Origin of the sequence: Pseudomonas sp. FFUP_PS_473 (genome assembly GCF_002858665.1) — a bacterium.
GTDB classification, from domain to species: domain Bacteria; phylum Pseudomonadota; class Gammaproteobacteria; order Pseudomonadales; family Pseudomonadaceae; genus Aquipseudomonas; species Aquipseudomonas defluvii.
Genome location: NZ_PJQQ01000004.1, coordinates 1 through 218,677, shown reverse-complemented (window position 1 = coordinate 218,677; position 218,677 = coordinate 1). Strand labels below are relative to the sequence as shown.

The 218,677-nt window shown below is 60.3% G+C and carries 195 protein-coding genes, 2 tRNA genes, 3 pseudogenes and 1 riboswitch; of the genes and pseudogenes, 88 read left to right on the top strand and 112 right to left on the bottom strand.

The features are described 5' to 3' along the window. Positions 1 to 356: 356 nt before the first annotated feature. The 9 genes from CYD26_RS04545 to CYD26_RS04505 all read left to right on the top strand — a co-directional run bounded on the left by CYD26_RS04545 (position 357) and on the right by CYD26_RS04505 (position 7,842). Complete coding sequence (locus CYD26_RS04545) at positions 357 to 632, top strand: DUF3077 domain-containing protein (RefSeq protein ID WP_102051882.1); 276 nt, start codon at positions 357 to 359, stop codon at positions 630 to 632. A 138-nt stretch (positions 633 to 770) separates the two neighbouring features. After that, positions 771 to 1,229 carry a GNAT family N-acetyltransferase gene (locus CYD26_RS04540; RefSeq protein WP_102051881.1) on the top strand — a complete coding sequence of 153 codons (459 nt, stop codon included), beginning with the start codon at positions 771 to 773 and terminating at the stop codon, positions 1,227 to 1,229. Between the two features lie 107 nt (positions 1,230 to 1,336). Beyond that, a complete protein-coding gene (locus CYD26_RS04535; protein ID WP_102051880.1) occupies positions 1,337 to 2,827 on the top strand; it encodes a PLP-dependent aminotransferase family protein in 1,491 nt (496 codons plus the stop codon). Between the two features lie 160 nt (positions 2,828 to 2,987). Continuing rightward, the gene (locus CYD26_RS04530; RefSeq protein WP_102051879.1) at positions 2,988 to 4,193 is read left to right on the top strand and encodes a benzoate/H(+) symporter BenE family transporter; all 1,206 of its coding nucleotides are present in this window, start codon (positions 2,988 to 2,990) and stop codon (positions 4,191 to 4,193) included. A gap of 232 nt (positions 4,194 to 4,425) precedes the next feature. Then, a complete protein-coding gene (cydP, locus tag CYD26_RS04525; protein ID WP_065758868.1) occupies positions 4,426 to 4,635 on the top strand; it encodes a cytochrome oxidase putative small subunit CydP in 210 nt (69 codons plus the stop codon). Then, complete coding sequence (locus CYD26_RS04520; RefSeq protein WP_099773589.1) at positions 4,632 to 6,206, top strand: cytochrome ubiquinol oxidase subunit I; 1,575 nt, start codon at positions 4,632 to 4,634, stop codon at positions 6,204 to 6,206. The genes cydP and CYD26_RS04520 overlap by 4 nt, the downstream gene beginning before the upstream one ends. Before the next feature lie 10 nt (positions 6,207 to 6,216). Continuing rightward, positions 6,217 to 7,356: a cytochrome d ubiquinol oxidase subunit II gene (gene cydB, locus CYD26_RS04515; RefSeq protein ID WP_099773588.1), complete on the top strand. Its 1,140-nt coding sequence runs from the start codon at positions 6,217 to 6,219 to the stop codon at positions 7,354 to 7,356. A 74-nt stretch (positions 7,357 to 7,430) separates the two neighbouring features. After that, positions 7,431 to 7,547 carry a cytochrome bd-I oxidase subunit CydX gene (cydX, locus tag CYD26_RS04510; protein ID WP_065758871.1) on the top strand — a complete coding sequence of 39 codons (117 nt, stop codon included), beginning with the start codon at positions 7,431 to 7,433 and terminating at the stop codon, positions 7,545 to 7,547. Further along, positions 7,537 to 7,842: a cyd operon YbgE family protein gene (locus tag CYD26_RS04505; RefSeq protein WP_065758872.1), complete on the top strand. Its 306-nt coding sequence runs from the start codon at positions 7,537 to 7,539 to the stop codon at positions 7,840 to 7,842. Before cydX ends, CYD26_RS04505 begins: the two co-directional genes overlap by 11 nt. Here the strand turns inward: CYD26_RS04505 and CYD26_RS04500 are convergent. The 3 genes from CYD26_RS04500 to CYD26_RS04490 all read right to left on the bottom strand — a co-directional run bounded on the left by CYD26_RS04500 (position 7,839) and on the right by CYD26_RS04490 (position 9,200). Beyond that, on the bottom strand, positions 7,839 to 8,108 hold the full coding sequence (locus tag CYD26_RS04500; RefSeq protein ID WP_065758873.1) for a metal-sensing transcriptional repressor: 270 nt from the start codon (positions 8,106 to 8,108) through the stop codon (positions 7,839 to 7,841). The genes CYD26_RS04505 and CYD26_RS04500 overlap by 4 nt on opposite strands. 158 nt (positions 8,109 to 8,266) lie before the next feature. After that, a complete protein-coding gene (locus tag CYD26_RS04495) occupies positions 8,267 to 8,746 on the bottom strand; it encodes a sterol desaturase family protein (protein WP_065758874.1) in 480 nt (159 codons plus the stop codon). 64 nt (positions 8,747 to 8,810) lie between these two features. Continuing rightward, positions 8,811 to 9,200, bottom strand: coding sequence for a hypothetical protein (locus CYD26_RS04490; protein ID WP_065758875.1), 390 nt, complete (start codon positions 9,198 to 9,200; stop codon positions 8,811 to 8,813). A gap of 177 nt (positions 9,201 to 9,377) precedes the next feature. Here CYD26_RS04490 and CYD26_RS04485 point away from each other — a divergent pair, with 177 nt between their 5' ends. From CYD26_RS04485 to CYD26_RS04475, 3 genes are all read left to right on the top strand, one after another. Continuing rightward, complete coding sequence (locus CYD26_RS04485) at positions 9,378 to 10,037, top strand: M24 family metallopeptidase (RefSeq protein ID WP_099773587.1); 660 nt, start codon at positions 9,378 to 9,380, stop codon at positions 10,035 to 10,037. A 16-nt stretch (positions 10,038 to 10,053) separates the two neighbouring features. Next, positions 10,054 to 10,320 carry a hypothetical protein gene (locus CYD26_RS04480; RefSeq protein WP_099773586.1) on the top strand — a complete coding sequence of 89 codons (267 nt, stop codon included), beginning with the start codon at positions 10,054 to 10,056 and terminating at the stop codon, positions 10,318 to 10,320. A gap of 124 nt (positions 10,321 to 10,444) precedes the next feature. Continuing rightward, positions 10,445 to 10,981 carry a sn-glycerol-3-phosphate transporter gene (locus CYD26_RS04475; RefSeq protein ID WP_371917184.1) on the top strand — a complete coding sequence of 179 codons (537 nt, stop codon included), beginning with the start codon at positions 10,445 to 10,447 and terminating at the stop codon, positions 10,979 to 10,981. Positions 10,982 to 10,996: 15 nt separating this feature from the next. Here the strand turns inward: CYD26_RS04475 and CYD26_RS04470 are convergent, their stop codons facing one another. The 4 genes from CYD26_RS04470 to CYD26_RS04450 form a co-directional block, all read right to left on the bottom strand. Next, a complete protein-coding gene (locus CYD26_RS04470) occupies positions 10,997 to 13,573 on the bottom strand; it encodes an EAL domain-containing protein (protein WP_102051878.1) in 2,577 nt (858 codons plus the stop codon). 390 nt (positions 13,574 to 13,963) lie between these two features. Further along, on the bottom strand, positions 13,964 to 14,353 hold the full coding sequence (locus CYD26_RS04460) for a lysozyme inhibitor LprI family protein (protein ID WP_065758880.1): 390 nt from the start codon (positions 14,351 to 14,353) through the stop codon (positions 13,964 to 13,966). 179 nt (positions 14,354 to 14,532) lie between these two features. Beyond that, positions 14,533 to 15,102 carry a hypothetical protein gene (locus tag CYD26_RS04455; RefSeq protein ID WP_145991778.1) on the bottom strand — a complete coding sequence of 190 codons (570 nt, stop codon included), beginning with the start codon at positions 15,100 to 15,102 and terminating at the stop codon, positions 14,533 to 14,535. A gap of 98 nt (positions 15,103 to 15,200) precedes the next feature. Then, positions 15,201 to 15,578 (bottom strand): YkgJ family cysteine cluster protein, encoded by a 378-nt coding sequence (locus CYD26_RS04450; RefSeq protein WP_065758882.1) that lies wholly within the window; start codon positions 15,576 to 15,578, stop codon positions 15,201 to 15,203. Positions 15,579 to 15,720: 142 nt separating this feature from the next. On the opposite strand from CYD26_RS04450, the gene CYD26_RS04445 reads away from it, so the two are divergent. After that, positions 15,721 to 16,200, top strand: a complete 480-nt coding sequence (locus CYD26_RS04445; RefSeq protein ID WP_102051876.1) for a GNAT family N-acetyltransferase — start codon at positions 15,721 to 15,723, stop codon at positions 16,198 to 16,200. Between the two features lie 53 nt (positions 16,201 to 16,253). Here CYD26_RS04445 and alaC read toward each other — a convergent pair whose 3' ends face one another. The 9 genes from alaC to hmpA all read right to left on the bottom strand — a co-directional run bounded on the left by alaC (position 16,254) and on the right by hmpA (position 26,280). Then, on the bottom strand, positions 16,254 to 17,486 hold the full coding sequence (gene alaC, locus CYD26_RS04440; RefSeq protein WP_065758900.1) for an alanine transaminase: 1,233 nt from the start codon (positions 17,484 to 17,486) through the stop codon (positions 16,254 to 16,256). 123 nt (positions 17,487 to 17,609) lie between these two features. Next, positions 17,610 to 18,740, bottom strand: coding sequence for a hypothetical protein (locus CYD26_RS04435; protein WP_065758884.1), 1,131 nt, complete (start codon positions 18,738 to 18,740; stop codon positions 17,610 to 17,612). Between the two features lie 125 nt (positions 18,741 to 18,865). Next, the gene (cyoE, locus tag CYD26_RS04430; RefSeq protein WP_065758885.1) at positions 18,866 to 19,753 is read right to left on the bottom strand and encodes a heme o synthase; all 888 of its coding nucleotides are present in this window, start codon (positions 19,751 to 19,753) and stop codon (positions 18,866 to 18,868) included. Positions 19,754 to 19,763: 10 nt separating this feature from the next. Beyond that, positions 19,764 to 20,093, bottom strand: coding sequence for a cytochrome o ubiquinol oxidase subunit IV (cyoD, locus tag CYD26_RS04425; protein ID WP_065758886.1), 330 nt, complete (start codon positions 20,091 to 20,093; stop codon positions 19,764 to 19,766). Next, entirely contained in the window at positions 20,094 to 20,717 is a 624-nt protein-coding gene (cyoC, locus tag CYD26_RS04420) for a cytochrome o ubiquinol oxidase subunit III (RefSeq protein WP_099773582.1), read from the bottom strand. A 3-nt stretch (positions 20,718 to 20,720) separates the two neighbouring features. Continuing rightward, positions 20,721 to 22,742 (bottom strand): cytochrome o ubiquinol oxidase subunit I, encoded by a 2,022-nt coding sequence (gene cyoB, locus CYD26_RS04415; RefSeq protein ID WP_065758888.1) that lies wholly within the window; start codon positions 22,740 to 22,742, stop codon positions 20,721 to 20,723. Positions 22,743 to 22,745: 3 nt separating this feature from the next. Next, positions 22,746 to 23,693, bottom strand: coding sequence for a ubiquinol oxidase subunit II (gene cyoA / locus CYD26_RS04410; RefSeq protein ID WP_065758889.1), 948 nt, complete (start codon positions 23,691 to 23,693; stop codon positions 22,746 to 22,748). 560 nt (positions 23,694 to 24,253) lie between these two features. Beyond that, positions 24,254 to 24,760, bottom strand: a complete 507-nt coding sequence (locus CYD26_RS04400) for a disulfide bond formation protein B (RefSeq protein ID WP_102051875.1) — start codon at positions 24,758 to 24,760, stop codon at positions 24,254 to 24,256. A gap of 338 nt (positions 24,761 to 25,098) precedes the next feature. Then, complete coding sequence (hmpA, locus tag CYD26_RS04395) at positions 25,099 to 26,280, bottom strand: NO-inducible flavohemoprotein (RefSeq protein ID WP_065758891.1); 1,182 nt, start codon at positions 26,278 to 26,280, stop codon at positions 25,099 to 25,101. A 154-nt stretch (positions 26,281 to 26,434) separates the two neighbouring features. Here hmpA and norR point away from each other — a divergent pair, with 154 nt between their 5' ends. From norR to CYD26_RS04375, 4 genes are all read left to right on the top strand, one after another. Next, positions 26,435 to 27,988 carry a nitric oxide reductase transcriptional regulator NorR gene (gene norR / locus CYD26_RS04390; protein ID WP_099773580.1) on the top strand — a complete coding sequence of 518 codons (1,554 nt, stop codon included), beginning with the start codon at positions 26,435 to 26,437 and terminating at the stop codon, positions 27,986 to 27,988. Between the two features lie 71 nt (positions 27,989 to 28,059). After that, positions 28,060 to 28,959 (top strand): chemotaxis protein, encoded by a 900-nt coding sequence (locus CYD26_RS04385; RefSeq protein ID WP_065758893.1) that lies wholly within the window; start codon positions 28,060 to 28,062, stop codon positions 28,957 to 28,959. A gap of 78 nt (positions 28,960 to 29,037) precedes the next feature. Then, positions 29,038 to 29,355, top strand: a complete 318-nt coding sequence (locus tag CYD26_RS04380; RefSeq protein WP_065758894.1) for a hypothetical protein — start codon at positions 29,038 to 29,040, stop codon at positions 29,353 to 29,355. Further along, entirely contained in the window at positions 29,333 to 30,121 is a 789-nt protein-coding gene (locus CYD26_RS04375; protein ID WP_065758895.1) for a YkgJ family cysteine cluster protein, read from the top strand. Before CYD26_RS04380 ends, CYD26_RS04375 begins: the two co-directional genes overlap by 23 nt. On the opposite strand, the gene CYD26_RS04370 is transcribed toward CYD26_RS04375, so the two are convergent. After that, on the bottom strand, positions 30,118 to 31,689 hold the full coding sequence (locus CYD26_RS04370) for a PAS domain-containing methyl-accepting chemotaxis protein (RefSeq protein WP_102051874.1): 1,572 nt from the start codon (positions 31,687 to 31,689) through the stop codon (positions 30,118 to 30,120). The two genes, CYD26_RS04375 and CYD26_RS04370, sit on opposite strands and share 4 nt — an antisense overlap. 291 nt (positions 31,690 to 31,980) lie before the next feature. On the opposite strand from CYD26_RS04370, the gene CYD26_RS04365 reads away from it, so the two are divergent. The 5 genes from CYD26_RS04365 (at position 31,981) to CYD26_RS04345 (ending at position 37,112) form a co-directional block, all read left to right on the top strand. Further along, the gene (locus CYD26_RS04365; RefSeq protein ID WP_065758897.1) at positions 31,981 to 32,205 is read left to right on the top strand and encodes a hypothetical protein; all 225 of its coding nucleotides are present in this window, start codon (positions 31,981 to 31,983) and stop codon (positions 32,203 to 32,205) included. Between the two features lie 257 nt (positions 32,206 to 32,462). Then, a complete protein-coding gene (locus CYD26_RS04360; RefSeq protein ID WP_371917183.1) occupies positions 32,463 to 33,752 on the top strand; it encodes an OprD family porin in 1,290 nt (429 codons plus the stop codon). A 305-nt stretch (positions 33,753 to 34,057) separates the two neighbouring features. Continuing rightward, positions 34,058 to 35,551, top strand: coding sequence for a diguanylate cyclase (locus CYD26_RS04355; RefSeq protein WP_065761157.1), 1,494 nt, complete (start codon positions 34,058 to 34,060; stop codon positions 35,549 to 35,551). A 114-nt stretch (positions 35,552 to 35,665) separates the two neighbouring features. Continuing rightward, positions 35,666 to 35,899, top strand: a complete 234-nt coding sequence (locus CYD26_RS04350; RefSeq protein ID WP_083199871.1) for a DUF3820 family protein — start codon at positions 35,666 to 35,668, stop codon at positions 35,897 to 35,899. A gap of 16 nt (positions 35,900 to 35,915) precedes the next feature. Beyond that, the gene (locus CYD26_RS04345; protein ID WP_100250154.1) at positions 35,916 to 37,112 is read left to right on the top strand and encodes an aminotransferase class V-fold PLP-dependent enzyme; all 1,197 of its coding nucleotides are present in this window, start codon (positions 35,916 to 35,918) and stop codon (positions 37,110 to 37,112) included. 6 nt (positions 37,113 to 37,118) lie between these two features. Here the strand turns inward: CYD26_RS04345 and CYD26_RS04340 are convergent, their stop codons facing one another. Genes CYD26_RS04340 through ptsP form a run of 3 tightly spaced genes read right to left on the bottom strand, consistent with a single transcriptional unit; the run spans position 37,119 to position 42,666 of the window. Continuing rightward, positions 37,119 to 38,852, bottom strand: a complete 1,734-nt coding sequence (locus tag CYD26_RS04340) for a PTS fructose-like transporter subunit IIB (protein ID WP_065761154.1) — start codon at positions 38,850 to 38,852, stop codon at positions 37,119 to 37,121. Between the two features lie 2 nt (positions 38,853 to 38,854). Further along, complete coding sequence (gene pfkB, locus CYD26_RS04335) at positions 38,855 to 39,805, bottom strand: 1-phosphofructokinase (RefSeq protein ID WP_065761153.1); 951 nt, start codon at positions 39,803 to 39,805, stop codon at positions 38,855 to 38,857. Next, the gene (ptsP, locus tag CYD26_RS04330; protein ID WP_065761152.1) at positions 39,805 to 42,666 is read right to left on the bottom strand and encodes a phosphoenolpyruvate--protein phosphotransferase; all 2,862 of its coding nucleotides are present in this window, start codon (positions 42,664 to 42,666) and stop codon (positions 39,805 to 39,807) included. The genes pfkB and ptsP overlap by 1 nt, the downstream gene beginning before the upstream one ends. Positions 42,667 to 42,952: 286 nt before the next feature. Between ptsP and cra the strand changes: the two genes are divergently transcribed. After that, complete coding sequence (cra, locus tag CYD26_RS04325) at positions 42,953 to 43,948, top strand: catabolite repressor/activator (RefSeq protein ID WP_102051872.1); 996 nt, start codon at positions 42,953 to 42,955, stop codon at positions 43,946 to 43,948. A 2-nt stretch (positions 43,949 to 43,950) separates the two neighbouring features. Beyond that, a complete protein-coding gene (locus tag CYD26_RS04320) occupies positions 43,951 to 44,727 on the top strand; it encodes a TatD family hydrolase (protein ID WP_102051871.1) in 777 nt (258 codons plus the stop codon). A gap of 27 nt (positions 44,728 to 44,754) precedes the next feature. On the opposite strand, the gene CYD26_RS25795 is transcribed toward CYD26_RS04320, so the two are convergent. The 3 genes from CYD26_RS25795 to ampD all read right to left on the bottom strand — a co-directional run bounded on the left by CYD26_RS25795 (position 44,755) and on the right by ampD (position 48,333). Then, a complete protein-coding gene (locus CYD26_RS25795; RefSeq protein ID WP_371917186.1) occupies positions 44,755 to 45,459 on the bottom strand; it encodes a methyl-accepting chemotaxis protein in 705 nt (234 codons plus the stop codon). Between the two features lie 1,477 nt (positions 45,460 to 46,936). Then, positions 46,937 to 47,770, bottom strand: a complete 834-nt coding sequence (gene ampE, locus CYD26_RS04310) for a regulatory signaling modulator protein AmpE (RefSeq protein WP_065761148.1) — start codon at positions 47,768 to 47,770, stop codon at positions 46,937 to 46,939. Beyond that, positions 47,767 to 48,333, bottom strand: a complete 567-nt coding sequence (gene ampD, locus CYD26_RS04305; RefSeq protein ID WP_065761147.1) for a 1,6-anhydro-N-acetylmuramyl-L-alanine amidase AmpD — start codon at positions 48,331 to 48,333, stop codon at positions 47,767 to 47,769. The genes ampE and ampD overlap by 4 nt, the downstream gene beginning before the upstream one ends. A gap of 175 nt (positions 48,334 to 48,508) precedes the next feature. Here ampD and nadC point away from each other — a divergent pair, with 175 nt between their 5' ends. Then, positions 48,509 to 49,357 carry a carboxylating nicotinate-nucleotide diphosphorylase gene (nadC, locus tag CYD26_RS04300; RefSeq protein ID WP_102051869.1) on the top strand — a complete coding sequence of 283 codons (849 nt, stop codon included), beginning with the start codon at positions 48,509 to 48,511 and terminating at the stop codon, positions 49,355 to 49,357. 92 nt (positions 49,358 to 49,449) lie between these two features. Here the strand turns inward: nadC and trxB are convergent, their stop codons facing one another. Next, positions 49,450 to 50,412, bottom strand: coding sequence for a thioredoxin-disulfide reductase (trxB, locus tag CYD26_RS04295; protein ID WP_065761145.1), 963 nt, complete (start codon positions 50,410 to 50,412; stop codon positions 49,450 to 49,452). Between the two features lie 126 nt (positions 50,413 to 50,538). Next, positions 50,539 to 51,138 carry a peroxiredoxin gene (locus CYD26_RS04290; RefSeq protein WP_102051868.1) on the bottom strand — a complete coding sequence of 200 codons (600 nt, stop codon included), beginning with the start codon at positions 51,136 to 51,138 and terminating at the stop codon, positions 50,539 to 50,541. Between the two features lie 266 nt (positions 51,139 to 51,404). On the opposite strand from CYD26_RS04290, the gene cysZ reads away from it, so the two are divergent. Continuing rightward, positions 51,405 to 52,163, top strand: coding sequence for a sulfate transporter CysZ (cysZ, locus tag CYD26_RS04285; RefSeq protein ID WP_099773566.1), 759 nt, complete (start codon positions 51,405 to 51,407; stop codon positions 52,161 to 52,163). Between the two features lie 55 nt (positions 52,164 to 52,218). On the opposite strand, the gene CYD26_RS04280 is transcribed toward cysZ, so the two are convergent. After that, positions 52,219 to 53,535, bottom strand: coding sequence for a PAS domain-containing methyl-accepting chemotaxis protein (locus CYD26_RS04280; protein ID WP_099773565.1), 1,317 nt, complete (start codon positions 53,533 to 53,535; stop codon positions 52,219 to 52,221). Between the two features lie 176 nt (positions 53,536 to 53,711). Between CYD26_RS04280 and CYD26_RS04275 the strand changes: the two genes are divergently transcribed. Continuing rightward, positions 53,712 to 54,923: a glycosyltransferase family 1 protein gene (locus CYD26_RS04275; protein ID WP_102051867.1), complete on the top strand. Its 1,212-nt coding sequence runs from the start codon at positions 53,712 to 53,714 to the stop codon at positions 54,921 to 54,923. A gap of 23 nt (positions 54,924 to 54,946) precedes the next feature. On the opposite strand, the gene CYD26_RS04270 is transcribed toward CYD26_RS04275, so the two are convergent. Together CYD26_RS04270 and CYD26_RS04265 are read right to left on the bottom strand one after the other, a co-directional pair. Continuing rightward, complete coding sequence (locus tag CYD26_RS04270) at positions 54,947 to 55,429, bottom strand: glutathione peroxidase (RefSeq protein ID WP_065759115.1); 483 nt, start codon at positions 55,427 to 55,429, stop codon at positions 54,947 to 54,949. 145 nt (positions 55,430 to 55,574) lie between these two features. Beyond that, positions 55,575 to 56,060, bottom strand: a complete 486-nt coding sequence (locus tag CYD26_RS04265; RefSeq protein ID WP_065759116.1) for a peptidylprolyl isomerase — start codon at positions 56,058 to 56,060, stop codon at positions 55,575 to 55,577. Between CYD26_RS04265 and CYD26_RS04260 the strand changes: the two are divergent. From CYD26_RS04260 to CYD26_RS04250, 3 genes and pseudogenes are all read left to right on the top strand, one after another. After that, a pseudogene (locus tag CYD26_RS04260) lies at positions 56,029 to 56,366 on the top strand (DUF3565 domain-containing protein). The gene CYD26_RS04265 and the pseudogene CYD26_RS04260 overlap by 32 nt on opposite strands. A 32-nt stretch (positions 56,367 to 56,398) precedes the next feature. After that, positions 56,399 to 58,495: a phosphate acetyltransferase gene (gene pta, locus CYD26_RS04255; RefSeq protein ID WP_065759117.1), complete on the top strand. Its 2,097-nt coding sequence runs from the start codon at positions 56,399 to 56,401 to the stop codon at positions 58,493 to 58,495. A 3-nt stretch (positions 58,496 to 58,498) separates the two neighbouring features. Beyond that, the gene (locus CYD26_RS04250; RefSeq protein WP_102051866.1) at positions 58,499 to 59,395 is read left to right on the top strand and encodes an acyltransferase; all 897 of its coding nucleotides are present in this window, start codon (positions 58,499 to 58,501) and stop codon (positions 59,393 to 59,395) included. 61 nt (positions 59,396 to 59,456) lie between these two features. On the opposite strand, the gene CYD26_RS04245 is transcribed toward CYD26_RS04250, so the two are convergent. The 3 genes from CYD26_RS04245 to CYD26_RS04235 form a co-directional block, all read right to left on the bottom strand. After that, a complete protein-coding gene (locus CYD26_RS04245; RefSeq protein ID WP_065759119.1) occupies positions 59,457 to 60,149 on the bottom strand; it encodes an OmpA family protein in 693 nt (230 codons plus the stop codon). Positions 60,150 to 60,240: 91 nt separating this feature from the next. Beyond that, a complete protein-coding gene (locus tag CYD26_RS04240; protein ID WP_065759120.1) occupies positions 60,241 to 60,885 on the bottom strand; it encodes an MBL fold metallo-hydrolase in 645 nt (214 codons plus the stop codon). A gap of 91 nt (positions 60,886 to 60,976) precedes the next feature. Then, positions 60,977 to 61,477 (bottom strand): methylated-DNA--[protein]-cysteine S-methyltransferase, encoded by a 501-nt coding sequence (locus CYD26_RS04235; RefSeq protein ID WP_065759121.1) that lies wholly within the window; start codon positions 61,475 to 61,477, stop codon positions 60,977 to 60,979. Positions 61,478 to 61,663: 186 nt separating this feature from the next. On the opposite strand from CYD26_RS04235, the gene CYD26_RS25690 reads away from it, so the two are divergent. Continuing rightward, the gene (locus CYD26_RS25690) at positions 61,664 to 65,035 is read left to right on the top strand and encodes a M10 family metallopeptidase (protein WP_102051865.1); all 3,372 of its coding nucleotides are present in this window, start codon (positions 61,664 to 61,666) and stop codon (positions 65,033 to 65,035) included. A 261-nt stretch (positions 65,036 to 65,296) separates the two neighbouring features. On the opposite strand, the gene CYD26_RS04225 is transcribed toward CYD26_RS25690, so the two are convergent. The 7 genes from CYD26_RS04225 to peaA form a co-directional block, all read right to left on the bottom strand. Beyond that, complete coding sequence (locus tag CYD26_RS04225; protein ID WP_065759127.1) at positions 65,297 to 65,989, bottom strand: sensor histidine kinase KdpD; 693 nt, start codon at positions 65,987 to 65,989, stop codon at positions 65,297 to 65,299. Continuing rightward, complete coding sequence (locus tag CYD26_RS04220) at positions 65,986 to 67,593, bottom strand: tetratricopeptide repeat-containing response regulator (RefSeq protein ID WP_065759128.1); 1,608 nt, start codon at positions 67,591 to 67,593, stop codon at positions 65,986 to 65,988. The genes CYD26_RS04225 and CYD26_RS04220 overlap by 4 nt, the downstream gene beginning before the upstream one ends. A gap of 135 nt (positions 67,594 to 67,728) precedes the next feature. After that, entirely contained in the window at positions 67,729 to 68,805 is a 1,077-nt protein-coding gene (locus tag CYD26_RS04215) for a sensor domain-containing diguanylate cyclase (protein ID WP_178081687.1), read from the bottom strand. A gap of 162 nt (positions 68,806 to 68,967) precedes the next feature. Then, complete coding sequence (gene peaD / locus CYD26_RS04210; protein ID WP_065759129.1) at positions 68,968 to 70,086, bottom strand: quinohemoprotein amine dehydrogenase subunit beta; 1,119 nt, start codon at positions 70,084 to 70,086, stop codon at positions 68,968 to 68,970. Positions 70,087 to 70,115: 29 nt separating this feature from the next. Continuing rightward, positions 70,116 to 70,439, bottom strand: a complete 324-nt coding sequence (qhpC, locus tag CYD26_RS04205; protein WP_065759130.1) for a quinohemoprotein amine dehydrogenase subunit gamma — start codon at positions 70,437 to 70,439, stop codon at positions 70,116 to 70,118. Between the two features lies 1 nt (position 70,440). Continuing rightward, a complete protein-coding gene (gene peaB, locus CYD26_RS04200) occupies positions 70,441 to 71,871 on the bottom strand; it encodes a quinohemoprotein amine dehydrogenase maturation protein (RefSeq protein WP_102051863.1) in 1,431 nt (476 codons plus the stop codon). Positions 71,872 to 71,949: 78 nt separating this feature from the next. Then, positions 71,950 to 73,527: a quinohemoprotein amine dehydrogenase subunit alpha gene (gene peaA, locus CYD26_RS04195; RefSeq protein ID WP_102051862.1), complete on the bottom strand. Its 1,578-nt coding sequence runs from the start codon at positions 73,525 to 73,527 to the stop codon at positions 71,950 to 71,952. A 482-nt stretch (positions 73,528 to 74,009) separates the two neighbouring features. On the opposite strand from peaA, the gene CYD26_RS04190 reads away from it, so the two are divergent. Together CYD26_RS04190 and CYD26_RS04185 are read left to right on the top strand one after the other, a co-directional pair. Beyond that, the gene (locus CYD26_RS04190) at positions 74,010 to 75,635 is read left to right on the top strand and encodes a methyl-accepting chemotaxis protein (protein ID WP_102051861.1); all 1,626 of its coding nucleotides are present in this window, start codon (positions 74,010 to 74,012) and stop codon (positions 75,633 to 75,635) included. A 188-nt stretch (positions 75,636 to 75,823) separates the two neighbouring features. After that, positions 75,824 to 77,317 (top strand): aldehyde dehydrogenase, encoded by a 1,494-nt coding sequence (locus CYD26_RS04185; RefSeq protein ID WP_102051860.1) that lies wholly within the window; start codon positions 75,824 to 75,826, stop codon positions 77,315 to 77,317. 3 nt (positions 77,318 to 77,320) lie between these two features. Here CYD26_RS04185 and CYD26_RS04180 read toward each other — a convergent pair whose 3' ends face one another. The 9 genes from CYD26_RS04180 to CYD26_RS04140 form a co-directional block, all read right to left on the bottom strand. Further along, on the bottom strand, positions 77,321 to 78,631 hold the full coding sequence (locus CYD26_RS04180) for an NAD(P)/FAD-dependent oxidoreductase (protein ID WP_102051859.1): 1,311 nt from the start codon (positions 78,629 to 78,631) through the stop codon (positions 77,321 to 77,323). Next, the gene (locus CYD26_RS04175) at positions 78,628 to 79,302 is read right to left on the bottom strand and encodes a S8 family serine peptidase (protein ID WP_065759136.1); all 675 of its coding nucleotides are present in this window, start codon (positions 79,300 to 79,302) and stop codon (positions 78,628 to 78,630) included. Before CYD26_RS04175 ends, CYD26_RS04180 begins: the two co-directional genes overlap by 4 nt. After that, positions 79,292 to 81,013, bottom strand: coding sequence for an ABC transporter ATP-binding protein (locus tag CYD26_RS04170; protein WP_102051858.1), 1,722 nt, complete (start codon positions 81,011 to 81,013; stop codon positions 79,292 to 79,294). Before CYD26_RS04170 ends, CYD26_RS04175 begins: the two co-directional genes overlap by 11 nt. Continuing rightward, on the bottom strand, positions 81,010 to 82,917 hold the full coding sequence (locus tag CYD26_RS04165; protein WP_102051857.1) for a sigma-54-dependent Fis family transcriptional regulator: 1,908 nt from the start codon (positions 82,915 to 82,917) through the stop codon (positions 81,010 to 81,012). Before CYD26_RS04165 ends, CYD26_RS04170 begins: the two co-directional genes overlap by 4 nt. Positions 82,918 to 83,040: 123 nt before the next feature. Further along, positions 83,041 to 85,761: a LuxR C-terminal-related transcriptional regulator gene (locus CYD26_RS04160; protein ID WP_102051856.1), complete on the bottom strand. Its 2,721-nt coding sequence runs from the start codon at positions 85,759 to 85,761 to the stop codon at positions 83,041 to 83,043. Positions 85,762 to 85,997: 236 nt separating this feature from the next. After that, entirely contained in the window at positions 85,998 to 87,362 is a 1,365-nt protein-coding gene (locus CYD26_RS04155) for a DUF1329 domain-containing protein (RefSeq protein ID WP_102051855.1), read from the bottom strand. Between the two features lie 27 nt (positions 87,363 to 87,389). Next, positions 87,390 to 89,267 (bottom strand): DUF1302 domain-containing protein, encoded by a 1,878-nt coding sequence (locus CYD26_RS04150; protein ID WP_102051854.1) that lies wholly within the window; start codon positions 89,265 to 89,267, stop codon positions 87,390 to 87,392. A 300-nt stretch (positions 89,268 to 89,567) separates the two neighbouring features. Further along, entirely contained in the window at positions 89,568 to 91,250 is a 1,683-nt protein-coding gene (locus CYD26_RS04145) for a fatty acid--CoA ligase (protein WP_102051853.1), read from the bottom strand. A gap of 136 nt (positions 91,251 to 91,386) precedes the next feature. Further along, a complete protein-coding gene (locus CYD26_RS04140) occupies positions 91,387 to 92,016 on the bottom strand; it encodes a LysE family translocator (RefSeq protein WP_102051852.1) in 630 nt (209 codons plus the stop codon). A gap of 152 nt (positions 92,017 to 92,168) precedes the next feature. Between CYD26_RS04140 and CYD26_RS04135 the strand changes: the two genes are divergently transcribed. The 5 genes from CYD26_RS04135 to CYD26_RS04115 all read left to right on the top strand — a co-directional run bounded on the left by CYD26_RS04135 (position 92,169) and on the right by CYD26_RS04115 (position 96,166). Beyond that, positions 92,169 to 92,744 carry an NAD(P)H-dependent oxidoreductase gene (locus CYD26_RS04135; RefSeq protein ID WP_102051851.1) on the top strand — a complete coding sequence of 192 codons (576 nt, stop codon included), beginning with the start codon at positions 92,169 to 92,171 and terminating at the stop codon, positions 92,742 to 92,744. A gap of 68 nt (positions 92,745 to 92,812) precedes the next feature. After that, the gene (locus CYD26_RS04130; protein WP_102051850.1) at positions 92,813 to 93,214 is read left to right on the top strand and encodes a MerR family transcriptional regulator; all 402 of its coding nucleotides are present in this window, start codon (positions 92,813 to 92,815) and stop codon (positions 93,212 to 93,214) included. A 106-nt stretch (positions 93,215 to 93,320) separates the two neighbouring features. Continuing rightward, positions 93,321 to 94,286, top strand: coding sequence for a 2-hydroxyacid dehydrogenase (locus tag CYD26_RS04125; RefSeq protein ID WP_102051849.1), 966 nt, complete (start codon positions 93,321 to 93,323; stop codon positions 94,284 to 94,286). Between the two features lie 48 nt (positions 94,287 to 94,334). Then, the gene (locus tag CYD26_RS04120; RefSeq protein ID WP_102051848.1) at positions 94,335 to 95,333 is read left to right on the top strand and encodes a class I SAM-dependent methyltransferase; all 999 of its coding nucleotides are present in this window, start codon (positions 94,335 to 94,337) and stop codon (positions 95,331 to 95,333) included. A gap of 38 nt (positions 95,334 to 95,371) precedes the next feature. Beyond that, positions 95,372 to 95,490, top strand: a riboswitch (yybP-ykoY riboswitch). A gap of 88 nt (positions 95,491 to 95,578) precedes the next feature. Next, positions 95,579 to 96,166, top strand: a complete 588-nt coding sequence (locus CYD26_RS04115; RefSeq protein ID WP_065759148.1) for a TMEM165/GDT1 family protein — start codon at positions 95,579 to 95,581, stop codon at positions 96,164 to 96,166. Between the two features lie 78 nt (positions 96,167 to 96,244). On the opposite strand, the gene CYD26_RS04110 is transcribed toward CYD26_RS04115, so the two are convergent. Then, a complete protein-coding gene (locus CYD26_RS04110; protein ID WP_065759149.1) occupies positions 96,245 to 97,063 on the bottom strand; it encodes a M48 family metallopeptidase in 819 nt (272 codons plus the stop codon). A 154-nt stretch (positions 97,064 to 97,217) separates the two neighbouring features. On the opposite strand from CYD26_RS04110, the pseudogene CYD26_RS25790 reads away from it, so the two are divergent. Continuing rightward, a pseudogene (locus CYD26_RS25790) lies at positions 97,218 to 98,504 on the top strand (HAMP domain-containing protein); the annotation flags it as partial. Between the two features lie 12 nt (positions 98,505 to 98,516). Further along, a complete protein-coding gene (locus CYD26_RS25785) occupies positions 98,517 to 99,359 on the top strand; it encodes a methyl-accepting chemotaxis protein (protein WP_371917185.1) in 843 nt (280 codons plus the stop codon). A gap of 54 nt (positions 99,360 to 99,413) precedes the next feature. On the opposite strand, the gene CYD26_RS04100 is transcribed toward CYD26_RS25785, so the two are convergent. From CYD26_RS04100 to CYD26_RS04090, 3 genes are read right to left on the bottom strand one after another with little or no spacing between them, the layout of a single operon-like run. Further along, a complete protein-coding gene (locus CYD26_RS04100) occupies positions 99,414 to 100,034 on the bottom strand; it encodes an SOS response-associated peptidase (protein ID WP_065759151.1) in 621 nt (206 codons plus the stop codon). Between the two features lie 12 nt (positions 100,035 to 100,046). After that, a complete protein-coding gene (locus CYD26_RS04095; RefSeq protein WP_102051847.1) occupies positions 100,047 to 100,307 on the bottom strand; it encodes a DUF2007 domain-containing protein in 261 nt (86 codons plus the stop codon). Continuing rightward, positions 100,307 to 100,489: a CPXCG motif-containing cysteine-rich protein gene (locus CYD26_RS04090; protein WP_065759153.1), complete on the bottom strand. Its 183-nt coding sequence runs from the start codon at positions 100,487 to 100,489 to the stop codon at positions 100,307 to 100,309. The genes CYD26_RS04095 and CYD26_RS04090 overlap by 1 nt, the downstream gene beginning before the upstream one ends. A 122-nt stretch (positions 100,490 to 100,611) precedes the next feature. On the opposite strand from CYD26_RS04090, the gene CYD26_RS04085 reads away from it, so the two are divergent. Further along, entirely contained in the window at positions 100,612 to 101,778 is a 1,167-nt protein-coding gene (locus CYD26_RS04085; protein ID WP_102051846.1) for a 1-acyl-sn-glycerol-3-phosphate acyltransferase, read from the top strand. Between the two features lie 99 nt (positions 101,779 to 101,877). Here CYD26_RS04085 and CYD26_RS04080 read toward each other — a convergent pair whose 3' ends face one another. Further along, the gene (locus CYD26_RS04080; protein ID WP_065761027.1) at positions 101,878 to 102,138 is read right to left on the bottom strand and encodes a hypothetical protein; all 261 of its coding nucleotides are present in this window, start codon (positions 102,136 to 102,138) and stop codon (positions 101,878 to 101,880) included. 161 nt (positions 102,139 to 102,299) lie between these two features. On the opposite strand from CYD26_RS04080, the gene CYD26_RS04075 reads away from it, so the two are divergent. Then, complete coding sequence (locus tag CYD26_RS04075; protein WP_102051845.1) at positions 102,300 to 102,506, top strand: hypothetical protein; 207 nt, start codon at positions 102,300 to 102,302, stop codon at positions 102,504 to 102,506. A gap of 69 nt (positions 102,507 to 102,575) precedes the next feature. Here CYD26_RS04075 and CYD26_RS04070 read toward each other — a convergent pair whose 3' ends face one another. After that, positions 102,576 to 103,160: a YajG family lipoprotein gene (locus CYD26_RS04070; RefSeq protein ID WP_065761025.1), complete on the bottom strand. Its 585-nt coding sequence runs from the start codon at positions 103,158 to 103,160 to the stop codon at positions 102,576 to 102,578. Positions 103,161 to 103,332: 172 nt separating this feature from the next. Between CYD26_RS04070 and CYD26_RS04065 the strand changes: the two genes are divergently transcribed. Next, positions 103,333 to 103,566: a hypothetical protein gene (locus CYD26_RS04065; RefSeq protein WP_102051844.1), complete on the top strand. Its 234-nt coding sequence runs from the start codon at positions 103,333 to 103,335 to the stop codon at positions 103,564 to 103,566. 605 nt (positions 103,567 to 104,171) lie between these two features. Then, positions 104,172 to 105,677 carry a malate dehydrogenase (quinone) gene (gene mqo / locus CYD26_RS04060; protein ID WP_065761023.1) on the top strand — a complete coding sequence of 502 codons (1,506 nt, stop codon included), beginning with the start codon at positions 104,172 to 104,174 and terminating at the stop codon, positions 105,675 to 105,677. Positions 105,678 to 105,731: 54 nt separating this feature from the next. On the opposite strand, the gene CYD26_RS04055 is transcribed toward mqo, so the two are convergent. The 3 genes from CYD26_RS04055 to CYD26_RS04045 all read right to left on the bottom strand — a co-directional run bounded on the left by CYD26_RS04055 (position 105,732) and on the right by CYD26_RS04045 (position 107,237). After that, positions 105,732 to 106,019 carry a PA4642 family protein gene (locus tag CYD26_RS04055; protein WP_102051843.1) on the bottom strand — a complete coding sequence of 96 codons (288 nt, stop codon included), beginning with the start codon at positions 106,017 to 106,019 and terminating at the stop codon, positions 105,732 to 105,734. Positions 106,020 to 106,088: 69 nt separating this feature from the next. After that, positions 106,089 to 106,556 carry a hypothetical protein gene (locus tag CYD26_RS04050; RefSeq protein WP_065761022.1) on the bottom strand — a complete coding sequence of 156 codons (468 nt, stop codon included), beginning with the start codon at positions 106,554 to 106,556 and terminating at the stop codon, positions 106,089 to 106,091. A gap of 123 nt (positions 106,557 to 106,679) precedes the next feature. Beyond that, positions 106,680 to 107,237 (bottom strand): hypoxanthine-guanine phosphoribosyltransferase, encoded by a 558-nt coding sequence (locus CYD26_RS04045; RefSeq protein ID WP_065761021.1) that lies wholly within the window; start codon positions 107,235 to 107,237, stop codon positions 106,680 to 106,682. A gap of 162 nt (positions 107,238 to 107,399) precedes the next feature. Here CYD26_RS04045 and upp point away from each other — a divergent pair, with 162 nt between their 5' ends. Then, positions 107,400 to 108,038, top strand: a complete 639-nt coding sequence (gene upp / locus CYD26_RS04040; protein WP_065761020.1) for a uracil phosphoribosyltransferase — start codon at positions 107,400 to 107,402, stop codon at positions 108,036 to 108,038. Positions 108,039 to 108,040: 2 nt separating this feature from the next. Continuing rightward, a complete protein-coding gene (locus CYD26_RS04035) occupies positions 108,041 to 109,315 on the top strand; it encodes a uracil-xanthine permease family protein (RefSeq protein WP_065761019.1) in 1,275 nt (424 codons plus the stop codon). A 64-nt stretch (positions 109,316 to 109,379) separates the two neighbouring features. On the opposite strand, the gene hemH is transcribed toward CYD26_RS04035, so the two are convergent. Further along, positions 109,380 to 110,393, bottom strand: a complete 1,014-nt coding sequence (gene hemH / locus CYD26_RS04030) for a ferrochelatase (RefSeq protein ID WP_102051842.1) — start codon at positions 110,391 to 110,393, stop codon at positions 109,380 to 109,382. A gap of 13 nt (positions 110,394 to 110,406) precedes the next feature. Further along, entirely contained in the window at positions 110,407 to 111,309 is a 903-nt protein-coding gene (locus CYD26_RS04025) for a TIGR01777 family oxidoreductase (protein WP_102051841.1), read from the bottom strand. 187 nt (positions 111,310 to 111,496) lie between these two features. On the opposite strand from CYD26_RS04025, the gene CYD26_RS04020 reads away from it, so the two are divergent. The 4 genes from CYD26_RS04020 (at position 111,497) to phrB (ending at position 115,888) form a co-directional block, all read left to right on the top strand. Next, positions 111,497 to 112,483, top strand: coding sequence for an NAD(P)/FAD-dependent oxidoreductase (locus CYD26_RS04020; protein WP_102051840.1), 987 nt, complete (start codon positions 111,497 to 111,499; stop codon positions 112,481 to 112,483). 102 nt (positions 112,484 to 112,585) lie between these two features. Further along, positions 112,586 to 113,554, top strand: a complete 969-nt coding sequence (locus CYD26_RS04015) for a DUF523 and DUF1722 domain-containing protein (RefSeq protein ID WP_099773540.1) — start codon at positions 112,586 to 112,588, stop codon at positions 113,552 to 113,554. Next, entirely contained in the window at positions 113,544 to 114,431 is an 888-nt protein-coding gene (locus tag CYD26_RS04010; RefSeq protein WP_099773539.1) for a MerR family transcriptional regulator, read from the top strand. Before CYD26_RS04015 ends, CYD26_RS04010 begins: the two co-directional genes overlap by 11 nt. Before the next feature lie 29 nt (positions 114,432 to 114,460). Continuing rightward, entirely contained in the window at positions 114,461 to 115,888 is a 1,428-nt protein-coding gene (gene phrB, locus CYD26_RS04005) for a deoxyribodipyrimidine photo-lyase (protein ID WP_102051839.1), read from the top strand. Positions 115,889 to 115,938: 50 nt separating this feature from the next. On the opposite strand, the gene CYD26_RS04000 is transcribed toward phrB, so the two are convergent. The 6 genes from CYD26_RS04000 to hemA all read right to left on the bottom strand — a co-directional run bounded on the left by CYD26_RS04000 (position 115,939) and on the right by hemA (position 121,299). Continuing rightward, positions 115,939 to 116,457: an acyloxyacyl hydrolase gene (locus CYD26_RS04000; RefSeq protein ID WP_065761012.1), complete on the bottom strand. Its 519-nt coding sequence runs from the start codon at positions 116,455 to 116,457 to the stop codon at positions 115,939 to 115,941. A gap of 115 nt (positions 116,458 to 116,572) precedes the next feature. Further along, complete coding sequence (gene murI / locus CYD26_RS03995; RefSeq protein WP_102051838.1) at positions 116,573 to 117,370, bottom strand: glutamate racemase; 798 nt, start codon at positions 117,368 to 117,370, stop codon at positions 116,573 to 116,575. Continuing rightward, positions 117,363 to 118,118 (bottom strand): molybdopterin-synthase adenylyltransferase MoeB, encoded by a 756-nt coding sequence (locus CYD26_RS03990; RefSeq protein WP_102051837.1) that lies wholly within the window; start codon positions 118,116 to 118,118, stop codon positions 117,363 to 117,365. The genes murI and CYD26_RS03990 overlap by 8 nt, the downstream gene beginning before the upstream one ends. Further along, entirely contained in the window at positions 118,112 to 118,942 is an 831-nt protein-coding gene (prmC, locus tag CYD26_RS03985; protein WP_102051836.1) for a peptide chain release factor N(5)-glutamine methyltransferase, read from the bottom strand. The genes CYD26_RS03990 and prmC overlap by 7 nt, the downstream gene beginning before the upstream one ends. Next, positions 118,943 to 120,025: a peptide chain release factor 1 gene (gene prfA, locus CYD26_RS03980; protein WP_065761008.1), complete on the bottom strand. Its 1,083-nt coding sequence runs from the start codon at positions 120,023 to 120,025 to the stop codon at positions 118,943 to 118,945. It lies immediately after the preceding gene. Continuing rightward, positions 120,022 to 121,299: a glutamyl-tRNA reductase gene (gene hemA / locus CYD26_RS03975; RefSeq protein WP_065761007.1), complete on the bottom strand. Its 1,278-nt coding sequence runs from the start codon at positions 121,297 to 121,299 to the stop codon at positions 120,022 to 120,024. The genes prfA and hemA overlap by 4 nt, the downstream gene beginning before the upstream one ends. Before the next feature lie 189 nt (positions 121,300 to 121,488). On the opposite strand from hemA, the gene CYD26_RS03970 reads away from it, so the two are divergent. The 8 genes from CYD26_RS03970 (at position 121,489) to ychF (ending at position 128,310) form a co-directional block, all read left to right on the top strand. Next, on the top strand, positions 121,489 to 123,216 hold the full coding sequence (locus tag CYD26_RS03970) for a tetratricopeptide repeat protein (protein ID WP_099773532.1): 1,728 nt from the start codon (positions 121,489 to 121,491) through the stop codon (positions 123,214 to 123,216). A 4-nt stretch (positions 123,217 to 123,220) separates the two neighbouring features. Continuing rightward, the gene (gene lolB, locus CYD26_RS03965) at positions 123,221 to 123,838 is read left to right on the top strand and encodes a lipoprotein insertase outer membrane protein LolB (RefSeq protein ID WP_065761005.1); all 618 of its coding nucleotides are present in this window, start codon (positions 123,221 to 123,223) and stop codon (positions 123,836 to 123,838) included. Between the two features lies 1 nt (position 123,839). Beyond that, positions 123,840 to 124,691 carry a 4-(cytidine 5'-diphospho)-2-C-methyl-D-erythritol kinase gene (gene ispE / locus CYD26_RS03960; RefSeq protein WP_102051835.1) on the top strand — a complete coding sequence of 284 codons (852 nt, stop codon included), beginning with the start codon at positions 123,840 to 123,842 and terminating at the stop codon, positions 124,689 to 124,691. 34 nt (positions 124,692 to 124,725) lie between these two features. Next, positions 124,726 to 124,800, top strand: a tRNA-Gln gene (locus CYD26_RS03955). 47 nt (positions 124,801 to 124,847) lie between these two features. Continuing rightward, entirely contained in the window at positions 124,848 to 125,789 is a 942-nt protein-coding gene (locus tag CYD26_RS03950; protein ID WP_099773531.1) for a ribose-phosphate pyrophosphokinase, read from the top strand. Positions 125,790 to 125,928: 139 nt separating this feature from the next. Then, positions 125,929 to 126,525 carry a 50S ribosomal protein L25/general stress protein Ctc gene (locus CYD26_RS03945; protein ID WP_099773530.1) on the top strand — a complete coding sequence of 199 codons (597 nt, stop codon included), beginning with the start codon at positions 125,929 to 125,931 and terminating at the stop codon, positions 126,523 to 126,525. 78 nt (positions 126,526 to 126,603) lie between these two features. Beyond that, entirely contained in the window at positions 126,604 to 127,188 is a 585-nt protein-coding gene (gene pth / locus CYD26_RS03940) for an aminoacyl-tRNA hydrolase (RefSeq protein WP_065761926.1), read from the top strand. A gap of 21 nt (positions 127,189 to 127,209) precedes the next feature. Then, positions 127,210 to 128,310, top strand: a complete 1,101-nt coding sequence (gene ychF, locus CYD26_RS03935; RefSeq protein WP_065761927.1) for a redox-regulated ATPase YchF — start codon at positions 127,210 to 127,212, stop codon at positions 128,308 to 128,310. Between the two features lie 154 nt (positions 128,311 to 128,464). Here the strand turns inward: ychF and CYD26_RS03930 are convergent, their stop codons facing one another. The 3 genes from CYD26_RS03930 to CYD26_RS03925 form a co-directional block, all read right to left on the bottom strand. After that, a complete protein-coding gene (locus CYD26_RS03930) occupies positions 128,465 to 129,622 on the bottom strand; it encodes an MFS transporter (protein ID WP_102051834.1) in 1,158 nt (385 codons plus the stop codon). Positions 129,623 to 129,744: 122 nt separating this feature from the next. Further along, positions 129,745 to 129,888 (bottom strand): hypothetical protein, encoded by a 144-nt coding sequence (locus tag CYD26_RS25210; RefSeq protein WP_178081686.1) that lies wholly within the window; start codon positions 129,886 to 129,888, stop codon positions 129,745 to 129,747. 118 nt (positions 129,889 to 130,006) lie between these two features. Further along, entirely contained in the window at positions 130,007 to 131,224 is a 1,218-nt protein-coding gene (locus CYD26_RS03925) for an MFS transporter (RefSeq protein WP_102051885.1), read from the bottom strand. Positions 131,225 to 131,407: 183 nt separating this feature from the next. Between CYD26_RS03925 and CYD26_RS03920 the strand changes: the two genes are divergently transcribed. Then, positions 131,408 to 131,484: transfer RNA gene (locus CYD26_RS03920), tRNA-Met, on the top strand. 138 nt (positions 131,485 to 131,622) lie between these two features. Here CYD26_RS03920 and CYD26_RS03915 read toward each other — a convergent pair. Further along, positions 131,623 to 132,240 (bottom strand): LysE family translocator, encoded by a 618-nt coding sequence (locus CYD26_RS03915; protein WP_065760605.1) that lies wholly within the window; start codon positions 132,238 to 132,240, stop codon positions 131,623 to 131,625. 641 nt (positions 132,241 to 132,881) lie between these two features. On the opposite strand from CYD26_RS03915, the gene CYD26_RS03910 reads away from it, so the two are divergent. After that, complete coding sequence (locus tag CYD26_RS03910) at positions 132,882 to 133,760, top strand: LysR substrate-binding domain-containing protein (protein WP_102051833.1); 879 nt, start codon at positions 132,882 to 132,884, stop codon at positions 133,758 to 133,760. Here CYD26_RS03910 and CYD26_RS03905 read toward each other — a convergent pair. Next, positions 133,714 to 134,280 (bottom strand): D-Ala-D-Ala carboxypeptidase family metallohydrolase, encoded by a 567-nt coding sequence (locus tag CYD26_RS03905; protein WP_065760632.1) that lies wholly within the window; start codon positions 134,278 to 134,280, stop codon positions 133,714 to 133,716. The two genes, CYD26_RS03910 and CYD26_RS03905, sit on opposite strands and share 47 nt — an antisense overlap. A gap of 122 nt (positions 134,281 to 134,402) precedes the next feature. Between CYD26_RS03905 and CYD26_RS03900 the strand changes: the two genes are divergently transcribed. Further along, positions 134,403 to 135,560 (top strand): hypothetical protein, encoded by a 1,158-nt coding sequence (locus CYD26_RS03900; RefSeq protein ID WP_102051832.1) that lies wholly within the window; start codon positions 134,403 to 134,405, stop codon positions 135,558 to 135,560. A gap of 48 nt (positions 135,561 to 135,608) precedes the next feature. On the opposite strand, the gene can is transcribed toward CYD26_RS03900, so the two are convergent. The 3 genes from can to CYD26_RS03885 all read right to left on the bottom strand — a co-directional run bounded on the left by can (position 135,609) and on the right by CYD26_RS03885 (position 137,554). Next, on the bottom strand, positions 135,609 to 136,247 hold the full coding sequence (gene can, locus CYD26_RS03895) for a carbonate dehydratase (protein WP_065760608.1): 639 nt from the start codon (positions 136,245 to 136,247) through the stop codon (positions 135,609 to 135,611). Positions 136,248 to 136,323: 76 nt separating this feature from the next. Further along, positions 136,324 to 136,776 carry a ribosomal protein S18-alanine N-acetyltransferase gene (gene rimI, locus CYD26_RS03890; RefSeq protein WP_099773507.1) on the bottom strand — a complete coding sequence of 151 codons (453 nt, stop codon included), beginning with the start codon at positions 136,774 to 136,776 and terminating at the stop codon, positions 136,324 to 136,326. Further along, on the bottom strand, positions 136,769 to 137,554 hold the full coding sequence (locus CYD26_RS03885) for an energy transducer TonB (protein ID WP_065760610.1): 786 nt from the start codon (positions 137,552 to 137,554) through the stop codon (positions 136,769 to 136,771). Before CYD26_RS03885 ends, rimI begins: the two co-directional genes overlap by 8 nt. A 176-nt stretch (positions 137,555 to 137,730) precedes the next feature. Here CYD26_RS03885 and mksB point away from each other — a divergent pair, with 176 nt between their 5' ends. From mksB to mksF, 3 genes are read left to right on the top strand one after another with little or no spacing between them, the layout of a single operon-like run. Further along, positions 137,731 to 139,008, top strand: coding sequence for an Mks condensin complex protein MksB (gene mksB / locus CYD26_RS03880; RefSeq protein WP_065760611.1), 1,278 nt, complete (start codon positions 137,731 to 137,733; stop codon positions 139,006 to 139,008). After that, positions 138,998 to 139,708 carry an Mks condensin complex protein MksE gene (gene mksE / locus CYD26_RS03875; protein WP_065760612.1) on the top strand — a complete coding sequence of 237 codons (711 nt, stop codon included), beginning with the start codon at positions 138,998 to 139,000 and terminating at the stop codon, positions 139,706 to 139,708. Before mksB ends, mksE begins: the two co-directional genes overlap by 11 nt. Continuing rightward, on the top strand, positions 139,705 to 142,533 hold the full coding sequence (mksF, locus tag CYD26_RS03870) for an Mks condensin complex protein MksF (RefSeq protein ID WP_102051831.1): 2,829 nt from the start codon (positions 139,705 to 139,707) through the stop codon (positions 142,531 to 142,533). The genes mksE and mksF overlap by 4 nt, the downstream gene beginning before the upstream one ends. A gap of 59 nt (positions 142,534 to 142,592) precedes the next feature. Here the strand turns inward: mksF and CYD26_RS03865 are convergent, their stop codons facing one another. The 5 genes from CYD26_RS03865 to rplU form a co-directional block, all read right to left on the bottom strand. Beyond that, positions 142,593 to 143,051 carry a CreA family protein gene (locus tag CYD26_RS03865; RefSeq protein ID WP_065760614.1) on the bottom strand — a complete coding sequence of 153 codons (459 nt, stop codon included), beginning with the start codon at positions 143,049 to 143,051 and terminating at the stop codon, positions 142,593 to 142,595. Positions 143,052 to 143,062: 11 nt separating this feature from the next. Then, positions 143,063 to 144,181, bottom strand: a complete 1,119-nt coding sequence (gene proB, locus CYD26_RS03860) for a glutamate 5-kinase (RefSeq protein WP_065760615.1) — start codon at positions 144,179 to 144,181, stop codon at positions 143,063 to 143,065. Between the two features lie 182 nt (positions 144,182 to 144,363). Further along, positions 144,364 to 145,584: an Obg family GTPase CgtA gene (gene cgtA / locus CYD26_RS03855; RefSeq protein WP_102051830.1), complete on the bottom strand. Its 1,221-nt coding sequence runs from the start codon at positions 145,582 to 145,584 to the stop codon at positions 144,364 to 144,366. Positions 145,585 to 145,777: 193 nt separating this feature from the next. Then, entirely contained in the window at positions 145,778 to 146,035 is a 258-nt protein-coding gene (gene rpmA, locus CYD26_RS03850; protein WP_065760617.1) for a 50S ribosomal protein L27, read from the bottom strand. A gap of 34 nt (positions 146,036 to 146,069) precedes the next feature. Then, positions 146,070 to 146,381, bottom strand: a complete 312-nt coding sequence (gene rplU, locus CYD26_RS03845; protein ID WP_065760618.1) for a 50S ribosomal protein L21 — start codon at positions 146,379 to 146,381, stop codon at positions 146,070 to 146,072. Between the two features lie 252 nt (positions 146,382 to 146,633). On the opposite strand from rplU, the gene CYD26_RS03840 reads away from it, so the two are divergent. From CYD26_RS03840 to CYD26_RS03830, 3 genes are all read left to right on the top strand, one after another. Then, the gene (locus tag CYD26_RS03840; protein WP_065760619.1) at positions 146,634 to 147,602 is read left to right on the top strand and encodes a polyprenyl synthetase family protein; all 969 of its coding nucleotides are present in this window, start codon (positions 146,634 to 146,636) and stop codon (positions 147,600 to 147,602) included. 97 nt (positions 147,603 to 147,699) lie between these two features. Next, on the top strand, positions 147,700 to 148,041 hold the full coding sequence (locus tag CYD26_RS03835; RefSeq protein ID WP_065760620.1) for a zinc ribbon domain-containing protein YjdM: 342 nt from the start codon (positions 147,700 to 147,702) through the stop codon (positions 148,039 to 148,041). 122 nt (positions 148,042 to 148,163) lie between these two features. Further along, positions 148,164 to 148,394 (top strand): hypothetical protein, encoded by a 231-nt coding sequence (locus tag CYD26_RS03830; protein ID WP_065760621.1) that lies wholly within the window; start codon positions 148,164 to 148,166, stop codon positions 148,392 to 148,394. Between the two features lie 86 nt (positions 148,395 to 148,480). On the opposite strand, the gene CYD26_RS03825 is transcribed toward CYD26_RS03830, so the two are convergent. The 5 genes from CYD26_RS03825 to CYD26_RS03805 form a co-directional block, all read right to left on the bottom strand. Next, the gene (locus CYD26_RS03825; protein WP_065760622.1) at positions 148,481 to 149,098 is read right to left on the bottom strand and encodes an FKBP-type peptidyl-prolyl cis-trans isomerase; all 618 of its coding nucleotides are present in this window, start codon (positions 149,096 to 149,098) and stop codon (positions 148,481 to 148,483) included. 86 nt (positions 149,099 to 149,184) lie between these two features. Then, on the bottom strand, positions 149,185 to 149,490 hold the full coding sequence (locus tag CYD26_RS03820; RefSeq protein ID WP_065760623.1) for a DUF6482 family protein: 306 nt from the start codon (positions 149,488 to 149,490) through the stop codon (positions 149,185 to 149,187). Between the two features lie 137 nt (positions 149,491 to 149,627). Next, a complete protein-coding gene (locus CYD26_RS03815; protein WP_065760624.1) occupies positions 149,628 to 150,116 on the bottom strand; it encodes a TIGR00645 family protein in 489 nt (162 codons plus the stop codon). Between the two features lie 101 nt (positions 150,117 to 150,217). Beyond that, complete coding sequence (locus tag CYD26_RS03810) at positions 150,218 to 150,559, bottom strand: hypothetical protein (RefSeq protein WP_065760625.1); 342 nt, start codon at positions 150,557 to 150,559, stop codon at positions 150,218 to 150,220. Positions 150,560 to 150,727: 168 nt separating this feature from the next. After that, positions 150,728 to 153,166, bottom strand: coding sequence for a Lon protease family protein (locus CYD26_RS03805; RefSeq protein WP_065760626.1), 2,439 nt, complete (start codon positions 153,164 to 153,166; stop codon positions 150,728 to 150,730). A 275-nt stretch (positions 153,167 to 153,441) separates the two neighbouring features. Between CYD26_RS03805 and CYD26_RS03800 the strand changes: the two genes are divergently transcribed. From CYD26_RS03800 to CYD26_RS03790, 3 genes are all read left to right on the top strand, one after another. Beyond that, positions 153,442 to 153,930 (top strand): DUF3015 domain-containing protein, encoded by a 489-nt coding sequence (locus CYD26_RS03800; RefSeq protein WP_065760627.1) that lies wholly within the window; start codon positions 153,442 to 153,444, stop codon positions 153,928 to 153,930. A 68-nt stretch (positions 153,931 to 153,998) separates the two neighbouring features. Continuing rightward, entirely contained in the window at positions 153,999 to 155,852 is a 1,854-nt protein-coding gene (locus CYD26_RS03795; RefSeq protein WP_102051829.1) for a DUF4105 domain-containing protein, read from the top strand. A 368-nt stretch (positions 155,853 to 156,220) separates the two neighbouring features. Further along, positions 156,221 to 156,718 carry a GreA/GreB family elongation factor gene (locus tag CYD26_RS03790; RefSeq protein ID WP_065760629.1) on the top strand — a complete coding sequence of 166 codons (498 nt, stop codon included), beginning with the start codon at positions 156,221 to 156,223 and terminating at the stop codon, positions 156,716 to 156,718. On the opposite strand, the gene gdhA is transcribed toward CYD26_RS03790, so the two are convergent. Both gdhA and ettA read right to left on the bottom strand, forming a co-directional pair. After that, positions 156,715 to 158,052 carry an NADP-specific glutamate dehydrogenase gene (gene gdhA / locus CYD26_RS03785; RefSeq protein ID WP_065760630.1) on the bottom strand — a complete coding sequence of 446 codons (1,338 nt, stop codon included), beginning with the start codon at positions 158,050 to 158,052 and terminating at the stop codon, positions 156,715 to 156,717. The two genes, CYD26_RS03790 and gdhA, sit on opposite strands and share 4 nt — an antisense overlap. A 279-nt stretch (positions 158,053 to 158,331) precedes the next feature. Continuing rightward, entirely contained in the window at positions 158,332 to 159,996 is a 1,665-nt protein-coding gene (gene ettA / locus CYD26_RS03780) for an energy-dependent translational throttle protein EttA (RefSeq protein ID WP_065759270.1), read from the bottom strand. A gap of 313 nt (positions 159,997 to 160,309) precedes the next feature. Between ettA and CYD26_RS03775 the strand changes: the two genes are divergently transcribed. From CYD26_RS03775 to CYD26_RS03765, 3 genes are all read left to right on the top strand, one after another. Continuing rightward, entirely contained in the window at positions 160,310 to 164,149 is a 3,840-nt protein-coding gene (locus tag CYD26_RS03775; RefSeq protein ID WP_102051828.1) for an EAL domain-containing protein, read from the top strand. 163 nt (positions 164,150 to 164,312) lie between these two features. Beyond that, a complete protein-coding gene (gene glyA, locus CYD26_RS03770; protein ID WP_065759272.1) occupies positions 164,313 to 165,566 on the top strand; it encodes a serine hydroxymethyltransferase in 1,254 nt (417 codons plus the stop codon). A 154-nt stretch (positions 165,567 to 165,720) separates the two neighbouring features. Next, positions 165,721 to 166,293: a hypothetical protein gene (locus CYD26_RS03765; RefSeq protein WP_145991777.1), complete on the top strand. Its 573-nt coding sequence runs from the start codon at positions 165,721 to 165,723 to the stop codon at positions 166,291 to 166,293. Positions 166,294 to 166,469: 176 nt separating this feature from the next. Here CYD26_RS03765 and yjiA read toward each other — a convergent pair whose 3' ends face one another. The 3 genes from yjiA to CYD26_RS03750 all read right to left on the bottom strand — a co-directional run bounded on the left by yjiA (position 166,470) and on the right by CYD26_RS03750 (position 169,801). Beyond that, complete coding sequence (yjiA, locus tag CYD26_RS03760; RefSeq protein WP_102051826.1) at positions 166,470 to 167,432, bottom strand: GTPase; 963 nt, start codon at positions 167,430 to 167,432, stop codon at positions 166,470 to 166,472. A gap of 86 nt (positions 167,433 to 167,518) precedes the next feature. Next, positions 167,519 to 167,716 carry a YbdD/YjiX family protein gene (locus tag CYD26_RS03755; protein WP_065759275.1) on the bottom strand — a complete coding sequence of 66 codons (198 nt, stop codon included), beginning with the start codon at positions 167,714 to 167,716 and terminating at the stop codon, positions 167,519 to 167,521. An 18-nt stretch (positions 167,717 to 167,734) separates the two neighbouring features. Next, complete coding sequence (locus CYD26_RS03750; RefSeq protein ID WP_065759276.1) at positions 167,735 to 169,801, bottom strand: carbon starvation CstA family protein; 2,067 nt, start codon at positions 169,799 to 169,801, stop codon at positions 167,735 to 167,737. 185 nt (positions 169,802 to 169,986) lie between these two features. On the opposite strand from CYD26_RS03750, the gene CYD26_RS03745 reads away from it, so the two are divergent. Next, positions 169,987 to 170,352: a PilZ domain-containing protein gene (locus CYD26_RS03745; protein WP_102051825.1), complete on the top strand. Its 366-nt coding sequence runs from the start codon at positions 169,987 to 169,989 to the stop codon at positions 170,350 to 170,352. A 232-nt stretch (positions 170,353 to 170,584) separates the two neighbouring features. After that, positions 170,585 to 172,111, top strand: coding sequence for a nucleobase:cation symporter-2 family protein (locus tag CYD26_RS03740; protein WP_065759278.1), 1,527 nt, complete (start codon positions 170,585 to 170,587; stop codon positions 172,109 to 172,111). Positions 172,112 to 172,191: 80 nt separating this feature from the next. Here the strand turns inward: CYD26_RS03740 and radA are convergent, their stop codons facing one another. Beyond that, positions 172,192 to 173,559, bottom strand: a complete 1,368-nt coding sequence (gene radA / locus CYD26_RS03735; RefSeq protein ID WP_065759279.1) for a DNA repair protein RadA — start codon at positions 173,557 to 173,559, stop codon at positions 172,192 to 172,194. Positions 173,560 to 173,733: 174 nt separating this feature from the next. Here radA and mscL point away from each other — a divergent pair, with 174 nt between their 5' ends. Next, a complete protein-coding gene (mscL, locus tag CYD26_RS03730) occupies positions 173,734 to 174,147 on the top strand; it encodes a large-conductance mechanosensitive channel protein MscL (protein ID WP_065759280.1) in 414 nt (137 codons plus the stop codon). A 43-nt stretch (positions 174,148 to 174,190) separates the two neighbouring features. Here the strand turns inward: mscL and CYD26_RS03725 are convergent, their stop codons facing one another. Next, complete coding sequence (locus tag CYD26_RS03725; protein WP_102051824.1) at positions 174,191 to 174,967, bottom strand: ferredoxin--NADP reductase; 777 nt, start codon at positions 174,965 to 174,967, stop codon at positions 174,191 to 174,193. A 200-nt stretch (positions 174,968 to 175,167) separates the two neighbouring features. Here CYD26_RS03725 and CYD26_RS03720 point away from each other — a divergent pair, with 200 nt between their 5' ends. Both CYD26_RS03720 and CYD26_RS03715 read left to right on the top strand, forming a co-directional pair. Beyond that, entirely contained in the window at positions 175,168 to 175,848 is a 681-nt protein-coding gene (locus CYD26_RS03720; RefSeq protein WP_245704318.1) for a LuxR family transcriptional regulator, read from the top strand. Positions 175,849 to 175,947: 99 nt separating this feature from the next. Beyond that, positions 175,948 to 177,072 (top strand): methyltransferase, encoded by a 1,125-nt coding sequence (locus tag CYD26_RS03715; protein ID WP_102051823.1) that lies wholly within the window; start codon positions 175,948 to 175,950, stop codon positions 177,070 to 177,072. 76 nt (positions 177,073 to 177,148) lie between these two features. Here CYD26_RS03715 and CYD26_RS03710 read toward each other — a convergent pair whose 3' ends face one another. The 3 genes from CYD26_RS03710 to CYD26_RS03700 are packed head-to-tail and all read right to left on the bottom strand — an operon-like array spanning position 177,149 to position 179,776. Then, positions 177,149 to 177,304 (bottom strand): DUF2474 domain-containing protein, encoded by a 156-nt coding sequence (locus tag CYD26_RS03710; RefSeq protein ID WP_065759284.1) that lies wholly within the window; start codon positions 177,302 to 177,304, stop codon positions 177,149 to 177,151. A 21-nt stretch (positions 177,305 to 177,325) separates the two neighbouring features. Then, entirely contained in the window at positions 177,326 to 178,333 is a 1,008-nt protein-coding gene (gene cydB / locus CYD26_RS03705) for a cytochrome d ubiquinol oxidase subunit II (RefSeq protein WP_065759285.1), read from the bottom strand. Between the two features lie 3 nt (positions 178,334 to 178,336). After that, positions 178,337 to 179,776, bottom strand: a complete 1,440-nt coding sequence (locus CYD26_RS03700) for a cytochrome ubiquinol oxidase subunit I (protein ID WP_102051822.1) — start codon at positions 179,774 to 179,776, stop codon at positions 178,337 to 178,339. Positions 179,777 to 180,031: 255 nt separating this feature from the next. Here CYD26_RS03700 and CYD26_RS25780 point away from each other — a divergent pair. The 3 genes and pseudogenes from CYD26_RS25780 to trmA all read left to right on the top strand — a co-directional run. Beyond that, positions 180,032 to 180,178: pseudogene (locus CYD26_RS25780) on the top strand (hypothetical protein); the annotation flags it as partial. 310 nt (positions 180,179 to 180,488) lie between these two features. Next, positions 180,489 to 181,784 carry an NCS2 family permease gene (locus CYD26_RS03695; RefSeq protein WP_065759287.1) on the top strand — a complete coding sequence of 432 codons (1,296 nt, stop codon included), beginning with the start codon at positions 180,489 to 180,491 and terminating at the stop codon, positions 181,782 to 181,784. After that, complete coding sequence (gene trmA / locus CYD26_RS03690; protein WP_065759288.1) at positions 181,781 to 182,866, top strand: tRNA (uridine(54)-C5)-methyltransferase TrmA; 1,086 nt, start codon at positions 181,781 to 181,783, stop codon at positions 182,864 to 182,866. The genes CYD26_RS03695 and trmA overlap by 4 nt, the downstream gene beginning before the upstream one ends. Before the next feature lie 27 nt (positions 182,867 to 182,893). Here trmA and CYD26_RS03685 read toward each other — a convergent pair whose 3' ends face one another. Next, positions 182,894 to 184,060, bottom strand: a complete 1,167-nt coding sequence (locus CYD26_RS03685) for an alkaline phosphatase family protein (protein WP_102051821.1) — start codon at positions 184,058 to 184,060, stop codon at positions 182,894 to 182,896. 167 nt (positions 184,061 to 184,227) lie between these two features. Here CYD26_RS03685 and aroQ point away from each other — a divergent pair, with 167 nt between their 5' ends. After that, complete coding sequence (aroQ, locus tag CYD26_RS03680; RefSeq protein WP_065759290.1) at positions 184,228 to 184,683, top strand: type II 3-dehydroquinate dehydratase; 456 nt, start codon at positions 184,228 to 184,230, stop codon at positions 184,681 to 184,683. Beyond that, entirely contained in the window at positions 184,680 to 185,534 is an 855-nt protein-coding gene (locus tag CYD26_RS03675) for a shikimate dehydrogenase (protein WP_065759291.1), read from the top strand. The genes aroQ and CYD26_RS03675 overlap by 4 nt, the downstream gene beginning before the upstream one ends. A 37-nt stretch (positions 185,535 to 185,571) precedes the next feature. Here CYD26_RS03675 and CYD26_RS03670 read toward each other — a convergent pair whose 3' ends face one another. Beyond that, positions 185,572 to 186,240: a TetR/AcrR family transcriptional regulator gene (locus CYD26_RS03670; RefSeq protein ID WP_065759292.1), complete on the bottom strand. Its 669-nt coding sequence runs from the start codon at positions 186,238 to 186,240 to the stop codon at positions 185,572 to 185,574. Between the two features lie 76 nt (positions 186,241 to 186,316). Then, positions 186,317 to 188,224, bottom strand: a complete 1,908-nt coding sequence (gene quiC, locus CYD26_RS03665; RefSeq protein WP_065759293.1) for a 3-dehydroshikimate dehydratase QuiC — start codon at positions 188,222 to 188,224, stop codon at positions 186,317 to 186,319. Positions 188,225 to 188,526: 302 nt separating this feature from the next. Between quiC and CYD26_RS03660 the strand changes: the two genes are divergently transcribed. Next, positions 188,527 to 189,867 carry an MFS transporter gene (locus CYD26_RS03660; protein WP_065759294.1) on the top strand — a complete coding sequence of 447 codons (1,341 nt, stop codon included), beginning with the start codon at positions 188,527 to 188,529 and terminating at the stop codon, positions 189,865 to 189,867. A 6-nt stretch (positions 189,868 to 189,873) separates the two neighbouring features. Here CYD26_RS03660 and CYD26_RS03655 read toward each other — a convergent pair whose 3' ends face one another. From CYD26_RS03655 to CYD26_RS03640, 4 genes are all read right to left on the bottom strand, one after another. Next, positions 189,874 to 190,752, bottom strand: coding sequence for a DMT family transporter (locus CYD26_RS03655; protein WP_102051820.1), 879 nt, complete (start codon positions 190,750 to 190,752; stop codon positions 189,874 to 189,876). A gap of 16 nt (positions 190,753 to 190,768) precedes the next feature. Then, complete coding sequence (locus CYD26_RS03650; RefSeq protein ID WP_099773478.1) at positions 190,769 to 191,584, bottom strand: sugar phosphate isomerase/epimerase; 816 nt, start codon at positions 191,582 to 191,584, stop codon at positions 190,769 to 190,771. 17 nt (positions 191,585 to 191,601) lie between these two features. After that, positions 191,602 to 192,651, bottom strand: coding sequence for a Gfo/Idh/MocA family protein (locus CYD26_RS03645; protein ID WP_102051819.1), 1,050 nt, complete (start codon positions 192,649 to 192,651; stop codon positions 191,602 to 191,604). 124 nt (positions 192,652 to 192,775) lie between these two features. Continuing rightward, a complete protein-coding gene (locus tag CYD26_RS03640) occupies positions 192,776 to 193,552 on the bottom strand; it encodes an IclR family transcriptional regulator (RefSeq protein ID WP_065759298.1) in 777 nt (258 codons plus the stop codon). Between the two features lie 175 nt (positions 193,553 to 193,727). On the opposite strand from CYD26_RS03640, the gene CYD26_RS03635 reads away from it, so the two are divergent. After that, the gene (locus CYD26_RS03635) at positions 193,728 to 195,446 is read left to right on the top strand and encodes an FAD-dependent oxidoreductase (protein ID WP_102051818.1); all 1,719 of its coding nucleotides are present in this window, start codon (positions 193,728 to 193,730) and stop codon (positions 195,444 to 195,446) included. A 67-nt stretch (positions 195,447 to 195,513) separates the two neighbouring features. On the opposite strand, the gene pcaG is transcribed toward CYD26_RS03635, so the two are convergent. Continuing rightward, complete coding sequence (gene pcaG / locus CYD26_RS03630) at positions 195,514 to 196,119, bottom strand: protocatechuate 3,4-dioxygenase subunit alpha (protein WP_065759300.1); 606 nt, start codon at positions 196,117 to 196,119, stop codon at positions 195,514 to 195,516. Between the two features lie 11 nt (positions 196,120 to 196,130). After that, positions 196,131 to 196,850 carry a protocatechuate 3,4-dioxygenase subunit beta gene (gene pcaH, locus CYD26_RS03625; RefSeq protein ID WP_065759301.1) on the bottom strand — a complete coding sequence of 240 codons (720 nt, stop codon included), beginning with the start codon at positions 196,848 to 196,850 and terminating at the stop codon, positions 196,131 to 196,133. A gap of 425 nt (positions 196,851 to 197,275) precedes the next feature. Here pcaH and CYD26_RS03620 point away from each other — a divergent pair, with 425 nt between their 5' ends. Continuing rightward, positions 197,276 to 199,195, top strand: coding sequence for a methyl-accepting chemotaxis protein (locus CYD26_RS03620; RefSeq protein WP_099773475.1), 1,920 nt, complete (start codon positions 197,276 to 197,278; stop codon positions 199,193 to 199,195). A 64-nt stretch (positions 199,196 to 199,259) separates the two neighbouring features. Here the strand turns inward: CYD26_RS03620 and ggt are convergent, their stop codons facing one another. From ggt to CYD26_RS03605, 3 genes are all read right to left on the bottom strand, one after another. Beyond that, complete coding sequence (gene ggt / locus CYD26_RS03615) at positions 199,260 to 200,927, bottom strand: gamma-glutamyltransferase (protein ID WP_099773474.1); 1,668 nt, start codon at positions 200,925 to 200,927, stop codon at positions 199,260 to 199,262. Between the two features lie 117 nt (positions 200,928 to 201,044). After that, positions 201,045 to 201,941, bottom strand: coding sequence for a LysR family transcriptional regulator (locus CYD26_RS03610; RefSeq protein ID WP_099776526.1), 897 nt, complete (start codon positions 201,939 to 201,941; stop codon positions 201,045 to 201,047). A 67-nt stretch (positions 201,942 to 202,008) separates the two neighbouring features. Then, positions 202,009 to 202,599 carry an NAD(P)H-dependent oxidoreductase gene (locus CYD26_RS03605; protein ID WP_102051817.1) on the bottom strand — a complete coding sequence of 197 codons (591 nt, stop codon included), beginning with the start codon at positions 202,597 to 202,599 and terminating at the stop codon, positions 202,009 to 202,011. A gap of 283 nt (positions 202,600 to 202,882) precedes the next feature. Here CYD26_RS03605 and CYD26_RS03600 point away from each other — a divergent pair, with 283 nt between their 5' ends. Continuing rightward, entirely contained in the window at positions 202,883 to 203,227 is a 345-nt protein-coding gene (locus tag CYD26_RS03600; protein ID WP_065759305.1) for a cupin domain-containing protein, read from the top strand. A gap of 60 nt (positions 203,228 to 203,287) precedes the next feature. Here CYD26_RS03600 and mmsB read toward each other — a convergent pair whose 3' ends face one another. Beyond that, positions 203,288 to 204,175, bottom strand: a complete 888-nt coding sequence (gene mmsB, locus CYD26_RS03595) for a 3-hydroxyisobutyrate dehydrogenase (protein ID WP_065759306.1) — start codon at positions 204,173 to 204,175, stop codon at positions 203,288 to 203,290. Between the two features lie 10 nt (positions 204,176 to 204,185). Continuing rightward, positions 204,186 to 205,712, bottom strand: a complete 1,527-nt coding sequence (locus CYD26_RS03590) for a CoA-acylating methylmalonate-semialdehyde dehydrogenase (protein ID WP_065759307.1) — start codon at positions 205,710 to 205,712, stop codon at positions 204,186 to 204,188. 136 nt (positions 205,713 to 205,848) lie between these two features. Here CYD26_RS03590 and CYD26_RS03585 point away from each other — a divergent pair, with 136 nt between their 5' ends. Next, positions 205,849 to 206,796, top strand: coding sequence for a LysR family transcriptional regulator (locus CYD26_RS03585; protein WP_099773472.1), 948 nt, complete (start codon positions 205,849 to 205,851; stop codon positions 206,794 to 206,796). Positions 206,797 to 206,804: 8 nt separating this feature from the next. Here the strand turns inward: CYD26_RS03585 and CYD26_RS03580 are convergent, their stop codons facing one another. The 6 genes from CYD26_RS03580 to recC form a co-directional block, all read right to left on the bottom strand. Next, positions 206,805 to 207,305 carry an OmpA family protein gene (locus tag CYD26_RS03580; protein ID WP_099773471.1) on the bottom strand — a complete coding sequence of 167 codons (501 nt, stop codon included), beginning with the start codon at positions 207,303 to 207,305 and terminating at the stop codon, positions 206,805 to 206,807. 3 nt (positions 207,306 to 207,308) lie between these two features. Further along, positions 207,309 to 208,580 carry a diguanylate cyclase domain-containing protein gene (locus CYD26_RS03575; protein WP_256587943.1) on the bottom strand — a complete coding sequence of 424 codons (1,272 nt, stop codon included), beginning with the start codon at positions 208,578 to 208,580 and terminating at the stop codon, positions 207,309 to 207,311. Beyond that, complete coding sequence (locus CYD26_RS03570) at positions 208,577 to 209,152, bottom strand: YfiR family protein (RefSeq protein WP_099773470.1); 576 nt, start codon at positions 209,150 to 209,152, stop codon at positions 208,577 to 208,579. Before CYD26_RS03570 ends, CYD26_RS03575 begins: the two co-directional genes overlap by 4 nt. Before the next feature lie 114 nt (positions 209,153 to 209,266). Beyond that, positions 209,267 to 211,351 (bottom strand): exodeoxyribonuclease V subunit alpha, encoded by a 2,085-nt coding sequence (recD, locus tag CYD26_RS03565; RefSeq protein WP_102051816.1) that lies wholly within the window; start codon positions 211,349 to 211,351, stop codon positions 209,267 to 209,269. Then, entirely contained in the window at positions 211,348 to 215,022 is a 3,675-nt protein-coding gene (gene recB, locus CYD26_RS03560) for an exodeoxyribonuclease V subunit beta (RefSeq protein WP_102051883.1), read from the bottom strand. The genes recD and recB overlap by 4 nt, the downstream gene beginning before the upstream one ends. Next, positions 215,022 to 218,489 carry an exodeoxyribonuclease V subunit gamma gene (gene recC, locus CYD26_RS03555; RefSeq protein WP_102051815.1) on the bottom strand — a complete coding sequence of 1,156 codons (3,468 nt, stop codon included), beginning with the start codon at positions 218,487 to 218,489 and terminating at the stop codon, positions 215,022 to 215,024. Before recC ends, recB begins: the two co-directional genes overlap by 1 nt. Between the last annotated feature and the right edge of the window lie 188 nt (positions 218,490 to 218,677).

Here is a 218,677-nt window from a genome sequence, read left to right as displayed (position 1 = left end):
GCAGGGGTTTCTTTTTGGTTGGCATACATGCACCTCTTACTCATGTTATGCCCGAACACAAAATTTCTGACACCCCCCGCCACGCAGGGCTTCTACCCCAAATAGAACATCAAAAAATCTACTACCGACAGCAGAAACAGGTCCCCCATACCCCGCAAATCGAATCGCTATTCACTCCATCCCCCCGACTCACCAAGCCTCTCACTTGTCCCATCTACAACACCACGCTACCCTGCCCCACATCGCTGCATATCAGCGACCCAAGCTTGGCGGCTTGAGAAAAATAGGCGTAACCCACTATCCGGTTGCGGGCGCTCTGATGTGTCCGTGATACCGCATTACATGGAAAGCCGCTCATGCCCAACCTCAAAAACCTGAAAACCACCGGCACCACCACCTTCGGCCGTTACGGCCAGGATGACCACCTCTTCCGCGTCAATCCTGATATCCCCATTTCCCTTGCCCTTGAATACGCCTCGAACCTGCTGAAGTGCGCCAACACGCTGGCGCTGGATATCGCCATGGGCGAGGGTTCTGCGCAGGCGGCGTGGTCGGCGTGGTATTTGGGGGAGATGGCCAAGGCGCTGACGGATGATGTAAGCCAGGCGCTGGCGGAGCATGGGGTGGATTGAGGCGGGCTTCGGGCAGGCGTTGCCCATCGGTGGTAATTGGCCTGCCCGGGCGCTGTAAAGTGGTCGGTTTGGTAGCCGTTGAAGGCTCTACCCTGCACGTCTTCCCGATTCAACCTTGATGTGTAGCAGGTGAGTGCAATGGCTAATGAGCAAACCGCAGTAACGGTACGTGCAGTGCAAAGCAGCGACTATGATCAGTGGTTGCCGCTGTGGCTGGCCTATCAGGATTTCTATGAGGTGGCGTTGAGCGAGGAAACCACGCGCACGGCCTTCCAGCGCATGCTCGACCCGAACGAGCCGGTGTATTCGGCCGTTGCGGTGCAGGGTGATGAGCTGGTCGGTTTTGTGAATGCGGTGTTGCACCGTTCAACCTGGTCGGTGGATAACTTCTGCTACCTCGAAGACTTGTACGTAGCCCCGACGATTCGGGGTGGCGGTACCGGTAAGTTGTTGATCGAGTGGGTGCAACGATTTGCCCGGCAACAGCAGTGTGCGCGGTTGTATTGGCACACCCACAACACCAACAAGCGGGCACAGAAGCTGTACAACTGGGTGGCTGAGAACTCCGGCTTTATTGAGTACCGCATGGCGCTGTAACGCTCAGGGCCAGCACGGCACGGTGGTGTTCGTCATGGACATCGCCGTGCGCTCGCACCAAGATGGCCGGCTTATCAAGGAATAGCGTTGCGCGGTTGACGGACCACATGCCCCACAATTTCGAGCTGGATACGCTCAAGATCCGCATTGCCGACCCGAAGTTGGCGCCCCTGGAACTGCGTGTACGCGTGCAGCGTGCGCTGCGCCAGTTGATTCTGGACGGTGTGCTGGCACCCGGTTCGCGCCTGCCGGCCACGCGCACGCTCGCACAGTCGTTGGGTGTCTCGCGTGACACGGTCGAGATGGCCTACGTTCAGTTGCAGTTGGACGGCTATATCGTTCGCCGTGAAGGCTCTGGCAGTTTCGTCTCCGAGAAGATCGGGCCCAGTTTGCGTGGCACCCGCACGCGCAAGGCGAACCTTGCCGGGTTGCCGCCCCGTGCGGATGGCGCCGTGGCGCTCAGTGCGCGGGGTGCAGATATTCTGGCCAGTGGCGGCGTCGCCGATCAGCAGGAGGTCAAGGCGTTCGCAACCGGGCTGCCGGAAACCCGTACCTTCCCGATGAACATCTGGGAGCGCCTGCAGCGCCAGGCCTTGAAGGACTATCGCCCCAGCGCCTTGTTACATGGCGACCCACAAGGGGCCGAGCCGCTGCGCCAGGCCATCGCCGGTTACTTGAACCTGGAGCGCGGGGCCAAGGTGACGGCAGACCAGGTGCTGGTGTTGAGCAGCACCCGGCAAGCGCTGTTCTTGTGTGCACAGGTGTTGGTCGATGCTGGTAAACCCATCCTTATGGAAGACCCCGGTTACTTCGGCGCACGCAAGGCCTTTGAGTTGGCGCAGTTGAAGATTGTGCCGGTGCCGGTGGATGAGAAAGGCTTGCGCACTGACAGGCTGTACGCCGACACCAGCGGCGCCAGCACCCTGTATGTGACGCCATCGCACCAGTACCCCACCGGCGCCACGCTGGCGCTGGAGCGGCGCCTGGAACTGACCGCCTGGGCGGCCGAGCGCCAGGGCTGGATCATCGAGGACGATTACGACAGCCAGTTTCATTACGAGGGCTTGCCGACGGCCTGCGTGCAGGGTGTGGATAAGTACAATCGGACGATCTACCTGGGCACGTTCAGCAAGTCGCTGTTCCCCGGTTTGCGCATGGGCTACATGGTGCTGCCGCAAGAACTGGTGAAACCCATGAGCTACGCCCGCAGCATTCTCGATGGCCACACCCCGCAACTGGCGCAGTTGACCTTGGCGCGCTTTATCGAGGACGGGCACTTTGGCGCGCACATCCGCGCCATGCGCAAGATCTATGCGGTACGCCGTGAAGCGATGGCCCATGCGGTGGAGCGCCACCTCTCGCCTATCGTCACGGCGCGCCTGCCACCGGGCGGCTTGAATATGCCATGTGTACTGGCCGAGGGCTGGTCGGAACCGGAGACCATCCGGCAAGCGACCAGGGCCGGTATTTTGTTGCCCGGGCTGAGCCGGCTGTATGCCACGCCGCCAGCGGTCGGTGGCTGGTTGCTGGGGTTTGCCGCGCTGACCCCGCATGAGATCGAGACGGCGATACAACGGTTGGTCAAGGCCATCACCTAGCCGTTTACCGCCCTGCTGCTGGCCCGAAGTGGTCTGGTTGCCGTGGGCTAACTGGACTGATCGGGCCCACCAGCCAGGCGCTACGCTCCTCCCCTCACTCGGCGGGGAATGCGGCACGTGCTTCCCTGCTGTTGTCAGCCCATCAGGAAGGAACCCCCGCGTGATTCGATCAACAACCGGCCTGCGCGCAAGCGACCTTGTATCCCCCAGCATTGCGGCACTGATTTCAGTCATCGTGAACTATGGCGGCACGTTCGTGCTGGTGTTTCAGGCGGCGCAACTGGCCCAACTCAGCCCGGCGCAAACGGCGTCCTGGGTGTGGTCGGTGAGTATCGGCGTCGGCGTGACCGGCGCCTGGCTGAGCTACCGCTACCGTGAGCCGATCATTACCGCCTGGTCTACACCGGGTGTGGCCTTTCTGGCGACGGTGATGCCGTTCACGCCGTATGGCGAGGTAGTCGGTGCCTACATGCTGTCGGCAATCGGCTTTATCGTGCTGGGCCTGTCCGGTGCGTTTGAGCGACTGGTGCGCTGGATTCCGAGTGGTATTGCCGCAGGCCTGCTTGCGGGCATTCTGCTGCAGTTTGGCGTGAACGCGTTTGGTGGCGCCAGCGCCGACCCGCTGTTGGTGATTGTGCTGGTGCTGGCCTATGCGGTGCTGCGCCGCTTCACCTCGCGCTTTGCCGTGGTCGGCATTCTGCTGATCGGCCTGGCCCTGCTCTTGGCCCAGGACAGAATCGACGTGCAGCAACTGCAGTTGAGCCTGGCCGCACCGGTGTTTGAAGTGCCGCAGTTCTCGCTGGGTTCGCTGCTGGGTGTGGCGCTGCCGCTGTTTGTCATCACCCTGACCGGGCAGTACATGCCGGGCATGCTGGTGTTGCGCAATGACGGTTTCAAGACCAGCGCCAACCCGATCCTCACCGTCACCGGCCTGGGTTCGTTGCTGATGGCCCCGTTCGGCGCGCACGCGTTCAATGTGGCGGCGATTACCGCAGCCATCTGCACGGGCAAGGATGCCCACGAGGACCCGTCCAAGCGCTACATCGCCGGGCTGGTGTGTGGCGCGCTGTATGTGATGGTCGGTATTTTCGGCGTCACCCTGGCAACGCTGTTCATGGTGTTGCCGCGCACCTTCGTCACCACCCTGGCGGGCTTGGCCTTGCTGGGCGCAATTGGCGGCAGCCTGGCCAATGCCATGGTGGATGCCCGAACCCGCGAGACCGCCCTCATTACCTTTTTGGCCACCGCAGCCAATGTCACCTTGCTGGGTGTCGGTGGGGCGTTCTGGGGGCTGGTCGCGGGCCTGGTGGTTCATCTGCTGATCCATGGCGGGCGCAAACCGGTGGCAGGCTTACGCGCGCAGTAGTGGCCGAGCAATCCGTGTTTTTTTGCCCTGTTTGGGCACTACTTAGCGTGGCCTTGACTTGCGTCAATGGTCGCGCCTTACATACCCCCGCGGGTATAACGTAGCATTGCGCCATGAGTGTTCTGAGCCCCGGAACACTCGCCAAACTCCTCAGCAGACATTGCTGGATGGCGCCAGGTTTACCCCTCGAACGTCGTCGCAATGCCCGCCTGATCGACCTCGGAGTCACAGCGTGCCCAACGATGCCCCCAAGTCCCCATGGCGAATCCCGCTGGTGCGGGAAATTGGCATCATCCTCGTGGTCAAGCTGGTCATCCTCTTCAGCATAAAAGCCATCTGGTTCAGTGAACCAACGGTGCCGGTCAACGGCAGTGCGCGCTTCGACGCCCACCTATTCGGCACGCCACCCCCTTCGCAACTCACCGAGGAGAAACCGAGATGATCTCGGAATCCGTAGTCGATCTGTCGCGCCTGCAATTTGCAGTCACCGCGATGTACCACTTTTTGTTTGTGCCCTTGACCCTGGGGCTGGCGTTTCTGCTAGCCATCATGGAGTCGGTCTATGTCATGACCGGCAAGCAGGTGTACAAGGACATGGTCAAGTTCTGGGGCAAGCTGTTCGGGATCAACTTTGCTCTGGGGGTAACCACCGGGCTGACGATGGAATTCCAGTTCGGCACCAACTGGGCTTACTACAGCCACTATGTGGGGGACATCTTTGGTGCGCCGCTGGCCATTGAAGGGATGATGGCGTTCTTCCTCGAGTCGACCTTCATCGGCCTGTTCTTCTTTGGCTGGGACCGCCTGAGCCGTGTGCAGCATTTGGCCGTGACCTGGCTGGTAGCGATTGGCTCGAACATGTCGGCGCTGTGGATTCTGATCGCCAACGGCTGGATGCAGAACCCGGTGGGTGCCGAGTTCAACTTTGAAACCATGCGCATGGAGCTGACCAATTTCGGCGCGCTGCTGTTCAACCCGGTCGCGCAGGTGAAGTTCGTTCACACCGTCTCTGCCGGTTACGTGACAGGCGCCGTGTTCGTGCTGGCGATCTCCAGCTACTACCTGCTGAAGAAACGTGACCTGGCGTTTGCCCGTCGCTCGTTTGCGATTGCCGCAGTGTTCGGCCTGGCCTCGACCATTTCGGTGATCCTGCTGGGTGATGAATCCGGCTACGAGATCGGTGATGTACAAACGACCAAGCTGGCCGCGATTGAAGCCGAATGGGAAACCGAACCGGCGCCTGCTGCGTTCACCCTGTTTGGCTTGCCGAACCAGGAACAGCAACGTACCGACTATGCGGTGAAGATCCCGTACGTGATGGGCATCATCGCAACGCGTTCGGTGGACAAGCAGGTCACTGGCATCAAGGACCTGATCGCTCACCACGAGGTGCGCATTCGTAACGGCATGATCGCCTATGGCCTGCTGGAGAAGCTGCGTCATGGCGACAAGAGCGAGGCCAATATCGCCGCGTTCAATGAGGTGAAAAAAGACCTCGGCTACGGCCTGCTGCTGAAGAAGTACACCCCGAGCGTGGTCGACGCCAGCGAAGCGCATATCAAGCAAGCCTCGCTGGACACCATTCCGAATGTCTTCACCATGTTCTGGAGCTTCCGCGCCATGGTGGCCTCCGGTTTCCTGATGCTGGTGCTGTTCGTGCTGGCCGCCTGGGCCTCGATCAAGCGTAATGCCGAGAACAAGCCATGGCTGCTCAAGTTTGCCGTGTGCAGCCTGCCACTGCCGTGGATTGCCGCCCAGACCGGTTGGGTGGTCGCCGAGCACGGTCGTCAGCCGTGGTCGATTGCCGAAGTGCTGCCGGTTCACCTCTCGACCTCGTCGCTGTCTGCGGGCGATGTGATGGGCTCGTTGCTGGCACTGATCGCCTTCTACAGCCTGCTGCTGGTGATCGAGATGTACCTGATGATCAAGTTTGCCCGCCTTGGCCCATCCAGCCTGCACACCGGGCGCTATCACTTCGAGCGTGACGCTGTCGCGCACACCGTCAAGGCTTGAGGAGCAGATCATGTTTGATTACGAAACACTGAAGCTGGTGTGGTGGGTGTTGATCGGCGTGCTGCTGATCGGCTTCGCCTTGACCGATGGCTTTGACATGGGGGCCATGGCGCTCATGCCGTTCGTGGGTAAAACCGACAATGAGCGGCGGGTGGCGATCAACACCATTGCCCCGCACTGGGATGGCAATCAGGTGTGGTTCATCACCGCCGGTGGCGCGCTGTTCGCGGCGTGGCCGATGGTCTATGCGGTGGCGTTTTCCGGGCTGTACTGGGCCATGCTGCTGGTGCTGTTTGCCCTGTTCTGCCGGCCGGTAGGCTTTGACTACCGCAGCAAGCTGGAAAACCAGAAGTGGCGCAACGCCTGGGACTGGGCCCTGTTCACCGGTGGCGCCGTACCGGCCCTGCTGTTTGGCGTGGCCTTCGGCAACCTGTTTCTGGGCCTGCCGTTCCGCCTCGACGAGTTGATGCGCTCCAGCTACGAAGGCTCGTTCTTCGGTTTGCTGCACCCGTTCGCCCTGCTCGCTGGCGTGGTCAGTTTGAGCATGCTGAGTATGCACGGCGGGGCTTGGCTGATGCTGCGTACCGATGCCGATCTGCATGCACGGTCCCGCGTGGCCACCCGCTTGTGCGCCCTGGTGTACCTGACGGCCTTTGCCGGTGCGGGCGCCTGGCTGGTAGCCTCGATTCCTGGGCTGACCCTGGCCGATGGGCTCAACACCGGTGGTGCGATCAACCCGCTGAGCAAACAGGTGGCGGTGGGTAACGCCGGCTGGCTGGCCAACTACAGCCACTACCCGCTGACGATCATCGCCCCGGTGCTGGGCTTTGCCGGCGCGTTGCTGGCCCTGCTCGGTGCCCAACTGAACCGCGCGGGCGTGGCCTTCCTCGGCAGTAGCCTGACGATTGTCGGCACCATCTGCACCGCCGGCTTTGCGCTGTTCCCGTTCGTGTTTCCATCGAGCCTCGATGCCGCCTCCAGCCTGACGGTATGGGACGCGGTCTCCAGCCAGAAGACCCTGGGCATCATGTTCATCGTGGCGTGCATTTTCGTGCCGCTGATCCTGGGTTACACACTGTGGTGCTACACCCGCATGTGGGGACGCCTGACCAACAAGACCATCGAAGCCAACCCTCACGGGCTGTATTGATCCGAGCCTGTTCGGCGCAGGTCTGCCTTGCGCCGAACAGCACACCCGCCGCCCAACGCGGCAAGGAGAACATCATGTGGTACTTCACCTGGATACTCGGCGTACTGTTGGCCTGCAGCTTCGGCATCATCAACGCCCTGTGGCTGGAAACCCACCAGAACCTTGATGAAGAGGTGACGGGTGACCAGTAAGCCCCGTCCTTGGCTACAGCGCGGTTACAGCCGCGCTGTGTCGCTGCTGCTGGCGACACCGTTGACGTTGATTTTCCTGATCCACCCGGCGGTGATGCTGGACGCCGATGGCCACTACAGTCATCGGCTGATCATGCTGAGCATGCTGGGTATCTCCAGCGGCTTCATTCATGGGGTGGGTTTTGACCCGCAAAGCCGGCTGTGGCGCAGCGTCTTCCATCCCCTGCTGGGATGGCTGCTGATGGGGCTGGGCTATGCCATCCTCTGGCAAGCCCGTGTTCAAGCCGTGGCTTAGGTGTACTTGGTAAAGATGGCGCGAACCTGGGCGAGTTTTTCCTGATTGCTCTGTTCAGGGCTGAGGATCGCGTCTTCCACCAGGCACACCAACATTTCCTGATAGGCCTTGTCGAGGGCCTTGCGTGCCGCACTAAACTGCTGGGCAACCGCTTCACACTCATCACCGCGCGTGATCATTGCCTGGATGCCGCGAACCTGCCCCTCGACGCGGGCCAGCCGCTTGAGGATGGCATCCCTGCTCTTTGATTCTTGTTGTTTTATCATGTCTGAACTCTGTAATACGCCATAAGGTCGATACGCTGCTCTCCCTGAGCAACCCTTCAGGTTTTCTCCCGTGAATAACGCTGTTCGTAGTGGGTCGCATTTTCGGCCCGCCACTTTGCATGGCCGACAGTAACGTATCCAGCAAACGAAACCTGGTCTCAGGTCAACGCTTTGCCATTCAGGTGTCGCTCGCGCAGTTGCTGTTTCAGCCGCCGCACTGGCGGGGCATAGAGAAACCCAAACGACACGCTGTTTTTCCGGCCTTTTATCGCGTGGTGCATCAGGTGGGCGCGGTACAGCCGCTTCAGGTATGGATGGCGCGGCCTGGGTCGCACCGGCCAGTGGCGGTGCACGATGCCGTCATGGATGACGATATAGATCACACCAAACGCTGCTACGCCGGCACCGATCCACTGCAGCGGGTCATGGCCGGCGTTGCCCTCTGCGATCAGGCCGACGGCCACCAGTGCGAGGGCCAGCAGGTAAACGTCGTTGGTTTCCAGGGCGCCCAGGTGTTTTTCATGATGGGACCGGTGCAAAAACCAGCCCCAGCCATGCATGACGTACTTGTGCGCCAGGTAGCCGACACCTTCCATGGCCGTCAGGGTACAAAGGAATATCGCGAGGTGGGCAATCATAGGAAACAGGTGGCTCGGTAAACGTCGGCGTCAGGGTATGTGAACACTGGCCGACGGTCTAGGCTCACGGCTTGGAAAGCATTTCCCGATGCTTGCGCAGTTGCTCGATCATCTGCTCCATGTGTGCAATGGCCTTGTCGACTTTTTCCACGGAGTCGAGGTTCATCATGGGGCCTTGGTTCATCATCGAACCCTGGTTCATCCCCCCCATCATTTTGCCACCGCCCATGCAGCCGCCCATTTCGTACATGCCGTTACCCATGGCCTGCTGGTGAGCCTTCATCATTGCCTGACGCTCTTCAGGGGTTTTGCTGGCCATCCAGCGTTCGTGCATTGTGCGCATTTCGGTCATGTGCTGCTGCCACTGCTGGTCTGCGTCAGGCGGCGTTTGCGCGCCGACACCACAACTGACCAGTAACAACGCCAAACCAACAACGGGGAGTGATCTGCTCATGTTCAAACACCTTAACGGGTGGAGGTCGTTGTTTCACTCTAGGCCAACGTGCCCACTTGCGCTTGACTTGCATCAGGCAGATAGACACTTCGAGCACCTGGCCAAAAAAGCCGTCGCACCCAGCGCTATATAGATATTAATATAGCGAAACACCCTTATCAGGAAAGGAAGCCCTGCATGAACGCACAAGCCAAGGAAGCCGTGGGCGAGGTCTACGACATCGAGGCCATGAAGTACGCGCAAGCCATGACTTGGCGTGCGATCGACACGCTGTCGGCATTGATCCGTCCCGGCATGCGCGAATCCGAGGCTATTGCACTGGGCAAACAGGTGCTCGCCGAGCTGGAGATGCAACGCATCTGGCATCCGCTGTTGGTGCGCTTTGGCAGCAACACCCTGAAGATGTTCAAGGAGCGCTCCGAGGGTGACCCGGTGCTGGGTGAAGACGATATTTTCTTCATCGACATGGGTGCGGTGTGGCGCGGGCACGAGGGCGACGCCGGGGCAACCTTCACCACCGGTACGGATGCGCAAATGGCGGCCTGCGCCGCTGCCGCCAAAACGCTGTTCGACACGGTGCAACAGCGTTGGGCCAATGAGCGCGTCGCGGGGCAGGAACTCTATCGCTACGCCGAGGAGCAAGCCGAGGCCATGGGCTGGCGCTTGAACCTGAACATCAAGGGCCACCGTGTCAGCGATTTCCCGCATGCGATCTATCGGGGAGGCGACCTGGGGGATTTCGAGCGCTGCCCGAATGCCGGCCTGTGGATCCTTGAAATCCAGATTGCCCACCCCGAAAAGCCTTATGGGGCATTTTACGAAGACCTGCTGGCCTGACACCCAGAACACAGGTATGAACGAGAGAACCTACCCTTATAAAGCCTGGCTGCTGACACGCAGCTTTCAGCCCCTGGAGATAGAGTTGGTCGCCAGGGGCTACATTGGCAGTGCGTACGATTGCACCGAAGCCGGTCGCAACTACCACATCAAGGACTTGTACCCCTCGAAAGAGGCCGTCATCGCTTACGGTGAAAGACGCTTGGCGGAGCTGGCCGAAGAACTGGCAAAACAGAACCTCAACCTGGAAAAACGGCGCTGTGAACTGCTACGGCACAAGTGATCGCCAAACGCACTGAAGTGGCGTAATCAAGCGGTCGCGCTAGAGTGAAATGCGACGCTCTCTGCTCGGCGATCAACAACCGCGCTGCCTTGTCCCAGACAGGCTTCACGCGCAAGGAACCGCGATGATTCCAGCTACCGCCTCCCTCCTCAGGCCGGCCTTGCCTTGCCCTCGCCGCCTGAAACCCGCCTCTCGTTATGCCAGACGGCTGGGTGTACCGCTGCTGATGCTGGCCGTGTGCGGCACCAGCATGGCGGCAGAAAAGAAAGACTTCTGGTACCTGCAGACCAGTGCCTATACCAAACACTGGAGCTACGACCCCGAACACAACAACAACCAGGAGCTGATCGGCCTGGAACGCAATTATGCGGATTCGACCCTCTGGGGAATCACGACATTTCGTAACTCGTTCTATCAACGCTCGTATTACGGCTACGTGGGAAAAACCTGGGAAAACGACACCTGGCCAGTGTACGCCAAGCTCACCGGTGGGTTGATCTACGGCTACAAGGATGACTATCAGGACAAGATCCCGCTGAACCACCTGGGGATCGCCCCGGCAATCGTCCCTTCAGTTGGTGCGCATTTGGGCCCGGTGGGCGCGGAAGTGGTACTGCTCGGCACGGCGGCGATGATGATCAACGTCGGCTACCGCTTCTGAGCACAACAGGTCGCATCACAGGCCCCCGGCGCTGCTCCCCAACCATTCCGCCAACTGTTCGGGAGGCAACGGGCGGGTGAACAGGTAGCCCTGCCCCACTTCGCAACCTTGAATCTGAAGCAGCGCACGTTGCGCTTCGTTCTCCACACCTTCGGCTACCACGGTGAGGTTCAGACTCTCGCCAATGCGAATCACTGCGCGGGTCAGGGCCTGTGCGGCCGTGTCGTGCTCCATGTCATGGACGAAGCTCTTGTCCAGTTTGAGGGTGCTCAACGGAATGCGCCGCAAGTAGCTCAAGCTGGAATAACCGGTGCCGAAATCGTCCATCGCCAACTCAATGCCCAGCGCATGCAATTCGTGCAGGTTGAGCATGATGCTCGGGTTGGGGTCGAGCATGACGCTTTCGGTAATTTCCAGGGTCAGGTCATGGGGCTGCAGTGCGTATTGCTTGAGCGTGTCGATGATCTGCCGTGGCAGGTCGCGGTTATGGAAGTTGGTCGCTGACAGGTTCACCGATACCCCCGGCACCGCCAAACCCTCGCTGCGCCATTGGGCCAGTTGCCGACAGCTTTGCGTGAGCGCCCAATCGCTTAGCGCGCCAATCAAGCCGGACTCTTCAGCCAGTGGAATAAAGCGGGTCGGCGACACATGGCCAAAGACCGGGTCATGCCAGCGTGCCAGCGCCTCAACGCCCAACAGGGCGCCCGTCTTCAGGTTCACCAATGGCTGGTAGTGCAGTTGCAGGCGCTGCCCCTGCAAGGCATTGCGCAGCGCGATTTCGAGGGTGAGGCGTTCTTGAGCAAGCTGGTTCATGTCGTTGCTGAAGAAACTGAAGCGACCACGCCCACGGGTTTTCGCCTGGTACATGGCAAGGTCGGCACAATGCAGCAGGGTTTCCATATCCTGACCGTCATCCGGGTACTGGCTGATGCCAATGCTGGCGGACGGCATCAGGGTGATACCACCGATGTCACAGGGCATGGAAATCAATGCCTGCAGGCGCTCTACGGTATCGACAGCCTGGGCGGCGGTACAGGGGTTGAGGACGATGACGAACTCATCGCCCGACCAGCGCCCGATGATCTCGCTGTTGTAGGCATCGCTGCGCAAGCGCTCGGCGATCAGGCACAGCAGGTCATCGCCCGCCGGATGACCGAAGGAGTCATTGACCTGCTTGAAGCGGTCAAGGTCGATGAACAGGACAGCCAGCGACTGATGGTTGCGCTCGGCGCTGGCAATCGCCTGGTCAGCATTGGCCAGCAGCAGATTTCGGTTGGGCAACCCGGTGAGGCTGTCGTAGAACGCCAACTGACGTATCTTCAGGCGCGCGCTATCACGCTCCAGGGCCAAGGCGCACAGGTGGGTACAGATCTGCACCAGCCGCTTGTGAAACTCACTGGGGTCGCGCACTTCCCGATAATAGAAGGCGAAGGTACCAATCACCTGGCCTGCGCTGGTTTTGATCGGTGTCGACCAGCAGGCGCGCAATCCCAGAGGCAGTGGCAGGTGTTTATAGGGAGCCCAGAGCGGGTCGTTTTCAATATCACGCACGTGTACCGGCGAACCGATAAAGGCAGCCGTGCCACAGGAGCCGACATCGGGGCCAATCACCACACCGTCCAGCGCGCGTGCGAAACTCTGCGGCAGGCTTGGGCTGGCCAGCGGGCGCAGCATGCAGTGTTCATCGACACGCAGAATCGAGGCAACCACCTCGGGCGCAATGCGCTCGACTTCGTTGCAGATCAGCGTCATCACTTCGGCCAGCGGTGCCTCACCCGCCATCGACTCCAGCGCCTTGCGCTGCAGCACTTCATGGATCTTGGCATCGGTGAGGTCGTTGACCACGCAGACGACGTGACTGAACGCACCCTGCCCATCAACAATAGGGTTGACCCGCAAGGCGCACAGCAGGGGCTGTTTATGCTTGCTGTAAAGCAGTTCTTCACTGCTGTAGGAGTTCCCGGTGTCCAGGTGTTCAAGCACCTCGCTCAAGGGCGTGATCTGGGCCTGCAGGCTGTTGAACAGTTGCATGAGCGGCTTGCCGAGCAACTCCTGCGGCGTGTAGCCAAACAGCCTGTGCACCGCGTCATTCGCAAACAGCACACAGCCCTTGTGATCCGCCAGCACCAGCGCATTGTGCGAATGCTCGGCAAACAGCGAGATCAGCCGTGTACGCTCGTGTTCAAGGTGCTCCTGCTCGACACGGGCAGTGACATCGGCCGCGAACTGGACCACTTTGGCCACTCGCCCATCAGCCGCGAAGACCGCTTTATAGGTTGCGGCCAACCACAGCTGGCGACCGTCGGCACTCGTGTACGGGTACTGGCCGCTGATGGCCTGCCCGTTCCTGAGGCTGCCCCATAGCCGATCACACGCCGAGACATCGCTCAGGCTGCTGGCGTATAGCATTCGATGGTGAAGGCCGCAGAGCTGCGCAGGTGAATAGCCGAAGAGTTTCAGGTAGAGGCCGTTGGCAGACAGCAGGGTGCCGTCGGGTGAAAACTCGGCAATCGCCAACGAGTCATCAAGGATGCTCAGCAGCGCCTTATGTTCCAACGTCGGGGGCAAGGGTTCGCTCGACAACAGGGACATGGCTGACCTTCTTTCCATAGAGCAACTAAACACTTGACCCGGCCGCTACCCATGGGGATAAGCGTGGCGTACAGAATTCTAACAAACTCAAAAACACCATCATATTGCCATCATCCTTTTGCCCCTTATCAAAGTCAATAAGTAGCAACGCCAAGCAGCCGTTCAAGCGCTGCATGGGCCACGCTGCACGGGCACGGCACACCGTGAACTTCACCCTGATAAAAGCCATTAAACGATTCATCAAAGATGGTATGTGCTGTTTCAAACAGGCATAACTACTGCGTTGCCGGAGTATGTTCCAAGGCCTGCAACTATACCCCGGAACATATATGACTGTTTGCAGATCAGTTGATGCATGCAACACCGCTCATCTGCCAGGGTTAAGCACCATTATGGCCCAAGCAGCGTGGCCAACTCATCTGCCCGCTCCTTGGTCATGCGCAGGGTACACGCTGCACCATTGAGTATGTCCATGGTGCCGCCGGTAAGGGTGTAGTACATACCGCAGTTGGCATCACGGTATTTGATCCATGCACGCTGAGCATCACGCAATTTGCCTTGCTGGGCAGGTTCCAGGCCGGCCATGGCGGTTTTATAGCCTTGATTCAAGCGAGCGTCCTGGCGCTTGATCTCGGCGCCGCTGCATTCATTCATGGTGGAGGTAACACCGCCGGAGGCATCCATGCACTGGCTGTACGCCGCCGAGTAGCCGTCTTTCGCCAGCACCGCTTGCGTCGTTGTACACAGCAATAGCGCGGCGCAAAGGGTCGTTTTTTTCATGTTCTAGGTCCTTGGGAACGTCAGCAGATCGACAGAAAGACGCAGCATGCAGGCCGGACAGCGCCAAGACAATGGGAAGCATTGCCCCCTTGGGTGGCCTATTTGCAGGCGCAACGGGCTGATGGCGCGATACGCCTGACTACACAGCCGTGCCTGATCGTGGTCGGTAGAGTGGTGGTTCAGTGGGGCACCTCAGCCAGCCGTTGAGGCGCCATGCTGTCCTCGGCAGATACCGTCTGGCGCTCGACCTTTACCTGATGCAGCGGCCCAAGGTTGCCACTGGCCCAGAACACTGTGGCACTCAGTGCGATCAGAAGCAGCCAGTCGAGCAGGCGCCAACGGGGTATTTCGACACCCTTTCGTCGCTGCCAACAATGCCAGCCCTGCCCTGCGGCAAACACTGTAAACGCGGCGAGCCAGAGGTAGTAGCCCCAACCAAACCCGGCCACACGGGCAAAATCATAGCTATGGTTGTCCGGCACCCGGCTTATCCACAGGCAGGAAAGCGCCAGCCCCCAGGCCGCCAGGGCTATGACTAACGCCAACCTCGGCCAGCGCCGTCGACACAACAAGGCCAGAGCGAGCAACGGGTTGGCGAACCAGCCATAGAGCTCGAAAATAACGCCCCACCAGCCGGCAATCAGCAAATGCATCGCCGAAAACGCGCTGCCCGTATTCAGCTCAAGTGCATCAAAAAACAGGCTGCAAAGGAACAGCATCACGCTGATCGAGAGGTAACTTGGGCGCACTGTCATATCCATTTGACCGTTTCAAAAGTGCGCCACCCTAAGCGATCACGCCGCTCGACGCTTGTATTTTCGCCCTGTTACGCACAAAACCAGACAGCTCAGGCGGCAGAGGCGCCGTCGTCGTCCGGCCAACTCGGCTCGTTGGCTTCCAGCGGTGGCAACCCATGGGCCGCCCGCGCCTTATCGCAGGACGGATTGGGCTGGCCATTGACCCAGGCCGCATCAAACTCACGGCAAGGCGTTGAGCGTTGCTCATACAGCGAGCAACTGACCGCCTTGCCCACTTCACCCTCAAGGCCGATGCAACGGCTGGGCTTACACCCTGTGCCCAGCATGGCAACGCGGCTAGGGCTGATCTGCTCGACCAGTTCGTCGGGCACCAGCCCGCCAGCCGAGCTGCATTCACCCCAGAAAAAAGACACACGGAAATACGCGCAGCAGGCACCGCAATTCAAACAAGGATTGTTTTCGGACATGATGGGGAACAGGGGGGAGGAATATCGTTATAGGGAGAAACCCGAGCAATATTCTATGCTTCGCCCAGTATTTGAACAGTGGGCGCAAAAATTAAATTCGCGTTCCCGACAGACTGCTACTGCCCGGCCAAGGAGGCCTTTGATGCCGTTGACTCACCGCCCTGTTGTCGCTGCTGATCTCGCACTGCTCTGCACCTTCCCACAAGGCCCGGAAGAGCTCTACTTCATGTTCCCGAAAGCCTCGTTTCCGTTGACCGAGGCACAGTTGCAAGCCTCCATTGATCAGCGCGCCAACTCAACGGTGGTCGAGCTGAATGGGCGGGTTGTCGGCTTCGCCAACTTCTATGAATGGGAGCGAGGTGGGCGCTGTTCGATTGGCAATGTGATTGTCGACCCGGCAGCCCGGGGCCAAGGTGTAGCCCGTTACCTGATCGAGCAAATGATCGCGATGGCACGGGAGCACTACCAGGCCAAGGAGGTGGAATTGTCCTGCTTCAACCAGAACACCGCCGGCCTGTTGTTGTACCCACAGTTGGGCTTTGTGCCCTACGGGATCGAAGAGCGCAGCAATCAGCGCGGTGAGCGGGTGGCGTTGGTGCAGATGCGCCTGCAGAGGGCTTGAGTATCACAGGCAAGCCTGCCCCAACCGTTGTGGGTGCAGGCTTGCCTGCGATCTTAATCGCGGGCTGGCTTGGTCGCTTTCGGCAGTTCCAGGCCGTCTGCGCGGAACATCTGGCGAATACCACGCAGTGCCTGACGGATACGGTCCTGGTTCTCGATCAGGGCGAAACGCACGTGATCGTCGCCGTAATCACCAAACCCGATGCCTGGCGATACGCAGACCTTGGCCTCGGCCAGCATTTTCTTGGCGAACTCCAGCGACCCCAGGTGCGCATACGGCTCGGGGATTTTTGCCCAGACGTACATCGAGGCCTTGGGGTTTTCAACCATCCAGCCAATCTCGTGCAGGCCTTTGACCAGCACGTTGCGCCGCTGCCGGTATTGCTCGGCGATGTCGCGCACACACTGCTGATCGCCTTCCAGAGCGGCAATCGCCGCGACCTGCAGCGGTGTGAAGGTGCCATAGTCGTGGTAGCTCTTGATCCGCGCCAGGGCATTGACCAGCTCCGGGTTACCGACCATGAAGCCAATCCGCCAGCCCGCCATGTTGTAGCTTTTGGACAAGGTGAAGAACTCCACTGCAATGTCCTTGGCACCCGGCACCTGCATGATCGACGGGGCTTTCCAGCCGTCGTAGACGATGTCGGCGTAGGCCAGGTCGTGAACCACCAGCACGTCGTACTGTTTGGCCAGTGCCACCACGCGCTCGAAGAAGTCCAGCTCTACGCACTGCGCGGTCGGGTTGGACGGGAAGCCGAGAATCATCATCTTCGGCTTGGGGATCGACTCGCGAATCGCCCGCTCCAGCTCATTGAAGAAGTCCACGCCCGGCACCAACGGCACGGAACGCACCTGGGCGCCTGCGATCACGGCACCGTAGATATGAATCGGGTAACTGGGGTTGGGCACCAACACCGTGTCGCCATGGTCGAGGGTGGCAAGCATCAAGTGCGCCAGACCTTCCTTGGAACCAATGGTCACGATGGCTTCGCTCTCAGGGTCGATGTCGACCTCGTAGCGTTCTTTGTACCAACGCGAGATGGCGCGGCGCAGGCGTGGAATGCCGCGGGATGTCGAATAGCCGTGGGTGTCTTCACGCTGGGCAACCTGCACCAGTTTCTCGACGATGTGCGGTGGCGTAGCCCCATCGGGGTTGCCCATGCTCAGGTCGATGATGTCCTCGCCACGACGGCGTGCAGCCATCTTGAGTTCGGCGGTGATGTTGAAGACGTAAGGGGGGAGACGATCAATGCGCGCAAAGCGGCGCGGCGAACCTTGGTCAGCCATGGCTTCCTCGAAGACGTAAGCGCCCGGAACCGTCCGAGCGACGTTGGCCACTGCGGTGGCCGAGGCAAACAATAGAGCGCCAAGGTCACCGCTGTCCAGAGCTACCGAAGAAAATTGTGTGGCTTAACAAATGTCTTTGTACGCCCCGTCATGCCACTCCAGCGGCGTGGCCAAGCCGGATTTGGGGCTCAGGTGGCTACCCTGAATCGAAGAAAACGGCACACCGTTACTGCCCAGGCTCACCGCTCGCTCGTTTTTATCCGATTCGGTGATGAGGGTATAAGAGTGCTTGCGCATGGCCTGATAGCGCGGGTCGTGGTCGTTCAAGACCTTGTGATGCACCTTCAACTGCCCTTCATTCAACTGCAGACGCTTGCTCAACGAGGTGCCCCAACGGGTCAGGCAGGTTTCCGCGAAATGCCGCACGATCAACCCCGGCTCGGCCAACGCCTTGTCCCCCGAGGCACCGTCGGCAGCGGCATTGCCCACCAGGGTAGCGTGTCGGCCCGGCATCGGGTACACGCATGTACGGGTGCTGCTGGCGGTCTGCGGAATGACACAAGCAAAGCCTTTGGAGCGCTCGTCGCGTGCGTAGAACGCTACATACTCCTTCACGTTCGCTGCCAGTTTTACCCGGTTATCCTGGAAATTGAGCAAGCCAGGTACCGGGTCGATTGCAAAGATATTCACCGGTATGTGCTTGAGCGCTGCGTCGTTGGCCATGGCGTTGGCCAGCATATGGCAACTGATGCCACCACGGCTCCAGCCAACCATGTTCACTTGGGTAGGGATGACGCCGTTCTTGCGGAAGGTCTTGATGATCTGTTCCTGCAACTGCTGTGGTGTAACGTCACGCTTACCATAGCTATAGCGACGCCAGAACCAGGAACCACTAGCCTCAAGGTCCTTGATCGGAACACCGGCGGCTTTCAGCTGGTTGTACTCCTGCTCGGTCAAATCCTGACGCTGCCAATCGCAGCGGCCTTTGATGATCTGCAGTGCATGACCTACGTTTTCATCCCAACCTCTGCCAAACAAGGTGCCGGTCATGCCGTACGCCTTGTTTTCGACAAACATTTCATCCGCCTGCAGGTTGCCGCTTCCTGGGCCATCAATGATGATCCAATCAGCAAACTCCCGGCCCTGCGTGTTAGAGGCCAGCGTCGACACCAACTCACCATCCCAGAAATTGGGGTGAAGGTCGTCAAAGCGATGGGAACCGGTACCACAAAAATACACTGTCAAAATGCTCATGCTGCCAACTCGATCTGATTGAAGATGGCAGCAGACTAAACGCAGCGAAAAAACGCAGGCATACGGAAACGCGCCCAAAAAAAACCCCGGCATTGAGCCGGGGCTTTTCATGAAGCAGGCGACTGTCAGTGCGCGTAAGTCAGCAACAACTCGGTCGGCACTTTGGTGTCCAGCGACATCATCACGCTCAGGGCGGTAATGGTGAAGATCGAGAACACGAACAGCTTGCGTGCCCAGAGGCGATCATCTACTGCCTTGTAGCCGGTCCAGGCCATGTACAACCAGTACATGCCCATGGCCGCTGCTACCGCCATGTAGCTCATGCCGGCGTAACCGCCGATGGTGAGCATCAGGGTGGCAAGCAAGAACGCGATGATGTACAGCAGGATGTGCTTCTTGGCGACCCCAATGCCGCGCTTTACCGGCAATACCGGAATCGACGCTGCGAGGTAGTCGTTGAAGCGGAAGATCGCAATCGCATAGGAATGCGGCATCTGCCACAGGCTGAACATCACCAGCAGGGTCAGCGCAGCCAGGTCGAAGCTGTTGCTCACGGCGCAGTAACCGATCACCGGAGGCATGGCACCGGACAGGCTGCCAACCAGGGTGCCGTGCACCGATTTACGCTTCAGGTACAGGCTGTAGAAGCCGACGTAGATGATGAAGCCGATCAGGGCAAACAGCGCCGCCAGCGGGTTGGCCTTGACGTACAGCAGGCCAAAGCCGGCCACCCCGAGCAGGGTGGCGTAGACCAGCGCCAGTTTCAGCGAGATCAGGCCCTGAACCATGGCGCGGTTCTTGGTACGTTCCATCTTCAGGTCGATGTCACGGTCGATGCAGTTGTTGAACACGCAACCGGACGCCACCACCAACGAAGTACCAATAACCGTCGCCAGGAACAGTGCGAAGTCGACATGCCCTTGCGCGGCAAGGAAGAAACCGCCTGCCACAGAAAGCACGTTACCGAAAATGATCCCCGGTTTGGTGATTTGGATAAAGTGCTTAAAGGACATGCCGTCTACCTCACTTCGCCATCATGCTGGTGTGGATGCTGAACATGATCCACAGGGACAGACCGACCAGCAGCACGATAACCAGCCCTGTGAACAGGAAGGCACTGACGTTCCAGCGCTGCTCACGCGAGCTGTCCAGATGCAGGAAGTAGAACAGATGGACTACTACCTGGATCACTGCGAAGGCCACCACGATCAGGATGGTCATGTCTTTTGGCAGGCTTGGGTACATCACCAGACCAAATGGAATGACCGTCAGGATGACCGACAGGATGAAACCGATCGCGTACGACTTGTAGCTGCCGTGGCTGGCGTCGTGACTATGGTGAGCGTTAGCCATTTACAGAACCCCCAGCAGGTAGACAACGGTGAACACGCAGATCCAGACCACGTCCAGGAAGTGCCAGAACAGGCTCAGGCAGCTCATGCGGGTCTTGTTGGTCGCGGTGATACCCTTCTTGTTGATCTGGTACATCATTACAGCCATCCAGATCAGGCCGCCGGTCACGTGCAGACCGTGAGTACCCACCAGTGCAAAGAAGCCCGACAGGAAGCCACTGCGCTGAGGACCGAAGCCCTCAGAGATCAGCAGGTGGAACTCGTTGACTTCCATCACGATGAAGCCAAGGCCCAACAGGAAGGTGATGGCCAACCAGGCCAGCACACCATTCTTGTTGCCCTTGTACATCGCCAGCATCGCGAAACCGAAGGTGATACTGGAGAACAGCAGCAGCGCGGTTTCAGCCAGTACGTAGTTCAGTTCAAAGATGTCATGACCCGACGGGCCACCGGCGAAGTTATTCGACAGTACCCCGAAGGCCGCGAAGATCGACGCAAACAGGATGCAGTCGGTCATCAGGTAGAGCCAGAAACCGAATACGGTCATCGGGCCCGAGTCGTGGTGTTCTTCGTGCCCATGGTCGTGACCATGAGCAGCATCAGCATTCAATACATGACTGGACATTGATTAAACCCGTTCAAACGATTCGACACGTGCGCCATGCACTGGGGAGCCGGTTGCCAGGCCCAAGGCCTTCAAACGCTCACCCTCGATGCGGGCGACTTCCTCTGCAGGAACCATGTAGCCCTGGTCGTCACGTGCAGCGTGAGCAACGAAGACAGCAATGGTGCCAACCAGGCTGGCGACAACCAGCCACCAGATGTGCCAGATCATGGCGAAACCGAACACAGTGATCAGTGCACCCATCCACACGCCAGTGGCGGTGTTGTTCGGCATGTGGATCGCGCTGTACTTGGCAGGTGCCTTGTACGCAGAGCCATCACGCTTGGCTTCGGTGAATGCATCCAGGCCGGCATTAACTGGCAGGGTGGCGAAGTTGTAGAACGGTGGTGGCGACGAAGTCGACCATTCCAGGGTGTGGCCGTTCCACGGGTCACCGGTGACGTCCATGTTCTGCTTGCGATCACGGATCGAAACGTACAGCTGGATCAGCTGACAGGCGATACCGAACAGGATCAGCACCGCACCGACCACGGCAACGTACAGGTACGGTTCCCAGGCAGGGTTGGTCGAGCTGTTCAGACGACGGGTCATACCCATGAAGCCCAGCGCGTACAGTGGCATGAAGGCCACGTAGAAGCCGGAGATCCAGAACCAGAAGGCCGCTTTGCCCCACTTCTCGTTCAGGGTGAAACCGAAGGCTTTCGGGAACCAGAAGGCGAAACCGGCGATGTAGCCGAATACCGCGCCACCGATGATCACGTTGTGGAAGTGAGCAATCACGAACAGGCTGTTGTGCAGAACGAAGTCAGCACCTGGAACCGCCAGCAGAACGCCCGTCATACCACCGATGGAGAAGGTGATCATGAAGCCCAGGGTCCAGCATACTGGCGCGGTGAAGCGCAGACGGCCCTGGTAGATGGTGAACAGCCAGTTGAACAGTTTCACACCGGTCGGGATCGAAATCAGCATCGTCGCCAGACCGAAGAAGGTGTTGACGCTAGCGCCCGAACCCATGGTGAAGAAGTGGTGCAGCCAAACGCCGAAGCCCAGTACCGAGATCGCGCCGCTGGCGTAGATCATCGACTTGTGGCCGAACAGACGCTTGCCGGTGAAGGTCGAAATGACTTCCGAGAACACGCCGAACGCCGGCAGGATCAGGATGTACACCTCAGGGTGACCCCACGCCCAGAACAGGTTGACGTACATCATCGGGTTCCCACCAAGCTCGTTGGTGAAAATGTGGAAGTCCAGATAACGGTCAACAGTCAGCAGTGCGAGCGTAGCGGTCAGGATCGGGAACGATGCAACGATCAGGATGTTGGCCCAGGTGCAGGTCCAGGTGAAGATCGGCATGTCCATCAGCTTCATGCCAGGCGCGCGCATTTTCAGCACGGTGGCAAGGAAGTTGACGCCCGTTAGCGTTGTCCCCAATCCGGATATCTGTAGCGCCCAGATGTAGTAGTCCACACCGACGCCAGGGCTGTACTGAATCCCGGCCAGCGGCGGATAGGCAACCCAGCCGGTCTTGGCGAATTCACCAACGCCCAGGGAGATGTTGACCAGCGCAACGCCGGACACCAGCAGCCAGAAGCTCAGGGAGTTCAGGAACGGGAAGGCCACGTCACGCGCACCGATCTGCAGCGGCAGAACGATGTTCATCAAGCCGGTGAAGAATGGCATGGCCATGAAAATGATCATGATCACACCGTGAGCGGTGAAGATCTGGTCATAGTGTTCGGGCGGCAGGTAGCCCTCGCCGCCGCCAGTGGCCATGGCCAACTGGGTACGCATCATGATGGCGTCGGCAAAGCCGCGCAGCAGCATGACCATCGCGACGATGATGTACATCACCCCGATTTTCTTGTGGTCGACCGAAGTCAGCCACTCAGTCCACAGGTAGGTCCACTTGCGGAAATAGGTGATAGCACCGATCAGCGCGATACCGCCGAGCGCGATCATGGCAATGGTCACCATGACTATCGGCTCGTGATACGGTATCGCATCCAGACTTAGTTTACCGAACATCTCTTACTCCTCTGCCCCAGCAGCTGAATGCATACTCGTGTCCACCTCTTGCACAGCGGCTACTTCCTTGCTGGCTTCCTTCTCGTGGTGCACAGGCTTGCCACGTTTCATGCCTTCGTACTTGTCGACGATGGTCTGGAAGAAGTCAGCCGGTGCAGCGCCGTACAGCGCAACCGGATTGTTTTCGCTTGGTTTGGCCAGAGCCTCGTACTCAGCTGCTTCCAGCTGCTTAGGCGACTGCTTGACTTCGTTTACCCAGGCGTCGAAATCAGCCTGAGAGGTGGCAATTGCCTTGAACTTCATACCGGTGAAACCCGCACCGCTGTAGTTGGCGGAGATACCGTCGAACTCACCCTTCTCGTTGGCGATCAGGTGCAGCTTGGTGGTCATACCGGCCATGGCGTAGATCTGACCGCCCAGGCCCGGGATGAAGAACGAGTTCATGACCGCATCGGAGGTCACGCGGAAGTTAACCGGGGTGTTGGCCGGAAAGACGATCTTGTTGACCGTGGCAATGCCTTGTTCCGGGTAGATGAACAGCCATTTCCAGTCCAGCGCGACCACGTCGATCTGTACCGGCTTGACCTCGGAGTCCAGAGGACGATACGGATCCAGCGAGTGGGTGGTCTTGTAGGTGACATAGCCCAGCGCAATGATGATCAGCACCGGGATGGTCCAGACCGCCACTTCGATCTTGGTCGAGTGCGACCAGTCAGGCGTGTAGTTGGCCGCCTTGTTGGAAGCACGGTACTTCCAGGCGAATGCGATGGTCATCAGGATGACCGGAATCACCACCAACAGCATCAGGCCGGTAGCGATCAGGATAAGGTTCTTTTGCTCAATGCCGACCTGACCCTTAGGGTCGAGCAGGGTCCAATTGCACCCACTGAGAAAAAGCATGCCTAAAAAGGGCAGAATGCCAAACAGTCTGGGGTAACGCTTTTTACTCATTTCACGACCTCTAGAGCAGCTTGCTTCAATGCAATTTGTGTTTTGGTCGCCAACACTTCGTCCTGCCAAGCGTTAGCATTTACGGGATCGAATAGGGTCATGCATGGAGGAGCACAGTGGCGACTCAGCAAAACCTTATATAACGACGGTTATTATTTTGACTTCGTAGGCAACGGGCCTGTCTTCAGACCAAGTCCATTTGGTGCGGGAAATCACGGAGGGGGGTCAGCCCGGCATCGCCGCTGGCGATGCTCGACAGAGTCAGCGAAAAGAGCCTTAGCTCCTTTAATCCTGCGACTCGCAAGCGGTGCCGAACGGAAATTGGGGGCGATTGTAGATATGTAACTTGGCATTGACTATGACTTATTACGCAACAGTCCTTTACAGAAACTGCAACAATAAATCGTTCAAAATCAATTTTGCGACAGTTTGTCGCACCCCTCCCGGTACGCCTGAAAGGCCCGCACTACAAGGGCTGCAACTTGATCCAGATCAATGCTGCTGCGACATTCAAGGCGTACCGGATGTCGCAGCGCACTTGCCCGACGCGTGACTTTTGTCTAAGGCTGACGACGGTTGCGGTAGATGCCCAGCGGTACCAGAACAGCCGTCAGGGTAAAGGCCAGCAACGCCCATTGCGCCAGCGACAAACCCAGCACCGGCGGGTAGGGCGTGGAGCAAAAGCCATCGACCTGAAACACCAGCGGCAGAACCGAAGCCAGCGGCAACCCGTCGACGATCGGTTGCAGGGTGTCGATACCACAACTGACGGCCGGGTTAGCCAGAATATAGACATGGTTGCCCGCAGCGGCGATGCCGCCTATGGCGCTCAGTACTACCAGTATCTCGAAGACCGTCAGGCTGCGCTTACCGGGCATGGCCGCACCGATGAAGGCAAACAGGGCAATCAGCAGCAACGCATAGCGCTGCAGGATACACAGCGGGCACGGTGCCTCACCAAGGACGATCTGCATATACAGTGCGCCTCCGATCAACGCCAGGCAGATTATCCCCAGCAGAACCAGAAAGCGCCGCTCTCGATTCAGGCGCTGTACGTGTTCATTCATTGCCGTTCCCTTTAATAGATAAATGACTCCGCTGGCGGCCCACCGCCACACGAAAGTCTACACGCTGGCTCTGGCCTTTGAATGTGCAAAATTCGCGCCCCGCATCAGCCATCGCGGCTCGGCCGATCGCCGACCGTTACCTCGGGGCAACGGACCGTATCGGAAAGGAGGCATGCGTGATAGACATCAGGCAGTGAAGGATAAGCTGATTAATGCAGGATTAACCTTTAAAGGTTTTTACACATCGAGCTTTTTCCGCTGCGGCGCGGCGCAGCGTATCGAACCGCCAACAAGGCCGGCTCCAGGCAGGAGTCGGCCTTGTTGGGGACTGTGGCGGGTTATTCCAGCGCTGCCGCCGGCCCGAAGAACTCATAACGGCTCTGCTGCTCCGGCACACCCAAGCCTTTCAGGTGACGCTTGACGGTCGCCATGAAGCCCTTGGGCCCGAGGAAGTAGGCATCCAGGTCACGCTCAGCCGGCAGCCACTGATCCAACTGGTCGAGGGTCAATAGCCCCACGGCATCGGCAGCCGGGCTGGCGCCATCGTCTTCGGCGTAGCAGTAGAAGCGCTTGAACTGCGGATGCGTCGCCGCCAGGTCATCGATCCAGCCACGGAAGGCATGCACTGCACCGTTACGGGCGCAGTGGATAAAGTGGATCAAGCGGCCCGTGGACAGCGCTGCCTCCACCATCGCCAGCGTCGGCGTGATGCCTACGCCACCACTGATCAGCACCAGCGGCTTGTCGCTGGCAGCCAAGGTGAACTCGCCCGACGGCGGGAACAGGTTCAGGGTATCGCCCACCTGCAGTTGCTCGTGCAGGTAGTTGGAGACTTTACCGCCCTCCTCACGCTTGACACTGATGCGGTATTGGCCGCCCTTGCTCAATGCCGACAGCGAGTAGTTGCGACGATGCTCTTCGCCGTCGATGAACAGCTGCAGGCCGATGTACTGACCAGGCTCTGCCGCCAGAATCGCACCGCCATCTTCAGGCGCGAAGTAGAAGGAAACGATCTCGCTGCTCTCCTCCACCCGCGCAGCCAGCTTGAACACCCGCGCACCACGCCAGCCACCGACGGCTTCGGCTTTCTGGTCATAAACCTGGGCTTCGGCGCCGATCAGGATGTCGGCCAGTTGTTGATAGGCCGCACCCCAGGCGGCAATGACTTCAGGGGTGGCAATTTCACTGCCCAACACTTCTTCAATGGCGCGCAGCAGGCAGCTACCGACGATCGGGTAGTGCTCTGGCAGGATCTGCAAGGCCACATGCTTATTGATAATCTGCCCGACCAGGCCACCCAGTTGCTCGAGCTGGTCGATGTGCCGCGCATACATCAGTACGCCATTGGCCAAAGCACGTGGCTGATCACCGCTGGCTTGGTGAGCCTGGTTGAACAGCGGACGCACCTCGGGGTACTCGCTGAGCATAAGCTTGTAGAAGTGCGTGGTCAGCGCTTCACCACCGCTTTCCAGCAGCGGCACGGTTGCTTTGATGATTGCACGGTCTTGGGCATTGAGCATGAGGGGACTCCTGAGCCTATGGCTTCTGTAAAAACTGCCATGAGTAATTCAGGAACCGTGCCAAGTTTAAAATCCAATAAAATCAATAACTTAAAAATATAGAGTCATTATGACCCCATCTGTTTTATAGTCATTTCGACCAACAGGAGTCATTATGACCGCAAAGCCCCTGCTCACCGCCCTGCTGCCACTGGTTAGCGACCTGTCCCGCGAGTTGCCGGAGCGCGAACGCTATCGACGCCTGCTGCAGGCCATGCGAACCCTGTTGCCATGCGACGCTGCGGCCTTGCTGAAACGTGAGGGCGAATGGCTCGTGCCATTGGCGGTCGACGGCTTGAGTACCGACACCCTGGGGCGGCGCTTCAAAATCAGCGAGCACCCGCGTTTTCAGGTGTTGCTAAGCCGTCACGAACCCACACGCTTTGCCAGCGACAGCGACCTGCCCGACCCTTATGACGGCCTGGTCGAAGGTCTGCACCAGCACCTTGAAGTACACGACTGCATGGGCTGTCCGCTGTTCGTTGATGAACAGCCTTGGGGGCTGATTACCCTGGACGCACTCGCCCCGGAACGCTTTCAGCAGATCGAGCTTGATGCCCTGCAAGCCTTCGCCAGCCTGGCCGCCGCAACGGTCAAGGTGGCCGAACGGATCGAGCGCCTGGCCCTGCGCATAGAGGACGAACACCAACGAGCCGAACTCTACCGCGAGGCCAGTGGTTTTCAGGAGCGGGAGTTGATCGGCCAGAGCAAGCCGCACAAACGTCTGCTTGAAGAGATCGCCTTGGTAGGCGGCAGCGACCTGACGGTGTTGATCACCGGCGAAACCGGGGTCGGCAAAGAGTTAGTGGCCCAGGCCATTCATGCAGCCTCGGCACGCGCCGACAAGCCGCTGGTGAGCCTGAACTGCGCCGCCCTGCCCGACACCCTGGTGGAAAGCGAACTGTTCGGCCATGTACGCGGGGCCTTTACCGGCGCGGTGGGTGAACGCCGCGGCAAGTTCGAGCTGGCCAACGGCGGTACGCTGTTTCTCGATGAGGTGGGCGAGCTATCCCTGCAGGTGCAAGCCAAATTGTTGCGCGTGCTGCAAAGCGGCCAGTTGCAACGGCTGGGTTCGGATCAGGATCATCGGGTGGATGTGCGCCTGATTGCCGCCACCAACCGCGACCTCTCCGAAGAGGTGCGCGCCGGTCGCTACCGCGCCGACTTCTATCATCGCCTGAGCGTCTACCCACTGCAGGTGCCGCCGCTGCGCGAGCGTGGGCGCGATGTGCTGCTGATCAGCGGCTACTTCCTTGAACAGAACCGCTCCCGCATGGGCCTGAACAGCCTGCGCCTGACCCCCGACGCCCAGGCCGCACTGCTGGCCTATAACTGGCCAGGCAATGTCCGCGAGCTGGAGCACTTGATTGGCCGCTCGGCACTCAAGGCCCTTGGACAACACCCGGAACGACCGAAAATTCTCAGCCTGAGCGCCAGCGACCTCGACTTGCCGGCACCCCACAGTGAGGCAGCATCGGTCAGCAACAATGCAAGCCCTGCCAGTGCGACGGTGGTCGGCGACCTGCGCCTGGCGCTGGACACCTACCAGCGCGACCTGATCAAAGCCAGCCTGGAACGCCATCAACACAACTGGGCGAGTGCCGCACGCGAGCTGGGCCTGGATCGGGCCAACCTCAATCGCCTGGCCAAGCGCCTCGGTCTACGCTGACGCATTAAAGCCAGCCGATGCCGGGCCGATAACCCGACATCTCACCCTGTTCTTAAACCTTGAAGGTGCCTATGGTCTCGCAAAAAGCCCGTGCGGACTCGCTGTCGCTGCTGTTGTTCACCCTGCGCAGCGGCAAGCTGATGGCCATCAACCTGCTCAAGGTCAGCGAGATTATCGCCTGCCCACCGCTGACCCGGTTGCCTGAGTCCCACCCGCATGTCAAAGGCGTCGCCACCTTGCGCGGCAACTCGCTGTCGGTGATCGACCTGTCCCGCGCCATCGGCGAGCGCCCCTTGCTCGACCCGGACGGGGGCTGCCTGATCGTTACGGATATCAGCCGTTCAAAACAGGGCCTGCACGTACAAGCCGTGAGCAAGATCGTTCACTGCTTGAGTACCGACATTCGCCCGCCACCCTTCGCCTCGGGCGGCAAGTCGTTCATTACCGGGGTAACCCAGGTCGACGGTACGCTGGTGCAAGTGCTGGACATCGAAAAAGTGATTCACGGCATTACCCCTGCGCCTCACGATCACACCCATATCGAGCTGGCTCCAGAAGACGCTGCGGTGCTTGGCGCTGCCAATATTCTGGTGGTCGACGACAGCCAGGTGGCCCTGCAGCAGTCGGTACACACCTTGCGCAACCTGGGTATCGAGTGCCACACCGCCCGCAGCGCCAAGGAAGCCATCGACAAACTGCTGGAGCTGCAAGGCACTGATCAGGAGATCAATGTGGTGGTCTCGGACATCGAGATGTCCGAAATGGATGGCTACGCCTTTACCCGCACCCTGCGCGAAACGCCGGACTTCCAGCACCTCTACGTGCTCCTGCACACCTCGCTGGACAGCGCCATGAACAGCGAGAAAGCCAAGGCCGCCGGAGCCAATGCCGTATTGACCAAGTTTTCCTCACCGGAGCTGACCGACTGCCTGATCCATGCTGCACGTACGGTGGCCGACTTCGGCCAGTGAAGGCATTGTGCTCACTTGTCGGGCAGTCGGTCTGAGGCATAATCGCAAGCAACCGTCACTGCCCACGAGGCGCGCACCATGAGAAACGCCGTAATGACCCTGTGCCTGTTGGCCTTGCCTCTCACCCAGGCGAACGCCTCCAGCGATGCAGCCTGGGCCGACGCGCAACACCAGGCATTGGCCACCTGCGTAGCCGCCAGCCAACTCACCGCAGTCAAGCCGCTCAAGCAGAGTGCCTTGTTCGATGACAGCGTGGGTTACACGGCGATCCTCTTGCAGGGGCACTACAAGCCTGCGCACATGAAGAACAAGGCCGGTACCGAACTGTGCCTGTACCACCGTGAAACCCGTACTGCCCACGTGACCGAGTGGGATGCCGTCACACCCGTCCGCTAAGAAGAAGCCCACTACCGTGTCTCTTTCCACCCCGTTCAATTGCGTCGGCTGCGGCAAATGCTGTACCGATCATCATGTGCCCCTGACCCTGGCCGAAGCCGGGCGCTGGAGCGCATCCGGCGGCCAACTGATTGTCTTGCTCGAAGCGTTTTTCGAGCAGGGCCCAGGGCTGCCCGACGGCCAGCGCGAGCATGCCTTGCGCCGCAGTTTTCCGGTGGCGTGCGGCGCGAGCCAGATCCACCTGGCGGTGACCTTTGCGGCGTATAACGTCGGCCCCTGCCGCAACCTGGATGCGGATTACCGCTGCCGCATCTACACGGAACGGCCACTGGTGTGCCGCATCTACCCAATGGAAATAAACCCGCACATTCCGCTGCGCCCCGAGGCCAAGGACTGCCCACCCGAAGCCTGGCAGGATGGGCCGCTGTTGATTCACCGCGACCAGCTCCAGGACCCGGAACTGGCAGCACTGATCGAGCAATCGCGTCAGGCTGACCGCGAGGATATCCGCGCCAAAGTTGCGATCTGCCAACACCTTGGCATTGATGTCAGCGCAGTCAAGGGCAACGGTTTCACCGCCTACCTGCCCACCGTCGAGGCCATGGCGAGCGCGATCCGTGACGTCGAGGCCTCTGCCGATACCGGCAGCGCTTGGCGCCTGCACGTGACCGATCCGCTATTGGCCGAGCAATTGCAAACGCTGGGTGCGCAGGTCACCAGCGAACCGGCGACCTACTACAGCTTCATTCCACTTCAGGCCGGTTAACTGCGGCGGCGCCAGAATTCGTCAGCCAGTTGCCGCAAGCCCTCGGCCAGCTCGGCAACATTGCTGGAGTTCAGGTGGCCGCGCTGCCCGGCACTGACCGTGACTTCGCTGGCTTGGCGAATGCTGGTGATGTTGCGGTTGATGTCTTCACTGACACTGCTTTGCTCTTCGACCGCCGCCGCAATCTGCAGGCTCATTTCATTGATCTGGGTAACCCGCTGGCTGATGCCATCAAGCGCACTGGCAGCACGCTGTGCCTGCTCAACGCTATTACCGACATAGGTACTGCTCTGTTGCATCGCCAGCACGGCATTGCGCGCACCGCTTTGCAACACACCGATCATGCGTTGAATTTCCTGAGTCGATTGGGCAGTGCGCTTCGCCAAGCCGCGCACTTCGTCAGCCACCACGGCAAAGCCGCGCCCCTGGTCCCCTGCCCGAGCCGCTTCGATGGCGGCGTTCAAGGCCAGCAGGTTGGTCTGCTCGGCAATGCTGCGAATGACATCCAGCACACTGGAAATCTCACTGCTGTGGCTCTCCAGGTTGTGGATCACTTGCGTGGCAACCTCCAGCTCACGGGCCAACTGCAAAATCGCGTTCTGGCTCTGATCAACGAGCTGCTGCCCGCTCTGGGTTTCATCTTCAGCCTGGTCCGCCGCCTGTGAGGCCTGCTGAGCACTGCTGGCGACCTGAGCCACACTGGCCGCCATCTGGTGGATGGCAGTAGCCACCTGATCCGTTTCACTTTGCTGGCCCAGCGTACTGTTGTGACTGCTGTGCAGGTGGCTGGCCAGCTCAGCCGCTTCCACCGCCAAGCGCTTGGACGTGTCGCCAATGCGCCCAACCACAGCGCCCACCTGAGACTCCAGCATCAGCATGGCAAACTCGATTTGCCCGACGCCATCCCGGCGACCGGTATACAGCTGCTGGCTCAATGGATTGTCCGCAACTGCCTTGGCACGGCGTCGCAAGCGTTCAAAGGGCCGTAACAGGGGAAATACCACGGCAGCACTCAGTGCAAAGCTCAGCGCCAGGGTCAGTAGATCCGACAGTGGCAGCAGCCAGTGCGCGGCCATTGCCACGGTAAATGCCAGGCTCATGCCGCCCCATAACTGCCACTCCAGCCCCGGCACAGGCAGGCGCTGCAACCAGCTGGTACGACCACTGCGCAACTGGGCATACAACCGCTCGGCGGCCTCGACGTGCGCTGCTGCCGGTTTGGTGCGTACCGATTGGTACTCAACCGTCTGCCCCTGGCTGGTGATCGGTGTCACAAATGCACTGACCCAGTAATGATCGCCATTCTTGCAACGATTCTTCACCAACCCCATCCACGAACGCCCGCGCTTGAGCGTCTGCCACATCTGCTCGAAGGCCAACGGTGGCATGTCCGGGTGGCGCACGAGGTTATGGTGCTGCCCTATAAGCTCTTCGCGACTAAAACCGCTGATGCTGACAAAGTCATCATTGGCGTAGGTAATCGCGCTGGTAAGGTCAGTGGTAGAGAGGATGTTGGCATCGCCGGGATAATCCATATTGCGGCCAGTCACAGGCAGATTGCTCTTCATTGTGGGCGCTCATTATTGTTGGCAGAAAATCGGCAGGGCGTTCGACTCTAAGGTGTTTTTTTTCTGAAACATTGACTTGGAGCAGGATATTGGCAAATGGCCATACTCGCGTTGTCAGCCGAAAGATGCTCACAGACTGATCAGTCACATCGCCCAGGACAGACACGCGTCTTCGCCATTTTTACCGAAAATGCAACAGTTCTTATCCGAATACTCTCTGTTTCATTCGAACATTTCCGACTAATTTATGTACACCTAACTAGCACTTGCTCTGCAAGAAGGTTTGTCGAAATGTCCAACAGTATGGGTATTGCCAGCGTTTTTGTTCTGTCTTCTTTGTTGTTGTCGCCGGTCGTAATGGCCGAAGAGTCGCAAGCGTTCGTGGCTCAGAATGCCGCCCGCGCCGCCGCACTCGACAACGCTCGCCACGCGATTGCAGAACAGGGTAAAGACCGCTTGGAAACCCAGAAAAACACAGCGTCCAAGGTTTCGGCGAGTGACCGTAGCGACAGCTGACAGGCGCCCAGCGCCCCCTTTGCTCTCCCCCCGAAAACCGCACCGGTGATGCATTCACCGGTGCGGTTTTCGTCTAAAGCCGCTGCTGATCAGCGGCTTTTTTTGGCGCGGTAAAAAGTGCCTGAGTTTGATCGTCCTTACCCCCTGACGATCGTTGTTTCGCACAATAAAAAACAGCCACACCTTCACCCAAGGAGTTAACCACGGTGAGCATTGCTTTACGATTCACACCGCTATTCGTTGCACTGACTGCAACGATGCCTTTCACAGCCCAAGCAGACGACGAACCCGCTGAAGGTTTCATCGAAGGCTCCAGCCTCAAATTGCTTAGCCGTAACTACTACATGAATCGCAACCAGCTCTCGCAAGGCCAGCGCGATAACAAGGAGTGGGGCCAGGGCTTCATTGGCAAGTTTGAGTCGGGCTACACGCAAGGCCCACTCGGCTTCGGCCTTGATGCGCATGCCATGCTCGGCCTGAAACTCGATGGCGGTGGCGGTACCGGCAACTCCAGCATCCTGCCGGTCAGCAGTACCAGCAAAGAAGGTTACGAGTACGGCAAGGCTCCGGATTCCTTCTCGACCGCAGGGGCGGCGCTCAAGCTCAAGGCCTTCGACACCGAGCTCAAGGCCGGCGACCTGTTCCTGAACAATCCGGTGATCGCCGGGGGCGAAAGCCGCATGTTGCCGCAGACCTTTCGCGGGGTCAGCCTGACCAACAACAGCCTCGACGGCCTGATGTTCGACGCCGGCCAGGCTAGCTTCACCAAGCTCTACAACCAAAGCGGGCACAGCCGCATCGGCACCTCTTATGGCGAACTGCCAGACGACCGCGAAAGCCGCCACCTGAACTGGGCCGGGGTAGCCTGGAGTTCGATTCCGAACCTCACCGCCAGCCTGTATGCCGCGGAACTCAAGGACATCTGGAACCAGTATTACGCCGACCTCGACTACACCTATCAGGTGAACGATCTGGTCAGCCTCAACCCGGGCGTGCATTTCTATCACACCCAGGACACGGGCGATGCGCTGCTGGGCAACATCGACAACAACACTTACAGCCTGCACTTCACCGTCGGTATCGGTTTTCATGCGATCACCGCGGTGTATCAGCGCGTCAACGGCAACACCCCGTTCGACTACATCACCCAGGGCGACAGCATCTACCTGGACAACTCGCAGATCTACTCGGACTTCAACGGCCCCAACGAGCGCTCCTGGAAGCTCAAGTACGCGTATGACTTCGCGGGCCTTGACGTACCCGGCCTGACGTCGGTGGTGTCCTACTCACACGGTGAGTTGGACCTGACCAAAGTCGACCCGAACAGCGCAGGCTACGGCGAAACCTGGTACAACCCCGATGGCAAGAACGCGCAGCACTGGGAACGCGACATCGACCTGCAGTACGTGTTCCAGGAAGGCAACCTCAAGGACCTTTCCGTCCTGCTGCGCTGGGCCGCCCACCGGGGTAGCCAGGGCTATTCGCAGGTGGATAACAACGTCGATGAATACCGTGTGATCGTCGAGTATCCGCTGAACATTTTCTAACCTGCGGCATCGCAGGCGAGCCAGTCATGCCTTCGGGGCTGCAAGAGCCTTGTTGGAGCAGGCTTGCCTGCGATGGGAGCGTTCGGGCGCCAGCACGTACACAGCGCCCGTATCGCAGGCACAACCTGCACCTGCAGAGATCTCCGCACCAAAAGACACCCGCCGTTCATCTGTTGAACCTGACAAGGTAGCGACATGCATAACCTTAGATCTTGTCCGACAATACACACACCCCTAAAATACGCCGCCGCGCACCCTCCGTGCACTCCCTCTTGCTCATGACCTATGGTCAAACACTGGCAACCATGACTTCGCGCACCCGGCCTCAACGCTCTGCCCTGTACCGAAGCCATCCGGAACTGGTTCTTAACCTGGGCAGTTGCCTGACGGTTCTGGCAATCGTTGCTATCGTCACGTTCCTGTTGATGCGCGAACGTACCAACGTCGAGCAGGCCGCCGTTCGCTCGGCACGCAACATCGTGCAGTTGATCGACACCGACATTGTGCGCAACGTGGAACTCTACAACCTGTCCTTGCGAGGCCTGATCTGGGCGGCACAGCGCCCGGAGCTGTTGACGATTCCGCCTGAACTGCGCCACCAGGTGCTGTTCAACCAGGCCTTCAGTGTGCCATTGCGCGGCGACATCCTTTGGCTCGACAGTAATGGCGATGTGGTCGCCGATTCCTCCAGTACGACACCACGCAGCGCCAATTTTGCCGACAGCAAGGTATTCCAGGATCACCGGGCAAACCCTGGCCTGGGCCTGCTGATCAGCCAACCGTTCAAAGCGCGGCTTGGCGACCTGGACTGGTGCATTGGCTTTAGCCGCAGGATCTCGGACATTCATGGCGGATTTGCTGGCGTCGCTGCCGGTGCATTGCGCCTGTCGTACTTCGACGAGCTGTTCCAGCGCCTGGACATCGGCCAGGAAGGCAGCATCAACCTGATCAATACCAACGGCGTACTGCTTGCCCGGCACTCGGCGGTGGACAACCGCCAGTTGGTGGGCAAGGACTTCAGCCAGGAGCCGAACTTCCAGCGCGCCATGCAAGAAGGCAAAGGCAGCTTTAGCGCAGCCTCGTCACTGGATGGCAAAGAACGTCTGTTCACCTTTTCCCGCGTCACCGACCTGCCATTGATGGTGGTTGTGGCCCTGCCCACTGAAGAAGTATTCGCATCGTGGCTGCGAACCGCACTGGTGGTGGGTGCCGCAACAGGCGTGCTGTGCCTCGGCATTCTCTGGCTCACGCTGTTGCTGGGTCGCGAGCTGCGCCGCCGCCAGGATGCCGAGCAAGGCCTGGCCACCCTCGCCGCCACCGACAGCCTGACCAACCTGCCGAATCGGCGGCGCCTGGACCAGGTGCTGCGCCAGGAATGGGCCAGGGCCAAGCGCAACGCCCGCCCCTTGTCGGTACTGATGGTGGACGTGGATCGCTTCAAGGCCTTCAACGAGCGGCACGGCCATCAGGGCGGCGATCAGGCACTGCGCAGAGTGGCCGCGACCATCCAGCGCTGCATCCGTCGGCCAGCAGACCTTGCCGCCCGTTACGGCGGCGAAGAGTTTCTGATCATCCTGCCGGAAACCGATAGGCAGGGCGCCCATCAACTGGCCGAGAACCTGCGCCGCCAGATCGAAATGCAACCACCGTACGCCAACGATGTGCAGCCGGTAACCGTCAGTATCGGCGTTGCCACCCACGCGCCAGACTGCCCGCAGCACAGCCTCGACGCGCTGTTGAGGGCTGCCGATGAGGCGCTATACCAAGCCAAGCACAACGGCCGCAATCAGGTCGTCTAGCCTCAGCGCCGGCCGGGGGCAAATCTGTATGCTGTTTTTCGACGGGATCTGTCCTTTGGCTCACCGGTCGAATGCCTGTATCGTCGTGCCCTCGACGTCACAGGTTGTTGCCGCATCATGAACCCCGAAGCCCTTGAACTGCTGGTCACCCGCGAAATGCCTTTCGGCAAGTACAAAGGCCGCTTGATCGCCGACCTGCCTGGCCAGTACCTGAACTGGTTCGCCCGAGAAGGCTTTCCCAAGGGCGAGTTGGGCAGCCTGTTGGCACTGATGCATGAAGTCGACCACAACGGCCTGTCGGACTTGCTCGTTCCCCTGCGTAAAAAACACCCACGCCCCCGCCCCTGACACAGCGAGCCTACGCATGAAGCACCTGCCCCTGTCTGAGCCCTCCCTTCTGGCCCGCGACGAGGGCTACTGGCAAAACGTTGCCTCGCGCTACGACATCGAGCCTGGGCCGATCAACCTTGAGTACGGCTACTTCGGTCGCATGACTCGCACGGTCGCCGAGCGCTACCAAGCGCATATCATGGCGATCAACCGAGGCAATTCACTGCCGGTGCGTCAGCAGTTCGATCAGGTCGGCACCCTGCAGATCCACGCTGCCCTGGCTGAACTGTTGCAGGTTCCAGCACACACGGTGGCCCTGACGCAAAGCGCATCGGCATCAATGCTGTCGCTGATCCGCAACTACAACGGCCTGCGCCCAGGCGATCAGGTACTGATCAGCGACCTGGAATACGACAGCGTGCAGCGCGCCATGCGCTGGCTGGCGCACCACCGTGGTGTGGAAGTGATCGAGCTGCGCCATCCGCATCCAGCCACCTTTGACAACCTGCTCGACAGTTACCGCCAGGCGTTCGAGCGCTACCCTCGACTCAAGCTGATGGCTCTGACTTACGTGACCCACCGCACCGGGTTGGTGATGCCGGTGCAGGCCATTGCCGCCTGTGCCCGAGCACACGGTGTCGAGGTCATGCTCGACGGTGCCCATGCCCTGGGGTTGGTGGACTTCAGACTGGATCAGTTAGGCATCGACTTCGCCGCCTTCAACCTGCAGAAGTGGATCGGCGCGCCGCTGAGCCTGGGGGTGTTGTACATCGCCGAAGAACGCCTGCAGGCCATCGCCCCCGACATGAGCGAGGCGAGTTACCAACGCGATGACATCCGCTCGCGGGCGCCATACGGCACGCCGAACATTCCCGCCTGGATGACCTTGCCGACTGTATTCGAAGAGCACCGGGCCATGGGTGGCGCCGCCGTAAAAGGGGCACGCCTGAGTTACCTGCGTGACCTTTGGGTTGAGCAGGTGCGCGCATTGCCCGGCATCGAAGTACTGACCCCGGACGATCCGCGCCTGTACTGCGGTATCACCTCATTGCGCTTTACCCGCCAGCCTGACCAGCCGGCCATGGTTCGGCGCCTGCTGGACGAGCACAACCTGTTCACCGTGGCCCGCGATGGCTCAGCCTGCGGACCGTGCATTCGGGTGACGCCCGGCTTCACGACAACACCGGACGATATCCAGGCGCTGGTCCGTGCCCTGCACGAACTGGCCTGAGCCCCCTCAGGCCTTGACCGGCTCGACCGCCAACTCGGCAACGTCGCTGCGCTTGAGCAGCGCGTACAACACAGCGGTCAACAGGCTACCGGCGAGAATCGCCAACAGGTAGAGCAGCGCGTGGTTGATGGCGTTCGGGATCAACAGCACGAACAGCCCGCCATGGGGTGCCATCAGCTTGCAACCGAAGTACATCGACAAGGCACCGGTCAACGCCCCGCCGGCAATGCTGGCGGGAATCACCCGCAGCGGGTCTTTGGCCGCAAACGGAATTGCGCCTTCGGAAATGAAGCACAGCCCCAGCACCAAGGCGGCCTTGCCGGCCTCTCGCTCACTCTGGGCAAATTTGCGCCGTGCGATAAAACTGGCAATACCCAGCCCGATCGGCGGCACCATACCCGCCGCCATCGTCGCAGCCATCGGTGCATAACTCTGCGAGGCCAACAGCCCCACGGAAAACGCATACGCGGCCTTGTTGATCGGCCCACCAAGGTCAACGCACATCATCCCGCCCAGCAGGATGCCGAGGAGAATGGCATTGGTAGTGCCCATGCTGTCGAGGAAATGGGTCAGCCCCGCGAGCATCTGCGCCACCGGCTGGCCGACCACATAGATCATCACCAGGCCCGTGAACAGGCTGGCCAGCAACGGAATGATCAGGATCGGCTTGAGCGCTTCCAGGCTGCTGGGCAGTCGCGCCCAGCGGTTGATGGCCTTGGCGCTGTACCCGGCGAGAAAACCGGCGACGATACCGCCAATGAACCCGGCCCCCAAGGTGCTGGCCAGCAGGCCGCCAATCATGCCTGGCGCAAGGCCCGGGCGGTCGGCAATCGAGTAGGCGATGTAGCCGGCCAGCAACGGCACCATGAGTTTGAAGGCCGCCTCACCACCGATCTGCATCAGCGCCGCCGGTAACGTGCCTGGCTGTTTGAACGCCTCGATACCGAAAACAAAGGACAGGGCGATCAGCAAACCACCTGCCACCACCATCGGCAACATGAACGAAACACCGGTCAGCAGGTGCTTGTAGACACCGGTCTTCTCACCCTTGGCCGGTGCAGCCTGCCCGGCAGCCGACGCCGACTCCTGCTTGCCTTCGGCCAACGCTTTATCCAGGGTAGCGCGCGCCTGTTTCAGGGCAATGCCGGTGCCGCAGCGGTAGATCCGCTTGCCGGCAAAACGCTCGGTGGCCACTTCGATATCGGCAGCCAGCAACACCACATCCGCATCAGCAATCGCCTGGGCGCTGAGCGGTGTGCGGGCGCCGACTGAACCCTGGGTTTCCACTTCAAGCTGGTAACCCAGTTGCTGCGCGGCCTGCTGTAACGCCTCGGCGGCCATAAAGGTGTGAGCCACTCCGGTCGGGCAGGCGGTGATGGCGACAATGCGTTTGCCCTGTACGACAGGCGCCGCAGCCTCGATCACCGGCTGATAAACCTCGGCCTTCTGGGCCGCCTCGCGCAAGAAATGATCAACATCCTGCAGCGCCTGCGATGGGGTGCTGCGAAACAGCCGCTTGCCGGCAAACCGTTGCAGGTCCAGCGGGCCGCTGCTGACCACCAGAACCCAGTCAGCCGCATCGATATCCGCCGCCTGAAGTTGCCGCTCAGGGTGTGCCGGGTCGTGAACTTCGACGCTGGTGCCATAGCCCTGGCGGCGGGCCGCAGCCTCCAGCAAGCGTGCACTCAGCACGCTGGAGACCATGGCGTTGGGACAAGCCGTGACAATCGCCAGTTTCATGTTCAACCCTCTTGTTCTGCTGCCGGGGTGTGGATTCGGATCTCACGCTGCAACTGCACGAGGTACTGTGGGTCGGTAATGCCAAAGCCGATCTGGCTCACGGCCATGGCCGCAATGGCGGTTGCCCGCCGCAAGGTGGTCTTGGCGTCGTCGCCAGTCAGCAGCCCGTGGACCATGCCCGCCAACAGCGAATCACCGGCACCCACGGTACTGGCGACCTTCACGCGGGGCGGCGAGGCGTGCAAGGTGGCCTCGGCGTTGAACCAGGTAACGCCCTCGGCCCCTTGAGAAACCACCACTTCCTCAATGCCCAGGTCCAGCAAACGGCGCGCTGCGGCGTGCTGCTCGGTAAAACTGTGCAGCGGCGTTTCCAGCACTTCAGCCAGTTCGTCGGTGTTGGGCTTGACCAACCACGGCATGCTGGCAAGGCCGGCCCGCAAGGCCTCGCCACTGGTGTCCAGCGCCACCTTCAGCCCCAAGGCCTTGAGGCGGGCAAGCAGTTGTGCAAACCACTGCACGGTGACGCCAGGCGGCAGGCTACCGGCCACGACCACGGCGTCATGGCCCGGTGCAATGTGCTCAAGACGCTCCAACAGTGCCGCAAAGGCCGATTCGTTGACCTCCGGCCCCGGGCCATTGATGTCCGTCACCCGCCCTGTGCCTTCGACCAGCTTGATATTGCTACGGGTCTGCCCCGGAACACGAATGAAGTCGTCAACAAAGCCACGCTGTGCCATCAGCGCCTCAAACGGTTGAAGGTTATCCGCCCCCAGAAAACCGCTTACTGTCATCTGGTGCCCCAGGTCGGCCAGCACCTGAGCCACGTTGAGCCCTTTGCCAGCGGCATGAGCCTGCAGGCCTTTGCTGCGGTTGACGGTGCCCGGCTGCAAGTGCTCCAGCGTAACGGTGAGGTCCAGTGCCGGGTTGAGGGTCAGCGTCAGGATCTTGGCCATCAGAGTATCTCCACCAGCGCCCGCACATCGGCGGCGCTACCCTGAGCCAACGCGTCACGCGCCAACTGCCGGGTGTGTTCATAATTCAGTTCACGTACCTGAGCCTTGACCTCGGCGATGCTGCGCGCCGCCACGCTCAGTTCATCCACCCCAAGGCCCAGCAGGATTGGCACCGCCTGTGGGTCGGCCGCCAGTTCGCCGCATACCCCGACCCACTTGCCGTGGGCATGGGCCGCACGCACCGTCGTGTCGATCAAGTGCAGTACCGCAGGGTGCAGGCCATCGGCCTGGGCGGAAAGCGTCGGGTGACCACGGTCAATGGCCAGGGTGTACTGGGTCAGGTCATTGGTGCCGACGCTGAAGAAGTCCACTTCGCGGGCCAGCACCGGCGCCAGTATGGCCGCCGAAGGCACTTCGATCATGATCCCGACCTGCAGGTCGCTGACCTCGATTTCCTGACGCAGGCGCTCGACCATCGCCCGCGCTTCGCGCCACTCCTCCAACTGCCCGACCATCGGAAACATGATCCGCAGCGGGCGGTTGTCGGCAGCGCGCAACAGGGCCCGCAACTGGCTCTCCATGATCTGTGGCCGCTGTAGTGTCAGGCGAATACCGCGTACACCGAGGAACGGGTTTTCTTCCTGCTCGATCGGCCAGTAGGGCAACGGTTTGTCCCCCCCGACATCAAGGGTTCGCACCACCAGTGGCCGCCCGTCGAGACCATCGAGCACCTTGCGGTACTCCGCCTCCTGAGTCGCTTCATCGGGAGCGCTCTGGTGGGCCATGAAAATCAGCTCAGTGCGCAGCAAGCCGATACCTTCGGCTCCATGGTCGACCACCGCCGCGATACCCGCGCTTTCACCGATGTTGGCAAAGACTTCGATCGCGTGCCCATCCAGGGTATGCGCCGGTTCCAGACGACGCGCACGGGCGGCCTGCAAACGCTGTTCACGACGGTCACGCTCGGCCAGTGAGCGCTGCAACAGCGCAGGCTCGGGCGCCACATGCAAACGTCCGCGCTGGCCGTCGAGCAGCAGCGGCGTGCCTTGGGCAATCAACAACACTGACGCCCCCGCCCCCACCACCGCAGGAATGCCAAGCGCACGGGCAACAATGGCGCTGTGCGCGGTAGCGCCCCCGCGGGCGGTAAGAATGCCGGCAACACGGGCCGGGTCAAGCCGGGCGACATCGGAAGGCCCAACCTCTTCCATGACCAGCACATAAGGCGCGTCCGGCAAGGCGACATCGGCCTCGCCACACAACTGCGCCAGCACCCGGCGACCGACGTCGCGCAGGTCGGCGGCACGTTCAGCGAGCAGGGCATCGTGCAGGGCTTCCTGCTGTCGGGCTGCGCCATCGATTACCGCCATCCACGCGGCTTCGGCGCTTTCACCCTGGCGCAGACGCTGTTCAACCTCATCGCCCAGTTCGGGATCGTCGAGCATTTCCAGGTGGGTGATGAAGATTTCACGGATCGCCTTGGCCTGGCTGCGCTTGATCACCCCGTCGATATCGTCACGTACGGCCGCGAGCGCCTGCTGCAATCGCTCGCGCTCCACAGCAGGTGATTCACCGCGCAGCGGATAGTCGAATTCGCGCAACACCTGGACATGCGCCGGGCCGCTGGCGATTCCAGGGGCGGCCGCCACCCCTTGAATCAACGCACCTGCCACCGGGGCCTGAACCAACGGTTGTATCACCTCGGCAACCACAGGCTCGGACGCAAGAGTCGGCAACGGCTCGATCTCCTCGCCCAGCCCCTCTTCCACTGCCGCCAGCAAGGCCGGCAACGCGTCAGCCGCAATGCTTGGCTCGGCGATGAATTCCAGCACCTGCCCACGGTGAGCGCCCAGGCTGAGCAGCTTGCTCAAGCTCTTCACGGAGACGGCAGCCTGACCGGTTTCCGGCAAGCGCAGGCGAATTTCGCCCTCAAAGGCCTTGGCCAACTGCGCAAGGATCTTGGCCGGGCGCGCATGCAAGCCATGGGCATTGGCCAGGGTAATGCGTGCGCAGGGCCAGTCGACCGGCACTTCGCCACCCAATACTTCCAATACCGTGCGGCTGCTGGTGGCGCGGAACAGCTCCTGGCCACGGCCTTCGATCAGCAGTGTGCATAAACGTTCGAGCAGCGCCTGATGGGCTTCGCCCAGGCTGGCCAGGCAGAACAGCCCGTTCAAGGGCTGGCCCAGGTAACGCAGCGGTTGTGCCGGGGTCACGAACGCCAGGCCCGGTTGCCGCACCGTCTGCTCGCTGTGCAACCACCAAAGCCCATCGCCCAGCGGCAAGGCTTCGACTTGCTGGAGCACCGCCGCAAAGCCGTTCCCCACGCATTCGGCACGCCGCAGCAGGCGTGCGCCGCGCCAGACCAGTTCCTCGAAATCTTCCGACGGCACGCCAAGGCCGATCAGTTGAGCATCCAGCGCCAACGCTTGCGGTGCGCCCTGCAGCAATTTCAACAGTGCCTCGGCAGAGGAAGCACGGCGCAGCGCCTCACCCAGGTCGGTTTCACCCAAGGCCCGGGTCAGCAGTTGCAGCAGCCGCAGGTGCTCATCGGATTTGGCGGCGATGCCAATGGCCAGGTAAACCTTCTGACCGTCGCCCCAGTCCACGCCTTCGGGAAACTGCAACAGCCGCACGCCGGTGGTATGCACCAGGTCGCGGGTCTGTGGAGTGCCGTGGGGAATGGCGATGCCTTGGCCAAGAAAGGTCGAGCCTTGTGTCTCGCGGGCCTGCAACCCGGCCAGGTAACCTTCGGCGACCAACCCGTCAGCGACCAGCAGGTCCGCCAACAGTTGCAGTGCGGCCGGTTTATCCACAGCCGTCTGGCCCATGGATATCTGCTCTACGGTGAGCTCGAGCATGACCCTCTCCTTTGCAGCGCCAGGTGGGCGCCGAGGTATTGTTGTGGATATTTCAGCACAGTCCTCAGAGGTCTGGCCTTGGCGCCGGTGGCTAGCAGGGCAGAAAAAGCGCCAGCTGAAACGTTTAATCTATAATGACGATCACGTTACTCGATAATCTGCGATCTATGAAGCCCCATCTTGTCGGGCAACTGCGACAATAGTCGTCTGCGCTACTGCGATTAGATCGGCGAAACTACCCAGTCAGGCTTCGCAGCCAAGACCTGGTAATAACAAGGATAATTCGGTGAAACTCAGCGATATCGCTCGCCTGGCCGGTGTGTCTGTGACCACCGCCAGCTATGTCATCAATGGCAAGGCCGAACAGCAACGCATCAGTAACAGTACTGTAGAGCGGGTGCGTGCAGTGGTCGATGCACATGGCTTCACGCCCAACCCACAGGCCGCAGGCCTGCGCAGCCGACACACGCGCACCCTGGGGTTCATCCTGCCTGATCTGGAAAACCCCTCCTACGCGTGCATCGCCAAACGGCTGGAGCAAGGCGCCCGCGCCCAGGGCTATCAGTTGCTGATCGCCAGCAGCGACGACAATCCCGACAGCGAGCGGCAGTTGCAGCAGCTGTTCCGCGCCCGCCGTTGTGACGCCTTGTTTGTCGCCACCTGCCTGCCAGAAGACGACGACAGCTATCGGCAGTTGCAGGCTAAAGGCCTGCCGATCATTGCCATCGACCGTACGCTGGACGCCGCGCATTTCTGCTCGGTGGTCAGTGATGACCAGAACGCCAGCCTGCAGTTGACCCGCAGCCTGCTGGAATCGGCGCCCAAGCACATCGCCCTGATTGGTGCGCGTGCCGAACTGAGCGTCAGCCAGGCCCGTACCCGTGGCTTCGATCAGGCGCTGGAAGGCTTTACCGGCAGCATCAGCCACTATCAGGGCGAGGCCTTCAGCCGTGACTGCGGTCGTCGCCTGATGGGCGAACTGCTGGCCGATCTGGGCCGCCTGCCCGACGCGCTGGTGACCACCTCCTACGTGCTGCTGCAGGGTGTATTCGACGTACTGCAAAGCCGTCCAGCCGACTCCCGTGCTGTGCATCTGGGCACCTTTGGTGACACCCAGTTGCTGGACTTCCTGCCACTGCCAGTCAACGCCATGGCCCAGCAACACGGGCTGATCGCCGAAACGGCGCTGAAACTGGCTTTGGCGGCGGTTGAGAAAAACGATTACACGCCGGGTGTCCATGCCATTGGCCGGACCTTCAAACAGCGAATCTTTGCGGCCTGACCATGCGCCTGATCGACACCCACACGCACCTGGACTTTCCGGACTTCGATGCTGACCGTACAGCATTGCTGGCCAATGCCCGCGCCCAGGGTGTCGAACGCATGGTGGTGCTGGGGGTGTATCGGGACAACTGGCAGCGGATCTGGGAGCTGGTGCAAAGCGACGCACAGTTGTATGCCGCGTTTGGCCTGCATCCGGTGTACCTGGATGAGCATCGCGCAGAGGATCTGCTGGCACTGAAAGACTGGCTGAACCGCCTGCACGGCGCGCGCCAGCTGTGTGCAGTGGGTGAGTTTGGCCTGGACTACTACCTGGAAACCCTCGACCGGGATCGGCAAAATGCCCTGTTTGAAGGTCAGTTACAGCTGGCAGCTGACTTCAACCTGCCAGCACTGCTGCATGTTCGGCGCAGCCACGCTCAGGTCATTGCAACCCTCAAGCGCTACAAGCTGGCACGCGGTGGAATAATTCACGCGTTTGCCGGCAGTTACGAAGAGGCCAGGGAGTACACCAAGCTGGGCTTCAAACTCGGCCTGGGTGGCGCGGCCACTTGGCCACAGGCACTGCGCCTGCGCAAAACCATTGCGCGTTTGCCACTGGACAGCGTGGTACTGGAAACCGACGCCCCGGACATGGCACCGGTGATGTTTGCCGGGCTGCGCAACAGCCCGGAACACCTGCCACAGATTGCCAGCGCGCTGGCCGAGTTGATGGGCATTGCGCCCGAGCAGTTGGCCGAAGCCAGCAGCCGCACGGCCTGTGAGCTGTTTGGCTGGTAACCCCTCGTACAGCGAACGGGCCTGATCCTAGACCCGAAACGCCCCGATCAAACGCTTGAGCTCCAGCACCTGGGTAGACAGTTGCCGGCTGGCATCTTCGGTCTGGTGCGCGCCGTCACTGGCATGTTCGGCGGCGCGGTTGATCTGCACGATGTTCTGGTCGATGTCATGGGCTACCGCGGTCTGCTGCTCTACCGCAGCAGCAATCTGCTGGTTCTGGTCGACGATCGTACCGACGGCACCCAGAATGTTCTCCAACGCCTGCTGCACCTGCTCGGACTGGCCCACCGTCCCCGATGCCATCTGATGGCTGCTGTCCATCGCCTTGACCGCAGCGCCCACACCACCCTGCAAGCGTGAAATCATCTGCTCGATTTCTTCGGTCGATTGCTGAGTGCGCTTGGCCAGTGTGCGCACCTCATCGGCCACCACGGCGAAGCCACGGCCTTGCTCGCCGGCGCGGGCCGCTTCGATAGCGGCGTTCAACGCCAGCAGGTTGGTCTGTTCGGCAATGCTCTTGATCACCTCCAGCACCCGGCTGATGGCCTGGCTGTCACTGGCCAACTGGTTGATCACCTGTACCGATTGATCAATCTCACTGGCCAGGCGGGCAATGCTGCCTTGCTGCAACGCCACCAGGCTGCGCCCACTGACGGTGTCCCGATTGACCCCATGGGCGCTGTTGACCGCCGCCGCCGTGCTGCGTGCGACCTCCTGGGCCGTCGCCGACATCTGGTTCATCGCCGTGGCCACCTGTTCGATCTGCCCCCGCTGACCGCTGACCGCCTGGTTGCTGCGCGCCGAAACGGCATGCACCTGCCCGGCCTGGTACTCAACCTGCGCGACAGTCTGGCCAACCTGCTCGATCAGGTCGTGAATACGCCGCACCGTGGCATTGAACACCTGCCCCAACTCACCCAGCTCATCGCGGCTGTGGGCCTGGAAGTTCACGGTCATGTCGCCGGCCGCCACCTCATCCATCACAACGCCAAGACGCTTCAGCGTGCTGCGGGTAGAGGCGTAGAAGCCGCTGTACAGGTAGACGATCAACAGGAATATGCCCGCCAGGGCCGCCACCAGCAGTGTCATGTGCTGACGGTATTCCCCCAGTCGCTGCTGCAACTCCAGGCGCAGAAAGTCCAGGGTTGCACTGTTGAGTTGGTAGGTCTGCGCCATCAAGTCGCTAGCCTGTTGATAAAAAGCTGGCCACGGCGCATCAAGGGTGTCGGCCATGACCACCTGCTCCTCGAACAGCTCACTGGCCTGCTTCAATGTGGCCTGGCTGGCTGCAGCGTGCGCCCCCAGGCTCGCCTTCGCCCGCGGTTCAGTGGCCAGGGCGTCCTGCACTTTGATCGCATAGTCCGCTGCGAGTTTGTCGAGGGCCTGCAGCAGTTCCTCGAAACGGGTACTGGAGGACGAATTGAGAAAGCCTTGACCAAGGGAATAGGCGCCCATGGCTCGCCCCTCACCCAAGGCCTGAGTGACCTGCGGGGTTGCGCTGATCAACAGCTCACTGAGTTGGCGGATGACACGCTCATCATCCTGGCTCAGCCCGGCCTGGCTGGCGATCAGCTTGCTCAGCACCTGGGCCTGGGCCAGCAGCTTGTCAAACAGGGCTGCCTTGCTCAACAAGGACGATTCGCTCTGCGCACGCTGGAACACGGCCAGCATTTCACTGCGTTTGTCCTCGAAGGCTCGCACCTGCGCCTCATCGACCGACACCGTGCTCAAACCCTGCAGGCGGGACAACAGTTGCTGTTCAAGGGCCGAGATTTTCACCTCGACATCCTCGGCCTTGCCCGACTGCCCCAGCACAGCATTGATCTGCACCAGATTGCCCAAGGTTTCCAGATCACTGCGCAACATCAGGCTGCTGCCAAGCAGATCGAGGCTTTGCAGCTCGACACGGGTGGCATTGAGCTGGGCATACGCGTCGCGGACCAGATAGAAATTGGTCACCAGCATGGGCAGGAAAAACAGGACGCTGATCAGGCTGAACTTCATCCCGAAACTCAGGCGGTTCATCAGCGCAACGGCGGGATACAAGAGGCGCTTCACGGGTCGTCTCCTTGATTCTTATTGTTCTATAGGCGCAATGGCTCTAGGCCACCGGCGATGTTCACCAGGTCCTGTATAACGCATATCGATGCGGGGTTTTGTAACTTAAGGTTAACCGGCGGATCGAGCCCGAGCTCGATCCGCCATGGTTTCAGGCAAGGACGGTCCAGAGGGCGAAGCCGGCGTACCAGAGTACGGCGGAACGCAGCAGCAGTTCCCAGAGGGTGTCCAGATCGGCAAGGCCATCAGGGCCAACCGCAGCGCCCTGAGAGAGCTCGCCGGCCGCACGGCCGGCGATGTGAATCAGCCGACCGGCGCTGATGTGCCAGTTCAGCAATTCGTGCAACAACGCACGGCTGACCGCAACGAAATTGCCGACCAAGGCAAAACTCAAGGCCAACAAGCGTACGGGCAGCCAATCGAAGGCATGCCGTACCTGCCCTGCACAGTCACGCAATGCCTCGTTACGCGCATGAGCCGCCGTCAATGCCAACAAGCGGTAACCCAACGCGATGGCCGGGCCCAACAGGAAGTACCAGAAAATCACCGCGAACAGGCTCTGGTAGGCCTGCCACAGCAGATGCCCTTCAACCCGCTCAATCAACATGGTTTCATTGTCGGCGGCCAAGCCCAGATCACGCTCAGCCACATGCAGTGCGGCCTGCTCATCGCCACGCCGCCACGCATCGCGAAACGCGCCCAGCGACGCCTTCACATCACCACGTCCCAAGCTGTAAATCAGCACCAGCAAGTGGATCGGAAAGACCAGCAAACCATACGCCACCGGTTCCAGCGCATGCACGAGCAACGCCAGCAACGCCACCGGCAGCAGCACCAGAATACCCAGCGCCCACCACGGATGGGTTTTGCCGCTACGCTCCAGTCGCGCCAACTCGCCAAGAAAGAAGCGATCGCGCTGCAGGCGCTGACGCAACGCCGAAAACTTCTCGATCCACAACACCAGCAACAACACCAGAAAACTCATGATTTCTCCTCGCTATCCTGCAGGGCGGCGCGGTAACGCGCCCAATCAAAGGCTGGGCCCGGATCCGTCTTGCGACCCGGGGCAATTTCACTGTGGCCGCGAATCCGTTCGCGGCTAATCGCTGGCCAGGCCGCCTGCAGTTGCTGGGTCAGCACCTGCAAGGCCTGATACTGGGCATCGGTGAAGGGCATATCGTCGGTGCCCTCCAGTTCGATACCCAAAGAAAAGTCGTTACACCCTTCGCGACCGTCAAATGCCGAGACACCGGCGTGCCAGGCCCGATCCAGGCAGGACACGAACTGGGTAACGGCACCATCACGCTCGATCAAAAAATGCGCAGAAACGCGCAAGGTCTTGATGGTCTCGAAAAACGGGTGCTCGTCAGGGTCCAAACGGTTCTGGAAGAACGCCTGAACCTTGCCGGTGGCGAATTGCGCTGGCGGCAAGCTGATATTGTGGATCACCAGCAGGGAAATGGCTTCGCCATCAGGGCGGGCGTTAAAGTTTGGCGAAGGGCAATGGGTGATGCCGGCAACCCAGCCGGTAGCACGGTCCAACTGCATAGAAATTCCTGAAAGCAACCCAAGGACAACGCCAGTATGCCCCGTCGCACAGGCAGATGTATCGTGAAAAAGTGTGTTCTCGAGTAGCCAAACCCTGCACAACACGCCGCTTGTTTGCTGCAACCCCGGCACGGGCTGACCTATAATCCCGGCCACTTAGCTTGTGGAGCCCGCCATGCCGAATTTACGCCTCGCCGATCTGACTGCCGAAATCGAAGCCAACGTGCGCCGTGCGTTGCTCGAAGACATTGGCAGCGGCGACATCACTGCCCAACTGATCCCCGCCGAACGCCTGGCCAAGGCCACCATCATCACCCGTGAGAACTGCGTCATCAGCGGTACTGCATGGGTGGATGCGGTGTTCCGCCAGCTCGACCCTCGGGTGGCGGTGCATTGGCAGGTCAAGGACGGCGACCGGGCCAGGCCCAACCAGATCCTGTTCACCCTTGAAGGGCCGGCACGCTCGCTGCTCAGTGGTGAACGCAGCGCCTTGAACTTCCTGCAGTTGCTCTCCGGTGTCGCCACCCACGCGCAGTTCCTCGCTGACAAGGTTGCCCATACCCAGGTCAAACTGCTCGACACCCGCAAGACGCTCCCAGGCCTGCGCCTGGCGCAGAAGTATGCAGTCACCTGCGGCGGCTGCCACAACCACCGGATCGGCCTCTACGATGCCTTCCTGATCAAGGAAAACCACATTGCCGCCAGCGGCGGCATCGCCGAAGCGATCACCGCGGCACACCGCATCGCCCCCGGCAAACCCGTGGAAATCGAAGTGGAAAGCCTGGCCGAGCTGAAGCAGGCACTGGACGCTGGTGCCGACATCATCATGCTCGACGAACTGAGCCTGGACGACATGCGCGAAGCCGTCCGTTTGAATGCTGGCCGTGCCAAACTCGAAGCCAGTGGCGGGATCAACGAAAGCACCCTGCTGGTGGTCGCCGAAACGGGGGTGGACTACATATCCATCGGTGCCATGACCAAGGACGTCAAGGCGGTGGACCTGTCGATGCGCCTGAGCCTGTAAGGGCTCAGAGGGCTTACCGCACGTACGCAGCCCCTTGCCTGAAAAACAAACCCCCGCTCAAAGGCGGGGGTTTGTCATTTACCTGCGCAGAATCAATGTGCCGCGTTCTGCAGGCCATCCAGGTAGCGCTCGACGTCCAGTGCAGCCATGCAACCGGCACCGGCCGAGGTGATCGCCTGGCGGTACACGTGGTCAGCCACGTCACCGGCAGCAAACACACCCTCGATGTTGGTGGCAGTGGCGTTGCCGTCACGGCCGCCGTTGACTACCAGGTAGCCGTCCTTGAGGGTCAGCTGGCCTTCGAACAGCGACGTGTTCGGGGTATGGCCAATGGCGATGAACACGCCGTCGACCTTGATGTCTTCGCTGCTGCCATCGTTGTTCTTCAGGCGCGCACCGGTCACGCCCATGTCGTCACCCAGCACTTCGTCCAGGGTGGCGTTGAGCTTCAGCACGATCTTGCCTTCGGCCACACGAGCGTGCAGCTTGTCGACCAGGATCTTCTCGGCGCGGAAGGTTTCGCGGCGGTGAACCAGAGTGACCTTGCTGGCGATGTTGGCCAGGTACAGGGCTTCCTCGACAGCGGTGTTACCGCCGCCCACTACGGCCACCTCACGGTTGCGGTAGAAGAAACCGTCACAGGTAGCGCAGGCCGAAACACCTTTGCCCATGAAGGTTTCTTCCGACGGCAGGCCCAGGTAGCGAGCGCTGGCACCGGTGGCGATGATCAGTGCATCACAGGTGTAGGTGGCGCTGTCACCTTTGAGGGTGAACGGCTTTTGCGCCAGGTCTACGGCGTTGATGTGGTCGAACACCACTTCAGTCTCGAAACGCTCGGCGTGTTCCTGCATACGCTGCATCAGTGCCGGGCCGGTCAGGCCATGGGCATCGCCCGGCCAGTTGTCGACTTCGGTGGTAGTGGTCAGCTGGCCACCAGCCTGCATGCCGGTGATCAGCAGCGGCTTGAGGTTGGCACGGGCGGCGTACACCGCGGCGCTGTAACCGGCAGGGCCGGAACCGAGGATGATCACTCGCGAATGACGTACTTCAGACATGACACTCTCCTGTCGACCTGGCCTGTAGCGGCCAGTGTCGTAACGCCGGGATCGCCGGCTGGAATAAAAAAGAACCTGCGAAGCACTTGGGGAAGGCTTTTGGCCGCAGGTCTTGAAAACAGTGGGTTACAGGCTCTTGGCGTTTTCCGCCAGGTAGTCGGCAACACCCTTGGCATCGGCCTTCATGCCTTTCTGGCCTGGACGCCAGCCGGCCGGGCACACTTCACCGTACTGTTCGGTGAACTGCAGGGCTTCGACCAGACGAATCATCTCGTCGACTTCACGACCCAGCGGCAGGTTGTTGACTACCTGATGCTGCACCACGCCTTTCTGGTCGATCAGGAACGAAGCACGCAGGGCAACGCCGGCGTCATGCTCGATACCATAGGCACGGGTGATTTCGTGTTTAACGTCAGCGACCATGGTGAATTCGACTTCGCCAATGCCGCCCTTCTCCACCGGCGTGTTGCGCCAGGCGTGGTGGGTGAACTGCGAGTCGATGGAAACACCGACCACTTCAACACCCAGCTCACGGAACTTTTCCATACGGTTGTTGTGGGCAATGATTTCCGACGGGCAGACGAAGGTGAAGTCCAGCGGCCAGAAGAACAGCACGACGTATTTGCCGCGCAGGGAGGAAAGCGTGAAGCTGTCAACGATCGAACCGTCACCCAGCACTGCCGCGGCATCGAAATCAGGGGCTTGCTTGTTAACCAGAATGCTCATGAAAACTCCTTGAAGATTGAATTCGAAGGCGTTGAAAAGTTGTGCGCACTGTAGCGAGGTGGCAGAGATTAAGGAAATATCCTTAGACAATCTACCTTATAGACGACCTCTATTTACCGTCTTGGGAATGGCCTGATCCTCTATGACCTACGGGTCACAAGCGACCTCGGCTTTTGTTACATCGCGTGTCGCCAAGCCTTGCCGGCTTTCACCGGGTGCCCAAACTCGGTAATGTCAGCGCGTTTTATCCTCACGCGGAGCCTTCTATGCAAGCCCCTGTTCTTTCTGGCCCGGACTACCTGCGCCAGGGCTTAACACTGGTACTCAGCCCGGGCCTGCGACTGTTCGTGCTGCTGCCTTTGACGATCAACCTGGTACTGTTTTTCGGCCTCATCTACCTTGCCGGGCACCAGTTCAGCCTGTGGGTCGACACGTTGATGCCCAGCCTGCCGAACTGGCTGAGCTTTCTCAGCTATATCCTGTGGCCGCTGTTTGTCGTGCTGGTAGCGCTGATGGTGTTCTTCACCTTCACCCTGCTCGCCAATATCATCGCCGCCCCGTTCAATGGCTTTCTGGCTGAAAAGGTCGAAGCGGTAATACGCGGCAGCGATCAGTCGCCGCCGTTCAGTTGGAGCGAACTGGTCGCCATGGTGCCGCGCACGCTGAGCCGTGAGCTGCGCAAACTGGGCTACTTCCTCCCACGCACCATCGCCCTGTTCATTCTGTCGCTGATTCCGGTGGTCAACCTGATCGCGGCGCCATTGTGGCTGGTGTTCGGGATCTGGATGATGGCCATTCAATACATCGACTACCCGGCCGACAACCACAAGCTGGGCTGGAACGAAATGCTCGCCTGGCTGCGGGAAAAACGCTGGAAGAGCCTGAGCTTCGGCGGCTCGGTGTACCTAGCGCTGCTGATCCCGTTCGTCAACATCCTGATGATGCCGGCGGCGGTAGCGGGGGCCGTGGTGTTCTGGGTACGTGAAGACGGTGACAAGGCGCTAGCGCCGACGAAGGTAAGCTGACGCCTTGATACGGCCTGCCTTCTGGCAGGCCGTAGCGTCTCTGGTCAGGCCGACATCAGCTCGCCAGGTGGCTGGAGAACTGGCCCACCGCGCTGACAACGCGCTTGGCGCCGTCCTGAATTTCGACAATCACCGTTCCGGTCTGCCCGACCAGCTCCAGGCCTTGTTCGGCCTGACGCTTGCTGCTGTCGATAATGTCCACTGCGGCTTTGGCCAGTTGTTCGTTCTGCTGCACCACCCGGGCGATTTCCTCGGTGGCGGCGCTGGTACGCGACGCCAATTGCCGTACTTCGTCGGCAACCACCGCGAAACCACGGCCTTGTTCACCCGCGCGAGCGGCTTCAATGGCCGCGTTGAGCGCCAGCAGGTTGGTTTGCCCGGCAATGTCGCTGATGGTCTTGATGATCGAGCCGATCACCTGAGACTGCTTGTCCAATGCCTCGATACCCTCCGCTGCATCCTGCATGTAGGCCTCAAGGCCACGCATGACTTCAACGGTATTGTTCACAACCTCGGCACCCTTCTGAGCGCTGGCGTCGGTCTGCTGAGAGGTCTCGTAGGCAATGTTGGCTGCCTCGGCAACAGCTTGTTCCTGCTTGACCTGATCGGTGATTACCGTGGCGAATTTGACCACTTTGTACAGCACGTCGTGCGCATCGATGATCGGGTTGTAGGACGCCTCCAGCCAGACTTCACGCCCATGGGCATCAATGCGCTTGAAACGGTCAACGATGAACTCGCCACGGCGCAGCTTGTCCCAGAACGCCTGATAATCGGGCGAGTTGTAATCTTCCGGCGTACAGAACACCCGGTGGTGCTTGCCGCGCAGCTTCTCGAGGGTATAACCCATCGTCTGCAGAAAGCGGTCATTGGCCGTGAGCACTTCGCCGTCGAGATTGAACTCGATCACAGCCGTAGAGCGCATCAGCGCATTGATCAGGCTTTCATGCTCACGAGAGGTTTCAATGGTGCGGGTCAGGTCGCTGGAGTGCAGCGTAAAGTACTGCAGCCGCCCTGCGCTGTTCTTGACTGGCTGCAAAATCGAACGCAGCCAGGCTTCCTCGCCGTTGCCACGCAGCAGACGGAAAGCACCATTGAGGTGTTCACCGCGGGTGATGGCACCCCTCATTTTCGTGTAAAAATCGAGCTGTTTGACGTGAGGCGGAACGATTTCTTCGATGTTGCGGCCAACCAACTGGCTGCTGTCGTACAGCATCTCTTTCTCGAAGTTGCTGTTAACCGACTCGATACGGCCCTGCGGGTCTAGGTGCAGTACCAGCATCTCACTGTCGAGACTGCTTTTGACCTGTTCCATGGAAAGCAGGTCTTCACGCAGCTGGAGGATTTCTTTTTTCAGTTTGCTGTTGAACATTACCGCCCCTGGAGCGCAAGACCTTCAATTGAATGCATCTGCATCGGCCGATTGTTCGACATTCTTGAGCGCGCCAATACGAAATATTTCGGTCACACAAGCCCCGAGGTCAGGCGTCACAAAGCCGTCATGCCACCGTCACGCCTGCGCAATCCGCGGGCATGAAACTGTACGTCATGACAGCACATACCTTGCGCATCGCCCTGGTCAGCGAGACCTTCCCACCCGAAATCAACGGGGTTGCCAACACGCTAGGCCGCCTCAGCGAAGGGTTGCGCTCACGCGGGCATCACGTCGAACTGGTGCGCCCGCGCCAGGCAAGTGATTTACCTGGCACAGGCGACGACCAGGCACTGTTGTGCCGTGGCTGGCCACTGCCCGGCTACCCCGGCTTGCAATGGGGCCAGGTGTCGATGCACAAACTCCTGCGTCACTGGCGCCGGCAGCGCCCGGACGTGCTGTACATCGCGACCGAAGGCCCCCTCGGCTTGAGCGCCCTTCGGGCTGCACGGCGCTTGGGGATTGCCGTGGTCAGTGGCTTTCATACCAACTTTCAGCTGTACACCGCCCCATACGGTCTGGGCCTGCTGAAGCATGCACTCACCCACTACCTGCGCTGGTTTCACAACCGCACGCACACCACCCTGGTACCGAGCATCAGCCAGCGCCAGACACTGCAACGACGAGGTTTCGAGCGCCTGGGCCTGCTCGCCCGCGGTGTCGACAGCCACCTGTTCAACCCGGCGCGACGCAGCCAGACGCTGCGTGAACACTGGGGGTTGGGTAACGAGGACATTGCCCTGATGTACGTCGGGCGATTGGCTGTGGAAAAGAACCTGGGCCTGTTACGCCGCAGTGTCGAGGCGCTGTGCCAGGCTTATCCACAGCGGCGCATCAGGCTGATTGTGGTCGGCGACGGCCCTCAGCGGGCTGCACTGGAACAGCAACTGCCACAGGCGGTTTTCTGTGGTGCCCAACGCGGCACGGCCTTGGCCGAACACTATGCGTCCGGGGATATCTTCCTCTTCCCCAGCCTCACGGAAACCTTCGGCAATGTCGTGCTTGAAGCACTGGCGTCAGGGCTGGGCGTCGTCGCCTACGATGAAGCCGCTGCGGCTCAGCATATCCGCCACGGGCACAGTGGCGCACTGGCCATGCCAGGTGACGAGAATGCATTCATCGACGCCGCCAGTTGGCTACTTGAAGACAGTGAGACCTTGCGCCGGGTACGCCTGAATGCTCGCCAACATGCCAGCCGCCAATGCTGGCCAGCGATTGTCGAGCAATTCGAGGCCTACTTGCGTACAGCGTGCGAACAAGCGGCCAGCGTGCGCCAACCACCTGTCCCACTGACGATCAAACCGGGCTCATCCGCACCTCACGGGTGAACGAAGTCGCCCGTTAGAACGGGTTAGCCCAGGGCTTTCTCGATTGCCTGCACCACTGTCGGATCATCCGGCGCGGTACGCGGAGCAAAGCGGGCCAACACCCGACCATCCTTGCCAACCAGAAATTTTTCGAAGTTCCAGGTGATATCGCCTGGGAACTCCGCGCCTTCGCCAGCCAGCAAACGGTACAGGGGGTGCCGCTGCGGACCGTTAACGTCCAGTTTGCTGCCCAGAGGGAAATTCACCCCATAGTTAAGGCTGCAAAAGGCCTGGATCTCGCTCTCGGTGCCCGGCTCCTGCCCGGCAAACTGGTTGCACGGCAAGCCCAGCACGTTGAAACCCTTGGCTTTGTACTGCTGATAGAGGTTTTCCAGCGCAGCGTATTGCGGCGTCAACCCACACTTGGAGGCGACGTTGACCACCAGCACCACCTGGCCCTTGAAGGGCGCCAGGGGTAACTCCTGGCCATCCAGCGCTTGCAACTTCAGGTCGTGAAATACACTCATGACTAACTCCTCTATTGCCAATCCGGGCCACGGCGCCCTTTTGGCTCGCCCACTAAAAAGGCGCCCGGGCTGATCGCAGGTCCCAGTGGGTGCCTGACCGATCGTCCCGACCGCCTTCGCGACTTCCTGAGCTTAGCGCAGAAAATCAGTGGTGATGACCACCTTCGCCGTGGATGTGGCGATGTGCGATTTCTTCTTCGCTGGCGTCACGAACGTCAACCACTTTGACCTGGAAGGTCAGGCGCTGGCCAGCCAGTGGGTGGTTGCCATCGACGGTAACGTCGTCGCCGTCCAGATCACGGATGGTGACGATCTGCATTTGGCCGTCCGGCGCCGAAGCGTGGAACTGCATGCCGACTTCCAGCTCGTCGACACCTTCGAACATGCTGCGGTTCAGGGTGCTGACCAGTTCAGCCAGGTATTCGCCGTAGGCATCTTCAGGTTCGATGGCAACATTCAGTTCCTCACCGGCTTTCTTGCCTTCCAGAGCCTTCTCCAGGCCCGGGATGATGTTGCCTGCGCCATGCAGGTAGACCAGCGGAGCGCCGCCGGCGGAGCTGTCGATGACCTCACCAGCGTCGTTGGTCAGGGTATAGTCGATGGAGACAGCCTTGTTGGCGGCGATCAGCATGGGGCGAGACCTTTTGCAGAAGAATATAGAGCCATAAGTGTAACCAAGGCCTCGTCCGAAAGCGAACGTAACCCAGACAAACGGAATACCATGAGCGACAGCCGCATTCTCGGTTTTCATCAGGACGAGGACGGCCACTGGGTGGTCGAATTGTCCTGCGGCCATACTCAGCACCTGCGCCACCAGCCGCCCTGGCAATCGCGCGCGTGGGTGCTGGACGCCGACCAGCGCCAACAGCGTATCGGCCAGCCTTTTTCCTGCGGCTGGTGCGCGCAGGGTGTCGATAGCGATACCCTTGGCAATTGATTCTTTTGCACAGCTCACCTCGAGACGCTCGCATGCAGACATTTTTTATCGCGCCGACCGACTTTGGTGTCGGCCTGACCTCCATCAGCCTGGGCCTGGTCCGCACCTTGGAGCGGGCCGGCCTGAAGGTGGGCTTTTTCAAGCCGATCGCCCAGCCACACCCAGGTGATACCGGTCCAGAGCGCTCCACCGAGCTGATCGCACGCACCCACGGTTTGAAGCCGCCGAAGCCACTGAGCCTGGCCCACGTCGAGCGCATGCTGGGCGACGGCCAGCTCGATGAGCTGCTCGAAGAAATCATCACCCTCTACCAGCAAGCCTGCGAGGGCAAGGACGTGGTCGTCGTAGAAGGCATGGTGCCGACCCGCCACGCCAGCTACGCTGCGCGGGTCAACCTGCACCTGGCGAAAAGCCTGGATGCCGAGGTCATCCTGGTCTCGGCACCGGAAAGCGACGTGCTGGCCGAACTGTCCGGGCGGGTCGAGCTGCAAGCGCAGCTGTTCGGTGGGCCGAAGGACCCGAAAGTGCTTGGGGTGATCCTCAACAAGGTGCGTAGCGACGAAAGCATGCACGCTTTCGCCACACGCCTCAAAGAGCACTCGCCAGTGCTACGCAGCGGCGATTTCCGCCTGCTTGGCTGCATTCCCTACCAGGCCGACCTCAATGCACCGCGCACCCGCGATGTGGCGGAACTGCTTGGCGCCCAGGTGCTCAACGCCGGGGACTGTGAACAACGGCGGATGAACAAGATCATCCTCTGCGCCCGTACCGTCGCCAATACGGTGCCACTGCTTACACCTGGCACCCTGGTGGTAACCCCGGGCGACCGCGACGACATCATCCTCGCCGTCAGCCTGGCATCGATCAATGGTGTACCACTGGCCGGCCTGCTCCTGACCAGCGACAGCAAACCCGACCCGCGCATCCTCGAACTCTGCCGGGGAGCACTGGCGGCAGGCCTGCCGGTACTGTCGGTGAGCACGGGTTCCTACGACACGGCCAACCAACTGAACCAGCTCAACAAGGAAATTCCGGTCGACGACCGCGAGCGCGCCGAGATCATCACCGACTTCGTCGCCAGCCACCTCGACGCCAGCTGGCTGCATCAGCGCTGTGGCACCCCACGGGAGATGCGCCTGTCACCTGCGGTGTTCCGTTATCAACTGATACAACGTGCCCAGCAGGCCAACAAGCGCATCGTCCTGCCGGAAGGCGCCGAGCCCATGACCGTGCAGGCTGCGGCCATCTGCCAGACCCGCGGCATCGCCCGGTGCGTGCTGCTGGCCAAGCCGCAAGAGGTGCAGGCGGTGGCCCGCGCCCAAGGTATCGAGCTGCCAGAAGGCCTGGAAATCCTCGACCCGGACTTGATCCGCGAGCGCTATGTCGAGCCGATGGTCAACCTGCGCAAAAGCAAGAGCCTCAACGCGCCAATGGCGGAGCAGCAACTGGAAGACCCGGTGGTCATCGGCACCATGATGCTGGCGCTGGACGAAGTCGACGGGCTGGTCTCGGGCCTGGTGCACTCCACCGCCAACACCATCCGCCCGGCCTTGCAACTGATCAAGACCGCGCCGGGCTGCACCCTGGTCTCGTCGGTATTCTTCATGCTCTTCCCCGAGCAGGTGCTGGTGTACGGCGACTGCGTGATGAACCCGCACCCCAGCGCCAGCGAACTGGCCGAAATCGCCCTGCAGAGCGCCGACTCGGCCGAAGCCTTCGGCATCACGCCACGGGTGGCAATGATCAGTTACTCCAGTGGCGATTCAGCCAGTGGCGAAGAGGTGGAGAAAGTACGCGAAGCCACCCTGCTCGCCCAGGAAAGCCAACGCAACCTGCAGATTGACGGCCCATTGCAATACGACACGGCGGCCAACGAAAACACCGCCCGCGAACTGGCGCCAAACAGCCCGGTAGCAGGTCGCGCCACCGTGTTCGTCTTCCCAGACCTCAACACCGGCAACACCACCCACAAAGCCGTGCAGCGCAGTGCCGACTGCGTCAGCCTCGGGCCAATGCTGCAAGGCCTGCGTAAACCGGTCAACGACCTGCCCCGCGGTGCCCAGGTCGACGACATCGTCTACACCATTGCCCTGACTGCGATTCAGGCCAACCGCTCTCTGGATAGTTGAACCATGCTCGCTTTTCTGCCCGCGCCTGTGCGCGGGATCATTGCCTCGTTGCTGCTGGGGCTGAACACCCTTGTGTGCTGTACCCCGCTGTTCATCGTCAGCCTGTTCAAGCTGTGCTTGCCGTTTCCGGCGGCACAGAAGCTGACCGACGAACTGATGCGCCACATCCACGAAGCCTGGATCAGCAACAACAAGGGCTGGATGAACCTGATCAGGCATACCCACTGGCAGGTGGAGGGCCTTCAAGGGCTCGACTACCAGCACAGTTATCTGGTCACCAGTAACCACCAGAGCTGGGTGGACATCCTGGTGCTGCAGTACGTGCTGAACCGGCGTATTCGGCCGCTGAAGTTCTTCCTCAAGCACGCCCTGATCTGGGTACCGGTGATCGGGCTGGCCTGGTGGGCACTGGGCTTTCCGTTCATGAAACGCTACTCCAAGGCCTACCTGGCCAAACACCCGGAGAAGCAAGGCAAGGACCTGGAAACCACCCGCCGCACCTGCGCAAAGTTTCGTGGCACGCCAACCGCCATCTTCAACTTTGCCGAAGGTACCCGCTTCACCCAGGCAAAACATGCCGAACAGCAGTCACCGTTCCAGCACCTGCTCAAGCCCAAGGCTGGCGGCATCGCCTTCGTGCTGGATGCGATGGGTGAACAACTGCAATCGATCATCAACGTGACCCTCTACTACCCAGACGGTGCGCCGGGTTTCTGGGACCTGCTGTGCGGGCGGATGACACGGGTAGCGGTGCATATTCAGGAACTGGCCATTCCCGAGGAGTTCCTCGGCAAAAGCTATGACCAGGATGACGCGTACCGGCTGGCGTTCCAGCAATGGATCAACCGGCTATGGGAAGAGAAGGATCAGCATTTGGCGCAGTTACACCGTCAACGCTGATACCCGCAAGGCGGGTTACTACATACCGTAGCAATCCGCCTTGCTGGCGACAGACCGACGGTTACTGGTACTGCTGACCAGGAATCGGCTTCAGGTTGACCTCTACACGACGGTTTTGTGCACGGCCATTGGCATCGGCGTTGCTCGCAACCGGCTGATCCGGGCCAGCACCGCGTACCGACAGACGCGAACTGTCAACGCCCTGGGATGTCAGGTAAGTGCTGACAGCCTGCGCACGGCGCTGCGACAGGTCCATGTTGTGCTGGCGGCTGCCGGTGCTGTCGGTGTAGCCAACGATTTCAATGGTGTTCTGGTTGAACTGCTTGAACGAGTTGGCCAGGTTGTTCAGCGGCGAATAGAAGCTCGGGGCGATATCCGACGAGTCGGTGCCGAAGGTAATGTTGCCCGGCATGATCAGCTTGATCTGATCGCCCTGGCGCTGCACTTCCACGCCGGTGTTGGCCATGCTTTCACGCAGTGCCGCTTCCTGCTTGTCGGCGTAGTAACCGTAACCGGCCGCCGCTGCACCCACAGCTGCCGCACCGATCAGTGCGCCCTTGCCACGGTTGTCGTGGTTGATTGCAGCACCCGCGATTGCGCCGGCCAGCGCGCCAAGGCCGCCGTACTTGGCAGTTTTGCTCATTCCAGTGCTTTGCTGTGCCTGCCCTTGGTTATCGTAAGGGCTTGGGGTGGCACAACCGGACAGCATGGCAACTGCGGTAGCGACAATAATCAGACGACGCGAGGTGAACATGGAAAAGCTCCTACAGGGATTCTAAAGCACATCGAAAATTGGCAGACCTATACGGGCCTTGGAACGCGACAAACGCAAATAATTCCCTGGCTCAGGCCCGAACAAATGGATTTTCACGCATTTCATCACCCAAACGGGTGTCTGGTCCATGCCCGGTTATAACGGTAGCGTCCTCATCCAGCCGGTACAGGCGCTCTTTGATCGAACGGACAATGGTCGGCTGATCGCCGCCCCACAAATCGGTACGGCCAATACCACGACGAAACAGCGTGTCGCCAGCGATCAGCAACTTGGCATCGGCGAACCAGAAACTCATCGAACCCGGGGTATGCCCCGGCGTGTGCAAGGCAACCCCACAACCGCACGCCAATTCTTCGTCATCGGCCAGCCAGCGATCCGGCGACGGTACCGGCGTGTAGGGTACGCCGAACATCCGGCACTGCATTTCCAGGTTATCCCAGAGGAACTGGTCTTCCTTGTGCAAGTGCAGCGTAGCACCGGTCTTTTCCTTCAACAGGCCGGAGGCCAGGAAATGGTCCAGGTGCGCATGGGTATGGATGATACTGACCAGCTTCAAACCGTGAGCATCAAGGCGCGCGATAATCTGCTCATGGTTGCCGCCCGGGTCGACGACGATGGCCTTCTTGGTAATCGGGTCGCCGATCAGGGTGCAGTTGCACTGCAAAGGGCCGACGGGGAAGGTTTCGCGGATCAGCGCGGGACTGGCGGTTTGCATGAGGTGATCCTGCCAAAAGGAGATGGCATATTTTGGCACAGCCGGCTGAACCCGCCGATATCACTTTCGTGAAAACAGGCCGGTAGTCGGTTCAAAACCCCAGCGCCAGCGTCTGCCTGCCTTCCAGTGCCAACAGGAACTGCTTGGCCGCCAACCCACCGGCATAGCCGGTCAAACTGCCCGAGGCGCCAATCACCCGGTGGCAAGGGACAATGACCGAAATCGGATTCTTGCCGTTGGCTGCCCCTACGGCGCGCACCGCTTTCGGGCAGCCAATCTGCCGGGCGATGTCACTGTAGCTACGGGTTTCGCCAAACGGGATCGTCAACAGCGCTTGCCAGACCTTGCATTGAAACTCAGTACCGACAAAGTCGAGGTCCAACTCAAAGCGCTTTCGTGTACCGGCGAAGTACTCACCGAGCTGCCGCTCGGTGGCCAGCAACACCGGGTTTTCAAGCGCCTCACGCACGGCACTCAAGAGAACCCGATTGGGCTTCTCGTTTTCCCAGAGCACTGCGGCGAGCCCGGAGGCGCTTGCAATCAGGGTCAATTGGCCGACAGGTGAACCCATCATCTTGAATACGTAGGACATGCCCTGAATTCCATAAATCATCGTGAGGTCAGCAGCGCATCCCCATCTGAAGGCTCCAGATGAAATTCGCGTTTTTTTGACGCCAAATTAACCAACTCGCCTGTATCAACGCTACAGATTCTGATAAAAAGCGCGATACCGTAGCGGCCACCCAAGGAAAGGCCGCCGTTCGCCCAGGAAGCTAAAATGCCCAGTCCACTCGGTTACTCCTCTGTCTGGTACGCCTCTCTCAGCAACAACGTCCAGCTCAACAGCCTTTTGTTTGGTACTGCCTGGGGCAACGGCGCGAGTACGACGAACCTGACGTACAGTTTCATCAATCCATACGTCTCGCTTTTCGCCCGCAGCTACACGTACGACAACGAGTACCAGGCAAGCTATGCCCTGACCGCGCCGCAACAGGCCGCTGTCTCCAGCGCCCTGAACAACTGGTCTGCGGTGGCCAACATCAAGTTTACCCAGGTCAAGGAAACTGCGAGCAACGTCGGCGACCTGCGTTTTGGCGGTTACGCCTACATGAGTGACGACACCGCGGCCTGGGCTTACTTTCCTGACAGAGCGCCCAGTGCTGGCGATGTCTGGATCGGGCCAGCAACCAACAACAAGGCGCCGGTCAAGGGCACCTATGACTACATGACCTTTGTGCATGAGATTGGCCATGCACTTGGCCTGAAACACCCCTTCAGCACCAGTGCCTACAACTACACCGTACTGGCGCCAGAGCTCGACGATGTCCACTACACCCTGATGAGCTACAACAACGCCTATTCCTTTGAGCCCACCTCGCCCATGTTGCTGGACATCCTGGCGATCCAGAAGCTCTATGGCGCAAATACCCAATGGCAAACCGGTAACAACACCTACCAGTGGGGCGCCGACCAATCAGTCTTCGAAACCCTCTGGGATGCCGGCGGCATCGATACCCTTGACGCGAGCAACCAGAAAGCCTCGGTGCTGCTCAATCTGAATGAAGGCCAGTTCAGCAACATCGGCAAAGCCTTCTATGACCAGACGGACATGACAGCCATCAACAACGGGCTGGCTATCGCCTATGGCGCAAAAATCGAAAATGCCACGGGGTCGGCCTTTGGCGACACCCTGATTGGCAACGCCCTGAACAACGTGCTGGATGGTCGTGGCGGCAGCGACACAATGATCGGCGGTTCGGGAAACGACACCTATATTGTCGACAACGTCGGCGATATCGTCAGTGAAACCAGCACCCTGAGCAGTGAGATCGACACCGTTCTCTCCTCAGTCAGTTACGCCCTGAGCGCCAACATTGAAGTGCTGACGCTCACCGGTAAAGCCAGCAGCAACGGCACTGGCAACGCACTCAATAACCGCATCACCGGTAACGCCGGAGCGAACGTGCTGGACGGCGGTGCCGGGGTCGACACCTTGATCGGTGGCACCGGCAACGACACCTACGTGGTCGACAACAGCGCCGACATCATCATTGAAACCAGCGCCTTGGCCAGCGAGATCGACACCGTTCGAGCCTCAGTGAGCTGGACCCTGGGCGCCAACCTGGAAAACCTTACCCTGGCGGGCAGCGGTAACCTCAACGGCACCGGCAACACCCGCAACAACGTGCTGACCGGCAACAGTGCCAACAACACCCTGAACGGTGGCGCAGGCAATGACCAACTCAATGGCGGGGCGGGCAACGACCTACTCGAGGGTGGCCTGGGTGCCGATACCCTCAGCGGCGGCCTTGGCAATGACATCTATGTGATCGACAACATCGCCGACAAGGTCATCGAGGCCAGCAACGAAGGCCGCGACCTGGTCCGCAGCAGCATCAGCTACACCCTGGCCGGCAACGTCGAAGACGGCCTGCTGCTGGGCAGCGGCGCGCTCAAACTGGTGGGCAACGCGCTGAACAACACCCTGACCGGCAACACTGGCGCCAACGTGCTGGACGGCGCAGGCGGTGCCGATGTCCTCGACGGAGGCGCTGGCAACGACACCTACTACGTCGATAACCTCGCGGACACCATCATCGAGCGAGGCGCCTCGCTAACCGAGATCGACAATGTCTTTTCAACAGTGAGCTGGACCCTGGGCGCCAACCTGGAGAACCTGACCCTCACCGGCCTGGCTGCGATCAACGGCACCGGCAACGCACTCAACAACCGCATCACCGGCAATGCCGGAGCAAACATCCTGGACGGCGGTGCCGGGATCGACACCCTGACCGGTGGCACCGGCAACGATACCTACGTGGTCGACAACCTGCGCGATGTCATCATCGAAAAAAGCACCTCTGCCAGTGAAATCGACACGGTTCGCACTTCAGTTAACTGGACCCTGGGCGCCAACCTGGAAAACCTCGTGCTCACCGGCAGCAGTAACCTCAGCGGGACCGGCAACACGCGCAACAACGTGCTGACCGGCAACGCAGGCGACAACCTGCTAAACGGCGGTGCAGGTGCCGATACCCTCAGCGGCGGCCTCGGCAATGACATCTATGTGGTCGACAACATCGCCGACATGGTCATTGAGGCCAGCGGCCAAGGCCGCGACCTGGTGCGCAGCAGCGTCAGCTACACCCTTGCCGCCAACGTTGAAGACGGCGCGCTGCTGGGTAGTGGCGCACTCAAGCTGACCGGCAACACACTGAACAACACCCTGACGGGCAACAGCGGCGCCAACCTGCTCAACGGCGCTGGCGGTACCGATACCCTCGACGGCGGTGCAGGTAACGACACCTATTACGTCGACAGCACCGACGACCTCATCATTGAACGAGGAACATCGCTCAAGGAAATCGACAGCGTCTTCTCTTCGGTCAATTGGACCTTGGGCGCCAACCTGGAAAACCTGACGCTCACCGGCAGTGCCAACCTGAACGGCGCCGGCAACACCCTCAACAACCGCATCACCGGCAACGCAGGTGACAACCTGCTGGACGGTGGCGCAGGTATCGACACCCTGATCGGTGGTACCGGCAACGACACTTATGTGGTCGACAACCTGCGCGACACCCTCGTTGAAACCAGCACCCTGCCCCGCGAGATCGATACCGTGCGCGCTTCGGTCAACTGGACCCTGGGTAAAAACCTGGAGAACCTGACCCTCACCGGCACTACCAACCTGAACGGCACCGGCAACGGACTCAACAACGTGTTGATCGGCAACAGCGCCAACAACACCCTGAACGGTGGCGCAGGCAATGACCAACTCAATGGCGGGGCGGGCAACGACCTGCTGATCGGCAGCCTCGGCACCGACACACTCACTGGCGGCAGCGGCGCCGACCGGTTCGTCTTCAACCTGCTGAACGAGTTGGGCAAAGGCAACGCACGCGACGTCATCACCGACTTCAACAGCAGCGAAGGCGACAAGATCGACCTGTCGAAGCTCGACGCCAACGTCCTCACCAAAGGCATCAACACCTTCAGCTTCATTGGTGCCGATGCATTCAGCGCCGCCGGGCAAGTGCGCTTTGTCGATCACATCCTCTACGGCAACGTCAACGCCACCCCGGACGCTGACTTCGAGATTCACCTGGTAGGTGTCAACAGTTTCGGTGCGCAGGATATGATTGGCTGATGACGGTAACTCGCAGGCAGTAAAAAACCTGGGCAATCTCAACGCCAAGCCGACTTGTGTCTTGAGGCAGGAATAAAATTGGAATTGAGCACGGTGGCGCACCTACCGTGGGAGCACACCTTGGTGGCGGTGGAACCCGCAGGGTTCCCAACGTATGCAGCTCATCCAATAGCCGGTGTAGAAGACCCAAAGTGCCAATATTCCAGCATTAAGCCATGCTACATGCTGGAGTATTAGCACAATGGCAACGATACAGCGCACTTACGGCAGGTAGAGCCTGAACACGCCGCCGCCCAACGGCCCGCCGTTGCCGATTTCAATGCGCCCCTGCAGCCCGTCGCGTTCATGCAGCGCAGCAATGCGGGCCGCGAAGTAGAGGCCCAGGCCGGTGCTGCCGCTGCTGGGGTTGATGCCCTGCACGTAGTCGCTCTGGCGTTCGAGCATCTGCAGAGGATAACCTGGGCCGTCATCGTTGACGCTAAGTACTAGTTGGTCGTCTTCTTCGCTGACGGTTATCAGCAAGGCGTGGCCGGCGTAACGGATGGCGTTGTTGAGGATGTTGGACACCACCGACCCAATCAGCTCACGGTCAAAGAAGCCCAGCGGGTTGACGGTGTCTATCCGGTAGCTGGCCAGCAGGTCGCGGTGGCTCAGCACGTCCTGGTGCGCCGCCAGTTGCGCTTCGATGAAGTCGTCCAGCTCATGGTAGCCAGGGCACATCGGCAACTGGTTGACGCCCAGTTTGTACAGGCCCAGCAGTTGCACCAGCATGCCGTTGAGGTGGGCGAATTCGTGCTCCATGACGCCCAGCTCACTGCCGCCACGTTGCGTGTCAGGCAAACGGGCCAGCCATTGGCTGTGGGTCTGCATGAGCATCGCCAGGGAGTTTTTCATGTCGTGTACGGTGGAGGCGATCACCGTGGAGAAGTCGAGCCCCTGCTTGTTTTCGCTCATCCACCAAATGCCCGTATATGCAGTTTGCGATAGCGCTCGTAGCGCGCGTCACTTTCAGGAATACCGGCCACCCGGCTGAGGCAGGCGCGGCACTCTTCCAGTACGGCTGCGGTTGGCGTATCACCGGCCAGGCGCAGCAGTGCCTGGGTAGTGTTCAGGGCGATGCTGATGTTCTTCGGCTGCAACACCAGTGCTCGACGGAACAGGTCCAGGGCGCCACCCAGGTTGCCGGCCTGGTAGCTGCGCACGCCTTGGCGGTTAAGGTCGACGGCTTCGTTGCCCCCACCCAGAATCGCCGGGTCATCGGTCAGGGTTGCGATGTTTTTCATCACCGCCGGGTCGTCGCCATACACCTCAACGCAGTTCTTCAAGATGCCGTTACTGGCCGCTTCCTGCCCGAGTTGTTGCAGTTGGGTCGCCACCAGCAAGGCGGCTTCGGCAGAGAAGAACTGGTCCATGCCCTCGATGCGAGCCATGGCCTGCTCGGTGAGCTTGGCGGCGGTCTCGGGGTCACCCGCCTTGATCAGGCTGGTGGCTTTCATCAGGCGGGCGCGCACTTGCAGGCCCTGGTCGTCGGTGTACTCCTTGGCCACTTCGCTCAAGGCCGAGTTGATCTCTACCCGCGTGCGCGCATCCATGCCGCCGCCACCGTTCTTGCTGATCAAGGCCTGGGCCAGGCCCAGGTTGCTTTCAGGGTCTTTGAAACGCGAATGCTGGCCCTGGCTGACCGCCTGACGGTAGGCGCGTGAAGCGCTGTCGAAGTCTTCGTTGCCCAGCGCCAGCTTGCCCAACAGCATCTGCCGACGCACGGCCAGTGGCGACAGGCGCACCGCCTCTTCAAGCACGCTTTGAGCGCGCTTGGTTTCGCCGGTGGCCGTCAGTACGTCGGCCAGGCCGTCGTACAGGCCAGGCATCAGCGGGAAGGCCTTCAAGGCTTGCTCATAGATGCCTTGGGCCTGGCCAATCTGGCCACGTTTGAACAGTAATGCGCCAAGGGCGGCATAAGCCCAGGGCGTGGCACGGCTGCTGAGAATCGCCTTGAGGAATCGCTCAAGGTCTTCATAGCGATTCAGGTCACGCAGGGCGTTGGCCCGGTAGCGCAAGCACAACGGCGCAAAGCGCTGGTCCTGACGGCAGAGGTTCTCGCACGCGGCCAGTACCTCGGCGGGTTTGCCGCGGTCGAGCGCCTGCAGAATCGGCTTGAGCAAGGTTTTGCGCTGTACCAGCTTTTCCAGCCGCTGGGCCAGGCCGATCCGGTTGAACGGTTTGGTCAGATAGGCATCAGGCTCATGTTCCAAAGCACTGAGCACCACTGCCTGGCTGCTTTCAGCCGTGACCATGATGAACACGCATTCATGGCTGATGAGCTTGTCGACCATCAGGTCTTCGAGGGTTTGCTGGCCGTTTTTCTTGCCATCGCCCAAGTGAAAGTCATGCAGGATGAAGTCATAGCGTTTCTGCGCACACATGCGCAGCGCCTGCTCGCCGCAGTCAGCAGTGTCGACGTCTCGCACGCCCAGCTCGCGCAGCATGGAGCGGACGGAGCTGCGGAAGTCGGAGAAGTCATCGACGATAAGAAAACTTTTTTGGCTGTAAACCAACATCCAAGGAACCTGTCATGGGGAAGTAAGGAGACACACGCAAGCAACGATTACAACGACAGGCTCATCCCTTTAGCCCGCTATGGCGCACAGCTGATAACCAACGGTTGGGCTATCACGCACTGCAACACCACTCTGTCACACACCCAATTGGCTCCCCAGACGATATTGATTGTTCCCCGAGCGCTTGGCGTCATACATCGCCAGGTCTGCGGTGTGGATCAGGTTATCCATACTCGTGGCGTGGTCGGGAAATACCGCCACACCCAGGCTGGTGCCGATCACACACGTTTCACTGGCAATCTCCATCGGCATTGAAAGTGCCCGGATAATCATTTCGCAAAGCACATGGATTTCTTGTTGTATGTTCAGGTCGGACGACAAACCTTCGAGCACCAGCACGAACTCATCGCCCCCGATACGTGCCACTGTATCGGCCGTACGCACCAGATTCTTGAGGCGCTTGGCCGTGCTAATCAGGACCTGATCACCCGCCGCATGACCGTAGCCGTCGTTGATCGCCTTGAAGCCATTGAGGTCGAGAAAAATCAGCGCCACTCGGGTGCGCTGGATGCGTGCCTGCTCAAGTGCCGCCGACAGCCGCTGCTCAAGAACCAGGCGGTTGGCCAGGCCAGTCAGCGCATCCTGATGGGCCATGCTGTGCAGTTGGTTGGCCCAGGCTTTTTCTTCGGTGATGTCGCGTACCACCCCCATCATCTTGATGGCCTTGCCGTGGGCGTCCTTGATCACATTGCCGGTCTCGCGCAGCCAACGCACCGTACCATCGGGCCAGATCACCCGGTACTCCTCGTCATGGTTTTCGCCGGTTTCAATGCAGCGCAACTCGCCCGCCCTGACCTGCTGACGGTCGTCCGGGTGGACACTGTTGCAGAAGTGTTCATAACTGGGGGTGATCTCGCCCACCTGATAGCCGAACATGCCGTAGATGGCTTCAGACCAGTACAACTGCTCGGTGTCGACATCCCAGTCCCAGGTGCCAATGCGGGCAAAGTACTGGCTGCGTTTGAAACGCTCGATGTCGTCAGGGAGGATGGCGCTCGCTTGGGCACATTGGCTGCAAACGCCCGGCGGTGAGCCCGCCAGTTGCGCTTGAAGCTCAGCCAGGCGAGCACTCAGGTCGCGCTCGCGGTGCAGCGCACGGCGCCACACTATCAGCAGCACCACGATGCCAAGGCACATCCAGAGAAGTAGCACGTTCAGGACTGCCGTCATGACAGCGGGGCACTCGATAATAAATGGCTAATCGCCATCTTAATCGAAGCAAGTTGTACACAAAAGCCTGTTAACCCGATGGTCCGTTTCTGTGTGGCGGGAACTGGCGAGCCTGATCGACTCGCCAGATCCACGACGCTTCTACTAGCGGGTAAAGACCTGCGCCGTGGTGATTGCCATGTCACCCCCCGGCAGCTTGATCTTGCCCAGTGGCTTCAGGCTGTCAGCATCGAAAATCGCCACATCGTTGAAGGTACCGGCCAGGTAGATCTTGCTGCCGGCCTTGTTGAACGAAATGCAGTAGTAGGAATGATCCAGGGTCGCTGCCTGGAGCATTTTCTTCTGCTTGATGTCGTACTTGGCCAGACGGTTGAGCACGCCAAAGACCAGGTTCGGGTCCTTGGGCGACACCATGCCGCTGAAGTAGATCTCGGTCAGCGGGCCAAAGTCGACGGTCTTGGTCTTGCCGGTGGCCAGGTCGATGTTGAAGAAGCCGTAAACATAGTCAGCGGTTGCCGGGTCTTCCTTCTTGTCCTTGAACTTGGCGGCCGTGTAGAGCAGCGAGAAATCATGCCGGTAGGTCTGCTGGTTCCACACGTAGAGCACATCCGGGGCGCTGTACAGCGGGCGCTTCCAGTGTCGGCTCGGCACCAGCACGTCGAACTTGCCGGTCTGCACGTTGACCTTGTAGATGTCCGGCCCGGCGATGTACAGGCTGCCGTCGTCACCGGTCTGCATGATGGTCAGCTGGCGTGGCGCCGGGAAGCTGCGCACGGGCTTGGCACTCATGCCGGCATTGGTGGCGTAGACATCCAGGCGCGGCTGCTGCACTTCATAGCGATCGTTGAGCATCCGTGTCGGGTTGGCGACGGTGTACAACTCCTTGCCATCATGGCTGACAGTGAAGGAAAACATTGAACGAGCCTTTTCCCCCGGCTGCTGGGTAATGCTGGCATGGAACACCTGTTTGCAGGTGTCCAGCTCGACCCCGTAGATGTCGGCGTAATGGTTGTTCAACACATAGGCAATTGTGCGGTCTGGCGACAGTTGCACGGTGCCCGGCCCAAAGGCGTCCGGCATCTGGCAGGTCTTGTAGAGGCTGTCGGTGGCCAGGTCGAGAATGTGCAGGTTGTTCGGGTAGTTGGTGGTGACCATGTACTCGTGGCCACGGTTGAGCGCCTTGCCCTCGTCGGCCAACAGTGGCCCGGAGCAGGCGCCAAGCACCAGAATGGCGGCCAGGCCGCGCGTTGCAGTCTGAAGCATGCGGGTATCCCTCTTGTTCGGCTGGGGGCTCATTTGTCTTCCGGGAACACGGTCCCCAGGTTGCGCCAATTGTCGTTGGAGGCCTGGGCGTCTTTGTTCCAGTCCGGGTAGGTGCTCATCATGTCCGGCACCTGGGCCGGCCACCAGCAAGGGTCAGAGCAACCATACAGGTCTGATTCCATAGGCTGGCACAGCGACGAAACGCCACCGAAGGCATCGATTTCCCAGCCCGGGTCTGTGGTCGAGGCACACCCGGCCACCGAGTTCATGGCCACAACCTCTTCAATGCGGTTCTCGTCGGCAGCCTGTTCGAGCTTGAGCGCTTTGTTATTGATCGGCTTGAGATGCTTCATGTCAGTGGACCTTGCGCGGAGTGATGTAGCGGCTGATGAAGGCCGGGTTCTCGGCCATGATCCGGCTGTAGACTTCAATGCCGAAGTCCACCCAGTCACGCATCAGTTCGCAGTAGTGATAGGTCGGGTGAGCGGGGTCGCCATAGCGGGCGTAACTTTCGTGGTAGCAGCCGCCTGAGCACAGATTGCGAATGCGGCAGCTGTCGCACCCGGTGTTGGTGCGGTCCAGGCGCTGTGAGAGAAAGTCGTTGAGTTCGACCTGCTTGACCCCGCTGTGGACGTTACCGAACGTTGGCAACGACGAGCCGGTGAAGCGATGACAGAGGTTCAACTCCCCCTTGTGATCGACCGCCAGCATCTTCAGCCCGGCCCCGCAAGGCAGCGCCTTCTTGTGCCCTTCATGAATATCGGTGATCAACTGGTGCAGGTTGGAGAAACCGATGCTTCGGTGCTCCAGCGCTGCCTCCAGGTAACGCCGCCCGAGGGCTTTCATGTTGGCGAACACCTGTACCAGCTCTTCGCTACTCAGGTTGTAATCGCTGATATCGCCAGAGGTCACCGGCGCAAAGCCGACCTCCGCAAAGCCCAGTTCGTTGAACAGGTGGTTCCAGATGGTTTCGACATCGGTGACGCCCCGGGTCAGGGTGACACGGGCGCCGACCGGGCGGCTGTCATAGCGCGACAGCAACATGTCGACCTTGCGCCGAACCACATCGTAGGTGCCCTGCCCACCGACCGTGATGCGATTGCGGTCGTGCACGGTCTTCGGCCCGTCGATACTCACCGACAAACCGAATCGGTGGGCATTGAGGTAGTCGACGATTTCTTCGGTGAGCAAGGTGGCATTAGTGGTCATGACGAACTCGACCCGCTTGCCCGCCTCACTGAAACGCCGCTCGCAGTAGTCGACCATGTACTCGATCAGCTTGCGGTTGCTCAGCGGCTCGCCGCCGAAGAACACCACGGTGTAGACCGACTCGTCCGGCGACTCCTTGAGCAGCATTTCCACCGAGGCCACGGCGGTCTCGACATCCATACGCTTGCCTTGCGAAGGCTTGTCCAGGTCCTCTTTGTAGCAGTAGGTGCAGCTCAGGTTACAGCCGGTGTTGACGTTCAACACCACCGTGTTGATCGCCGTGCGCTCGACCCGCCTGGTCGCCACTTCGGGGGTCAACGGCGAACCGTCGCTGACCAGTTCCAGGGCGATCAGCTCGCGCAGGGTTTCATTGATTTGCTCGCCGCCAAAACGCGGGGCCAGGCGCTGCTGCAGCGTTTCGCTGGAACAGCCCTCACCACGCAGGACGTCGATGATTTCCCCGGTCAGCGCATCGCTGGCGAACAGCGAGCTGCTGGGGATATGGAACAACATGCGTGCGTCATCAACCTGCACTTCGTGCAGGTTGCGCTCCACCAGGTTCAAGGTAACGCCCATCGCAACCTCCTCAAGCGGGGCCGGGCATTGCCGGCCCCCTTTTCATTCCGCTGATATGGCTGGGGTAACAGGCCCGTATCAAGGAATCGGTGGATTGTTCCAGCGCTGAACAGTGACGATCAGATGCCCCTCACCCGTGTGGGCTTTGCCTGCATCGTCCACCGCCGCAATGACCTTGAGGTTGCCGGCGTTGTTGGTCGACATCTTGCGCTCTGGGTTTGGCCCGGCATCACCTGGGGTGAATACACCCGCATCGGCCTGCATGCTGCCGGCAAACTTGACGTCTTCATCCTCGCGGGCACGGTCATCAAACGGCTCGACCTTCCATTGCGCCGGGAACACACCAATGCGGTAGGCCTTGCCGTCCGCGCTGCGGCCCCAGGCTTCGGCGTCGAAGCGGCCTTGAACCTTCGGTGTCGAACCACCGTTGTCACCGATACGGGCCACCGAGAACGCCGGCACTACCTTGACCTCGGCAATGTCGCGGTACACCGCCAATTGCTGGCCCTTGAGCGCACCGACAGTCACTTCGCGCAACCCGGCCGGAGCATCGGCCGAGGCTTTGAGCAGCACGCGCACACGTTGCGGGCTCTGCTCCAGCACCTTGACCACTTCAACCCCCTTGCCGAACGATGGCGTACCGTTCAGGCCGCTGCCGATCAGGCTGACTTCGGTTTCGCTGCCGGCCTTCAGGTAACCCGGCTGAACCGCCAGCAGTTGTGGGTGATCCTGCCGCGCGGCGATAAAGTCCAGGCCACGCTCATCGTGCGCGGTCTCAAACATCCGGCCCTTGAGCTGAGCGCCATTGGCAGCAAACACCTGGCGCATTTTCACCCCGTCGATATCGACGTTACCGCGCCACTCATAACCGCTGTAGAGAATGGCCGTGCCCTGGCCCTTGAACGGGCTGCCATCGGCGTACTGGCCATCAACACTGAGGGTGAAATGATCGCCCTCTGCTGCAGTAACCTTCATCACCCCGTTAAGCTCGCCCTTGCCTGGCAGGTGCCCGCTGAACGTCCAGTCACCGACCAGGGCCTGAGCCTTGGGCATCGACTTTTGCCAGTCAGCCCAGGCCTTGCTGTCGAGCGGGTAACGCTTGGCGAGCAATGGCACCATTTCCTTACGGGCCAGGTCGAACCAGTCGCGGTCGCGAGACAGTGCCTGATACTCCAGCGACGGCCACTGGCCGAGGTGGAAGTTCACCAGGTGCTCCCACTCCTGCGCCGGGCGACGCTGCAAGGCCACCCGTGCCCCCGAGTGGCAACGACCGCACATCTGCTTGGTCTGGTCGTCGAACTGCTCGACGGTGTTCAGGCGACGCTCCAATGCATAACGCACACCGTCGGTTTCGCTGGGTGCCAGGCCTTGGTTGTCGGCCAGGTACTTGACCAGGGTGCGGCGATCTTCATCGCTGATCTTCAACTGGTGCATGGTCTGCATGCGCGCAATGCTCATCAGCCACCCCTCGGGGGTTTTGCGCTGATGGCTGATGCGGCTAAAGGCATTCTCACCCTCAGGCGTATGGCAACCCATGCAGGTTTCCTTGAGGATGGCCTGGGCTTCGCGTGCCTGGCTGGTCTGGGGCTGCAAGGCAAGGCTTACCGCCAACGCCAGCAGGCCACCGGCACTGGCGAACCGGAATGTTCTCTTCATCGATGTCTGACCTCCCACGGGGCTTATTCTTATCGTTGTTTTTTAGTGGTCTCTTCCTGCCGGCCGGGATGGATCAGGCAATGCACAGGCTGAAGAGGTACTGTCAGTAGCGATACATATTGCATGCCAAGAACTCAAAACCCCGTTCCTACAGGGCTTCCAGCACTTTTACCGCTTGCGCTGCGTTTAATTTCGCGACAGCTGTAGCACTCTGAGACGGCGCGACAGAACGGCTTGCACTTTACCGTTCTGGCACAAAATGCCATCATTGAGCCACTTTCCATCAGGGCTCCCACGCCCTGCATGTCATAAAAAACCATCATAAGACAAGCACCTCTCGCGTGACTCGACGGTGCGTTGCATCACCCCTTGCCTGCACAACCTGACGACGCCGTGGTCTACCACCCTAAGAGCGCCGCATTGACGCTGGCCTGCGAATGGCTTCGCAGGTCGCGCTTGTTGCTGCCACAAGGAATACACAGATGCTCTTGAGAACGATGAAAATTTCCCGCCGCGCGGGCCTTGGCTTTGCCTTGATCGCGCTGATGGCGCTGCTGCTAGGAAGCTTCTCGCTGCTGGAAATGCGCCGCATGAACGAACAGTCGCGTGTGGTTGATCGCAACTGGCTGCCTTCGATTCTCGCCCTCAATGACACGGCTCTGAGCGTATCGCGCATACGAACAATCACCCTGCGCCTGCTGACCGTACGCACCGACGAGGACATGCGAAGCAACCTGGAACGTCTCACCGAGCTCAAGCAACTGCTGCAAACCCAGCAGCAACGTTATGAACAGCTCATCAGCCTGGACGAAGAAAAGGTTGCCTATCAAAACTTCCAGAACGCCAAGGCGCGGTACATGGCTGAGCAGGAAAAACTCAGCGCGCTGGCGCAGCAAGGGCATCAAGACCAAGCCATTGATGTTGCCAACGGCACCCTCTATGAGCATGCGGATGCCATGGTCAAGGCCTTGATCACACTGATCGACCTGAACAAACAAGGGGCCAAGCAGGCCTCGCTGGAAAGCGACACGGTATTCAGTAATGCCAATGAACTGGTCATGACCATGATGATTGTCGTCGTGCTGCTGACGGTCGTGCTCGCCATTGTCCTGACCCGCAGCATCGTGCGCCCGCTGAGCCAGGCTGTGAGCGTCGCCGAAGTGATCGCCAGTGGCGATCTGTGCAGCGAAGTGACCGTGGTCGGCAGCGACGAACCGGCACAACTGCTGCAGGCACTCAAGCGCATGCAGACCAGCCTGCGCACGACCATTCAGCGCATCGCCGACTCTTCCAGCCAACTGGCGTCGGCCGCAGAAGAATTGCAAGCCGTCACCAATGACTCCACCAAGACCCTGCTCCAGCAGAGCAACGAAGTGGAACAGGCGGCAACGGCGGTCAACGAAATGACCACCGCGGTCGAGGAAGTGGCCCGCAATGCGGTCAGCACCTCCGAGGCCTCGGGCGAAACCGACCAGACCGCACGCCATGGTCGTCAGCAGGTGCAACAGACCGTCGATTCCATTGGCCTGCTGGCCGAAGACGTCACCCGTACCTGTGAACAGGTTGAACACCTCGCCGGTGATGTGCGCAACATTGGCCAGGTGCTTGAAGTGATTAGAGCGATTGCCGAGCAGACCAACCTGTTGGCCCTCAACGCCGCGATCGAAGCGGCCCGCGCAGGCGATGCGGGCCGTGGCTTTGCCGTGGTGGCCGATGAAGTGCGGGCACTGGCGCACCGCACCCAGCAGTCGACCCAGGAAATCGAGTCGATGATCGGCACCATCGAACAGGGTACCGAGGGCGCAGTCAGTGCCATGCGCAACAGCAATGAACGGGCACACGCCACCCTGGATGCTGCACTGGCCTCAGGCCATGCGCTGGAACAGATCACCCAGGCCATTGCCGCCATCAACGAACGCAACCTGGTGATTGCCAGTGCCAGCGAGGAGCAGGCCCAAGTCGCCCGCGAGGTAGATCGCAACCTGATCAACATCCGCGACCTGTCGATGCAAACCTCCGCCGGCGCCAACCAGAGCAACGCCGCCAGCCAGTCACTGGCACACCTGGCCGTGCAACTGAACGGGCTGGTGGCACAGTTCAAAGTCTGACATTGCAGCAACGCCCTCTGCGCAGGGCGTTGTTTTCAACAGGGCAGTTGTCGCGTCTCAACACTGTCTCAGTTTGAGACGCCAGAACCCACCTCGAGCAGCCAAGCCCCCTGTTTTCATGGGGTTCTTGAGCTTGGCACAAGGGTTGCGAATACCCACGGCATTCACTCACAAGAACGAGGTTTGCCATGTCCGCCACTGCCCCCCTGCTGCCTGCCGTTGAGGCGTTTTTGCAGCGTGCTCCCCGTATGTTGATCGGTGCCGATTGGGTTGAAGCCACCGACGGTGCGCTGATGACGCTGCGCAACCCTGCCACTGGCGAACCGTTGTGCCAGGTGCCCAGCGCCACGCCAGCCGATGTCGAACGCGCCGTGCTCGCCGCCCGCAAGGCCTTTGACGACTCGGCGTGGAGCCGCACCCGCCCGCGCGAACGGCAGAACCTGTTGTGGCGCCTGGCTGACCTGCTGGAGCGGGACGCCGAGATCGTGGCCCAGCTCGAATGCCTGAACAACGGCAAGAGCGCCGCCGTGGCACGGGTGATGGACGTGCAGCTGTCCATCGACTTTCTGCGCTACATGGCCGGCTGGGCCACCAAGGTCGAAGGCAGCACGGTGGATGTGTCGATGCCGCTGATGCCCGCTGATCAGTTTCACGGTTTCATTCGCCGTGAAGCCGTCGGTGTCGTCGGCGCTATCGTGGCCTGGAACTTCCCGCTGCTGCTGGCCTGCTGGAAGCTCGGCCCGGCGCTGGCAACCGGGTGTACGGTGGTACTCAAGCCCGCCGATGAAACGCCGTTGAGCGCCCTCAAGCTGGCCGAACTGGCCCTCGAAGCCGGCTACCCGGCCGGGGTCTTCAACGTGGTCACCGGCACCGGCGTCGTCGCTGGCGATGCCCTGACCCGTAACCCACGGGTGGATAAGCTGACCTTCACCGGCTCGACCGCTGTCGGCCAGCAGATCGGCAAGATCGCCATGGACAACATGACCCGGGTCACCCTGGAGCTGGGCGGTAAATCACCCACCATCGTCATGGCCGATGCCGACCTTGCCAGCGCGGCGGCGGGTGCTGCCAGTGCGATTTTCTTCAACCAGGGGCAGGTCTGCTGCGCCGGTTCGCGGCTGTATGTGCAGCGCAAGCATTTTGACAATGTGGTCGCCGATATCGCCGGTATTGCCAACGCCATGAAGCTCGGCAACGGCCTGGACCCCAGCGTAGAGATGGGCCCGCTGATTTCCGCACGGCAGCAACAGCGGGTGTTCAACTACATCGAGCAAGGCCGCAACAGCGGTGCCAGCATTGCCTGTGGTGGTGAACAGTTCGGTCCCGGCTACTTCGTCAAACCAACGGTCATCGTCGATGTCGATCAGCGTCACCCGCTGGTGCAGGAAGAAATCTTCGGCCCGGTGCTGGTGGCGATTCCATTCGATGACGAGGCCGACGCCCTGCGCATGGCCAACGACAGCCCCTATGGTCTGGGGGCGAGTATCTGGTCGAACGACCTGGCCGCCGTTCACCGGATGATCCCACGCATTCGCTCCGGCTCAGTCTGGGTCAACTGCCACAGCGCCCTCGACCCGGCGCTGCCGTTCGGTGGCTACAAGATGTCCGGTGTGGGCCGCGAGATGGGCGCAGCAGCCATCGAGCACTACACCGAACTCAAGTCGGTGTTGATCAAGCTGTAAGCCTCAGGGGCGATAGCCCTGACTGAGCAACCAGCTGCGGATCATCCGCGCCTGCTCAGGCTCCAGACCGGCCAGCACCTGCTCGGCCGGTTCGTGCTTCAGGCGCTTCACCAACGGCGCCACCACCACGCCCTGTACATGCCAGATCCCCATTGGCTGATCAGGGCTGACCACCAGCTCCACTTCATCCACCCAGCCATCCCGAAGCACCGGGCCGGCCTGCACCTGCAAGGCAGCAAAGTCTGCCTCACGGTGTGCGGGCGCCTGGTCGGGCCAGCAACTGCGAGCCTGCCAGAACGGCGCATCAGGCCATTGTTGCTCCTGGGCGTAGAAGTCTCGCCCATTACGGGCAAAGCGCCAGAACAGGTGCTCGACCCGTTGCTGGTGAAACTGCAACGCCAACGCCGCACGTTCAGGCCGTTGCAGCAGCGTGTTGATCACCGCTGGCGCCTGCAATGCCGACGACAGCGATTGAAAGATACCGTTGCCCGACAAGGGATCGACGGCCATCGCCGCATCGCCAACACGCAGCCAGCCCTCTGCGCCGGTCTGCCGGCTGAGAATGGCTGTGCTGCTGCGGGCATGCAGGTGCAGGTCGTGTTCCTCGTCGGCACCGAAAAAGCGACAGGCCATTTCCGATTGCTGACGCCGTGCACGGCAGTAGTCCAGCAGCGCGGCCTTGTCCGGCAGTTGAGTGCTGGCAACGTCGAGGGTCAGTTGCCAGTAGCAACGACCATCCGCTTGGCGTGCCATCCACGCCCAACCATCGGAAAAACTCTGCACCGCGCTGGCATTCGGGCCCGGTTGCCCTTGCCAACGGTTCAACAGGCTCAGGGTTTCCGGCCCGCGCCAGGCCCTGCCCGACGACGCCTTTCTCGCCTGCGGTGCCTGTCGACCACGGGCCTCCACCAGAAAGTCGGCAAACACGGGCGCCGCACCTTCAAGCGTGACGCCCATCTGACCAGCGTCACGCTCGACACTCAGCACCCGCCCTTCGATCAGCGCTACCCCCGCCGCGTGCAGATCATCGCGCAGGCCTTGATCAAAGCGCGGTCGGTCGAGCAGGTATTCCAGGTTCTGTGCCGTGCGCTGCCCGTTCCACTGCACCTGCCGCTGCGAAGGCTCGCTGGCAGCGGCCAAGGCACGCAACAACCCCGCCCCACGCAGGCCTTCGAGTACACGCGGTGAAACGCCCTCAAGGGCCGCGAAACGGCGCCACTCACTGACCACGCACACGTCATGGCCGAGCCGCCGCAAGCCCAGAGCGACGGCAGCACCCGCCGGCCCGGCGCCAAGCACCAGTACCCGGCTCATGGTGCCAGCCGCCGTTCAGGGCCGTGATAGTGTGCCTGCTCATGCAGCCAGTCACGGATCCCTTGATTGCTGGCATCCGGGTGCTGCTGCAAGAATGCTGCGAGATGCCCGGTCAGAGCCGCACACCCCAGGCTAGCCCCGGACAGCCGCCCATCGGCACTGCGCACACAAGCCCCCACATCGGCCTGGGCGCTGCCCAGCCAGCTCCACTGCTGCGGCAGGCAACGGGCATCGCCGGTCACCCGCAACACCCCTGGGTAGGCTGCTGGGTACACCGGTGAACCTTGCGCCGGGCTCGAAGCACAGAGCAGGATGCCGGCCTCCACCGCCAAGGCGCAGGCCTGGCGCAGTGCGGGGCGATCTTCGCGCAGCCCCAGGCTCAGGTTGATCACCCGCACCTGGCAGGCAAGCAGCCACTCAATGGCAGCGGCAACCTGCAAGGCACTGGTCACCCCACGGCCATCGAACACCTGCGCCACGTACAAACGCGCCTCGCCAGCCCGCTCAAGAATGGCCGCAGATACCGCGCTGCCATGGCCCAGTGCATCTGCTTCGGCTTCGTGTTCAAGCAAACCGGCGTGCGCCAAGGCAAACCGGCGGGCAGCCACAGGCGGCTGCTCGCTGAGGTCATGGCCACTGTCGACCACGCCAATACGCACCTCAGGCTTCATGGCTCACGGCTCCAGTTGTGGATAACTGACCGTCAAACAATTCCAGGCGCAGATCGGCATCGGCCAGGGTCGAAGAACGGTGACTGATCAAAATCCGCGTACGCCCACGGAACAGCTGATCAATTGCGCCGATTACCTCACGCTCAGTCGCTTCATCGACCGCAGAGGTAGCTTCGTCCAGCACCAGAATCAGTGGATCCTGAAGCAAGGCCCGGGCAATCGCGATGCGCTGCTTCTGCCCACCCGACAACTGCTGGCCGCGCTCGCCCAAGGGGCTGTCGAGGCCTTCGGGCAAGCTGGCGGTCAGGCTGTCCAGTTGTGCCAGACGTGCAACCTCGGCAATGGCTTCACGACTGGCATCCGGCACGCTGTAGGCGAGATTGTCGGCCAGGCTGCCGCGAAACAGCACAATGTCCTGGCTGACCACCGCGACCCGGCGACGCAGCTCGAACAGGTCCAGCTCACGCAGGTCGCAGCCGCCCAGCACGATGCGCCCGGCCTGGGGATCGTAAAAACGCTGCAGCAGGTCGATCAGGGTCGATTTACCCGCGCCGGAAATACCACTCAATGCCACTTTGCAGCCTTGAGGAATCGACGCCTGTACCTCACGTAACAACGGCGGCCGACCGGGGTGGGCGAAACACACCCCCTCGAACTGCAAGTCAGACGTGCTCGGCATCGCACGGGGTGATGCCGGGTTGACCACGTTCGGCACCTCACCGCGCAGCTCCATCACCCGCCCAAGGCTGACGCTCATGCGCTGCATCGCCACGTACAAGCCGAGCAAGCTCTGCACAGGCCCCACAGCCATGCCCAGGTAGGTCGAAAAGGCAATCAGTGCACCCAGTTGCCAGGTACCCTGCACCACCCAATAGCCGCCCACCAGAAAGGCGCAGGCGCGCGACAGCGAAGTCAGGGTACCGGGTACGGCTTGGGTGAAGAACTCAGTGACCTGCAAACGCAGCAACTGCTGCATGTAGCCCTGGCCGAGCCCGTCAAGGCGTCGCGCTTCACGCTGCTGCTGGCCAGCAGACTGAATGAACTTCATCGCGGGCAGAGTCTCGACCAGAAACGAAGACACATCCGCCGAACGCTCGCGCAACTGGCGCACCTCTCGCTCGACCTTGCGCCGCATCCAGCGCAGCCAGAGCACGTCCAGCGGGATCAACACCAACGCCAGCAACGACAGCTTCCATGACAACGCCAGCAGCATGCCCAGCGCACAGACCAAGCCGATCACGCTGGACACGGCCGAGAACAGCGAGTCGACGGCAAAGCGCTGGATCTCGGCCACGTCACCGTCGAGCCGCGACATCAAGTCACCAATCCGCCGCTGGCCGTAGAAGGTCGGCGACAAGCCCTGAAGGTGGCGATAGATTTCATCGCGCAGGGCAAACAGAATGCGCCCGGACAGCCGCGTGTGCAGGTAGCGGTTGAGCCCCGACAGCAGCGTGCCGAGGATACCGGCCACGACCATCACGCCAGCAATGGTGGCCAGGGCCGGGAAATTACGCGCCAGCAGGCCATCATCGATCAAGAGTTTGGTCAGCCACGGCTGCACCAGCACCAGCAGCGTGGCACACAAGGACAACCCCAACAGCCCGGCAATCGCCATGCGCTGCGGCCGAACGAAGCCGTACAACCAGCGCAGGGACTGCTGCAAGGCTTCGGGGTCCTTGTGATCGATCAACCGGGCAAGCCAGCGCATCATGACTGCAACTGCTTGAACTTGCGGTAGAGCGTGGCACGGCTGATGCCCAGGTCTTGGGCGGCCGCCGACACATTGCCATGATGGCGCTCCAACGCCTGACGAATCAGGGTCAATTCGTTGTCCCGTATCCGCCCACTGGCCTGAGCCGCTTGGGTGCCCCGCAAGGTTTCGAGCAGGTTGTCCGGCAGGTGCTCAAGGCCCAGTTCAAGCTCGCCCTCCTCGCGCATGGCCAGCAAGGTGCGCACGGTCATTTCCAGTTGGCGGATGTTGCCCGGCCAGTGGTAACCGATGAACAGTGCCGACAATTCGTCGGACAGGTACGCCCCTTTGCCGCCGAGCTTTTCCAACAGGCTGGCAACCAGCGCCATGAGGTCTTCCCGCTCACGCAGGGGCGGCAGTTGCACGCTGATGCCATTGACGCGGTAGTACAGGTCTTCGCGGAAGTGGCCTTCTTCGACCTGACGCTTCAGGTCACGGTGAGTGGCGCAGATCAACGCAACATCCAGGTCCTGTTCTTCGGCGGCCCCCAACGGCGCCACCTTGCGCTCCTGCAGCACCCGTAACAGACGAGCCTGCAAGGCCAGTGGCATATCACCGATTTCGTCGAGGAACAGTGTGCCGCCATGGGCCTGCTGCAAGCGCCCGACCACACCGCCACGCCGGGAACCGGTAAAGGCGCCCTCACGGTAGCCAAACAGTTCAGACTCGATCAGGCCCTCGGGAATCGCCGCACAGTTGACCGCGACAAAGGGTTTCGCTGCCCGTGGGCTGGCCAGGTGCAACGCACGCGCCACCACTTCCTTACCGCTACCGGTCTCCCCCGACAGCACTACCGGCAACTCACCGACCAGCCCTTGGCGGGCCATGCGCAGGGCGCGGGCGTAGCGGCTATTGCCTGCACCCAGGCTTTGCAGGTCAGGATGCTCCATGTTCGGGCGAGGACTGCGCCGGGGCGTGACAGGCACGCTCACCGCACGCAGCGGCACTTGCAGGGTCTTGTAGAAAAATGCGCCCTTGGCGGTCTCGATGGCGTCGACGCGCCCCAATTGCAGGCGCGCCAACCATTGTTCCAAACGCATGCCCAGCAGGCTTTCACACTGTTGACCGACCAACTGGGGACGGGCCACACCCAGCAGTTGGCAGGCCTGATTACTGACGGCGAGGATCTGCCCGTCCAGCCCAAGGGCAACCAGCCCCTGCCAGGGCGAGTCGAGAAACTGTCGGCGGCTGTGAAATGCCAGTACCACCTGGTCCGGGTAGCTGGTGTTGAACAAACGGCCTTCAATCTGACTGACTGCCAGCGCCAGCAGCGCGGTGCGATCCTGCACCCTGCCCAACGGCCCTTGGCGGGTCAGGTCGAGGACACCCAGCAGGTCGCCCTGCGGGCAATGGATCGGCACCGAGGTGCAGGAAAAATCACTGAGCCGCTCCAGGTAGTGTTCGCCACAATCGATCTGCACCGTACGCGCCTCAACCAGTGCGGTACCCAGAGCGTTGGTGCCACGCGCCGATTCGCTCCAGCACGTGCCCGGCCTGATATCACCGAGGCCTGCGTGCTTCAGGGCGTCAGCCTGGCCTTCGATGGTCAGGATGGTGGCGTCGGCGTTGGCCAGGATGATCACGCTGTCCTTGCCCTGACGCGCACGCAGGTAATCGATTTCGGCAGTGGCTGCATCCAGCAACACGCGGTTGCTGGCCAGCAGCAGGTCGAGGTTGGCCGACGAACTCAAGTCGAAGTCGTGACGGCTGTTCAGCGGCACGCCATGGCCCAGGCTACGGCGCCAGGACGCATCGATTTCGGCACGCAGAATACCGTCGGGCAATTGCCCTTCCAGCGACAGCCGCTCACGCGCAAGGCGAGCATCGAACGGCGGAACTTCAGTTGTTGTTTTTATTCTGTTCATGAGCTGCTCCGGATCGGATTGTCCGATTCAAGCAAGTCCCACGCCAAGGAAACGGCGAGGACACCACTCCTGCTCTTTTACGTTAACGTAAAGCTTGCTGCAATCACCAAGCATCGTTTATCGCTAGTTCAACAGGCCCAACGCCTTGGCGCGCGCCACCGCCTGAGTGCGTCGCTCCACGCCAAGCTTGCTGTTGATATGGCTGGCGTGGGTTTTCACCGTGTGCAGGGAGATGAACAGGCGCTCGCTGATTTCCTGGTTCGAGCAACCCTGGGCGATCAGCTCCAGCACTGCCAGCTCCCGCGCACTCAGGGCCTCGCTGGGCGCCCCTGAGGTGTCGTTTTCAGGCACCGGCAACAAGGCCAGCAAACTGGTTCGAACCGGCCCGACAGGTTGCCCAAGCAGCTGCTCGCGCAGCCAGCCCGGTTGTTCGTTCAGCAGAATCTGGAAAGGTTGCAGGGTACCGCCCTTCGCCGCGTCCAGGCTTTGCACCAACAAGCTGCGGGCTTCGCTCTCGCGACCGCCGGCCAGCTTCAAGGCCACTAACTGACACAACGCCATGACACACAGCAGTTGCCCACCGTTGGCCTGCCCCCGCTCATTCAAGGCCAGCAAGCGCTGCTCGGCCTGCTCGTTGCGCCCCTGTACGCGCTCCAAACGTGCTTGCTGCAGCTCGATATGCAACGGCAATAGCGGGTGAAACTCTGGTGCAGCGGCAGCCAGTTTGCCGCCATAGGTCTGCCCCAGGCGCTGCAACCAGGCGTCAGCCAGGTCGATGCGCCCTTGCGCCAACCACAGCTCACATTTGACCAAGGTGATCATTGCCAGATAGAAAATCGGTGGCACGTCCCAGATATGCATCAGCCGTTCGGCTTCGGCGAGCTCGGCATACGCCTCGGTAAAGCGTCCTTCACGGCCATCGAGCGTGGCGATCATGCAATGACCGATCAACACGCTGATGTCCCGACACGCCCGCGCCTCGACCACTCCCGCGCGCAAGCGGCTGCGACCCGCCTGGGGCTGCAGACGCGCGGCCAGCAGATACCCTTCGTACAGAGTCAAGCGGGCGCGTGCCGCGTACAACCGCTGGGCCGAAAGCCCTTGTAGGCGCTGCAGCCCCTGGCGCACTTCATCCTGCGCCCGGAGTATTTCGCCACGGGCATGCAGCACGCGCGCCCGGTCGTAATGAGCCAAGGCCTCGAATAACGGGTTGCCCACCCGCTGGGCCAACTCCAGGGCCTCACGGTTCCAGCCACGTGCACGCCAGAAATCACCATCGGCAATCGCCAGGTTGGACAAGGTCGACAAACACACCAACCGCTGCCCGTAGCGCTTCTGCGGCAGGCTGCGCAGGGCCTCGGTGCAGTAGGCCAAGGTGCGCGCGCGGTCACCACGCCCGCGGGCGATCACCCCACTCAAGGCCAGCCACTGAGCCAGCATCGATTTTTGCGCCGTGGCGGACGGCGCCGGCAGAAAGCGACTCAGGTGACTGGCCAGCTCTTCGGCGGCATCCAGCTGACAGGCCAGCCCCAACGCCCAGCTGTACAGCACGATCAACCGTGGCGTACTGACCAGCAGGCTGTCGGGCAAGTCCATCTTCCAGCGCAGCAGCATGCCAACGTTCTGTTCGGCCAGCAGTTGCTCTTCCGAGAGGTTCTGCACCAGGTTGGCGGCTACGTCCAGATGCCCGGCACGCAGCGCCTGCTCGACAGCCTCATCGAGCAATCCCTGGCTGTGGAACCAGCGACAGGCGCGCAGATGCAGGCTCGGCAGCGGCAAGCTGGTCGGCCGGCTACGCAGCAGGTCGGAAAACAGGTGGTGGTAACGGAACCAGCGACCGTTCTCGTCCAGCGGCACCAGGAACACCTGATGCGCCTGCAGAAAACGCAGAATGTCGGCGCTGTCATGGCTCTCGCGCAGGGCATCGCAGAGTTCACTGCAGAACCGCTCCTGGCAGGCCGTATCGTAGAGGAACGCCTGGACCTCACTGGGCAGGCAGTCGATCACCTCTTCAAGCAGGTAATCACGAATCAACCCCTCCCCGCCATGCAGGGCTTGGGGCAAGGCGTTGTCGGTACCGGATTCGCTGGCTGCCAGCAGCCAGAATCGCAGGCCGGCGACCCAGCCGTCGCTGCGCTGGATCAGATTGTCCAGGGCCTGACCGCGCAGGGCTGTAGGGTGCTGTACGAGCACCGCATGGGATTCATCCGGCGTCAGGCGCAGGTCTTGTTCGTTGAGCTCACACAACTGGCGCGACAAACGCAGGCGCGCCAGGTGCCAGTCAGGGCGCTGACGGCTGGTGACCAATAGCACCAGCCCCGGCGGCAGATGGTTGAGAAAGAACTGCAGGCAACGGTCGAGCACCGGCCCCTGTGCCAAGTGGTAATCGTCCAGCACCACCAACAGCGGGTTGTTGGGCTGCAAATGCCGGCTGAGGTCATCCAGCAGGCCGTCGAGCCACTCCTCGAAAGCGAATGGCTGATGCCGCTGGCGCATTTTCAACAAGCCCAAGGCCTGGGCGCCCAGTGCCGGGCAGTAATGCTGAAGCCCTTCAAGCAGGCGCTCAAGGAAACGCCCCGGGTCGCTGTCGCGTCGGTTCAGGCTCAACCACAGGCTTTGCCAGTGGGCTGGCAGGCCCTGACAGAACTCCACCGCAAGCGAGCTTTTACCGAAACCGGCCGGTGCGCTGACCAACAACAGGCGCCCGCCCAATCCGGCCTGCAAACGCTGGCACAGCCTCGGGCGCGGCACATGAGCGTCGGGCAATGGCGGACGATAGAAACGTCCCTCCAGGGCGCTGACGGCCAGGCTGGAAAATCCTTGCGTGCGGGACAGATCAGTCATGACCGGCTCGTTTTGGTTTGGATTGTCGGCAGAACGGATCAGGGCAGACTAACGGCTTACCCTGCACATTTGAAGACAATTGCCGCGTATTACCCAAAAAAGACTACAACAAAAAAAGTCAGTGCCCCGCGCGCGCATCGCATCAGCTACCGACGGATTGCCAGCCAGGCGACCGGCGCAAACAGAAACGCCCCGGCAAGCCGGGGCGTTCTGGGGATCACACGGAGGTTACAGCGTTAGCGCACACCGTCCTGGCGAAGCGCTGCAGGGGTGAAGTCACTGGTGTTGGCCGTGAAGCCGAAGTCGTAGGCTTTCTTCTCTTCGTTCTTCATGCCCAGCGCCAGGTAACGACCGGACTGCAGGTCGTAGATCGTCTCGAGGGTGTACCACGGCACCTGAACGTTGTAGTAGTCCTGGGAATGGGCTTCCGCCACACGCCACAGCTGGCCGCGACCGTCGTAGTGGTCGATCACTGCCGCCTGCCAGGTGTCTTCGTCAATGTAGAAGTCACGTTTGGCATAGATATGACGCTGACCGGGCTTGAGGGTTGCCACCACATGCCAGACACGGCGCAGCTCATAACGGGTCAGGTCCTGGTTGATGTGGCCGGCCTTGAGGATGTCCGCGTACTTCAGGTTCGGCGAGTCGAGCTTGTAGCTGTTGGAGGCGATGTACATCTCCTTCTTGCCTTCAAGCTTCCAGTCGTAGCGATCCGGCGCGCCGTTGTACATGTCCAGGTTGTCGGAGGTACGCAAGCCATCCGCCGCCGTACCCGGGCCATCATAGGACACTTGCGGGGCACGCCGCACACGACGCTGACCGGCGTTGTAGACCCACGCCAGGCGCGGTTCCTTGACCTGGTCGAGGGTTTCGTGAACCAGCAGTACACCACCGGCCAGACGCGCCGGAGCCGTCACTTTCTGCTTGAAGTAGAAGAGGATGTTGCCCGGGTTGTTCGGGTCGTAATCCTTCATCTTGTCGCGGAAAACGAACTGGTCCTGGAAGTACACCAGGCTGTACGAACCGTTGGCCTGAGGGGTGGCCTGGGTCACCAGGCGGGTCACGCTGCCGCCGCGATAACGGGTGATGTGGTTCCAGATGACCTCGACGCCACTCTGTGGAATCGGGAACGGAATGGCTGTCTTGAAGTTCTCAAGACCGTTACCGCCCTGCACCAGCTTGGTGGCGGTGGCGTTTTCCTTGATCGCCGCAAACACCTCGTCGGGAACGGTAGAACCACGGTGCGTTGGGTAGACCGGAATCGTGTAGGTGTCAGGGTAGCGCTTGAACATCGCGACCTGGCCCGGCGCCAGCTTGTCTTTGTACTGATCGACGTTCTGCGCCGTGATGGTGAACAGCGGCTTCTCGTTACCGTAAGGGTCGGTGAGGAACCCTTTGGCATCCACCGAGCCGGCGGTTTTCGGCAACGGGCTCCAGGCCGGGATCGAACCATTGGCGTTAGGGCCCTTTTCAGCCCCCATCGGTGTCAGGCTGGCGCCGAGCTTGGCAGCTTCGCTGGCGGGAACGGCGGCCATGACACTGCTGGTCAGCAGGGTCAGGCCCAGCACACCGGCTTGCAGCAGACTCTTGGTTGTTTTCATAGTTGTGCTCTTCCTGAATCAGTGCGCTTAAAAGTTCACGCCGAAACTGAGGGCGATGAAGTCGCGGTCGTCCACCGTGGTGTACTTGCCATCAAAGAAGTTGGTGTACGACAGGCTGGTGGTGTAGGTGTTCTGGTACTCGGCATCCAGGCCCAGGCTGACGGCTTTACGGCCTTCCTCGAAGTTGCCGCCAGGGCCTGGGGAGTAGCCGGAAACGTCATGGGACCAGGCGATGTTCGGCTTGAGGTTGACCCCGGCAAAGACGTCGTTGTAATCCCAGATGGCGCGCGCGCGGTAGCCCCAGGAGGTGCTGGTGGTGAAACCGTCATCTTCGCAATTGCGGCTGAGGTTGGCAGTTGAGGCACCTGGGCCCGCACCGTTGATTGTGCCGGTGTTGAGAATTGCCGAGCAGGTATTCAGCCCACCAGTGGCCGGTAGCGGGCCTGGGCCGTAGACCGGGTCACGGCCATAACGCAGTTTGCTGGAGTCCTCCAGGCCACCCACATGGGTAACCCCCAACTCGCCGACAACGGTCAGGCGGCTGGCGCCCATGACCTGATCGAAGAAGTGAGTCAGGGTGGTCTGGAACTGGGTGACTTCCTTGCGACGGTAGCCGTGCTGGTCCTCGCCCGGCACGCCGGTCAGCAGGGAGGCATTGGTGTATGGGCCACCCAGCGGCACCACAGCGGAGTACAGGATATCGGTGGTATTGAGCTGCACCGGAGCGTTTGGCCGGTAGCTGATTTCACCACTCCAGGCCGTGCCAGTAGGCAAGGTGGTCGAGAAGCTCAGCCCGTATAGACGAATGTCCTCGGGATACTCGACAAAGTAACTGGAGTTCCCGGCAACAACCAACGGAGCCAAGCGTCCAAAATTGCCGGCCGCCTGATACACCGAAGGGTCTGCGCCGGTAGCACTGAAAATAGGCGCACGGCTGTGGTAGTTCATGAAGTACGCGCCGAATTCGGTATCCAGCGGTTCGAACATGTAGCGGAACGCCACCCCGAACTGACCGCTGTCACGCGCATCGCGGTCGGCACTGCGGCGCACCAGCACACCTTCCTCGTTGATATCGACACCATTGGCCGCAAGCAAGGGCAAGGCCGCCCCGGGAACGCTACGGCTGCTGTTCAGCAGGCGCAGGTTGTTCGAGCAACCATCCGCGATGATGTCCGGCTGCGAGAAGAAGGTGCCGCAGTTGTCCACTACGGTCTGGTCCCACTCGATCTGGTAGAACGCTTCGGCAGACAGGTTGTCGGTCAGGCTCTGGGAAACATAGAACATGTTGACCGGGATCAGGCCCTCCTTCACCTCGGCGCCTGGCCGACGGAAAGCCGCCACATCAATCGGGTTGATCGAGTTGATGCCGTTACCGATAAAGGTACTCTCACCCCAGCTCACCACCTGCTTGCCAAGGCGTACCGAACCGGGTTGATCGGCGATGGAATAGTTGTGGTACACGAAGGCATCAAGAATCTGCCCGCCAGAAGACTGTGCGCCTTCCTTGCGGTTGGAGTCGCTGATGTCCTTGAACTCGCGGTGCTCATCCTTGAGTTCGAAGTCGTACCAGTACTTGCCGCGCACGAATACGCCGGTATCGCCGTACTTCAACTCCAGGTCATGGATGCCCTTGAAGATCTTCGAGAAGGTCTCACCGCGCTTGAAGTTCAGGTGGCCATCGTCAGAAGTCTGCGAAAGCCCCTTGCCGCCGTTGTTGACGCCGATCAGGTTCTCGTTCGGCTTGGCTGTCGACCAGCTAGCCCCAACGGACAGCGACGAATCGAACTGGCCTTCGATTTCACCGATGTTGAAACTGACGCCGAATGCAGGGCCAGCGAGCGTAGAAGCGAGGCTGACGGCCAAAGGCAGTTTTGCCCGACGCCAAAACAGATGTGCAGATGTCATCGACGCTACTCCATGTTCTTTATTTTTATGGCAGTGAGTCCTTCTAAAAACGGCGCAATGGAATACATGCTCAATTGCACGTCCCCCCGTTCCTAAAAATCCCCTGGGCCGACTATAGCCAGCAGGTACCAGGGCTTGATCCCTCTAAAGTGTGATTTGTTGTGTACAAGCAGGCAGGCATGGCCCTAATGGGCCTACCCCTGCCTGAGCGGCGCCAAGCATGGCTGAAAATTACCGTTTTACAAGTCGCGAGGTGTCTGGCTCGGGGCTCGCACCGCGACCGGCGCGAACCCCGGGGGCTCAGAGCGTGGAAAGAAAGGTGCTGTTACTGGCCTGCCATTGCATGACATCGAGGCGGATACGCTTCTTGTCGAGCTTGCCAACACTGGTCTTGGGAATTTCGGTAACAAGGGCGATCTGAGTGGGGATAGCCCACTTGTTGATATGGCCCAATTCCACGAACGGTTTCAGGTGCTCCTTGAGGCCCCTGGCGTCAATGCTGTGCCCCTCGCGCACCACCAACAATGCGAACGGCCGCTCCCCCCACTGCGGATCGGCGATACCGACCACCGCGACCTCACGCACCGCAGAATGACGGCTGATCAGGTCCTCGAGCTCCAGGGACGACACCCACTCGCCGCCGGTCTTGATCACATCCTTGATCCGGTCGCGAATGTCGATCACGCCCATGCTGTCCAGTGTGGCCACGTCGCCGGTGTGCAACCAGCCGCCGTCCCAGAGCTCGGCGCCCTTCTGCTCCTCACGGAAATACCCCATGGTCAGCCAAGGGGCTCGCAGCACCAACTCGCCCTGGGACTCACCGTCAGCAGGCAGGAAGTTGCCGTCACTGTCGATGATCGCCGCCTCTACCAGGGGTACCGGCACACCGGCCTTGATCCGGTACGTGATGCGCTCATCCTCGTTGCCCGCGAGCAACTCATCGTTCAGGTGAGCGCAGGAAACCAGCGGGCAGGTTTCCGACATGCCATAAGCCGCCGTGAGCTGGATACCGCGGGCCTTGGCCGCCTCATATAGCGCACGGTTCAGGGCGCTGCCGCCGATGATGATCTTCCAGCCGGCAAAGTCCTCGGCCTGCGCGCCCTTGGCGTTGAGCAGCATCTGCAGGATGGTCGGCACGCAATGGGAGAACGTGACCTTTTCCTTGCGCCACAGCTCCACCAGCAGCTCCGGGTCGTAACGCCCAGGGTAAACCTGCTTGATACCGAGCATGGTCGCCACATAAGGGATACCCCAGGCATGCACGTGAAACATCGGGGTGATCGGCATGTACACATCGTTGCTGCCGAGCAGGCGGACGCTGTCGATGCTGCCGGTCACAGCCGCTGCACCCAAGGTGTGCAGCACCAGTTGCCGGTGCGTGAAGTACACCCCTTTCGGGTTGCCGGTCGTGCCGGTGGTATAGAACGTCGTTGCCACCGAGTTTTCGTTGAAATCCGGGAAGTCGTAACGCGGGCTGGCCGCAGCCAGCAGCTGTTCGTACTCACCGATCAGGTTTGGCAACTCGGCGGTTTTTGACTCGCCATCGGTCAACAGCAGCGTCTTTTCAACGGTGGTCAGGTGACCGGCAATAGCCTGATAAAGGCCGACAAAATCACTGTTGACCAGCACGAAACGGTCTTCGGCGTGATTCATCGTGTAGAGAATCTGTTCCGGCGACAGGCGCACATTGATGGTGTGCACCACCGCACCAATCATCGGAATGGCAAACATGCACTCCAGGTAACGGTGGCTGTCCCAGTCCATCACCGCCACCGTGTCGCCCGCCTTGACCCCAGCCTCGGTCAACACGTTGGCCAACCTTGCAATACGCTCATTCAGGGTGAGGTAGCTGTAGCGCAGCTGGTCGCGGTAAACGATCTCGCGGGTTTTCTCGTAGCGGCCGCCAGACATCAGCAAGCACTTGATCAGCAACGGGTACTCATAAGCGCCCTCGGCAGGGGCAATGACGCGAGTCTGCAACATGAAGTGTCCCTTTTCTGAAGTGCATGGTCTGGGTCAAAACAGACCTTCACTTTAGAACGCCGCTGCGTCGTCCAAATCAGCCAAAGGAATGATTTGAACGACGCTGGGATCAGCGGCCTACTGGAAACGGCATCGATCAATGCATCTCGGTAAACGCGATCTTGATACCCAGCGCCACCAGTACAGCCCCCATGGCACGGTCGAACCAGTGACCCATGCGGGCAAAACCGGCACGCACCCGCTGTTGGCTGAACAACATAGCCACCAGGCAGAACCACAGGCCAGTGGCCAGTGCCAGGTACACACCATAACCTGCCTGTACCAGCAGGGGGGTATGCGGGTTGATGACGACCGTGAACAGCGACAGGAAGAACAAGGTGGCTTTCGGGTTCAGGCCGTTGGTCATGAAACCGGCGACAAAAGCACCGCGCGGGGTGCGCTCTATCGTTGCAGCCTGCACCTCATCGCTACCAGGCTTGGCGGGGCTGGCACGCAAGGCCTTGAAGCCGATGTACAAGAGGTACGCCGCCGCCAACCACTTCAGCGCATTGAACAGCATGATCGATTGCGACACGATCAGCCCGATACCCAGCAGCGAATAGCCCACATGCAGGAAGATCGCTGTTCCCACGCCAAATGCAGTCCAGGTACCCGCACGTCGACCATGGGTCACGCTTTCACGAACCACGACCGCGAAGTCCGGCCCGGGGCTGGCGACCGCCAGCAAGTGAATCAGGGCAACGGTGAGAAACTCAGCCCAATACATGGGGACTCCTTGTCACGGATTTAAGTAAGGTGCCTACCTTAGACCAGTCGATACCCCGAGCAACAGACACAGTTACCAACGATTTTTTGCTTGACTCTACCGTTAGGGGCAGACTTTACCCTCATCGACTTCATCCTGTAGTTGGAGTCACCATGAGCAAACGTATTCTGGTCGTTCTTGGCCACCCCTCATCCGACAGCTTTTGTGCCGCGCTGACCGACACCTATGTCAAAGCCGCCACCGAAGCAGGCCACGAGGTTCGCCTGCTGAACCTCCCGGCACTGGATTTCGATCCGGTCCTGCATGAGGGTTACAAGGAAATCCAGGCACTTGAGCCCGACCTGTTGGAGGCACAGAAGCAGATTCTCTGGGCGGATCACCTGACCTTCGTTTACCCGATCTGGTGGGGCGGCATTCCAGCCTTGCTCAAGGGCTTCTTCGACCGGGTCTTCCTGCCCGGGTTCGCCTTCAAATACCGCAGCGACTCCGCTTTTCCGGACAAGCTGCTCAAGGGACGAACGGCCCATCTGCTGGTGACGATGGACACGCCACCGTGGTATTACCGCTGGATCTACCGCATGCCCGGCCTGCACCAGATGCGCAAGACCACGTTGGCGTTCTGCGGCATCAAGCCGACCCGCACCCTGACGTTCGGGCCGATGCTTGGCTCGACACCGGCACAGCGCGAAACCTGGCTGGCCCAGACCCGAACCCTCGCCGGTCGCTAAGGCCTGCACGGCTGCGCCGGGGAGTTGGCATGTGCGTTGCCACTTTTCAAGGAACGAAGGGACTATCGATGTACATCGGCAAAGCAGCCCAGCTTTCAGGCACCACCGTCAAATGCATCCGCCACTATGAAAAGATCGGTTTGCTGCCCGAGCCCGTGCGCGAAGGCAAGTACCGGATCTACAGCCAACAGAGTGTCGAACTGCTGTCGTTCATCAAATGCGCTCAGCAACTGGGCTTCAAGCTCAAGGAAATGCAGGCGATTTTCCAGGATTACCGTGGTGGGGAAATTCCCTGGGGCCTGGCCCAACAGGCGATCGCCGACAAAAAGCGCGAATTGCGCGCCCAGATCGACACGCTGCAAAGCCTGCATGATGACCTGGTGGAGTTTGAAGCCAGCGTTCAGGACGCCCGTGCGCAATGCAGCTTCGAGCTGAGCCGCTTGGAGCAGGCGCGACCCGCGATGAGCTGAAATACGAAAGCCCCACGTATCCTGGGCGGCTGGCGAGCGCTAAGATCCTCAAGTGGCCCCGTTGCCCGTGTTTTCATACCTCCTGCCGACCTGGAATCCTTCCTCGATGAACACCTCTCACCGCGCTGTTTTCCTCGACCACAGCTCCCTCGATCTGGGCGACCTTGACCTCGGTACGCTGCGTGAAGGCTTCGCCGAGTTGCAGCTGTATCCTTCCAGCACAGCGGACCAGGTTGTTGAACGTCTGCAAGGGGCCACCGTGGCCATCAGCAACAAAGTCGTGCTGGATGCCGCCACACTGGCCGCCTGCCCGGACTTGAAGCTGATCCTGGTAGCCGCCACCGGCACCAATAATGTCGACCTGAACGCCGCACGGGCCCACGGCATTGTCGTCAGCAACTGCCAGGGCTATGGCACGCCCTCGGTGGCCCAGCACACGCTGGCCCTGTTGCTGGCCCTGGCCACACGCCTGACGGACTACCAGCAGGCTGTCGCCGCGGGTCGCTGGGCGCAGGCGAAGCAGTTCTGCCTGCTGGATTTCCCGATTGTCGAACTGGAAGGCAAGACACTGGGCATGCTCGGGCATGGCGAACTGGGTGGCGCGGTGGCGCGCCTGGCCGAAGCCTTCGGTATGCGCGTGCTGTTTGGCCAACTGCCAGGACGCCCACCCCGTGAAGACCGCCTGCCGCTGGATGAACTGTTGCCACAGGTGCATGCACTGACCCTGCACTGCCCACTCACTGACAACACCCGCAACCTGATCGGCGCCCGTGAACTGGCATTGCTCAGGCCCGGTGCATTCGTGGTCAACACGGCCCGTGGCGGGCTGATCGACGAACAGGCGCTGGCCGATGCATTGCGCTCGGGTCATCTCGGTGGTGCTGCGACGGATGTGTTGAGCGTCGAGCCCCCCGTTAACGGCAACCCATTGCTGGCCACCGATGTCCCGCGCCTGATCGTCACGCCACACAGCGCCTGGGGTGCTCGCGAGGCGCGGCAGCGCATCGTCGAGCAGTTGCACGAAAACGCCCAGGCGTTTTTTGCCGGCCAGCCACGCCGGGTTGTCAGCTGACACCCAGGCTTCTGGTAAACTCCGTCCCTTTTTCAGGAGCCGCCGTCCATGGACCCGCGCAGTGAAGTGTTGCTTCGACAGGCCGACTTGTTTCAGGGTTCGCTGTTGCTGGCCGGCTTGCCCGCCGACGACCTGCTCGGCCAACTGCCTGCGGCCCACGGCTGGAGCTGGCATGCTGGCGATCAGGCTGCGCTGCAGGCGCGCTTCAGCGGCCGCAGCCATTTTGGAGTAGAGGTCACGCCCCAGCCATTCGAGGCGGCGGTGCTGTTTCTGCCCAAGTCCCGTGAATTGGCCAGTTACCTGCTCAACGCGCTGGCCTCACGCCTGGCGGGCCGCGAGTTGTACCTGGTGGGGGAAAAACGCGGCGGCATCGAGGGCGCGGCCAAGCAACTGCAGGCCTTCGGCAAACCGCGCAAACTCGACAGTGCTCGCCATTGCCAACTGTGGCAGGTGACCGTCGATAACGTGCCTGAAGCGCCAAACCTGCACAGCCTGGCTCAACGTTTCGAGTTGCCGCTGGCCGAAGGCCCATTGACCGTGGTCAGCCTGCCGGGCGTGTTCAGCCATGGCCGGCTCGACCGCGGCAGCGCACTGCTGCTCGAACACCTGGAGCAGCTACCGGTCGGCCATGTGCTGGACTTCGGTTGCGGTGCCGGCGTGCTCGGCGCAGTGGTCAAACGCCGTTATCCACAGAGCCAGGTGACCCTGCTCGACGTGGATGCCTTCGCCGTCGAGAGCAGCCGCCTGACCCTGGCCGCCAACGGCCTGGACGGTGAGGTCATCTGTGGTGACGGTATCGACGCCGCCCCCGACAATCTGGACCTGATCCTGAGCAATCCGCCGTTCCATACCGGGGTGCACACTCACTACCAGACATCGGAGAACCTGCTGCAAAAATCAGCCAAACACCTGAAAAAAGGTGGAGAACTGCGCTTGGTCGCCAACAACTTCCTGCGCTATCAACCGCTGATCGAGGCTGCGCTGGGTAACTGCCAGCTGCGCATCGAAGCACAGGGCTTTCGGATCTACCAGGCAACCCGCAGTTAAAACAGCACTTGCCGAATCGGCTTGGCCTAGGCAGAATCCGCTCCGTCCTAGGGGAGTAGTCTCCCGCGAGCGCCCTGCTCGCCCGGTACGCGTCAACATACTTGGTCCACAGACCATGGCGCGTGCGACCCACGGCCCGCAAAGCGAGCCCAGGGTTTGACAAGACCTATGACACGCACACCTTACCCGGGGCGGGGAGGTCGTACGTGTCATAGCCGTGTTGACCCGCCCCCGTAGGAATCCTGATGCTGGAATCATTGCTAGTCCCAACCGCAATCGTCGCGCTCGCTGAAATTGGCGACAAGACCCAACTGCTCGCGCTCATCCTTGCGGCTCGCTTCCGTAAACCCTGGCCAATCATTGCCGGTATCATCGCCGCAACCCTGGCCAACCACGCCGCCGCGGGTGCGGTGGGTGCATGGGTCAGCAGTTTCTTCTCCGCCGTGACCTTGCACTGGATCCTCGCAGCCTGCTTTGCCGCCACTGCCCTGTGGACCCTGGTTCCAGACAAGATGGACGATGACGAAGGCAGCACGGCACGACGCTTCGGCCCGTTCCTGACCACGCTGATTGCATTCTTCATTGCCGAGATCGGTGACAAGACCCAAGTGGCCACCGTGATGCTGGCCGCCCAGTACCCTCACCTGATCCTGGTCATTCTAGGGACGACCCTGGGGATGCTGATTGCCAACGTGCCCGTGGTACTGGCAGGCAACTTTGCGGCCGAAAAACTGCCACTGACGCTGATCCGTCGCCTGGCAGCCGCAGCCTTCTTCGTGCTGGCCGCAGTAGCGGTGTACTCGGCGATGCAAGTCAGCGGCTGGATAAGCTGACACAAGCGCCTGTGCTCGGGGATGGAGCCGCGCCTCAACCAGGAGGCGCGGCGTTCATTGCTTGCAAGGGGTATGGCGTTATCGCTTGGCTTGCTGGTACAGCGGCATCACTTTCGGGATGGCCGCTTGCAGCGCAGCAATCCGGCTGCTGGACGCCGGGTGAGTACTCATGAACTCAGGCTGCGATGCACCACCCGACGCCTGGTTCATCTTGTTCCACAAGGTGATCGCGGCATTCGGGTTGTAACCGGCTCGCGCGGCCAGTTCCAGGCCAATCAGGTCAGCTTCGTTTTCATTGTCGCGGCTATTGGGCAGTGTCAGGCTGTACTGCACCACGGTATCGGCCAGCGCCATGCTGTCCTGGCCCAGGCCGAGCAATGCGCCGGCACCTTGTTTGGCCATTTCAATGCCATACGCCTTGGACATGGCTTCACGTCCATGTTCACGCAGGGCGTGAGCGATTTCATGGCCCATGACCGCAGCAATTTCATCGTCGCTGAGTTTCAGCTTGTCGATCAGGCCGCTGTAGAAAATGATCTTGCCGCCAGGCCCGCAGTTGGCGTTGAGCTCGTCACTCTGGATCAGGTTGACTTCCCACTTCCACTGCGCAGCATCGGGACGGAACTGTGGTGCCTGGGCAATCAGGCGATCAGCGATGGCCTGAACGCGGCGCGCATTGCTGCTGGTCTTGTCGAGCACGCCTTGGCTCGACGCTTCGCCGAGGGTTTGCTGGTAAGACTGGGCGTACATCTGATTGACTTCATCGGTCGAGAGCATGCTGAACATGTACTGCTTGCGCTCGACACCGACCGCTCCGCCGCTGGTGGTATTGATTGCCTGGCAACCACTGAGCAGGACGCTGGCACTCAAGGCACCCATTACAAATAACTTACGCATGAAAACACTCCATTCAAACACGCTGCGTATCCTAGGCCGACTAGGATAACTACGCTATTGCCGTTCGCGAACATTTCACGAACGGCACTCATGCTTTTCACACTTCGGGCCGATAACGCGGTGCAGACGCCATTACGTGTGCTCGGAGCCCCTGATGAAGTTCAAGTCGATCCAGTTTTCCGTGGCAGCCCTTGCTGGCGCCATCGTGTTGAGCATCGTTGCTGCACTGGTGCTGTACGCCGTGTTTTCCGGCGCACGGACTCAGACGCTGGTACAAAGCCGCACCCAGCAGCAGTTCGAAACCGTCATTGAACAACGCCTGACAGCGCTGGCGAGCACCCAGGTCAGCCAGATTCAGCGCGGCCTCGAAGCGCCGCTGCTGATCGCCCGCAGCCTGGCGACCAGCAACGCCATGCTGGGCATGAAAGACGCTACGGGTAAGCCTCTGCTGAACATCGAGCGTGAACAACTGATCGCCATGGTCAAGCAGACCGTAGCAAGCAACCCACTGATCCTCGGTAGCTATCTCGGCTGGGAGCCCAACGCGCTGGACCACGACGATGCGCGCTTCGTCGGCACCTCGATCATCGGCATCGACAGCGCCACCGGACGCTTCCTGCCCTGGTGGTTCCGCAACGACGACGGTAGCCTGGGCGTGGATAAACTGGCCGATGTCGACGACCCGACACAACTAGCCACGGGCGTGCGCGCCAGCGAGTACTACCTGTGCTCGAAAGACTCGAAAAAGGCCTGTGTCATCGACCCTGCACCCTACAAGGTGGGTGACAAGGTGGTCATGCTTGCTTCGTTCATCGAGCCCATCATGGTAGACGGTCAGTTCCAGGGCATTGCGGGTGCCGACCTGTCGGTGAACTTCATTCAGGACATGCTCAAGGCCGCCGACAGCCAACTCTACAATGGCGCCGGTGAACTCGCGCTGGTGTCCAGCAACGGACGCCTGGTGGCCTACACCAAGGACGAAAGCAAGTTCGGCGAAAAAGCCAGCGATGTGCTTGGCGCCAATAAAGCTCAGGCATTGAATAGCCTGACCGGCGATAACCTGCGTTACGAGATTGACCGTAGCAACGGCCAGATCGAGCTGTTCTTGCCGTTTCGCATCGGCAATACCGACGCTCGCTGGACCCTGATGCTGCAATTGCCAATCAGCGCGGTGATGGCCGAGCTGGATAAGCTGCAGAGCGACTTGAGTGCACAACGGGCCACTGATATCACCGGAATGACCCTGGTCGGCCTGACTATCGCCGCACTCGGCCTGTTGGTGATCTGGCTGCTGGCCCACGGTATCGCACGACCCTTGCGGCAGATGGTGGCCATGCTCAACGACATCGCTCAGGGTGAAGGTGACCTGACCCGGCGACTGACCAGTGATCGCAGCGACGAACTCGGCGCCATTGCCAAAGGCTTCAACACCTTTCTGAGTAAACTGCAGGCAATGATCACTCAGGTGGTCAGCTCGGTACAGAAAGTCAGCGACTCCTCTGAACACACCGCCGATATCGCCATTCGCACCAACCAGGGTGTGCACAAGCAAATGGCCGAAATCGACCTGGTAGCCACGGCAGTACATGAAATGACCGCCACAGCGCAGGACGTGGCCCGTAACGCAACCCATGCAGCCCAAGCCGCCAGCAGCGCCGACCAGGCCGCCAACGAAGGCCTGCAGATCGTGCGCAGCACCTCCAACTCGATCAGTGCACTGGCCAATGAAATAGGCCGTGCGGTGGGGGTCGTGCAAAACCTGGCCCGCGACAGCGAGAACATCAACGCCATTCTGGTGGCGATCCGCGCCATCGCCGAGCAGACCAACCTGCTGGCCCTGAACGCAGCCATCGAAGCCGCCCGTGCGGGTGAGCAAGGTCGCGGCTTTGCGGTGGTCGCCGACGAAGTACGCAACCTGGCACAGAAAACCCAGAAGGCCACCGAAGAAATCCAGCAGATGATTCAGCAGTTGCAGCAAGGCACCCGCGATGTCGTCAAGGTCATGGAAGACAGCCAGGGCAAGACCGACGACAGCGTGCAACAGGCAGCCAAGGCAGCCGAAGCGCTGGAGAGCATCACCCAGGCCGTTTCGGTGATCAACGACATGAACAACCAGATCGCCAGCGCGGCGGAAGAACAAAGTGCGGTGGCCGAAGACATCAACCGCAACGTGATCAACATCGGCCAGGTGGCCAACGAGGTCGCCGGTGGTGCGGACGAGTCCAGCAACGCCAGCGCCGAACTGACCAAACTGGCTGAACAGCAGCGGCGGCTGATCAACCAGTTCAAGGTCTGAGCCTCAGACGACCAGGCACCTGCGCAGAGGGCCTGTGCTGCTTTAGCGCCGGCCTTACGCCGGCGTCAGGCACTCCGGCGCATTGAGCTTGGGGTCATTGACCAGGTTCGCCAGCACCCGTTCACGCAGTGCCGCGGCAGGGCTGGCCAGCAGGCTATGCAGCTCGGCCAGCGGCGTTTCGGGGTTCAGCCAGGCAGCCTGGCCAGCCTCGTCCAGAATGAGCGGCCGACGCTGGCTCATCGCAGCCTGGGTTACCACTGCCGTGCTCAGCCACACCTGCTCCTGCACCGGATAGGCTTCCCAGACAGCCGCAAAGAATAGCGAAGCCCCTTCCCCCGGCGTCAACCAGTAAGGCCGCTTGCGCACTGAACCGCGCCATTCGTAAAAGCCGTTGGCCGGCATCAGACAACGGCGCAAACGGAAGGCGTCGCGGAACATTGGCTGCTCTGCCAGGGTTTCGGCGCGCGCATGAGCCGGTGTGCGCGACAGGTCGGTCAGCCAGGCCGGCGTCAGCCCCCAACGCGCCCTGGCAAGCTCCAGGTTACCGTCGACACGGCGCTGTATCAGCACTGACGCACCGGGCGAAATGTTCCACTGCGCCTGCTGGTCGGCGGGAAAGCCAGGCAAGGCGGCAAAGGCCGAAGACCAGCGAAACAGGGCGTAACGTCCACACATGGGGCAGGCAACCTAGCAAATCAGAATACCGGGGAGGCTCTCCGGTTCGTCACCCGCGAGGGGTTGGGCAACATTGTACTCGGCGATCAGCCGACGTGCGCGCTCTGCCTGCTCGTCCGGCACCGTCAAACCCAGCAGCCCCTGCATGGGAAGCTCGCCGACACCGCCCAGCAGGTGGCGACCCGCAAGGTGCACGTCGATACCTTCGCTGACCAACATGCCAAAGAGCAATTCAGCCTCAAGCAGATTCTCCGGCTCATAGATCCGTTGCATCACTCGTCCTCGCGTTTTAGATCGAGCATCCACTCGCCATCGTGAACCTGCAGCATGAACACGATCGGTCGACAACATACGGGGCAGTCCTCGACATACTCCTGATCGCCGCCCGACAGATCGAGCACCGCTTCAAACTCCTCCCCACAGTAGGGACAATCATGGAACTCAGTCTCCAGCATCGCGGCCTCCAGCGTGACTTGTGCGTATAATCACCGGTCTGTTTACAAGCCCTTTGCGTGTCTGAGCCGTTTTTTTCAGACCCAGGCCTTACTATTACCCTAGCCGTTTCCAACAAGAGAGCATGATGGGCGAATTCGATGCCATCCGACCGTACAACGACGCTGAGGTCCCTGCCGTTCTGGCACGCCTGCTCAGCGACCCGGCTTTCCTCGATATCCTCACCCACTTTCGCTTCCCGCGCATGGCTGGCGCGTTCGGCTGGCTGCTCAAGCCCCTGATCGCCCGCCGCCTGCGCCATGAATTCGCCGGGGTTACCTGCGTATCAACCTTGCAGGACAAGGTCGAGTTCTACGTCGATCACACTATAGAACGGGCTACCGACGGCGTGACCTACACCGGCGTCGAGGGGCTCAAGTCCGGTACGGCCTACCTGTTTCTGGCCAATCACCGCGATATCGTGATGGACCCGGCCTTCGTCAACTACGCCGTGTACCATGCCGGCCTGCCAACCCCGCGCATCGCCATCGGTGACAACCTGCTGCAGAAGCCATTTGTCAGCGACATGATGCGCCTGAACAAGAGTTTCATCGTGCACCGTTCGTTGACCGGCCGCCGTGAGAAACTGGCGGCCTATCAACTGCTTTCGGCCTACATCAACCATTCGATCCGTACCGACGGCCAGTCGATCTGGATTGCCCAGGCCGAAGGCCGGGCGAAAGATGGCGATGATCGCACCGATTCGGCGATCCTCAAGATGTTCCACATGAGCCGCAAGGACGAGCCATTCGGTGAGGTGATTCGCTCGCTGAACCTGAGCCCGGTGTCGATCAGCTACGAATACGACCCCTGCGACCTGGCCAAGGCCCGCGAGCTTTACATTCGCGCCACCACCGGCAGCTACACCAAGGCACCAGGCGAAGATGACCTGAGCATTGCCCAGGGCATCACCGGCTACAAAGGCCGAGTGCACATCAACTTCGCCGCGCCGATCACCGAAGCTTACGAAGACACCAAGCAGTTGGCAGCGGCGATCGACCGGCAGATTCTCGGTGGTTATCGCCTGTTCCCGGCGCACTACCTGGCCTATGCCCAGTGGAGCGACGCCGACCCGAGCCTGCAGGTGCCAAAGGCCTCCGAGCTGTTCGCGGCAGATGAACTGGCCAAGGCGCAGGCCGAATGGCAGCGCCGACTGGACGCCTGCCCCGCCGAACATCGGCCGTATCTGGTGCTGCAATACGCGACGCCGGTACGTAACCAGTACCGGTTAAAGGCGGGCTTGGCGCTTTAACCGCACGCCAACTGCAGGCGCCGGCACCGCCGGGCGCCTGCACAGGCCGTGCAGGCTCAGCCCTGATGCGTCAGGCGCCCCTGAGCGAGCACGGTTGAATCAGGCCCAGGTGCTGACCCAGGACAGCAGCAGCGCCATTGCCAGGAAGGCAAAGCCCAGCGCGTAATAGAAACGATTGACCCGCACAGTCGTCACATCGAGCACCGCCTCACCCGCAGGCCGCTCCGCCAGTGCGCGTGCCTCGCGACGTCGAGCACCATGCAACAAAAAGCTGCCCGGACAGGTCAGTAGCAACGCCAGCACGTTGATCAGCTTGGCGGGATGGGCGGCCATCAGCCCCCAGAGCATCTGCAGCGACATCGAAAACCTCATAAATGCGAAACGGGACAACCAGAGCCCGGCATTCTACCCAAGCCTTGGCTCCAGTCCTGCGCTTTGCGACAAACGACCGCCCCACTGTCATCCGATCGTCATGCAGCCAGGCCAGTCTATCGGCCGTTGAAAAGACACGGAGCTTCGTCATGCTGCACGCCGAAAACCAGGATCGCCTCTACCTGATCGCCCAGAGCGATGAACAGCAGGCGCTGATCGACGGCCTTGCGTTCAACGTTCAGGACCGTCAGTGGCTGGTGTACTGCGCGCTGGGCGGTCATGCGCATGAGCACCTGCCCGAAGTCGACAGCCAGACCAGTATCAGCATGCTGGACTTCTACGTCGAAGCGGCCTGATGCCTGCGGGTACAAAAAAGCCCGCTACCTGATACCCGGTAGCGGGCTTTTTGCTGAACACGCGTCGGGTTATTCGCCCAGGACCTGACCGACAGTCGGGTCTTTGAACAAACGGGTCAGCGCATCGCTGAGCACATCACTCACCAGTTGGGTATTGGTGTCCTGATTCGGCGCCATGCCGAAACGCTGGTCGAGGGATGCCCCATAGCGGCCACTGTATCGACGGTTGGCATTGGCGACATCAGCGCGGAAGGTAGCGCCAATGGTGGCCTCGGTGACATACAGGCCTTCTTTGGGCGACTGATACTTCAGCTCGACCAGCGTCACGGTCAACTGTGGCGCGTTATAGGCATTCGGCGAAGGGGTGAAGCCCAGCAAACGCACGGCAGCTTCGGCCTGAGCCTGCAATTTTGGCTGGATATCGTTACCGGAAACCGTGATTGCGCTGGTTTCAGGGTACAGACCCCCCCGGGTGCCCAAGGTCTGCGAAGCACGACCATCAACCACGCGTACCACGACCGGTTGACCATGGCCAACCGGTGCAAGCTGGGCGGTGAGTTTCGGTTGCGGGCTAAGTTGTTGCGGGCTGTGGGCACAACCGACCAGGGTCAGACTGGTCACAGCGATCAAACCGAACAACAGACGGTGCAACATGCGCATCTCTCCAGGAATAGCAACAAAGGGCATCAGTATAACCAGCACCGACGGTAGCAGCCATCGGCTGGCCACTGGCGAATCAGACCGTGAGAACGGACAGCGGTTCGCTGTCAACACCCTGTCATCTGCTGGGGGTTATGCTTGATGCAGTCATAACAGGTACGCTGCCATGAATTCCCTCTGGGCCCTGCTGTTCAAACGCCAACCCCAACGCTACTTTGCCCGACTCGATGGCGCAGGGCTGTGCCAGGCTTTCAAACACTGCACCGACGCACCAATTGACGGCCACTGGGTGGAGATCAACGAAATTCGGCTACATTGGCTGAAACGCCCCTTGCCGACCAGTGCCAAAGTAATGGCCCGCTCAATGAGCTCCCGCCCTCAGCGAACACTCGCCGCCTGACGACAGGTTCAAGAAATGTCGCTAAAAAGGTCGTTTCTGCCGAAGACCTCGTTATAATCTCCCCCCGATTATAAGGACGTCTCCTGATCGGGCCTCGCAGCACCGCCAATACCAACTGTTGGCACCCTCCGCACCGCCCACAGAGAGCCTTCCACACAGGTCTTGCACCAGCCAGTGAGTCTGATTCATTCGACCCTTGCTCTGCACAGAACCTGCCGGGTCTGCCATCGCGCAGCCCATTTTGAGGTTCACGTCTCCAAAAGAGCGTGAAAAAACGGGTTTCACAACTTCACAAGAGTGTGGCGAGCAAAATGAACAGTCTGGCATGTGCAAAAGCACCAGCAGTGTCCCAACAAGCCCCAAACAGCTGGCAACAGCGCTCATCCAAGGTGGGCGACTGAGGCCGGTCCATAACGCACGACGGATACCTTGACCATAAGTCGAATTGCCGCACGGGTACTAAAATGCGTTCATAGGTAACGCAAAGCCCCGTTGGTGGTGTCCGCTGAAGTTGCAAAACCTGCGAAGAATCGGACATGGCGATCCTGGCTTACCCAGGGATCCCATGCTGTCAATTTGGTGCTGAAGATTTTGGAGACGCGTTAATGGCGCAGAACGAAGCAGTCGATGTGGTACTGGTAGGGGCAGGCATCATGAGTGCCACCTTGGCCGTACTGCTCAAGGAACTCGACCCGGCAGTCAAGCTGGAAGTCGTCGAGTTGATGGATTCGGGTGCCGCGGAAAGTTCCAACCCGTGGAACAACGCCGGTACCGGCCATGCCGGGCTGTGTGAACTGAACTACACGCCTCAAGCTGCCGACGGCAGCATTGATATCAAGAAGGCTGTACACATCAACACCCAGTTCGAGGTCTCCCGTCAGTTCTGGGCGTACCTGAGCAAAAAGGGTGCTTTCAACTCAACGCGGGCATTCATCAACCCGATTCCACACCTGAGCTATGTCGAGGGTGAGAAAGGCATTGCCTTCCTCAAGAAGCGCTATGAGCTGCTCAAGCAGCACCATGCGTTCGCCGACATGGAGTACACCGAAGACAAAGCGGTGATGAAGGAGTGGATGCCGCTGATGATGCCAGGCCGTCCGGCCGACCAGCGCATCGCCGCTACCCGCGTCGTCAAGGGTACCGACGTCAACTTCGGCGCCCTGACCAACAAGTTGCTCAAGCACCTGGCCAATGCACCCGATGCACAGGTCAAGTACAGCAAGAAGGTCACCGGCCTGCGTCGTAACGGCAGCGGCTGGACCGTCAGCATCAAGGACGTCAACAGCGGCAGCAGCCGTGAAGTTGATGCTCGCTTCGTCTTCCTTGGCGCCGGTGGCGCGGCCCTGCCGTTGCTGCAGATGTCGGGCATCGAAGAGAGCAAGGGCTTCGGCGGCTTCCCGGTCAGCGGCCAGTGGCTGCGTTGCGACAACCCGGAAATCGTCAAACAGCACCAGGCCAAGGTTTACAGCCAGGCGTCGGTCGGCGCGCCACCGATGTCGGTTCCGCACCTGGATACCCGTGTTGTCGACGGCAAGACGTCCCTGCTGTTCGGGCCGTATGCCGGCTTCACCACCAAGTTCCTCAAGCACGGCTCGTTCCTTGACCTGCCGCTGTCAGTACGCTTGGGTAACATTGGCCCAATGCTCGCCGTTGCCCGCGACAACATGGACCTGACCCGCTACCTGGTCAGCGAAGTGATGCAGTCGATGGAGCAACGCCTAGAGTCGCTGCGTCGCTTCTACCCAGAAGCCAAGGCGCAAGACTGGCGCCTGGAAGTGGCTGGGCAACGCGTGCAGATCATCAAGAAAGACCCGAAAAAAGGCGGCGTTCTGCAGTTCGGTACCGAACTGGTCGCAGCCAAAGACGGCTCCCTTGCTGCCCTGCTGGGCGCATCGCCAGGTGCTTCGGTAACCGTGTCGATCATGCTTGAACTGATCGAACGCTGCTTCCCTGAGCAAGCCAAAGGCGCCTGGGCGGCCAAGCTCAAGGAAATTTTCCCGGCACGGGAAAAGGTTCTGGCGGCCGATGCTGCGCTGTACCGCAAAATCAGCGCGTACAACGACGAGGCACTGCAACTGGCAGAGCCCAGCCCGACTCAGAACTACGCTTGATCTGCAGCCATAAAAAAACGCCCTTCGGGGCGTTTTTTTATGGGCCTGGCAAACTCAGCCGCGCGCTTTCTCGATGATCTCGATGTAGTCGGCAGCGTTACGCTGGTCCTTGATCAGCGTGGCAAAGGTATTGCCCTGCTCATCCTTGCCATCGAGATCCAGGCCGGCCTCAACAAAGAAACCGACAAAACGCTCGAAGTCGTCGACCCGCAGACCGCGATAAGCCTTGATCAGCTTGTGCAGCGACGGCGAAGTGGCATCGGCCGGCTCGAAATCGAGGAACAACTTGATCTGCGCGTCGCCGATCTCATCACCAATTACCTGTTTCTTGTCTTTACGCATTGCCGACTCCAGCTGAACCATCACGAACATTTCAGGGGTCGGCAGTTTACCCCCGGGCCACCTCGCGCCTCAACGCGTGCGTACGGTTCCCGTGTGCAGGTCCGCCCAGATGTGGCCGTTGGCATAGGTCAAAAATTGCACATACACCGTATCGTTGCGTAGCAAATCAAGAATGACCCGATACTGGGCAAGGGGGTAGTTGAGCGTCAGCGTGCGCGACTTGTCGTCAAACGCCGGTTTCTTCAAGCTTTTGCTTTCAGCATCGAAGCTGATCACGACCTGGCTGATGGTCGCCCCCTTGCTCAGCGGCTTGCCTTTCAAGCGCAACACCAGAGGCGATGTCACCGGGATCGGTTGCTGATTTGATTGGCGCTGATTGCCCACCACCACGGAATAGTCGGTGACCTGCATCAGTTGCTGAGACTCAGGCTTTTCCTGGCGCAGGGAAAGGTCATCAGGTGGCAAGAACTGGCTGTGCAATGGCGCAGCGGCGACAGGGAGGCTCAGTGCTAACAGGAGGGGGATAAACAGGCGCACGGCAGGCTCCTTCGCGGATGGCCTTGCAGTGTGGCGGATGCCCCCATCGTCGGCAAGGCTGGCACCTGCAACATGAGATGCTGCAAGGCGCCGACCTTGTCGGCAACAAGGGCGTTGCGGGCCTTACAGCCCTTTGACCGCGTAGATACCGGCTGCGTTGCGCCAGTAACCTTTGTAGTCCATGCCGTAACCGAAAATGTAACGGTCAATACAGCCCAGGCCGACATAGTCAGCCTTCAGGTCCGGACTGGCCTTGCGGTCGTGGTCTTTGTCGATCAGCACAGCGGTGTGCACAGTGCGCGCGCCGGCATGCTTGCAGAAGTCGATGATGGCGCTGAGGGTATGCCCTTCATCGAGGATGTCGTCGATGATCAGCACGTCGCGGTCAATGAACGAGACTTCCGGCTTGGCTTTCCAGAAAAGATCGCCGCCGCTGGTCTGGTTACGGTAGCGGGTGGCGTGCAGGTACGACGCCTCCAACGGGAAGTTCAGGTGTGTCAGCAACTTGCCAGCGAAAATCAGGCCGCCGTTCATGACACAGAACACGACTGGATTGCTATCGGCCAGGTCTGCGCAGATCTGCGTACCCACGCGGGCAATCGCTGCTTCGACTTCAGCTTCGGTGTACAGGCAGTCAGCCTCGCGCATGACTTGACGGATGTGCTCGAGATCAGCGGACATGGCGCTCTCCAGGGGCGGCAATTGAGAAAAGCGGGCAAAGGTACGCACCCACGGGCATCAGATCAAGCATTTCTGGACTAACGTCCTGATAACCTATAGGACACCTGAAGCGAATAGATTAATCTAGCGCGGTTTTTTTGCCCGCCCCCGGAGCCATTTCCTATGCCTACCCGTGAGATCCGCCATCCGCTGATCCGCCACAAGCTCGGCCTCATGCGCCGTGCCGATATCAGCACGAAGAATTTTCGCGAACTCGCCCAGGAAGTCGGCGCACTCCTGACCTACGAGGCGACCAAGGACCTGCCCCTGGAGAACTACGACATCGAAGGTTGGTGCGGTACTGTCCAGGTCGAAAAAATTGCCGGCAAGAAGATCACCGTCGTACCGATCCTGCGTGCCGGCATTGGCATGCTCGATGGCGTGCTCAGCCTGATCCCAGGCGCCAAGGTGAGCGCCGTTGGTGTTGCCCGCAACGAGGAAACCCTCGAAGCACACACCTACCTTGAAAAGCTCGTGCCGGAAATCGACGAGCGCCTGGCAATGATCATCGACCCGATGCTGGCCACTGGCGGCTCGATGGTTGCCACCATCGACCTGCTGAAAAAGGCTGGCTGCAAGGACATCCGCGCCATGGTCCTGGTCGCTGCCCCCGAAGGTATCGCAGCGGTCGAGAAGGCCCACCCCGACGTACAGATCTACACCGCGTCGATCGACCAACGCCTCAATGAAGACGGCTATATCATCCCAGGGCTGGGCGACGCCGGAGACAAGATCTTCGGTACCAAGCAGAAGGACGCCTGAGCATGCAGGATGAGTTCAACGACCCGCTTTGGCGTCAGGTCGTCTCCGGTGCGCAGATGCTCTTCGTCGCCTTTGGCGCGCTAGTGCTGATGCCTCTGATCACCGGCCTCGACCCGAACGTGGCACTGTTTACCGCGGGTCTCGGAACGCTGCTGTTCCAGGTGGTCACGGGGCGTCAGGTTCCGGTGTTCCTGGCCTCCAGTTTCGCCTTCATCACCCCGATCATCCTCGCCAAGGGCCAGTTCGGCCTGGCCGAAACCATGGGCGGGGTAATGGCTGCCGGCTTCGTCTATACCTTCCTCGGCCTGGCCGTGAAGATCAAGGGCACCGGTTTTATCGACCGCCTGCTGCCGCCGGTAGTGATTGGTCCGGTGATCATTTCGATCGGCCTGGCCATGGCGCCGATTGCCGCCAACATGGCAATGGGCAAGGCCGGTGACGGCACTGAGCTGATTCCCTACAGCACGGCGATGCTGATCTCCATGCCGGCGCTGCTGACCACCCTGATCGTCGCCGTGTTCGGCAAGGGCATCTTCCGCCTGGTACCGATCATCGCTGGCGTGCTGGTGGGCTTCGCCCTCGCCTTCGTGTTTGGCGTGGTCGACACGGCCAAGATCGCGGCGGCCCCATGGCTGGCACTGCCGCACTTCACCGCACCTGCATTCAACTGGCAAGCCATCCTGTTCATCGTTCCGGTGGCCTTGGCGCCGGCGATCGAACATATTGGCGGGGTCATAGCCGTCGGTAGCGTGACCGGTCGCGACTACCTGAAAACGCCGGGCCTGCACCGCACCCTGCTCGGTGACGGCATCGCCACCACCACAGCCGGCCTGTTTGGCGGCCCGCCCAACACCACCTATGCCGAAGTCACCGGCGCAGTGATGCTGACCAAGAACTACAACCCGAAGATCATGACCTGGGCGGCGATTTTCGCCATTGGCCTGGCCTTCATCGGCAAGTTCGGCGCACTGCTGCAGAGCATCCCGGTACCGGTAATGGGTGGCATCCTCTGCCTGCTGTTCGGTTCGATTGCCGCGGTGGGGATGAACACCATGATCCGGCACAAGATCGATCTGAGCGAGGCCCGTAACCTGGTGATCGTTTCGGTGACACTGGTGTTTGGTATTGGCGGCGTATTGATTGGCAGCGGCACCGGCCCTGGCGACTGGGGCCTCAAAGGTATTGCCTTGTGCGCCGTGGTTGCCATCGGCCTGAACCTGTTGCTGCCGGGCAACGACAGCTGGAAGAACAAGGCGCTGGACGATCAGTTGCCTTGATTACACCGGGTGCTTGATCCTGCAGGAGCCAGCCGTGCTGGCTCCTGCAGCCACACCACCTGCTTTACGCCCTTTCGCAGAGTGTCTTGAGGGCCTGTACCCAATCCGGGTGGTCATTCAGGCACGGCACCAGCACCAACTCCTCCCCACCCGCCTCAATGAACTGCTCACGCCCACGGTCGCCGATCTCTTCCAGGGTCTCGATGCAGTCGGCGACAAACGCCGGGCACATTACCAGCAAGCGCTTGACCCCGGCTTTGGCCAACTCGTCCAGGCGCGCTTCGGTGTAGGGTTCGATCCACTTCGCCCGCCCCAGCCGGGACTGGAATGACACCGACCATTTGCCCTCGGGCAGGCCCATGGCCCGGGCAAAAGACTCGGCCGCGCGAATGCACTGTGCGCGATAGCACACGGCAAGTACTTGTGGCGATGCCGTGCGGCAGCAGTCGGCACCCTTGAAGCAATGGTTGCCGGTAGGATCAAGCTTGGTCAGGTGACGCTCGGGCAAGCCATGGAAACTAAGCAGCAAGTGATCGAAATCTTCCTGCAGGTAGGGCTTGGCACTGGCAACCAGTGCGTCGATGTACTCTGGTTGATCGTAGAACGGCTGCAGCACTGCCAGTTCAAACGACAATTTCTGCTCGGCAATGACCTGCCGCGCCTGTTCGACCACCGTGGTGACAGTACTGTCGGCGAACTGAGGGTACAGCGGCGCCAGCGTGACCTTGCGCACCCCCTGAGCCGCCAGGCGCGCCAGTACGTTAGGCAAAGAAGGCTCGCCATAGCGCATGGCGATTTCCACCGGGCCGTGCGTCCATTGCTCGCTCATCGCCTGCTGCAGGCGGCGTGTCAGGACCACCAGTGGCGAGCCTTCGTCCCACCAGATCGAGGCATAGGCATGAGCCGACTGCTCTGGGCGCTTGATCAGGATCAGCGAGACCAGCAACCGGCGAACCGGCCAAGGCAGGTCGATGACGTACGGGTCCATCAGGAATTGATTGAGGTAACGGCGCACATCGGCGACATCGGTGGAAGCCGGCGAACCCAAGTTGACCAGCAGCAAAGCATGATCGGTCATGCAACGTCCTATTTCAGAGGCGACTGGACAATTCATCCAGGGCAGATTGCACATCATTGAATTGAAAAGTGAAGCCAGCTGCCAGCAAGCGCACGGGGCGCACACGCTGGCCACCCAGCAGCAGCGTCGACAACTCACCCAGCCCAAGCCTCAGCAACGGTGCCGGAAGGGGTAAAAAGGCTGGCCGATGCAGCGCCCGACCAAGCCGCTTGGCAAACTCTCGGTTACGCACAGGCTCTGGAGCGCAGGCATTATAGGGACCGCTGGCGTCGTTATGCTGCAAGAGAAAATCAATCAGGGCGATTTCGTCATTGATATGAATCCATGGCATCCACTGCCGCCCATCGCCAATAGGCCCACCCAGGCCGAGTTTGAATGGCAGTCGCAGGCGCGACAAAAAACCGCCCTCACTGGCCAGCACCAGCCCGGTTCGCACCAGCACGACGCGAATACCCAAGGCCTCGGCCTGCTGCGCCGTTTCTTCCCAGGCAATGCACAACTGGCTGGCGAAATCCTCTTTGACCGGCCGTGAGGCCTCTGTCAATTCACGCTCACCACCATCACCATACCAACCCACAGCCGAACCGGAGATCAGCACGGAAGGCCGTTGCTGGCGCTGCTCAAGCCAGGCCAGCAATTGCTCGGTGAGGGTGATCCGACTACTCCAGAGCAGCGCGCGCCGCGCACTGCTCCAAGGTCGATCAGCGATGGGGGCCCCCGCCAGATTGACCACTGCATCCAGCGTTTGATCACCGAACGCCTCAAGTCGATCAATGCCTCGCACCCCAGCCCCACAGAGACGACCGACCTGCTCAGGTCGTCGACTCCACACCGTCAACTGATGCCCTTTTGCCAGCCAGTACTGGCAAAGCCGTTGGCCAATCAAACCAGTACCGCCGGTCAGCAATATATGCATGACTGTGTCCTCATGTGGCGCGCGCTTGGTCTATTTTTAAGAACAAGGCACTTTTTTGACCGATCGCTCTCGGATAAACATAGGCGAACCTGGCTGTAAAGCGCGGATCAATATTGTACATTGATCAGGCATTGTACAGGTTTGTCAGACAGCGTAGTCTGCGTATCAAAGGTTCAAAGAGGCCATCATGACCATACCTATCGCAATCATCGGCGCAGGCATCGCCGGCTTGTCCGCTGCCCAGGCACTACAAAAAGCCGGGCAGACCGTGCATCTGTTCGACAAAGGCCGAGGCAGCGGTGGGCGCATGGCCAGCAAACGCAGCGAAGCCGGGGCACTCGACCTCGGCGCACAGTATTTCACTGCCCGCGACCGACGCTTCCTTGCCCAGGTTCAGGAATGGCAGGCACACGGCTCGGTCGCAGAGTGGAAACCGCACCTCTACAACTACAAAGCGGGCCAACTCACCCCCTCGCCAGACGAGCAGGTTCGCTGGGTCGGTGTGCCACGCATGAGCGCGATTACCCGCGCCTTGCTCAAAGACTCGACGGTGAACTTCAACTGCCGGATCGCCGAAGTCTTTCGCGGCAAGCATTACTGGCACCTGCAGGACACCGAAGGCTGCAGCCATGGCCCGTTCAGCCGCGTCATCATTGCGGTGCCCGCCCCTCAGGCAACCCAGCTCCTGACGGCGGCACCCAAACTTGCCGCAACCGTCGCCAGCGTACAGATGGACCCCACCTGGGCCATTGCGCTGGGGTTTGAAAGCCCACTGGATACGCCCCTGCAGGGGTGCTTCATACAAGACAGCGCACTCGAATGGCTCGCGCGCAATCGCAGCAAGCCAGGACGCGACGAACACGTTGATACCTGGGTACTTCACGCCACAGCGAACTGGAGCAAACAGCACATCGACCTCGCCAAGGAGGCCGTGATCGAGCAGTTGCTCGGCAACTTCGCCGAGCTGATTGGCTGTGCCGTGCCTGCGCCGTGCTTCTCTCTCGCCCATCGCTGGCTGTATGCACGCCCTTCCAGCAACCATGAGTGGGGGGCGCTGGCTGACCCAGACCAGGGCCTGTACGCCTGCGGCGACTGGTGCCTGTCAGGTCGGGTTGAAGGGGCCTGGCTGAGTGGCCAGGAAGCCGCTCGGCGACTGCTTGAGCATCTGGACTGATTTTGCCAAAAAGCTGTACAAATCGTTTGACTTGTACAGCCTCCTATCTATGATGATCAAATCTGTACATAACATTTAATTTGTACAAGTTTTGGACTCGCCATGGATACTCACGAGCTGCCGCACAAACCCAAAATCGCCATCAGCGCTTGCCTGGTCGGCCAGGAAGTACGCTTCAATGCTGGCCATAAAGCCTCGAAGCTATGCAACGAGACACTGGCCAAGTACTTCGACTTCGTTCCGTTGTGCCCGGAAATGGCCATCGGCCTGGGCGTTCCGCGAGCCGCCATTCGATTGGTGGGCGATCCTCAGCAGCCTCGTGTTATCAACCCTCGCGAACCCGAGCTGGACCTCTCTGGCCCGCTTGGTGCCTACGGGCGGCAGATGGCCAATGAGCTTCAGGACATCTGCGGCTATATCTTCATGCAGAAGTCGCCGTCCTGTGGGCTTGAACGGGTCAAGGTGTATCAAGACAACGGCTACCCGGCCACAGAGGGTGGACGTGGTGCCTATGCCGCAGCGTTTTGTGCCGAACGACCTGATCTTCCTGTGGAGGAAGATGGCCGCCTGTGCGACCCGGCCTTGCGTGAGAACTTCATCACCCGCGTCTACGTGTACGCGGAGTGGCAAAAATACCTAGCGCAAGGCCTGAGCCGACATGCACTGATCAGCTTCCACGCCCGCTGCAAGTACCTGTTGATGGCAAACAACCCACAACAGTACAAAGTCCTGGGCAAGCTGCTGGGTAGCATGAGCCGCAGTGATGACGCCGAAGAAATTGGCCCGCGCTACTTCAGCCAACTGATGAAGGCACTGAGCCGCTGCGCCAATCGGGGCACCCATGGCAACGTACTGATGCACCTGAGTGGGTACCTGCGCGATTTCATTGAGGCCGCCGACAAAGAGGAAATTCGCCAGACGATCGATCAGTATCAAGCCGGAACGGTGCCACTGGTCGTCCCACTGACCCTGCTCAAGCACCACCTGCGTCGGCACCCTGACCCTTATCTGGAGCAGCAAATCTACCTGAAGCCACACCCTGAAACCCTTGGCCTGCGCAATGCCATCTGAGCCGCTGCCACTGCCGATCCGAGAGGTTGCACGCCTCACCGGCGTCAACCCGGTTACGCTTCGCGCCTGGGAACGACGCTATGGCCTGATTACCCCACAACGCACAGGCAAAGGCCATCGACTGTATAGCACCGAGCATGTGCAGCGCATTCAACAGATCGTCCAATGGCTCAACCGTGGTGTGTCTGTCGGCCAGATCAAGGCCCTGCTGGACAGCCGCCCGGTAGCCTCCCAGACAGATCAACACGGTGCCTGGCAGGCCATGCGCCAGGACATAACCGGCAGCATCGCTGCCTTGGCAGAACGCCGTCTGGACCAACAGTTCAATCAGGCGATCGCCTTGTACCCTGCGACCACGCTGTGCGAGCAACTGCTACTCCCCCTGTTCGCCGAGCTGGAGCTGCGCTGGCAAAGCCAGTTTGGCGCACGCATGGAACAAGTGTTCTTCCACTGCTGGCTACGCAGCAAACTCGGAGCGCGCCTCTATCACAGCAACCGCCAACTCAATGGCCCGGCAGTACTGCTGATCAACGGCTCAGACCTGGTCTTCGATCCACGGTTGTGGCTATGCGCCTGGCTGCTCAGTAGTGCCGGGTACGCGGTAGAAGTATTCGACTGGCCACTGCCCCCCGCCGAGCTGGCGCTGACCCTCGAACGCATGCAACCCCAGGCGCTGTTACTGTGCCTGAACAGGGCGGTCGATATGCGTCAACTTGAGCGCAGCCTGAGTGCAATCCAGATACCTACCCTGCTGGACGGCAGCGCGATCAGCATCCATCAGGATGACCTCATGGCACTGGCGGTGAAAAACCCCCGGCTATGCCTGCTCGACACCCCGTTGGAGGTCGTGCAAGCGTTGCAAGACGCCTCACGATAACTCAACCCCTGCGATATCAAGGAACCCACATGCAACTCCTCTGGCTGCGTAGCGATCTTCGCGTGTCCGATAACACCGCTCTGGCCGCCGCTGCCGAGCGCGGCCCGACACTGGCCGTCTGGCTGGTCAGCCCAAGCCAGTGGCTGGCGCATGACGATGCGCCGTGCAAGGTCGACTTCTGGCTACGCAGCCTGCGAACCCTCAGCCAGTCACTGGCTGCATTGAACATTCCACTACTGGTTCGTCAGGCAGAGCACTGGGACAACGCCCCCCAGGTTCTGCTACAGCTGTGCCGGGAGCACCATGTGCAGACACTGCACATGAATGAGGAATACGGGGTTCACGAACAGCGCCGAGACGATGCCGTACGTAACCAGTTGAGCGACGCCGGAATCGAGGTGGTGAGCTATCTGGACCAGTTGCTGTTCAAACCCGGCAGCATATTGACCAAAGCCGGCGGTTACTTTCAGGTGTTCAGTCAATTTCGCAAAACCTGCTATGAACGCCTGCACCTGGCCCAGCCTCGGCTGATAGCAAGCCCCACGCCGCAGCAGCCCTTGGCAATTGCTAGCGACCCGATCCCTGAATCAGTACCGGGTTTCAACAACGTCCCGGAAACACTGCGCGCGCTCTGGCCAGCCGGCGAGCAAGAAGCTCAAAGGCGGCTGAACGCCTTTGTCGAGGACGCCATCGAGGACTATCAGGATCAGCGCGACCTTCCGGCGCTGCCTGGCACGAGCCAGTTGTCCCCCTACCTCGCTGCCGGGGTGATCTCCCCACGCCAGTGCCTGCACGCGGCGCTTTCACACAATCGAGGCGAGTTCGACAGTGGCAACAAAGGCGTTGTGACCTGGGTGAATGAACTGCTGTGGCGCGAGTTCTACAAACATATTCTGGTCGGGTATCCGCGGGTATCGCGACACCGCGCTTTCCGCCTGGAAACCGAAGCGGTGCCGTGGCGCAACGCGCCTGACGAGCTGGAGGCATGGCAGCAAGGGCGCACCGGCATTCCGATCATCGATGCGGCCATGCGCCAACTACTGGCCACCGGCTGGATGCATAACCGCCTGCGCATGGTCGTTGCGATGTTCCTGACCAAAAACCTGCTGATTGACTGGCGTGAAGGCGAACGCTTTTTCATGCGTCATCTGATCGACGGTGACCTGGCGGCAAATAACGGCGGCTGGCAATGGAGCGCATCAACCGGCACGGATGCCGTCCCTTATTTTCGGATCTTCAACCCGATCAGTCAGTCGCAACGCTTCGACAGTGAGGGACGTTTTATTCGGCATTGGTTGCCGGAGTTGGCAGGCCTGGACAACAAAACCATCCACGCCCCTCAGTCGGTGGGCGGGCTGTTTGCTGTTCGTCACTATCCTGGCCCGATAGTGGATCTGGGCAGCAGTCGACAGCGGGCCCTGAGTGCGTTCAAACACTTACCCCAAAAACCCGAATGAAGAGGCAGTTGAGCAGCGGCTAAGCCGCTGCTCGAGTAAACGCCAGGGAATCAGAGTGGCATGCGATAGTGCAGGGAGTAGCTTTCTACGCCGTCGTTGGGCGTTGTCAGGCCGGCGTTAGAGTAGTGGATGGCACGCACACCCAGTTCATGCCCTCCGGCGAAACGCAGGCCAAAGCCAATACGGTCTTCAAACTGGAACGACGAGCCGAGCCTGTTACTTTCCAGCTCGGTGCTGGAGAAGGCTGCGATACCAATACCCGCTTCGACATAAGGCTTGATGGACTCACCGGCAAACTCATAAACAAACACCGGTGCAAACGACAGGCTGTGGTTACTGGTGGTTTCATCGCCCTCCCAATAGGTGTAGGCGCCATCCCAGTACCCCGTGACACGGCCGACACTGGTCTGCAACCAACTGGCATCCCAGTTGGATTGCAAACCAAAGCGATAGACCATGGTCGAGTCGCCGGTCTGCCCTACCGAGACCGATGCATCGGCGGCTTGTGCTGTAAATGATTGCCCCAGAATCACGGCTGCAGTTGCAGCCAAGCAAAGCAGTTTCTTCATGAGAAACGTCCTGTTCTTAATGCAGTTTTTAGTTTTTCTGTTTCATTCAACAACGTAGTAGAAAATTGCCATCAGTTGTCAGTTCCGCACCGCAAAAACGCTCTCCCCCAGCGTTTCACAAACCAAGACTGTGCACGTTCTCAGACTGACCCCACAACAATGGCAGGATTTTCAGCAGATGCGCTGGGCTGGCACTCGTCCAGAACTGCGCAGGTCGGGCTGGCCCCTGCGCCAATAACCCGCGTTCACCGAGCAAACGCTGCAATTGCCGAGCCACCGCTGCGCCAGTATCGATGATTGCTATGTCGGCCGGAACAAGCTCGGCGAGCAATGGCTTGAGGAAAGGATAATGCGTGCACCCCAGGATCAGCGTATCGCACCCGGCAGCCAACAGCGGTGTCACATAGCCCTGCAGCAACTGGCGCAACGAGGGGCTGTCTAGATCGCCGGCTTCAATGCATTCGACCAGGCCCGGGCACGGCTGGGTGACCACCTGCACATCATTGGCGAAGCGATCGAGCAACGCGGCAAACTTGGCGCTCTGTAGCGTACCCGTCGTTGCCAGCACACCCACCACACCGCTGCGGGTTGCTGCCGCAGCGGGTTTGACCGCAGGCTCCATACCCACAATCGGCCAGTCGGGGTAACGTTCCCGCAGGTCGGCCACCGCGGCGACTGTTGCAGTGTTACACGCCAACACCATCGCCTTGGCCCCTTGGGCACGGAAAAATTCGGCAACGATCTGGCAACGCTGACGGATAAACGCCGGCGACTTCTCCCCATAGGGGATATGTCCGCAATCAGCGACATACAGCAGTGACTCGCGGGGCAATAAACGCGCGATTTCAGCAAGCACCGACAACCCGCCGACGCCAGAATCGAAAACCCCGACGGGTGCTGCCGGATCACCCATGCCGATCACCGCAAACGGCACACCCCGGGTCGCGCTTCACTCGCAGCTCGCGAAAACGGCTGCCCAGCGCATCAATCAACAACAATCGCCCAATCAGCGGCTCACCGAAACCCGCCAGCATCTTCAAGGCTTCCAGTGCCTGCAAGCTGCCAACCAACCCAACCAGCGGGCCAATCACGCCCGCCTCGCTGCAGGTCAGCTCGGCGTCACTGCCATGCCCATACAGGCAGTGGTAGCAGGGGCTGTGTGGCTGTCGCGGGTCGAAGACCGACAATTGCCCCTCCAGGCGAATCGCGGCGCCACTGACCAGCGGTTTGCCCGCTGCCACACACGCGCGATTGACCGCCTCACGGGTGCCGAAGTTGTCCGAGCAGTCGAGCACGAGGTCAACTGCGCGCACGGCCTCAGCCAACGAGTCTTCGTCGAGCGCCGTACGATGGGCCACCAGGGCAATCTCGGGGTTGATCGCCTGCAAGCGTGCCAGCGCAGAATCGACCTTGCTCATGCCGATCGATGGGGTGTCATGCATGACCTGACGCTGCAGGTTGGTCAGGTCGACCGTATCAAAGTCAGCCAGGTGCAGTTCACCAACACCCGCAGCAGCCAGATACAACGCGACCGGTGAACCGAGGCCGCCGAGGCCGACTATCAGCGCCCGACTGCCCTTGAGCTTCAACTGACCGTCGATATCGACCTGCGCCAGGAGGATCTGTCGGCTGTAGCGCAACAGCTCCTGATCGCTCAGCATAGGAGGCGCCCCAAGGTAATACGTTCATGACCGGCAAGGTCATCGCGGCTTTCGATCTGCTCGAAGTCGTTCTGAGCCAGCAGCTCGCGTACCGCAGCGGCCTGATCGTAACCGTGTTCAAGCAACAACCAGCCGCCCGGCTGCAGGTGCTGCGGCGCCTGAGTGATGATCGCGCGCAGATCGTCCAGGCCATCTTCGCCTGCAACCAGCGCACTGCTGGGCTCAAACCGCACATCACCGGCCACCAGATGCGGATCTGCAGCAGCGATGTAAGGCGGGTTGCTGATGATCAGGTGGAAACGCTCACCGTCCAGCGCGCTGAACCAGTGACTGTTGAGCACCCGGACGTTGTCCAGCTGCAGACGCTGGCGGTTGCGTTCAGCCAGGGCCACGGCGTCGAGCACACGGTCGACGGCGGTCACCTGCCACTGTGGGCGCTCGCTGGCCAGTGCCAGCGCAATGGCCCCGGTTCCGGTACCAAGATCGAGTACACGAGCGGGCAGCGCTGGCAGCAGCTCAAGGGCCGCCTCTACCAGCAACTCGGTTTCCGGACGCGGAATCAGTGTATGAGGCGCCACTTCCAGATCAAGTTTCCAGAACCCCTGCTGCCCCAGAATATACGCCACAGGCTCACCGGCACGGCGGCGCTGCAGGTAGTCGGCAAAGGTCTGGGTCGCCTCACTGGTGACGATCCGCTCTGGCCAGGTATGCAGGTAACTGCGCGACTTGCCGATGGCAGCCGCCAGCAACAACTCGATATCCAGACGCGCCGTCGGCGAATCCGGCAGCTCCGCACCGCGAAGCAGGCTGGCAATAATCGTCATTTACTCACCCAGTGCTGCCAGTTGGTCAGCCTGATACTCGGCCAGCAATGGTTCGATGACCGCATCGACCCCGCCCGCCAACACTTCATCAAGGGAATACAGGGTCAGGTTGATACGGTGATCGGTCACCCGGCCCTGTGGGTAGTTGTAGGTACGAATACGCTCGGAACGATCGCCCGAGCCGACCAGCAGCTTGCGCTCACTGGCAATGGCATTCTGTGCCGCGCTGGTCTGCATGTCATTGAGCTTGGCCGACAGCCAGGACATGGCGCGCGCCCGGTTCTTGTGCTGCGAACGCTCTTCCTGGCACTCCACCACGATGCCGGTCGGCAAGTGCGTGATACGAATCGCCGAATCGGTCTTGTTCACGTGCTGACCGCCCGCCCCGGAAGAGCGGTAAGTGTCGACCCGCAAATCAGCCGGGTTGATCTCGATTGCCACCTGCTCGTCAGGCTCGGGCAACACCGCGACGGTACACGCCGAGGTATGAATGCGCCCTTGGGATTCGGTTTCCGGTACCCGCTGCACGCGGTGCGCACCCGACTCGAATTTCAGCTTGCCGTAGACGTTATCGCCTTCGACACGCGCAATGATTTCCTTGTAGCCGCCGTGCTCGCCCTCGTTCTCCGAGAGGATCTCCAAACGCCAGCCACGTCGCTCGGCATAACGCGAGTACATGCGGAACAGGTCGCCGGAAAAAATCGCCGCCTCGTCCCCGCCCGTACCCGCGCGGATCTCCAGGAACACGTTGCGCCCATCGTTCGGGTCCTTGGGCAGCAGCATGCGTTGCAACTGGCTTTCCAGTGCGAGCAACTGCTCCTTGGATTCGCGCACCTCTTCCACAGCCATTTCCCGCATATCCGGGTCACTGTCCTTGAGCAGCGCCTGAGCCCCCTCAAGCGCGTCCTGAACCTTGCGCCACTGCGCATAGGCAGCCGCGACGGGCTCAACTTCGGCGTACTCCTTGGAATAGGCACGGAAGCGGGTCTGATCGGAAATGACTTCAGCATCACCCAACAGGGCAGTCAGTTCCTCGAAGCGGTCCTGGAGGGTATCCAGTTTATTGAGCAGCGACGCTTTCATTGCGGGGGTTTATCCGTCGAGCCCTCGTTGAGGGCAAAGAGTTCCTGGGCCATGGCCAGCGCATCGAGGCGGCCTTCGGCAGAGAGCTTTTTCAACTGCACACTCGGCGCATGCAGCAACTTGTTGGTCAAGCCACGGGCCAACTGCGCCAAGACCTCCTCGGCATTGGCACCGTTGGCCAGCAGGCGCTGGGCCTTTTGCAATTCCTCGTCGCGCAGCCGCTCACCTTGCTGGCGGTAGGCCTTGAGCACATCCACCGCCGCCAACTCACGCAGGCGCAGCATGAAGTCTTCGGCACCGACCGAGACCAGCTCCTCGGCCGCCTGGGCGGCGCCCTGACGGCTCTTGAGGTTCTCGGCGACAACGTCGTGCAGGTCATCGACGGTGTACAGGTAAACGTCGTCCAACTCACCGACTTCTGGTTCGATATCCCGAGGTACGGCGATATCCACCATGAAAATCGGCTTGTGCTTACGCAATTTCAATGCGCTTTCTACCGCCCCCTTGCCAAGAATCGGCAACTGGCTGGCGGTGGAACTGATCACGATATCGCTGTGCACCAGTTCATGGGGAATGTCTGCCAGCAACACCGCATGGGCACCGAACTGTTCGGCCAGCGTGCTCGCACGCTCCAGGGTTCGGTTAGCCACCACAATGCGCCGCACCCCCTGCTCATGCAGGTGACGGGCCACCAGGGTAATGGTTTCACCAGCCCCGATCAGCAGCGCCTGGCTACGCCCCAGGTCACTGAAGATCTGCTTGGCCAGGCTCACAGCGGCAAACGCCACTGACACCGGGTTTTCGCCGATGGCCGTGTCGGTGCGCACCTGCTTGGCAGCACTGAACGTGGCCTGGAACAAACGCCCCAGCAAGGGGCCGATGGTCCCGGCCTCGCGTGCCACGGCATACGCCGATTTCATCTGGCCCAGGATCTGCGGCTCGCCCAGCACCAGCGAGTCGAGCCCGGAGGCAACCCGCATCATGTGCCGCACGGCATCGTGATCTTCATGGACATAGGCACTGGCACGCAGCTCTTCGAGGCTGAGCTGGTGATATTCGGCCAACCAGCGCAATACGCTGTCGGCCGCCAGGTGGTCCTGTTCGATGTAAAGTTCGCTGCGGTTGCAGGTCGAGAGGATCGCGGCTTCGCGGCTGGCGGTGAGTCGACAGAGCTGCTGCAAGGCTTCGACCAGCTGCTCGGGCGTAAACGCCACGCGCTCGCGTACGTCTACCGAGGCAGTCTTATGGTTGATACCGAGTGCAAGAAAGGCCATTCAAGGTCGCTGATTATGACGTGAAGCCGATAATTGTCCTACTTCGCAGGTTAGAGAACAACCACCGCTCACTATTGTCTCTATAGTCAGTACCTAAGTCTGTACTTCCAGAGGCCATCACTTATGGGTTTGCCCTAGCGCTTGTGTCATGATGATCCGACCGCAGGTTAGTCGCCCAAAATCCCCACTATGAATAGATCCTCCGCGTTGTTCCTTGCCTTTGCCTTGCTTCAGGGCTGCCAGACCTTGGCTCCGGATTCCCCGGATGCCAAGGCGCCTGCCGCCGAGACTGCACCTCCTGAGCAGGTCAAGCCCACGGTCTACGGATCCTTCAGCCAGGACACCGTCTATAGCCTGTTGACCGCCGAATTGGCAGGCCAGCGCAATCGCTTCGATATCGCGCTGGACAACTATGTTGCCCAAGCCATCAAAACCCAGGACGCCGGTATCTCAGAACGTGCCTTCCGCATCGCCGAGTACCTCGGTGCCGACCAGGCTGCGCTGGACACGGCGCTGATCTGGGCAAAGAACGCACCAGAAAGCCTCGATGCGCAACGCGCCGCCGCAATCCAGCTGGCGCGGGCCGGGCGCTATGACGACTCCATGAACTACATGGAGAAGGTCCTGCAGGGCCAGGGTGACACGCACTTCGATTTCCTGGCGCTGTCAGCCGCCGAAACCGATCAGGAAACCCGTGATGGCCTGCAGAAAAGTTTCGACCGCCTGCTGCTGAAGTACCCGGACAATGGTCAGCTGGTGTTTGGCAAAGCCCTGTTGCTACAACAGGATGGCAATGCGAACGCCGCACTGGAACTGCTCGAAAAACACCCGCCAGAGGCCGGCGAAATCGCTCCGGTACTGCTGCAGGCACGCCTGCTGCAAAGCCTCGATCGCGGCAAGGAAGCACTGCCACTACTGCAAAAGACCATTCGCAAGTACCCCGATGACAAGCGCCTGCGCCTGACCTACGCGCGCATGCTGGTCGAACAGGACCGGGTCGAGGATGCCAAGGTCGAGTTTGCCAGCCTGCTACAGCAATACCCCGACGATGACGAGCTGCGCTACTCACTGGCACTGGTCAGCCTGGAGGCCAAGGCCTGGAACGAAGCCGAAAGCTACCTGCAAGAGCTGATTGCCCGCGGTAGCCGGGTCGATTCGGCACACCTGAACCTGGGTCGCCTGCATGAAGAGCGTAATGACCCGGAACGCGCATTGATCGAGTACGCCCAGGTTGGCCCCGGCAATGATTACCTGCCAGCACAACTGCGCCAGGCCGACATTCTCATCGCCAACGGTCGAGCCACCGAAGCCTCGCGGCGCCTGGCCGCAGCGCGTGAAGCCCAACCGGACTACGCTATCCAGTTGTACCTGATCGAAGCCGAAACCCTTGGCAACAACAACAAGGACGCCCAGGCCCTGCAGGTGCTGCAACAGGCCATCAAACTGTACCCCGACGACCTGAACCTGCTTTACACCCGCGCCATGCTTGCGGAAAAGCGCGACGACCTGGCCCAGATGGAAAAGGACCTGCGCAGCATCATCAGCCGCGAGCCGGAAAATGCCATGGCCCTCAACGCCCTGGGCTACACACTGGCCGACCGCACGACACGCTATGCCGAAGCCAAGGGCCTGATCGAAAAAGCACACCAGATCAACCCGGAAGACCCCGCCGTGCTCGACAGCCTGGGCTGGGTCAACTACCGCCTGGGCAACCTCGACGAAGCTGAACGCCTGCTGCGCCAGGCCCTGGAACGCTTCCCTGACCACGAAGTCGCCGCCCACCTGGGCGAAGTGCTCTGGGCCAACGGCAAACGCCGCGAAGCACGCCATGTCTGGGCCAAAGCCCTAGAAGACCAACCTGACAGCCCTATCCTGCGCAAAACCCTTCTGCGCCTGACCGGATCCGAGACTCTGTAAGCCTATGTTCCTGCGCCACTGCATTACCTTCAGCCTGATCGCCCTGCTCGCCGGCTGCGCCGGCTTCGGCTCCCGCGAAGCCCTTCAGGGCCAGGGCAGCCCACAATTGTGGCGCGAGCACAAACAACAGTTGAGCACCCTCGACGGCTGGCAGATCAACGGCAAGGTGGGCATCCGCGCACCGAAAGACTCCGGTAGCGGCACCTTGTTCTGGCTGCAACGCCAGGATTATTACGATATCCGCCTGTCTGGCCCGCTGGGCCGGGGCGCCGCCCGCCTGACCGGGCACCCGGGTCAAGTCGTACTGGAAGTCGCCAACCAGGGACGCTTCGAGGCCCAGAGCCCGGAGACCTTGCTGGAGGAGCAATTGGGCTGGCAACTGCCAGTGTCGCATCTGGTCTGGTGGGTACGCGGCTTGCCCGCACCCGGCAGTAAGAGCCGCCTGACCCTGAGCGGTGACAGCCGCCTGGCCAGCCTCGACCAGGATGGCTGGAACGTCGAGTACCTGAGCTACATCCAGCAGAACGGTTACTGGCTGCCGGAACGCCTCAAGCTGCACGGCCAGAACCTGGACGTGACCCTGGTGGTCAAGGACTGGCAGCCACGCCAGCTGGGGCACTGACATGCACGCAACCACCCTGACACTGCCGGCACCGGCCAAACTGAACCTGATGCTGCACATTCTGGGTCGCCGCCCCGATGGCTATCACGAACTGCAGACCCTGTTTCAATTTCTCGACTACGGCGATGAGTTGTCTTTTGCCCTACGAGAAGATGGCGAAATACGCCTGCACACCGAAATCGACAACGTTCCTCACGACAGCAACCTGATCGTGAAAGCTGCGCGAAAACTGCAGGCACTTTCAGGCTGCAGCAAGGGCGTTGATATCTGGTTGAAAAAAATCCTGCCCATGGGCGGCGGCATCGGTGGCGGCAGCTCAGATGCCGCAACCACCCTGCTCGGCCTCAACCATCTCTGGCAATTGGGCTGGAGTGAGGACCAACTGGCCGAACTGGGCCTGACCTTGGGCGCCGACGTCCCGGTTTTCGTCCGCGGTCACGCGGCATTCGCCGAAGGCGTGGGCGAAAAGCTCACCCCGGTAGATCCTGAAGAACCCTGGTATGTCGTGCTCGTCCCGCAAGTATTTGTAAGTACAGCGGAAATTTTTTCACATCCATTGTTGACACGTGATTCAGCGCCCATTAAGATGCGCCCCGTTCCCAAGGGAAACAGTCGAAATGACTGCCAACCGGTAGTAGAGCAGAGTTACCCAGAAGTACGTAACTCACTGAATTTGCTAAGCAAGTTCACTGAAGCTATGCTTACCGGAACTGGAAGTTGTGTGTTTGGGGCCTTCCCAAGCAAAGCTGAAGCTGATAAAGTTTTGGCCCTTCTTACAGAGACCCAAACAGGGTTTGTAGCAAAGGGAAGCAACGTTTCGATGTTGCATCGCGCACTACAGAGTCTGCTCTAGGAATCGAGTGTTAGGCACTCGCAGCAACAGATACAGGGGCGTCGCCAAGCGGTAAGGCAGCAGGTTTTGATCCTGCCATGCGTTGGTTCGAATCCAGCCGCCCCTGCCATTTTCCTTATACTCATCCAGGTTACCCTCAGCCTTCAGGTACTGCGCGTGTCCAAGATGATGGTCTTTACGGGGAACGCCAACCCCGATCTGGCTCGGCGTGTCGTACGTCAGCTGCATATCCCACTGGGTGATGTTTCTGTCGGTAAGTTTTCCGACGGCGAAATCAGCACTGAGATTAATGAAAACGTCCGCGGTAAAGACGTATTTATCATTCAGCCGACTTGTGCGCCAACCAACGATAATCTGATGGAATTGGTAGTGATGGCTGACGCCTTCCGCCGTTCATCTGCCTCCCGAATCACCGCCGTGATTCCTTACTTCGGTTACGCCCGCCAAGATCGCCGTCCGCGTTCGGCGCGTGTTGCAATCAGCGCCAAAGTCGTTGCTGATATGCTCACCGTCGTTGGTATCGACCGTGTTCTCACTGTCGACCTGCACGCTGACCAGATCCAGGGTTTCTTCGATATTCCAGTAGATAACATCTACGGCTCCCCCGTTCTGGTGGATGACATCGAAGACCAGCGTTTCGAAAATCTGATGATTGTCTCCCCAGACATCGGTGGCGTCGTGCGTGCACGAGCTGTTGCCAAGTCGCTGGGCGTCGATCTCGGCATTATCGATAAACGCCGCGAGAAGGCCAACCACTCCGAAGTGATGCATATCATCGGTGATGTTGAGGGTCGTACTTGTATTCTGGTCGACGACATGGTCGATACCGCTGGCACCCTGTGCCACGCGGCCAAGGCCCTGAAAGAGCACGGCGCTGCCAAGGTTTACGCCTATTGCACGCACCCTGTTCTGTCGGGTCGGGCGATCGAGAATATCGAGAAATCCGTGCTGGACGAGCTGGTGGTGACCAACACCATCCCGCTGTCCGCCGCAGCTCAAGCCTGTGACCGTATCCGTCAACTGGATATCGCACCGGTCGTCGCAGAAGCGGTTCGCCGCATCAGCAACGAAGAATCGATCAGCGCGATGTTCCGCTAAGGGCCCTGCCCTTTTCGAGATCACGTTGACGTAAAGCGCCCCGCCCCAACACTGGTTGTTGGGGCGGGGCTTTTTTGCCAACCCCGCTTTGGCGCTGGTCGCAAACGCCAAACCGGAGAGGCTATTTTGGAGATACAAAATGACTGATTTCATCCTGAACGCCGAAGCGCGTAACGACCTGGGGAAAGGTGCGAGCCGCCGCCTGCGTCGTCTCGCCAGCCAAGTTCCTGCTGTTGTATACGGTGGCGACGCTGCCCCTGTATCGGTCAGCATCCTGGCTAAAGAAATCGCCAAGCTGTTCGAAAACGAAGCTGCTTTCAGCCACGTTATCGAACTGAATGTCGACGGCGCCAAGCAGAACGTTGTTGTTAAAGCTCTGCAACGTCACCCATCGAAAGGCATCATCCTGCACGCCGACTTCGTTCGCGTTGTTGCTGGCCAGAAACTGACTGCCAAGGTTCCAGTTCACTTCGTAAACGAAGAAGCTGCAATCAAGAAAGGCGGCGAGATCTCCCACGTAGTGGCTGAAATCGAAGTTTCTTGCGAAGCCAAAGACCTGCCTGAGTTCATCACCGTTGACCTGGCTAACGCCGAAGTCGGCACCATCGTTCACCTGTCGGACCTGAAAGCTCCGAAAGGCGTCGAGTTCGTCGCACTGGCTCACGGCAACGACCTGGCAGTAGCCAACGTTCACGCTCCGCGTGTTGCGCCTGAAGCTGAAGGCGCTGCCGAGTAATTTTACTCAGCACGCCGGTGTTGCCCGGGCCACGCAGCCGTAACGCGTGGCCCACAACTCCAAGGAAGAGCCCCTGACGTGACCGCCATTCAACTGATCGTCGGCCTGGGAAACCCCGGCCCCGAATACGAACAGACCCGGCATAACGCAGGGGCTCTTTTCGTAGAACGCATCGCCAGCGCCCAGCGCGTCAACCTGACCGCTGACCGCAAGTATTTCGGCCTGACAGCCAAGTTCAGCTATCAGGGCAAAGACGTTCGTCTGCTGATACCCACCACGTACATGAACCGCAGCGGCCAAGCCGTCGCGGCACTGGCCGGTTTTTTCCGTATACCGCCAGAAGCCATCCTGGTGGCCCACGACGAACTCGACCTGCCTCCCGGCGTCGCCAAGCTCAAGCTCGGTGGCGGCCACGGCGGGCACAACGGCCTGCGCGACATCATCGCGCAGCTCGGCAATCAGAATAACTTTCACCGTCTGCGGCTTGGCATCGGCCACCCGGGTGACAGCAGCAAGGTGTCCGGTTTTGTCCTGGGCAAGGCGCCACGCGCCGAGCAGGAAAAACTGGATGCCAGTATCGATTTTGCCCTCGGCGTGCTGCCGGACATCCTCGCCGGCGATTGGACGCGTGCGATGAGAGAGCTGCACAGCCAGAAGGCCTGACTCCACGAAGAGGGATTCACCATGGGATTCAATTGCGGCATCGTCGGCCTGCCCAACGTCGGCAAGTCCACCCTGTTCAACGCCTTGACCAAATCCGGTATCGCGGCAGAGAACTTCCCCTTCTGCACCATCGAGCCGAACAGCGGCATCGTACCGATGCCCGATGCACGCCTGGACGCCCTGGCTGCCATCGTCAAGCCTGAGCGGGTGCTGCCCACCACCATGGAATTCGTCGACATCGCAGGCCTTGTCGCCGGCGCCTCGAAAGGTGAAGGCCTGGGCAACAAGTTCCTCGCCAACATCCGCGAGACCGATGCCATCGCCCACGTGGTGCGCTGCTTCGAAGACGATAACGTGATTCACGTCTCCAACAGTGTCGACCCCAAGCGCGACATCGAAATCATCGACCTGGAACTGATCTTCGCCGACCTCGATAGCTGCGAGAAGCAACTGCAGAAAGTCGCGCGTAACGCCAAAGGCGGTGACAAGGACGCCCTGGCCCAGAAAGCCATTCTGGAAAAGCTCATCCCGCACTTCACCGAAGGCAAGCCTGCGCGCAGCCTGATGAAGCACATGGCCGATGACGAGAAAGCCCTGATCCGTGGCTTCCACCTGCTGACCAGCAAACCGGTCATGTACATCGCCAACGTGGCCGAAGACGGCTTCGAGAACAACCCGCACCTGGACGTGGTCAAGGCCATTGCCGAAGAGGAAGGCGCGATCGTGGTGCCGGTGTGCAACAAGATCGAAGCGGAAATCGCCGAACTGGACGACGGTGAAGAGAAGGACATGTTCCTCGAATCCCTCGGCCTGGAAGAGCCTGGCCTGAACCGAGTGATCCGCGCGGGCTACGCCCTGCTCAACCTGCAGACCTACTTCACCGCTGGCGTGAAGGAAGTACGCGCCTGGACCGTTCGCGTTGGCGCCACCGGCCCACAGGCTGCCGGCGTGATCCACACCGACTTCGAGAAAGGCTTCATCCGTGCCGAAGTGATCTCCTACGATGACTTCATCAAGTACAACGGCGAAGCCGGCGCGAAAGAAGCCGGTAAATGGCGCCTGGAAGGCAAGGACTACATCGTCAAAGATGGCGATGTGATGCACTTCCGCTTTAACGTCTAAGCCCGCACCACCCGATAAAACCGCGCCCAGGCGCGGTTTTATCGTTTATGGCGACTCAGTTCTGACTAATCGCCCCCCCTGTGGGAGCGTGCTTGCCCGCGATCAAGACAAGATGCATCAGGCAGGCTGCGATGTGCTCTTAGCGGGCAAGCCCCTACCGCTCAGCCGCGGCCAAACGCGCGGCACGGTTAGAGCCGCGGGCAAAGCACACAAACAGCCCTGCAACCGCCGCCAGAGCCATTGGCAGCCCATGGGGCGCCATGTCCATGGCCATACCACTGATCAGCGGCCCAATCAGGCTGCCAACGCCCCACAACAAGCCAACACTGGCATTGGCCGTAATCAGATCCTGCCCTTTGAATTGTTGCCCGATCAGCACCAGGGCGAGCGTATAGACGCCACCTGCAACCGCCCCCAACACGACAAGCATCGGCCAGAGCAGCCACGGCAGTTGCAACAGCCAAGGCAATGCCACGCCAATCAGCATCGCTACGACGCCACAGACCAGGTGCACCATCGTGCGCTCGCAGCGGTCGGCCAACCAACCCAAGGGCAATTGGAACACCATGTCGCCGGTCAGGATCACCGTGACCATCAACGCCGCAACGCCCAGGGCGAAGCCATGGCTGGAGGCATAGACAGGCAACAGCGAGAGGATCACCGCATCGAAGAAGGAAAAGAACAGCACGCCCATGCACAGGGCCGGTGCCACCTGGAAAAAGCCCGCCAGGGAAAAGCTCTTCTCGCCCTCCTCGCCATGCTCGACGTAGTCATCAGGCACCGTCCAGACAATGCAGGCCAGGGCCAGCAGGTAGCACAGGCTCACCACGATCGTTACCCACGGGCTTTGCGCGCCGAACAGCGCCAGCATGGTCGGCCCCGCCATCTGGAAACCGGTGAACGCCGTGGCGTACAACGCCATGACTTTGCCACGGTTGTGCTCTTCACTCAGCTCATTGACCCAGGACTCGCCGAGAATGATCGCAATACCCATGCCGATCCCCAGCATCAGGCGTAACAGGCACAGCAGGTAGATCGAGGAGAACGCCACCTCGATCAATGCGACGCTCAGGGCGCACATCCCGAAACTCAACAGGTAGATGGTACGGCGCGTCAGGTGCCGACAGCAGGTGTCGACCATAAACGCCGAGAGCATCATGCCCGCCGCGGGAATCGCCGACACAATACCGATCTTGAGGGTACCGGCTCCGGCCTCGAACAGCCGCAGGGACACCAAGGGCAATGTCGCCCCCAGGCTCAGGCCAACAACAGAAACCGCGAACAACAGGCCCGCCAGAAAACGCTTGTCCATCTTGACTCCAAACCCACTGATGCAGGAATAGCGATATCCCTGCACTCACACATGCAGACCACAAAGGCGTGTATTCGATACGGACAAGCACGCGTGGCAACACCACGCCCGCGTCCGTTCTGTCAGTTCGGGCAGGCGGGCGGTGAGAAGGTAAAGGCGAACAGGACGCTGCGCCGACGCTTGAGCACCGTATCGCTCGGCCAGTCACGCCTTACGGCCTGCATGACAGGCTGTACCAACGTGTAAGGGCGGGTGAAGCGGCTCATGGTTCGGCTACTGGAGAAAATGAAGGGCGGCACTCTAGGGGAAGCCTGCGCCGCCCGTCAATCGTTACGCCTGAGCAATAGCACCAAGGTCGGTAACGATTGGCAGCGCAGCCAGACCTCAATGCTTGCCTGTGGACGGCAGCAGGATCGCCAGCAGGCCGAACAGCGGCAGGTACGAACAGATACTGTAGACGTACTCGATCCCATGGCTATCGGCCAGGTAGCCCAGCAGTGCAGCGCCGATACCGCCAAAGCCGAACATCAGGCCGAAGAAAATCCCGGCGATCATCCCGACATTACCCGGCACCAGCTCCTGGGCGTAAACCACGATGGCCGAAAAGGCCGAGGCCAGGATGAAGCCGATGATCATGCTGAGCACACTGGTCCAGAACAGATCGACATGAGGCAGCAGCAGGGTGAACGGCGCCACCCCGAGGATCGAAAACCAGATCACGGCCTTGCGCCCGATCCGGTCCCCAATCGGCCCACCGAAAAAGGTACCCGCCGCAACCGCACCGAGGAACAGGAACAGGTACAACTGCGAACTGGCGACCGAGAGGTTGAATTTTTCGATCAGGTAGAACGTGAAGTAGCTGGTAAAGCTGGACATGTAGAAGTACTTGGAGAACACCAACAGCCCAAGCACCACAAGGGCCCCGATGACCCGCTGACGGGACAGGCCATGGCTCGCACGCTGACCTTGCTTGGCTTTGAACAGGTTCAAGTGCTCGCGGTACCAGCGGCTCAGCGCGTAGGTCACCAGCAAGGCAAATACCGCAAACAGACCGAACCAGGCCACATTACCCTGCCCGAACGGAATCACGATCGCCGCAGCCAACAATGGGCCAAACGCCGAACCTGCGTTACCGCCCACCTGGAAGGTCGACTGCGCCAGCCCGTAGCGGCCACCCGACGCCAGGCGGGCAATACGTGACGTCTCGGGGTGGAACGTCGAGGAGCCAATACCAATCAGCGCCGAGGCCAGCAGGATCATCGAGAAACTGCCGACAAACGCCAGCATCACAATACCGACCAGCGTACACAGCGTGCCCAGCGGCAACAGGTTGGGCATGGGTTTGCGGTCGGTGTAAAAGCCCACCCAAGGCTGCAGCAACGAGGCCGTGATCTGGAATGTCAGGGTAATCAAGCCGATCTGAGCAAAGCTCAGCCCATAATTAGCCTTGAGTAGCGGGTAGATCGACGGAAGCACGGCCTGGATCAGATCGTTGATCAAGTGCGCCAATGCGCAGGCGGCGATAATTCGCATAACCAGCGGGCTGCTTTGGGCGTTTGCCAAGGTAGAAGGCGAACTGGACTGGGCACTGCTCAAGGCCATGGGAATGCGTTCCATCCGGATAATTGGGATCCAATTATCCGGAATCCTTTAAGCAGAGCACCATGTTTTTCGTGTAATACAGGCGTAACAGGCCGAAATGCCTAAGCAATTGATCATGCGCGAATTTTTTTTAGAAACAGGTGTTGACAGATATCCGTTTCAGGCTAATAATGCGCGCCACTTGGCTACATAGCTCAGTTGGTTAGAGCATAGCATTCATAATGCTGGGGTCCGGGGTTCAAGTCCCTGTGTAGCCACCAAGTACTAAAAAGGGCTTACCGCAAGGTAAGCCCTTTTTTATTGCCCGCAAAAAAGTACCCAGCGCATAACACGCTGGCACCCCATCGATACCTTCTCAAGCCAACATCAAGCACCGAACAAGGCTCGCTTGTTCCACGCTAGCGAACACTGGCAAAGACCACCGCTACCCCAAGGCCAATCAAAGCCATGCCAATCACCTTGTCCACCAGCCCCTGACGATCGAGCATTGTGCGCCGCAGGGCATCGCTGGAGAAAAAGACGGCCACCAGGCTGAACCACACCCAATGGGCGAAGGACATGAAGAAGCCATAGCCAAAGTCAGTCGCCAGCGAGCTGTCAGGCTGTACCACTTGGGTATAGGCACTGACCACAAAGAGCATGGTCTTGGGGTTCAGGGCGTTGGTCAGAAAGCCCGAGCGCAATGCAGCGAACACCCCCAGACGACTGGCGCCGTCATCATCCCCCAGCGCGATGCGTTGAGTGTTGGTGAAGGATTTATAACCCAGATAAATCAAGTAGCCCGCACCCAACGCCTTCATCGCCAGAAACAGCAGCGGTGATTGGCTGATGATCAACGCGATTCCCAGCACGGTGTACAACACATGCACCTGCACTCCGCAGGCAATCCCCAACGCCGCCATGAGACCAGCCCTGCGACCGAAGGCGTAGCTACTACGCGTGACCATGGCAAAGTCCGCACCGGGGCTGATCACCGCCAGAACGGTGAACAGGGCAACAGCAATCAATTCATTCACGTAAAGCGCCTCGATCAGCTAGTAAAATGCACAGATGCGCTCTGCTCAGGCGGCTAGCACCGACGCCATCGCAATGAATCCTTGTAGGAGCCGGGCTTGCCCGCGATGCAGGCACCACGAACTCAAGGGCACCCCACCGACGCCATCTCAGGCAAGCCTGCTCCAACAAAGACCGAGCAGCCTGTAAGAGCCGGGCTTGCCCGCGATGCAGTCGCCGCGAACTCAAGGGCCCCCACCGATGCCATCGCAGGCAAGCCTGCTCCAACAAAGACCGAGCAGCCTGTAGGAGCCGGGCTTGCCCGCGATGCAGGCGCCACGAACTCAAGGGCACCCCACCGACGCCATCTCAGGCAAGCCTGCTCCAACAAAGACCGAGCAGCCTGTAGGAGCCAAGCTTGCCCGCGATGCAGTCGCCGCGAACTCAAGGGCACCCCACCGACGCCATCGCAGGCAAGCCTGCTCCAACAAAGACCGAGCAGCCTGTAGGAGCCGGGCTTGCCCGCGATGCAGTCGCCGCGCACCCATTAAGCATGCCCCCCCTCCGCAGAACATCTGTTCTGTACGGTGCTTATTATCGAAAGCTTCGTTGTGGCTAAAAAGCGATTTATAGTGCGACAAATCCGCTAGTTTTCCTCACAGATATGAAGCTGCCCGCCCTCTCCGCCTTCCGCTATTTCGACGTCGCGGCGCAAACCGAAAGCTTCGTTCGCGCCGCCGAACTGCTGCACGTCACCCATGGTGCCGTCAGCCGGCAGGTGCGCTTGCTGGAGGAGTCCCTCGGGGTGCAGTTGTTTGAGCGACGCAACCGGGCGATTTTCCTCACGGCCGCCGGACGCGCCCTGCATGGCACCACCCAGTCGCTGTTCGAGCAGTTGGAAGGTGCGGTCTATCGCCTGCAACAACAGGCGCGGGAAAACGTTCTGGTGCTCTCCTGCGAGCCGACTATCGCCATGAAATGGCTGATTCCGCGCCTGCCGGAATTCCATGCCGAGCACCCAGACATCCACATCCATCTGGTGGCGGCCGGCGGCCCGGTGGATTTTATCGGCAGCGGTATTGACCTTGCGCTGCGCCGCGATGACTTCCCATGGAGCAAAGGCCTGGACGCCGTTAAGGTCTGTGACGAATACGTAGGCCCGGTGTGCAACAACGCCCTGGCCACACAGGGACTAGTCGGGCAACGACTGCTGCATACAGGCTCACGACCCAATGCCTGGAACACCTGGTTACGCCTGAGCAAGCAGTCAGCCCAGGACTGCAGCCGAGCCGACTATGAGCATTTCTACCTGTGCATCCAGGCAGCAGTGGCTGGCCTGGGCTTGGCAATGGCCTCGTTCCTGATGGTGCAGGACGAAATCGCGGCCGGGCAACTGCAGGCGCCTCAGGGCTTTATCAAGGACGGCTCAGCTTATTACCTGCTCTGCCCCCAGCCCATTGCCGAGCACGCTACGTACCGACGCTTCGCTGACTGGATCACGGCGCAGTCACAAGCCGCTGGCAATACGATGAACCTGAGCTGAAATCCCCACCCCAGGTCCGATAGCCGGCCGTATCGATGTGAATCCGCCCCGTAGGGTAGCGCCCCAATCCCATGTTCCAGGCAGCACCTTGGGTTTGCCAGAAACGACACAACGATGCAGGATCAGAGCCAAGGGGCAGCAACAGGTCAACCGCAAAGGCGCGAGTATGTGCACTGCCAACAGCGCCACCGGCACACGCATTGAGCGTGGGATTACGGTACGCCGAGACGACCTCGTAGCGGCGCAGGACGTGCTGATCACCCAGGGCCTTGAGCAGTTGCAGGGTCGAGCGTACGGCGGGCCATTGCCCCAGAGGCGGTACCGCGAATGGCTCGGCAGCGCACAGCCGCCAGTCGCTGGCTGAACGCAGCAACTCATGTATTGGAACCCTGCCGTAGAGCCGTGCCTCGACCAGCATGTCACGGAACACTCGCGTCTCATGGTCGCCAGCCCAGAGGGCGAACATGCGCACGTCGCGCTCGTCGGCATACGCCCCAAACGTACCGAGCCACAGGCCCATCACTGGCAGCGCCACCTTGCGCCGTATCACCCGCATAAACGCTCCACTTCCCAAGCCCACAGAAATGCCTACAGTATGGCCTGACTAGCAAAAGGAGAGAGGCCACTGGCATGGAGTCAACTATGCGCAAAACCACTTTATTAACCCTGACGCTGGGGCTGTCTGCCTTGGTCCTGAGCACGACACCACAGGCCGATACCAGGGTCACCCTGGGTGATCAGCAACGGGTCAGCAGGTTGTTTGCCTACCCCAACAACTGCAGCGCTATCTGCTTCCGGGACTGGACGCTGGAACAGACCGTCGAGCACTACCTGAAGCAAAGCGTAGCGCGAGACGGCTACACCCAAGCGACGGTCCGGGTGGGGCGCGACAATGGCACCCTGTATGCTTATATTACAGACGTCCCCAGCACCTACGGCGAACCGCTGACGCGCCTGCTCGACAATGGCGAACTCGCCTACCAGGGCGCCAGCCAGCTCAACCGCGACGGCAAGTGGGCCTACAACTGGCTGCTGTTCCTGCCACTGGGCATGGCCCTGGAAAATCGCCGCAGCATCGAGCTGCTGCACTTTCCGCCAGACTATTCGCTGACCCAGGCGCAAGATTACCTGCGCTCGAACACCACTGACCGCTGGGCGTACCTGTTGAGTGTCAACGGTGTACCTGTGGATAACACGCCGGCCTTCCAGACCATCGTCGACATTGCCCCGATTGCCGCCCCTGCCTCTGCCGGCAAAGCGCTCGAGGGTGTCTACGGGTACTTCAACGACTACCAGACGAACATGGTCAAGGCGGTTACCCGCAACGCCAGGGGGGACTCACTGCCGATGGTGGCATTTGGTTCACCGGTACGTACCTGGGTGGAGCAAACCTATGGCCAACGCGTCAACGTACTGGGGCTGGTGAACATCAGCCCGACGACCGGGCAACGCGTGCCGGTACTGGGCTCAAACCACCCCAGTGCCATTTGGTACACCGCAGACAAAGCCAACCACGCAGGCGATCAGGACCAGGCAGACGCGGCGGGTTTGAAGATGATGGGCCAGGACCTCAGCGCCGCCTGCTGGCAGGCCGGCATGGGCAGCAACCCCAAGGCCGATGCCGAGGCCACGCTGAATGCCTGCACGCAAAAATGGCAGGTCACCGCGAAGACGCAGACCTGTGAGCTGTTCTACCGTTCAATTCGGGAAATGACCCCGGAGCAGGCCGCAGCCAAATGCAACACCGATGCGGTAAGGCGCAGCTTGCAAACGCTGCAACAGCCTCTGGAAGAGATCTGATCGCTCAAGCCTCATTGCCGGCCAACGCCGACAATGAGGCTACAGGACTCAGTCCTGTGGGCGCAGGCGATACTGCGGCGGCAACTGCTCAAAGCCGCTGATGGTGGTGTTGAGGCTCTTCCAGCGGCCATCCTTGATGCCGTAGATGCAGCCATGCACCGACAGGCTCTGCCCACGATGCCAGGCGTTTTGAACGATGCTGGTATGAGCAACGTTAGCCACCTGCTGAATCACGTTCAGCTCACACAGGCGGTCGACCTGCTCTTCCTCAGTAGCCAACTGCGAAAGCGCCACGCGGTTCTCGTAGTAAAGGTCACGGATCGAACGCAGCCAGCCGTCGATCAGGCCCAACTGGCGATCCTGCATCGAGGCCCGCACACCGCCACAGCCATAGTGGCCGGTGACCAGAATGTGTTTGACCTTGAGTACGTCTACTGCGTACTGGATCACCGACAGGCAGTTCAGGTCGGTGTGCAGCACCACGTTGGCGACGTTACGGTGAACAAACAGATCGCCCGGCAGCATGCCGACGATTTCGTTGGCCGGCACCCGCGCATCCGAGCAGCCAATCCACAGGAATTCAGGCGTTTGCTGGCGTGCCAGCTTGGCGAAAAACTCCGGATCTTCCTGTTTGATTGCATCAGCCCAGCGGGCGTTGTTATCAATCAGTTCTTGTAGGTCGTGCATGTTCAAGCCTCATAGATGATCCGCAGTCTCTGACAGGCGCCACGCCGAACAGGTCACGCGCAGCATGGAACTGCCTTCAGTCGATCAACGTGCAGGCCATCACCAGCGCATCCTCGCGACCACCGGCAATGGGGTAATAATCTCGACGCCGACCCACTTCGTTGAAGCCGTAGCGCTCGTACAACCGGTAGGCAGACTGGTTACTGGCGCGCACCTCGAGGAAACACTCCCGGCCGTTGAGCTCGTAGGCACGTTTCATCAGGTGTTCGAGCAAGCGCAGGCCCAGGCCGCGCCCCTGGCTCTCCGGCTTGACGGTGATGTTGAGCAGGTGCGCCTCATCGATGATCACGTTGATCACACCGTGCCCCACCTGCTGCCCACCCTCGAACATCAACCAGATTTCATAGGATTTTAGCCCGTCGAGGAAAATTCCTCGGGTCCAGGGGTGGCTGAAGGCGGCATATTCGATCTTCAGTACGGCATCCAGGTCCGCCTCGGTCATCCGACGAAAACTGATTGTGTCACTCATCGCTTGGTTTCCAGCGCGCCATCAGCCGACGCATGGCTTTCCAGACGTCCGCCTTGCGTTGCGGCTCGTCCATCAACACTTCAAGGCCCGGCAAGGCCCAGGCATGCCCCAGGCCCTCGACCGGTAATTCACGGTAAAAGGCCTGCTCATCGGCCTCCCCGGCAAAGCGCACGGCAGGCAGACCAACCAGCCACAGGCAGGCGCACGGAGCGTCTTCCAGACGGGCCTGGATAAAGCCCTGCACGAAATCACGGGCCGCTTCCGGCCCCTGGTCAAGGTTGCCACGCACCAACAGCGGCCAGCGCACGGGCTCACCGATGATCTGCGGGCTGTCTGGCAAGCCTGCGGCACGCAACATGTCCTTGAGCAGCAAGTAGGACGGATCGCGACTCTGGAACGGCTCACCAGTGGCCAACTCGACCAACACCAGGCAACGCCCTGCACGTAGCAATTGCAAGGCAAAACGCGGCGGCGGAACGACAGCCGCCTTGACCGGCGCTACCGCCTCCTGCGCCTCTTCCAGCGGCTTGCTGGCAGCTCGCGGGGTGGTGCTGGGGCGCGGGATCTCGATTTTCTGCCGCTCAACCGGCTTGCTCACCGGCACAACGACGGGGGCGGTCTGTTGCACGGGCGAATGTGCAACCTCCTCCACCAGCGGCTCCAACGGCAGCAAGAGTTCAGGGCGCGACGGCGCAGCGAACGGCAGTTCGGCACGCGGCAGCCAAGGCACTACTTGCATGGCATTGAGGTAAGCGCGGCGGCGGGACTCGGTGAGCAAAGGTCGGCCATCTGTGGATAAGTCAGGGCCCACATTCTACCGCCCTTCGCTGCCCGGCGCCGCAGTTGATCGGCAGAAATCCGCCCGAGAATACCCACAAGCGATCAAGGGGTGAATCGACAACCGCATGATGCAGTACAATCGGCGCTTTTATTTGGCAGCGAGTCGACCCGCCAATGATCGAACCCAAACGCGTCCTGCGCGCCCTAGCCGAACACTGGGCCTTGCTCGAGCCGTTGTGCGAGCGCTTCGACCAGGGCACCCTGAGCCTGGCAGAACTGCGCCTGCAACTGGCGACCCAGCAGCTGGAAAGCACGCCGCAGGACATCACCAACCTGCTCGATGTGTGGATTCGCCTGGATATTCTGGTGCCCGTGGCCAAAAGCCCGAACCGTTTTGAACTGAATGCCCAGATCCACGATTTCCTCGCCTACCTGCGCCGCGAGCACCGCCTTGGCCTGTGCCTGGAAATCGAAGCCTACCTGCGCCACCTCGAGCGTCTGGCCGGGCACATCCAGGACGCCTTCGACATTCGCGACGGCAATGACCTCGCACGCCAACTGCGCCTGCTCGACATGCGGGTGCGTGACGTTCTGAAAAAGCTCGACAACGACGAACAGGCACTGGTGGCCGTGGCCGAACGGGCCAAGACCAGCGACCGACAGATTCCCCTGCGCCAGCGTTATGCTGAAGTTCTGGCGACCTGGGACGAGTACGTCGAGCCGATGATCCAACTGGTCAACGCCGACGGCGCCTTCGAGCAGGGTGTACGCAAGGTCGAGACCGTGCTGTTGCGCCTGCTTGGCGAACAGGCACGCCTGGGCCAACTGGTCGACGACGACATGCTGCTGCGCACCCATGCCCGCATCCTGGAAATGCAGACCAGCGCGCAACTGACCCTGCGCCATGCCCGCGAACTGCTGCTGCCCCTGCGTGAAGAGGCGCGCCGACACAACGCCGTGACCCGTGGCGCGGCACTGGCCCTGTCGGTGATCCGCCGCAAAGGCCTGGACGCCGTGCCACACGCGGCAATGCCCCTGTTCACCCGGCCGCAGAGCACTTTCCTCGGCAGCGCCAGCCAGGTGGAAGCCTATGTCTATGCCCTGGCCCGCTTCGAGCCCAAACCGGCGCAGTTCCCCAAGGCGCACAAGAACCAGAAGGGCGAACCGCCGCGCGCACCGCGCACGGTCAAGGAAATGCTCGAACGCTGTACCGACGCCCTGCCAATGCCAGACCTGATGACCTGGCTGCTGGAGCAGGAGCCCGAAGGCGCCACCGACGAATTGCTGTACTGGTTCTCGCGCCTGTCGCGGGAAAAGCGCTTTACCCGCGAACGCCTTGAGCGCCGTGACTACCACACCCGCGAGCACCAGGTCAGCCTGCGCTCATTCGCCCTGACGTCCAGCCGCGAAACGCCGCTGGAGCCTACTGCGAGCACCTCACATGCATCTTGATCTTTCCGAACTGTCCCAGCTCGCGCCGATCTTCCGCGAGCTGTTCAAAGGCTTCCACATCAGCCGCCGCGACCCGGAGCTTTACGCTCAACTGTCGAACTTTCAGGACCAGTACCGCGGCCTGTTCAGGGCATTGGGCTTCGAACTGGTCTGCGATACCCGCGGTTTCTACTACTTCGTCCCCGAGCAAGCCGCCGCGCAAGTAAACAAGACCGCCCAACGCCTCTCGCTGTTCACCTTCATTCTGGTAGAGCACCTGGCCGACCAGGGGCGAGACCCAATCGCCGTGCTGGATGGCGGCAGCCTGGGCCGTGATGAGCTGCCGTCGCTGCTGGAGAAGTACCGCGACCTGTTCATCCAGGCTGAAGTCCAGACACCAGAGGAACTGGAAGAAAAGATCATGCGGCGCATGACCCAACTCGGGTTTGCCAGCGAAGAGAATGGTATCTACCGCTTCCTGCCGCCGATGCACCGTTTCCTCGACGTGTGCCTGTCGGTCCAGCAGGATCGCGACCTGGCCGCCAGCCTGCACAGCGCGTTGCCACTGCCAACGCCCGTACTGGTCGACGAAGACAGCGACGAGAAACTGCTCAAGACTGACGACCCGCTTGATCTGGGCCCGTTCGACGACCTGGACGAAACCGAAGAAGAGGCCCTGGCCCGCGCCATCGCCGAAGAGCAACAGGAGATTGATGCATGAGCCAGGAACGCTACGGCATCCGCCGCTTTGCACTGCTCAACACTGCCGGCTACAGCCTCGGTCTGTTCCCGCTGGAGCACCCGCTGTCGGTCTACGGCGCCAACAACCTGGGCAAGAGTGCGTCGATCAACGCCCTGCAGTTCCCGATCCTGGCACGCATGTCGGACATGAGCTTCGGCAAGTACAGCCTGGAGCAGTCGCGGCGCTTCTACTTCGCCAGCGACACCAGCTACATCCTCTGTGAAGTCTCACTGCCCCACGGTCCGCACGTGATCGGCGTGGTCGGACGCGGCCCGGGTGGCGGTTTCGGTCACCAGTTCTTCGCCTATGCCGGCGAGCTGGACCTGGCTCACTACCAGAAGAACGACACCTGCCTGCGCCAGAAAGAGCTGTTCAGCAACCTCGAGCGCAATGGCCTGAAGGCTTACGAACTCAAGCCTGACGAGCTGCGTCGACTGCTGGTCGGCGGGCACACGTCGGTGCCGCTGGACCTGACCCTGATTCCCTTGCGCTCCACCAGTGAACAGAGCCTGAAGACCTTCCGCGCACTGTTCATCAACCTGCTGCACATGCGCGAAATCACTGCGGCCAAACTCAAGCAACTGTTCCTCGATGCCTTCGAGCACAGCCTGCGCTCGGGCAGCGTCGACTATATCGCGGCCTGTGAAGAAGCCTTCCGCGACGTACGCCGCATGGAGCAGGACTACAACGCCCTGGTCTCAGCCGGCCCACTGGTCGAGGCCTTGGCCAACGGCGTAACCCAGCGTGACATTCTGCGCGGCAAACTGCACCGCCTGTCTCCCCTGCTCGACTCGCTGCTGGGTACCTGGCAGGACTACGCGATGGCCCGCAAGGAAGAACTGGTCATCCAGTCTGAACACTACCGCAACGAGCAGGATGCCCTGCAGAACAATCAACGCGGTGGTACCCAGGAACTGATGCGTCTGGAGCGCGAAATCACCGGCATCCAGCGCTGGCTGGGCGAGTTGTCAGTGCTCAAGCACCGCTTTGCCCTGATCGATGACGTCAAGGTCCTGGAACAGCAACTGTTGGCAGCCAAGGATGCCCACGATGAACTGGCCGGTGCCCTCGCCCAGTCACGGCAGTTCAGTGCCGAAGACCTTGAAGAACGCCTGCGTGACCTGGAAAAGCGACTGAAATCGGTCAAGCAGCAACTCGACCACGCCGACAACAACAGCTATGCCCGCCTGCGCGAAGAGTTTTCGCAACAGGACGTCGAGCGCCTGATGCGTCTGTTCAACGGCGCCCTGTTCAGCCTGCCCCTGGGCGAACGTGGCATCGAACTGGACGACAGCGAACTGTGGGTCAAATCCCTGGAAGCGGTACTTGAACGCTTCAAGGGCGAGCGCTTTGAAGTGCCGGGCCTGTCTATCGACCTGTCGCACATTGAACCCCCTGCGCTGCAGGCACTGGCCGACCGCGCGGCCCTGCGCGACCAGAAAGAGCGTCTGGAAAAAGAGCTCAAACAGCTCAAGACGCAACAGGCCGTCGCTGCCGACCGCGCTGCCAGCAAGACCCAGACCGAAGCCCTGTACCAACAGGTACTGGACGCTCAAAAAGCGCTGGAAGACTACCGCCGCGCGCAGACACTGAGCGCCGAAGAAGGCGAAAAACTCGAGCAGCTCGCGCAACTGGAGGCGGCTCAGGACGAACTCAAGCGCTCCAGCGACGCCTTCACCGAACGCGTCCAGCAGTTGTCGGCCAAGCTGCAACTGGTCGGCCGGCAGATCGCCGACATGGAAGCCAAGCAACGCACCCTTGACGATGCCCTGCGGCGCCGCCAACTGCTGCCGGCTGACCTGCCATTCGGCACCCCGTTCATGGAGCCGGTGGACGACTCGATGGACAACCTGCTGCCGCTGCTCAACGACTACCAGGACAGCTGGCAGGGCTTGCTGCGCTGCGATGGCCAGATCGAAGCGCTGTACGCCCAGGTACGCCTCAAGGGCGTGGCCAAGTTCGACAGCGAAGACGACATGGAGCGCCGCCTACAACTGCTGATCAACGCCTATGCCCACCGCCAGGACGAAGCCCTGACCCTGGGCAAGGCGCGCCGCGCCGCGGTCACCGATATCGCCCGAACCCTGCGCAACATCCGCAGCGACTACGACAGCCTTGAACATCAGTTGGCGTTGTTCAACCGTGAGATCAACAAGCGCCAGGTATCGAACCTGCAGAGCTTCCGCATTGTTCTGGCACCGAACAAGGAAGCGCTCAAGCACATCGATCAGATTATCCACAGCGCCGGTCAATATGAGGAAGGCGAGACCCTATCGGTGTTTGACCTGAGCCAGAGTGCCGAGCAGGACAACAAGAACGAGGAAGCCAAGGAGTACCTGGCACGCCTGGTGGCCGCCAACCACAACCAGTTGGGCCTCAAGGACCTGTTCGAGCTGGCGTTCGAGATTACCAAGGTCGGTGGTCAGCCAGTGATCCATACCGACATCGACGGCGCCGCCTCCAACGGCACCACCATGACCATCAAGGCACTGACCAACATGTACTTGTTGCTGCACTTGATGGACCGTGACCTGGCGGGTCGCGTACGCCTGCCGTACTACCTGGACGAGGCCGCCGACATCGACGAGCGCAACCAGGCGGCGCTGCTGGAGACCAGCCTGCAACTAGGCTTTGTGCCGATTCTGGCCAGCGTCAAGCCGCAAGTCTCAGCCAAGGTGGCCATTGACCTGGAAGGTGGCAGCGGGCCGAACGGGATCTACATCGATGAAGCGGACTGGAAATTCATCAGCCGCCACGAAGAGATCAAGGCGGTAGCACACGAAGAGGACGCGGTTTCAGCGTAGTGGCGCCATCGCAGGCATCCGTGGAAACACGGCTTGCCTGCGATGAATTCAACGCCGTATTACTGAGCCCACGGCAAGATCGGAATTGCAGTCACCGCATTCTGCGGGCTGCCTTCGATGATCCGGTCACTGTAGACCAGGTACACCAGGGTGTTGCGCTTCTTGTCCAGGAAGCGCACGACCTGCATGGTCTTGAACACCAAGGAGGTGCGCTCCTTGAACACCTCCTCCCCCTCCTTGAGCTCTTCCTTGAAGCGAATCGGCCCGACCTGACGGCAGGCAATGGACGCCTCGGCACGGTCTTCAGCCAAACCCAGCCCGCCTTTCAGGCCACCGGTCTTGGCGCGCGACAAGTAGCAGGTCACCCCTTCCACCTTCGGGTCGTCGAACGCTTCGACCACGATGCGGTCATTCGGCCCGACAAATTTGAACACCGTCGACACCTGGCCGATTTCCTCGGCCGAGGCCAACAATGGCAGGGCCAGCAAAGCCCCCAGCAATCCTTTGATCAAACGCACACGGTTCTCCCTCATACCAGAATCAGATTGTCGCGATGGACCAGCTCCGGCTCAGCGCTGTAACCCAGCAGGCTTTCAATGGCCTCGGAGGACTGGCCGATGATTTTCTGCGCTTCCAGCGCACTGTAGTTAGCCAGGCCTCGGGCGATCTCCTGGCCGTCCGGGCCGACGCAGACCACCATCTCGCCACGGCGGAAGCTGCCTTGCACACCTTTGACGCCAACCGGCAACAGGCTCTTGTTCCCTTCGCGCAGCGCCTGGACGGCACCGGCATCAAGGGTCAACGTACCACGGGTTTGCAGGTGACCGGCCAGCCACTGCTTGCGTGCCGCCAGCATGCCACGCTCAGGCGACAGCAGGGTACCCAGGCGCTCACCTGCCTTGAGACGGTCCAGCACGCGCTCCAGGCGCCCGCCGACGATGATCGTGTGCGCCCCGGAGCGGGCCGCCAGACGCGCAGCGCGCAGCTTGGTCTGCATACCGCCACGGCCCAGCGCACCACCCGTACCACCCGCGACGGCGTCCAGGCTCGGATCATCGGCACGGGCTTCGTAGATCAACTCGGCATCGGGGTTGGTGCGCGGGTCGGCATTGAACATGCCATCGCGGTCGGTGAGGATCACCAGCAGATCAGCCTCGACCAGATTCGCCACCAGCGCCCCCAGGGTGTCGTTATCACCGAAACGGATCTCGTCGGTGACCACCGTGTCGTTTTCGTTGATAACCGGTACAACCCCCAACTCAACCAGCGTGCGCAGGGTGCTGCGGGCGTTCAGGTAACGCTTGCGGTCAGACAGGTCGTCATGGGTCAGAAGGATCTGCGCAGTGTGCCGGCCGTGTTCAGCGAAGCTCGACTCCCACGCCTGCACCAGGCCCATCTGGCCGATGGCAGCGGCTGCTTGCAGCTCGTTCATGGCACTCGGTCGCTTGGTCCAGCCCAGGCGGCTCATACCGGCGGCTACCGCCCCGGACGACACCAGCACCAACTCGACACCCGCTTCATGCAACGCCACCATCTGCTCGACCCAGACACCCATGGCCGCGCGATCCAGGCCTTTGCCATCTGCCGTCAGCAGGGCACTGCCGATTTTCACGACCCAGCGCTGGGCACCCGTCACCTTGCTCCGCATCTTCTTCCAACCTATGCCGATCTGTGGATTCTAAAAAACAGCGCTTGCTACGCCTTGTAGGAGCCGGCCTTGCCGGCGATGCAGCATCACAGGTACCACGCTGATGCAATCACGGGAAAAGCCTGCACCTACAGACAGCAAAACGCCGCTTGAAAAAGCGGCGTTTAGTGTACTGCAACGGATCAGTCGCGCACGTAAATGATTTCTGGACCGTCTTCGTCCTCTTCATCCCAATCGTCGTCATCGTCACCGATGTCATGCACGCTCTTCACGCCGCTACGGCGCAGAGCACGTGCGTCGTCCAGCGCCTGAAGCTGGGCACGGGCCTCGTCTTCAATACGCTGATCGAGATCCGCCAGCTCTTCGGCATACGCCGGGTCATTGGCCAGGCGATCAGCACGGTCTTCCAGGTAGCGCATGATGTCGCGGCTAAGCTGCTCGGTGCCCTGCTTGGAGATCGCCGAGATCACGTACACCGGGCCTTCCCACTGCAGACGCTCAACCACTTCCTTGACGCGCTCGTCGCGCTCGTCGTCCATCAGCATGTCGGTCTTGTTCAGCACCAGCCAGCGATCGCGCTCAGCCAGCGACGGGCTGAAGCGGGTCAGCTCGTTGACAATGACCTCGGCAGCATCGGCACTGTTGCTCTCGTCCAGCGGCGCCAGGTCGACGAGGTGCAGCAGGAGGCGAGTACGCGCCAAGTGCTTGAGGAAGCGGATACCCAGGCCAGCACCCTCGGAAGCGCCTTCGATCAGGCCGGGAATGTCGGCGATGACGAAGCTCTTCCAGCGGTCGACACTGACCACGCCCAGGTTCGGCACCAGGGTGGTGAACGGGTAATCGGCGACCTTCGGCTTGGCAGCCGATACCGAGCGAATGAACGTACTCTTGCCTGCGTTAGGCAGGCCCAGCAGGCCGACGTCGGCCAGCACTTTCATTTCCAGCTTCAGGTCGCGCTGCTCGCCCGGCTTGCCCGGCGTGGTCTGACGCGGAGCACGGTTGGTACTGGACTTGAAGCGCGTGTTGCCCAGGCCGTGCCAGCCGCCCTGGACCACCATCAGCTTCTGCCCTGGCTTGACCAGGTCGCCGATGACTTCCTGGGTGCTGGCGTCAATCACGGTAGTACCGACCGGTACACGCAGGATCAGGTCGTCGCCCTTCTTGCCGGTGCAGTCGGTGCTGCCGCCATTGGAGCCGCGCTGGGCCTCGAAATGGCGGGTATAGCGATAGTCGACCAAGGTATTGAGGTTCTCGTCGGCAACCATGAACACCGAGCCGCCGTCACCACCGTCACCGCCGTTGGGACCGCCGTTCTCGATGAACTTCTCACGACGAAAGCTCATGCAACCATTGCCACCGTCACCGGCTTTGACCCGGATCGACACTTCATCAACAAACTTCATAAAAACCGCCTCTCGTCGTCTCGACGAGTTGAATGACACAAAGACATAAGGCTCTTGCAAAAATGAGCGCGGCGGCCCCGTCAACGACCGTAGAATCCAGCGCCGGCAGCCCATACAAACAGTTTTGCAAGAGACTCACCCCACAAACGAAAAAGCCCCGTCGCGAGACAGGGCTTTTCCAGCGACATCGCTATTAGGCAGCGACAACGCTTACGTAACGACGACCGAACTCGCCTTTTTTCTCGAACTTGATCACGCCTTCGATTTTAGCGAACAGGGTGTGATCTTTGCCCATGCCAACGCCGTAACCAGCGTGGAATTGGGTGCCGCGCTGGCGAACGATGATGTTGCCGGCCTTGATGACCTGGCCGCCATACATCTTCACGCCAAGGCGTTTGGCTTCTGAGTCGCGACCGTTACGGGTACTACCACCAGCTTTTTTGTGTGCCATGAGTTCAACTCTCCAATAAGGGGATTAGGCTGAATTAAGCCTGAATACCGGTGATTTTGATCTCGGTGAACCACTGGCGGTGGCCCATACGCTTCATGTGGTGCTTACGACGACGGAACTTGATGATGCGCACTTTGTCGTGACGACCTTGGGAGATCACTTCAGCGACTACTTTAGCGCCAGCGACGACAGGTGCGCCGATGTTTACGTCATCGCCATTGGCGACCAACAGAACGCGATCGAAAGTTACGGATTCGCCGGTAGCGACTTCCAGTTTTTCGATCTTCAGGTATTCACCTTCGGCGACTTTGTACTGCTTACCGCCGGTAACAATTACTGCGTACATGGTATTTCTCCGATAATCCTGCTCACCCAGCTCTTTATAGGTAAGAGTATTGGCTGGCATGGCTGCATAAGGCTGGAACGGCCCTGTGCAATTGCGTAAGGCAGGTGCTGCCCAGGAAGTTCAGGGTGCGCGATTGTACGCAAGCCCCGCGGCGCTTGCAAGTACCGCCCCCGGCCAACCGGCACCGCGCCTTGACAGGCCGGGACCTGCAACCTAGCATGCCGCGCAACCTTTATGGAGCACCTGTGGCCGATGCAACCCCAAGCTTTCTACCGCGCGGTAGCGGACGACTTCAGCGCCGTTGACGAGATTATCAAGAAGCAGCTGACTTCACGTGTGCCGCTGGTCTCGAAAATCGGTGACTACATCACGTCGGCTGGCGGCAAGCGCCTGCGCCCGCTGCTGGTGCTGCTGTGCGGCAAGGCACTGGGCCGCGATGGCGACCAATTGCGCCTGCTCGCTGCCACCATCGAGTTCCTGCACACCGCGACCCTGCTGCATGACGATGTCGTCGACATGTCCGGCATGCGCCGTGGCCGTTCCACCGCCAACGCCCTGTGGGGCAACGCGCCCAGCGTACTGGTCGGCGACTTCCTCTACTCGCGCTCATTCGAAATGATGGTCGAGCTGGGGTCGATGCCGGTCATGCAGATTCTCTCCAAGGCGACCCGCGTGATCGCCGAAGGCGAAGTACTGCAGCTGTCCAAGATCCGCGACGCCAGCACGACCGAAGACGTCTACATGGAGGTCATCCGCGGCAAGACGGCAATGCTGTTCGAGGCCTCGACGCACAGCGCCGCAGCCCTGGCTGAAGCCAGTGACGCTCAGCGTGAAGCCCTGCGTACCTTCGGTGACCACCTGGGCGTAGCCTTCCAACTGGTCGACGACCTGCTCGACTACAAGGGCGATGCGCAAACCCTGGGCAAGAACGTCGGTGACGACCTGGCCGAAGGCAAGCCAACCCTGCCGCTGATCTACACCATGCGCGAAGGCACCGCCGAGCAGGCTGCCCTGGTTCGCCAGGCCATCCAGAAGGGCGGTATCGAAGATCTGGAAAGCATCCGCGCAGCCGTCGAGGCTGCCGGCGCACTGGACTACACCGCGCAACTGGCCCGCGACTATGTCGCTCGCGCCATTGCATGCCTGGAAGTGCTGCCTGCCAGCGAGTACCGTGACGCGCTGGTTGAACTCAGCGAATTCGCCGTCGCCCGTACCCACTGATCCCTCCCCGGCCCATCTTCGGATGGGCCCGCTTGCCCTCTGAGCGACAAAACCTTATACAATGTGGGTTTTTGCACGCACCCCCAGAGGAACCTTAGTGAGCACTTTGCCTCCCTGCCCAAAATGCAACTCCGAATACACCTACGAAGACGGTGCCATGCTGATCTGCCCCGAGTGCGCCCACGAGTGGTCCGCCAGCGGTGAGGCCGAAGCAGGCAACGACGAGGCAGTGAAAAAAGACTCGGTGGGCAACGTCCTGCAAGACGGCGACACCGTTACCGTGATCAAGGACCTCAAGGTCAAGGGTTCGTCCCTGGTGGTCAAGGTCGGTACCAAGGTCAAGAACATCCGCCTGTGTGACGGCGACCATGACATCGACTGCAAGATCGACGGCATCGGCGCGATGAAACTCAAGTCCGAGTTCGTCCGTAAAGTCTGACCTGCACCTGGATTCGGGGCCGTGCAACGGCCTCGGATCGACCTTCTGGCAGCAACTGCCAATCACTTCTTGCTATTTTGCTAATAAGAATTATTCTCATTGAAACCTCAAGGAGAATAGTCATGACCTATCTGATCGACGCCTGGCTGGAACGCCCTCACCCTTGCCTGCGCATCCTGCACCGGGAAACCGGCGAGGTCTGTGCCGTGCTCGAAGAAGACGCACTGCATGAGCTATACGCCCAGGGTGATCTGGACCTGAATGGTTTGAATTCAAACGAGCCGAATGTGCTCAAGGAACTGGTGCGCAACCTGTTTCTGTTTTCTTACGCACGGGCGTTGCGCCCGCTGTAATCGCCAGCAACGCTGGCTCCCGCACGGTTGCGCAGAAGCCGGCATTGCCGCTGCCGGAGAGCCGAGCCCCCCAGCAACGCCAGGGCTTACAGAACGTCGAGCAGCTCGACGTCGAAGACCAGTACGCTGTGCGGCGGGATGCTGCCAACGCCCTGAGCGCCGTAGGCCAGCTCGCTCGGTACGTACAGGCGCCATTTGCTACCAGCGTTCATCAGCTGCAGGGCTTCGGTCCAGCCAGCGATCACGCCGCTAACAGGGAACTCAGCAGGCTGACCGCGCTCGTAGGAGCTGTCGAAGACAGTGCCGTCGATCAGGGTGCCGTGGTAGTGGGTACGGACGCTGTCATCGCGAGTCGGCTTAGCACCTTCACCAGCGGTCAGTACTTCAAACTGCAGGCCCGAAGCCAGGGTAGTGATACCTTCACGCTTGGCGTTTTCAGCCAGGAAAGCCTTGCCTTCGCCAGCCGCAGCTTCAGCCTTGGCAGCCGCTTGCGCTTGCATGATGTCGCGGATGACCTTGAAGCTGGCCGACAGCGCTTCTTCGCTGACACGGCTGGCCTGGCCATTGAACGCGTCGGTCAGACCGGCCAGGATCGCTTCCAGGTTGACGCCTGGTGGTGGGTTGTCACGCAGTTGACCACCCAGCTGACGGCCGATGCCGTAGCTGACGCGCGTTTCGTCGGTAGACAGGTTGATTTCGGACATTGGCTTGCTCCGCTACAGGGCGCACGAACACCGCGCCCTTCATGAAAAGGGCGAGCAGCCTAGCACACTGCGGCGCAGCAGTTCAGCTACCAGGCCGAACGCCGGGAAATCGGCACTTTCAGATCCTCTTCCGCCGTGCTGCTCATGCCGCACATTTCGTCCTGCACCGACCAATGCACCAGGTTCAGCGGCAGGTCTGGCAACCCCTGCAACTGCCCGCGCGCCTCCTCCACGGAGTGCACGCGCAAGCGCTGGCCTCGTGTATCAGACAACGGGTGGGCGCGCCCATGTACGCGTGCCTCAAGCAGGTAATCCCCCCCTTCGATAGCGATCAGGTTGAGTTCCTCGACATGACCAGCCCTGGCCTCGGTATTCAGATCGTGCAGGTTCATTGCAGCACCTCACTACTGGGACATACGAGCGACTGTTCATTCTTCGTACAGGGATGAACAAAGTACAAGCCAGAAACGCAACCGCCCGTCCGTTTTGTAACGGACGGGCGGTTTCAAGCGCACCGAGCAAGACGCAATCAGTGCTTGGTCAATTTGTCCAGGTAACCCATCGCGAACGCAGACACCACAAAGGTCATGTGGATGATCACATACCACATCAGGTACTGCGTCTCGATGTTCCGCGCGTCCATGAAAACCCGCAACAGGTGGATCGAGGAGATCGCCACGATCGAGGCCGCCACCTTCATCTTCAGTGAGGTGGAGTCCATCTTGCCCAGCCAACTGAGCTTTTCCTTGTCGTCATCGATGTTCAGTTGCGAGACGAAGTTCTCATAGCCGGAGAACATCACCATGACCAGCAGGCCACCCACCAGGGACATGTCGATCAACGAAAGGATCACCAGGATCAGGTCGGCTTCAGCCATGGAAAACACGTTGGGCAATACGTGGAAGATTTCCTGGAAAAATTTCAGTGCCAGCGCCAGCAGCCCCAAGGACAAACCAAAGTAGATGGGCGCGAGCAGCCAGCGAGAGGCATACATCGTGTTTTCGATAAAACGTTCCATTAAAAAACTCATCGGTGGCTAGAAAACGGGCACAAGTATACCAGCCACGAATGACAGAAAAAGCCCGCGTCAGGTTGCCGCAAGGCAACCGGGGGCAGCCCTCAGGTCTCTGGATGGAACTGGAAATCACCCACGTGATGCACCCGTTCGCCGTTGATCCGTCTGAGCTGTGCCTGCAAGTGAATGCACCAGATCTGTGGCCCATCCGCAACTTGATACCCATGCAAGGTCAGGCTATCGACGATGGCATTGAGTACTGACTCAGCGACGTAAGGACCGTGGAACGGCCCCTGAGCCTTGATCGCGGAAGGTTGCTCGCCAGCCATGCCGGCGGCGAAAAGCAGCGTCCACATACCATTGTCACCGGCCAGCGGACGAATGCTGCATTCAATGCGGGTGACCAGACCCAGGCATTGACGAGTAAGGCTGAGGCTGCGCGGCATGGCGACGATCCTCGGAGAAACCCTGTTCAGCGCCCATCGGGAGCTGTCTCTATCCTGTACCTACGACTGTCCATGATCTGAAGAATAGAAGAAAACCGACAGCGACAAGCGGTAGCACAGCAGCGGGCGCCGAATGGTCATGCCGACCCTGGCGCCCACCCTCCCCCGTCAGGACGACTTGACCTCGACCAACGCCTGTTCAGCGTGCTCTTTCTCCGCCTCCTTGAGCTCCTCGTCGCTGATCATCTCGGCAATTTCCCGCAGCCGCTCGACCACCCTGGCGTTGACGCTACCCTCGGGGAACTGACCTTCGGCATCGGGCGTACCGGCGGGTTCGCCCACCAGCAGGCTCAATGCCTCATCGGCCTGGCTGACCGCATAGATGTGGAACTGCCCCGCGCGCACGGCCTGCAGTACACGCTCATCGAGCATCAGTGTCGTGACGTTGGCACGCGGAATGATTGCCCCCTGTTCACCGGTCAGGCCACGGGCTTCGCAGAGCCGGAAGAAGCCCTCGATTTTCTCGTTGACCCCGCCGACAGCCTGCACCTCACCGAACTGGTTGATGGAGCCGGTAATAGCGAAACACTGCTTGAGCGGGGTTCTCGACAACGCCGAAATCAGGGTACAGGCCTCACCGAGGGAGGCGCTGTCACCGTCGACGTAACCATAGGACTGCTCCAGCGCAATACTTGCGGAAATGGCCAACGGGAATTCCTGGGCATAACGACTGCCCAAGTAACCGGTCAGGATCATTACCCCCTTGGAGTGAATCGGCTGGCCCAGATTGACCTCGCGCTCGATGTCGACGATGCCACTTCCACCTGGGTACACCGTCGCGGAAATCCGTGCCGGCACGCCGAACGCCGAATCACCCACCTCAAGCACTGTCAGGCCGTTGCACTTGCCCACGGCCGCACCTTCGGTGTCGATCAGGATGATCCCGGCAAGCATGTCGTCGAGAATCCGCGCCGAAACCCTGCCAGTACGCGTGGCCTTGGCCCTGAGCGCCCGTTCGATATGGCCGCAGTCGGTCATTTCGTCGTTGGCCAGGTGGCGAATGAAGTCCGCCTCGCTGACCAGCTGGAACAGGTCACCGATTCGCGCCGACAAACGCCCTTGATGCTCGGCCAAACGCGCACTGTAGGTTGCCAGGCGTGCGACCGCATCGGCAGTCAACGGCGCCATGCCTTCCTCGCTGGTACGGGTTTTGAGCAACTGCGCGAATTGTTCCAGGCTCTCGTCGACCATTGGAATGTCTTCGTCGAAATCCACTAGCACCCGGAACATTTCCTGGAAGTCCGGATCATGGTCCTGCAGGGCGTAGTAAAGCTGGCGGGCCCCAATGATGACGACCTTGACCTGCAGCGGAATCATCTGCGGCGTAAGGCTGACGGTGGCCACACGCCCCAGTTCGCCCAACGGTGACTCCATTTTCAGTTTGCGCGATTGCAAGGCACGCTTGAGCGCATCCCAGACAAAGGGTTCGCCCAGCATTTTCTCGGCTTCAAGAATCAGGAAACCACCATTTGCACGGTGCAGCGCGCCGGGACGCAGTTGCCGATAGCTGGTGTAGAGCGCGCCTTGATCGGTGCTGTATTCGATACGGCCAAACAGGTTGTCGTAGGTCGGGTGCGGCTCAAACACCACCGGCGCACCGCCACTGACCGGATGCCCAACCACCAGGCTTGGCGCATATTGCTCTTCCAGCATCTTGCGGGCCACCGCGTCGCTTTTGCTGTCGTCGACCAGTTGTTCGACCACCGTGCGCAACAAGTTGACCTGCATGGCTTGCAGGTAGGCGCAGACGGCGGCGTTCTCCGCGTACTTTTCCGAGAGCGGCGACAACAGCGGCTGCAAGGCCAGGGTAATGGTTTCTTCGTTGAGCTGACGCAACTGGTTGCTCGACTCGCGCTTCCACTGCGGCAAGCTGGCCAGCTCTTCGTTCAGACGCTCTTCCAGTGCGGCAATGTCCTCGTGGAAACGCTCACGCTCAGCTTCAGGCAACTGTGCAAACTCGGCCTCATCCAGCGCCTTGCCGTCACTCATCGGGGTGAAGGCAACGTTACTGCTGTCACGATACAGGGCAACGTCCTTTTCCAGGGACGCCCGCTCGATAACATCCAGTGCACGGTCATAACGTTGATTGAAACCGCGATCGATGGCACTTTTTTTCTGCTGGAACGAGGGGTGCTCGAACACCGCCGGGAAGGTTGCCAGCAGGTTGTCGATCAAGCCGCCAATATCTGCGATGAACGCACCGGCGCTGCCAGGCGGCAACTCCAGTGCCTTGGCTTCGCGCGGGTCATCGAAGTTGTTGACGTAGACCCAGTCCGAGGGGGTATGCAGGCGCTTGCCTTCGGCTTTCAGGTAGCGTTTGACGAACGAAAAACGCCCAGTGCCGGGCTCACCCATGACAAAAACGTTGTACCCAGGACGCGGCATGGCGACGCCAAACTGCAAGGCTTCGACAGCACGTTCCTGGCCAAGCACACCGCGAAAAGGCTCCAGATCATTGGTGGTGGTAAAAGCGAACTGTTCGGCGGAAAACGGCCGGGTCAAGGCTTCTGGCGCAAGACGCAGGCTCGCAGCAACAGGATCGGGCATCGGGCTTCCTTACTTCGGCGGGGCGGATGAAGCATTCTGGCGCCGGGCGCGTGCGGCTTGCAAGGCTCTTCAACGCTTTCTGCAACGGAGTGAATCCTGCCCCCCATAGCGCCTCCCAGTAATATTTTGTAATTGATCAGCGAACTGTTAGATCATGCCTAAACTGTAAGCTGCGCGGCTGGGTAAATAACCGACCCGTCCTGGCTACAGGTCTCACCGATATGCCAGATAACCCTGACCTTTGGTTTGCACTTCCTTAGAAAGAGAACAATGCTATGAAACGGATTCTTCTGGGTACTCTGTTCGCCGCCGCATCCCTGAACGCCATGGCCCAGGCGCCTGGCGGCCCGGATTGCGGCTGGGGCAACATGTTGTTCGAGGGCCAACGCGGTACACCGGCCCACTTCCTTGCATCAACAACCAACGGCACCTCCGGTAACGCAACGTTCGGCATGACGTCCGGCACCAACGGCTGCGCGACCAACGCTGCGCTGACCTATGGCGGCAAGTCGTGGTTCGCCATGAATGGCATGATGAACGAACTGTCTGAAGACATGGCCAAAGGTCAAGGCGAAGCACTGACCACCTACGCCGTCGTCCTCGGCGTGGCACCTGAAGACCGCGCGCACTTCGCCGCCGTCACCCACCAACACTTCCAGGAGATCTTCAAGACAGCCGACATCACCGCTGAAGATGTCCACACCAACACCCTGGCTGTTCTGAAAAGCGACCCACGCCTGGCCAAATACGCCACCCAGGCTTAAGCTCGGCCCACCCGCCCCTCAGGGGCGGGTTCGCCTCTATCGGCATCATCCCGACGTAGTTGCCCGACATGCTCAAACGCCTTGCCTACCTGGCGCTCTGTGTCTGCGCCCCGTTGCATGCTGCTCCCGCTTTCGACGACAACCGCCTCAACCAGTTGGCCAATGACCGCTACTGGATCGCCTTGGGTCACTACGAAACCGCCAAGCTGGGTGGCTGGCGAAGTTATGTCGACGACGAGCGCTTCTTTCTCGCCAAAGACGGAGGCCATCACCCTGATCTGGAGTTAAAGGCCACCCTCCAGGCGCTCTATGCACCGGCAAGCCTGGGCGACAAACATGCACAGTGCGTATTCCCGGCACGCACCCGCTGGCTACGCGAACAACTGCAGTTGAATGACCTGCCAGCACCGGACTGCAAGGAATACCCCCAGTGGTTCAAGGATGTGTCGCCACACAGTGCGGTGATGATCTTCCCGGCAGCCTACTTGAACAGCCCCTCATCGATGTTCGGCCATACGCTGCTGCGTATCGACCAGGCCGATGTGCAAAAGAACGACACGGCCCTGCTGAGCTACGCGATCAACTTCGGCGCCTACATAGAAGGCAACGACAACAGCATCCTCTATGCCTGGAAAGGCCTGATGGGCGGCTACCCGGGCTTGTTTGCCCTGGTGCCCTATCAGGAAAAGCTTTCGGAATACCGCAGCCTGGAGAACCGCGACCTGTGGGAGTACCGCTTGAACCTGACCCCGGAAGAAACCGGGCGTATGGTCGAGCACGTGTGGGAGCTCAAACAGATTCGCTTCGACTACTTCTTCTTTGACGAAAACTGCTCTTACCGTTTGCTCGAGTTGCTACAGGTGGCTCGCCCAAGCCTGGACCTGACCTCGCAGTTCCCGCTCACGGCCATTCCGACCGACACCGTCAAGGCCGTCAAGCAATCGGGGCTGGTGGAGCGTATCGACTACCGGCCTTCGCGCGAACGTGAATTGCTGGAGCGCGCAGCGCCACTGGATGCCGAGGAGCAACGCCAGGTGCTGGCCGTCAGTGCCGATACTGCACAACTGCAAAGCCCGGCGTTCAGCGCACTGCCACGTGACCGCCAGGCCTTGGTGCAAGACGCCGCCTACCGCCTGGAGCGCTACCGTGCCAACGGCCAGGAGCGTGATCCGGCACGCGCCAAACGCAGCTTTGAACTGCTGCGAGCGATCAACCGCAACCCTCCACCTGAGCTCGACATCAAGCGCCCAGGGCTGCCTGAAGATGGCCATCAGTCACGCACTTGGCAGTTAGGGGTGGGCACACGAGAAGACCGTGCGTTCGCTGAGTATGGCCTGCGCATGGCTTACCACGACCTCAACGACAATATGTATGGCTTCCCGCTGGGGGCGCAAATCGAAATCCTCCAGCTGAAACTACGCCAGTACGAAAACAACCAGTGGCAACTGCAACGCCTGGACCTGGCGACCATTCGCTCGCTGACCCCGCGCAACGCCCTTTTGCAACCCTGGTCATGGCAAGTCGCTGGCGGCCTGGAGCGGGTGCTTGGCAGGGAGGGTGACGAAACCCTGGTCAGTCAGGTAAATGGCGGTGCTGGCGGTACTTGGGCGCTGAGCGACGAAATGCTCGGGTTTGCCCTTGGAACCGTGCGGGTCGAGCACAACGCCGACTTTGCCGGCTTCATTGCGCCAGCAATGGGCTTCAACACCGGCCTTTTGTGGCGTAACGGGCTGGGCAACCTGAGCCTGGAGGCCAAGGGTGATTACTTTACCAATGGCGAAGTGCGCCGCAGCCTGAGCCTGAACCAGCAGTGGGAGCTGTCGAACAACCTCGGCCTGCGTCTGAGCGCAAAGCGCGATTTCAGCGCGTTCACCACAGCGCAGAACGAGGTGATGCTTGAGCTCAAGTGGTACAACTACTGATTAGCCGCTATGTACTGGCCCCTGTGTACTGACCTTTGAGTACTGACCTTTTCGGCGATTGCCAATGGCACTCAGGAGACGACCGTGACGGTTGTCAGGCCGCAGCGTTAATAGCTGGCGACTTTAGCAAAGATGTACCACGCTACCTGCACAACCGCCAATATGAGGCCGGCTGGGACAATGGCTTTCGCCAGTGCCAGGCCATGCAGGAGCATCAGGACCTGCGAGACTACCGTGCCCGCCATTGGGACGATCACGAAACAATGGCAGCAGGAGAAAGACCGCGATGCGGCGACGCAAACAGGTCGCATACAGGTCAGCCAGAGTGCGCACGTCTGTCAGCAGGGTCTCCTGAGAAGGAGCCGTTCATGAGCCGTGCATTCGTCAATGAAGATCAAGCCAGTGACCAGGCTGATCAGCCCGTTGAACGTCAGATCAGCGAGCAACCCAACTACGTCACCGCCCGAGGTCTTACCTTGCTGCATGAGCGTGTCGCCGAATTGAACACACTGCGCAGTGAACTGCTCGCCCAAGGTGAGCAGGCAGACAAGCAGCGGCTCGTGGAGACCGAGCGTGACCTGCGCTATTTCAATGCCAAGGTGCAGAGTGCGCTGGTGGTTGCGCCAGCGGCATCACGGGACAAGGTGCAGATTGGCAGCCACGTGACCTTTGCCGATGAAAGCGGTCAGCAACATCAGGTTCAACTGGTCGGAGAAGATCAGGCCTATGCCGCAAGCGGCCTGATCAACTGGGGATCCCCCCTGGGCCGGGCACTGCTAGGCGCCAAGCCAGGAGACGAAGTGGTGTGGCGACGACCGGCGGGTGATCAGTCGATCGAGATCATCGCCATCGAACCGGAGGCTTAAACGACCCCTTGAGCCAGCATGGCATCGGCAACTTTGACGAAGCCGGCAATGTTGGCGCCTTTGACGTAGTTGATTCGACCGTTTTCCTCACCGTAGTGCACGCAGGCGTGGTGGATCGACTGCATGATGTTGTGCAGCTTGCTGTCCACTTCGCCAGCAGTCCACAACAGGCGCATGGCGTTCTGCGACATCTCCAGCCCGCTCACGGCCACGCCACCGGCGTTGGACGCCTTGCCCGGAGCGAAGAGGATACCGGCCTCAAGGAAGATATCCACTGCCTCCAGGGTGGTCGGCATGTTTGCACCTTCGGCCACACAGAGGCAGCCATTGCTCAGCAAGGTGCGGGCATCGTCGGCGTCCAGTTCGTTCTGGGTAGCGCACGGCAGGGCGATGTCACACGGCAGGCTCCAAGGGCGCTGGCCTGCACGGAACTCCAGGCCAAAGCGCCCGCCCATCTCACTGAGGCGGCCACGCTTGACGTTCTTCAGCGCCATCAATGCGTCCCATTGCTCATCACTCAGGCCCGCTTCGCAATACAGGGTACCTTCGGAGTCGGACAAGGAGATCACCTTGCCACCCAGGTCCATGACCTTGCGCGCCGCGTACTGGGCCACGTTGCCGGAACCGGATATGGCAACACGACGACCGTCAATGCGCAGGTCCTGACGCTTGAGCATCTCTTCGGCAAAGTACACGCAACCGTAACCGGTCGCTTCAGGGCGGATCAGGCTGCCGCCGTAGGTCATGCCCTTACCGGTCAGCACGGAGGTGAACTGGTTCGCCAAACGCTTGTATTGGCCGAACATGAAGCCGATTTCCCGTGCGCCGACGCCGATATCACCGGCAGGTACGTCAAGGTCGGCACCAATGTGGCGGTACAGTTCGCTCATGAACGCCTGGCAGAAGCGCATCACTTCAGCGTCGCTCTTGCCTTTGGGGTCAAAGTCAGAGCCGCCCTTGCCGCCTCCCATGGGCAGCGAGGTCAGGGAGTTCTTGAAGACCTGTTCAAAGGCCAGGAACTTCAGCACGCCTAGGTTGACCGACGGGTGGAAACGCAAGCCGCCCTTGTAAGGGCCAATGGCACTGCTCATCTGGATACGATAACCGCGGTTGACCTGGACCTTGCCCTGATCGTCGACCCACGACACGCGGAACAGGATCGCGCGCTCAGGCTCGACCATACGCTCAAGAATACCGGCCTGCAGGTAGTGCGGATTGGCCTCCAGGAAGGGCCAGAGGCTGCGCAGTACCTCTTCCACCGCCTGATGGAATTCAGGCTGGGCTGGGTCACGTTTTTTCAGGCGTGCGAGGAAGTCTTCGACGGATTCGATCATGGGAAGGTCTCGGCAGATGATTAGCTTGTAAGAATTTTTCCCGGGACTTTATCAAGTCAAGGCGCACTGCGACAGTGCAAAATGTCGTTTTTTTGAAATTAAATGGTGCATTTATGTAAATGTATACACATTCAAGCGCGTCTTCAGCCAGGCTTTTTTGCCTGGGCCAGCGCATGCATAGCCTTAGAGAGCCTGCCTTTCAGGCAACAGGTACGCCACATTTTTCGGCAAAAAAAAACGGAGCCCGAAGGCCCCGTTCCAGTGCAAAACCGCGAGCGGTTATGCCAGTTTTTTGTGCCGTACCCGGTGCGGCTGGGCAGCAGCTTCGCCAAGACGCTTCTTGCGGTCGGCTTCGTACTCGGTGTAGTTACCCTCGAAGAATACCGCCTGGGAATCGTCCTCGTAGGCCAGGATGTGGGTGGCCACGCGATCAAGGAACCAGCGATCGTGAGAGATCACGATAGCAGCGCCCGGGAAGTCCAGCAGGGCTTCCTCCAGCGAACGCAGAGTTTCCACGTCCAGGTCGTTGGACGGTTCGTCGAGCAGCAGGACGTTGGCGCCTTCCTTCAGGGTCAGGGCCAGGTGCAGACGGCCACGCTCACCACCGGAGAGGTCCTTGACGAACTTCTGCTGGTCGCCGCCCTTGAAGTTGAAGCGACCCACGTAGGTACGCGAAGGAATTTCGTAGTTACCGATACGGATCTGGTCGGAACCATCGGAGATCTGCTGGAACACGGTCTTGTTGCCGTCCAGGTCTTCGCGGCTCTGATCGACACAGGCCAGTTGCACGGTTTCACCGATCTCGATGGTGCCCGAGTCTGGTGTTTCCTTGCCCATCAGCATGCGGAACAGGGTCGATTTACCGGCACCGTTACCACCGATCACACCGACAATGGCGCCTTTAGGCATGCTGAACGACAGGTTGTCGATCAGTACACGGTCGCCATAACCCTTGGTGACGTTCTTGAACTCGATGACCTTGTCGCCCAGGCGCGGGCCTGCCGGGATATAGATCTCGTTGGTTTCGCTGCGCTTCTGGAATTCCTGCGATTGCATTTCTTCGAAGCGCTGCAGACGAGCCTTGGATTTCGACTGGCGTGCCTTGGCGCCTTTGCGCACCCACTCCAGTTCTTCCTTCATGGCCTTTTCATGGGCCGACTGCTGCTTGGATTCCTGGGCCAGACGATCCGACTTGGCTTCCAGCCAGCCCGAATAGTTACCTTCGTACGGAATACCGGCGCCACGGTCGAGTTCGAGGATCCAGCCGGCGACGTTGTCGAGGAAGTAACGGTCGTGGGTAATCGCTACCACAGTACCCGGGAAGTCGTGCAGGAAGTGCTCGAGCCAGGCGACAGAGTCGGCATCCAGGTGGTTGGTCGGTTCGTCGAGCAGGAGCATGTCCGGTGCCGACAGCAGCAGGCGGCAGAGTGCTACACGACGCTTTTCACCACCCGACAGGTGTTCGACCTTGGCGTCCCAGGCAGGCAGGCGCAGGGCATCGGCCGCCACTTCCAGCTGACGCTCCAGGTTGTGACCATCGCTGGCCTGCAGAATCGCCTCAAGCTTGGCCTGTTCCGCGGCCAGCTTGTCGAAGTCGGCATCAGGATCGGCGTACGCCGCATAGACCTCATCCAGGCGAGCCTGGGCATCCTTGATCACGCTGACCGCTTCTTCGACCACTTCACGCACGGTTTTGGTTGGGTCGAGCTGTGGTTCCTGCGGCAGGTAACCGACATTCAGCTCCGGCATTGGCCGTGCTTCACCGTCGAACTCGGTATCAACACCCGCCATGATTTTCAACAGGGTGGATTTACCCGAACCGTTGAGGCCGAGCACGCCGATCTTGGCGCCGGGGAAAAACGACAGGGAGATGTTCTTCAAGATTTCCCGCTTCGGCGGAACAACTTTGCTCAGCCGATGCATGGTGTAGACGTATTGAGCCAAAACGTTGAGCTCCTGTAAGCAAGTAAATTCAAGGGGCCAATTGTATGACGTAAAAAAGTAAAAGCGACTATTAACTTGGCCAACCGACAACCGTCAGGCCCAAGCTCTGGCCCAGGCAGGCCTGGGCCGCCGACATGGCACTTTGTCGGGATCTGCGAACAGGACTGGCACTTCGCCACAACTCAAGGCATGCTAAGCGCCCTTCGGGCGTCCAGCTTATGAGTACGCATCGGCCTGCACGGCTGAGCGTGAGGGTGCGCACCCAATAAGCAGCTCAAACCTGCCACAGCCAGCCATACCGCAGGATCAACGTTTGACCAATCTTACTCAGCCGTCCTCCCTGCGTACCGCCCCCTCCAGCTCGGGTTCATTGTTGCGCGGTTCGTTGAAAGGGGTGTTGGCCATCCTGGTATTGCTGCTGCTCGGCCTGCTGTTCTGGCTATTGATTGATCAGTACCACCATACCCTTGCCGATGAGCGCCAACACAGCCTGGATTCCAGCAACGAGTTGGCCGATCACCTGAGCCTGAACATGGCCCTCAAGGCTCAGACCGCACTCAATCAGGTCCAACCCTATCCGCTGCCCCCGGACGACCGCGCGCTACCGAAGGTGGTGGCCAATCTGCAGCGCGCACTGCCCTCACTGCGCAGCATCGCCTGGTTCGACAGCCAGGCACGCCCGTTGCGCGACAGCCTCGGCGAATCGCCTGACCAGCATGCCATTGAAGAATTGATACGGCTGAGCAGTGGCCTCCCGTACTACTTCAGTAACAACAGTGACAACAGTTACATCTACCTGCTGCTACGCCAATCAGATCGGCCGACCAGCGGTTACTGGCTGCTGCGCCTGAGCCCTGAGTATTACAGCGCGCTGGCCGAACACCTGGACAACCCCACCCGCCCCTTGTGGCTGCTGGAAAACAGCCGAACGGCTGAAATCATCAATCAACATCGCTCACCTGAAACGCCACGGCCAGCCAACGCCGAGCCACTGCAAAGCGTACTGCTGACATTCCTCGATAACAGCGACTGGCAACTGCGCGGCCTCTACGATGCCGAATTGAGTCGTCAGCAACTGTTGCCTGCTCTGATCAGTAAATGCCTGCTTGGCCTGATCTGCGCCCTGCTGCCGCTGCTGGCATTGGCCAGCATGCGCAAGCGCCAACGCGCACTGCAAGAAGGACGCCGACGCTACCAGGATATTTTCGAGGGGACAGGGGTCGCCCTTTGCGTGCTGGACTTGTCCGGCCTGATCAATACGCTTGAACGACTGCGCCTTCGTGGCCAAGACCAGCTTGAGCACCGCCTGCTGCTTGACCGGTCCCTGCGCAACACGTTGCTGCAGGAGTTGAAAGTCACCGAGGTCAATCAAGTCGCCCTGCAACTGCTGGGGGTTGAATGCCGCAACGGTGCCTGGCAACGCCTGATTGCTGGCGATACACACAACGAAGGGATTGGCCTGCAACTGGTCGAAGCCGTCCTGAACAATCAACATCAGCTTGAGCTGGAGGTTCGCCTCAGTGGTGCCGATGGCCAGGAGCTGCACCTGTGGCTGACGGTGCGTTTCCCCGAGCAACGCGCTGACTATCAAGCGGTAACCCTCAGCATCAGCGATATTACCAGCCGCAAGCAGGTCGAGCTGTCGCTGCTGGAGCGTGAAAGTTTCTGGTCGAACGTGGTCCGTACCGTACCGGATCAACTCTACGTGCAGGACGTGCAAAACCAACGGATGATCTTCAGCAATCGGCACCTGGGCCAGACCCTGGGTTACTCCCGTACTGAACTGGATACGATGGGCGAGCGATTCTGGGAAATCCTTCTGCACCCTGAAGACGCCACACTCTACAACCGGATGCGTCAGCAACAGCGCGAGAGTGGCTACCTGGAACAACTGCACTGCCAGCTACGTTTCCGTCACCGTGACCAGGGTTGGCGTCGTTATGATATTCGCGAAGAGGTCCTGACCCGCGACAACGACGGCAACGTCACCCGCATCATTGGCGTGGCCAAAGACGTCACCGAGCAGATAGAGGCCAGCGAATCGCTGCGTGACAGCGAACAGCGTTACCGCATGCTTGCCGAAAGTATCAGCGACGTCATCTTCTCCACCGACAGCATGCTGAAGCCCAACTATGTCAGCCCCTCGGTACAGGCGGTATTGGGCTACGAGGTCGACTGGATTTTCGAGAACGGCTGGCAATCGACCATTGCCAACCCGGCACAGTTGACCGGCATCTACAGCCTGATCGAACGCCTCAACCGTGCCCTGCACGTTCCAGAGCAACTGGAGCAATTGCGTACCCAGCTTCCCACTCAGTTGTTCCTGTTCGACTGCCTGCGCGCCGATGGTCGCAAGATCCCGATCGAACTGCGCCTGGTACTGGTCTGGGATGAGCACAATCGGTTCGAGGGCATACTCGGCGTCGGCCGTGACATCAGCCAGCAGCGCCGCGCTGAAAAAGACCTGCGCATGGCTGCGACAGTGTTTGAGCACTCGACTTCGGCCATCCTGATCACCGACCCGGCGGGCTATATCGTCCAGTCCAACGAAGCCTTCAGCCGCGTCAGCGGCTACAGCGCAGCCGAAGTGCTCGACCAACTGCCAAATATGCTGACGGTCGACGAACAGCAGGAAGCGCACCTGCGCTACGTGGTCAAACAGCTGCACATCCGCGGCACCTGGGAAGGTGAAGTCTGGCTTAAACGTCGCACCGGCGAGCATTACCCGGCCTGGGTCGGCATTACCGCTGTGCTCGACGACGAAGGCGACCTGGCCAGCTATGTGTGTTTCTTTACCGACATCAGCGAGCGCAAGGCCAGCGAACAACGCATTCACCGTCTGGCCTACTACGACGCCCTGACGCACCTGCCGAACCGCACGCTGTTCCAGGACCGCCTGCACACCGCACTGCAGCAAGCTGATCGTCAAAAGGCCTGGGTGGTGCTGATGTTCCTCGACCTGGACCGTTTCAAGCCGATCAATGACTCCCTTGGCCACGCGGCCGGCGACCGTATGCTCAAGGACATGGCCGAACGCCTGCTCGACTGTGTCGACACTGACGACACCGTTGCGCGCATGGGCGGCGACGAATTCACGCTGCTGCTGCAACCACGCGCAACCCGCGAGATGGCGCTGAACCGCGCCATCAATGTGGCCGAACAGATCCTCAACAGCCTGGTTCGTCCCTTTGTGCTGGAAAACCGCGAGTTCTTCGTCACCGCCAGTATCGGTATTGCCCTGAGCCCTCAGGATGGCAGCGAACTCAGCCAACTGATGAAAAACGCCGACACCGCGATGTACCACGCCAAGGAGCGCGGCAAGAACAACTTCCAGTTCTACCAGGCGGATATGAACGCCAGTGCGCTGGAGCGCCTGGAACTGGAAAGCGACCTGCGCCATGCACTGGAGCAGAACGAGTTCATCCTGTACTACCAACCGCAGTTCAGCGGCGACGGCAAACGCCTGACCGGCGCCGAAGCGCTCCTGCGCTGGCGCCACCCAACCCGTGGCCTGGTACCGCCGGGCGACTTTATTCCGGTGATTGAGGAGTTGGGGCTGGTGGTCGATGTCGGTGACTGGGTACTGCGTGAAGCCAGTCGTCAGCTCAAAGAGTGGCACCAGGCCAAGGTACGGGTACCGAAAGTTTCGGTGAACATTTCTGCGAGACAGTTTTCCGATGGGCAACTGGGTACCCGCATCGCCACGATCCTCAACGAAACCGGCGTTCCACCGGCGTGCCTGGAACTGGAGCTGACCGAAAGTATCTTGATGCGCGAGGTCAACGAGGCCATGCAGATACTCGCCAGCCTGAAAAACCTCGGCCTGAGCATTGCGGTCGACGACTTCGGTACTGGCTATTCGTCACTGAACTACCTCAAGCAGTTCCCGATCGACGTGCTGAAGATCGACCGCACCTTCGTCGATGGCCTGCCCGAAGGCGAGCAGGATGGCCAGATCGCCCGTGCGATCATCGCCATGGCCCACAGCCTGAACCTGGCAGTAATCGCCGAGGGTGTGGAAACCCATGAACAGCTGGAGTTCCTCCGAGAACACGGTTGTGATGAGGTTCAGGGCTACCTGTTCGGTCGGCCAATGCCGGCCCACCAGTTTGAAGCCCAGTTCAGCAACGAAACGCTGTTCATGTTCCAGTAACCCTGCGCATCCCCCCCTTGTACAGGCTCGGGGATGGCGCCGGGCAACACAAACAGCGGCAAATGAGCCCCACTTGTCTGCGACATGATGCCCTTTCATATGCCAGACAAAAGCCGATGAGGTAGAATGCCTCCCTTTTCCAGCCCGATCCTTGAGGACCGCCATGTTCAGCCGTGATTTGACCATTGCCAAGTACGACGCCGATCTCTTTGCCGCCATGGAGCAAGAAGCTCAGCGCCAGGAAGAGCACATCGAGCTGATCGCCTCGGAAAACTACACCAGCCCGGCCGTGATGGAAGCCCAGGGTTCGGTTCTGACCAACAAGTACGCTGAAGGTTACCCAGGCAAGCGTTACTACGGTGGTTGCGAGTACGTCGACGTGGTCGAGCAACTGGCCATCGACCGCGCCAAGCAGCTGTTCGGCGCAGACTACGCCAACGTTCAGCCACACGCAGGTTCGCAAGCCAACAGCGCCGTTTACCTGGCCCTGCTGCAAGCTGGCGACACCATCCTGGGCATGAGCCTGGCACACGGTGGTCACCTGACCCACGGCGCCAGCGTCAGCGCTTCGGGCAAGCTGTACAACGCCATTCAGTACGGTATCGATGCCAACGGCCTGATCGACTACGACGAAGTCGAGCGTCTGGCCCTGGAACACAAGCCGAAGATGATCGTTGCCGGCTTCTCCGCCTACTCGCAAGTGCTGGACTTCCCGCGCTTCCGTGAAATCGCCGACAAGGTCGGTGCCTACCTGTTCGTCGACATGGCTCACGTTGCCGGTCTGGTTGCAGCTGGCGTTTACCCGAACCCGGTTCCGTTCGCTGACGTGGTCACTACCACTACCCACAAGACCCTGCGTGGCCCACGTGGCGGCCTGATCCTCGCTCGCAAGAACGAAGAGATCGAGAAGAAGCTGAACTCGGCCGTATTCCCGGGTGCCCAAGGCGGCCCGCTGGAGCACGTGATTGCCGCCAAGGCCATCTGCTTCAAGGAAGCGCTGCAGCCGGAGTTCAAGGCTTACCAGCAGCAAGTGGTGAAAAACGCCCAGGCCATGGCCAGCGTCTTCATCGAGCGCGGTTTCGACGTCGTTTCCGGTGGCACTCAGAACCACCTGTTCCTGCTCTCGCTGATCAAGCAGGAAATCTCGGGTAAAGACGCTGACGCTGCACTGGGCAAAGCCTTCATCACCGTCAACAAGAACTCGGTACCTAACGACCCACGCTCCCCGTTCGTCACCTCCGGTCTGCGCTTCGGTACCCCGGCTGTGACCACTCGCGGCTTCAAAGAGGCTGAGTGCAAGGAACTGGCTGGCTGGATCTGCGACATCCTGGACGACCTGAACAACGAAGCGGTGATCGACGCCGTTCGTGAGAAGGTCAAGGCTATCTGCGCCAAGCTGCCGGTATACGGCGCTTGATCGCAGTTCGCTGAATGAAGAGCCCGGCCTTGAGCCGGGCTTTTTTTTCGCCTGCGTAATTAATTAACGCAGCGGGCAACCGCCTTGCCATTAGGTTCAGCGAATACGAAGGCCCATGCGCCTTTGTCACTCAATGAACTACAAGGCGAACACCATGCCCACCCATCGACAGAGCTCGTTCCTCGCCCACCTGCGTACTCAGGCATACCCCATTCATTGCCTTGATGTCCTGCGGGGAACTCCGGCAGAAGTCATCGCCCCGTTCGGCGGCGAAGGCTTGTTGGCCGGGGCGTTGCAACCCCGAAGTGACGCCCATTTGCTGGGCCATCAACCGCCTGCCAACGGCAACACCGTGGAGCCCTTGACCCTGTACTTCAGGCATACGCCCGAAGGTTACTACCTGTATGTCCGTTCGCTTGGCCCGTATTTTGGCCGAGGCATCAGTGCCGATGATAATGGCCACATTGGCGCTTTTATCATCGCCGAGCGGGAGCCCGTCCCCTTCAAGCTGATCCATCCACAACGCGGCGAAACGTCACTTGAGCATATAAAACGCGATCGTGTTGGCATGTTTTTGCAGCGTGCAGGTAAAGGATTCGTGCATCGGAGCAGCCGACATGACGCAGAGCCTACCTACCTCAACACTGCGGGAGGGAGCCCACTGGGTTTCATTCTGGATATCCAGGAGCGCAATGCACCCTGGCTGAGCTACCCGGATGAGTTCTGAGGATAGAACCGCGATGCCCCATGGTACGACCACCAGGGCATTGTTCCTCCTGCCCTCACAGGCTTTGGGAAATTACCTTGGTTCTCGCTCCTCTATGATGCACCGTCGGGCACCCAATTGCGCTTGAACATTCTTGCCCGCGACGTCGATTGGTTGAGCGCCAGTTAACAAGCAGCCTACAGCTGCTCGAACGCTGAGCGAATCTGTTCTTCAGGCAAATCGTCGCCGATGAACACCACGACGCTCTCCCGCGTCTGGTCCTGCTCCCAGGCGCGGTCCCAGTCGAAACCATACAACTTCAAGACACCCTGGAACACCAGCCGGCGTGGCTCGCCTTCAATATTAAGCACCCCTTTGTAACGCAACAGCTGTCGGCCATGGTCTTCGAGCAGGCGATTCATGAAATCGCTGAGCCGATCGATGTTCAGGGGCTTCTCGGTACGCAGTACCATGCTGCTTATGCGGTCACCACTATTGCCTTGTGCAACCGGGCGCAAGCTCAGACCGCCACCCAGGTCGGCATTGAGATTGAAGCCGCGCACATCCAGCAACTCGGACAGGTCGATCTTGCCGTGCTCGACCACATGAATCGGCGCACGACGATTGATCCGTCCAAGACGCTCGCTCAAGGCCTGGAACTGGGTGGCATCGACCAGATCGGTCTTGCTCACCAGCAGGCGATCGGCAAAACCGACCTGGGCCTGGGCAATGGTCTGGGTCAGGTGGAGGTCGGCATGCGCCGCATCGACCAAGGTGATAATGCCATCAAGGATGTAGCGCTCACGCAGTTCTTCGTCGATGAAGAAGGTTTGTGCCACGGGTGCGGGGTCGGCAAGGCCGGTGCATTCGATCACTAAACGGTCGAAGGCGATCTCGCCACTGTCCAGGCGCTCCAGCAACAGGAACAGGGCCTTGGTCAGGTCGGTATGGATGCTGCAGCAAACACAACCATTGGCCAGGGTCATGACCTGCACCGGTTCGTCACCCAGCAGTTCCGTGTCGATACCTGCATCGCTGAATTCGTTTTCGATCACGGCGATCTTCAGGCCGTGCTCGGCCTTGAGCAGGTGGCGCAACAAGGTGGTCTTGCCTGCACCGAGAAAACCACTGAGCACGGTAACGGGGATTGGAGGTAGCACGCGCAAAATCTCCTGAACGCTAAAAATGACTGTGGGAGCGCGGCGTACCGTGCTCCCACAGGTTTATTACAGGCCGTCAGCCAAGGTTAACAGCACTTGGGCCCACCCTTCCCCCCGTAACGCGCCTCCTGACGTTCCCTGAAGAACGCCTCGTAGCTCATCACCGGCTTGTCCGGGTGTTTGGTTTGCATATGCTCGACGTAAGTGTCGTAGTCAGGCATACCGACCATCAGGCGGGCTGCCTGCCCCAGGTACTTACCCAGTCGACCAAGGTCGTTGAACATGACTGCATTCCTCAGTGTTTACGCGTCCGGCACAGGGTGGAACGGGGTTTCCTTATCACTACGCTCTTTCTTGCCAAGGGCGGCAATACCGACCTTCAGTGCGAAGAACAGGATACTGAACACCACGAACAGGAACAGGCCGGTCAACGCCGCGTTGGTGTAGGCGTTGAAGATAACGTGTTGCATCTGGTTGATATCCTTGGCCGGTGCGAGTACCTGACCGGCATCCAGTGCCGCGCTGTACTTGTCGGCCAGCGCCAGGAAACCGACCGCCGGGCTCGGATCGAACAGCTTGATGAAGCCCGCGGTGGTGGTGCAGATCAGCAGCCAGACAGCAGGCAACAGGGTGACCCAGATGTAGCGCTGGCGCTTCATCTTGATCAACACCACAGTACCCAGCATCAGCGCAATGCCCGCCAGCATCTGGTTGGAGATACCGAACAGCGGCCACAAGGTGTTGATCCCGCCCAACGGATCGATCACGCCCTGGTACAGCAGATACCCCCACATGGCCACACAACCGGCTGTTGCCAGCAGGTTGGCAGTCCACGACTCAGTGCGTTTGAGCGCCGGAATGAAGGAGCCCAACAGATCCTGCAACATGAAGCGTCCGGCACGGGTACCCGCATCTACCGCCGTGAGGATGAACAGCGCCTCAAACAGGATCGCGAAGTGGTACCAGAAGGCCATGGTGTTCTCACCCGGCAGCACCTGGTGCAGGATCTGCGCGATACCGACCGCCAGGGTCGGGGCACCGCCCGCACGGGCCAGGATGGTGTGCTCACCGATGTCCTTGGCTACGCCCTCAAGCACATCTGGCGTGATGGCAAAGCCCCAGTTGCTGACCGTCTGCGCCACCGCGACCACATCGCTACCGACTACGGCAGGCGGGCTGTTCATGGCGAAGTAGACACCCGGTTCAATCACCGAAGCAGCGACCATGGCCATGATGGCTACGAACGATTCCATCAGCATGCCGCCGTAACCGATGTAGCGGGCGTTGGTTTCGTTGTCGAGCAGCTTCGGCGTGGTGCCCGAGGAGATCAGGGCGTGGAAGCCCGATACCGCACCACACGCGATGGTGATAAACAGGAACGGGAACAGGGTGCCTTTCCAGACAGGGCCAGTACCGTCGGTGAACTGGGTCAGTGCAGGCATTTTCAGTTCAGGCGCGATGACCAGAATACCGATCGCCAGGCCTACGATGGTGCCAATCTTGAGGAAGGTCGAGAGGTAGTCACGGGGCGCCAGCACCAGCCACACAGGCAGTACGGCAGCCACAAAGCCATAACCCACCAACAGCCAGGTGATTTGTACGCCGGTGAAGGTGAAGACCTTGGACCAGGTCGGATCGGCAGCAACCTGCCCGCCCAGCCAGATCGACAGCAACAGCAGGACAACACCCATCAGCGAGATTTCGCCAATACGCCCCGGGCGGATGTAGCGCATGTAAACGCCCATGAACATCGCGATCGGGATGGTCGCCATCACCGTGAACATGCCCCATGGGCTCTCGGCCAGGGCCTTGACCACGATGAGCGCCAGCACCGCGAGGATGATGATCATGATCAGGAAGCAGCCGAACAGGGCAATGGTGCCCGGAATCCGGCCCATCTCTTCACGGACCATGTCGCCCAGCGAACGGCCGTTGCGACGGGTGGACAGGAACAGCACCATAAAGTCCTGAACCGCACCTGCCAGCACCACACCGGCAATCAGCCAGAGCGTACCGGGCAGATAGCCCATCTGCGCAGCCAGAACCGGTCCGACCAGCGGCCCTGCGCCAGCAATCGCGGCAAAGTGGTGGCCGAACAGGATGTGCTTGTTGGTCGGGACATAGTCCAGACCATCGTTATTAAGTACCGCCGGTGTCGCCCGACGTGGATCGAGCTGCATCACCTTGGTGGCGATGAACAGGCTGTAGTAACGGTAGGCAACCAGGTAGATAGCCACCGCCGCGACTACAATCCACAAGGCATTGATGGCTTCACCGCGACGCAGGGCAACCACACCCAACGCACAGGCTCCGATGATTGCCAGCGCTAGCCACGGCAAGTGGCGCAGCAGGCTATTATTGTTGTTCATGATTAGCTTCCAGCTAGTGGATTGAAAGACTGCCCGACGAGTCTAGGGCGAGTCATCGCACATTGCCATACCTGCTACGTTCTAGAGCCTCCCGAGCAGGAAACTCATGGCTCTGTTATGCACCTAACACGCGTACCTGACAAGCACTGGACTATAGTTGAGTGCGAACCCCGGAGGGCTTGGCCATGAGCGACCATCACGAACGTCGGCTTTTCAAACGTGTTCCCTTCGATGCCCGCACCGAGCTGGTGCAAGGTGATCAACGATGGCCCGTCAAACTGCTGGATCTGTCGCTCAAGGGGTTGTTGATCGAATGCCCCGAGGGCTGGCAGGGCGACCCTATCCAGGGTTTCGATGCCTCCATACACCTCAACGACCACGACGAAGTGAAGATGCACGTGGAGTTGCGTCACGAGGAGGGCAACCAGATGGGTTTCGTTTGCCAGTTCATTGATCTGGACTCCATTTCGCACCTGCGGCGACTGATCGAACTGAACCTGGCCAACCCGGAAGAACTTGAGCGCGAACTGCGGCAACTGATCGAAGCGTAGGAACGTTTAGCCAACTACCCAATCCCCACCAGAGCCTTTAGCGATCGCTACAAGGCTCCGTTGGCGCGCCTGCCAAACGCCCTGCATACCATTAATGAGAAAATATGGCACACCGATTGCGTGCAACAGATCCGCTCGGGCCATCTAAAAATTGTATACAATTCTTCTGATAATGATTGCCACTTGTTGTCTACAGTAGGCCCACAACAATAAAACAGAGACCCTGCTCCTCATGAATACGTCCTCCGCTAGCACGTCTTCAGCGCAACGTCCCGAAGACGAAAACCTAGGCCTCGGCGCCAACCTGGCTTACGGCCTGCAACACGTATTGACCATGTACGGCGGTATCGTTGCGGTTCCCTTGATTCTCGGCCAGGCCGCGGGACTGGGGCCGGCTGATATCGGTTTGTTGATTGCGGCCTCATTGTTCGCAGGTGGTCTTGCAACACTGCTACAAACCCTTGGCTTACCGTTCTTTGGCTGCCAGTTGCCATTGGTACAGGGCGTTTCATTCGCAGGCGTGGCAACCATGGGCGCCATTCTCAGTAGTGAAGGCGGTGGAGGTCTGCCTGGCGTGTTGGGTGCGGTCATGGCCGCATCGCTGATAGGCTTCCTGATCACGCCCGTCTTCTCACGCATTACCAAGTTCTTCCCGCCGTTGGTCACCGGTATCGTCATCACCACCATCGGCCTGACACTGATGCCCGTGGCGGCGCGCTGGGTCATGGGCGGCAACAGCAAATCGCCAGAGTTTGGCAGCATGGCCAACATCGGCCTGGCGGCCCTGACCTTCGCCATCGTGCTGGTACTCAGCAAACTCGGTAGCGCAGCGATCTCTCGCCTGTCGATCCTGCTGGCCATGGTCATCGGCACACTGATTGCCTGGTCATTGGGCATGGCGGATTTCTCCAAGGTCCTGGACGGCCCGCTGGTGGCCTTTCCTGAACCGTTCCATTTCGGTATGCCGACCTTTCACATCGCCGCCATTCTGTCGATGTGCATCGTGATCATGGTGACCTTGGTAGAAACCTCGGCGGATATTCTCGCGGTTGGCGAAATCATCGACACCAAGGTTGACTCCAAGCGCTTGGGCAATGGCCTGCGCGCCGACATGGCGTCGAGCATCCTTGCCCCCATCTTCGGCTCCTTCACCCAGAGCGCCTTCGCCCAGAACGTTGGCCTGGTGGCTGTGACGGGCGTCAAGAGCCGCTACGTAGTGGCAACCGGCGGGGTGATTCTGGTGGTGCTGGGGCTTCTGCCAATCATGGGGCGCATCATTGCCGCCGTACCAACCTCAGTACTGGGCGGTGCCGGTATCGTATTGTTCGGCACCGTTGCTGCCAGCGGTATTCGCACGCTGTCGAAAGTGGACTACCGCAACAACATGAACCTGATCATCGTCGCCGCCTCGCTGGGCTTCGGCATGATCCCGATCGCTGCACCGACCTTCTATGACCATTTCCCAAGCTGGTTTGAAACCATCTTCCACTCCGGCATCAGCTCGGCGGCGATCATGGCGATTCTTCTGAACCTGACGTTCAACCACTTCACGACTGGCAACTCGGACCAGCAGTCGGTGTTTGCTGCCGCTTACGAGCGCACGATCAATTACTCGGACATTTCCGCCCTGCGCGACGGTGATTACTTCGAGGACGGCAAGCTGTTCGATGCCGACGGCAAGGAGATTCCGGTCATTAGCGAACACGACCACGACCACGGCGCACCGTCAGAACGACGAACCGCTGCGGCTGAACACTGATGCACTGATGCACTGATGCACTGAGCAGCATAAGGGCCGACGAGGAATCGTCGGCCCTTTTCATTTGCAGGCCTGATGCGTCACTCGAACAACGCATCCAGCGCCTGCTCAAGGCGCGTGACCGCAATGACCTGCAAGCCTGCAGGGGCTTCCTTTGGTGCATTACCCTTGGGAACAATGGCGCGCTTGAAGCCATGCTTGGCGGCTTCCTTGAGGCGTTCCTGCCCACTGGGAACCGGACGGACTTCACCCGACAGGCCAATCTCACCGAACACCAGCAGGTCTTGGGACAAGGGTCGATTGCGCAGGCTCGACATCACCGCCGCCAACAGTGCGAGGTCGGAGGCGGTTTCCAGCACTTTCACACCACCGACTACGTTGAGGAACACGTCCTGGTCATGGGTCGGGATGCCGCCATGGCGGTGCAGCACCGCCAGGAGCATTGCCAGCCGGTTCTGATCCAGACCAAGCGTCACTCGCCGAGGATTCGCCAGGTGGCTGTCGTCAACCAGCGCCTGAACTTCAACCAGCATCGGCCGAGTTCCCTCCCAGGTGGCCATGACGACGCTGCCGGGAACCTCCTCCTGGGCACGGGTGAGGAAGATGGCCGAAGGATTGGAGACTTCCTTGAGGCCACGGTCGGTCATGCCGAACACGCCCAGTTCATTGACGGCACCAAAACGGTTCTTCACTGCCCGCAGCAAACGCAGGCGTCCATCGGACTCACCTTCAAAATACAGCACGGTATCGACCATATGCTCCAGCACGCGCGGCCCGGCCAAGGCGCCTTCCTTGGTCACGTGACCGACCAGGAAAATGGCCGTACCGCTCTGTTTGGCATAACGCACCAACAAGGCCGCACTTTCGCGCACCTGCGAGACACCGCCAGGGGCCGACTGCAATTGCTCGGTGAAGATGGTCTGGATCGAGTCGATAACCATCACCTTGGGCTTTTCCGCCCGGGCAGTAGCAATGATGTTCTCAATGCAGGTTTCGGTCATGACCCGCAACTGGTCCTGCGGTAAACCCAGGCGGCGCGCACGCATGGCCACTTGTTGCTGCGACTCCTCGCCCGTGACATAAAGCGCCGGAAGGCGGGTCGCAATGTTGCAAAGGGTTTGGAGCAGGATGGTCGACTTGCCGATACCCGGGTCGCCGCCGATCAACACCACCGAACCATCCACCAGCCCACCACCGAGCACACGGTCAAGCTCGACACTGGCCGTGGTGAAACGCGGAATTTCTTCGACACTGACTTCTGCCAGGGTCTTGATCTGCGCCTGCTGCCCCGCCCAGCCACTGCGGCCACTGGGCGCTGCGGCTGCACCACTTTCCAACACGGTTTCGACCAGGGTATTCCAGGCGCCGCATTCACCGCATTGCCCGGCCCACTTCGGAAAGGTCGCACCACACTCGGTGCAGCCGTACATGCGCTTGGCTTTGGCCATGGGGCGGTCTCCTGGAAAAACCGCCATGATAGCCGAGCAGGCAAGCCCATGGGGCCAACCGTGGAAGACAAAACTTTTCGGTATAACCACAGTCTGTAGCCGCAGCGATAAGCATGACTCGCATAGCTGATTTACACTGTTTTCACCAATCTCATCTGTTACAGGGAATAAACCATGGGCGTGCTCAGTGAATTCAAAGCCTTTGCAGTCAAGGGCAACGTGGTCGACATGGCGGTCGGTATCATTATCGGCGCAGCCTTCGGCAAAATCGTTTCATCTTTTGTCGGTGATGTAGTGATGCCACCCATTGGGCTGCTAATTGGTGGGGTGGACTTCAGCGACCTGGCAGTCACCCTGAAAGCCGCCGAAGGTGATGTGCCCGCAGTGGTCATGGCCTACGGGAAGTTCATCCAGACCGTCATCGACTTCATCATCGTCGCCTTCGCCATTTTCATGGGGGTAAAGGCGATCAACCGGCTCAAGCGCGAAGAAGCCGTTGCACCCAGCGCGCCCCCTGTCCCTACCAAGGAAGAAGAGCTGCTGACTGAGATTCGTGACCTGCTCAAGAACCAAAGCAACAAGCCGTAAGCGACACAACGCTGGCGCCCGCGTGCGCCAGCGCCTGATGCTGCTACCAGTAGTTTTCCACTGCAACCTGGCCGGGCCGACGGCTCAGGCTCAATTGCATGTCGCGCTGTTTGAGTAGCGCTCGGGTGTCATCGATCATCTGCGGGTTACCACAGATCATCACCCGTGAATGTTCGGGCGTCAGTGCTGCACCGGCAACACGCTCCAGTTCGCCATTCTCGATCAATCGAGTGATACGCCCGTTGAGTGCCCCCGGGTGTTGCTCACGGGTAACGATGGGAATGAACTGCAACGCACCCGCGTATTCGGCCAGGTAATCGCGCTGTTCAAGGCCCGCAATCAGTGGCTGATAAGCCAGCTCCCGGGCCTCACGCACCGAATACACCAACTTGATGCGTTCAAACCGCTCCCATACTTCAAAATCCTGCAGGATTGATAGAAAGGGAGCGATACCCGTGCCGGTTGCCAACAACCACAGATCACGTCCACCCACGAAGCGGTCCAGGGTCAGAAACCCGAATGCCTGGCGATCAATCAGCAGGCTGTCACCCTGACGCAAACGGCTGAGTTCGCTTGTGAACTCCCCTCCCGGCACCACGATGGAAAAGAAATCGAGGTACTCATCGTGCGGGGCGCTGACCATTGAGTACGCACGCCAGACCACACTGCCATCAGCCCGTGTCACGCCCAGGCGCGCGAACTGCCCGACACGGAAACGAAACCCCTGGTCACGCGTAATCCGCAAACTGAACAGACTCGGGGTCAGCGGCTGCACATCCAGCAGCGTTTGACGCGTGAACTTCTCCTCACTGGCAGTCATGACCTGCTCCAATCGTCGATTAAGACCAGTGTCTCGCAAAATGCGCCGCATAAACACGGACGATTAGTAAGCGATACCTGCACCTGCTATCGCAAAATAACCCAAGCAAATACTAGGACTTTTCCTACAATCAAAAACACACGGAGTTTGGATCCATCAAAAGGAGGTGACTTGCCATGCCCTATTGGAACCAGGAGCAGATGCAACAGCTGCTCAATGAACACAACGAACAGCAGCTGTTTGAAATTGCACTGTCCCTGGCAAAGCAACTCGGCATGGACTTCCTGGGGTTCACGATCCGCAGGCACGTTGCGACCCAATCCCCTCAGTACATACTCCTGAACAACTTTCCAAGTGAATGGAACACGCGCTACCAACAGGGCGATTACATAAAGATTGACCCCATAGCAACCCATTGTCAGCAATCACTGGCCGCCATTCTCTGGGATGAAAACGCGTTTGCCGAGGTTCCCGAATACTGGGAGGAAGCACAGTCCTTTGGCCTGCGTTTCGGCTGGAGCCTGGCCATACACGACGCTCGCGGCAATCAGAGCATGCTCAGCGTGCTTCGGGCGAACGGCCCTGTAACGACTGCCGAGTTCTTTGACAAGGCCTGCCATACCTTATGGCTATGTAACCTGATACACACCCTGATCGTGGAGCGCATTCACCCACCCAAACGCCTGACATATGAATTGTCTGCTCGGGAAATCGAAGTGCTCAAGTGGTCCGCCGAGGGCAAAACCGCGGCCGACATCGCCTGTATTCTGGCCTTGTCTGAAAGCACCGTTAATTTCCATATCCGTAGCGTCATGGCGAAGATGAATACCAATAACAAGACCAGTGCGGTTGTCCGGGCCGCCATGAATGGTCTTTTATGACGCGCCAAGCGCCAGTCAGTGCGGTGTAAACCCTGTAGAATCGTCGTCAACTTGCCGTCGCTCGCCGCGACGGCCGCCGATGCCCCAGAGCCTTATGCCATGCCCTTGCTGATCAACCCCTTTGCCGAACTTGACCTGATCCGCCAACCCGAACAAGCCAACGACCCCCTACAAGCGTTTGATGCCGCCGATGAGTACCTGCTTGAGCACCTGGCCGAACAGGCGCTGCCGAGCAGTGCTCGGGTGCTGGTACTGAATGACAGTTTTGGTGCCTTGGCCATCAGTTTGAGCCGTCATGTACAGGTGGTCAGCAGTGGCGACTCATACCTGGCAAGGCTTGGTCTGGAAAAGAACCTGCCGCGTAACGGTCAGCCCTTTGACAGTGTCACCTTCGTTCCGGCCAGTGCCGCGTGGCAAGGCCCGTTCGAACGCGTGCTGGTGCGCGTTCCCAAAACCCTGGCGTTGTTTGAGGAGCAGTTGATTCGCCTGCAGGGGCATCTGGCTCCAGGCGCTCAGGTCATCGCTGGCGCGATGATCAAGCACTTGCCACGTGCCGCTGGCGATCTGCTGGAAAAGTACATCGGCCCGGTGCAGGCCTCCCTGGCGCGCAAGAAGGCACGCTTGCTGATTGCCACGGCAGAAAGCAAAGCCCCCTTCACCTCGCCCTACCCGACCCGCTATCGTCTGGACGAACCGGCGTTGAACCTGCTCAACCATGCCAACGTGTTCTGCCGCGAAGGCCTGGACATTGGCACACGGGCCTTCCTTCCCCACCTGCCAAAGAACCTCGGGCAAGCGCGGGTCGCCGACCTTGGCTGCGGTAACGGCGTGCTGGCGATCGTCAGTGCGCTGGCCAACCCACAGGCACAGTACACACTGGTCGACGAGTCTTATATGGCGGTTCAGTCGGCCCGCGAAAACTGGCACGCGGCGCTGGGTGAGCGTGACGTGGAAATACGCGCCGACGATGGCCTGGCCAGCCAGCCCGAGCGCTCACTGGACGTGGTGCTGTGCAACCCGCCGTTCCATCAGCAGCAGGTGGTCGGCGATTTTCTGGCCTGGCGCATGTTCCAGCAGGCCCGCGAAGCACTGGTCCCCGGCGGTGCACTTTACATCGTCGGTAACCGCCACCTGGGTTACCACAGCAAACTGGCGCGGCTGTTCCGTGGCGTCGAACAAGTCGGGGCCAACCCCAAGTTCGTGGTGTTGAAAGCGCGCAAGTGAACAGGCAAAAAAAACCCTTCGTAGCGAACCGCTACGAAGGGTGAGAGGCCGCCGCAAGGCGGCAATGGGAGTTTGCCTAATGGGTGCTAAGGCCGGCAGCGCTCATGAACAGGCGCATCAGCCAGGCGAATATCCCCAAGGTCACGACGCTGCCCGCCCAGATCACCGCCAACCAACCCAAGCGTTGCCAGAGCGGTTTGTTTTCGGCGTTAACGGTTTCTTTAACAGCCATTTCACACCCTCCGTTCAAACCCTAGTGGTAGCCGTCTTCGTGGGTCACCTTGCCGCGGAACACGTAGTAGCTCCAGAAGGTGTACCCCAGAATGAACGGGATGATGAACAAGGTGCCGACCAGCATGAAGCCCTGGCTTTGTGGTGGCGCAGCAGCATCCCAAATAGAGATCGATGGCGGGATGATGTTTGGCCACAGGCTGATACCCAGCCCGCTGTAGCCCAGGAAGATCAACACCAGGGTCAGCAGGAACGGGGTGTAGTGGGCATTACGCGCCACTGCCTTGAGCAGGCCATAGAGGGTCACCAGCACCAGGATCGGTACCGGCAGGAACCAGAACAGATTCGGCAGGCTGAACCAACGCGTGGCGATGTCCGGGTGCGCAAGCGGCGTCCACAGGCTAACGATGCCGGTCACCGCCAGAAGCACCAACGCCAACGGCCGCGCCAGATCGTGCATCTGCTTCTGCAACTTGCCTTCGGTTTTCATGATCAGCCAAGTACAGCCCAGCAAGGTGTAGGCGACTACCAAGCCCACGCCACAGAACAGGCTGAACGGGCTCAGCCAGTCCAGGCTACCACCGGCGTAGGAACGGTCGACCACCTTGAAGCCTTCAATGAAGGCACCCAACGCGACCCCCTGGAAGAAGGTGGCCGCAAGCGAGCCACCAATGAACGCCTTGTCCCAGATATGACGCTTGTCGGCCTTGGCCTTGAAACGGAACTCGAAGGCCACACCACGGAAAATCAGCCCGACCAGCATCAGCATCAACGGCAGGTACAGCGCTGACAGCACCACGGCATAGGCCAGCGGGAAGGCGCCGAACAGTGCAGCGCCGCCCAACACCAGCCAGGTTTCGTTACCGTCCCAGACCGGCGCAACAGTGTTCATCATCACGTCGCGGTCACGGTCGTCCTTGATGAAGGGGAAGAGCATGCCAATCCCCAGATCGAAACCATCCATGATCACGTACATCATGATCCCGAAGATGATGATCACGGCCCAGATCAGCGGTAGATCGATACCCATGATTCAGTTCCCCTTGTTCAGGCTGAAGTTTTCGCCGTCGTGGTTATCGTCACCCGCAGCAGACAGCGGCCGTGCCGGAGTGCGTTGCTGACCAGGACCGCCAGTGCTGACTTCCTTGCCTTCGTCAGTTTTCGGCCCCTTTCGCACTAGGCGCATCATGTAGCCCAAACCTGCTCCGAACAGCGCGAAATACACCACCACGAACATCACCAGCGTCACACCCAACTGGGTGTAACTATGATTCGAGGCACCGTCGGCGGTACGCATCAGGCCATAGACCACCCACGGCTGACGACCGACTTCAGTGGTGAACCACCCGGCGAGTACTGCGATCAAACCGGACGGGCCCATCCACAGGGTCAGGTAGAGGAATGGCCGCGAACTGTAGAGGCTGCCACGCAGGCGCAACCAGACACTCCATAGGCCGACCGCAATCATCAGCATGCCGAGGCCGACCATGATCCGGAACGACCAGAAGACTACGGTCGAGTTCGGCCGGTCTTCAGGGGCGAACTCCTTCATCGCCGGCACTTGTTTATCCAGGCTGTGGGTCAGGATCAGGCTGCCCAGTGCCGGGATCTCTAGTTTGAAATGGGTGGTTTCGGCTTTCATGTCGGGGATGCCGAACAGAATCAACGGGGTCGGCTCGTCCCCGACGTTTTCCCAGTGCCCTTCAATGGCAGCGATTTTCACCGGCTGGTGCTTGAGGGTGTTCAACCCATGGAAATCGCCGATAACCGCTTGAACCGGCGCGACGATCAAGGCCATCCACATGGCCATCGATAGCATCTTGCGGATCGCCGGGTTGTCACGCCCACGCAGTAGATGCCAGGCCGCCGAAGCACCGACAAAGAATGCCGTCGCGACAAACGCCGCGGTCGCCATGTGCGCCAGACGATAAGGGAAGGACGGGTTGAAGATCACGGCCAGCCAGTCCACCGGAATCACTCGACCATCAATGATCTCGTAACCCTGTGGGGTCTGCATCCAGCTGTTCGAGGCAAGGATCCAGAAGGTCGAGACCAAGGTGCCAAGGGCGACCATGAGGGTGGAGAAAAAGTGCAGACCGCGGCCTACACGGTTCCAGCCGAAGAGCATGACGCCAAGGAAACCGGCCTCAAGGAAGAAGGCGGTCAATACCTCGTAGGTCAGCAAAGGCCCAGTGACGGCCCCGGCGAAATCGGAGAAACGGCTCCAGTTGGTGCCGAACTGGTACGCCATGACCAGGCCGGATACAACGCCCATACCGAAGTTCACGGCGAAGATCTTCGACCAGAAGTGATACAGGTCGCGGTAAACGCTGTTGTTAGTCTTGAGCCACAGGCCTTCGAGCACCGCCAGGTAGCTCGCCAGGCCAATGGTGATGGCCGGGAACAGGATATGGAACGAGACGGTAAACGCGAACTGGATTCGGGCGAGATCGAGTGCCTCCAAACCGAACATAGTGCTTCCTCTGTCAGGTAATCTGGCGCGCGGCGAATGCCTTTGCGCCAACTGCCCCCACGGCTATTGAGTGCCACACATTGGAGTTGTTCTGGAAACAGCAATCGTAGGGATTTACGGCCACGGGGCCGATTCGTTGCATCTGCAACTATTGACGCAGATCAACGTATGAAAAACAGAATAGTCCCGAACGCCTGCGCAGGTTATGTGGTCGATTGCCGCGTGACCGGTTGCCTCACCCCCTTTACGAGGTAACTGTTTAGTGCGCTAACCGCCCACTCTCGGGCTTTCTGGTTCGCTCAGGTATTCACTGCCAGCAGCTTTCAAATGCTCACCCTGGCCATCGGTTGGCACCTCTATCCATTGACCGGCAGCGTGCTTGACCTCGACCTGGCGGTGTTGGCCGTACTGGGTGCCGCCGGGGCGGTGTTGGAACGCTGCTGGTGACCGGGCTGTGGATAAAACTGTTCCCAAGCCTGGCCAGCCGCGATCACTTGCACACGGTCGAACCCTTATAGACAACGCCACGCCTTCCTGCGGATACCATGCCAGCGCCCAAGATGGGCGTATCTGCATTACTCCTCGTCGATCATGCTGGTATGATGCGCGGCTTTTTCCCGACCCAAGGAAAATACACAGCCTCCCGGTATGGTCTGTGCTTTGCTAGTTGGGTCGATCATTCACGGCGCCAGCGCGCGCCACGGGAGCAGGCATGCTGGAAAGGCTGTTTCAACTAAAAGCACACAACACCAACGTGCGCACCGAAATTCTGGCGGGCGTCACCACGTTCCTGGCGATGGCCTACATTCTGTTCGTCAACCCCAGCATCCTCGGCGAAACCGGCATGGACAAAGGCGCGGTCTTCGTCGCCACCTGCCTGGCTGCCGCCATCGGCTCGACCGTCATGGGCGTGATCGCCAACTACCCGATCGCGCTGGCACCAGGGATGGGCCTGAACGCCTTCTTTACCTACACCGTCGTCCTGAACATGGGCCACACCTGGCAAGTCGCGCTGGGGGCAGTGTTCATTTCCGCCGTGTTGTTCTTTCTGCTGTCGATTTTTCGTATCCGCGAATGGATCGTCAACAGCATCCCGCTGCCGCTGCGCTCGGCCATTGCCGCCGGTATCGGTCTGTTCCTGGCACTGATCGCCCTGCACAACGCTGGCATCGTGGTCGCCCACAAGGCAACCGTGGTCGGCCTGGGCGACCTGAAGCAACCCGCACCGATACTCGCCACCCTGGGCTTCTTTCTGATCGTCGCACTGGAAGCACTGAAGGTGCGTGGTGCCGTACTGATCGGCATTCTCGCCGTCACCCTGGCCTCCATCACGCTGGGCTTCAGCGAGTTCGGTGGGGTAATGTCGATGCCACCGTCACTGGCGCCAACCTTCCTGCAGCTGGATATCAAGGGTGCCCTGGACATTGGCCTGATCAGCGTGATCTTTGCCTTCCTGTTCGTCGACCTGTTCGACAATTCGGGCACCCTGATTGGCGTTGCCAAACGTGCTGGCCTGATGGGCAAGGACGGCCACATGCCGAAGATGGGGCGCGCCCTGATCGCCGACAGTACTGCAGCCATGGCCGGTTCGCTGCTGGGTACCTCGACCACCACCAGCTACATTGAGTCGGCCGCTGGCGTCAGCGCCGGTGGACGTACCGGGCTGACAGCAGTCGTGGTCGCCGTGCTGTTCCTGCTGGCGCTGTTCTTTGCACCGTTGGCCGGCAGCGTGCCCGCCTATGCTACGGCGCCGGCGCTGCTGTTCGTCGCCGTGCTGATGGCGTCGGGCCTGGCTGAAATAAACTGGGACGACATCACTGAAGCCGCACCCGTGGTCATTACGGCCCTGGCGATGCCGCTGACCTACTCGATTGCCAACGGCATCGCCTTTGGTTTCATTTCCTGGACGGTCATCAAGCTGATCTCTGGCCGTGGCCGCGAGGTCAATTCGGCGCTGGTGGTCCTGTCGATTCTGTTCGTCATCAAACTGGGCTGGTTCAACGCATGAGTGCTGTCCTCGATCCTGCAACTTACAGCCAACAATTGGACGCCAAGGTCGCTCGCCTGCGCGAGCTGCTGGCGCCTTTCGCAGCACCGGAACCGGCCGTCTTCGACTCACCGCGCGAGCACTATCGCCTGCGTGCCGAGTTCCGCCTCTGGCGTGAAAACGAGCAGCGCTTCTATGCAATGTTCGCCCCTGGCGAAAAGCACACGCCGATCCTGATCGAAGACTTCCCGATCGCCAGCCTGCGTATCAACGAACTGATGCCCAAGCTCAAAGCCGCCTGGCAAGCCAGCTCGGCCTTGAGCTTCAAACTGTTCCAGGTGGAGTTCCTCACCACCCTGGCCGGTGACGCGATGATTACCCTGTGCTATCACCGGCCATTGGACGAGCACTGGGAGGCTGCAGCGCGGCAGTTGGCCAGCGACCTGAATGCAAGCATCATCGGTCGCTCCAAGGGCAAGCGTGTGGTGATCGGCCGCGACTATGCGGTCGAAGAGCTGCAGGTGGCTGGACGCAGTTTCCGCTACCGTCAGCCCGAAGGCGCGTTCACCCAACCCAACGGCACGGTCAACCAGAAGATGCTGAACTGGGCCTATGACGCGCTGGGTGAGCGCCAGGACGACCTGCTGGAGCTGTACTGCGGCAACGGTAACTTCACCTTGCCGCTCGCTACCCGGGTTCGCAAGGTACTGGCCACCGAGATCAGCAAGACGTCAGTCAATGCCGCCCTGCACAACCTCGATGACAACGCTGTGGATAACGTACGCCTGGTGCGCCTGTCCGCCGAAGAACTGACTGAAGCGCTCAATGATGTGCGCCCCTTCCGTCGCCTGGAAGGGATCGACCTGAAGAGCTACCAGTTTGGCAGCGTCTTCGTCGATCCACCGCGTGCGGGCATGGATCCGGATACCTGTGAGCTGACACGACGTTTCGACAACATCCTGTACATCTCCTGCAACCCGGAGACCCTCGCGGCCAACATCGCCCAGTTGCACGACACACACCGTATCGAGCGCTGTGCATTGTTCGACCAGTTCCCCTACACCCACCACATGGAAAGCGGGGTGTTGTTGGTACGACGTTGATCGACAGCCATCCTGATGGCAAGAGGGTCAGGGGGTGTACCGCAACAAGGGCACCCATTGATCCTCGTCAGCCAGCCCGCCATGGTGGCCCAACCACTGGCTGGCGTGCTTCTCCACCTGACTGCGAATGATCCCCCCATGCCCACGGGGTATCACGATCAGGTCGCCAATACGGGCTTCGGCCCCGCTCAGCACCACGTCACCGAACAGACTCTGCTTGATTGCCTGGGCCTTGCTCAGCACCGTATAGGCGTCGCCGAGGCGCTCTTGCCAGCGTGCCAGCACCCGGTCCAGCTGATGCTCCGCCACGTAGACATGACGCGCCCGTATATCCCCAGCCACGGCATGTACGCCTTGCTGCAGAGTTGCATCCTCATCGAAATCGACCACCCGTGCGCTGTCCAGCCGAACCATGCCATGGTCCGCGATGACCTTCAGATCGGCACCCGCGGGCAGGTACAGGGCAATCGACTGGGCCAATTGGTCAGCAATCTCCAGCTGTTTGAGCCACGGTTCGGAGCCCGGCCCATACACGTGCCCAGCAAAATCCAGGTCACCAAAATAAGCGAAACACAAGGCCGGACGCTCTGCCTCAAGGGCCTTGCGCACCAATGCCGGATAAGCCTCGTATGCCACTGCCGGAAGAATCTCGCCAGCACGGTAGATCGCTCTGGAAAAGTCCGATGTGGCGTAGCGGCCAAGCATCAGTGTACTGATGGCGATCCCCTGCTCTGCCGCCTTTGACCAGGCCATGCGCGGAACGATGAAATCGTCGGGCGCAGGTACAGGGCTGCATGCGCCCTCCCCCTGCAGCGCCGAACTGCTCCAGGTCAGCGGAGAGAGCGCCGTCTGCGCATCAAGGGCAAAACTGCAACCCACGATTCCGTGGGCGCCACTGGCCAGGCCCGAAGTGATAGAGGCCAGGCTGGTCGCGGTAGTCGCAGGAAAGCCGACGCGAAAACACCCGTCAGGGCGCATCAACGCAGCGAGAAATGGTGCTCGGTGCGCATGCTCGTGCAGCAAGTGCCACCCCAGACCGTCGATCAACAACAGGCAGGTTGCCGAAGCCGCCTCCAACCTGAAGGTGTTGTTGAACGCCCTCCCCCCCAATGACGCCAGAATCGACTGGGTGAGGTGAGCAAGCCCCGGCCAGGTCGCCTCCAGTGACGGCCTCTCTTCCCTCTGCACCGCCATATTTCCCTCCGTGGTCAGGTTGTTAAACAACAGGTTTAGCACACCCTGTTCGATCAGCGAACAGAAAAAGCGCCGACCCGGCTCTCGCCAATTGACCAAATTAACCAGTTAGTACAATTTGCTCGAGACAGCGTTTCCTCACTCAAGAACAACAACGGAGCCCACCGATGAGTCGTACCGTCCTGGTCCTCAATGGTCCCAACCTCAACCTGTTAGGCACCCGAGAGCCGGCTACCTATGGCCGCGAAACCCTGGCTGATGTGTCCGCCCTGTGCAGCCGCAGTGCCGCCCAACTGGGGCTGGAAGTTGATTTTCGCCAAACCAACCATGAAGGCGAACTACTCGACTGGATTCACCAGGCCCGTGGTCGATATGCGGCCATCGTGATCAATCCGGCAGCCTGGACCCACACGTCAGTCGCCATCCGCGACGCCTTGGTAGCCGTGGAGCTTCCGGTTATCGAAGTACACATTTCCAACGTGCATGCCCGTGAGTCGTTCCGCCATCACAGCTATGTCTCGTCCATTGCTGTTGCCGTGCTCTGCGGTTTCGGCATCAACGGCTACCGCTTGGCCCTGGAACATCTCGCTCAATGGCTGTCGACTCAGGAGCAATCGGCATGAACCGTAAACCCAGCGTTCTCGCCGGCCTGATCGGCGCCGGCATCCAGGCTTCACGCACCCCTGCACTGCATGAGCATGAAGGGGCGGCACAAGGTCTTAACTACCTCTATCGCCTGATCGACCTTGACGTCTTGAAGCTCGACAGCAGTGCCCTGGAAGAACTGCTGACAGCCGCCGAGCACATGGGCTTCACCGGGCTGAACATCACCTTCCCGTGCAAACAGGCCATCTTGCCGCTGCTCGACGAACTGTCGCCAGAGGCACGGGGCATTGGCGCGGTCAACACCGTGCTGCTCAAGGACGGTAAACGCATCGGCCACAACACCGACTGCCTGGGCTTTGCCGAAGGGTTTCGCCGTGGCCTCACAGGTGTACAGCGTCGGCTGGTGGTGCAGATGGGTGCTGGCGGCGCTGGCGCCGCAGTGGCTCATGCCTTGCTGGGCGAAGGCGTTGCGCAACTGGTCATCTTCGATGTCGAGGCCGCTCGAGCCCAGGCGCTGGTGGATAACCTCAACCAGCATTTCCCCGGAGCTCCCGCTCGTGTTGGGCATGACCTGGAAGCGGCAATGGCAGAGGCCGACGGCCTGGTCAACACCACGCCGATGGGCATGGCCAAACTACCCGGCATGCCGGTGCCCAAAGCGCTGCTGCGCAGCAACCTGTGGGTAGCTGAAATCGTGTATTTCCCACTGGAGACCGATTTACTTCGCGAAGCTCGAGCGCTGGGCTGCCAGACACTGAACGGCGGAACGATGGCCGTGTTTCAGGCGGTCAAGGCGTTTGAGCTGTTCAGCGGCGTACCGGCCGATGCCCAGCGGATGATCGAGCACTTCAGCAGTTTTCAGAACTGATCCGTGTAGCCGCTGCCAACCGGCAGCGGCACCTGGCTCATGCCTGCAGGTAGCGCAGCACCGACTCGCAAATCATTTCGCGGTGGCGCGCCTTCACTGCGCTGTCCTCGAAATCGACCTGGAAAATCTCACCGAACGTATGTCGGTTCGAGACCCGATAGAAACAGAACGAACTGATCAGCAAATGCACGTCCAGGGCTTCCAGGCCTTGGCGGAAAAGCCCTTCAGCAGCACCGCGGCGCAGAATCTCATCCAGCGCCATCAGCACCGTCTTGTTCATCGAGCTGATGGCCGATGAGCGTTTGACGTAGTCACCGTGGTGCATGTTTTCGTTACAGACGATTCGCACAAAGTCGACATTGCGGTCGTGGTGATCGAAGGTGAACTCGACCAACCGACGAATGCCCTGACGCGGCTCCAGCTCTGCCAGGTGCAAACTGCTTTCCGTGCTGCGAATGTCGCCGTAGAGCTTTTCCAGCACTTCGATGTACAACTGCTCCTTGCTGCTGAAGTAGTAGTAGATCATGCGCTTCGAGGTATGCGTGCGCTCGGCAATCGCATCGACCCTGGCCCCTGCGAGCCCCTGCTGGACAAACTCGCAGATTGCCGCCTGAAGAATGCTCTCCCGCGTCTTTTCAGGGTTGTTCTTGCGGCTTCTGCGCACCGCCTCGGTAGGGGCGGCGCAAAGTGCTGGGGTTGTCGTCATACGGGACTCATGGCCATCTGTGAACATCGTGATTATGAGGCCCGCATGCCTGAGAAGGAAGTCGAAGCCTGTTCCCCTAAAGTTTAACTTGTGCCTGGCTGCCGCTGCGTGCCTTGGCCATCGCCGCCAAACGCACCGCTACGTTGGCCGCACCGTAGCCACTGTATCCGTTGCGTCGTTGCAGCACTTCGAAGAAGAAACGCTCTTCAAATGGCTGGGTGTACACGTGAAACAGTTCACCGCCCTGGGCATCACGGTCGTACAGCACGTTGTAATAGGCCAGTTCACTGAGGAACTCGTCATCGAAGTCGAAGCGTGCGGCCAGATCGTCGTAATAGTTGAGCGGGATGTCGAGCAGGGCAACACCGGCTTCCTTGGCCTGCTTCACTGCGGCAAAGATGTCATCACAATCGAACGCAATGTGATGCACGCCCGAACCACGGTAATGCGACAGGGCATGGGAGATCGCGGTATTACGGTTCTCCGAGATGTTCAAGGGCAAGCGGATCGAAGTGCAACGGCTGCGCAGCGCACGGCTCTTGACCAGGCCGTAAGGGTCGGGCAGCACGACCTCGTCATCGGCACTGAAGTCCAGCAGGCTCTTGTAAAACAGCGCCCAACTGTCCAGGCCATCGGCCGGCAACGCCAGCGCCATGTGATCGATACGGGTCAGGCCCAGGGACGTGGCAGGTTGCTGCACCAGGCTGAAATCAGTGTCGTAGATAGTCCGCCCTTCGGCATCCTGGTCGACCAGATAGATCAGGCTGCCATCGGGCGCACGCACCGCCGCCAACTCGCGCTCGTTGGGGCCTACCAGGCCGCGGTAAGGCTGCCCGTGATACGCCACCGCCCGTGCCAGCGCTTGCGTGCTGTCTTTTACTCGAATGGCCGTAGCGCAGAGCGAAGGCCCATGGCTCTCGAAAAAGTTGTGCGCAAAGGAGTAAGGCTCGGCATTGAGGATCAGGTTGATATCGCCCTGACGCAGCAGGCTGACATTCTTCGAACGGTGTTCACCGGCCTTGGTAAACCCAAGGCGCTCCAGCCAATGCGAGAGTTTGGCGCCCAGTGCGTCATCCACCGCGAACTCAAGAAACTCGATGCCGTCGTAGGCACTGGCCGCTGGCGGCGTGAACAGCAGGTTGTCATCCGGCAACGGGCCAGACTGCTCAAGCAACAGCCGCGTCTTCTCTTCCAGGTACAACAGCGAACGCAAGCCATCGGCCGCATTGGCCCGTGGCGGCGCAGCCCGGAAGCCATCGTTGAAGATCTCCAGCGACAGCGGACCGCGATACCCTGTCGAAAGAATCGGAGCAAGAAACCCCGGCAAATCAAATTCACCTTGCCCAGGGAAGCAGCGGAAATGACGGCTCCACTCCAGCACATCCATGGCCAGGATTGGCGCGTCGGCCATCTGCACGAAGAAAATCTTCTCGCCCGGCACCTGCGCAATACCCCGTGGGTCGCCCTTGAGCGACAGGGTATGGAAACTGTCGAGAATCATCCCCAGGCTGGCATGATCGGCCTCCCTGACGATATCCCAGACTTGCTCCCAGGTATTGACGTGGCGGCCCCAGGCCAGCGCCTCATAGCCGATACGCAGGCCACGAGCCCCCGCACGTTCGGCCAGCAGCCGCAGGTCATCGACCAGTATCTGCCGCTCGCCCAACGAGTCACTGGCAACGTTACTGCAGACCAGCACCAGGTCGGTGCCCAGTTCCTGCATCAGGTCGAACTTGCGCTCGGCCCTGTCCAGGTTGCGCGCCAGGCGATCGCGGCGGCACCCTTCAAAGTCCCGAAACGGCTGAAACAGCGTGATCGCGAGCCCCAAATCAGCGCATCGCTGACGAATCTCGCGAGGGCTGCCGGCGTAATAGAGCAGGTCATTTTCGAATATTTCGACGCCATCGAAACCGGCGGCGGCAATCGCTTCAAGTTTTTCCGGCAGGGTACCGCTCAAGGATACGGTGGCAATCGAACGCTGCATTTTCTGGCTCCGATAGGCAGGCATGGCGCAATGAACGAATTATTGGCAACCCACTTTAGCAGCTCAACACAAAAGGTACGAACTGGTTAGTTTTGTGTTCGATTATCGAACAAATTAGCATTCGACGAATTGACCCATTTTCGGGCAGTAGCGCACCATTTCGTCACGGGGCAGTCGTGCTCAAAAAGCCAAAAGCTTCTCGACCACTGCCAATCAATCGACCGCCGCGTACTTCGGCGACCGCCGCGCGTCACCCAATACCCTGGCTTGACCATAAACATAAAAAATACGGGTAACCCACAATGATCCACACACAAAGCTCCCGTTCGGCCCAGCCTCTGGGCAACACCCCGCATGCTGGTATCGGTGACAAGATTCGTGGCGCCATGGCCGTGGGCAAGACCCGCTGGTACATGCTCGCCCTCGTGTTCTTCGCCACCACACTGAACTACATCGACCGCGCCGCACTCGGTGTCATGCAGCCCATCCTGGCCAAGGAAATGAGCTGGACAGCGATGGACTACGCCAACATCAACTTCTGGTTCCAGGTGGGCTACGCCATCGGTTTCGTCCTGCAAGGACGGCTGATTGACCGGGTCGGCGTCAAGCGTGTGTTCTTCTGCGCCGTACTCCTCTGGAGTATCGCGACAGGCGCACATGGCCTGGCGACCTCTGCTGTCGGCTTCATGGTCTGCCGGTTCATCCTCGGCCTGACCGAGGCGGCCAACTACCCGGCCTGCGTCAAGACCACACGCCTGTGGTTCCCGGCTGGCGAACGCGCCGTTGCTACCGGCATCTTCAATGCCGGCACCAACGTGGGGGCAATGCTCACGCCGATGCTACTGCCACTGATCCTGAGCGTCTGGGGTTGGCAGGCTGCATTTATCGCGATGGCCATGCTCGGGCTGGTCTGGGTGACATTCTGGGCGCTGAAGTACTTCAACCCGGAAAACCACCCGACAGTCAGCCAGGCCGAACTGGCCTACATCCAGAATGCTACCGAGCCTGAACAAGCCCGCGTGCCGTTCTCTCGTATCCTGCGCATGCGTGGCACCTGGGCCTTTGCCCTGGCCTACTCTCTGACCGCGCCAGTGTTCTGGTTCTATCTGTACTGGCTGCCACCGTTTCTCAATCAGCAGTACAGCCTGGGCATCAACGTGACCCAAATGGGTATCCCGTTGATCGTGATTTACCTGAGTGCCGACTTCGGCAGTGTCGGTGGCGGCATCCTGTCTTCGTTCCTGATTGGTCGCGGCATGGCCCCGATCAAGGCGCGGCTGCTCTCGATGCTGCTGTTCGCCGGCACCATCGTCAGCGTGATCTTCGCCGCGGGCGCCAGCAGCCTGTGGGTCGCGGTACTGGCCATCTCCCTGGCCATCGCCGCACACCAGGCCTGGACGGCCAACATCTGGAGCCTGGTGATGGACTACACACCGAAGCACATGATGAGCACGGTGTTCGGCTTCGGCGGCATGTGTGCAGCCATCGGCGGCATGTTCATGACGCAGTTGGTGGGCTACGTTCTGACCGTCACCCAAAACAACTACACCGTACTGTTCACCATGATCCCCGCCATGTACTTCTGCGCCCTGCTGTGGATGTACTTCATGGCGCCACGCAAGATCCCTACCGTCACTGACTAAGGGCATCTAGGGTTTGCGCTGCAACCACGCAGCGCACAGCCCGCTCAGGCATATCAGTGCAATCCCCACCAGCCCGGCCTTGTCCGGGCTGTGTCCGAACAGAACAAACCCCAATACGCCCGCAAATACCACCTGGCAGTAGCTGAACGGAGCCAGCATGGCCGGTGCTGCATGCCTGAACGCCTGGGTCAGGAACAGGTGCGCAATCATTCCGAACGCGCCAAGCACCACGGCCAGCGCAGCATGCTCCCAGGTTGGCGTGTGCCAGAAGAAAGGCACTAACGCACTCATCACCAACGTGTTCACGACACCGGTAAAGAAGTTACTGGCGCTAGGGCTGTCGACTTCACTGAGCTTGCGCGTCAGCAATTGATAGAAGCAAAAAACCAGCGCCGAACAGAACGGTAACAACACCGCAGGCGTAAACAGATTGCCTCCCGGATGAACGATCACCAGCACCCCGACAAAACTGACCAGAACGGCCAGCCATTGCCCTCGGGAAACCTGCTCCCCCAGCAGCGGCACAGACAGCGCCGTCACCAACAAAGGGGCCAGGAAGTTCACCGCAGTCGCTTCGGCCAACGGGATGAACTGCAATGCCGTGGTGAACAGCAGGCTGGTCGCCAGCAGACACAGCGCCCGTAGCGCCTGCAGCGCCGGTCGACGCGTGCGCAACAGGCGCAGCCCCGACTGCGGCAGGAAAATGGCCATCATCAACAGGGTATGAACCAGGTAGCGAGCCCACACGACCCATAGAATCGGGTAAAACCCTGAAAGGTACTTCGACAAAGCATCGTGACTGGCGAACAGAAACGTCGCCACCACAATCAAAACAATACCTTTCAACGGCCGAGTGACATCACCTAATGCAGCGGGACGGGTCATCAACAATGCTCGCAGGTCAACGGAGGCTCAACACCTGAAGGGTCTTTTCCAGCGCCAGCGTTGCACGCTCTAGAGCACTGACGCCCTGCTCAAGCAACTGCCGTGTAGGGATTTCCAGGCTCAGCGGCAGGTCACAGGGCAAGCAGCGCAACAACCCTTGCAGATCGCAATCGCCATCGCCCGGAAAGCGCCGCTCGTTACGCGCCTGACGCAGGATTTCAGCCATATCGTCAGGGCGCGGCCCCGCCACGTCACACAACTGGGCATAGCGCATGCGTGAACGCGGCAGTTGTCGCAGCGCTTCCAGTGACGACCCCGAGCGATCGAAGTGGAAGGCGTCAATCAGCACGCAACCATTGTCGCGCCCAGCGCTCTCGACAATGCGCCGCGCCTGGGTAAGGTTCTTCGCATCAGTCCACGGCATGAATTCCAGATGGGGGTGCAGGCCATAGCGAGCGGCAAGGTCACACAGGGCGGCGAAGTTATCGGTCTGGCGCTGCTCATCGGGATCGTTACCGGCCACCAGCAGCTCCGTGGCGCCAAACTCGGCGCCAACGCTCAGCAAGGCTTCAAAATCCCCGACACGGGTATCGGGTTTGAGCCGCAGGATTTCCACATCCAGCACCTTAATACCGGTGTCACGCAGGCGTGCAGCGGTCTGACGACGCAGCTCGGCGTCACGCACCAAGGGAAAATGGTGCTCTTCTGGCGTGGCGGGCTCCAGGCGCAAGCCAACATGGCTGTAACCGGCCCGTGCGGCCACTTCAACCATCTGCACCGGGGACAACTCCAGCACCGTCAAGGCCGCCAGCGACATAACGCGTTGATTCATGATGACTCCTTCAGGGATTAAAGACAGGCAGGGGCGCAGGCGCGACCAGTACGCGCAGCCTCGCGAATGGCTTCGATCAGTGCCAGCGTACGCCCAGCATCAGCCGCACTGACCAGCGGCTGAACCTGGCCACGAGCGACCTGGATAAAGTGCAGCAGTTGCAGGCGCAGGGCCTCATCGGCAGTGAACGGCTCCTGCACCTGCAGCAGCGGTTGATGCCAACCCTCCCCGGCTTCGGCGTAGTGCCAGCGCTTAAGCTGAGGAATGCTCAGGGCACCCGCGGTACCTGCCAACAGGTAGCAGGGTTGATCGGCCTGACGCGAGTAGACCGGGTTCTCGCCACTGTCGAGCTCCCAGCTCCAGGGCGCGGCCACGGCATCAGAGCCGGTCAGGCTGCCCAGCGCGCCGTTATCGAACTGGAGCAACACCGCCGCGCAGTCCTCATTGCCAAAGCCGCGTACCGCGTTGCTGGTGATCGCCTGCACCTGGCGAACCTCGCCACACAAGTAACGCAACAGGTCGAGGTCGTGGATCAAGTTGGTCAGCAACATCCCCGCGCCAGCCTCGCGCCGCCACGGGATATCGAAGTAGCTGTCTGGCTTGCGCAACTGCCAGAGCGCGGTGACGGTGGTCAAACGCCCTAAAACGCCACGCGATATCACTTCATGGGCGCGGGCAATCAAGGGATTGTGTCGACGGTGGTGCCCAACCAGAACCGGCACCCCGGTAGCCTTCGAGGCCGCGACCAGTTCGCGCACTTCCCCTAGCTGCACACCCACCGGTTTCTCCAGTAACACAGGCACCCCTGCCGCCAGGCAGTCGAGTGCCGTACTCACATGCAGCGCGTTCGGGTTGGCGACGATGACGGCCTCAGGCCGGGCGAGAGCGAGCATCTGCCGGTAATCGGCGTAGTACGCCACAGCGCACTCGGCAGCAAACTCAGCCGCACTTTCATTCGGGTCGGCCACCGCGCACAGCTGTGCCTGGTCGAGTGTTCGTAAATGCTGATAGTGCTGGCGGCCCATGACCCCTGCCCCGATCAAGGCAATTCGCAATGGCTGATTCAAGCCCGAGCTCCTCGAGGTGCGTTGTTGTTATTCGCATTTTATTTAGAACTCAGTTCCACTTTTCTTGCAAGCAAAAAAAATGGCAGCCCTGAGGGCTGCCATTCGCTATGGCGCGGCAGAAACGCTAGAGGAACAACTCCGAAGCGGGGCAGGCTGCCGACAACTCTGCCGTCGCAGCCAGCAATGCAGGGGCCAGTTCATGCATACGCGCCTCACTCATACGGGCACTAGGCCCGGCGACGCTGAGCACCCCGACCACATGCCCGTCCAGCGGGTGACGCACCACTGCCGCCAGTGCCGAGGTGCCTACCGCAGAGCTCTCAACGACCCAGGCATAACCATGCTCACGGGCAATGCGCAGACGCTCGAGCAAATCGGCATTGGAAGCCGGGGCATTGGGGCCAAAGTCCTCCCGCTGGGCAATCCCTTGGCGCTCCACCAGCAGCAAGGCCTGCGCATCACTCAGGCTGGCCAGCCAGGCATGCCCGGAAGCGGTGTAAAACAATGGCGCATCCCGGCCCATATCGGGGTCATAACGCAACCCCGAGCGAGCCCCCTGAGCTTTGGCGATCCAGGTTTGGCGCTCGCCGTCGATCACTCCAAGACGCACCAGCTCACCCGTTTGCTGGGCCAATTGATCAAGGACGGGTTGAACCACATCGGCGCCAGCGCTGGAGAGGTAACGAAAACCCAAAGCGACCAGCTTGGTACTCAGCAGATAACGACTGTTTTCCGGGTTTTGCCGCACATACCCGAGGCGTATCAGCTCGGCCAACATGCGATGGGTAGCACTCTTGGGGATGTCCAGTTGCTCAGCCAGCGTTTGCATTGGCAGGCCGCGCGGGGCGCTGGTGAGGCTTTCGAGAAGGCTTAACGCACGTTCAATCTGACTGCCGGCCATGGTCACGGTCCCTAAAAATTTTGCCGATTCTAAAGAGCGTCGGCGAAAGCGCAAACCACTGTTCGATCTTCGCCCATTTTGCCCGCTTTGCACTTGGCGATATCGGACAGCAACCATAGAATATGGAATTGAGTTCCAAAAACAAAACTATTCGACCCTGAACGCGAGATCTCAAATGCCTGCCGACACCTCTTTGCACACCACGGTGGACTGCGATGTCCTGGTCATCGGTTCCGGTGCTGCCGGTTTATCCACCGCCGTGACAGCCGCCTGGCACGGTAAAAAGGTCATCGTGGTCGAGAAAGACCCGGTGTTCGGCGGCGCCACTGCCTGGTCCGGTGGCTGGATGTGGGTGCCCTGCAATCCACTGGCACAACGCGCCGGTATCATTGAAGACCGTTCACTGCCCCGTACCTACCTTGAGCACGAACTGGGCGAGTGCTTCGATCCCGTAATGATCGATGCGTTTCTGGAGGCCGCGCCTCACATGGTCTCGTTCTTCGAACGCCATACTGCCCTGCAGTTTTCCGATGGCAACGCTATCGCCGATATTCATGGCGACACACCCGGTGCCGGAACGGGCGGACGTTCGGTTATCGCCGCCCCCTACAATGCTCGCGAAGTCGGCAAGTTGCTCAAACGCCTGCGCAAGACCATGCGCGAAACCTCGTTCATGGGCATGCCGATCATGGCCGGCAAAGACCTCGCGGCCTTCCTGACCCTGACCCGTTCCTGGCGCTCGCTGCTCCACGTGACCAAGCGCTTCAGCCGGCACCTGCTCGACCTGGCGCTCAACGGTCGGGCCATGCACCTGGTCAATGGTGTTGCACTGGTGGCCAGGCTGGCCAAGTCTGCCGAAGACCTCGGCGTACTGCTCTGGGAGTCGGCCCCGGCCAGCGAACTGATTCACGAAAACAACCGGGTGGCTGGCGCCGTCGTGCAAACACGCAACGGCCCCGTTAAGATCCGCGCGCGTCATGCGGTAGTGCTGGCGGCAGGCGGCTTCCCCAACGATATCGAACGTCGCAAGGCGTTGTTCCCGCGTACGCCCACCGGCAACGAACACCTGGCCTTGCCGCCACTGAGCGCCAACGGCGACGGCCTGCGCCTGGGCGAAAGCGTCGGCGGCCGGATGGCTGACGACCTGCTCAGCCCGGTCGCCTGGGCACCGGTCTCCAGGGTGCCATACAAGGACGGCACGTTCGGTCACTTCCCGCACATCATCGAACGTGGCAAGCCAGGCATTATCGGTGTACTGGCGAACGGCAAGCGCTTCGTCAACGAAGCCGGCGGTTACTATGACTATGTCAGTGCCATGGTCGCTGCGGCGCCGGGTGAAGAGGTGGCCTCCTGGCTGATCTGCAGCCATGCCTTCCAGCGCCGTTATGGCCTGGGGATTTCCCGCCCGTTCCCACTGCCGGTCGAACCCTTCGTACGCTCCGGCTACCTGAAGAAAGGCGACACCCTTGAAGCGCTGGCCCAGGCTTGCGGTATCGAACCCCAGGGTTTGAGTACGACCGTCGAGCAATACAACCGCCATGCGCGCAACGGCGAAGACCCGTTGTTCGGCCGTGGCTCTACACCCTACAACCGTAAACAAGGGGATGCGTTGCATGGCCCCAATCCTTGCGTCGCGCCGATCGAGAAAGGCCCCTTCTATGCAGTTAAAGTCGAACCGGGCTGCTTCGGCACCTTCGCTGGCCTCAAGACCAACGAGCACGCCCAGGTGCTTGATGAGCAACGCCAGCCCATTGCCGGGTTGTATGCGGTAGGTACCGACATGGCCAGCATCATGGGCGGCCACTACCCGGCCGGCGGCATCAATCTGGGACCGGCCGCGACCTTTGGTTACATCGCTGGACGCCACATTGCCGGCGCAACAGCCTACGAGTAATTCCACTACAAACCGCAGCCCATAAAGAAGCCCGCCAATTGGCGGGCTTCTTTATGGCGCTACAGGCTTAGAAGTCGAAGAACACCGTCTCGCCTTCACCCTGAATACGGATGTCGAAGCGGTAGGCCAGTTTACCGTCCACTTCACAACGCTTGGCAACCAGGGTCTCGCGACGCTGCGGCTGCTCGATCAGGTTGAGTACCGGGCACTTGGCGTTGGCCTCGGCTTCATCATCGAAGTACAAGCGGGTCTGCAAGTGGATATTGATACCACGGGCAAACAGGCTCACGTTGATGTGCGGCGCCATTGGCACACCGGCGGCATTCAGCGCGACACCCGGCTTGATGGTGTGCAGGTTCCACTCGCCCGCATCAAAGGTCGTGGCTGTGCGACCGAAGCTGTTGAATGGCTTTTCCAGGTTGAAATCTGGCTGATAGTGACCCTCATGGTCAGCCTGCCAGAACTCCAGGAACGAGTCGCGCACCAGATGGCCGTTGCCATCGTATACGTGACCAAACACCAGGATCTGTTGGCCTGGCGCATCGGCACGCGCCATACGGTTCCAGATTTCCTGAGGACGAGTCGGGTTACCGGCGGCCTCCAGTGCCAGGCCGATATGAACGTAAGGACCGGCGGTCTGCGAAGGGGTTTCCGGCAGCAGTTGAGTAGGCATGGCGGGGCTCCTTAGCAGTTTTCAAAGTGCGTCTTGCGCTGGCCGCGCAGCACGATGTCGAAACGATAGGCCAGGCAATCCATCGGGTTCGCGTTGGTCATGTCCAGGCGTGCGATCAGGCTCTGTACCGCTTCAGGATTGGCGATCGACTTGACGATCGGGCACATCGGAATCAGCGGATCACCTTCAAAGTACAACTGGGTAATCAACCGGGTAGCGATCGACGGGCCGCTGATAGAGAAGTGGATATGCGCCGGACGCCAGTCGTTCGGCCCGTTACGCCATGGGTAAGGACCGGGCTTGATCGTGCGGAAACTGTAGTAGCCATCACGGTCGGTCAAGGCTCGACCAACACCGCCGAAGTTAGGGTCCAGAGGCGCCAGGTAACGGTCGTTCTTGTGCCGATAACGGCCACCGGCGTTGGCCTGCCACATCTCCACCAGGGTATGCGGGATCGGCTTGCCGTACTGGTCACACACTCGACCGGAAACGATGATGCGCTCACCAACCGGCAGGCCGCCGTTGTTGAAGTTCAGCAACAGGTCATGGTCATGCTGACCAAACTGCAGGTGAGAGAAGTCTGGACCGGTGCTTTCGCTGATCGACTGAGGAATGCTCACCAGTGCCTGACGCGGCGACCGGGCAACAGAGGTCTTGTAGTCGGGGGTCAGGGCTTTCGGGTGCCAATTGCGATCACGGATAGCGAAGCGACTGTCGTCTGTGGCGGACATGCCGTTCTCCTTGTTATTGGATGTGGAAAAGCCCGGGAGGAGCAGGCGAGCACCCAGTGTCGGCCAAGACGGCTTCGACGGGAACTGAAAAGAACCATGGGAAACATAACCAATTGGTTATGTATAGCGCAGCGCGCTCACGTCGCCTAACCCAAGAATTTTCATAGGCTATGGCGAAAAGGGATACGCACGGCTCCACCGGCCAAGCGCTGGCAGGCTTGATTCAGGAGACGTTGAAGAAGCCCTGAACGGCGCAGAAACATGCGCCAAACACTTTGTTGATCAATTTCGTAGGAATTGCTGAAAAAGCGTTTCAGCTACCCGAACTGCCGCCGATAAAGCCAGCGTATGGATCGCCTGGCACCAAGAAAAACAACCTTCCAGCGATCGGGATCAAGACCGTAAAACGTTCCTGGAGGGATGGTATGAACAGCTGGTTTGCCAATATCAGCGTCAATGTGAAACTCGGCCTGGGCTTCGGCCTGGTGCTGTTACTGACAGGCCTTCTGGCGCTGACAGGCTGGACCAGCCTTGGTGGCCTGATCGACCGTAGCAACTGGATGAGCGACATCACTCAGCTCAACAGCGACCTGACGAACATGCGCATTGCGCGCCTGCAATACATGTTGACCAACGGCGATGACACCAGCGCCGCCAATGTTCAAGCCAAACTCGACACGTTCAGCGCGCAACAGCAGAAACTGCTGAACAGCTTCAAGAGCCCCGAGAACATCAAACTGCTGCAGCAGCAGGCCAAGACCATCAGCGCGTATCAGGTATCACTGAACAAGATGCGCAACGGCTATAGAACCACCCTGGCCGCCCGCGATGCGATGGGTGTAGCCGCCGCCAGCGCCATCGAGTTGATCGAGTCGATCAACCGCGATGTCCTGGCCTTGCCAGAGAGCGACCCTCGTCGTCTTGAGCAATTCCAGGCCATTACGCGGGTCAAGGAACAACTGATGATGGTGCGCCTGGAAGTGCGCAGCTACATTGCCGACCTCAGTACTTCGACCGAGCAGGCAGCGCTGCGACAACTGGATGCAGCCCTGACTGAAGTCCGCCAACTGAACGATCACCTGCCACGCGAAACCACCCGCGCCAAGCAGTTCGAAAGCGCCATCCTCGCCTACCGTGACGCCGTACTCACCTTCAAGAGCGCCATTACCGAGATCGCCGTAGCTCGCCAGGAAATGACCGTACAAGGCGCCGATATCGTCAAATACAGCGATCAGCTCTATAAGATCCAACTGGATCGTCGTGATGACGAAAGCGCCCAGGCGCGTGCACTGCAACTCATCAGCACCCTGCTGGCACTGCTGTTCGGCGTACTGGCCGCGGTTATCATTACCCGCCAGATTACCCGCCCGCTGCAAGACACCCTCAAGGTGGTCGAGAAAATCGCTGCAGGCGACCTGACCCATGAGCTACGCGTGACCCGCCGAGACGAGTTGGGCGTTTTACAGCAAGGCATACAGCGCATGGGCAGCACCCTGCGTGACTTGATCACAGGCATCCGTGACGGCGTCACCCAGATCGCCAGCGCAGCGGAAGAACTCTCGGCGGTCACCGAGGAAACCAATGCCGGAGTCAACAGCCAGAAGGTCGAAACCGATCAGGTGGCAACCGCCATGCATGAAATGGCGACGACAGTGCAGGAGGTGGCGCGCAACGCCGAGTTGGCCTCAGAAGCGGCAACCGATGCTGACGGTCAGGCCCGTGCGGGTGATGAGGTCGTCGCCCAGGCCATTGCCCAAATCGAACGTCTGGCCGAAGAAGTGAAGCGCTCGACCGACGCCATGGGGCACCTGCAACAGGAAAGCCAGAAGATCGGCAGCGTCATGGACGTAATCAAGTCGGTCGCCGAGCAGACCAACCTGCTCGCCCTGAATGCCGCCATCGAAGCGGCCCGCGCAGGCGAAGCCGGTCGTGGTTTTGCCGTGGTCGCTGACGAGGTTCGCGGCCTGGCCCAGCGCACGCAGAAATCCACCGAAGAGATCGAAGAACTGGTAGCAGGCCTGCAAAGCGGTACCCAACAGGTCGCCAATGTCATGCTGAACAGCCGTAACCTGACCGATAGCAGCGTTGAACTGACGCGTAAAGCCGGTGCATCACTGGAGAACATCACCCGCGTGGTGTCGAACATCCAGTCGATGAATCAGCAGATCGCCGCAGCCGCCGAGCAGCAGAGTGCCGTAGCCGAGGAAATCAGCCGCAGCATCCTCAATGTACGCGATGTCTCGGAGCAGACTTCCGCAGCCAGTGAAGAAACCGCGGCGTCCAGCGTCGAGTTGGCGCGGCTGGGTAACCAGTTGCAGATGATGGTCAGCCACTTCCGCGTCTGACCTGAAAAACACCGCTGGCACTGCCGACACCAGCAGGCGTCGACAGTGCCAGCGATAAGGCCGGTTACTTCACCACGTGGCCCACACCCCGACCACGTGGATCGGAAGCGGTTTCCAGCGCCGTGCCATTGACCCGGATCGCCTGGATATCCCCCATCTCCCAGCCCTGATCTTCCAGGGTGTACCCCATCTTCTTCAGATCATCGGCCACCTTGCCATTCAACGGCGCATAAGCGTCGTAATAGATAGTGTCCTTAGGCAGCAACTGATGATGCACACGCTGCGCAGCAACGGCCTTCTCCAGCGGCAGGTTGTAGTCATAGAGGTTGTTCAGCACCTGGAAGATCGAGGTGAAAATCCGCGAACCACCTGGCGTACCCAGAACCAGGGTGACCTGGCCGTCGCGGGTTACCAGCGTTGGGCTCATTGACGAAAGCATGCGCTTACCTGGCTCGATGGCGTTGGCGTCGCCGCCGACCACACCGAAGGCGTTGGCTACGCCAGGCTTGGAACTGAAGTCATCCATCTCGTCATTGAGCAGGAAGCCCGCGCCCTTGACGACAACGCCACTGCCATAGTCCCAGTTCAAGGTGTAGGTGTTGCTGACGGCGTTACCCTGCTTGTCGACGATGGAGAAGTGCGTGGTCTGATGCGGTTCCAGGCCCGGGCGGACTTTCTCCGTCTCAGAGATGGCCGTCGGATTGACCTCCTTGGCACGCTTGACCAGGTAGTCCTTGGCAACCAGTTGCTCTACTGGCACCTTGCTGAAGGCAGGGTCGCCGAGGTAGTCGGCACGGTCGGCAAACACCCGCTTCTCGATTTCGGCCAGCAGGTGGATATAACGAGCCGAGTTCAACTCAACGCCCTTGAAGTCGGCAGCGCGGTTTTCCTTGATGCCCAGCAGTTGCGCCAGCGCGATACCACCGGAGCTTGGCAACGGCGCGGTGTAGACCGTGTTGCCGCGCCAGTCGATACGCATCGGCTCACGCCAGACAGCCTTGTAATCCTTCAGGTCATCTTTGCTGATCAAGCCCTTGTCGGCCTGCATCTGAGCCACCAGCAGGTCGGCGGTCTTGCCCTGATAGAACTCACTGACGCCATTGCTGGCAATACGCTCCAGGGTTTGCGCCAACTCGGGTTGCTTGAAGGTTTCGCCGACCTTCATGCTGCCGAAATAGTCATTGAAGTTGGTGCTGTCCTTGAACAGACCCAGGGCGTCCTCACGGTACTGGTACTGTTTGGAGGCCACTTTAAAGCCATTCCTGGCGTAACCGACTGCTGGGGTCAGCAGCTCGGCCCAAGGCAGCTTGCCGAATTTCTGATGCGCCTCCCATAACCCCATCACCGTACCCGGTACACCAGCGGCACGTGCACCGACCAGGCTGAGGTTCTCGATGACCTCGCCTTTATCGTCCAGGTACATGGTGCGGCTCGCCGCTTTCGGGGCGACCTCGCGGTAGTCGAGGAAATAGGGCTTGCCGTCCATGTACAGGGTCATGAAACCACCGCCGCCGATATTGCCAGCCTCGGGGTAAGTCACCGCCAGCGTGAATGCAGTCGCCACGGCAGCATCCACCGCGTTACCGCCTTTTTTCAGGACTTCGGCGGCTACCTGTGCACCATATTGATCGGGCGCGGCGACCGCGCCACCGTCCAGGGTCACGGCGTAGGCCGAAGAACTGGCGATAATCGCGGCACTGAGGGTCAGGAGTCGGAACATCACAACGCGCATGAAAGCTTCCTTAGTGTTGTTTTCGTTGAACACCCATTAAGGCTGATGTCGAACGACATATCAAACACCGAAGCGAAAACAGCCGCGTTTAGACAGCCTCTGTCGCCGCCAGAAATCTCAACAGGCGTAGACCGCCAGCTTTTGCTGAATGAAATCGAGAAAGCACTGAATGCGCAGGGCCAGTTGCGTATTGCGGTAGTACACCGCATGGATCGGCTGGCGATAGCCGCTGTTGGCATCGGCAAGGATCACCTGCAGGCGTCCGGCACGCACGTCCTCGTGGCTCATGAAGTGCGACAGGCACGCGATGCCTGCCCCGGCCAAGGCCAATTGGCGCAAGGTTTCGCCGCTGGATGCCGACAGGCTCGGACGAATGGGTAGACGATCGCCTTCAGCATGGCGCAAAGGCCAGTGGTTGAGCGTCTCGGTCTGGCTGAAGCCCAACAGCGAGTGCCCGGCCAGGTCTTCAACCTGCCGTGGCGTGCCATGCCGCGCCAGGTACTCGGGGCTGGCCAGGATCTGCAGCGGGCTGCAGCCCAGCGAACGGGCATGCAGGCTGGAGTCGGACAGCTCGCCAATGCGGATCGCCACATCGGTACCCTGCTCCAGCAAGTCAATGATCAGGTCGTCAGTGTTCAACTCCAGTTGGATGTCCGGATAGCGCTCACGGAACTCCTCCACCCACGGGACGATGGCGTGCAGCATGAACGGCGCCGCGGCGTTGATCCGCAACCGCCCGGACGGCGTTTGACGGTGCAACGACAAACGCTCTTCAAGCTCATCCATCTGCGCAAGAATCGCCTTGGCTCGCTCGAAGAAAAACCGGCCCTCCTCGGTCAGGTCCATGCGCCGGGTGGTGCGATTGATCAGCGTGGTACACAGCTTGGCTTCAAGGCGTGACAAGGTTCGACTGACCGCCGATGGGGTCTGCCCGACCTGCTCGGCCGCAGCGGAAATCGAGCCGCACTCGATCACCGAGACGAACACCTGTAACTCATCGGACCTGGCTTTCACGCGAACACCTTGTGCAGCAACCAAACGCTGATTGATAGCGGCTTGCACGGGCTTGTGCAAGCACCCATCAAGCCGGGATCTGGAATACTCGGGCCAGATGCTGCTCATACGCAGTGACGGCAGCAGCAACGTTAGGGCGCTTCATCACATCCACCGCCAGGTAAGTCGGCAGCCCCGTCATGCCGAGGAACTGATTAGCCTTGTGAAACGGGAAGTACACGGCGTCCACACCCTTGCCTTCAAAGAAATCGTCAGGGTCATCGAACGCCTGCTGCGGCGCATTCCAGGTGGCCGAAATCATGTAGTGCTTGCCGTGAACAAGGCCGCCACTGCCGTACTTCTGCGACGCGTCGGAACGGGTTCGACCGTCGCTGGCATAGAGGCTGCCGTGACCGGCGGTGAAGACCTCATCAAGGTACTGCTTGACGGTCCAGGGCGCGCCCATCCACCAGCCGGGCATTTGATAGATGATCACGTCCGCCCAGAGAAACTTCTGCACCTCTTCAGCATTGTCATAACCACCGTCGATGTAGGTGGATTTGACGTCAAAGCCGGCACGATCCAGAAACGCCAGCGCTGTCTCATGCAGGGTTTCATTCAAGCGGCCATCGGAGTGGGCGAATTTCTTGCCGCCATTGAGCAACAGGACTTTTTTCATCGGGGCCTCATCGGGTGCCCGGTCGACGCCATTGGGATGGCGAACCGGATGGAATTGAATGCTGGGCAGGTTAACGACGAACAAAGCCCGGAAAAACCACCTCGACGGCAAAACGCTTTTGACTGGAGCGCACGAATTGAACGCGAATTATTGCAGTCGCGTATCTATTGCAGGGCTCATGACTTGTGCGCTTCTGGACAGCTTGATGTCGAGTCCAGACAACCGGGGGGCTGAGCCGCCCGCTAGGCTGCGGGTTCACTTCCTCAGCCTGCCTGGAGCCCTCATGTCGAAATCGATCGTCGTTCTGCGCGACACCCACCCGTTACCGGTACTCGATGCCTGCAAATGGGAGAAACTCGCCGGAGACCCGCACACCGTCAACCTCAACGCCTATACCAGCGAGGATGGCAGCAAGATCATGGGTACCTGGATCTGCACGCCTGGCAAATGGCGGGTCAATTACGAGAAGTGGGAATACTGCCACTTTCAGGAAGGCTACTGCGTGATCACGCCTGATGGCCAAGAGCCGATCCACCTGCGGGCGGGAGACATCTTCATCGTCGAACCGGGAATGCGCGGCACCTGGGAAGTGGTGGAGACCGTACGCAAGTACTTCGTCTTTGCGTAAGCAAAGCCGACAGGCCAGCTCCTGCATAGGAGCCGGCCTGCCCGTGATCAACGCAGCTTGCTATTCAGGCTTGCGGTAACCTTCAACGATCGCGGAGAAGTCCTTGCCGCCATCACCGCGCAAACTCATCGCTTGATACAACTGCTGCGCCACCGCGCCGAGAATCACCGGCTGGTGAGCCTGGCGTGCCGCCTCAGTCGCCAACCCCAGGTCCTTGAGCATCAGCTCGGCGCCAAAACCGCCGGTATAGCCGCGCGAAGCCGGTGCCGTCTCGATGATGCCCGGCCACGGATTATAGGTATCCGAGCTCCAGCAACGCCCAGTGGAGCTATTGATAATCCCCGCCAGAACCTTGGTGTCGATACCCAGGGCATTGCCCAGCGCCATGGCTTCGGACACACCCACCATCGAGATACCCAGCAGCAGGTTGTTACAGATCTTGGCGATCTGCCCGGTGCCGACATCGCCACAATGAACGATGTTGCGGCCCATCTGCGCCAGTACCGGCTGCAAGGTGGCAAACAGTTCAGCGCTCGCGCCCACCATGAAGGTCAACGTGCCCGCCTGGGCGCCGCCCGTACCACCGGAAACCGGCGCATCGGCCAGCGCGACACCCTGCTTGGCGGCGGCGGCCGCAACATCACGGGCCGTCTGCGGGTCGATGGTGCTGCAATCCACTACCGGAGTACCGGCACGCACTCCCGCCAGCACGCCATCTTCACTCAGGTACACGCTGCGCACATGGGCGGCGGCTGGCAGCATGGTAATCACCAGCTCGCTGCCTTCTGCTGCTTCCCGTGGCGAAGCACTGACCTGGCTACCCAACTCAGCAAGCTCGGCCAGGATGGTCTTGTTCAGGTCAAACACATTCAGTTGATGCCCGGCCTTGATCAGGTTGCGCGCCATCGGCGCGCCCATGTTGCCCAAGCCGATAAATGCAATACGCATGACGATCTCCTTAGCGCAGGCTGATGGTGGTGTTCACACCGTCGTTGACGCTGTCGTCATCGAACCAACGGGCAGTGACGGTCTTGGTCTGAGTGTAGAACTGCACCACTTGCTTGCCGTAAGGGCCCAGGTCACCGAGCTTGGAACCGCGCGAACCGGTGAAGCTGAAGAACGGAACCGGGACCGGGATTGGGATGTTGATACCAACCTGACCAACATCGATTTCACTCTGGAACTTGCGTGCCGCTGCGCCACTTTGGGTAAACAGGCCAGTGCCGTTGCCAAAGGGGTTGCGGTTGACCAGGGCGATGGCCTCATCAAGGGTGTCGACCTCCAGCACCACCAGCACCGGGCCAAAGATTTCCTGGGTGTAGATCTGCATGTCGGTGGTCACGCCGGAGAACAGGGTCGGGCCAATGAAGTTGCCCTCCTCGTAGCCAGGAACCTTGACGTCGCGACCGTCCAGTTCCAACTTCGCGCCCTCGCGGATACCGCTCTCGATCAAGCCCAGTACGCGCTCCTTGGCACGCTTGGAAATCAGCGGGCCGACATCAGTGCCCGGCTCACTGCCGGCATTGACCTTGAGCTTGGACGCCAGCTCTTTGAGTTCGGGTAGCCATTCACGCGCCTTGCCCACCAGCACGGCAACCGAGGTGGCCATGCAGCGCTGACCGGCCGCACCAAAACCGGCACCCACCAGTGCATTGAGGGTTTGCGTACGGTTGGCATCCGGCAGCACGACGGCATGGTTCTTCGCGCCCATCATCGACTGCACGCGTTTGCCATGTTGGCCCGCCAGGTTGTAGACGTGGGTACCGACCTCGGTCGAACCGACGAACGAAATGGCCTTGATGTCCTGATGAGTACACAGGGCATCAACCACCTGCTTGCCGCCATGCACAACGTTCAGTACGCCAGCCGGCACACCGGCTTCGATGGCCAGTTCCACCAGCATCATGGTCGACAGCGGGTCCTGCTCGGACGGCTTGAGGACAAAGGTATTACCGCACACGATGGCCATCGGGAACATCCACAGCGGGATCATCGCCGGGAAGTTGAACGGGGTAATGCCGGCACAGACACCGATCGGCTGGCGCAGGGTGTAGGTATCAACACCACCGGCAACGTTCTCGGCAAACTCGCCCATCTGCAAGGTGCCGATGGAGCATGCGTGCTCGACCACTTCCAGGCCGCGGAAGATATCGCCTTCAGCATCAGCGATGGTCTTGCCCTGCTCAGCACTGAGGGTCAGCGCGATGCGCTTGGAATGCTCGCGAATCAGTGCCTGCAGCTTGAGCATGATGCGCATCCGCGCACCAATCGGCGTATCACGCCAGGTCTTGAACGCACGTTGAGCCGCCGCAATAGCCGCATCGACTTCATCGGCAGTGGCAAAGGGTACCCGTGCCAGCACCTGCTGGGTGGCAGGGTTTACCACGTCACGCCATTCTGTGGTTTTCGACTCGACCCACTGGCCGTCGATCAGCAGGCGAACCTGGTCGACCTTGGTCTGGTTGGGCGTAAGGGATGCGTTCATGGGGCTTCTCCTGAATTTGTTGTTAGGGAGAGATCGCCTTCGGCGCGTCAAGCGCGACGGGCACTTGGTCAAGGGGCTGATTTGGAGTATAGATGTGCAAACTTCTAATAAGAACGCACATAAAATCCGGTCCAACATGCAAAAAAACATCACCTCCCTAGGTTCATTGAACTGGGATGACCTGAAGTTCTTCCTCGAAGTGGCCCGTACCCGCAAGGCCAGCAGCGCAGCCAAGCGGCTGGGCGTGGACTACACCACCGTGTCGCGGCGAATCGCCTCATTGGAGGTGGCGCTGGGCACATTACTGTTCGAGAAATCACGTACCAGTGGTTTCGTGCTCACCGCAGAAGGCCAGCGCCTGCTCAGCTATGCCGAGTCCATTGAGAGTACCCTGCACATGGCCTGCGAGCAGGTCTCAGGCTCCGGCGTCGCCCTCTCCGGGCATGTGCGCATGGGCTGCACCGAAGGCTTCGGTAGCTTTTTCGTGACCCCGCAGTTGAGCCACTTCCTCGACCACTACCCGGCCATTTCAGTGGACATCCTGCCACTGCCGCACTTCATCAGCCTGTCCAAACGCGAGGCCGATATTGTCATTGCCCTGGAACGCCCGGAACACGGACCGTATGTGTGCTGCAAGCTGTGCGACTACCGACTGCGCCTGTATGCCACCCAGGAATACCTGGACAACCATGCGCCGATTCAACGGGTCAGTGATCTGGCCGATCATTCGTTTATCAGCTACGTCGATGACCTGGCCTTCAGTTCCGAGCTGCTGTACCTGGCCAACCTGTTGCCCGCAGCCAGCGCCAACCTGCGCAGCACCAGCGTGATCGCTCAGTACGTGGCCGCTCAACAGGGCCGCGGGCTGGCTATCTTGCCGTGTTTCCTGGCCGCACAGGATCCGCGCCTGGTACCGATCCTGCCGCAGGAAATAGAGATCACCCGGCAGTTCTGGATGTACTGCCGCGAAGACCTGCGCAAGCTCAAGCGGATCACCCTGTTGTGGGATTACATCCGCGAAGTGACCGAGCTGAACACTGCGCTGTTGATGGGCGAGTCGCGCTCGACGGTGTTTATTGATTAGCTCGTTGATTAATCGGAAGCAACGACAATAGCGACCCGGCGATTTTCCGTGCGGCCGGCGGCAGTGTCATTGCTGGCAACCGGCTCACGGCTGCCCAGCCCGCGGGTCTCAACGTTTTCCGGGCGCATGCCGACGGCTATCAGCACGCTTGCTGCGCTGGCCGCGCGGCGTAGCGACAACTGCTCGTTGTAACGGGCCTTGCCCGACGAGTCGGTATGGCCGTCCACGCGTACCCGCTGAATATCGACCGACAGCAGCGACTTGCCGATACGCTCGACGATTTTCCGGCTCTGCGCATTCAAGCTGTCCAGGTCACTGCCAAAAAGGACTTTGCCAGGCAAACCGAACATCCAGCCTTCATCGGTCAAAACGAACCCCTCCTGCTTCAGGAGCGCAATTTGTTCAGCACTCAGGCCTTTGGGGGGCACGCTCTGGCAACCCACAAGGGTAACCAAAGCAAGCGTCAGAGCGACAAAATGAAAGCGCAGACGGTTGATAGAACGGCTCACGGTTTAACTCCTGTTTTTTGTGCTAGCCGCAGAGTGCTCCGACTCTGCGTTGTGCCGCCCACCTCGACCGAGGTGCTTGGCGTGATACATGGCGGCATCCGCAGCGCTAAGCAGTTCAGTCGGCGTATCACCATCATCGGGATACACCGCCAGGCCAACACTCAGGGATGAAACCACTACCTGCCCGTCAGGCAGATGAATCGGGGTGCGCATGCTGGCGATGATCTTGTCGGCAATACGCTCGGCATCTTCGGTTCGCTGAATAGGCGCCAGTAGCACCGCAAACTCATCACCGCCCAGGCGCGCGACCAGATCATGCTCACGCAACTGTGCCCGCACCCGATTGGCCACGGTGATCAGCACTTCATCGCCAGCAGCGTGACCGTAGGTGTCATTGATGGTCTTGAAATGATCACTGTCGATAAACAGCACAGCCACAGATTCCTGGCTATGCGACGCGCTACGCAGGGTTCGGCTCAGACGCCCCTCGAAAAACGCCCGGTTCGGCAACCCGGTGAGGCTGTCGTGGCTGGCCTTGTGCGCCAAGGTTGCGTTTTCGCTTTGCAGATGGTGCTGCCAGGTTTCCAGCTCATCAAGCAACGCATTGAAGTCATGGCCCAACTCGTTGAGTTCGGCAATCTGTGCAGGCGGGACGCGCCGGTCAAAGCGACGCTCACAACGTGCCGCATGTGCCACATTGGCAAGGTTGCGCAAAGGGCCGACGATATCGCCGAACAAACGACGCGACAGGGACAACGCACCGAAGGCACTGAGTACGGTACACAGCATGATGCCGATCAGGCCACTGAGCAGAAAGCGCATCAGGCTATCACCCTGGCCGACCAGCTCGATTCGACCGGCCTGTTGCCCTTGGTGCAGCACTGGCAGGTTGATGGGATCTTCCAGCAACGTGCTCGCCAGGTGCCGCTTCAACGGCGCCAGCATGCCATCGTCGTGGCGTTGCCAGCGCGCGAGCAGATCGCCGTTATCGTCGAACACCTTCGCGTCGGCGACTTCTTCAGTCGCAGCAATCAGCGCCAGCGCCTCATTGGCCGCACTGCTGTCATTGAACACGACCGAGGCTTCTACGGTGTAGTTGATCGACCGGGCGATCAGGTGCAAGTTGTGGTTGGCGTAGGCTCGTAACGTCAGGACACCCATCAGGGTCAAAGAGATTCCCGCAAGCCCGACAGCCAGCAAGGCAACGCTCAAATGCCGTCGCCCAAGCACCGCACGTAGGGTCAAACGCCCCAGGCTATTGCGCAGGCGGGTCACGGCTGCACCGCCCTACGCCGCGACAGCCGCAGTACGCTGGGGTGAATACGTACGCCGCTGCGGGCGACCGAGTCGAGGTTGACCTCAAATGCCACATGGGTGTCACTGACCCGCAGACAGAACAGGCTGCCCACCGTACAGGAATCGTCCGCTTCGCTGATGCTCAGGAGCGGATGGCCAATGATCTCGCTGAATAACTGACTGCGCGCTTCAGCACTGAGTTTACCGATGTAGACCGCGTCACACTCATCGACAATCCGTGGAGCACCGGTCAGCAGTCGGCGAACCAACACCGGACGGCCAGTGGCCTGGGTGGTCCCTTTGACCAGATCATCGGCATATTCGGTGGGCCCAACCAGGCACAGACGCAGTTGAGCCGGTTCAACCGGCCAACGCGCATAACTGAGAATTCCGAGCACCACCTGCGTGACAGCCTTGGCCCGAAGCTCCGCATGGGCCGCATTACTGTCAGCCTGAGCACAGGCCACGCTGGTACACAGGAAAAGAAAACTGCCCAGCAGTCCAAGCATCCAGCTCATCACACGTCCCGGGATCGGGGCGGCCACGTTCATGTGGGAATTCTCTCAAAATGGGGCACGACAATTGGGCAAAGATAGCACAATGCCCATTTTTCCCGCGAGCCATCCCCCCAAGAGGCAATCCGGAGTGTGGCAGCATCGCCGCACTCAGGTCTGATCCAGCATCAGCCCCGAAAGCCGCTTCACTTTGCGCCGTACCGCCTCCTGAAATACACCCTGCCGCGGTTCAATAAGGCTGAACCAGTGCTTGGCGCGCGTAATACCGGTGTAGATCAGTTCCTTGGTCAACACCGGGTTCAAGGCATCCGGCAAAATCAGCGCGGTATGGGCAAACTCCGAGCCCTGGGACTTATGCACCGTCATCGCGTAAACCGTTTCAACATCGCTCAGCCGGCTTGGCAACACGAAGCGCACACCGCCCTTGCCGTCACTGCGTGGGAACGCAACGCGCAGCACCTGCTTGCCGCCGCTACCTCCCTCCGGCAACCGCAGGGCGATACCGATGTCACCGTTCATCAAACCCAGCCCATAGTCGTTACGGGTCATCAACACCGGGCGGCCCTCGTACCAAACCGCGTCACTGTCGATCAGCCCCGCGCGGGACAAGGCCTGGGTAGCACGCAGGTTCAACCCCTCTACTCCCCAAGGCCCTTTTCGTACCGCGCAAAGCAGTTGAAACGTCTCGAACGCCCGCAATACCGCCAAGGCCCAGTTGCCCCAGCGCGGATCATCCAGCGGGGCATTCTCGGGCGGGCGCTCACTGCCCATCACCTGCAGATAGTACCGATAGCCCTTGGCGTCGCTTTCTCCACGTCCGATACCGTCCAGCAGCAATCGATCAAGTGCTCGATCCTGTTCACTACGCAGGCTCAGCAGGTAAAGATCCGCATGCGTGGCTGTTGCCAACAGCGCCCTCGCCGGCTCAGCTTGTTGAGCGTTGACCAAGCGCGCCAGTTGTCCGATACCGCTACCTTCGCCAAAACGTCGTGAGTGACGCAGCATGACCACTTGCTGGGCCAGAGCATGCTGTTCTGCGGAGCCCGGCTGCAGCCCACTGTCGGCAAGCTGTTCGCCACTGACCTGCTCCAGCCAGCCCTGAGTCTGCGGGCTATAGCAACCCGCCTCGGCATCACGACACAGGTCACCCAGTACCGCACCAGCCTCGACCGACGCCAATTGGTCTTTATCGCCCAACAGGATCAGCCGGGCATGATGCGGCAAGGCTGCCAGCAAGTTGGCCATCATCTCCAAGTCGATCATTGAGGCTTCATCGACCACCAGCACGTCCAACGGCAGCGGGTTGCCCGAGTGGTGACGGAAGTGCCGCGAACCAGGTCGACTGCCCAAAAGACGGTGAACCGTCGAGACCTCGGTGGGAATATGTTCACGCACGGTTTCACTGACAGCCAATTGCTGCACTTGCTGACCAATGGACTCAGTCAGGCGTGCAGCCGCCTTGCCCGTCGGTGCGGCGAGGCGAATACGCAACGGACGCCCCATATCCACTGCGGGAGCCTGAAGTAACGCCAGCAACCGCACGACGGTCGTGGTCTTACCCGTGCCAGGGCCACCGGTGATGATGCTGAACCCCGCACGGGTCGCCAGTGCACACGCAAGCTTTTGCCAATCTACCTGCCCTGCCGGAGCACCGCTCTCGAACAGTTGGTCAAGCCGAGCACGCAAGTCGACCGCGGCAACCTCCTGCTGTGCCAGACGCTGACGCAGGGCGCTGTCGACCTGGCGCTCATAGCCCCAGTACCGTCGCAGGTACAAGCGTTGGCCGCAGAGCACCAGCGGTCTGTCTGTCTGCGCGTCATTTCCGGCATGGGCCACCAGCGCACTGCTCGACAGAATTGCACACCAGGTGGCCTGATCCAGGTGCTCAAGCAATTGTGACGGCAGTAACACCGGCCCCGCCAGAAGGTCACCCTCAGGCGGCAGAGACAACGCGAAATCCGGCTCGGCGAGGGTCTCACCCACATCCAGGCAGACATGCCCATGCCCTAACTGATGGCTGGCAAGTGCGGCGGCCAGCAACACCCGAGGGTCGGCACGCCCGTCGAGCTCGCCAAGAAACGCAACAAAGGCCCGGTCCAGAGCACGTAACCAACCGCGCTCAACCCAACGGTCAAGCAGGATCAGCAGATCGTGGATCTCGCTCAAGGGGCGCAGGGCCGACAACTGTTGCGCGTCCAGCGGCATTGGCAAAAAGTCGGTAAAGGTACGGCTCATGGCTGCTCTCCAAACAGGTCCTGTTGTTGCGGCTGCCAATCGCCACGAAACAGTGCATCCAGTTGCTCAATCAATTCCCGTGGTGGTTTGACGAAGTACACGCCTCTGGACGACGAACGCGCTCCACGCAGGAACATGAACACGGCACCGCCAACATGCTGGTCATAGTCGTAATCGGGCATGCGAACACGCAACTGCCGGTGCAGGGCCAACAGATAGAGGACGTACTGCAAGTCGTACCGATGCTCAAGAATCGCCGTTTCCATGGCCTGCTCGCTGTAGGCGGAATCCTCCGCGCCCAGCCAGTTGGATTTGTAATCGGTCACGTAGTAGCGACCGTCATGTTCGAAGGCCAGGTCAATAAAGCCTTTGAACATGCCATTGAGCAGTGCCGGCTTGGCGGCTGCACGGTTTTCGCCGTTATGGGTGTACTGCGCCACCAGGCGATCAAGGCAGGCGACATCCACCTGATGGCTGGCGAACCAGAACTCCATCTCGATCTGGTACTGGTGTAGCTCGCCCAGGACCACGGGCGGGCTGTTCGGCGCCAACGGCATTGGCGTCTCGATCAGTTGCCCCAACCAGTGGTTCAAGGTGTTAATCCAGCCCGTCCAGCCACGCCGATTGCAGCGTTGTGCAACGGTCTTTTCCAGCAGGTGCGGCTGCTCACGAATACGGGCAAAGCCTTCGCGCCCTGCCCATTCCAGCAAGCCATGAAGAAAGGTACCCGGATTGGGGCCACGGGGAAAACGGTGGAGATCACTGCCACCGGGCAACGCTTCAGAAAGCACCAGCGGATCGGCACGCTCATCGTCGAGCAGTTGCTGCGCCTGGGAGCTGTCCAACGCCAGAAGGTCTTCACCGATATGCAGCGCACTGTAGGAGGCAATCCACCAGTTCTCGGCAGCACGGCGGCGGGGTAGTCTCTGGGGTGCCAGCTCGGCCGTATTTCGCGTTGCGGTAAAGCACGCCGCCTCTGCCTCGGGCAATACTTCACAGCGAATTGCCGGGGCCCCATCGCTGAGCGCCGCCAGCCATTGCCCGAGCGCTGCCGAGTTCTCCAAGGGCACACCGCCACCCAGCAAGTAGCCCAGCGCCGATCGGTGCAGCAGTGACTCCTTGCTGGTCCCCCGCTTGAGGTCAGCCACGCCTAGCCAGCACGCATGGCGTGCGCGCGTCAGGGCGACATAAAGCAACCGCAGGTCCTCGGCCAGACGCTCATCATCGGCCAGCGCAATCTGCTCAGCGTTAGGCGTCAGGGTCAGTTGAGCCTGACGCTCACTGTCGTGCCAGGCCAGTGGCAGGCGCTTGCCATCAACCGGTTTGGTACTGCACACGAATGGGAGAAACACCAACGGATACTCAAGCCCCTTGGACTTGTGAATGGTCACGACCTTGACCAGTTGTTCATCACTTTCCAGGCGCAGAATCTGCTCTTCAGCCGTCTGGCCGCCAGAGGCCAGGTGTTCGCTCAGGTGACGAATCAGTGCCTGCTCGCCATCCAGCTCGGTGGCCGCCTGCTGCAACAGCTCTGCAAGGTGCAGGAGGTTGGTCAGTACCCGCTCGCCATCGCTGCGCGCGATCAGCACCTGCGGCAAATTGAAGTCATGCAGCAGGCGGCGCAACATCGGTAGAACGCCCTGAGTACGCCACAGGTGCCGGTACTCACGGAATGTCATCACCCAACGTTCCCAGTCCAACTCATCCTGGTTCAGTTGATCCAACGCGCTCAGAGGCAAGTTCAAGGTAACACTGGCCAGCGCGGCTTTAAGCAAGCGCTCTACATCCGGCTCGGCACAGGCCTTGAGCCAGGACAACAGGTCATGGGCCTCCTGGGCGGAGAACACCGAATCCTTGTCCGACAGGTAAACACTACGCACCCCACGTGCGGCGAGTTCTTCGCGAACCAGCTGCGCCTCTCGGCCGTCGCGAACCAGAATGGCGATATCGGAAGGCTGGCAACCCCGCAGCTCGCCCTCAGCCTTCACAAAACCACTGCGTCCCTGCTGCCCGCCGCTAAGCAAGGCGACAATGGCAGTGGCACAGCTGGCAGCCATGTGTTTCCGGTAGACCGCAGCCGAAACCGGTTCGTCACTGACAAGCTGCCAGATGTTCAGGGCTGGCACGACCTGGCCGCCGACCTGCAGCGTCTCCTTTCGGCCTTGAGCCTTGACCGCCTGGAACGGCACCGGGTTGTCGTCTTCGCGCCGGAACAGGAAAGCGCCGGCGCCCTGGGTACGGTGCTCCGCACGCTGGAACACATGGTTGACTGCAGTAACCATGGCCTGGCTGGAACGAAAGTTGGTATCGAGTGTATGCAATCGACCCGCGGTGGCCTCACGGGCTCGCAGGTAGGTAAAGATGTCCGCACCACGGAACGCATAGATAGCCTGCTTGGGGTCTCCAATCAGGAAAAGCCCGGTCTCGCGCAGGTTTTCTTCAATGCGGTAAATGCGCTGAAAGATCCGATACTGGACGGGGTCGGTATCCTGGAATTCGTCGATCAGCGCGATGGGGAATTGCTCACGAATCAACCCGGCCAGGCGTTCACCAGCAGGGCCACTCAAGGCACTGTCGAGTCGCAACAGCATGTCGTCGAAGCCCATTTCAGCACGGCGCCGCTTTTCTTGCTCAAAGCGAGAGCCGACCCAGGCCGCCGCATGCTCCAGCAGGCTGGCATCTGGAGTCGGCAGGGCCTGTAAACGCTCGCGCAAGGTCGACATGGCCTCAAGGGCCGGGTGCCGGGGCGGCTCACCTTTCCAGGCTTCTGCCATACCCTCCGGTGTAAAGCGGGTGAAGCCAGTGCCGAGGTCGAGCTCCTCAGCCTGCTCTTCAGTAGCCCACACCCTCAGCTTTTCACACCAGGGCTCGAAGTAACGCGCCTGCATCTTGCGCCCGTCGACCTGCTTGGCTGCGAGACCTTCATGGCAGAGCTGCAACAACTCGGCAGCCCATTGGGCCCAAGGCGCTTTCAACTCACGCAGGTACTCGGCACGTTGCTGTAGAACGCCGTCAATCAGTGCCTGCGGCTCCTCGACGTCACTGGCCACCCGCTGGCGACCAAACAACGCGCGCACCTTGGGCAACAAGGCATCGGGGCTGCCCCAGTTGGCGCGCACCCACTGCAAAGCGTCACCCTGCATGCCATAGCAGAAGCGGCGCCAGTAATCGCGCATGACCTGGCCCAGCAGATCGCTGTGATCGGTCTCCAGGGTTTGGGTAAACAGGCTGCCGCTGTCGAACGCATGCTCACGCAGCATGCGTTGGCACCAGCTGTGAATGGTCGAAACCGCAGCCTCGTCCATCCACTGCGCCGCGACCTCAAGCCGATTGGCACAGGCCGCCCAATGCTGGGGATCAAACTGCTCGCGCAGTTGTTGCAGCAGGCTGTCGGCTTCCAGCAGATCCCCGCGGAAAAAGCGAGCGGCCTCTGCCAGACGCGTACGAATACGCTCGCGCAACTCCTTGGTTGCGGCATCTGTGAACGTCACCACGAGAATCTGTGGCGGCAACAACTCACGACCGAAACCTTGCTCGCCACCATGCCCCAACACCAGGCGCAGATAGAGAGCGGAAATGGTGAAGGTTTTGCCGGTGCCAGCACTGGCTTCAATCAGTTGGCTACCGTGCAACGGAAAGCTCAGGGCCAAAGGCGGTTGTGGTTCAAGCATCATGAGCGGCCCTCCTCACGGCCAACAGACTGCCAGCCGGCGTCGTACAGTGGACGGTAAAGCGATTCACACCAGCCTTCGAATTCCTCACTGGCCGTGAGGGCGGCGAAATCACTGAACTGTCGAGCCAGCGCAGTATTTTCGCTGCGCTCGCCATCATGGCTGATGCCATCACCGTCATAGGCTTTGGCTGCTGCCGCCAGTGCCTTATCTGGATCACTTTGCTCAAGCCAGGCGAAAGCAGTCTTCGCCGCCACGGGCAGCGGTGACGACATACCCGCCTGTCGAGCCAACAACAAGTGGCCCAGAAACTGCTCGGCAGCGCCCTTTTCCAATGGCTTGAGCAACAAGGTCTGATCGCTGGCCACCACCGCCGTGTGCAAGGGCAGCCCCACGGCACACGCGGCCAGGTGCATAACCCAACTGTGAATCAAGCGGTGCCACTTCAAGGTACGGCCGCTGCCGATGGTGTTAGGTAACGTAGTGATGCTCAACAGGTCATCGCCCTCACGGCGATAGACTTGGCCCAGCCAGCCATCAAGACGCAAGTGACGGTACTCGAAACGAATGGGCAGGGCGCTGTCGACCCGATGCGGCCACTGCTCCAAAAGCTGACGGTGACGCTGCAACAGGTCGGGCAACGGTTCAATGAGCTCGTCACGCAGGCAATCACCGAAACCGGCCATCGGCAGCACGCCACGCCCTTGCAGGCGGTTGGCCTGAGCCAGCAGCGCGCGCTCGCTGTCGTGCGTGTCGGCCAGGGCCGCAGCCAGCAGGTTCTCACTCAAGCTGTAGCGCTGTAGCGCATCGAGCACAAAGGGCTCTTCATCAGCCAGCGGTGCCTGAGCAGACTCAAAGAACACCTTCAAACGCTGACTGAAAAAATGCCGTACGGGATGCCTTAGAAAATCCTGCAGCAATGGCAAGGTCAGTGGCTCGTCGGCCACGAAAGGCTCCAAGGCAGGCGGCTCAATGGCTTCACCCGCATCCGCCAGATGCAACGCACGCCACTCATTGGCATAGCTGAACAGACCGCTACCCTGATGAAAGTAGAGAGCACTGAAGGGTTGCAGTGGATGCTCGACCGTCAGCGCATGGAGCAGCGAGTCCATGTCCTGCGCTTCGCCTCCAGCAAGCGTCCAGCCTGCGGCCAGATGATCACGTAATTGCCCGATCAGTACCGACGCCGGGCGCTCGCTGTTGTCACGAATACTGCGCCCGACCCAACTGACGTAGAGTTGATCGCGTGCCGACAGCAGCGCCTCCAGCAACAAGTAACGGTCATCTTCGCGGCGCGAGCGATCACCCGGGCGGTAGTCACTGCCCATGAGGTCGAAGTCCAGAGGCGGCTGGGCTCGCGGATAGTCGCCGTCGTTCATCCCCAGCAGACAGATCACCTTGAAGGGGATTGCCCGCATCGGCATCAGGGTGCAAAAGTTCACGGAGCCGGCGAGGAAGCGTTGCGACAGGCGCCCCTGATCAAGCCCGGCCAGCCAGGCTTCACGTACTACGGTCAGCGGCAGCAAATCTTCAAGACCGACCATCTCGCAGGTCTCTAGCCAGTCCTCGCACAGCGACTGCAACTGCACAAGCAGATAGTCGTCATGCTCGTTTTCTGCACGGAAAAAAACCTGCAGCAACGCATTCAAACGCGCCCCCCAGTTACCTGCAGAGGCAGGGCTGGACAGTTCGCGATAAGCCACCTCCAGCGCATCAATGAGGGCAACCAGCGGGCCAATCAACGCCGCATCCAGCCCACCGATCTCATCGTAGGGCTCGATGCCGTCACAGCTTGCTCCGGCACCTACGGCATACCCCAGCAGCATGCGGCGCAAACCGAAATGCCAGCTGTTCTGCTCCAGCCCGGCAGGTAATTCAAGTGTCGCCCGCTGCTCGGCATTCAAGCCCCAGCGCACTCCCGCACCTTCAATCCATCGATGCAGTGTCGGCAGGTCACTTTCCTTAATCCCGAAACGCGCCCTGAGGGCCGGGACATCGAGCAGATCAAGAATCTCGCTGACCGGGAAGCGGCTGTCGGGAAGCTTGAGCAGATGCTCCAGGGCGATCAGCAGCGGATCGCGGCCACGCTGCCCCTGATCGGCCAAGGTGAAGGGGATGAAACGTGAATCGTCACGGGCGATCTGCCCAAATACGGCACGAATATGCGGAGCATAGGTATCAACATCCGGCACCATCACAATCACATCGCGAGGGCGCAAGGTTGAATCCGCACTGAAGCGGGCTAGCAACTGATCGTGCAGGATCTCAACTTCTCGCTGCGGGCTATGCGCAATATGAAACCTGATCGAGCGATCCTTGAGTGGGTCGACGCTTGGCCACAGCGCGCGCGTCTCGGTCAGCGGCCGCAGCTCGAGGATGTCGTCCTGCAACTGGTTGAGCAGATTCTGCGGTTCGCTGTCGCTGAAGAGGTCAATACGCCCTTCGCTGAACGCCGCACGATAACTGTTCGGGTCGTCATAACTGTCGAGCAGATTGATGTAATCCCTGCCCTGCTTACCCCACGCCGCCAACAACGGGTGGGCATGCTGGTGCAGTACATCGGCATCGATCATTGCCGGGGTGCCACTCTTACGCTGCTGACGCTTGTACTGGTGACGCAGAAGGTCCTTGTCCGCGACGATATCAGCCCAGTGGTGTCGGCAAGGGTTGAGTACACACAGCAGCACCTGACTGAAACGAGATAGCCCCGCGAGCGCCTCAAGCGCCTGGGCCGGCAACGAAGAAATACCGAAGACGATAACCCGTGACGGCAAGCCGGCAGGGGCTTCCTGCAACTCGTTGATACGCTGAATAAAGCGCTGATGAACACCCGCACGACTCTGCGCCATGCCTTCAGTACCGACGTCCAGCAACAGCGCTCGCCACAATTCGGCCTGCCAGCAATTAGCCGCAGGCAAGGGCTTCGACTCACCACGTGCGGTGCGTAGCAGGTGGTGCCCTTCTGCCCAGTCCTGCAACCAGTCGGCGCGGTACACCTGATACTGGTCGAACAGATCAGCCAAGCGCTCTGCGAGTTGATAGCGCTTGCGCAAATCGGCATCGTCGGTCAAAAAACGCTGCAACGGCTCAAAATGCGGCCGATCAATGACCTCAGGTAGCAGGCGCATCAAACGCCAGGTCAGCGGCGCCTTGTCGAGTAACGAGGTTTCCGGAATCTCCTCACGCCCCAACACTTTGCGGTACAGCTGCCACATGAAACTGCCAGGCAGTTGCACGTCAATGGCAGCAGCAATACCGCAACCGCCCTGATCATCTTCTTCAGGATCTTCAGCCAGAGCCAACTTCAACCACTGTGCAATGCCGTTGCTTTGCACCAATGCGATCTCATTCTCCAGCGGCAACAGCGGATTGCGGCGCATCCAGCCCACGACCAGGCTTCGCAGTTCATCCAGACGGTTGCCATGAACCACCATAAAGCCGGGCTGTAGATTGGAGGTGTGCGGCATGAGTATCCCTTGGTGCGATGTGAAGAGGCTCGAACCTTAGCATGAGCTGCAGAGACAGGCCTCGCTGGCGATGTTTTCCAGGCCACAAAGACAAAACCCCTACCTGCATGCGCAGATAGGGGTTTCGGAATTTAATCTTGACGATGACCTACTCTCACATGGGGAAACCCCACACTACCATCGGCGAT

What these genes read in the sequence shown, in the direction of transcription:
- peaB (WP_102051863.1), bottom strand. Translation starts at nt 71,871, where the DNA reads ATGGGCGTTACCTTGAACCTGGTGGAGCGCAACCTGCACGAAGTGCAG.
- CYD26_RS03710 (WP_065759284.1), bottom strand. Translation starts at nt 177,304, where the DNA reads ATGGCTGTTAAAGAAACCGTTAACGCCGAAAACAAACCGCTCTGGCAA.
- CYD26_RS04445 (WP_102051876.1), top strand. Translation starts at nt 15,721, where the DNA reads ATGCCGTTGACTCACCGCCCTGTTGTCGCTGCTGATCTCGCACTGCTC.
- CYD26_RS03620 (WP_099773475.1), top strand. Translation starts at nt 197,276, where the DNA reads ATGAACAGCTGGTTTGCCAATATCAGCGTCAATGTGAAACTCGGCCTG.
- CYD26_RS04000 (WP_065761012.1), bottom strand. Translation starts at nt 116,457, where the DNA reads ATGAAGAAACTGCTTTGCTTGGCTGCAACTGCAGCCGTGATTCTGGGG.
- CYD26_RS03725 (WP_102051824.1), bottom strand. Translation starts at nt 174,967, where the DNA reads ATGACTGCCAGTGAGGAGAAGTTCACGCGTCAAACGCTGCTGGATGTG.
- CYD26_RS04045 (WP_065761021.1), bottom strand. Translation starts at nt 107,237, where the DNA reads ATGTCCGCTGATCTCGAGCACATCCGTCAAGTCATGCGCGAGGCTGAC.
- cyoE (WP_065758885.1), bottom strand. Translation starts at nt 19,753, where the DNA reads ATGTCCTTTAAGCACTTTATCCAAATCACCAAACCGGGGATCATTTTC.
- CYD26_RS04015 (WP_099773540.1), top strand. Translation starts at nt 112,586, where the DNA reads ATGGATACTCACGAGCTGCCGCACAAACCCAAAATCGCCATCAGCGCT.
- cydX (WP_065758871.1), top strand. Translation starts at nt 7,431, where the DNA reads ATGTGGTACTTCACCTGGATACTCGGCGTACTGTTGGCCTGCAGCTTC.
- mksE (WP_065760612.1), top strand. Translation starts at nt 138,998, where the DNA reads ATGCATCTTGATCTTTCCGAACTGTCCCAGCTCGCGCCGATCTTCCGC.
- peaA (WP_102051862.1), bottom strand. Translation starts at nt 73,527, where the DNA reads ATGAAGAGAACATTCCGGTTCGCCAGTGCCGGTGGCCTGCTGGCGTTG.
- CYD26_RS03790 (WP_065760629.1), top strand. Translation starts at nt 156,221, where the DNA reads ATGAGCCGTGCATTCGTCAATGAAGATCAAGCCAGTGACCAGGCTGAT.
- CYD26_RS03840 (WP_065760619.1), top strand. Translation starts at nt 146,634, where the DNA reads ATGCAACCCCAAGCTTTCTACCGCGCGGTAGCGGACGACTTCAGCGCC.
- CYD26_RS04490 (WP_065758875.1), bottom strand. Translation starts at nt 9,200, where the DNA reads ATGAGCAGATCACTCCCCGTTGTTGGTTTGGCGTTGTTACTGGTCAGT.
- pcaG (WP_065759300.1), bottom strand. Translation starts at nt 196,119, where the DNA reads ATGCCTACTCAACTGCTGCCGGAAACCCCTTCGCAGACCGCCGGTCCT.
- trxB (WP_065761145.1), bottom strand. Translation starts at nt 50,412, where the DNA reads ATGTCTGAAGTACGTCATTCGCGAGTGATCATCCTCGGTTCCGGCCCT.
- CYD26_RS04270 (WP_065759115.1), bottom strand. Translation starts at nt 55,429, where the DNA reads ATGAGTGTATTTCACGACCTGAAGTTGCAAGCGCTGGATGGCCAGGAG.
- gdhA (WP_065760630.1), bottom strand. Translation starts at nt 158,052, where the DNA reads ATGATCGAATCCGTCGAAGACTTCCTCGCACGCCTGAAAAAACGTGAC.
- hmpA (WP_065758891.1), bottom strand. Translation starts at nt 26,280, where the DNA reads ATGCTCAATGCCCAAGACCGTGCAATCATCAAAGCAACCGTGCCGCTG.
- CYD26_RS04545 (WP_102051882.1), top strand. Translation starts at nt 357, where the DNA reads ATGCCCAACCTCAAAAACCTGAAAACCACCGGCACCACCACCTTCGGC.
- CYD26_RS04165 (WP_102051857.1), bottom strand. Translation starts at nt 82,917, where the DNA reads ATGAACAGAATAAAAACAACAACTGAAGTTCCGCCGTTCGATGCTCGC.
- glyA (WP_065759272.1), top strand. Translation starts at nt 164,313, where the DNA reads ATGTTCAGCCGTGATTTGACCATTGCCAAGTACGACGCCGATCTCTTT.
- CYD26_RS04175 (WP_065759136.1), bottom strand. Translation starts at nt 79,302, where the DNA reads ATGAAGCCTGAGGTGCGTATTGGCGTGGTCGACAGTGGCCATGACCTC.
- rplU (WP_065760618.1), bottom strand. Translation starts at nt 146,381, where the DNA reads ATGTACGCAGTAATTGTTACCGGCGGTAAGCAGTACAAAGTCGCCGAA.
- CYD26_RS04170 (WP_102051858.1), bottom strand. Translation starts at nt 81,013, where the DNA reads ATGATGCGCTGGCTTGCCCGGTTGATCGATCACAAGGACCCCGAAGCC.
- CYD26_RS04340 (WP_065761154.1), bottom strand. Translation starts at nt 38,852, where the DNA reads ATGAAACTGGCGATTGTCACGGCTTGTCCCAACGCCATGGTCTCCAGC.
- aroQ (WP_065759290.1), top strand. Translation starts at nt 184,228, where the DNA reads ATGAGTCGTACCGTCCTGGTCCTCAATGGTCCCAACCTCAACCTGTTA.
- ychF (WP_065761927.1), top strand. Translation starts at nt 127,210, where the DNA reads ATGGGATTCAATTGCGGCATCGTCGGCCTGCCCAACGTCGGCAAGTCC.
- CYD26_RS04290 (WP_102051868.1), bottom strand. Translation starts at nt 51,138, where the DNA reads ATGAGCATTCTGGTTAACAAGCAAGCCCCTGATTTCGATGCCGCGGCA.
- CYD26_RS04035 (WP_065761019.1), top strand. Translation starts at nt 108,041, where the DNA reads ATGCAGGATGAGTTCAACGACCCGCTTTGGCGTCAGGTCGTCTCCGGT.
- CYD26_RS04370 (WP_102051874.1), bottom strand. Translation starts at nt 31,689, where the DNA reads ATGAAGAGCAATCTGCCTGTGACTGGCCGCAATATGGATTATCCCGGC.
- CYD26_RS03715 (WP_102051823.1), top strand. Translation starts at nt 175,948, where the DNA reads ATGCCCTTGCTGATCAACCCCTTTGCCGAACTTGACCTGATCCGCCAA.
- CYD26_RS04245 (WP_065759119.1), bottom strand. Translation starts at nt 60,149, where the DNA reads ATGTTCACCTCGCGTCGTCTGATTATTGTCGCTACCGCAGTTGCCATG.
- hemH (WP_102051842.1), bottom strand. Translation starts at nt 110,393, where the DNA reads ATGACCGATCATGCTTTGCTGCTGGTCAACTTGGGTTCGCCGGCTTCC.
- CYD26_RS03945 (WP_099773530.1), top strand. Translation starts at nt 125,929, where the DNA reads ATGACTGATTTCATCCTGAACGCCGAAGCGCGTAACGACCTGGGGAAA.
- qhpC (WP_065759130.1), bottom strand. Translation starts at nt 70,439, where the DNA reads ATGAAGCATCTCAAGCCGATCAATAACAAAGCGCTCAAGCTCGAACAG.
- can (WP_065760608.1), bottom strand. Translation starts at nt 136,247, where the DNA reads ATGCACGACCTACAAGAACTGATTGATAACAACGCCCGCTGGGCTGAT.
- CYD26_RS04130 (WP_102051850.1), top strand. Translation starts at nt 92,813, where the DNA reads ATGTACATCGGCAAAGCAGCCCAGCTTTCAGGCACCACCGTCAAATGC.
- rpmA (WP_065760617.1), bottom strand. Translation starts at nt 146,035, where the DNA reads ATGGCACACAAAAAAGCTGGTGGTAGTACCCGTAACGGTCGCGACTCA.
- CYD26_RS04055 (WP_102051843.1), bottom strand. Translation starts at nt 106,019, where the DNA reads ATGCGTAAAGACAAGAAACAGGTAATTGGTGATGAGATCGGCGACGCG.
- CYD26_RS04360 (WP_371917183.1), top strand. Translation starts at nt 32,463, where the DNA reads ATGCCTTTCACAGCCCAAGCAGACGACGAACCCGCTGAAGGTTTCATC.
- pcaH (WP_065759301.1), bottom strand. Translation starts at nt 196,850, where the DNA reads ATGTCCGCCACAGACGACAGTCGCTTCGCTATCCGTGATCGCAATTGG.
- hemA (WP_065761007.1), bottom strand. Translation starts at nt 121,299, where the DNA reads ATGGCCTTTCTTGCACTCGGTATCAACCATAAGACTGCCTCGGTAGAC.
- pta (WP_065759117.1), top strand. Translation starts at nt 56,399, where the DNA reads ATGCAGACATTTTTTATCGCGCCGACCGACTTTGGTGTCGGCCTGACC.
- proB (WP_065760615.1), bottom strand. Translation starts at nt 144,181, where the DNA reads ATGCGGAGCAAGGTGACGGGTGCCCAGCGCTGGGTCGTGAAAATCGGC.
- cyoC (WP_099773582.1), bottom strand. Translation starts at nt 20,717, where the DNA reads ATGTCCAGTCATGTATTGAATGCTGATGCTGCTCATGGTCACGACCAT.
- CYD26_RS03720 (WP_245704318.1), top strand. Translation starts at nt 175,168, where the DNA reads ATGCAACAGCTGCTCAATGAACACAACGAACAGCAGCTGTTTGAAATT.
- CYD26_RS03685 (WP_102051821.1), bottom strand. Translation starts at nt 184,060, where the DNA reads ATGGCGGTGCAGAGGGAAGAGAGGCCGTCACTGGAGGCGACCTGGCCG.
- nadC (WP_102051869.1), top strand. Translation starts at nt 48,509, where the DNA reads ATGCCGAATTTACGCCTCGCCGATCTGACTGCCGAAATCGAAGCCAAC.
- CYD26_RS04485 (WP_099773587.1), top strand. Translation starts at nt 9,378, where the DNA reads ATGAACGCACAAGCCAAGGAAGCCGTGGGCGAGGTCTACGACATCGAG.
- CYD26_RS04235 (WP_065759121.1), bottom strand. Translation starts at nt 61,477, where the DNA reads ATGTCCTACGTATTCAAGATGATGGGTTCACCTGTCGGCCAATTGACC.
- murI (WP_102051838.1), bottom strand. Translation starts at nt 117,370, where the DNA reads ATGGGTGATCCGGCAGCACCCGTCGGGGTTTTCGATTCTGGCGTCGGC.
- CYD26_RS03660 (WP_065759294.1), top strand. Translation starts at nt 188,527, where the DNA reads ATGATCCACACACAAAGCTCCCGTTCGGCCCAGCCTCTGGGCAACACC.
- CYD26_RS04160 (WP_102051856.1), bottom strand. Translation starts at nt 85,761, where the DNA reads ATGACTGATCTGTCCCGCACGCAAGGATTTTCCAGCCTGGCCGTCAGC.
- CYD26_RS04320 (WP_102051871.1), top strand. Translation starts at nt 43,951, where the DNA reads ATGCGCCTGATCGACACCCACACGCACCTGGACTTTCCGGACTTCGAT.
- CYD26_RS04220 (WP_065759128.1), bottom strand. Translation starts at nt 67,593, where the DNA reads ATGTTGGTTTACAGCCAAAAAAGTTTTCTTATCGTCGATGACTTCTCC.
- quiC (WP_065759293.1), bottom strand. Translation starts at nt 188,224, where the DNA reads ATGCAGCGTTCGATTGCCACCGTATCCTTGAGCGGTACCCTGCCGGAA.
- mksB (WP_065760611.1), top strand. Translation starts at nt 137,731, where the DNA reads ATGATCGAACCCAAACGCGTCCTGCGCGCCCTAGCCGAACACTGGGCC.
- CYD26_RS04070 (WP_065761025.1), bottom strand. Translation starts at nt 103,160, where the DNA reads ATGTTGCACCGTCTGTTGTTCGGTTTGATCGCTGTGACCAGTCTGACC.
- CYD26_RS03585 (WP_099773472.1), top strand. Translation starts at nt 205,849, where the DNA reads ATGCAAAAAAACATCACCTCCCTAGGTTCATTGAACTGGGATGACCTG.
- CYD26_RS04280 (WP_099773565.1), bottom strand. Translation starts at nt 53,535, where the DNA reads ATGTTCAACAGCAAACTGAAAAAAGAAATCCTCCAGCTGCGTGAAGAC.
- CYD26_RS03795 (WP_102051829.1), top strand. Translation starts at nt 153,999, where the DNA reads ATGCTCAAACGCCTTGCCTACCTGGCGCTCTGTGTCTGCGCCCCGTTG.
- CYD26_RS04185 (WP_102051860.1), top strand. Translation starts at nt 75,824, where the DNA reads ATGTCCGCCACTGCCCCCCTGCTGCCTGCCGTTGAGGCGTTTTTGCAG.
- mksF (WP_102051831.1), top strand. Translation starts at nt 139,705, where the DNA reads ATGAGCCAGGAACGCTACGGCATCCGCCGCTTTGCACTGCTCAACACT.
- CYD26_RS04090 (WP_065759153.1), bottom strand. Translation starts at nt 100,489, where the DNA reads ATGCTGGAGACTGAGTTCCATGATTGTCCCTACTGTGGGGAGGAGTTT.
- CYD26_RS04375 (WP_065758895.1), top strand. Translation starts at nt 29,333, where the DNA reads ATGCCGTCACACCCGTCCGCTAAGAAGAAGCCCACTACCGTGTCTCTT.
- norR (WP_099773580.1), top strand. Translation starts at nt 26,435, where the DNA reads ATGACCGCAAAGCCCCTGCTCACCGCCCTGCTGCCACTGGTTAGCGAC.
- CYD26_RS03970 (WP_099773532.1), top strand. Translation starts at nt 121,489, where the DNA reads ATGAATAGATCCTCCGCGTTGTTCCTTGCCTTTGCCTTGCTTCAGGGC.
- CYD26_RS03800 (WP_065760627.1), top strand. Translation starts at nt 153,442, where the DNA reads ATGAAACGGATTCTTCTGGGTACTCTGTTCGCCGCCGCATCCCTGAAC.
- CYD26_RS04025 (WP_102051841.1), bottom strand. Translation starts at nt 111,309, where the DNA reads ATGCATATATTGCTGACCGGCGGTACTGGTTTGATTGGCCAACGGCTT.
- CYD26_RS03905 (WP_065760632.1), bottom strand. Translation starts at nt 134,280, where the DNA reads ATGGGCCTGTGGCTCGGTACGTTTGGGGCGTATGCCGACGAGCGCGAC.
- CYD26_RS04065 (WP_102051844.1), top strand. Translation starts at nt 103,333, where the DNA reads ATGAATTCCCTCTGGGCCCTGCTGTTCAAACGCCAACCCCAACGCTAC.
- phrB (WP_102051839.1), top strand. Translation starts at nt 114,461, where the DNA reads ATGCAACTCCTCTGGCTGCGTAGCGATCTTCGCGTGTCCGATAACACC.
- CYD26_RS04010 (WP_099773539.1), top strand. Translation starts at nt 113,544, where the DNA reads ATGCCATCTGAGCCGCTGCCACTGCCGATCCGAGAGGTTGCACGCCTC.
- recB (WP_102051883.1), bottom strand. Translation starts at nt 215,022, where the DNA reads ATGCTTGAACCACAACCGCCTTTGGCCCTGAGCTTTCCGTTGCACGGT.
- CYD26_RS25795 (WP_371917186.1), bottom strand. Translation starts at nt 45,459, where the DNA reads ATGTCGGCGACGGCCCAGGAGGTCGCACGCAGCACGGCGGCGGCGGTC.
- CYD26_RS03815 (WP_065760624.1), bottom strand. Translation starts at nt 150,116, where the DNA reads ATGGAACGTTTTATCGAAAACACGATGTATGCCTCTCGCTGGCTGCTC.
- CYD26_RS04475 (WP_371917184.1), top strand. Translation starts at nt 10,445, where the DNA reads ATGATTCCAGCTACCGCCTCCCTCCTCAGGCCGGCCTTGCCTTGCCCT.
- CYD26_RS04365 (WP_065758897.1), top strand. Translation starts at nt 31,981, where the DNA reads ATGTCCAACAGTATGGGTATTGCCAGCGTTTTTGTTCTGTCTTCTTTG.
- CYD26_RS04095 (WP_102051847.1), bottom strand. Translation starts at nt 100,307, where the DNA reads ATGCAACGGATCTATGAGCCGGAGAATCTGCTTGAGGCTGAATTGCTC.
- CYD26_RS03655 (WP_102051820.1), bottom strand. Translation starts at nt 190,752, where the DNA reads ATGACCCGTCCCGCTGCATTAGGTGATGTCACTCGGCCGTTGAAAGGT.
- CYD26_RS04140 (WP_102051852.1), bottom strand. Translation starts at nt 92,016, where the DNA reads ATGTATTGGGCTGAGTTTCTCACCGTTGCCCTGATTCACTTGCTGGCG.
- CYD26_RS25210 (WP_178081686.1), bottom strand. Translation starts at nt 129,888, where the DNA reads ATGAGCCGCTTCACCCGCCCTTACACGTTGGTACAGCCTGTCATGCAG.
- recC (WP_102051815.1), bottom strand. Translation starts at nt 218,489, where the DNA reads ATGCCGCACACCTCCAATCTACAGCCCGGCTTTATGGTGGTTCATGGC.
- CYD26_RS03825 (WP_065760622.1), bottom strand. Translation starts at nt 149,098, where the DNA reads ATGTCCGAAATCAACCTGTCTACCGACGAAACGCGCGTCAGCTACGGC.
- CYD26_RS03570 (WP_099773470.1), bottom strand. Translation starts at nt 209,152, where the DNA reads ATGAACGTGGCCGCCCCGATCCCGGGACGTGTGATGAGCTGGATGCTT.
- CYD26_RS04355 (WP_065761157.1), top strand. Translation starts at nt 34,058, where the DNA reads ATGACTTCGCGCACCCGGCCTCAACGCTCTGCCCTGTACCGAAGCCAT.
- prmC (WP_102051836.1), bottom strand. Translation starts at nt 118,942, where the DNA reads ATGACGATTATTGCCAGCCTGCTTCGCGGTGCGGAGCTGCCGGATTCG.
- CYD26_RS03925 (WP_102051885.1), bottom strand. Translation starts at nt 131,224, where the DNA reads ATGGCCTTGAGCAGTGCCCAGTCCAGTTCGCCTTCTACCTTGGCAAAC.
- CYD26_RS04150 (WP_102051854.1), bottom strand. Translation starts at nt 89,267, where the DNA reads ATGACATCTGCACATCTGTTTTGGCGTCGGGCAAAACTGCCTTTGGCC.
- peaD (WP_065759129.1), bottom strand. Translation starts at nt 70,086, where the DNA reads ATGCTTCAGACTGCAACGCGCGGCCTGGCCGCCATTCTGGTGCTTGGC.
- rimI (WP_099773507.1), bottom strand. Translation starts at nt 136,776, where the DNA reads ATGAGTGACACAATCAGTTTTCGTCGGATGACCGAGGCGGACCTGGAT.
- trmA (WP_065759288.1), top strand. Translation starts at nt 181,781, where the DNA reads ATGAGTGCTGTCCTCGATCCTGCAACTTACAGCCAACAATTGGACGCC.
- CYD26_RS03750 (WP_065759276.1), bottom strand. Translation starts at nt 169,801, where the DNA reads ATGAACAACAATAATAGCCTGCTGCGCCACTTGCCGTGGCTAGCGCTG.
- CYD26_RS03990 (WP_102051837.1), bottom strand. Translation starts at nt 118,118, where the DNA reads ATGCTGAGCGATCAGGAGCTGTTGCGCTACAGCCGACAGATCCTCCTG.
- CYD26_RS04250 (WP_102051866.1), top strand. Translation starts at nt 58,499, where the DNA reads ATGCTCGCTTTTCTGCCCGCGCCTGTGCGCGGGATCATTGCCTCGTTG.
- CYD26_RS04100 (WP_065759151.1), bottom strand. Translation starts at nt 100,034, where the DNA reads ATGTGTGGACGTTACGCCCTGTTTCGCTGGTCTTCGGCCTTTGCCGCC.
- cgtA (WP_102051830.1), bottom strand. Translation starts at nt 145,584, where the DNA reads ATGAAGTTTGTTGATGAAGTGTCGATCCGGGTCAAAGCCGGTGACGGT.
- CYD26_RS04400 (WP_102051875.1), bottom strand. Translation starts at nt 24,760, where the DNA reads ATGAATGAACACGTACAGCGCCTGAATCGAGAGCGGCGCTTTCTGGTT.
- upp (WP_065761020.1), top strand. Translation starts at nt 107,400, where the DNA reads ATGCCTACCCGTGAGATCCGCCATCCGCTGATCCGCCACAAGCTCGGC.
- CYD26_RS04540 (WP_102051881.1), top strand. Translation starts at nt 771, where the DNA reads ATGGCTAATGAGCAAACCGCAGTAACGGTACGTGCAGTGCAAAGCAGC.
- CYD26_RS04080 (WP_065761027.1), bottom strand. Translation starts at nt 102,138, where the DNA reads ATGTCGCTGCAGATGCTCTGGGGGCTGATGGCCGCCCATCCCGCCAAG.
- mmsB (WP_065759306.1), bottom strand. Translation starts at nt 204,175, where the DNA reads ATGCGTATTGCATTTATCGGCTTGGGCAACATGGGCGCGCCGATGGCG.
- ampD (WP_065761147.1), bottom strand. Translation starts at nt 48,333, where the DNA reads ATGCAGTTGGACCGTGCTACCGGCTGGGTTGCCGGCATCACCCATTGC.
- cyoB (WP_065758888.1), bottom strand. Translation starts at nt 22,742, where the DNA reads ATGTTCGGTAAACTAAGTCTGGATGCGATACCGTATCACGAGCCGATA.
- CYD26_RS04450 (WP_065758882.1), bottom strand. Translation starts at nt 15,578, where the DNA reads ATGTCCGAAAACAATCCTTGTTTGAATTGCGGTGCCTGCTGCGCGTAT.
- cyoD (WP_065758886.1), bottom strand. Translation starts at nt 20,093, where the DNA reads ATGGCTAACGCTCACCATAGTCACGACGCCAGCCACGGCAGCTACAAG.
- CYD26_RS04520 (WP_099773589.1), top strand. Translation starts at nt 4,632, where the DNA reads ATGATCTCGGAATCCGTAGTCGATCTGTCGCGCCTGCAATTTGCAGTC.
- CYD26_RS03675 (WP_065759291.1), top strand. Translation starts at nt 184,680, where the DNA reads ATGAACCGTAAACCCAGCGTTCTCGCCGGCCTGATCGGCGCCGGCATC.
- CYD26_RS04535 (WP_102051880.1), top strand. Translation starts at nt 1,337, where the DNA reads ATGCCCCACAATTTCGAGCTGGATACGCTCAAGATCCGCATTGCCGAC.
- CYD26_RS03820 (WP_065760623.1), bottom strand. Translation starts at nt 149,490, where the DNA reads ATGAACCTGCACGATCTGAATACCGAGGCCAGGGCTGGTCATGTCGAG.
- CYD26_RS03810 (WP_065760625.1), bottom strand. Translation starts at nt 150,559, where the DNA reads ATGCCGCGCAGCCTCAGCCTTACTCGTCAATGCCTGGGTCTGGTCACC.
- CYD26_RS04225 (WP_065759127.1), bottom strand. Translation starts at nt 65,989, where the DNA reads ATGAGCGAAAACAAGCAGGGGCTCGACTTCTCCACGGTGATCGCCTCC.
- lolB (WP_065761005.1), top strand. Translation starts at nt 123,221, where the DNA reads ATGTTCCTGCGCCACTGCATTACCTTCAGCCTGATCGCCCTGCTCGCC.
- CYD26_RS04120 (WP_102051848.1), top strand. Translation starts at nt 94,335, where the DNA reads ATGGACCCGCGCAGTGAAGTGTTGCTTCGACAGGCCGACTTGTTTCAG.
- CYD26_RS04385 (WP_065758893.1), top strand. Translation starts at nt 28,060, where the DNA reads ATGGTCTCGCAAAAAGCCCGTGCGGACTCGCTGTCGCTGCTGTTGTTC.
- cysZ (WP_099773566.1), top strand. Translation starts at nt 51,405, where the DNA reads ATGCAAGCCCCTGTTCTTTCTGGCCCGGACTACCTGCGCCAGGGCTTA.
- CYD26_RS03700 (WP_102051822.1), bottom strand. Translation starts at nt 179,776, where the DNA reads ATGTTCGGTTTGGAGGCACTCGATCTCGCCCGAATCCAGTTCGCGTTT.
- CYD26_RS03740 (WP_065759278.1), top strand. Translation starts at nt 170,585, where the DNA reads ATGAATACGTCCTCCGCTAGCACGTCTTCAGCGCAACGTCCCGAAGAC.
- CYD26_RS04085 (WP_102051846.1), top strand. Translation starts at nt 100,612, where the DNA reads ATGATGGGCGAATTCGATGCCATCCGACCGTACAACGACGCTGAGGTC.
- CYD26_RS03765 (WP_145991777.1), top strand. Translation starts at nt 165,721, where the DNA reads ATGCCCACCCATCGACAGAGCTCGTTCCTCGCCCACCTGCGTACTCAG.
- CYD26_RS25690 (WP_102051865.1), top strand. Translation starts at nt 61,664, where the DNA reads ATGCCCAGTCCACTCGGTTACTCCTCTGTCTGGTACGCCTCTCTCAGC.
- alaC (WP_065758900.1), bottom strand. Translation starts at nt 17,486, where the DNA reads ATGGCTGACCAAGGTTCGCCGCGCCGCTTTGCGCGCATTGATCGTCTC.
- CYD26_RS04155 (WP_102051855.1), bottom strand. Translation starts at nt 87,362, where the DNA reads ATGAAAACAACCAAGAGTCTGCTGCAAGCCGGTGTGCTGGGCCTGACC.
- CYD26_RS03830 (WP_065760621.1), top strand. Translation starts at nt 148,164, where the DNA reads ATGACCTATCTGATCGACGCCTGGCTGGAACGCCCTCACCCTTGCCTG.
- CYD26_RS03745 (WP_102051825.1), top strand. Translation starts at nt 169,987, where the DNA reads ATGAGCGACCATCACGAACGTCGGCTTTTCAAACGTGTTCCCTTCGAT.
- cydB (WP_065759285.1), bottom strand. Translation starts at nt 178,333, where the DNA reads ATGGGTATCGATCTACCGCTGATCTGGGCCGTGATCATCATCTTCGGG.
- CYD26_RS04380 (WP_065758894.1), top strand. Translation starts at nt 29,038, where the DNA reads ATGAGAAACGCCGTAATGACCCTGTGCCTGTTGGCCTTGCCTCTCACC.
- CYD26_RS25785 (WP_371917185.1), top strand. Translation starts at nt 98,517, where the DNA reads ATGATCACTCAGGTGGTCAGCTCGGTACAGAAAGTCAGCGACTCCTCT.
- mqo (WP_065761023.1), top strand. Translation starts at nt 104,172, where the DNA reads ATGGCGCAGAACGAAGCAGTCGATGTGGTACTGGTAGGGGCAGGCATC.
- mscL (WP_065759280.1), top strand. Translation starts at nt 173,734, where the DNA reads ATGGGCGTGCTCAGTGAATTCAAAGCCTTTGCAGTCAAGGGCAACGTG.
- CYD26_RS03900 (WP_102051832.1), top strand. Translation starts at nt 134,403, where the DNA reads ATGCGCAAAACCACTTTATTAACCCTGACGCTGGGGCTGTCTGCCTTG.
- CYD26_RS04495 (WP_065758874.1), bottom strand. Translation starts at nt 8,746, where the DNA reads ATGATTGCCCACCTCGCGATATTCCTTTGTACCCTGACGGCCATGGAA.
- recD (WP_102051816.1), bottom strand. Translation starts at nt 211,351, where the DNA reads ATGAGCCGTACCTTTACCGACTTTTTGCCAATGCCGCTGGACGCGCAA.
- CYD26_RS03640 (WP_065759298.1), bottom strand. Translation starts at nt 193,552, where the DNA reads ATGGCCGGCAGTCAGATTGAACGTGCGTTAAGCCTTCTCGAAAGCCTC.
- CYD26_RS04115 (WP_065759148.1), top strand. Translation starts at nt 95,579, where the DNA reads ATGCTGGAATCATTGCTAGTCCCAACCGCAATCGTCGCGCTCGCTGAA.
- prfA (WP_065761008.1), bottom strand. Translation starts at nt 120,025, where the DNA reads ATGAAAGCGTCGCTGCTCAATAAACTGGATACCCTCCAGGACCGCTTC.
- CYD26_RS03650 (WP_099773478.1), bottom strand. Translation starts at nt 191,584, where the DNA reads ATGAATCAACGCGTTATGTCGCTGGCGGCCTTGACGGTGCTGGAGTTG.
- cyoA (WP_065758889.1), bottom strand. Translation starts at nt 23,693, where the DNA reads ATGAGTAAAAAGCGTTACCCCAGACTGTTTGGCATTCTGCCCTTTTTA.
- CYD26_RS04345 (WP_100250154.1), top strand. Translation starts at nt 35,916, where the DNA reads ATGAAGCACCTGCCCCTGTCTGAGCCCTCCCTTCTGGCCCGCGACGAG.
- ispE (WP_102051835.1), top strand. Translation starts at nt 123,840, where the DNA reads ATGCACGCAACCACCCTGACACTGCCGGCACCGGCCAAACTGAACCTG.
- CYD26_RS03635 (WP_102051818.1), top strand. Translation starts at nt 193,728, where the DNA reads ATGCCTGCCGACACCTCTTTGCACACCACGGTGGACTGCGATGTCCTG.
- CYD26_RS03605 (WP_102051817.1), bottom strand. Translation starts at nt 202,599, where the DNA reads ATGAAAAAAGTCCTGTTGCTCAATGGCGGCAAGAAATTCGCCCACTCC.
- CYD26_RS03590 (WP_065759307.1), bottom strand. Translation starts at nt 205,712, where the DNA reads ATGAACGCATCCCTTACGCCCAACCAGACCAAGGTCGACCAGGTTCGC.
- CYD26_RS04265 (WP_065759116.1), bottom strand. Translation starts at nt 56,060, where the DNA reads ATGCTGATCGCCGCCAACAAGGCTGTCTCCATCGACTATACCCTGACC.
- cydB (WP_099773588.1), top strand. Translation starts at nt 6,217, where the DNA reads ATGTTTGATTACGAAACACTGAAGCTGGTGTGGTGGGTGTTGATCGGC.
- CYD26_RS04075 (WP_102051845.1), top strand. Translation starts at nt 102,300, where the DNA reads ATGCTGCACGCCGAAAACCAGGATCGCCTCTACCTGATCGCCCAGAGC.
- CYD26_RS04020 (WP_102051840.1), top strand. Translation starts at nt 111,497, where the DNA reads ATGACCATACCTATCGCAATCATCGGCGCAGGCATCGCCGGCTTGTCC.
- CYD26_RS04190 (WP_102051861.1), top strand. Translation starts at nt 74,010, where the DNA reads ATGCTCTTGAGAACGATGAAAATTTCCCGCCGCGCGGGCCTTGGCTTT.
- ggt (WP_099773474.1), bottom strand. Translation starts at nt 200,927, where the DNA reads ATGCGCGTTGTGATGTTCCGACTCCTGACCCTCAGTGCCGCGATTATC.
- CYD26_RS04470 (WP_102051878.1), bottom strand. Translation starts at nt 13,573, where the DNA reads ATGTCCCTGTTGTCGAGCGAACCCTTGCCCCCGACGTTGGAACATAAG.
- CYD26_RS03930 (WP_102051834.1), bottom strand. Translation starts at nt 129,622, where the DNA reads ATGGACAAGCGTTTTCTGGCGGGCCTGTTGTTCGCGGTTTCTGTTGTT.
- CYD26_RS04275 (WP_102051867.1), top strand. Translation starts at nt 53,712, where the DNA reads ATGACAGCACATACCTTGCGCATCGCCCTGGTCAGCGAGACCTTCCCA.
- CYD26_RS03910 (WP_102051833.1), top strand. Translation starts at nt 132,882, where the DNA reads ATGAAGCTGCCCGCCCTCTCCGCCTTCCGCTATTTCGACGTCGCGGCG.
- CYD26_RS04435 (WP_065758884.1), bottom strand. Translation starts at nt 18,740, where the DNA reads ATGAGCATTTTGACAGTGTATTTTTGTGGTACCGGTTCCCATCGCTTT.
- ampE (WP_065761148.1), bottom strand. Translation starts at nt 47,770, where the DNA reads ATGAGTTTTCTGGTGTTGTTGCTGGTGTTGTGGATCGAGAAGTTTTCG.
- CYD26_RS03695 (WP_065759287.1), top strand. Translation starts at nt 180,489, where the DNA reads ATGCTGGAAAGGCTGTTTCAACTAAAAGCACACAACACCAACGTGCGC.
- radA (WP_065759279.1), bottom strand. Translation starts at nt 173,559, where the DNA reads ATGGCCAAAGCCAAGCGCATGTACGGCTGCACCGAGTGTGGTGCGACC.
- CYD26_RS03805 (WP_065760626.1), bottom strand. Translation starts at nt 153,166, where the DNA reads ATGCCCGATCCTGTTGCTGCGAGCCTGCGTCTTGCGCCAGAAGCCTTG.
- CYD26_RS04240 (WP_065759120.1), bottom strand. Translation starts at nt 60,885, where the DNA reads ATGCAAACCGCCAGTCCCGCGCTGATCCGCGAAACCTTCCCCGTCGGC.
- CYD26_RS04180 (WP_102051859.1), bottom strand. Translation starts at nt 78,631, where the DNA reads ATGAGCCGGGTACTGGTGCTTGGCGCCGGGCCGGCGGGTGCTGCCGTC.
- pfkB (WP_065761153.1), bottom strand. Translation starts at nt 39,805, where the DNA reads ATGGCCAAGATCCTGACGCTGACCCTCAACCCGGCACTGGACCTCACC.
- CYD26_RS04110 (WP_065759149.1), bottom strand. Translation starts at nt 97,063, where the DNA reads ATGCGTAAGTTATTTGTAATGGGTGCCTTGAGTGCCAGCGTCCTGCTC.
- ptsP (WP_065761152.1), bottom strand. Translation starts at nt 42,666, where the DNA reads ATGCTCGAGCTCACCGTAGAGCAGATATCCATGGGCCAGACGGCTGTG.
- CYD26_RS03755 (WP_065759275.1), bottom strand. Translation starts at nt 167,716, where the DNA reads ATGTTCAACGACCTTGGTCGACTGGGTAAGTACCTGGGGCAGGCAGCC.
- CYD26_RS04460 (WP_065758880.1), bottom strand. Translation starts at nt 14,353, where the DNA reads ATGAAAAAAACGACCCTTTGCGCCGCGCTATTGCTGTGTACAACGACG.
- CYD26_RS04125 (WP_102051849.1), top strand. Translation starts at nt 93,321, where the DNA reads ATGAACACCTCTCACCGCGCTGTTTTCCTCGACCACAGCTCCCTCGAT.
- CYD26_RS04145 (WP_102051853.1), bottom strand. Translation starts at nt 91,250, where the DNA reads ATGTTGCAGACTCGCGTCATTGCCCCTGCCGAGGGCGCTTATGAGTAC.
- CYD26_RS04500 (WP_065758873.1), bottom strand. Translation starts at nt 8,108, where the DNA reads ATGATAAAACAACAAGAATCAAAGAGCAGGGATGCCATCCTCAAGCGG.
- CYD26_RS04135 (WP_102051851.1), top strand. Translation starts at nt 92,169, where the DNA reads ATGAGCAAACGTATTCTGGTCGTTCTTGGCCACCCCTCATCCGACAGC.
- CYD26_RS03670 (WP_065759292.1), bottom strand. Translation starts at nt 186,240, where the DNA reads ATGACGACAACCCCAGCACTTTGCGCCGCCCCTACCGAGGCGGTGCGC.
- CYD26_RS03600 (WP_065759305.1), top strand. Translation starts at nt 202,883, where the DNA reads ATGTCGAAATCGATCGTCGTTCTGCGCGACACCCACCCGTTACCGGTA.
- CYD26_RS04480 (WP_099773586.1), top strand. Translation starts at nt 10,054, where the DNA reads ATGAACGAGAGAACCTACCCTTATAAAGCCTGGCTGCTGACACGCAGC.